Origin of the sequence: Mycobacterium sp. 1164966.3 (assembly GCF_001665395.1) — a bacterium.
Lineage (GTDB): Bacteria > Actinomycetota > Actinomycetes > Mycobacteriales > Mycobacteriaceae > Mycobacterium.
The window spans coordinates 1-170,792 of the sequence record NZ_LZSG01000021.1; the positions used below are offsets into that span (position 1 = coordinate 1).

Sequence of the window (170,792 nt, forward strand, 5' to 3'; positions counted from 1 at the left end):
CCACCCGAGGAACCCCCACCCTTCTAATCACCGTCGCGCGCCGCTTCACCGCGACTCGATATAGGCGGTTCTGACCATCGGCCCGGTGACGCTAGACTGAGCCGTGATCCAGCGCGAGCGTTCGGCCTCGGCGCACAGACACACAGATGGTCCCGTGCGGACGTGTGTCGGGTGCCGAAAGCGAGGGCTGGCCGTCGAACTGCTTCGAGTGGTTGCTGTGTCGACCGGGAACGGCGAATACGCCCTGATCGTTGACGCAGCGAGTAGCCTGCCGGGGCGGGGTGCGTGGCTGCATCCCGTGCCGCAGTGCGTGCGACAGGCGATTAGGCGGCGGGCTTTCAGCAAAGCGTTGCGTATCGCCGGTTCGCCGGACACATCCGCGGTGGTCGAGCACATCAGTGGCTTGAGTGGGCCCGACCCGACGGTCAACAGAACAGGTAGCAAAGAACATGAGCACACCGTGAAGTCCCGATGACAATGCGTCATAGCTAAACCCCGAGGCGCGGCCCACGACTGTCGCCTCATGGACAGGAGAAGTAGTGGCAGGTAAGGCCCGCGTACACGAGTTGGCTAAGGAACTCGGTGTAACCAGCAAGGAAGTTCTCGCCCGGCTGAACGAACAGGGCGAATTCGTCAAATCCGCATCGTCGACGGTGGAGGCTCCCGTCGCACGCCGGCTGCGCGAGTCGTTCGGTGGCAGCAAGCCGGCCCCCGAAAAGGCTGCGGAAAAGGCGCCCGAAGCCAAGGGCAAGTCGGTCGACGCTGCCCTGGGCAAGGCGATTGACAAGGCCGTCGGCAACGGTGAGGCCGCCAAAGCTACCGCACCGCCGGCGCCGGCCGCCGAGGCACCCGCACCGCCGGCACCAAGCCCCCGGCCGGCAGCACCGGCCCCTGGGCAAACGCCCGGCCATCCGACTCCCCATCCCGGTATGACGCCTGGCGCGCGTCCCGGCCCGGCGCCGAAGCCGGGGAGTCGTCCGCCCCGGGTTGGCAACAACCCGTTCTCCTCGGCCCAACCCGTCGACCGCCCGATCCCGCGTCCGCCGGCGCCTCGTCCCGGCGCGCCGAGGCCGGGGGCCCCGCGGCCGGGCATGTCGCCCGGCAGCATGCCGCCCCGCCCAGGCGGGGCCGGTGGACCCGTGCGCCCGGCGCGTTCCGGCGCGCCGCGACCGGGTGGTGGCCGGCCCGGCGGGCCCGGTGGCGGCCGCACCGACGGCGGGGGCGGGAACTACCGCGGCGGCGGTGGCGGAGTAGGGGCTGCGCCCGGCGGCGGTGGCTTCCGTGGCCGTCCCGGCGGAGGTCCCGGGGGCGGCGGTGGCGGCCGTCCCGGACAGCGCGGTGGTGCCGCGGGCGCCTTCGGGCGTCCCGGCGGCGCTCCTCGGCGTGGCCGCAAGTCAAAGCGGGCAAAGCGCGCCGAGTACGAGAACATGCAGGCACCGGTCGTCGGCGGCGTGCGGTTGCCGCACGGCAACGGCGAAACGATCCGGCTGGCACGCGGCGCGTCGCTCTCCGACTTCGCCGAGAAGATCGACGCCAACCCAGCTGCGCTGGTGCAGGCGCTGTTCAATCTCGGTGAGATGGTGACCGCCACCCAATCGGTGGGCGACGAGACGCTCGAGCTCCTGGGCAGCGAGATGAACTACGTCGTCCAGGTCGTCAGCCCCGAGGACGAAGACCGCGAGTTGCTGGAATCCTTCGACCTCTCCTACGGAGAAGACACCGGAGACGAGGGCGATCTGCAGACCCGTCCGCCGGTGGTGACCGTGATGGGTCACGTCGACCACGGTAAAACCCGACTGCTGGACACCATCCGTAAGGCCAACGTCCGTGAGGCAGAGGCCGGCGGCATCACCCAGCACATTGGCGCCTACCAGGTCAGTGTCGACCTCGACGGCAGTGAGCGGCTGATCACCTTCATCGACACCCCGGGTCACGAGGCGTTCACCGCCATGCGTGCCCGCGGCGCCAAGGCCACCGACATCGCCATCCTGGTGGTCGCGGCCGACGACGGTGTGATGCCACAGACGGTTGAGGCCATCAACCACGCCCAAGCCGCGGACGTGCCGATTGTGGTGGCGGTCAACAAGATTGACAAGGAAGGCGCAGACCCGGCCAAGATCCGCGGCCAGCTCACCGAATACGGTTTGGTGGCAGAGGATTTCGGTGGCGACACCATGTTCGTCGACATCTCCGCCAAGCAGGGCACCAACATCGAGGCGCTGCTGGAGGCGGTCGTGCTGACCGCCGACGCTGCCCTGGACCTGCGCGCCAACCCCGACATGGAGGCCCAGGGCGTGGCGATCGAGGCACACCTCGACCGCGGTCGCGGACCGGTTGCCACCGTGTTGATTCAGCGCGGGACGCTGCGCGTCGGCGACTCGGTGGTCGCCGGTGACGCGTACGGCCGCGTTCGCCGCATGGTCGACGAATTCGGTGACGACGTCGACGCGGCACTCCCGTCGCGTCCGGTGCAGGTCATCGGGTTCACGTCGGTGCCCGGCGCGGGTGACAACTTCCTCGTCGTCGACGAGGACCGCATCGCCCGCCAGATCGCCGACCGGCGCAGCGCCCGCAAGCGCAACGCGCTGGCCGCGCGTTCGCGCAAGCGGATCAGCCTGGAGGACCTGGACTCGGCGTTGCGGGAAACCAGCCAGCTGAACCTGATCCTCAAGGGCGACAACGCCGGTACGGTCGAGGCCCTGGAAGAGGCCCTGATGGGCATTCAGGTGGACGACGAGGTGGTGTTGCGGGTCATCGACCGCGGCGTCGGTGGCATCACCGAAACCAACGTCAACCTGGCGTCGGCCTCGGATGCGGTGATCATCGGCTTCAACGTGCGCGCCGAAGGCAAAGCGACGGAGCTGGCCAACCGCGAGGGCGTGGACATCCGCTACTACTCGGTCATCTACCAGGCGATCGACGAAATCGAGAAGGCCCTGCGCGGCATGCTCAAGCCGATCTACGAGGAGAACCAGCTGGGTCGCGCCGAGATCCGCGCCCTGTTCCGGTCCTCCAAGGTCGGTCTCATCGCCGGGTGCCTGGTCACCTCCGGTGTGGTGCGCCGCAACGCCAAGGCCCGGCTGCTGCGGGACAACATCGTGGTCGTCGAAAACCTCTCGATCAACTCGCTGCGGCGGGAAAAGGACGACGTGACCGAGGTGCGCGACGGCTTCGAATGCGGTATGACGCTGGGCTATTCGGACCTTAAGGAAGGCGACGTCATCGAGTCCTACGAACTGGTGCAAAAGGAACGTTCCTGACCACCGCCGACGATGCAGAGCTGAAGCGATGAGGAGGAGGCGGTGAATCGAAATGGCTGACCCGGCCCGAGCGCGCCGGCTGGCTAAGCGGATCAACACGATCGTCGCGAGCGCGATCGAGTTCGAGATCAAGGATCCGGGGCTGTCCGGCGTCACCATCGTCGACGCCAAGGTGACCGCCGACCTGCACGATGCGACGGTGTACTACACCGTGATGGGACCGTCGCTGGACGACGAGCCGGATTACGACGCCGCGGCCGCCGCGCTGGAACGGGCCAAGGGGGCGCTGCGCACCAAGGTGGGGGCAGGCACCGGGGTACGGTTCACCCCCACCCTGACGTTCACCCGGGACACAACCTCCGACAGCGCGCGCCGGATGGAGGAGCTGCTGGCCCGCGCCCGCGCTGCCGATGAAGATCTGGCCCGGGTTCGAGTGGGCGCCAAGCCGGCCGGGGAGGCCGACCCTTACCGACAACCGTCAGCTGAGCCTGAGGACACCGGTGACGGCGATCGATCCGAAGACTGAGCTACCCGGCACCGGGGTCGCGGGGGGGCGCGTCGACGCCCTCGGCGCCGTCGAGCTGTTGGCCGCGGCGCAGACCGTCGCGGTGATCTGCCACGTGCACCCTGATGCCGACACCATCGGCGCGGGGCTGGCATTGGCGTTGGTACTCGACAAGTGCGGCAAGGAGGTCGAGGTCAGCTTCGCCGCGCCGGCGACCCTGCCGGAGTCGCTGCGATCGTTGCCCGGCCGCCACCTGCTGGTCGGTCCCGACGTGCTATGCCGCGATGTGGATCTGGTTGTGACCGTTGATGTTCCGAGTGTCAAACGGCTCGGTGCGCTGAGTGAGCTGGCCGACGGCGATCAGCCCCTGCTGGTCATCGACCACCACGCTTCCAATGATTTGTTCGGCTCCGCGAATTTTGTTGACCTGTCGGCTGATTCGACCACGATGATGATCGCCGAGCTGCTTGATGCGTGGGAGAAGCCGATCGAGCTGGACGTGGCGCACTGCATCTACGCCGGGTTGACGACGGACACCGGCTCGTTCCGCTGGGCCAGCGCCCGCGCGCTACGGCTGGGGGCCCGGCTCGTCGACCTCGGTGTGGACAACGCCGCGATCAGCAGGACGGTGATGGACAGCCATCCGTTCGGGTGGTTGCCGATGCTGTCGCGGGTGCTGGGCTCGGCGCAGTTGGTGCCGGAGGCGGCGGCTGGGCGGGGACTCGTCTATGCCGTCGTCGACAACCAGGAATGGGTTCGCGCGCGTCCGGAAGAAGTCGAAAGCGTTGTCGATATCGTGCGCACCACCCAACAGGCTGAGGTGGCGGCGGTGTTCAAAGAGGTTGACCCGCAACAGTGGTCGGTGTCGATGCGCGCCAAGAAGGACGTGGATCTGGCGGCGGTCGCGTCGGCGTTCGGCGGCGGGGGCCACCGGCTGGCCGCCGGCTATTCGACCGAGGGCTCGATCGAGGACGTCGTGGCGTCGCTGCGCGCCGCTCTTGGCTGACCCGGACCGACCGGCTACCGGCCGGGAAGTCGCCAAGCTGGCGTTGCCCGCGCTGGGTGTGCTGGCGGCCGAGCCGTTGTACCTGCTGTTCGACACCGCGGTGGTCGGTCGTCTCGGAGCGCTGGCGCTGGCAGGCCTGGCCATCGGCAGCCTGATACTCGGCATGCTGGGTTCGCAGTTGAACTTCCTGTCCTACGGCACGACGGCTCGCTCGGCACGTCACTTTGGGGCCGCAGACCGCATGGCGGCGGTCCACGAAGGTGTACAGGCGACCTGGCTGGCAGTTGGCGTGGGTGGGTTGATCGTCGTCGTGGTGGAGGCGGTGGCGGGACCGCTGGTATCGGTGATCGCGTCACGCCCCGCCATCGCCGGCGCGGCGCTGCCGTGGCTGCGGATAGCGATCCTGGGCGCTCCGGCGATCTTGGTGTCGTTGGCGGGTAACGGGTGGATGCGCGGCGTGCAGGATACCGTGCGGCCGCTGCGCTACGTGGTCGTCGGCTTCGGACTCTCGGCCCTGCTGTGCCCGCTGTTGGTCTACGGCTGGCTGGGGTTGCCCCGCTGGGGGTTACCCGGTTCTGCGGTCGCCAATTTGGTCGGCCAGTGGGTAGCCGCGGTGTTGTTCTTGGGTGCGTTGCTGGCCGAGCGGGCATCGCTGCGGCCCGACACTGCAGTGCTGCGCGCGCAACTGGTGATGGGCCGTGACCTGGTCCTGCGGACCCTGTCGTTTCAGGTCTGCTACGTGTCGGCCGCGGCAGTTGCGGCGAGGTTCGGCGCCGCGGCGGTCGCCGCCCACCAGGTAGTGCTGCAGCTCTGGAATTTCCTTGCGCTGGTTCTGGATTCGCTGGCCATCGCGGCGCAGTCGCTGGTCGGTGCTGCGCTGGGTGCCGGCGAGCTCGCCGACGCGAAGGCGGTGGCACGTCGGGTGACGGTGTCTTCGTTCGTGGCGGCGGGAGTCCTGGCGGCGGGGTTCGCGATCGGCGCCCGGGTATTGCCGGAACTGTTCACCGACGACCCGTCGGTGCTCGCTGTGATCGGCGTCCCCTGGTGGTTCTTGGTCGCTCAATTACCGATCGCAGGAATCGTTTTCGCCCTCGACGGGGTGCTGTTGGGTGCGGGTGACGCGGCGTACATGCGCACCGCGACCATCCTCAACGCGCTGGTCGGATTCTTGCCGCCGATCTGGTTGTCGCTGGTCTATGGCTGGGGACTGGCCGGCATCTGGTCGGGGCTGAGCATATTCGTCGTATTGCGATTGGTCTTCGTCGGATGGCGGGCGTTGTCCGGACGCTGGGCGGTGCCGGGAGCGGCGTAACAACTCGCGAGATCGACGCTAGCGCGAACTTTTGCGAGAAGACCGCACGATAACGTCGATCTCGACGCACAGGCCGTGCACCCACGATCCCTGGAAAATCGGGGTTACACTGCGCCGGTGACGGTGACGCAGCGGACATGGCACCGTTCCTGGCGCGACTACGTACTGTTCGCCATGCTGGTGGGCCCCAATGTGGCGCTGCTGCTGGTGTTTATCTACCGCCCGTTGGCCGACAACATCCGGCTGTCATTCTTCGATTGGAACATCTCCGATCCCACCGCGCAGTTCGTCGGGCTGTCCAACTACGCGGAGTGGTTCACCCGCGCAGACACTCGCCAGATCGTCTTCAACACAGCGGTATTCACCGCTGCGGCGGTGATCGGCTCGATGGGGCTGGGCCTGGTTCTGGCCATGCTGCTCGATCAACCGCTACGCGGACGAAACCTGGTGCGCTCGACCGTGTTTGCACCGTTTGTGATCTCCGGCGCCGCGGTCGGACTGGCGGCCCAGTTCGTCTTCGACCCACACTTCGGTCTGATCCAGGATCTGTTGCACCGCGTCGGCGCCGGTGTGCCCGACTTCTACCAGGACCCGCACTGGGCGATGTTCATGGTAACGGTCACCTACATATGGAAGAACCTCGGCTACACGTTCGTCATCTATCTCGCCGCGCTACAGGGAGTACGCCGAGACCTGTTGGAGGCCGCCGAAATCGACGGCGCCAGCCGCTGGTCCACCTTTTACCGAGTGTTGCTGCCACAACTGCGTCCGACCACGTTCTTCCTGTCCATCACCGTGCTGATCAACTCGTTGCAGGTGTTCGATGTCATCAACGTGATGACCCGGGGCGGGCCGCTGGGAACCGGCACCACGACCATGGTGTTCCAGGTTTACCTGGAGACGTTCCGCAACTTCCGGGCTGGTTACGGCGCCACCGTCGCCACCATCATGTTCCTTGTGCTGCTTGCGATCACCTACTACCAGGTGCGGGTGATGGATCGAGGGCAGCGGCAATGACGTCGGCGAGATCGGCTCGGCTGCTCGGCTATGCGGCGATGCTGCTCGTCGTTGCCCTGATCGCCGGGCCGCTGACGTTCGTCTTGTTCACGTCGTTCAAGGACCAGCCCGACATCTATTCGCAGCCCACCACCTGGTGGCCGCCGCACTGGCACCCGCAGAACTACCGGACGGCTACCGGGCAGATCCCGTTCTGGACGTTCCTGCGCAACTCGGTGATCATCACGTCAATATTGGCGGCGGTGAAGTTCGTGCTCGGCGTGCTCAGCGCGTTCGGTCTGGTGTTCGTGCGGTTTCCGGGCAAGAACGCGGTGTTCCTGTTGATCATCGCCGCGCTGATGGTTCCCAACCAGATCACGGTTATCTCCAACTACGCGTTGATCTCTCAGGTAGGTCTGCGCAACACGTTTGCGGGAATCATCCTGCCGCTGGCCGGGGTGGCGTTCGGAACGTTCCTGATGCGCAACCATTTTCTCTCGCTGCCCGTCGAGGTCATCGAAGCGGCCGAGATGGATGGCGCGCGCTGGTGGCAGCTGCTATTCCGGGTGGTGTTGCCGATGTCCGGACCCACCATGGTGGCTTTCGGCATCATCACGGTGGTCAACGAATGGAACGAGTACCTTTGGCCCTTCCTGATGTCCGACGACGAATCGGTTGCGCCGCTGCCGGTGGGCCTGACCTTCCTGCAGCAGGCCGAGGGTGTGACGAATTGGGGTCCGGTGATGGCGGTGACGCTGCTGGCCATGCTGCCGATTCTGCTGATCTTCGTCGTCTTGCAGCGGCAGATGATCAAGGGCCTGACGTCCGGCGCGGTCAAAGGTTGACGCGTATGGACGCGCTGAGTCGCAGAAGCTTCCTTGCATTGGCAGGGCTGGCGACCGGTTGTGCAGGGATGGGCCGTGGCAGTGGGATCAAATCAGGAACTGGCCCGATTTCGTTCTGGTCCAATCACCCCGGCCAATCCAGCTCCGTCGAAAGAGAGTTGATCGGCCGGTTTCAGAGTCAGTTTCCCGGCCTGGAGGTCAAGCTGATCGACGCCGGCAAGGACTACGACGAAGTGGCACAGAAATTCAACGCGGCCCTCATCGGCACCGACGTACCCGATGTCGTTGTGCTGGACGATATCTGGTGGTTTCACTTCGCTCTCAGCGGTGTCCTCACCCCGCTCGACGGCCTCTTTGGTCAAGTCGGGGTGGACCCAATCGATTACGTCGACGCGCTGCTCGCCGACTTCGAGTTCAACGGCAAACACTACGCACTGCCATATGCGCGCTCGACACCGCTGTTCTACTTCAACAAAGAGGTTTGGGAACGGGCTGGTCTGCCGGACCGCGGACCGCGCTCCTGGCAAGAGTTCGACGAATGGGGTCCGCAGCTGCAGCGGGTGGTCGGTGCCGGGAAGTGGGCACACGGGTGGGCGAATGCCCAAGGGATCTCCTGGACCTTCGAAGGGCCGAACTGGTCGTTCGGGGGCGCCTACTCGGACAAATGGACACTGAAGTTCACCGACCCGGCCACGATATCGGCGGGCACCTATCTGCGAAACTCCATCCACGGCAAGGGTTACGCCGCGATCGCCCACGACCTCGCCAACGAATTCGCCACCGGCATATTGGCCTCGGCTGTCGCGTCAACCGGCGCTCTGATGGGCATCACCGCCGCCGCCCGATTCGACTTCGGTGCGGCACCGTTGCCCACCGGGCCCGGCGGTGCACCGGCCTGTCCGACCGGCGGGGCGGGTCTGGCGATTCCGAGCAAGCTGTCCGAAGAGCGAAAGCTCAATGCGCTCAAGTTCATTGGCTTCGTCACCAACCCGCAGAACACCGCGTATTTCAGTCAGCACACCGGATATCTGGCGGTGCGGAAGTCCGCCGTCGACGATCCCGACGAGCAGAAGTACTTGGCGGACAATCCGCGCGCCCGAGTCGCGCTGGACCAGCTCCCGCACACCCGCCCGCAGGACTATGCCCGCGTTTTCCTGCCCGGCGGTGACCGCATCATCTCCGCCGGCCTGGAATCCATCGGACTGAAAGGATCCGACGTGACGACTACTTTCACCGAGATCAACAAGCAGCTGCGGGTCATCTACGACCGCCAGATCAAGCGGAAGTTGCCGGTCTAGCGCAATGGCCAGAGTTGAGTATTCCGCAGTCACCCACCGCTATCCCGGCGCCGACGCTCCGGCGGTGGACAACCTGGACCTCGACATCGCCGACGGCGAGTTCTTGGTGCTGGTCGGCCCGTCTGGTTGCGGCAAGTCCACCACCCTGCGAATGCTGGCCGGGCTGGAATCCTCCAAAAACATCGTCAGCGGCCGCATCACCATCGACGACGTGGACGTGACGCACCTCCCGCCACGGGCACGTGATGTCGCCATGGTGTTCCAGAACTATGCGCTCTACCCGAATATGACGGTTGCGGCGAACATGGGGTTCGCACTGCGCAACGCCGGCGTCTCCCGCGCGGAGACCCGGCAACGAGTGCTCGAAGTCGCAGACATGCTCGAACTGACTGAACTGCTTGACCGTAAGCCGTCGAAGCTGTCCGGTGGGCAGCGTCAGCGAGTGGCGATGGGACGCGCGATCGTGCGGCGGCCCCGGGTGTTCTGCATGGACGAGCCGCTGTCGAATCTCGATGCCAAGCTGCGGGTGAGCACCCGGTCGCAGATCTCCGGATTGCAGCGGCGGCTGGGCACCACCACCGTCTACGTCACCCACGACCAGGTGGAGGCGATGACGATGGGCGATCGGGTCGCCGTGCTCAAAGACGGTGTGCTGCAGCAGGTTGACACACCCCGGGCCCTCTATGACGATCCGATCAACACGTTCGTCGCGACGTTCATCGGCGCGCCGGCGATGAACCTGATCGACGCCAGCGTGGCCGACGGCACGGTGAAATCACCCGATTTGGCGATACCGGTTCCACGTTCAGCGGCCCAGCGTGTGCTGGTCGGTGTCCGCCCAGAGTCCTGGGATGTCGTGGCAGCCGACACCTCGGGAGCCTTGCCGGTGGTCGTCGAGCTGGTGGAAGAGCTCGGGTTCGAATCATTCGTCTACGCAACGCCCGTCGAGCCGGACGGCTGGTCGTCACGGGCGAACCGCATCGTGTTCCGCACCGACCGTCGCACAGCGGTGAACGTGGGTGACTCGCTGTCGATCGTGCCGCACCCGCGCGAGGTCTGCTTCTTCGACGGCCAAACCGGCAACCGCATTCGGTGAATGGTCACTCACCCTTCACGTTGAGCATCTGGCGCAGCTCGAAGTCGATCTTGACCAGGTCCCGCGCGTCGTCCATCACCACGTCGACGTCCTTGTACGCCCCGGGGATCTCGTCGACCCACGCGTCGCCGTGGCGGTACTCGATACCCCGCATCGCCCGCGCGAGATCGTCTGCGGTGAAACGCCTCCGGGCCTCGGTACGCGAAAACCGGCGCCCGGCACCGTGCGGGGCGCTGCAGCCCGGCCTTGTTACCCAGGCCGGTGACGATGTAGGAGCGGGTGCCCATGCTGCCCGGAATGACCGCTCGGACACCCTTGTTGGCGTTGATCGCGCCCTTGCGGGTGATCCAGACGTCCTTACCGCCGTGGGTTTCCACCGTCGAATAGTTATGGTGGCAATCTATCCGGTCCACCTCGATGCCGGCCGGGTGGTCGTTCATGTGCTCGGCGAGAACCTGCCGGAAGCGGTCCATCATCTCGGCGCGGTTGGCCAGCGCGAATGCCTGGGCCCACTTCAATTCGTTGATGTAACTGGTGAATTCCCGGGTTCCCTGCGGCAGGTACGCCAAATCTGGGTTCGGCAGCGTGATCCAGAACTGGCTCATCAGCTGCTGGGCGATCTTGATGTGGCGGTTGGCGATCCGGTTGCCGACGCCGCGGCTGCCGGAATGCAGGAACATCCAGACGCGATCGTCGTTGTCGAGGCACAATTCGATGAAGTGGTTGCCGCCGCCGAGGGTGCCAAGTTGCAGGCGCCAGTTGGGAGATTGGCGCAGCTCGACTCCGCTCGATTCTGCCTGGCGTTCCAGCGATTCGATGCGTTCGGCGGTGAAGTCGAAGCGGTCCGTTCGGTCGTTGTAGCCGCCCTTGCTCATCGGAATGGCTGACTCGATGGCGGCGCGCAGCTTCGCGAGCGGCAGACCGGCGATGTCGTCCTTCGTGTACTTGGTTCGCGCGGCGATCATGCCGCAGCCGATGTCGACGCCCACCGCCGCGGGGATCACCGCAGCCAATGTCGGGATCACCGTCCCCACCGCTGAACCCTTACCGGTGTGGGCGTCGGGCATCAACGCAACATGCGGGTGCACGAACGGCATCGCGGCCGTCTGTTTGGCCTGTTCGATCGTGGTGTCGTCGATCTGGGAGGCGAAATTGAGCAACTTGTGCCCGTCGACGCGCTTCATACCAACCAATCATGTCCCGCATACGTCGGGAAAGCATCCGAATTATGTCAGCGCACTTGCGCGCGTCCGCGTTGCAGCACGGCCTCGCGGTTGGCGGCGATGTCGGCGCCGCTGGGCCGGAATTGCTTGGCCGCCATCGCTTCCAGCCACAGACCGGTACTGGTCTGCGACTCGTCGATCCGATGGTAGGACGCCAGCAATGCTCGTACCGCGTTCTGGTTGTTGCCCACGATGGTGGTCGCCACCTGCCGCGCGGCGGTGAGCAGCTGGTCGTGTGCCACCACCTCGGTGACCAGGCCGGCTCGCAGCGCGTCGGCCGCGGACAGGTAGTCTCCGGTCAGGCTCATCCGCCGGGCCAGACCCACTCCCACCTTCTGCGGCAGGCGCACACTCAGTCCCCAGGTAGGCAGCAGGCCCACCCGGGCGTGGGTGTCCGCGAAGCGCGCCTGCTCGGAGGCGATGACGATGTCGCAGTACAGGACCAGCTCCAGCCCGCCGGTGACCGCGGCGCCGTTGATCGCGCCGATCACCGGCTTGGTCATCGCCGGCCAGCGCGGCGAGATATCCGGCAGCGCCGTCTGCCCGCCCAGCTCCTTGAGGTCCAGACCCGCGCAGAAAACCGGGTCGGCGCCGGTGACGATGACGACGTCCACGCCCTCGTCGGTCTCCGCGTCGGCCAGCGCGCCGAAAAACTGATCCCGTAGCGCCGCGGACAGCGCATTGCGGGATTGCGGCCGGTTGAGGGTCAGCGTGCGCACGCGCTCCTCGGTTTCGATCAGCAGGATGTCGTCGGTCATACGGCAACCGTAGCCAGCATACATAGGACCAGTATGCTGGCCATATGACCAGAATAATGACCGCTACCGAGGTGAAGGCGAAAATCCTTGCCCTGCTTGACGAAGTCGCAGAAGGCGAGGAGATCGCGATCACCAAGCACGGCCGCACCGTAGCCCGGCTGGTGTCAGCGACCGGATCGCACCCGCTGAAGGGCCGGTTGTCGGGGGTGGCCATGACGGCGAGCGATGACGACGAGCTTTTCACCACCGGCGTGTCCTGGAATGTTTCATGACAACGGTGCTGCTCGACACTCACGTAGCGCATTGGTGGTCGGCCGAGCCGCATCAGCTCAGCCTGGCCGCGGCGCAAGCCGTCGAGCAGGCCGACGAGCTCGCCGTTGCGGCGATTACGTGGTTCGAACTGGCATGGCTCGCCCATCATGAACGCATTCAACTCACAATTCCGATTGGATCCTGGTTGCAGCAACTGGCTGCGCACCTCCGCACCGTCGGCATCACTCCGTCCGTTGCCGCCGCCGCCGTCTCCCTGCCGTCGTCGTTCCCCGGTGATCCGGCCGACCGCTTGATCTACGCCACCGCTGTCGAACGGGGCTGGCGATTGGTCACCAAGGACAAGCGGCTGCGCAGCCATCGGCATCCGCGTCCCGTCACGGTTTGGTAAGGGGCGCCGGTCGTTGCCTATCGTTGAAGCATGTGCCGGAATATCACCGAACTGCGTGGATTGCAGCCCGCGGCCACCGCCGAGGAGATCTCGGCGGCGGCGCGCCAGTATGTGCGCAAGGTCAGCGGCATCACCCGCCCGTCGGCCGCCAACGCCGAGGCATTCGAGGTGGCGGTCGCCGAGGTCACCGACACGACGACGCGGTTGCTGCAATCCCTGCCGCCGCGGCGCCAGCCGCCCAAGACCGTCCCGCCGCTGCGCCGGCTGGGAGTTGGATGACGCGGGTCGCCACCGCTCCCGCGCTCAAGGAGTGGAGCGCGGCGGTGCACGCGCTGCTCGACGGTCGTCAGCGGATCCTGCTGCGCAAGGGCGGCATCAACGAGAAGCGGTTCGAGGTGGCCGCCCGCGAGTTCCTGTTGTTCCCGACGGTCGCGCACAGCCACGCCCAGCGCGTCCGGCCCGAACACCGTGACCTGCTGGCCGCGGCGGCCGCGGACAGCACCGACGAGCACCTGACGCTGAGGGCAGCCGCGAAAGTGGTTGCGGCGCTTGAAGTCAATCGGCCGGACGGCCTGCGGGAAATCGAAGACCTGCACATCTGGACTGCTGAGTCGGTGCGCGCCGACCGGCTCGACTTCCGGCCGAAGCGCAAGCTGGCAGTGCTGGTGGTCCAGGCGATTCCGCTGACCCGGCCGATACGGATACTCCGCACCCCGGAATACGCCGGTTGCACCAGCTGGGTCCAGCTGCCCGTCGAACCCACCCTCGGCGCGCCGGTACACGCCGACGCGGCGCTAGCGGAGGTCGCCGCCCGGGTTCGCGACGCCGTCGGATAAAGCATCGACCGGAAGCACCAGCCCGAGCGTCCGAAGTGCACCGAATGGATGACCGTCCGCGCCCGGAGCTGCACGACGGTTGAGGCGACTCAGAACTTGTAGAACGGGGCGAGGTCGTTGGCCCGCTGCAAGTTGGTGGGCATGCAGTCGACCTCGGGGTTGGAGTAGACCGTCGAGAAGTACAAGGCCTGCTGCAGCACTCCGTAGCTGGTCTTGAAGGCGACCATGCAGGAGTAGAACCAGAAGCTGTTGTGATACGTCGGCTTCATCACCCAGTACTGGGCGGCGCGGTGTCCCTGGATCGTGGTCTCGAGCGCGTCAGCGGGCAGTGTCTGCTCGTAGGTGCGCCAAATGATCGGTTCGACGGCCATCTGATAGTTGCCTGCGTCGAAGTGACAGCGCAGCCCGTCTTCGTGTTCGGGCGGGGTGAACGCCAATCCCAGCCGCTGCAGGGCGTCGAACGGGATGTCCTCGCATGCGTCGAACGGGCGCGGGTCGGTGGTCGCCACGATGGGGCTCTTCATGGTGGTTGGCGTTTCGATCGGCTGCGCAGTCGACCGCAGTTCGATGGGCCCGCGTCCCGACGCGGGAGGCGCGCTCTGCCAGCTGACTGTCACCAAGACCGCTGCCACTAATGCGGCAAGCGCTCCGATCAGCCGCAACCTGGTAACCACGACACCCCCTGCGATCGGCGGTCCTTTGCCCGGACTATACAAGTCGGTTGCTCGCCGTCACAGTGAAACTAGAACTTGTCGAAACCAGAACCTGTGCTAGCTCGGCGGGCGTGCCGGTGGTGCTGCCGCCGGGCCGTTAGGGTGGTTATTCGTGGCTGGGCAAGAAAGAGGGTGGAGGTCGACCAACGGCGGGCAACCGACGTTGTGGGCGATCTCTGACCTGCACACCGGTCACACCGGTAACAAACCCGTCGCCGAGTCGCTGAACCCGTCGTCCCCGGACGATTGGCTGATCGTGGCGGGGGACGTTGCCGAGCGCACCGACGAGATTCGCTGGACGCTTGACCTGCTGCGCCGGCGGTTCGCCAAGGTGATCTGGGTGCCCGGCAATCACGAGCTGTGGACCACCAGCCGCGATCCCAACCAGATCTTCGGCCGCGCGCGGTACGAATACCTGGTCAACATGTGCGACGAGATGGGCGTGGTCACGCCCGAGCACCCGTTTCCGGTGTGGACCGAGCGCGGCGGCCCGGCCACCATCGTGCCGATGTTCCTGCTCTACGACTACAGCTTTCTGCCGCAGGGGGCGACCACCAAGGCCGAGGGCTTGGCCATCGCGCGCCAGCGCAACGTGTTGGCCACCGATGAATTCCTGCTCTCGCCGGAGCCTTACCACACCCGTGAGGCCTGGTGCCGGGAGCGCCTGGCCAGTACCCGAGCCCGCCTCGAACAGCTGGACTGGATGACACCGACCGTGCTGGTGAATCACTTTCCATTGGTGCGAGAGCCCTGCGACGCCTTGTTCTATCCGGAGTTCTCGCTGTGGTGCGGCACCACCAAGACCGCCGACTGGCACACCCGTTACAACGCCGTCTGTTCGGTCTACGGCCACTTACACATCCCCCGCACCACCTGGTATGACGACGTGCGATTCGAGGAGGTGTCGGTGGGCTACCCGCGCGAGTGGCGGCGCCGCAAGCCATACAGCTGGCTACGGCAGGTGCTGCCGGATCCCCAGTACGCGCCCGGTTACCTCAACGACTTCGGCGGACACTTCGTGATCACCCCCGAGATGCGGGCACAGGCCGCCCAGTTCCGGGAACGGTTGCGGCAGCGGCAATCTCGATGACGGCCACGATGCTGGTGTCCTCCGTGTTGCCCGACGCGCGCGACATGGCGTACGCCGAGTTGTACTCCGACCCGCCCGGGCTGTCCCCGCTTCCCGAAGAGGAACCGCTGATCGCGAAGTCGGTTGCCAAGCGGCGCAACGAGTTCGTCACCGCCCGGCACTGCGCCCGCATCGCGATGCGTGAGCTCGGCCTGCCGCCGGTACCGATCCTGAAGGGAGACAAGGGGGAGCCGTGCTGGCCCGACGGCGTGGTGGGGAGCCTCACCCACTGCACCGGCTATCGCGGCGCGGTGGTGGCACGCAATAGTACGGTGCGCTCGGTGGGCATCGACGCCGAACCCCATGACGTGTTGCCCGACGGCGTGCTCGACGCGATCACGATCGACGAGGAACGTCACGAAATCACCACCCTGCCCGCGGGGCTGCACTGGGACCGAATCCTGTTCTGCGCCAAGGAGGCAACGTACAAGGCGTGGTTCCCGTTGACAAAGCGCTGGCTGGGTTTCGAGGACGCTCACATCGTGTTCGACGTCGACGGCGAGGGGAACACCGGCGACTTCGTCTCCAAGATACTGGTCGACGGTGCCGCGCTGACCGGTCCGCCGCTGACCACCCTGCGCGGGCGCTGGTCGGTGGAGCGCGATCTGGTGCTGACCGCCATTGTGCTGTGAGTTCAGCTGCCGGGCTCAGCCCGGGCATCGTCGTGGTCGACAAACCGGCCGGCATGACCAGTCACGACGTGGTGGGCCGCTGCCGCCGGATCTTCGCCACCCGCCGGGTGGGACACGCGGGGACGCTGGACCCGATGGCCACGGGCGTGCTGGTGATCGGGATCGACCGTGCCACCAAGATCCTCGGCCTGCTGACCGCGGTGTCCAAGTCGTATGCCGCCACCATCCGGCTGGGCCAGACGACGTCCACCGAGGACGCCGAAGGTCAAGTGTTGCAATCGGTTTCGGCCGCACATCTGACATCTGAGGGTATCGATGCCGCGATCGAGGGGTTGCGTGGCGACATCATGCAGGTGCCGTCGGTGGTCAGCGCGATCAAGGTCGACGGCCGCCGCGCCTACCGGCTGGTTCGCGAGGGCCACACCGTCGAGCTCAAAGCCCGGCCGGTGCGCATCGAGAGGTTCGAGCTGGTGGCTCTTCGACGCGAGGATCAGCTGGTGGACGTGGACGTCGAGGTGGACTGCTCGTCGGGCACTTATGTCCGCGCGCTGGCCCGCGACCTCGGCGATGCGCTCGGGGTGGGTGGGCACCTGACGTCGCTGCGCCGCACCCGGGTCGGGCGCTTCGCGCTGGACCAGGCGTACTCGCTGGACGAGCTGGCGCAGCGGCCCCGGCTGAGCCTGACCCTCGACCAAGCCTGCCTGTTGCTGTTCCCGCGCCGCGACCTGACCACTGATGAAGCCGAGGCGACCGGAAACGGCCGCTCGCTTTCACCCGCCGGCATCGACGGCGTCTACGCCGCTTGTGCCCCCGACGGCCGGGTGATCGCCCTGCTACGTGACGAGGGTTCGCGGACCAAGCCGGTCGTCGTGATCCGCCCCGCGACGCTCTAAAGAGCGATTAGATGCAGCCCAGCATGTATTGTTGACCTCGCCCAAACAGAGCGTCGCGGTGAAATGGGGTGAGCGGTGGCTGCCGAAGTCGACGGCCGGAGCGTCCGGCGCACGCAGGCCGAGCGCAGTGCGGCGACCCGCGTGCGTTTGCTGGACGCGACCATCGAATGCCTGACCACCTATGGTTATGCCGGCACCACCACGCCCCGGGTAGCCGAGCTGGCTGGAGTTACCCGGGGCGCTCAGATTCACCACTTCCCGTCCAAGGAAGACCTGGTGGTCGCCGCGATCGAGCATCTGGCCCAGCAGCGCGCGCAAGCCGCAATCGCAGAGCTGGGTCGTGTCAAAGCCGGCACCGATCTGATCTCGACCGTGCTGGATTTCATGTGGGAAGCCCATCAGGGGCCTATGTTCATTGCCGCACTAGAACTTTGGGTTGCGGCTCGCACCGATCCGGTGTTGGCGCGTCAGATTCAGCGGGTGGAGCCGCTGGTGAACAGCGCGCTGATTGCGGCTATCGCCCAGCTGATCCCTGAACAGCAGGCGCAGAAGCAGATACGGGATGTCGCCTACACCGCGATGGATGCACTGCGGGGAATCCTCGTCGCCAGCTTCGTCGAACAAGATTCCGACCGCGCTCGGCGGCGTTGGGAGCGTGCCTGCGCCGACCTGCGCCCCCGCCTCGCCGAAATTTTGCCGGAATCGTTGTCGCAATAGGACCGCCGGCCTTTGACGCACCGCTGTTGACCTTCTGCCGGCAATTGTTGCAAGATACAGTCTGGTGTGTATGTTTCTTCGAGAGGAGCGCCGTGGCGAACAAGGTATACGTGGTAGGCGTCGGCATGACGAAGTTCGAGAAGCCGGGCCGCCGCGAGGGCTGGGACTACCCCGATATGGCCAGAGAGTCGGGGACAAAGGCGCTCGAAGACGCCGGCATTGAATACTCCGAGGTCGAGCAAGGTTACGTCGGCTATGTCTACGGGGAATCGACGTCCGGGCAGCGGGCTCTGTACGAGTTAGGCCTGACGGGTATTCCGATCGTCAACGTCAACAACAACTGCTCGACCGGATCGACAGCGCTTTACCTTGCTGCCCAAGCGATTCGGGGCGGATTAGCGGAGTGCACGATCGCCCTGGGTTTCGAGAAAATGAAGCCGGGATCGCTGACCACGAGCTATGACGATCGCGCGCAGCCGATGGACAAGCATGTCATGGCGATGGCCGAGATATCTGAGGTGCTCTTTCCCGCGGCACCGTGGATGTTCGGCGCGGCGGGTCGCGAGCATATGAAGAAATACGGCAGCACCGCAGAGCATTTCGCGAAAATCGGCTACAAGAACCACAAGCATTCGGTGAATAATCCATTTGCGCAATTTCAGGAGTCCTACAGCCTCGACGACATCCTGGCGTCGCGGATGATCTACGACCCGCTCACCAAACTGCAGTGCTCGCCGACGTCGGATGGCTCGGGCGCGGCGATTCTGGCCTCGGAGGCCTTCGTCGACAAGCACGGACTGGCGGGCCAGGCGGTGGAGATCGTGGGACAGGCCATGACGACCGACTTCACCTCAACCTTCGACGGCACCTGCAAAGGCCTCATCGGCTATGACATGAACGTCCAAGCCGCGCAACATGTCTACGACCAGTCCGGTCTGGGCCCGGAGGACTTCCAGGTGATCGAGCTGCACGACTGCTTCTCCGCCAACGAGCTGCTGTTGTACGAGGCTCTCGGCCTGTGTGGCGAGGGGGAGGCGCCCAAGTTGATCGACGATGACGACACCACCTACGGCGGACGCTGGGTGGTCAACCCGTCCGGCGGGCTGATCTCCAAGGGACATCCGTTGGGCGCCACCGGTTTGGCGCAGTGCGCCGAGTTGACCTGGCAACTGCGCGGCACCGCTGACAAGCGCCAGGTCGAGGGCGTCACCGCGGCGCTGCAGCACAACATCGGGCTTGGCGGCGCCGCCGTCGTCACCGCATACCAACGAGCGGAGCGCTGATGGGACACATCGAAGCCACCCGGGACCTGGCCGCCAGTCCGGAAGCGCTGTGGGAAACGGTCGCCGATCTCGCCAACTGGGACAAGTGGTTCACCGTGCATGAAAAGTGGCTGGCGGAACCACCGGCCACGCTGAGCGAGGGCGCCAAGCTCACCGCCAAGATCGTCATGCTGGGGATGGCCAACAAGATCGAATGGACGATCGAATCAGTTGACGCGCCAAACCATTTGGTGCTGAGCGGCACCGGTATGGCCGGTGTCAAGGCGCAGTTCACGTTCGACATCGCGCCGGACGGCACCGGTTCCAAGTTCACCGTGTCCGGTGATTTCGAGGGTGCGATGATCAAGGGCGCGCTGGGCAAAGCGGTGGAAAAAGACGGCGTCAAACAGCTTGCCAAGACGCTGGATCAGCTCGACGAGTTGGCGTCGGCATCGGCATGACAAGCGACGAGTTGCAGTTCGACGACAGCGCCCTGAACCAGTGGACCGACGACGAGCGGTTCGAGGTCACTCCGGAACGCCTGGCCGAGTACGCGGCGGCCACCAACGATCCGATCGAGGCACATCGTTCGGGGGAGGTGGCGCCGCCGGTATTCGCGATCGTGCCTGTCTTCGAGGCGCTGCTCATCCCGGCGGTCGACGTGATGCCAGTGGAGCTGATACCGCGAGTGGTGCACGGAGAGCAGGACTTTCGCTTCCATCGGCCGATCCGGCCCGGTGACAAGCTGGTTTCGCGCGGCAAGATGATCGGCTACGAAGGCCTGGAGAAGGGTACTCGGGCGGCCATCCTGCTCGAATGCCGAACCGAGGATGGTGAGCTGGTCAACGAGCAGTATGTGACCACGTTCGTTCGCGGGTTCAACGCGGGTAAGGCGGTGGGCGAATTGAGCCCAAGCCACAAGTTCGACGACGCGCTGCGCGCCAACGCCCCGGTTGCCAAGGTTCTACAACACATCGACGCGGACCAGACATTTCGCTACTCCCCGGCAGCCGGCGATCCGATGCCAATCCATCTCGACGAGGACGTGGCCAGGAACGCCGGACTGCCCGGGATCATCGCCCACGGGCTGTGCACCATGGCGTTCACCTCCTGGGCGGTGCTCACCGAGCTGGCCGACTCCGATGTCAACCGGCTCAAGCGGCTCGCGGTCCGATTCTCCAAACCGGTGCTGCCCGGCGATGACCTGGAGACCAAGATCTGGAAAAAGGGTTCTGCGAACGCAATCAGCAGCTACGCATTCGAGACCACAAGAGGCGACGGCGCCGGGGTGGCCATCACCGACGGACTGGCGGAAATCGCCGACTGACATTGGAGGAATGAGCAAATGGGAGTTCTGGACGGCCGGGTCGCGGTGATCACCGGCGCGGGCCGCGGTATCGGACGCGAACACGCGCTGCTGTTCGCGCGAGAAGGGGCCAGGGTCGTCGTCAACGATCTCGGCGGTGAGAATACCGGTGCGGGGGCTGACAGTGGCCCTGCCGGCGAAGTGGTCGACGAAATTGTTGCCTGCGGTGGCACCGCTGTCGCCAACACTGCCAACATCGCCACCTGGGATGGCGCGAAAAGCGTTGTGCAGCAGGCTGTCGAAGAATTCGGCCGATTGGACGTACTGGTCAACAACGCCGGGATCCTGCGCGACTCCTTCATCGCGGGCATGGAGGAATCCCAATGGGACGCGGTGATCGCCGTCCACTTGAAAGGCCATTTCGCGATGCTGCACCACGCCGCCGCCTACTGGAAGAATCAGTCGAAGGCCGGCGATCAGCCCAACGCCGCGGTGATCAACCCGCGTCCGGGTCCGGGGTGACGCTCCCTAATCCCGGTCAGGCGAATTACGGTGCGGCCAAAGCCGGAATCGCGGCGTTGACCCTGATCGCCGCCGAGGAGCTGGAGCGCTATGGCGTTCGGGTGAACGCGATCGCGCCGATCGCCCGTACCCGGCTCACCCTGGCCACCCCGGGCATGGGCTCGTTCATGGCCGAACCCGAGGAAGGCGAACACGATTTGTTCAGCCCGGCCAATATCTCGCCGTTGGTGGCCTACCTGGCGACGGAGAAGTGCCCGGTGACCGGCAAGGTGTACGCCGTTCAGGGTGGCGCGATTTCGCGACTGTCCGGATGGCGGGATGTGGATACCATTGAGACCGACGGTCCCTGGCTGATCGACGACATCGCCGCGCGTCTGCCGCAGTAATCACCTCAAACTTCCACCCGATCAGGAGTATGTGATGTTCGAATGGTCCGAAACCGACCTGATGGTGTGTGACGCGGTTCGCCAGTTCATCGACAAAGAGATCCGCCCCCATTTGGACGACCTGGAGACCGGCCAGCTCTCGCCGTATCCGATCGCCCGAAAGTTGTTCAGCCAGTTCGGTCTTGACGCGATGGCCGCCGAATCGGTCAAGTCGATGCTCGACCGGGAGCGGGCCAGACAGGAGGGCACCGATACCGGCGGCGACGAGCATGACGAAAACCGCAGCAGCTCAAGCGCTATGGGTGGGCTGGGTGGCCAGGCGTCGATGGTCGCGATGCTGGTGTCCGAGTTGGCCGGGGTCAGCATCGGCTTGCTGAGCACCGTGTCGGTGAGCCTCGGGCTGGGCGCGGGAACCATCATGAGCCGCGGAACACTGGCCCAGAAGGAACGCTGGTTACCCGAGCTGATGACGCTGGAAAAGATTGCGGCATGGGCGATCACCGAACCCGACTCCGGATCGGACGCGTTCGGCGGGATGAAGACTCACGTCAAGCGCGACGGAGAGGATTACATCCTCAACGGCCAGAAGACCTTCATCACCAACGGGCCAGACGCCGACGTTCTCGTCGTCTACGCCAAGCTCGACGACGGTGATCCATCCGTGAACAAGCGCAACCGGCCGGTACTCATCTTCGTGCTCGACGCGGGCATGCCCGGCCTCACCCAGGGCAAGCCGTTCAAGAAGATGGGCATGATGTCGTCGCCGACCGGCGAATTGTTCTTCGACAACGTGCGGCTGAGCCCGGACCGGCTGCTCGGCGAGAACCAGCGGCACGACACGGACGGCCGGGACAGCGCCCGCGACAATTTCGCCACCGAGCGCATCGGGATCGCCGCGATGGCGCTCGGCATCATCAACGAATGTCACCGGCTCTGCGTGGATTACGCGAAGACCCGCACACTCTGGGGCAAGAACATCGGGCAATTCCAATTGGTCCAGCTCAAGCTGGCCAAGATGGAAATCGCCCGGATGAACGTGCAGAACATGGTTTTCAACAGCATCGAGCGGCAGCAGGCCGGCAAGCCGCTGACCCTGGCCGAGGCGTCGGCGATGAAGCTGTACTCATCCGAGGCCGCCACCGACGTCGCGATGGAGGCCGTGCAGCTGTTCGGCGGCAACGGCTATATGGCCGAGTACCGGGTGGAGCAGCTGGCCAGGGACGCCAAGTCGCTGATGATCTACGCGGGCAGCAACGAGATACAGGTGACCCACATCGCCAAGGGGCTGCTGAGCTAGCTACGCAACCACCCAAATGGCCCGGGCCGCCGGACTTCCCAGCTCGACGGTGGTCTGGGCGCCGTCGGCCGACTCGATCGCCACCGAGATCATGCCGGCGAACTCGCGGCGGGTCAGGACCCGGAACTGCGAGTCCAGACTGATCCCGACGCTGGCGAAATAGCGCAGCATCTCCGGGTCGGCATCGGAGATGCGGGCCACTGTCCCGGTGTCTCCGTCACCGCAGGCCCACAGTTGACGGGCCGGCGGCGACGGCACTTGCCCATCCGTGGCGGGGATGGGGTCGCCGTGCGGGTCGCGCCGCGGGAACCCCAGCTTGGCGTCGATGCGAGCCATCAAACGGTCCGATACCGCGTGCTCGAGCACCTCGGCCTCGTCATGCACCTCGTCCCAGCCGTAGCCCAATTCGTTGACCAGGAAGGTCTCCAGCAGCCGATGCCGGCGCACCATTGCCAGCGCCGCTCGGCGGCCCGCTTCGGTCAAGGTCACCGCGCCGTACTTCTCGTGGTTGACCAGGCCCTGCTCGGCAAGCTTGCGGATCGACTCCGAGGCCGTGCTGGCGGACACACCGATCTTCTCAGCCAGCATCTTGGTGCTGACCTTGTCCACAGACCACTCCTGCGCAGTCCAGATGACCTTCAAATAGTCCTGGGCAACCGCGGTAAGGCCGCCGGTCTCTTCGTCAGCCCTCACAACATGAGAGTCTAGGGCCAACGAATCTGCGGTGAGGGCGCGTCCAACCCGCCGATCACGCATGTATTCAGCCGGTACCCGTAGGCTTGCGGTCGTGCAGCGGTGGCGCGGTCAGGACGAGATCCCCACGGACTGGGGTCGATGCGTGCTCACCATCGGGGTGTTCGACGGCGTGCACCGCGGCCACGCCGAATTGATCGCACACGCGGTCAAAGCCGGGCGCGCCCGCAACGTGCCGACCGTCTTGATGACATTCGACCCGCACCCAATGGAAGTGGTCTATCCGGGCAGTCATCCGGCGCAGTTGACGACGCTGACGCGCCGCGCCGAGCTCGTCGAGGAGCTGGGTATCGACGTGTTCCTGGTGATGCCGTTCACCACCGATTTCATGAAGCTCACACCTGAGCGCTATGTGCACGAACTGCTGGTGGAGAACCTGCACGTGGTCGAGGTGGTGGTGGGCGAGAACTTCACCTTCGGCAAGAAGGCCGCCGGCAACGTCGACACTCTGCGCAAGGCCGGCGAGCGATTCGGGTTCGCGGTGGAATCGATGTCGCTGCTGTCCGAACACCACAGCAACGAGACCGTGACGTTCTCGTCGACCTACATCCGGTCCTGCGTGGACGCCGGTGACGTGATGGCCGCGACCGAGGCTTTGGGTCGCCCGCACCGCGTGGAAGGCGTCGTGGTCCGTGGCTACGGCCGGGGCGCCCAATTGGGCTTTCCCACCGCGAACGTGGCGCCGCCGATGTATTCGGCCATCCCGGCCGACGGCGTCTATGCGGCCTGGTTCACCGTGCTCGGTCAGGGACCGGTGACGGGGGCCCCCGGGGCAATAGTCCCGGGTGAGCGCTATCAGGCCGCGGTGTCCGTCGGCACCAATCCCACCTTTTCCGGACGAACCCGCACCGTCGAGGCGTTTGTCCTGGACACCGACGCCGACCTGTATGGCCAGCACGTAGCGCTGGACTTCGCCGCCCGCATCCGTGGCCAGCGCAAGTTCGATTCGGTGGACGACCTGGTCGCCGAGATCGCCAGGGACACCGAACGGACGCGCGCCCTGCTGGCTGGGGGGTAACGCCGCCTGCCGGCGCGCTGCTAAACTGCCCGACGACATCGGCGCGTGCTGCGGTTCGCGGTGGCCGCGCCTTGAACGCCTGATCGCGGACCGATTGATGGAGATAGTTTCGTGGCGCTTACAGCCGAGCAAAAGAAAGAAATCCTGGGCACCTACGGCCTGCATGACACCGACACCGGGTCGCCGGAGGCCCAGGTCGCGCTGCTGACCAAGCGGATCGCCGACCTGACCGAGCACCTCAAGGTGCACAAGCACGACCACCACTCACGGCGGGGGTTGCTGCTGCTGGTGGGGCGGCGGCGCCGGCTGCTCAAGTACGTGTCGCAGATCGACGTGGAGCGCTACCGCTCGCTGGTGGAGCGGCTGGGTCTGCGTCGCTGACGCCGCAGACCCTCTAGACCTGCGCGTTAGCCCGTGTAGAGTGAGAGCGTTCTGGACCGGCTCGGTCCAGCAAACGGTGCGGTTCACGCAGCTCCGCGTGTGCCGTTCCAGCGTGTCACGTAGGGAGCAGCCCAGTCTGTATCGGGCGGTCTTCGGTAGTGGCTGCCGGGCTCCCCGCATCTGGGGCAGACCGGCCGCTTCGATCGATGGCCGTAGCCGTATTCAGATTTGCTCCTGACGAGCACCCCGTTCGGGTTGCGCATGGATGCGCGAAACAGCTGAATAACCCAGAGAGGCCATACGGACACCTATGTCTGTAGCTGAAATTGAAGAAGGCGTGTTCGAGGCGACCGCCACCATCGACAACGGGAGCTTCGGCACCCGCACCATCCATTTCGAGACCGGCCGGTTGGCCCTGCAGGCCGCCGGCGCTGTGGTCGCCTACCTGGACGAAGACAACATGCTGTTGTCGGCGACCACCGCCAGCAAGAGTCCCAAGGAACACTTCGACTTCTTCCCGCTGACCGTCGATGTCGAGGAGCGGATGTATGCCGCCGGCCGCATCCCCGGCTCGTTCTTCCGCCGCGAGGGCCGGCCCTCCACCGACGCGATCCTGACCTGCCGGCTGATCGACCGCCCACTGCGCCCGTCGTTCGTCGACGGCCTGCGCAACGAGATCCAGATCGTGGTCACCATCCTGAGCCTGGATCCCAACGACCTGTACGACGTGCTGGCGATCAACGCCGCGTCGGCCTCCACCCAGCTGGGCGGCCTGCCGTTCTCCGGACCCATCGGGGGTGTGCGAGTAGCGCTGATCGACGGCACCTGGGTGGCCTTCCCCACGGTCGAGCAGACCGAGCGGGCCGTCTTCGATATGGTGGTCGCCGGTCGCATCGTCGGTACGGAGGACCAGGGCCAACCCGATGTCGCCATCATGATGGTCGAGGCCGAGGCCACCGAAAACGTCATCGAACTGATCGACGGCGGGGCCCAGGCGCCCACGGAAAGTATTGTGGCGCAAGGCCTCGAGGCGGCCAAGCCGTTCATCGCCGCGCTGTGTACCGCACAGCAGGAGCTCGCCGACGCGGCCGCCAGGCCGACCAACGAGTATCCGACCTTCCCCGATTACGGCGAAGACGTCTATTACGCGGTGTCATCGGCGGCCACCGAGGAGCTGTCGTCGGCGCTGACGATTCCCGGCAAGGCCGAACGCAACGAGCGCACCGAAGAACTGCGGGCCCAGGTTCTCGAGCGGCTCGCCGGCACCTTCGAGGGCCGCGAAAAAGAGGTCAGCGCCGCGTTCCGGTCGCTGACCAAGAAGCTGGTCCGCCAGCGCATCCTCACCGACCATTTCCGCATCGACGGCCGCGGCATCACCGACATTCGCGCCCTGTCGGCCGAGGTCGCCGTCGTCCCACGGGCGCACGGCAGTGCGCTGTTCGAGCGCGGCGAAACCCAGATCCTGGGCGTGACCACGCTCGACATGGTCAAGATGGCCCAGCAGATCGACTCGCTGGGACCCGAGACGACCAAGCGCTACATGCACCACTACAACTTCCCGCCGTTCTCCACCGGCGAGACCGGCCGCGTCGGCTCGCCCAAACGGCGTGAGATCGGGCACGGCGCGCTGGCCGAGCGGGCGCTGGTGCCGGTGCTGCCCAGCGTCGCGGAGTTTCCCTACGCCATCCGGCAGGTGTCGGAAGCCCTGGGCTCCAACGGGTCGACGTCGATGGGGTCGGTCTGCGCCTCCACGCTCGCGCTGCTGAACGCGGGAGTTCCGCTGAAGGCGCCGGTCGCCGGCATCGCGATGGGCCTGGTCTCCGACGACATCGAGGTTGAGGGTGGCGGCTCCGAGCGGCGCTTCGTCACCCTGACCGACATCCTGGGCGCCGAAGATGCCTTCGGCGACATGGACTTCAAGGTCGCCGGCACCAAGGACTTCGTCACCGCACTGCAACTGGACACCAAGCTCGACGGGATTCCGTCGCAAGTGCTCGCGGGTGCGCTCGAGCAGGCCCGCGACGCGCGGCTGACCATCTTGGAGGTGATGGCCGAAGCCATCGACAAGCCGGACGAGATGAGCCCGTTCGCCCCGCGGGTGACCACCATCAAGGTCCCGGTGGACAAGATCGGCGAGGTGATCGGCCCCAAGGGCAAGGTCATCAACGCCATCACCGAGGAGACCGGCGCGCAGATCTCGATCGAAGACGACGGCACGGTGTTCGTCGGCGCCACCGACGGGCCATCCGCGCAGGCCGCGATCGACCGGATCAACGCCATCGCCAACCCGCAGCTGCCGACGGTGGGCGAGCGTTTCCTCGGAACCGTCGTCAAGACAACCGATTTCGGCGCGTTCGTGTCGTTGCTGCCCGGTCGTGACGGTCTGGTGCACATCTCCAAGCTCGGTAAGGGCAAGCGCATCGCGAAGGTCGAGGACGTCGTCAACGTGGGTGACAAGCTGCGGGTGGAGATCGCCGACATCGACAAGCGCGGCAAGATCTCGCTGGTGTTGGTGGCCGAAGAAGAGAGCTCGGCGGACAAGACCCCTGCCGGTTCGGGTACCGCGCCAGCCGATGCCGTTAGCTGATCCCAAGCGACCGGCAAAGGATCCCGCGCCGGTCGGGGCACCGCGGCGCACCACCCTGCCCGGCGGACTGCGCGTGGTCACCGAATACCTGCCCGGCGTCCGCTCGGCGTCGGTCGGGGTTTGGGTCGCGGTCGGTTCGCGCGACGAGGGCGCGACGGTAGCCGGGGCGGCGCACTTCCTCGAACACCTGCTGTTCAAGTCGACGCCGACGCGCACGGCGGTGGATATCGCCCGGGCCATGGACGCCGTCGGCGGGGAGCTGAACGCGTTCACCGCCAAGGAGCACACCTGCTACTACGCGCATGTGCTCGACAGCGACCTCGCGCTCGCGGTCGACCTGGTCGCCGACGTAGTGCTCAACGGTCGCTGCGCGGCCGAGGATGTCGAGTTGGAACGCGCCGTCGTCCTCGAGGAGATCGCGATGCGCGACGACGACCCCGAGGACGCGCTGGCCGACATGTTTCTCACGGCGCTCTTCGGCGACCATCCGGTGGGCCGCCCGGTGATCGGCTCCGCGCAATCCGTCTCGGCCATGACCCGCAGCCAACTGAACTCCTTTCACCTGCGCCGCTACACCCCCGAACGGATGGTCGTCGCGGTGGCCGGCAATGTCGACCACGACGAGGTGGTGGCACTCGTCCGTGAGCATTTCGGACCGCGTCTGGTGCGCGGGCGGCGTCCCGTCGCGCCTCGGAAAGGTGCCGGGCGGGTGAACGGCGGGCCGCGGTTGACGCTGGGCAAACGCGACGCCGACCAGATCCACGTGTCGTTGGGGGTGCGCACACCGGGGCGCGGCTGGGAGCATCGCTGGGCGCTGTCGGTGCTGCACACCGCGCTGGGCGGCGGTCTGAGTTCGCGGCTGTTCCAAGAGGTTCGGGAGTCACGCGGCCTGGCTTATTCCGTGTATTCGGCGTTGGACATGTTCGCCGACACGGGCGCATTGTCGGTGTATGCGGCGTGTCTGCCGGAACGTTTCGCCGAGGTCATGCGCGTGACGAGCGAAGTGCTGGAATCGGTGGCGCGCGACGGCATCACCGAGGCCGAGTGCCGGATCGCCAAGGGTTCGCTGCGCGGCGGGCTGGTCCTGGGACTGGAGGATTCCGGCTCCCGGATGAGCCGCATCGGGCGCAGCGAGTTGAACTACGGCAGGCACCGCACCATCGAACACACCTTGCAGCAAATCGAGGCGGTGACCGTCGAGGACGTCAACGCGGTGGCCCGCCGGCTGCTGGGCAACCGCTACGGGGCGGCCGTGCTCGGCCCTTACAACTCCAAACGATCACTGCCGCAACCACTTCGGGCGATGGTAAATTAGCGCGATGGTGCTCGGCTTCTGGGACCTCGCGGTGCCCATCGTGGGTGCTCCCATGGCCGGTGGTCCCGGCGGACCGGCGCTGGCCGCGGCGGTGTCCAACGCGGGCGGGCTCGGTTTCGTCGCGGGCGGGTATCTGAGCGCAGAACAGTTCGCCGACGACATCGCCGCGGCGCGCGCCGCCACCACCGGTCCGTTGGGCGTGAATCTCTTTGTGCCCCAACCCAGTGTCGCCGACTGGGTGCAGCTGGAGTACTACGCTGAGGAACTCGAGGAAGTCGCCGAGCACTATCATGTCGAGGTCGGCCGGCCGGAATTCGGTGACGACGACGACTGGGAAAGCAAGCTCGAGGTGGTGGCCGACCTACGACCCGAACTGGTGTCGTTCACCTTCGGTGCGCCGCCGCCGGATGTCGTCGGGCGGCTGAGCGCGCTGGGGCTTTTGGTGATGGTCACGGTGACGTCGACTTACGAGGCCGGTGTGGCGATCGCTGCGGGCGCGGACAGTCTGGTGGTCCAGGGGCCGGATGCCGGCGGCCATCGGGGCACGTTCGCGCCCGACATGGAGCCCGGCGAGGAGCCGTTGCACCAGCTGATAGATCGCATTGGCCATGCACATCGCGATATTCCGCTGGTGGCGGCGGGCGGACTGGGGACCGCCGAGGCCGTCGCGGGTGTGCTGCGCAGGGGAGCGGTGGCCGCGCAGGTCGGCACCGCGCTGCTGCTGGCCGACGAAGCCGGCACCAACCCCACCTACCGCGCCGCGTTGAAGCATCCGCAATTCACCAACACCGTTGTCACCAAGGCATTTTCGGGTAGATATGCACGCGCCCTGGAAAACGAGTTCACCCGCTTGCTCGACAATGTGGCGCCGCTGGGCTATCCGGAGGTCAACCAGATGACGGCGCCGATACGGGCGGCGGCTGTCGAGATGGACGACCCGAACGGGATCAATCTGTGGGCGGGTACGGCTTATCGGCAGGCGAATGCCGGGCCGGTGGCCGACATTGTCGCAAGTCTCGCCGCGATCGGCTAGCCGCTGTTGCGAAATGCACGCTTGTAGCTGTCTTTGGGTGTGAATCCTCGGCTTTCGGTGTGAGCCTAGGGCGGGCATCGGCGCGATTTTCCGCCGTGGCTGCACCCGCAACGCCAAGGATTCACATCCAAAGCCAAAGATTCACGCCAGAATGCTCGCCGGATCGGTGAACGCCAAACCCAGGTCGCTGGCCACGCGTTCGGACAGCAGCGCGCCGTCGTGGGTCGAAAGCCCTTTGGCCAGAGCGAGATCCGAACGGCAAGCTGCCTGCCAGCCGCGGTCGGCCAGTTTGAGCACATAGGGCATGGTCGCGTTGGTCAGCGCAAACGTCGACGTCCTGGGCACCGAGCTGGGCATGTTGGTCACGCAGTAGAACAGTGTGTCGTGTACGGCGAAAGTCGGGTCATCGTGGGTGGTCGGCCGCGAGTCCTCGAAGCAGCCGCCCTGGTCGATGGCGATGTCCACCAACACTGCTCCCGACTTCATGTGTGCGACAAGCGAATTCGTGACCAGCGTGGGCGCCTTGGCGCCCGGGACCAGGACCGCCCCGATCACCAGGTCGGCGCCTTTCACGGCATCCTCGAGCTCGTACACCGATGAGTGGCGGGTCCGGAACTTGCCGTCCAGTTCGCGAAGGCGGTTGATGTCGACATCGAATACCGTGACGTCCGCGCCCATTCCGCCGGCGACGCGGGCGGCGTTGTAGCCGGCGTTACCGCCCCCGATCACCACGACCACAGCCGGTTCGACACCGGGCACCCCGCCCATCAGCACCCCTCGCCGGGCAGGCGGGCCACCGTGGGTCCGCATCAAGTGATAGGCCCCGACCTGGGCGGAGAGTCGTCCGGCGACTTCGCTCATCGGGGCCAATAGCGGCAGCGCGCCGTCGGGCGTCTGCACCGTCTCGTAGGCGATTGATGTTGTCCCGGAGGCTAATAACGCATTGGTACACCCGCGTGACGCGGCCAGGTGCAAGAACGTGAACAAAATCTGGCCGCGGTGCAGCAGGGGATACTCGGCCGGCATCGGTTCCTTGACCTTGAGCAGCAATTCGGCGTCGCCCCAAACTTCTTCGGCCGTGGCGATCAATTGAGCACCGGCTGCCTTGAAGTCCGCATCGGAGATCGCCGAACCTTCCCCGGCGCCGGCCTGGACGATTACCTCGTGGCCGCGGTGGGTCAGTTCGGCGACTCCCGCCGGGGTGATGGCGACCCGGAACTCGTTGTTCTTTGTCTCGGTCGGAATGCCGATACGCATCCTTCCAGTGTGAAGAACATTCGGGAGGTCCGCAAAGAACACGATGATATTTCGGTAGTGTGGCGGTATGCCTGATGAATCCGCGGGATTTGCGGCCCAGCTGGATGACATGTCGAAGGATGTTCGGCCGGTCGATCTGGACGACGTGGACCGCAGCATTCTGCGCGTCTTGCACGGCGATGCCAGGATTACCAACAATGCGCTCGCCGAGGCGGTGGGTATCGCCCCATCGACGTGCCACGGGCGCGTACGGCGGTTGGTGGAACTCGGCGTCATCCGCGGCTTCTACGCCGACATCGACCCGGTCGCAGTGGGATTGCCCCTGCAGGCGATGATCTCGGTGAACCTGCAGTCCAGTGCGCGCGGCAAGATCCGCAGCTTCATTCAACAGATCCGCCGCAGGCGACAGGTGATGGACGTCTATTTCCTGGCCGGCGCCGACGATTTCATCCTCCACGTCGCTGCTCGTGACACCGAGGACTTGCGCTCGTTCGTGGTCGAGAACCTCAACGCCGACGCGGACGTCGCGGGCACCCAGACTTCGCTGATCTTCGAGCACCTGCCCGGCGCAGCGCCGATCTAGTGGCGATCTAACCCTGTGTAGGGCCTGGGCCGGCTGGTTATGATCACCAGATGACAGAGCCATCCGCCTCGGCGACCGTGCAAATCGACCGCAGTCCTGACGAGGTATACCGGCTCATCACCGACCTGCCGACGCTGGCTTCGTTGGCCGAGGAGGCGGTGGCGATGGAGTTCCGCAAGGGTGACTGCGTGAGCACGGGGGCGGTGTTCGTCGGCCGCAACGAAAACGATGACAAGCGCTGGTCGACGAAGTGCACGGTGACCGACGCCGAACCGGGCCGCGTCTTCGCCTTCGACGTCCGCTACACCGTGCTGCCGATCGCCCGCTGGCAGTACGACCTTGAAGCCGCCGACGGCGGCTGCCGGGTCACCGAGAGCACCTGGGACCGCCGGCCCGGCTGGTTCCGCAAGGTCGCCTACCGGGCCACCGGTGTCAAAGATCGCGCCGCCGCCAACGCCGAGCACATCCAGCTCACCCTGCAACGCCTCAAGCAACGTGCGGAAGCCGGGTAGTTCGACGACGATACGTGATCCCGCTGTCGCCGTCGTCGGCGCGGGAATGTCCGGTTTGTGTGTCGCTATCGCGTTGCTGCGCAGCGGCATCACCGATCTCACCGTCTACGAGAAGGCCGACGAGGTGGGCGGGACGTGGCGCGACAACACTTACCCCGGACTGACCTGCGACGTGCCGTCGCGCGTCTATCAGTACACGTTCGCCACGAACCCGAACTGGTCGCACATGTTCTCCCCGGGCGGCGAGATTCAGGCCTACTTCCGTGGTATCGCAGACCAATTCGCGCTGCGAGACCGGATCCGGTTCGGTACCGAAATCGTCAGCGCCCGCTTCGATGGCCGCCGCTGGGTGCTGCGCACTGACGCCGGAAACGAGGTCGAGGTGGACTTCCTGATCTCGGCTACCGGAGTGCTGCATCATCCCCGAATGCCGTCGATCGCCGGCCTGAACGACTTCGGCGGCAACGTGTTTCATTCCGCGCGCTGGGATCATCGAGTGGCGCTGCAGGGGCGGCGCATCGCGGTGATCGGCAATGGATCTACCGGAGTTCAGCTGGTCTGCGGGTTGGCCGGCGTGGCGGGCAGAGTCGTGCTGTTCCAGCGCACCGCGCAGTGGGTCATGCGGCTGCCGAACCCGCGATACTCCCGGTTCGCCAGCGTTACCCACCAAGCCATTCCATGGCTCGATCGACTGGCTTACCAGGTATACAGCTTTCTTTTCGACACTTTCGCCGTTGCATTGACCAAACCCGGTTTGCGACGAAAGTGGATGGGAGCGCTATGCCGCGCCAGCTTGCGCAAGGTGCGTGACCCCGAGCTGCGCCGTTCACTGACCCCGCAGTATCAGCCCATGTGCAAGCGGCTGGTAATGTCGGCGGGCTTCTACCACGCCATCCAGCGTGACGACGTCGAACTGGTCACGGCCGGCATCGACCATGTGGAACGCCGCGGCATCGTCACCGAGGACGGCGTCTTGCACGAGGTGGACATCATCGTGCTGGCCACCGGTTTCGACACGCACGCCTTCTTCCGGCCGATGCGGCTGACCGGCCGGGACGGAATCACGGCCGACGAGGTATGGCGCGACGGCCCGCACGCGCACCAGACCGTTGCAATCCCCGGATTTCCCAACTTCTTCATGATGCTGGGGCCGCACAGCCCGGTGGGGAATCTGTCGCTGACCGCGGTTGCCGAATCACAGTCCAATCACATACTGGACTGGATAAATCGTTGGCGCCATGGTGAATTCGACACCGTGGAGCCAACCCCCGCGGCGACCGCGATCTACAACGACCAGTTGCGTGCCGCCATGCCCAACACGGTGTGGACGACCGGCTGTGACAGCTGGTACCTGGGCAAGGACGGTCTGCCCGAAGTCTGGCCCTTTACGCCGGGCGCACACCGCGCGATGCTGGAAAATCCCGATCCAAGCCACTATGACCTGCGCAGCTTCGCCTGAGGCGTGGTGCCGCATTTATACTGACCGAATTTGAAGGGGGCCACATGATTACCGTTGACGACCAGGCAGTCGGTCCGCATGACGATTCCCTCGATCACGAACGCCTGGTCCTCGAGGCACGCGACGTCAAGTTCGACTGGGCCAAACTGCCTTTTCACTATGTGCCAAACGAGCCGCTGGCCACCCACGTCCTCAACGTCCTGCATCTGCTGCTGCCCGCGGGCGAGGAATTCTTTGTCGAGGTATTCAAGAAAGCGCTGCCGCTGATCAAGGACGACCAGCTGAGGCTGGATGTGCAGGGATTCATCGGTCAGGAGGCGATGCATTCCCAGGCCCACTCAGGCGTGCTCGCCCACTTCGCCGCCCAAGGTGTCGACCTGACACCGTTCACCGGCCAGGTCAGGTGGTTGTTCGAGCGCTTGCTCGGTGAGAAGCCCCGGCGCAGCGCACGGCGACAGCACAGTTGGTTGCTGGAGCAGGTTTCGTTCATCTCGGCAATCGAGCATTACACCGCCGTGCTGGGTGAGTGGATACTCGATTCCCCCGAGCTCGACGCCGTCGGGGCCGATCCGGTGATGCTGGACATGCTGCGGTGGCACGGAGCCGAGGAGGTCGAGCACAAGGCCGTCGCGTTCGACACCATGAAGCACCTGCGGGCCGGGTACTGGCGCCAGGTGCGCACCCAGCTGGCGGTCTCGCCGGTGATGTTGCTGATGTGGATTCGCGGAGTGCGGTTCATGTACTCGGTGGACCCGCTGCTGCCGCCGGGCAGCAAGCCGCGCTGGCGGGATTACATCAGGGCCGCACGCCGCGGGCTGGTGCCCGGGCCGCTGCGCCTGGCGCGGGTCGTCGGCGACTACTACAAGCCGGGCTTTCACCCCTCGCAGTTGGGCGGCCTGGATCTGGCCGTCGACTATCTGGCCGTCTCACCCGCCGCCCGAGCATCGCACTGAGCTGTGGCTAGCACCAACGTCATTGCTTCCGACGGCGTCACCCTGGCCGTATGCCGGTACAACGACATCGACCCGCAGCGCCCGACCATCCTGGCGATTCACGGCTGGCCTGACAACCACCATGTGTGGGACGGAGTCGCCGAACAGCTCGTCGACCGCTATAACTTCATCGCGTACGACGTCCGCGGCGCCGGCGAATCATCCTGTCCGGCAACTCGTTCCGGATACCGTTTCGACCAGCTGGTGTCCGACACCAGGACGGTGATCGACAGCCTGGGCGTCGGCCGGGTGCACCTGCTGGCGCACGACTGGGGCTCGATTGCCACCTGGGCCGCCATCACCGACGAGTCGGTGATGGCCAAAGTTGCCTCCTTCACCTCGATCTCGGGCCCGCATCTGCGCTACTCCGGCAGGTTCCTGCGATCAGCGCGCTTGCCCGATGTCGCCAAACAGCTTGTGGGTTCGAGTTATATCGGCTTATTTCTCTGCCCGGGGCTTCCTGAATTGGCTTTTCGGTCCGGGTTGGGCGTCAAAGTGCTTGGTGCTGTTGAACGTTTCGGTCGCACAAGCTCCCGCAGCCGGCGTCAAGTGCCGCCCCGCTCGATCGGCGACTACGTCAACGGCCTGGCCTTGTACCGCGAAAACATGCCCGCGCCGATGGTGTCGCCCGGCCCGCAGCTGCCACGAACCGACGTCCCGGTGCAAGTGCTGGTGCCGCGTAGGGACCTTTTCGTCACGCCCGCGCTGCAGCGGTTTACCGGCTCAATTCCGAAGGGCAGCAGGGTCATTCCGATCGAAGGCGGGCACTGGGTGGTGACATCGCGACCCGACGTCATCGCCCGGCTGACCGCCGAATGGGTAGACCGTGTGGTCGGCGGTGTTCCCGCCGGCGAGTCGGAGGTGCGCACCGGCCCGCGCCAGGTGGGCGGCAAGCTCGCGTTGGTTACCGGTGCGGGCTCAGGTATCGGCCGGGCCACCGCAGTCGAGCTGGCCCGTCAGGGCGCGCGCAAGGTGGTAATCGTCGACCTCGACTCGGTGGCGGCCAAGGAAGCCGCCGATGCGGTGCGCGCGGCGGGTGCCGAGGCGGCCGTCTACCAGGCCGACGTCAGCGACGAAACGGCGATGAATGACCTTGCGGCGCAAGTTCACCGAGAACACGGCGTCGTCGACATCCTGGTCAACAACGCCGGTATCGGGATGGCCGGCCGGTTTTTGGAGACGTCCTCAGCGCACTGGGACGCAATCATGGGCGTCAATGTCCGCGGCGTCATCGCCGGCAGCAGGGTCTTCGGCGAGCAGATGGCCGAACGAGGCCAGGGCGGAACGATCATCAATATCGCGTCGGCGGCGGCATTCATGCCGTCGAAATCGATGGTCGCCTACAGCACGACGAAGGCCGCGGTGCTGGCATTCAGCGAGGCCTTGCGCGCCGACCTGGCCGACGAGGGCATCACCGTGACGGCTGTGTGCCCGGGCTTCGTAAACACCAACATCGCCAAAAGCACTGTCTACGCGGGGATGACGGCGCAACAGCAGGAGCGTGCCCGGCAGAAGGCGGACGCGGCGTACCGGCGCCGCAACTTCACCCCGGAAGCCACCGCCAAGGCGATCGTCAAGGCGGTCAGGACCGGTCCGGCGGTGCTACCGGTGGCCGCGGAGTCCCGCATCGGCTACGCGATGCGCCGCATCAGCCCTTCGGCGCTTCGACTGTTCGCGCGCTTCGACCTGCGGCAGAAGTAAGGATTCGACGGTGTCGGAAAGCATTTGGGACAGCAGGCCGGCCGACCTTTACGGCCGCCGCGACCGCGACCGCTTCGCCACCGTGCTGTGGGGCGTGCGAACGCTGTTCGGGAGCTTTGCCGCTGCGTCGCGGTGGTCACCGGCGCGGGTGGTGCCGGTGCGCCGCACGCAGTTCGCGGTGGTCACCCGCCGCGAACTCGTCGCACCCGACGTCGTCGCGTTGACCCTGGCCGACCCCGACGGCGGATTGCTTCCGTCGTGGACGCCCGGCGGACATATCGACGTCCAGCTGCCCTCGGGGCGACGCCGCCAGTACTCCCTGTGCGGACCGCCGGGGCGGCGCACCGACTACCGCATCGCCGTCCGCCGGATCGCCGACGGTGGCGGCGGTTCCATCGAGATGCACGACGTGTACCGGGTGGGCGACACTTTGACTTTCGAAGGCCCACGCAACGCCTTCTATCTCGGCACGACGGAACGTGACGTGTTGTTCGTGATCGGCGGCATCGGCGTGACGGCCATTCTGCCGATGATCCGGGTGGCCCAGCAATACGGAACCGATTGGCGCGCAGTCTATGCCGGCCGTAGCCGCGAATACATGCCGTTCCTGGACGAGGTGGTGTCGGTGGCGCCGGACCGGGTCACGGTGTGGGCGGACGACGAGCACGGTCGTGTGCCCGCCGTCGACGACCTGCTGACGGGCGCGGGGCCAGCGACGGCCGTCTACGTGTGCGGGCCCAGCGCCATGTTGGAGGCGGTCCGGGTGGCCCGCAATGAACATGCCGACGCGCCACTGCATTACGAGCGGTTCAGCCCCCCGCCGGTGGTCGACGGAGTTCCATTCGAATTGGAACTCGCCCGGTCGAAACGCGTGCTCAGTATTCCTGCGAACCGGTCCGCTCTCGACGTCATGCTCGACGGCGACCCGACGACCCCGTACTCGTGCCAGCAGGGCTTCTGCGGAACATGCAAAGTCAAATTGCTTGCCGGACAAGTCGATCACCGGGGCCGAGGTGTCGTAGCTGACGACGAGATGCTGGTCTGCGTGTCCCGGGCGAAAAGCGACCGAGTTGTCATAGACGCCTAGGTGCTGATGGGCGCGGCGAACGTGGGCGATATGCACGCGTTTTGATCACTTTTCGTACATAACACCCACGTTCGGCGGGGAGCTAGAAGACGCGCTGTTCTGTCAGCACGTCGGCGAAGTTTCCCAGATCCGCGGCGAAGGCGGCCGGCTGCTCGAAGGCCGCGAAGTGCCCACCGCGGTCCTGAATTGCATAGTGCACCAGGTTGTATCGCGCCGCCGCCCACGCGCGGGGGGTCTGCGCCAGCTCATAGGGATACACGGCGTATCCGGTGGGGACGTCGACATGACCGGTCCACTCGCTGGTCCCGCTGGTGCCGGCGCGCTTGGATTCGCAGTAGAGACGCGCCGCAGAGGTCGCGGTGCCGGTGAGCCAATAGAACATCAGGTTGTCGATCAGCCGATCAATGGAAATGGGCATGCCTTCTCTGATGTCGCACCAGGCATGAAATTTCTCGAGTATCCAGCCGGCCAGGCCCAGCGGCGAGTCGTCCAAGCCGAAACCCAGCGAATGTGGGCGCGTGGACTGTAATTCCATGTACGCAAGGCCATCTTTGACGCGTTCGGCGCTGGACGTGAGGGCAGCGAGTTCGGACTGTGAGACGTCCGCCAGCAGTTCAGTGTCGCTCTGGTCGGGCGGCGCCAGCAACATGTTGCTGTGGATGGCGGCCACGTTGGGGGCGTAATGCTCGCCGAGGTGGCGCGCGACGAGCGCGCCCCAATCGCCGCCCTGCGCGATGTAGCGCTCATAGCCGAGCTCCGCAATCACGTCAGCCACCGCCGCGGCGACGCGGGCGACGTCGACGCCCCGTTCGCTCGTCGGGCCGGAGAAACCGTAGCCGGGCATCGAGATCAGCACGACATGGAATCGCTGCCGCAACATCGGCAGGGCGTCGAGGAATTCGACGATCGAGCCTGGCCAGCCGTGTGTGATAACAAGAGGCAGGGCGTCTCGGTCGTCTGACCGTGCATACAGGAAGTGCACGCGCTGTCCGGCCGCTTCGGTGACGAACGAACCGATCGCGTTGACCTCGGCCTCGACGCAGCGCCAGTCGTAGCGGTTCACCCAGTGGTCGACCACACCGCGAAGGAACGACTGGTCGGTGCCGTAATCCCAACCCGCACCGGCAATCTCGGCTGGCCAGCGGGCGTTGCTGAGCCGTTGCCGAAGATTGCTGATCTGCACTTCGGGCACGTCGAGAACCAACGGTTCCATGACCTCAACCTTCCAGATAGGCGACCAGAGCATTGATCAGTCCGCGCCGCGCCATGTCGAGATCGGCATACGAGCCCAGTTGGCGCTCCGACACCAGGCCGCGCATCGCCCCCGGGATGAGGGCCGCCACCTCGCGCACCCGGTCGGCGTCGACATCCAGCCCGGCAAAGGCGTTCTGGCAGGTCTCCAGCCAGCTCTTGCCCCAGGAGAACAACTCCGCGGCGGTGCGCGGGTAGAGGCGTTCCAGCTCGGCGGGATCGCGGGGGAGTGCGGCGCGCAGGTTTTCGATCGCCCGTGAATCCGCGGATGCCAGGCCGCGATAAAGGGTTTCGATGATCGCGCCGACCCGCTCCTGCAGACGTGCGTTCGGTCGGACGGGCGTCGACAGCGTCGAGAATGTCGCGGCGCGTCGCTCTGCGGTGCGGTGCAGCACCGCAGCCCAGAAACCGTCGGTGTCGCCGAATTGGTATTGCACCGCGCCCCAGGTAGCGCCGATGTCCTTGGCGATGCGGTTGGCCGACACCGAGCCCGGCTCGCCCGAGGCGAGCGATCGCAGCGCGGCCTCGAGCATGCTCTCGCGAGTGGCGTTGCCGCGCCGGTTGGGACGCCGGCCTTCGACGCCGGCCCCGGCAACCCGCCCAGTCATGCCGTTCATCCTATGGTCTCGACATGCTTTTTCATAGAAGGTACTGTGATTGTTCGGGCTGGCAAGGAGGATTCGATGGCTAAGCCGCCGTTGTCGATGAAACCGACCGGGTGGTTCCAGGTCGCCTGGTCGGACGAGATCGCCGTGGGCGACGTGCACAAGATGAAGTATTTCGACCAGGAGATGGTTGCTTGGCGGGCGGAATCCGGCCAGCTCACGGTGATGAATGCTTACTGCGAGCATCTGGGTGCTCATCTGGGTTACGGCGGCAAGGTCGTGGGCGAGGTGTTGCAGTGCCCGTTCCACGGGTGGCAGTGGAGCCAGCAGGGCCGCAACGTCTGCATCCCGTACCAGGACCGCCCAAACCGCGGCCGGCGCATTCGCACCTATCCCGTGGTGGAGCGCAACGAGTCCGTCTACATCTGGCACGACGTTCAGGGGCGTGAGCCGTACTTCGACGCCCCCGACGTGTTCGCAAGCTTCGGCGACGAGAGCAGTGCGGCGGATTATTACCCGCAGCAGCGGTTGTACCGAGCCGGCCTGGAGATGCATCCGCAGTACGTTTTGGAGAACGGTGTGGATTTCGCGCACTTCAAGTACGTGCACAACACGCCAATCGTGCCGGTGTTCACCCGCCACGACTTCGATGAACCGGTGTCCTTCGTCGACTTCACCATCACCTTCGAAGGGGACGACGGCCAGAGAATCGAGGACGTCAACAGCGGCGTGGAGGCCATCAACGGCGGTCTGGGCATCGCGGTGACCAAGAGCTGGGGAATGGTCGACAACCGCACCATCTCCGCCATCACCCCGGTCGACGAGTCCACCTCCGATGTCCGGTTCATGGTCTACATCGGCCGCACGCCCGCCAAGGATCCGGCCCGCGCGGAGCTCAGGGCGCAGGAGTTCGGGCGGGAAGTGATCCGGCAGTTCGAGCAGGACGTCCACATCTGGCAGCACCAGCGCTACTCCGACCCGCCGGCGCTGGCCCCCGACGAATACCAGGGCTTCACCGCAATTCGCCAGTGGGCCAAGCAGTTCTATCCCGACGGCATCGGTGGCAGCGCCGCCGAAGTCTATGCAGCGTCCCAGAAAGGCTGAATCTCAATGACTGCACCCGCTCGACCCGTTCGTGTCTTCCAGGTGGCGACGGGCAACGTCGGTTCGGAGATGATCAAAAGGATCGCAGCCGAACCCGACCTCGAACTTGTTGGCGTGCACTGTTATTCGCCGGAGAAGATCGGACGCGATGTCGGTGAGCTGGTCGGCCTGGCTCCCAACGGGGTGAAGGCTACCGGCACCGTCGAGGAAATCCTCGCGGCTCGACCCGATGTCCTGACCTTTCACGGCGTGTTTCCCGACGAGGATCTCTACGTCAATGTCCTTGAGGCCGGGATCAATATCGTCACCACCGCGGACTGGATCACCGGGTGGCACCGCGACAAGAACCACCCGCACCCGTCGGGCAAGCCAGTCACCCAGCTGCTGGCAGAGGCCTGCGAAAAGGGCGGTGCCACCTTCTACGGCACTGGGATGAATCCTGGCCTGAACCAGATCCTGGGCGTGGTGTGCTCTGCCGACGTCGCGGAGATCGAAAACATCACCACCATCGAGTCCGTCGACGTGTCGTGCCACCACTCCAAAGAAACCTGGATCGAGGTCGGCTACGGCCAGCCCGTCGACGATCCGGAGATCCCGTCGAAGCTGGAGAAGTACACCCGGGTGTTCGCCGACAGCGTGCTGATGATGGCCGACTGCTTCGATCTGACACTCGACGAGGTCAAGTTCAGCTACGAGCTGGGTGCGTGCACCAAGGACGTGGACCTGGGCTGGTACACACTGCCCAAGGGGTCACTGGGCGGCAACTACATCAAGTACCAGGGCATGGTGGACGGGGTTCCGCGAGTGGAGACGCACCTGGAATGGCAGATGACGCCGCACACCGATCCCAACTGGAACATCAAGGGCTGCTACATCACTCAGATCAAGGGCGACCCGTGCGTCTACAACAAGCACATGATTTTTCCCAAGCCCGGCATCGACCTGTCGAATCCGGCCAACTTCGCGTCGATCGGCATGACGGTCACCGGGATGCCCGCGCTGCACGCGATCAAGTCTGTCGTCGCCGCGCGCCCCGGCCTTATCACCAGCGCTGATTTGCCGTTGCGAGGGTTCGCCGGGCGCTTCAAGAAGTAAGTGTGCGTCAACCAAGCTCCACGAGCGTCCGCAAAATGCCGTCACGGGCGGCGTGTCGGCGTACAAATGCGCGCGCTCGCGCACGAAGCGGCGCAGTAGGCTGAGCCGATGCGGGTAGGCGTGTTAGGAGCCAAAGGGAAAGTCGGCGCGACGATGGTTTCGGCCGTGCAGGCCGCGGACGATCTGACGCTGTCCGCGGAGGTGGACCTCGGGGATCCGCTGACCCTGCTGACCGAGACCAACACCGAGGTCGTCATCGACTTCACCCACCCAGACGTCGTGATGCCCAATCTGGAGTTCTTGATAGACAACGGGATTCACGCTGTCGTCGGCACCACCGGGTTCACCGCCGAACGCCTCGAACAGGTGGAAGCGTGGCTGGCCGGCAAGGACACGTCGGTGTTGATCGCGCCCAACTTTGCCATCGGGGCGGTGCTGTCCATGCATTTCGCCAAACAGGCCGCGCCATTCTTCGATTCGGCCGAGGTCATCGAGCTGCACCACGCGCAGAAAGCCGACGCTCCGTCGGGCACTGCCGCGCGCACCGCGAATCTGATCGCCGAAGCCCGAAAAGGGTTGCCGCCCAACCCCGATGCCACCATCACGAGCCTGCCCGGCGCCCGTGGCGCCGACGTCGACGGCATCCCCGTGCACTCGGTGCGCCTGGCTGGACTGGTGGCGCACCAGGAGGTGCTGTTCGGTACCGCAGGGGAGACGCTGACCATCCGTCACGACAGCCTGGACCGCACGTCGTTCGTGCCCGGCGTGCTGCTGGCCGTGCGTCGCATCAAGGAACGGCCTGGTCTCACGGTCGGCCTTGAGCCTCTGCTCAGCCTGCAATGAACACCACTGTTCGCATCCAGTTGCTCATCGCTTTCCTGTGTGTGGCGATGCTGGTGTACTTCGTGCTGCTCGGTCGCATTGCGATCGCGCTGATCGGCTCGGGGCGGGTGGCTGCCGTCGGGTTGGGAATGGCGTTGCTGGTGATGCCCGTCATCGGGTTGTGGGCGATGATTGCCACGCTGCGGGCGGGCTTCGTCCACCAGAAGCTGGCCCGGCTCATCGCCGAGGACGGACTGGAACTCGATGCCAGCGCACTGCCGCGCCGGCCGTCCGGCCGCATCCAAAGAGACGCCGCCGACGCGCTTTTCGCCTCTGTGCGCAGCGAGGTGGAAGGCGATCCCGATGACTGGCGGCGCTGGTACCGGCTGGCCCGGGCATACGACTACGCGGGAGATCGTCGCCGGGCCCGCGAGGCGATGAAGAGAGCTGTCCAGCTAGAGGCAAGCTAGTGAGCAAGCTGCTGATCGTGCACCACACGCCATCGCCGCACATGCAGGAGATGTTCGAGGCCGTGCTGGCGGGTGCGACCGATCCCGAGATCGAGGGGGTGGAGGTCATTCGGCGACCCGCCCTCACTGTTTCGCCCGTCGAGATGCTCGACGCCGACGGCTACGTGTTGGGCAGCCCGGCCAACCTGGGTTATCTCAGCGGGGCCATGAAGCACGCCTTCGACTGCGCCTACTACCAGCTCCTCGACTCCACCCGCGGCCGGCCGTTCGGCGCCTATCTGCACGGCAACGAGGGCATCGAGGGAGCCGAGCGCGGCCTCGACGGGATCACCGCGGGGCTCGGCTGGGTGAAGGCCGCAGAGACGGTCGTGGTGATGGGCAAGCCGAGTAGGGCCGATGTCGAGGCGTGCTGGAACCTGGGTGCGACGGTCGCCGCGCAGTTGATGGAGTGACTGGTAACTACCGAGCGGATCCGTCATCGTGTGGACGGCGACGTGCACGATGCGTATCCCCGGCTTACGCAATTGAGTCCGAGCTCTCCAAAACGTATGCACGACTAGTGGCTGCGTTGGCACAAGAGGCGGAGCACAGGTCGCAAGAGACAGCAGGCCAACAGCCATGGGCTTGATAGGCAAGTAACCACTTGCCTATAGTCGGGTGGTGGGCGATGTGTTCAAAGCGCTCGCCGACCCGACCCGACGCGCGATTCTCGACGAATTGCAACAGCACGACGGCCAGACATTGTTCGAGCTGTGCGGCAGGCTGAGCGCCAAGCACGGACTCAATTCGTCGCGGCAAGCGGTTTCACAGCACCTCGACGTGCTCGAAGCGGCGGGCCTGGTCAGGGTGCGCCGCGAGGGCCGCTACCGGTTCCACGACCTGGACACATCACCGCTGAGAGCCATCGTGCGACGGTGGCACATCGACCGAGAAGGAGCGCCATGAGAATTAAGCTGACCAGCGTTTTCGTTGACGACCAGGATAAGGCGCTCAAGTTCTACACCGATGTTCTCGGCTTCGTGAAGAAGACCGAGGTGCCACTGGGAGAGTATCGATGGTTGACGGTGACCTCCCGAGAGGAACCTGATGGCGCCGAGTTGCTGTTGGAACCTGATGCCCATCCTGCGGTCCCACCGTATCGAGAAGCGTTGGCGGCCGACGGAATTCCCGTCGCATCCTTCCAAGTCGCCGATGTACACGCGGAATCCGACAGGCTCAAGGGGCGCGGCGTCGTATTCACTCAAGAGCCGGCCAAGATGGGCGAGGTGACTACCGCCGTGTTCGACGACACCTGTGGCAACCTGATCCAGATCGTCAGCGAGTAGCGGACTAGGTGTAGGACGGCTGGAACGCTTCGGCTGGCTGCGCCAGGGCCAGCGCTGAGCTGGTGCCGATGGGGCCGTGCCGGTCGAACAAAATCGCGCTTCCTGCGGCTATCCCGGCCGTGCCGTAGTGACTTTGGGCAGCCAGGCCGATGTATTCATCGTCCGGCAGCCGGCTCGCGGTGACTGTGTAGTCGGCGTTGATGTAGCGTAAACCCCCTGTGCCCCAATGTGTTAGCGAACTGGTGACGTCACCGACGAATGCCAGGCGAGTGAACGGCGTCAACGGAAACCCTTGCACCATCGGGCGAAACACCCGCGTCCACGCGAACTTCTGGGAGTGGGATTGTTCCCATTCACCGGCGGCGATACCGGGACTGCCGTCCGTGGTGTTCCCATACCCCCAGATGAGGAATGGCATGTCGGCGGGGAAACCCTCGGAGTTGGTTGGCAGCGGCGGCATCTCGACCGAGGCGGACCAAACCTGACCATCGGGATGCTCGCCTCGTCGCAGAAAGAGCGCACTGGCACGCGCGACGGTCTTTCCGCTTTGGACCAGAACACCGTCGACGAGCTTGATGCGCCGGCCTTCTCGCTGCACGTAAGTCTGAATCTGTACCGGCTCCATCAAGGCCGGCCGCAACAGGTCGACGGTCAGCCGAGCCGGTTGCAAGTCGGGGTCGATGCCGGATTGCTCGATTCCCCAGCCCAATAGACCGCCGACGATCTGGCCACCCATGCCGACGCCCCACGGGCCCCGCGTCATATCGCTCGGCAGATAAGAGTCGCCGTCGACAGCGAAGAACGCCTCGGGCATGATGGCGGAATCTTCGATCGTCACCGCTACGACGATAGGGCACCAGTAGCGAGGTGTGGCCATGCCTTCGATTGCCTCTCTGACCGAGATCTCGCGGAGCGGCAACCCGTTCCCGGTAACGGGTGTGTCCCGCGACGCCGACGGGATACCGCGCTACGATGTCGTCCCGGCGACGCTGCTGGACATGCTCGCCGAGCAAGTTGACCACCGCCCGGACGACGAAGCCGTGGTCGAGCTCGGGGCGGGCCGGCTGACGTACCGACAGCTTTGGGACCGCGCGTCGCGGGTCGCCGGTGGCTTGCGCGCGAACGACCTGAAGCCGGGCGACCGGGTTGCGGTGCGCTACCCGGCGGGGCTGGATTGGGTGCTGGCGTTCTGGGGCACGGTGATGGCCGGAGGCATTGCGGTGGCCGTCAATACGCGTTCCGCTCAACCGGAGGTCGACTTCGTTCTGTCCGACGCCGGTGCTCAGGTGGACCTGGCCGCAGACTCACCGCTGCCTGACGGCCAACCGTACATGACCGAAAATCTCACCCGCACCGACATAGCGGCGCTGTTCTACACGTCGGGCACCACCGGGCACCCCAAGGGTGTGCCGACGACCCACGAGGCGTTCGTCACCAACACCGAGAACGCGGTGCGGTGCCTGCGACAGCCCAGGGATATCGGGGAGGCGCTGCGCACCCTCATCTCGGTGCCGCTGTTTCACGTAACCGGTTGCAACTCACAGCTGTTGGCAGCAGCCCGGCTTGGCGGCGCGGCGGTGATCATGCCCACACTCAACCTCGACGAGCTGATCAGCACGCTGAGCGCTGAGCGCATCTCGCTGATGGTGACCGTCCCGGCGATCTACTCGTTGCTGTTGCGCCACAAGGACTTCGCCGCGGCCGATGTCTCCGGGGTCCGCTGGGTCGGCTACGGCGGCGCGCCCATCGCACCGTCGCTGGTCCGTTCGGTCAAGGACGGGTTTCCGTATGCCACGGTTTTCAACGGGTACGGCATGACCGAGACCGCCTCGCTGATGACTGCGCTGCCCGACGAGGACGCCGTCGAGCATGCGGACTCCGTCGGATACGCCGTGCCGTCGGTGGATCTTGGCGTGATCCCGCTCGACGACGGATCCGGTGAATTGGTCGGCGAATTGGTGACGCGCGGAGCCAATGTCACCACCGGCTACTGGAACCGGCCGGAGGCCACGTCGGCCACGATCGTCGACGGTTGGCTGCACACCGGAGACGTCGTCCGTGTGGACGACGCGGGCCGGGTACACATCGTCGACCGACTCAAGGACATCATCAACCGTGGCGGGGAGAACGTCTCCAGCGTCGAAGTCGAAGCGGTGCTGCTGGCCGCTCCCAATGTCGCGGACGCCTGCGTGCTCGCGGTTCCCGACGAGGTGATGGGCGAGAAGGTGGGCGCGGTGCTGTTCGGCGGCACCGATCCGATCGACGTGCCGGCGGTGATTGAGCACTGCCGCGGGCAGCTCGCCGATTTCAAGGTGCCGCAGTACGTCACGGTGGTGGACGGCGCGTTGCCACGCAACGCCGGCGGCAAGTTGCTCAAGGGCAAGCTGCGCGAGCAGGTGCAGTGGGGTAAGCCCCTGCGCTGACCGCGCCGAGCCTGCCCGGGTTTCGTCGCCCTGGCCGCAGGTTCGATACGACCCGGCACCAGCGATACCAGTCCCGCGTGGATGGAAATGGCGGGCTTGCGTGTGTCGGCGGCCTACATGCACATCAAAATGTCGCGCTCGATACGACAGCGTTAACACTGCCAGCATCTGCATTACGAATTTATGAACGAATTCTCACATGGGCGCCTTCGATTGGGGGTACGGATGACCTGTCTTCGTCAAAACCAAACGTCATACCGAGAGGAGCACTAGATGTCGTTTCTGACTGCACAGCCTGAGGAGCTGGCCGCTGCGGCCGGCAAGCTCGGTGTGATCGGCTCGGCCTTCGCCGCCCAGAATGCGGCCGCGGCAGCCCCGACCACCGGCGTCATTCCCGCCGCTGCGGACGAGGTGTCCATCTTGCAGGCTTCGCTATTCGCCGCGTACGGGACGCTCTACCAACAGGTCAGCGGCGACGCCACAGCGATGTACGACAGCTTCGTCAACACGCTGCAGACCAGCGCCGGGACATACGAGGCCACCGAGGCGGCGAACACCTCGGCGGCGGCTTCGCCGTTGTCATCGGTAGGTGCCGCGGCGGCCCCAGCCGCCGCAGCAGATCCGCCGGGACTCGATATCGCCGACATCGTGGACATCGGCGGCGGCAACTGGGCCTCGGCCGCGTCGAACTTCCTCGGTTTGGCAAACGGTGGCCTGCTGGTGCCGGCCGAGCAGGGCACCGGTACCGCCGGAGCGGCGTTGCTGGGTTTCGACGGCGCGAGCGCGGAGTCGGCGGCGACGGCCGGTCTCGGCGAGGTGCCGGCCGCCGGCATGGGTCCCGCGTTTGCCGGCATGGGGGTGGCGTCGTCCGTCGGGGCGTTGTCGGCACCGGCGAGCTGGGCGGGATCGACCACATTGGTTTCCAGTACCGCGACGCCGAGCCCGGGCGTGTCACCGGGCGCGGGCTGGACGGCCGCTGCGCCGCCAGCCGCCTCGGCGACGCTGCTTCCGGGGATGCCGGGGTACGCCGCGGTCGGCCGCAACAGTGCCGGCTTCGGTGCGCCGCGCTACGGCGTCAAGCCCATCGTCATGCCGAAACCGGCGGCCGGCTGAGCCCGCCCCGACGCGCTCAATCGACCGACTTCAACTCAAAGAAAAGAGACAGCAATGGATTTCGGAGCATTACCCCCTGAGATCAACTCCGCACGCATGTATGCCGGCGCTGGTGCCGCACCGATGATGGCTGCCGCGGCGGCCTGGAACAACCTGGCCCTCGAGCTCAGCACGACGGCCAGCTCGTTCGAGTCGGTTATCACTCAGCTGACCGCCGAACTATGGATGGGTCCCGCGTCGTTGTCGATGGTCGCCGCGGCACAGCCGTTCGTGGCCTGGTTCAACTACACCGCGGAAGCCACTGCGCTGGCGGGCTCGCAGGCTACGGCGTCGGCGGCCGCATTCGAAACGGCGTTCGCAATGACGGTGCCGCCCGCCGAGGTGACTGCGAACAGGGTGCTGCTGGCACAGTTGGTGGCCACCAATGTGCTGGGGCAGAACACGCCGGCGATCGCGGCCACCGAAGCCCTGTACGGCGAGATGTGGGCGCAAGACGCGCTGGCCATGTACGGCTATGCGGCGGCATCGGCGGTCGCTGGAAAGCTGATCCCGTTGACCACGCCGGCGCAACCGACCAACCCAGCCGGCATCGGCGGCCAAGCCGCCGCGGTCAGCCAGGCCGCGGCATCCAGTTCCGTCCAGCAAGTGGGTCTGAACAACCTGGTCGGCAACGTGCCCGACAGTGTCAGAAGCCTCGCCTCGCCGGTCACCGCGGCTGCCGCCGCGCCGGATCCCAGCGGGCTCGTGTCGGACACCATCAACGGCGCAGTCAACACGGGCGCCTGGTTCACCACCGCTGGCATCGTCTCCGCGATATTCCTGAACCACACCCTGAATACGATGCCGGCAGCCGCGGCTGCCGCCGGGGCCATTCCGGGTGCCGCTTCGTTGGCAAATACCGTGGTGCCGGCAGGGCTCGGCGGCGCCCCGCTGATGGCAGCTGTGGGCACCGCGCCGTCGGTCGGTGGCCTTTCGGTGCCGGCGGCATGGTCCGCCGCCGTCCCGGCTACCTCGTCGACGACGGCCGGTGCCAGCGCGTTGGAGGGCAGCGGTTGGGCCGTGCCCGAGGAGGCAGAAGCGATCGCCGGAATGCCCGGCGCGCCGGGAATGGCGATAGCCTCCAAGGGCGCCGGTGCTTACGCTGGGCCGCGGTACGGGGTCAAGCCCGTCGTCATGCCCAAGCTGGTTGTCGTCTGATCTCCGAGGTGTGCCTATGACGCTGCTGATCGCCAACCGTGGGGAGATCGCGCTCCGAATCATCCGTACCGCAACCGAACTCGGCGTTCAGACGGTCGCGGTGTATGCCGAGGACGACGCCGATAGCCCACACGTGCATGCGGCTGACGAAGCGATCGGGGTACCGGGCTATCTCGACCAGGCCGCGATTTTGGCGGCGGCCAAGGAGTCCGCTGCCGAGCTGATCCATCCGGGTTACGGGTTCCTCAGCGAAAACGCTGGATTCGCCCGGGCCTGCGCGGCCGCCGGCGTGGGCTTCGTGGGACCGGGTGCCGATGTGCTGGAAACCGTCGGCAACAAGTCCGCGGCCCGTGCCGCCGCGATTGCCGCCGGGCTGCCCGTACTGGCCGCGACTGAAGGGCCCAGCAGCGTCGAGGATGTCCGCGCGTTCTACCTCGCCCAAGCCGACCAGGGCGGCGGCATCATGATCAAGGCCCTCGCCGGCGGCGGCGGCCGCGGCATGCGCAAGGTGGACAGCGTCGATCAGATCGTCAACGCATACCGGCAGTGCGCCGCGGAGGCACAACTCGGCTTCGGTGATCCGGCGGTGTTCGCCGAGGCGCATCTTGGCGCGGCCCGTCACATCGAAGTGCAGATCGTGGCCGCGCCGGCCGGTTCTCAAACGCATGCGCTCGCTCTCGGCGACCGTGACTGCAGCATCCAACGCCGTTATCAGAAGCTCGTGGAAGTTGCTCCTGCGCAAGGGCTTTCGGATACCCTGCGCCGCTACCTGCACCAGGCCGCGGCCCGGCTGTGCGCGAATGTGGAGCTGCACGGGCTGGCTACGGTTGAATTCTTGGTCGCCGGTGACAAGTTCGTATTTCTCGAGGTGAACCCGCGAATTCAGGTGGAGCACACCGTAACCGAGGAAGTCACCGGCATCGACCTGGTGGCCGTGCAACTGGCTATCGCTGGTGGTGCGTCTTATTACCAGCTGCGGCTGCCCGCCGGAATCGCTTCGGACGGAAGCGAGGTCATTGGCGAGCCGGCATCGCGGCGGGGCGTCGCAATTCAGACGCGGGTCAACATGGAAACCTTCGGTCCCGACGGGTCCGTCGTCCCGGTGTCCGGCACGCTGACGGTATTCACCCCGCCGAGTGGCCCCGGGGTACGCGTCGACACCTTCGGCCGTCCCGGCCTGATCCCCAGCCCGCGCTATGATTCGTTGCTGGCCAAGGTGATCACCCACACACGGGGTTCGGACTTCCCGGCTGCGCTGCGCAAGGCGCGCACCGCGCTGGCCGAGTTCAAAATCGAAGGCATCGCCACGAACATCGCATTCCTGCGAGAGCTGCTGTCTGACAGTCTGATTCAGGCTGGCGAAGTGACGACGAGCTTTCTCGACGAGAAGCTTCCGCAGCTGGCGACCGCGGCGCTGTCTCGTCAGCACGAGGTGCGGGCGACCGCGGTCGAACTCTATCCGGGTGAGGAGGTGCTGCGCGCGCAGCTGGCCGGGACCGTCGTCGAAATTCCGGCCGAAGGCGAGGAATTCGGTGCCGGCGCACAATTGGTTGTACTCGAAGCGATGAAGATGCAGCACGTGCTCGCGGCGCCGGACCCGTTGCGTACCGTTCGCAATCTGGTGACACCCGGACAGGTGGTCGGAACCGGCGACCCGTTGGTGGTGTTCATCCGCACAACCGAGGCCGCAGACGGTGAATCACAAGCCACCGCACTCGATCTGGACCGTCCGCGCAGCGATCTCGACGAGGTCCGGCAACGCCACCTGCTCACCCTGGACGAGGACCGGCCGGCGGCGGTTGCCAAGCGGCACAAGCAAAATCGCCGCACCGCACGCGAGAATATCGCCGACCTGGTCGATGCCGGCAGCTTCGTGGAGTATGGCGCCCTGGCCATCGCCGCGCAGCGCAGTCGCCGGTCCGAGGAGGATTTGATCGCCAACACCCCGGCCGACGGTCTGATCGCCGGCCTGGCCACCATCGGCGCAGACCGCTTCGGGCGCTCGGCGGCCGAGGCGGTCGTGGTGTCGTACGACTACACCGTGCTGGCCGGGACTCAGGGCATGCGCAATCACGCCAAGACCGACCGCGTTTTCGACCTGGCTGCCCGGAAACGGCTGCCGGTGGTGCTGTTCGCCGAAGGTGGCGGTGGCCGGCCCGGTGATACGGATGCCGGCGGCATGGCCGGACTGGACGTGCCGACTTTCCGGATGCTCGCCGGCCTGAATGGTCAGGTGCCGCTGGTCTCGGTCGTGTCCGGACGCTGTTTCGCCGGTAATGCGGCGCTGGCCGGGGTTTGCGACGTGATCATCGCGACCCCGGACGCCAACATCGGGATGGGCGGGCCGGCGATGATCGAGGGTGGAGGGTTAGGGGTCTATCCGCCGGAGGCGATCGGGCCGATCGAGGTGCAGCGGCACAACGGCGTCGTAAGCCTGGTCGCCCGCGATGAGGGGCACGCGGTTTCGCTGGCCAAGCAGTATCTGTCCTACTTCCAGGGCAGCGTGAACGATTGGACGGCACCGGATCCGCGGCTGGCCCGACATGTGGTGCCGGAGAACCGATTACGCGCCTACGACGTGCGCCGCGCGATCGAGTCCATCGTCGACGTCGGCTCTGTGCTGGAGCTGCGGGCGGATTACGGAGTCGGCATCGTCACCGCGCTGGTGCGCGTCGAAGGAGTGCCGTATGGCTTGATAGCCAACAGCAGTCATCATCTCGGCGGGGCGATCGATGCCGAAGCGGCGGACAAGACCGGCGACTTCCTGACGCTGTGTGAGTCGTTCCGATTGCCGGTGATCTCGCTGTGCGACACCCCGGGCTTCATGGTGGGGCCGGACGCCGAAAAGGACGCCGCTGTGCGCCGGTTCGGCCGCATGTTCGTGACAGGTGCGCGACTGACCGTGCCGCTGGGAATGATCATCCTGCGCAAGGGCTATGGGCTTGGTGCCATGGCCATGGCGGGTGGATCCTTTCGCGCACCGCAGTTCACCGTCGCATGGCCGACCGGTGAGATAGGCGGTATGGGCCTGGAAGGCGCTGTGCGGCTCGGGTTCAGCAAGGAATTGGCCGCCGAGACGGACCCCGTAGAGCGCGAGCAGTTGTTCGAACGGCTAGTGGCCGCGGCCTACCAGCACGGCAAAGCCCTACGGTCGGCCACCACCTTCGAACTCGACGATGTCATCGACCCGGCAGACTCCCGGGCCTGGATCACCAGGCTCCCGGGAGTGTGCCGGTCAGATGCCGATTAGGCGTGGCCGCCGCCGCAGCCGACGCCGGGCAGACACCCGCTGCCGCCAGGGACGCCGCCGGGTCCGGCGTTCTGGCCGCCGGAGCCGCAGCCGACGCCTGGGACGCAGCCCTGGCCACCCGGACCGCCGCCCGGACCACCGTTCTGGCCGCCGGAACCGCAGGTGCCGTTGGCGTCGCAGCCGCCGCCGCCTGGGTCGTCCTTGAAGACGACATGCGTCGGCCCAGGGGACGTCATCCCAGGTCCCGCCGCAAAAACTTCGGCGGAGGACGCTGGCGCCGCCGCGATCGCTGCAGCGACAGCCCCCGCCACTACCAGTGGTTTCATGAGGTTTAATTTCGCTAACATTCTTTGCGCATACCACGCGCAGGCCGGTACAAAACATTTCGCCAGCGACCGAATGCAGACCCCGCACCGCCCTAATAGAACATGCCCCACAACCGAAGGCATACCGAAATGACCTCACTGGATCTGACCGGCCGCACTGCAATCATCACGGGGGCCTCGCGCGGAATCGGGTTGGCGATCTCCCAACAGCTGGCGGCAGCCGGGGCCAACGTCGTGCTCACTGCCCGCAAGCAGGAGGCGGCCGACGCTGCAGCGGCGCAGGTGGGTCAGGGTGCGCTGGGCGTGGGTGCCCATGCGGTCGACGAGGATGCGGCGCGGCGTTGTGTCGATCTCGCACTCGAGCACTTCGGCAGCATCGACATCCTGGTCAACAATGCGGGAACCAACCCGGCGTTCGGTCCGCTGATAGAGCAGGACCACGCGCGGTTCAGCAAGATATTCGATGTCAACCTGTGGGCGCCGTTGCTGTGGACCTCGCTCGTGGTCAAAGCCTGGATGGGGGAGCACGGCGGCGCTGTGGTCAACACCGCTTCGATCGGCGGCATGCACCAATCCCCGGCGATGGGCATGTACAACGCCACCAAGGCCGCGCTGATCCATGTCACCAAGCAGCTGGCGCTGGAACTCTCACCGCGGATCAGGGTCAATGCGATCTGCCCGGGTGTGGTTCGCACCCGTCTCGCCGAAGCGCTGTGGAAGGACCACGAGGATCCGCTGGCGGCGTCTATAGCGCTCGGGCGAATCGGTGAGCCGGTTGATGTGGCGCAAGCCGTCGCGTTCCTGGTTTCGGATGCGGCCGGCTGGATCACCGGGGAGACGATGGTCATCGACGGGGGCCTGCTGCTGGGCCCCGCACAGGGCTTCCAGATGCAGTCGGGAGGCGCGCAATGAGTGGTTCGGACGCCCCAGACGACGTTGCCGCCGACCTGAACGAGCGCGTGCGGTCGCTCCTCAAGGAACACGACCCGTCGACCACCGATGCGCGGGAATTTCTGGGCGCGCGTTTCGATGCCGGCCTGGCGTGGGTGTATTTCCCGCCGGGTAATGGCGGCCTGGGCCTGCCGCATACCTATCAGGAGCGGGTCGAGGCGGAGCTGGCCGCCGCCGACGTGCTGGCCGGCGGCGGTGGCCGGAACCTCATCGGGCTCGGCATGGCAGCGCCGACGATCGCGGCATTCGGGACCGACGAGCAGAAGCGAAAGTTCCTGCGCCCGTTGTTTACTGGTGAACACGTCTATTGCCAGCTGTTCAGCGAGCCGGGTGCCGGATCCGATCTGGCCGCAGCCGCAACTCGCGCCGTGCGCGACGGTGACGACTGGATTGTCAACGGGCAGAAGGTTTGGACATCGATGGCGCAGCACGCGCAGATGGCGATCCTGGTTGCGCGCACCGACCCGAACGTGCCCAAACACGCTGGTCTGACGTACTTCTTGGTCGACATGACGCAGCCCGGGATCGACATCCGTCCGCTGCGACAAATCACCGGCGAGGCGGAATTCAACGAAGTGTTCCTCACTGACATCCGGGTGCCCGACGCGAATCGCCTCGGTCCGGAGGGCGGCGGCTGGCGGGTGGCGACCACCACGCTGAACAACGAGCGCGTCGCGATCGGTGCTCGCTCCGGGATACCGCGCGAAGGTGCCCACATCGGCAAGGTCGCCGCGGCGTGGCGCAACGAGCCGGCGCTGCGCAACCCGGCAATGCACGACCAGCTGATGCGGCTGTGGGTCGAAGCCGAGGTGCTCCGGCTCAGCAGCGAGCAGCTGCGCCAGCGTGCCGCCGCCGGTCAGCCAGGCCCTGAGGGCGCCGGCATGAAGGTCGCGTTTGCCCGTCTGGCGCAAGCGATCTCAGGTTTCGAGATCGAACTGCACGCCGACTCCGGGCTGCGCTACGACGACTGGACCATGCGCAGGCCGGAAGTCGTCGACCTGATCGGTCGCGGGCCCGGGTATCGCTATCTTCGTGCCCGCGGCAACTCGATCGAGGGCGGCACCTCGGAGATCCTGCGCAATACCATCTCCGAACGCATCCTGGGATTGCCCGGCGAACATCGCGTGGACAAGACCGTCGCCTTCAAGGACCTACAGAGGTGAGTTCGTTGAGCAATCTGCTGTATTCGGACACCGAAGAGGCGTTGCGCGACAGCGTCCGTCACCTCTTCGCCGACCGGTGTCCACCGGAGGCGGTGGCGCGGGCCTATGACGTAGAAGCTTCGCCGCCGCCAGATTTTTCCGGCGTGTGGCGGACGCTGGCCGCCGAGTTGGGCGTGGCGGGGCTGCTGGTGCCCGAGTCGCTTGGGGGGGCCGGGGCGAGCGCCCGCGAAGCCGCGGTCGTGATGGAGGAGATCGGCCGCGCCGTCGCGCCGGTGCCGTTCCTGTCCAGCGCGGTGCTCGCGACGCTCGCGCTGCTGGGCGTCGGCGACACCGAAACCGTGCCGGGGCTGGCCCAGGGTACGACCACCGCCGCGCTGGTGGTGCCGTTTTCCAGCGCGCCGGGCGATCCGATCGCCGGAATCAGCGCCGCTGCAGACGGCCTGAGCGGAGTGGTCGGCAACGTCGCAGGTGCGAGCGAAGCCGACGTGTTGGTGGTGCCGGTCGCAGGCGCTGACGGACTCGAACTCCATGCCGTCGACCGCGAAGCAGCCGGCCTTGAAGTGTCGCCGGTGCTGGCGCTCGACATGACGAGACCCCTTGCGGATATGGGTTTTTCGGGCGTCGCGTCGTCGCGGGTAGGGACTGGCCCGGCTGCCGAGACGGAGGCGGCGTTGGCTGAAGCGCTGCAGACCGGTGCGGCTCTGCTGGCGTCCGAGCAGCTAGGGGTCGCGCAGTGGTGTTTCGACACCACGCTGGCCTACGCGAAGGAGCGCAAGCAGTTCGGCCGAACGATCGGCTCGTACCAGGCGGTCAAGCACCGGCTGGCCGACCTATGGATAGAACTCAACTCGGCTTCCGCGGCGGCGCGCTACGCCGCCGACACCTCCGCCCGTGGCGATGCGGACGCGCCGGTCGCGGCGGCCCTCGCGCAGGCCTACTGCAGTGATGTCGCGGTGCATGCCGCCGAGGAGTGCATACAGCTGCACGGCGGCATCGGAATGACCTGGGAGTATCCGGCGCACCTGTATATCAAGCGGGCCAAGAGCGACCAGCTGGCCTTCGGCACCGCCTACCGGCACCGCAGCCGGCTGGCCGAGTTGGCGGAGTTGACCTAGCGCGAGCAGACGCAAAAGCACCTGGATTGTCGGCGTGTCGGGTGCTTTTACGTCTGCTCGGCAGAACTAGCCCAGCGCCCCACGGAAGGTTTCGATCATCGCGGCCCAATGCCGCTCGGCTGCCGCTTCGTCATAGGGCGGGTTGTCCGGCACCGCGAACCCGTGGGCGGCCTGGTACCACTCGATGGTGTGCTGCACACCGGCCGCCGTCAGCGCCTTGTCGAGCTGCTCGGCGTGGTCGGCGGTGAACGATGCGTCGTTCTCGGCGCCGCCGATATAGACCGTGGCGCCAATCTGGTCGGCCAGCAGGTGCGGGCTGTCGGCGGAGTCGGTGACCAGTCCGCCCCCATGGAATGACGCCGCGGCGGCGACGCGATCCGGCTGACGCCCCGCTACCACCACCGAGATGCGCCCACCCATGCAATAGCCGCACACGCCGAACCGCGCTCCTGACACCTCCGGCCGGGCTGACAGGTAATCGAAAAACGCAGCCGCATCGCTGGCCATCATGTCCTGGGTGATGCTGCCGATCATCGACATCAGCCGCTTGCGCTCGGCAGGGTCGCCGAACGCGGTGGACATATCGATCGGAGCCCAGTCGCCGTGGCGGTAGTACACGTCGGGTAGCAGCACGGCGTAACCGAAACCGGCCAGCTTGGCCGCCATCTGGTCGAACGTCTCGCGCGTCCCGCCGGCGTCGGGATACATGACCACACCGGGCCATGGACCGGAACCCTCGGGGGTGAATAGCAGGACGGGGCAGCTGCCGTCCGGGGTGGTGATGCTGTCGGTGATTTTCGGCATGGCCTCCGTTTTACTCTTCGTGATCGAGGCTTATTCGACTGCGTCGACCCGCCGCGCCCGGCTTCGCCGCGCTTGCGATCGACGCTAAGCTGGCCGCGTGCCGATCGCGACGCCGTACGAGGATCTGCTGCGCCTGGTGCTCGAGCGGGGCACCGCCAAAGCCGACCGCACCGGAACCGGCACCCGCAGCCTGTTCGGCCAACAGCTGCGTTACGACCTGTCGGCGGGCTTCCCGTTGCTCACCACCAAAAAGGTGCACTTCAAGTCGGTGGTTTACGAGTTGCTGTGGTTCCTGCGCGGTGACTCCAACGTCGGGTGGCTGCACCAACACGGAGTCACCATCTGGGACGAGTGGGCAAGCAGCACAGGCGATCTCGGGCCAATCTACGGTGTGCAGTGGCGATCCTGGCCGACGCCGTCCGGTGATCACATCGACCAGATCAGCGCCGCGCTGCATCTGCTGCGCACCGACCCGAACTCTCGGCGCATCATCGTGTCGGCCTGGAACGTCGGCGAAATCCCGCACATGGCGTTGCCGCCGTGCCACGCGTTCTTCCAGTTCTACGTCGCCGACGGACGACTGAGCTGTCAGCTCTACCAGCGCAGCGCCGACCTGTTCCTCGGAGTGCCGTTCAACATCGCCAGCTATGCCCTGCTGACCCACATGATGGCCGCCCAGGCGGGGTTGGGAGTCGGCGAGTTCATCTGGACCGGCGGCGATTGCCATATCTACGACAACCACGTCGAACAGGTCCGGATCCAGCTTGGTCGCGAACCGCGTCCGTATCCGGAACTCGTTCTGGCTCAAAGGGATTCGATCTTCGACTACAGCTATGACGACGTCGTCGTCAAAAACTACGATCCGCACCCGGCAATCAAAGCGCCCGTCGCTGTATGAGCGTCGGCCTGATCTGGGCGCAGTCGACGTCCGGTGTGATCGGTCGCGGCGGCGACATTCCGTGGCGGGTGCCCGAGGACCTGGTCCGCTTCAGGCAGCTCACTATGGGCCACACGGTGGTGATGGGACGGCGAACCTGGGACTCGCTGCCGGCCCGGAACAGGCCGCTGCCCGGCCGCAGGAACGTCGTACTGAGCCGCCAGGCGGACTTCACCACTGACGGCGCAGAGGTGGCCGGTTCACTCGAAGAAGCTTTGTCGAATTGCGTGACCGAGCGTGAGAACTGGGTGATCGGCGGCGGCCAGATCTACGCGCTCGCGCTGGAGAGGGCCGGCCGCTGTGAGGTCACCGAGGTGGACATCGACCTACCGCGTGACGACGAGGACGCGCTGGCCCCGATGCTCGACGAAGCGTGGCTGGGTGAGACGGGCGACTGGCAGGTCAGTCGGTCAGGACTGCGATACCGGTTTCACAGCTATGTTCGTGCATGAGCCGTGACCGCCGGCACCTGACATACTCGTCAGGGGTCGGCCTCATGGGGTCCACCAGCTTTTCCGGAAGGAGATTTGTCGGTGATAACCGAACCCACAAAGACGTTCACTCGCACGTTCAGGGGCTACGACGCGGCTGCGGTCGATGCCCATATCGAGATGCTGACGACCAAGCAGCAGTTGCTGCGTGACGACGTCGAGAGCCTGAGAGCCCGGTTGAAGGAGTCCCGCGACGAAGTAGAGGCGTTGCGGAGGGAGGTGGCCGTCCTGACGGACACGTCGCCATCGCCGCACGCGGTGCAGCAGCGGATGGCGAAGATGCTGCGGCGTGCGGTCGACGAGGCCGCCGAGATGCAGGCGGAGGCGCGGGCCGAGGCAGACGCGCTGATCGCCGCGGCCGAGGCCGAGGCCGAAGCCGCGCAGCGAGAGCACGAAGAGCAGCTGGCTGACCTGGCCGCGCAGCTGAAAGCCCTGCAAGCCGAGTACGGGGAAACCAAGCAAAAGCTCGACGCCGAACTGGCCGGTATGCGGGCTAGAACCCAGTCGGAGATCGATCAGGCGTGGGAGGACGCCCGGCGCGAGACCGATCTTTATCGTGAGCAGGCTGAGCGTGCGGTGGCCGAGGCACGTCAGCAACGCATCAAGGTTCTCGAGCAGCTGATGGGTGCGTACCGCGATCTGGAAGCCGTTCCGGCCGCTCTTGAATCGGCATATCACGAGGCCAAAAACGCAGCCGAGACGAATTCCGTAATGCCGTTGGACGAGAAAGTCAGCACGGGGTGATCTCGCGGCCGGTTGGTGTCAGACCCGACCGGTATTCTCAGCGCCGTGTCGACCCGGAACCGCAGGCTGACCGGCGAGCAGGCCCGACGGATAGCAGTTGCGGCCCAAGGATTTAGCGAGCCGCGGCCCAACGGCCCGATCAATCGGGCGCATTTGAAGCGGTTGATCGCTCGCATCCAAGTGCTGCAATTGGATTCGGTGTCGGTAACGGTGCGCGCCCACTACGCGCCGGTGTTCAGCCGGCTCGGCCCGTATGACCGCGGCGTGCTGGACCGGGCGGCTTGGGGCCCGGCTCCGGCCCGCCTGCTGGCGGAGTACTGGGCGCACGAGGCCGCGCTGATGGCCGTCGACGACTGGCCGCTGCTGCGCTGGCGGATGCGCGAGTACCGGTACGGCCGCTGGGGTGCCCACATTGTGAAGGCCAACTTGAAGCTCGCCGACAAGATCATCGCGGCCGTCACTGACCTCGGTCCCTGCACCGCCGGCCAGATAGAGACGTACCTGTCAGCAGAGCCACGGGGAAGGAAAGGGCCCTGGTGGGGTCGCAGTGACACCAAGTGGGTGGCAGAGGCGCTGTTTGCCTCCGGGGTGCTCACCACCGCCACCCGGGTCGGTTTCGCGCGCCACTACGACTTGGCGGAGCGCGTGCTGCCGCCGGCAGTGCTGGCGCGTCACGTCGACGACGACGAAGCCGTGCGCGAGCTCACCCTGCGCGCTACCGCCTCGCTGGGCGTCGGCACCGAGGCCGACATCCGCGACTACTTCCGGCTATCGGCGCAGCAGGTCAAGCCGGCCATCGCCGAGCTGTTGGCCGCCGGTGAGATCGAGCGAGTCCAGGTGGACGGCTGGCCGGCGCCCGCGTATCTGCGAGCCGGCCGCAGCGTGCCGCGTCAGGACCGGGGCACCGCGCTGCTGTGTCCGTTCGACCCGCTGATCTTCTTCCGGCCGCGGGTGGAACGGCTGTTCAACTTCGCTTATCGCATCGAGATCTACGTGCCCGCGAGCCAGCGCAAGTACGGCTACTATGTGTGGCCGTTCCTGCTGGACGGACAGCTGGTCGCGCGGGTTGACCTCAAGGCCGACCGCGCCGCCGACGCGCTGCGGGTGGTGGGCGCGTTCGGGGAGCCGGACATACCGCGGGCCCGGGTAGCGGCCGCGCTGGGCGGTGAGCTGGAGACGATGGCGTGCTGGCTGGGCCTGGGCCGGGTCAGTGTGGCGGGCCGCGGCGATCTGGCCGCCGACCTGCGAACAGCGGCCAAGCGGGCCGGTTGATGAACGATCTCAAGGACACGCTCTGGAAGGCCGCGGACAAGCTGCGCGGCTCACTACCGGCCAGCCAGTACAAGGACGTCGTCCTCGGGTTGGTGTTCCTGCAATACGTCTCCGCCGCGCACTGGAAGTCGTTGGCGGACAACGCCAAAGCGGCCAACATCGGTCAACTGGCCGACCAGTCGATGCGGGCGGTGATGGCGGCCGACCCCGCGCTGGCCGGGATGCTGCCACAGCTGTACGGAAACGTCGACCAGCGTCGCCTCGGCGAGTTGGTCGCGCTGCTGGACCACGCGCCATTGAGCGGTCCTGGTCCGCGCCACGCGCGTGACTTGCTCGGTGAGGTCTACGAGTACTTCCTCGGTAACTTCGCTCGCACGGAAGGACGGCGGGGCGGTGAATTCTTCACCCCGCACAGCGTCGTGCGGGTGATCGTCGAGGTCCTCCAACCGGCCAGCGGGCGCGTGTACGACCCGTGTTGCGGGTCGGGCGGGATGTTTGTGCAGACCGAGCGATTCATCGTCCGGCGCGATGGCGACCCGCGGGCCGTCTCGATCTTCGGCCAGGAGAGCGTCGAGGAGACCTGGCGAATGGCGAAGATGAACCTCGCCATCCACGGCATCGACAACGCCGGTCTGGCTCGGGGCGACACCTTCGTCGACGACCGGCACTCCGGCGTCCAGATGGACTTCGTGTTGGCCAATCCGCCGTTCAACATCAAGGATTGGGCCCGCGACGAGCAAGATCCGCGGTGGCGCTTCGGCATTCCGCCCGCCGGCAACGCGAACTTCGCCTGGATTCAGCACATTCTTTCCAAACTGTCGCCGGACGGTAAGGCCGGTGTGGTGATGGCCAACGGCTCGATGTCGTCGAACACCGGCGGGGAAGGGGACATTCGCGCGCGGATCGTCGAGGCGGACCTGGTGTCGTGCATTGTGGCGATGCCCGGTCAGCTTTTCCGTAGCACCGGAATTCCGGTGTGCCTGTGGTTCTTTGACATGAACAAGATCGAGCGGTCCGGCCAGGTGCTGTTCATCGACGCTCGCAGCCTCGGGCGTTTGGTGGACCGGACGGAGCGGGTGCTGATACAGGACGAGGTTGCCCGGATCGGTGAGACCTACCATGCCTGGTGCTCTACAAAACATCCTGCTTACCAAGATGTTCCGGGTTTTTGTAAGACGGCGACGCTGGACGAGATCAGAGCCGCGGGCTACGCGCTGACACCGGGACGCTATGTGGGGGCTCCGGCGGCTGAGGATGACGACGAGCCCGTGGCCGAGAGAATTGCCCGGCTGAAAAAAGAATTGCTGGCGGCTCTCGACGAATCCGCAGCGCTGGACAAGCTGTTGCGCGAGCAGGTGGAGCGCGCGTGACACGGCTGGGGGACCATCTCGACTTCTGCGCCGGATCCGCGCCGCCGGAGCGGCGACTGACCGGGCGGTTTCCCGTCTACGGCTCCAACGGGCCCATCGGCTATGCGGCGCAACGCAATTCCCGTGGTCCGCTCATTGTGCTCGGCCGCGTCGGATCGTATTGCGGCAGCATGCATTACTGCGAGGCCGATGTCTGGGTCACCGACAACGCGCTGGCTTGCCGGGCGAAGAATCCCGAGGAGACCCGCTACTGGTATTACGCCCTGCAGACCTGCGCGCTCAACGAGCACCGAACCGGATCCGGGCAGTCGCTGCTCAACCAGAGGATCCTTCGCGACATTTCAGTTCGGGCCGTCCCGACTCGCGAGCGGCGGCAAATTGCCGAGCTACTCGGCTCCCTGGACGACAAAATAGCCGCCAACCGGCGGGTGATCACTGCTGCCGAGGCATTGATGGTGGCCACTGCCGCGTCGGTCTCCGATCATGTGCCGCTGTCCACCCTGGCGGCGCGGTCGACGGCGGTCGTCAACCCCGGGGATTTCGACCGCACCGTCGCCCATTTCAGCTTTGCGGCTTTCGACCACGGCGCGAATCCCGCGCTTGGCGACGGCGAGGCGGTGAAGAGCGGCAAGTTTCTGTTGACGGCGCCGTGTGTGCTGTTCGCAAAGCTGAATCCCAACACACCCCGAGTGTGGAATGTGGTCAGCCTTCCACCGGAAATGGCCTTGGCGAGTACGGAGTTCGTCGTGCTGCGGCCCATCGCCGTCGATACTTCGGCGTTGTGGGCTGCCGTTGCGCAGCCCAGCGTTTCGCAATCGCTCCAACAGAAGGTCGCCGGGACTTCCGGAAGTCGTCAGCGCGTCCGGCCGCGTGACCTGTTGGAGGTTCGTGTGCGGGACGTACGACGGCTGCCCGGTGCGGCATCGCGGTCGCTCACCGACCTGGGCCGGCTGTGTCAAGCGCGGCGGGCCGAATCCATCCGGCTGGCCGCCTTCCGGGACGCGATGCTGCCGCTGCTGATGTCGGGTGAGCTGCCCACCCTGCACTGAGGGCGTGCGCGCCGGCTCGATGCGCGCCCTGGATGCGGGCTCGGCGCCACCAGCGCAGGCTCACGCGCCGGTCGGCGGTTAAGGTGAGCGCCGTGGCCGAGACCCCGCCGCTACGGGTGCAACTGATCGCCAGGACGGAATTCCTGGCGCCGCCGGACGTCCCGTGGACCACCGACGCCGACGGCGGCCAGGCCCTCACCGAGTTCGCCGGCCGGGCGTGCTATCAGAGCTGGTCCAAGCCCAACCCCAAGACTGCGACCAACTCCGGCTACATCAAGCACATCATCGATGTCGGGCACTTCTCGGTGCTCGAGCACGCGAGCGTTTCGTTCTACATCACCGGTATCTCGCGCTCCTGCACCCACGAACTGATCCGACACCGGCATTTTTCCTACTCGCAGCTGTCGCAGCGCTATGTCCCGGAGAAACAGTCAAAGGTCGTGGTGCCGCCGGGGATGGAGGACGACCCGGAGCTGACGGAGATCCTGACCGCCGCCGCCGACGCCAGCCGAGCCACCTACACCGAACTGCTGGCCAAGCTGGAGGCCAAGTTCGCTGACCAGCCGAACGCGCTGTTGCGTCGCAAGCAGGCCCGTCAGGCCGCGCGCGCGGTTCTGCCGAACGCCACCGAAACCCGCATCGTCGTGACCGGCAACTATCGGGCGTGGCGGCACTTCATCGCCATGCGGGCCAGCGAGCACGCCGACGTGGAAATTCGCCGGCTGGCCATCGAGTGCCTTCGCCAGCTCGTCGCCGTCGCGCCCGCGGTGTTCGCCGACTTCGAGGTATCCACGCTGGCCGACGGCACCGAGGTCGCCACCAGCCCTTTCGCCACCGAAGCCTGAGCGGCGCGCCGCTCACGAGCGTGCGCAGATGTACGGCCCAAGCGGCGTGTCCCGGTACAAACACGCTCGCTCGCGCTGCCAAAAACAGATTTGGCGCCGCCGGGTAATCTTGGGAACCGTGACTACCGTCGGATTCGACGCCCCAGCGCGGCTGGGAACCCTGCTGACCGCGATGGTCACACCCTTCGGCGCCGACGGGTCCGTCGACACCGCCGCCGCGGCGCGTCTGGCGAAGCACCTGGTGGATGCCGGCTGCGACGGGCTGGTCGTTTCGGGAACCACCGGCGAGTCGCCGACCACCAGCGACGACGAGAAACTACTCCTGCTGCGGACGGTGCTGGAGGCGGTCGGCGACCGGGCGCGTGTCATCGCCGGGGCGGGCACCTACGACACCGCCCACAGCATCCGGCTGGCAAAGGCCTGTGCCACCGAGGGCGCACATGGGCTGCTGGTGGTGACGCCCTACTACTCGAAGCCGCCGCAGACCGGGCTACAGGCGCATTTCACCGCCGTCGCCGACGCCACCGATCTGCCGGTGCTGCTCTACGACATCCCCCCGAGGTCGGTGGTGCCGATCGAGCCCGCCACCATTCGCGCGCTGGCGTCACACCCCAACATCGTCGGCATCAAAGACGCCAAGGCCGACTTGCACAGCGGCGGCCAGATCATCGCCGAAACCGGGCTGGCCTACTACTCCGGTGACGACGCGCTGAACCTGCCCTGGCTCGCGATGGGTGCAATCGGCTTCATCAGCGTGATCTCCCATGTCGCCGCCGGCCAGCTGCGAGAGTTGTTGTCCGCCTTCCAATCCGGTGATGTCGCTACCGCGCGCAAGATCAATAACACCCTGGCGCCGCTGTGCGACGCGATGAGCCGGCTGGGCGGAGTGACTTTGTCCAAGGCGGGACTGCGACTGCAGGGCATCGAGGTCGGAGATCCCAGGCTTCCGCAGGTCGCGGCGACGCCGGAACAGGTCGACGCGCTGTCCGCCGATATGCGTGCGGCGTCGGTGCTCAGGTGAGCCGCCAGTGAGCTCAACGGTGGCCCGGAAGTGAACGAAGACCTGGCCCCACCGGGTCCTCTGCCCGCGGGCGGGTTGCGGGTCACCGCACTGGGCGGCATCAGTGAAATCGGCCGCAACATGACGGTTTTCGAACACCTGGGCCGACTGCTGATCATCGACTGCGGAGTCATGTTCCCGACCCACGACGAGCCCGGCGTCGACCTGATCCTGCCCGACCTGCGCCACATCGAGGACCGACTCGACGACATCGAGGCGCTGGTGCTGACCCATGCGCACGAAGATCACATCGGCGCCATCCCGTTTCTGCTCAAGCTGCGGCCCGACATCCCGGTCGTCGGGTCGAAATTCACCCTGGCGCTGGTGGCCGCGAAATGCCGCGAGCACCGGCTGAAGCCGGTATTCGTCGAGGTGGCCGAGGGGCAGAGCAGTCGGCATGGCGTGTTCGAGTGCGAATACTTCGCCGTCAACCACTCGATCCCGGACGCGCTGGCCATCGCCGTCTACACCGGCGCCGGAACAGTGCTGCACACCGGCGACATCAAGCTCGACCAGCTGCCGCTGGACGGCCGGCCAACCGACCTGCCCGGCATGTCCCGGCTCGGCGACGCCGGCGTGGACCTGTTCCTGTGCGATTCGACCAATGCCGAGCACCCCGGGGTGGGGCCGTCGGAAAGCGAAGTGGGTCCCACCCTGCACCGGCTGATCCGCGGCGCCGAGGGGCGCGTCATCGTCGCGTGCTTCGCCTCCAACGTCGACCGGGTGCAGCAAATCATCGATGCCGCAGTGGCATTGGGACGGCGGGTCGCGTTCGTCGGCCGATCGATGGTGCGCAACATGGGCATCGCGCGGGAGCTGGGCTTCCTGCGGGTGGGTGATTCCGACGTCATCGACATTGCCGCCGCCGAGATGATGGCGCCCGAGCAGGTGGTGCTGATCACCACCGGTACTCAGGGCGAGCCGATGTCGGCGTTGTCGAGGATGTCACGGGGCGAACATCGCAGCATCACACTGACGGCGGGGGATCTGGTCGTGCTGTCGTCGTCGCTGATCCCCGGCAACGAGGAGGCGGTCTACGGGGTCATCGACGCGCTGTCCAAGATCGGGGCACGGGTCGTCACCAATGCCCAAGCGCGGGTACATGTTTCGGGCCATGCCTATGCCGGTGAGCTGTTGTTCTTATACAACGGGGTGCGCCCGCGCAACGTCATGCCGGTGCACGGGACCTGGCGGATGTTGCGCGCCAACGCCAAGCTGGCGGCGAGCACCGGGGTATCGCCGGAGTCAATTGTGTTGGCGGAGAACGGCGTCAGCGTAGACCTAGTGTCGGGACGGGCATCGATTGCCGGCGCGGTGCCGGTGGGCAAGATGTTCGTCGACGGCCTGATCACCGGCGACGTCGGCGATATCACCCTGGGCGAACGCCTCATCCTGTCGTCGGGCTTCGTGGCAGTGACCGTGGTGATCGAACGCGGCACCGGCCGTCCGGTCGGCGCGCCGCATCTGGCCTCGCGCGGGTTCTCCGAAGATCCCAAGGCGCTGGAGCCGGCGGTGCGCAAGGTGGAAGCAGAGCTGGAATCGCTGGTGGCCGCCCACGTCGCCGATCCGGTCCGGATCGCCCAGGGGGTGCGCCGGACGGTGGGCAAGTGGGTAGGCGAGACGTATCGCCGGCAGCCGATGATCGTGCCCACGGTTATCGAGGTCTAATCCGGCGCCAGCAGACGCAAAGTCCCGTAATTCCAGGTGTTTTGGGGGATTTTGCGTCTGCTCGCGCCCAATGGTCTCGGCGCCGTCAAGTCTTCTCCGCGTACGCCGACCACTCGATCTGTGATGCCTCGAGTTTGCGGCCGGTGGGCTGGATGTAGCGCTGCACGAGCTCGTCGGGCCCGGCCTGCTCCAGCAGCCGCCAACCGTATCCGGCGAGGAAATCGGATACCTCCTCGGGCAGTAACCCGAAGTGCCACAGTTGCTTTCGCTGGCGCACGGAGCGATACAGGGTGCGGGTGCCGTACCGGTTGGTGCCGTCGATGAAGTCGCGACGGACGTAGGTGAACACCATTCGGCTGCCCGGTGCCGTGGGCCGCAGCCCTTCCATGGTCGCGCGAACAGCATCCTCGGTGAGGTATTGGGTGACGCCTTCCCAAATGAAGAACACGCGATAGTCGGTGCGGTAGCCGTGCTCGGCCAGCGCGGTGAGCAGGTCGTCGTGCTCGAAGTCCAGGGCCACCAAGCGAACCGAAAGCGGGAGATCGCCCAGCACGCGTCGTACCGTTCTGGCCTTGCGGGCGATGTTGACCGGTAGGTCCACCTCGAAGACCGGTTTGCGGATCCGTCGCGTCAACTGGTAAGCGCGGGTGTCCAGCCCGGCGCCCAGGACCACCACAGCGTCGATCTCTTCAACCGCCTCGGCGAGCTTGTCGCCGATAAACCGCTTGCGACACGCCAGATTCGCCCACAGACCGCGGCCGGTCCACTCCGACGCGCCGATGAATGCGCGCCGCACGCGAGCCGGGCGGGTCGCGAGGACCATCAGCCGCAACGGGACGGGCAGGAACAGTTCGGCGAGGTCGTCGTCGACCAAGCGTTGGCCGGGTGGCTCATGTTGTTCGACGGCCGCCAACACCATCGGGCCGAAGGCGGTCTGGGCGGCGGGGTTTCGGCTCATCGCTTGTTCACACAGCCAGCATCGACCGGCAGGGTGACGCCGGTGATGTACCGGGCTTGGTCGGACACCAGCCATGCGACGGCGTCGGCGATGTCGTCGGGCTGGAGGATTTGCACTGGGAGCGCGTTGCCGCTGCCCTGCCCCGCTCCCTGCGCGGCCAGGTCGGCGAGCCACTTGCGGGTGAACTCGTTGTTGATCATCGGCGTGTCCACGCCCGACGGGTGTATCGAGTTGACCCGGATATTGTGCGGGGCAAGCAGATTGGCGTACAAGCGCATCAAACCCACCAATCCGTGCTTGGCGGCGGTGTAGCCGATCGAGCCGGCGTCGGCGCTGCCGATGCCGGCCAGGCCCGCCGCCGAACTGATCAGCACGACCGACCCGCCGGTACCCTGCTCGACCATGGTCGGCACCGCAACGTCGATGGTGTGGTAGGCGCCGGTGAGGTTGACGTCGATGACGTCGTGCCAGGCGTCGGTGGACTGCATGGGGGCGATTCCGGCGTTGGCGATGACGATGTCGAGGCGACCGACCTCGTCCAGGCCAGCCCGCAGCGCGCCGGCCAGCGATTTGCGGTCGCGGACGTCAGCCTGTTTGGCCACGATGCGCGCCCCGGTGTCCTCGACGAGCTTGACGGTGGCCGCGAGGTCCTCTGGGGTGCCCAGCGGATAGGGCACGCTGGCGATGGGCTCGCACAGGTCGACGGCGATGACGTTGGCGCCCTCGGACGCCAGCCGAACCGCGTAGGCGCGACCCTGACCGCGCGCGGCGCCGGTGATGAAGGCGACCCGGCCTTCCAGCGGCCGGCCCATCAGGCGCGGAGCTGGCCCTTGCTCGAGTCGCCCGCGGGGATGGGCTCCAGCATCTTGATGTCCGGTTGTCCGGCCAGGTGCTCGCCGGCGGCGGCGAACATCTTGCCGATTGCGGGCGCGGTGCTGTGTGCCTTGAGCGCCTCAGGGTCGGCCCACTGCTCGACGAAGACAAAGGTCTCGCCGGTCTGGTGCAGCGAGTACAGCTGACAGCCCGGTTCGTCGTGCACCTCTTCGACCGCGGTGGTGAGGATGTCGCGGACGGTGTCGACCGACTCGGGCTTGACGGTCAGGGTGGCGACGACGACGACGGGCATACTGAGGCCTCCTGTGGCGGCGGGCGGTGCCGGCTTTAGTGACGCTGGGTCAACGTTTGTCACCCTACTCACGGATTCTGACAACGGGACCGGCACATGGGCGGAGACGTTCCCGTTACCAGTGTGGCGGTTGGTGCATATGAGGCAATTGCGACTACGCTTGCCCCCATGGCTAGTAAGACCGCTGCCCGCTCCGGAACCCGAACGAGCAGGTCAAGGGCCACTTCCAGGACCGCTCCCCGGGGCCGCGCCCGCGGTGGGCGGCCGCCGGCACCTCGCAAGAGGCCGGCCCGACGCCAGTCTCGGTCCGTGCTGATTTCCGCCGGGCTGGGGGTCGGCCGGGCCGCGCGCGCGACCTGGCTGATGGCGGCCAGGGGCACCGGCAGCGCGGCGCGCTCGATAGGCCGGGCCCGCGACATCGAACCGGGACATCGCCGGGACGGAATCGCGCTGGTCCTGTTGGGCCTTGCCGTCGTCGTCGCCGCGAGTTCGTGGTTCGGCGCCGCCCGGCCGATCGGCGCGTGGGTGGACATGGTGCTGAGGACGTTTATCGGCTCGGCCGTCGTGGTCCTTCCCGTGGTTACCGCAGCGGTCGCGGTAGGCCTGATGCGCTCGCAGCCCAATCCCGATGCGCGGCCCCGGCTGATCCTCGGCTCCAGCCTGATCGCGCTTTCCCTGCTGGGCCTGTGCCATTTGTGGGCGGGATCGCCGGAGGCCCCAGCGGCGCGCCAGCGTTCGGCCGGGTTCGTCGGTTTCGCCATCGGCGGGCCGCTGTCGGACGGGTTGACGGCCTGGATCGCGGCGCCGTTGTTGTTCATCGGCGCGCTGTTCGGTTTGTTGCTGTTGACCGGGACGACGATTCGCGAAGTACCCGATGCGGTGCGTGCCATGTTCGGCACCCGGCTGTTCCAGCGTGAGTACGAAAACGATTACGAGTCCCACGACGACCAGGACGACCCCGAAGAAACCCCGCGCGAGGACTTCTCGGACGGCTACTACGACCAGTCCCTCGACGAGGAGCCGCAGGCCTGGCCGTCGGCCGCCCCCCCCGACATCTCCTTTGATGGGGACGACGACACGCCTACCGTTCCGGATCCTCTGGTGGCCCGCAGAAAACGTGGCCGGGGACGTAAGCAAAACGCCTCGCCCGCCGAGGGTCTCTACACACTGCCGCCGCTGGACCTGCTGGTGGCCGGCGATCCGCCCAAGAAGCGCAGCGCGGCCAACAACCACATGGCCAGCGCCATCGGCGAGGTGCTCACCCAATTCAAGGTCGACGCCGCGGTCACCGGCTGCACCCGTGGGCCCACCGTCACCCGCTACGAGGTCTCGCTGGGGCCCGGTGTCAAGGTCGAAAAGATCACCGCGCTACAGAAGAACATCGCCTACGCGGTGGCCACCGAGAGCGTGCGGATGCTGGCCCCGATCCCCGGCAAGTCCGCCGTCGGCATCGAGGTGCCCAACACCGACCGGGAGATGGTACGGCTGGCGGACGTGCTCACCGCGCCGTCGACCCGCCGCGACGACCATCCGCTGGTGATCGGGCTGGGCAAGGACATCGAGGGCGACTTCATCTCGGCCAACCTGGCCAAGATGCCGCACCTGCTGGTCGCCGGCTCCACCGGGTCGGGTAAGTCCAGCTTCGTCAATTCGATGCTGGTGTCGCTGCTGACGCGGGCCACGCCGGAAGAGGTCAGGATGATCCTGATCGACCCGAAGATGGTGGAACTGACGCCGTACGAGGGCATTCCGCACCTGATCACGCCGATCATCACCCAGCCGAAGAAGGCCGCAGCCGCGCTGGCTTGGCTGGTCGAGGAGATGGAGCAGCGCTACCAGGACATGCAGGCGTCAAGGGTGCGACACATCGACGACTTCAACGACAAGGTCCGGTCCGGTGCCATCACGACGCCGCTGGGCAGCCAGCGCGAGTACCGTCCTTACCCCTACGTCGTCGCGATCGTCGACGAGCTGGCCGACCTGATGATGACCGCACCGCGAGACGTCGAAGACGCCATCGTGCGGATCACCCAGAAGGCCCGGGCCGCCGGCATCCATCTGGTGCTGGCCACTCAGCGCCCGTCGGTGGACGTCGTCACCGGGCTCATCAAGACCAACGTGCCCTCCCGGCTGGCGTTCGCGACGTCGTCGCTGACCGACAGCCGGGTGATCCTGGACCAGGCCGGCGCGGAAAAGCTGATCGGCATGGGCGACGCCCTATTCCTGCCGATGGGTGCCAGCAAGACGGTCCGGCTGCAAGGGGCGTTCATCACCGACGAGGAGATCCACGCCGTCGTCAACGCCTGCAAGGACCAGGCCGAGCCCGAGTACACCGAGGGCGTGACGACCGCCAAGCCCACCGGCGAGCGCACCGACGTGGACCCGGACATCGGTGACGACATGGACGTGTTCCTGCAGGCCGTGGAGTTGGTGGTGTCCAGCCAGTTCGGCTCCACGTCGATGTTGCAGCGCAAGTTGCGGGTGGGCTTCGCGAAAGCCGGGCGGTTGATGGACCTGATGGAGACTCGAGGCATCGTCGGGCCCAGCGAAGGGTCCAAGGCCCGCGAGGTGCTGGTCAAGCCCGACGAGTTGGCCGCGACGCTGGCCTCGATCCGCGGCGCCGGCGCGGACACTGCCGGCGAGCAGACGTAAAGTCACCCGAATTCCCGGCGTGTCGGGGGATTTTGCGTCTGCTCGCGCTTATAAAACCAGCAGCATTCGGGAGTTGCCCAGGATATTGGGCTTGACGTAGCTCAGGTCGAGGAACTCGGCCACCCCGATGTCGTAGGAGCGGCACATCTCTTCGAACACCTCGGCGGTGACCGGCGTGCCCTCGATCTCGGTGAAGCCGTGGCGGGCGAAGAACTCCGTCTCGAAGGTCAACACGAACAAGCGTTTCAGCTCCAACTCACGCGCGACCTCGAGCAGCCGGTTGACGATCGCGTGACCGATACCGTGGCCGGTGATGGCCGGATCGACTGCGACGGTGCGAATTTCGCCGAGATCGGACCACAGCACGTGCAGGGCTCCGCACCCGACCACACGGCCTGGTTCTCCGGGGTCCTCGGCCACCCAGAATTCCTGCACAGCCTCGTACAGCGTCACGAGGTTCTTCTCCAGCAGGATCTTTCCCGCGTAAGTGTCGACGAGTCGTTTGATCGCGGGAACGTCGGATGTTCGCGCGCGCCGAACCAGCGGCCGGTGATCCCGTGGGCTTTCCATCTCGGGTAACAGTATCGACATCAAGGACGGCTGAGCTGGTCGACCGTTATTCTGTTGCCGTGTCGGGGCAGCCTCAAATCAGTTCCGTAGGGGGCCGCGCCCGCATCGCCAACCTGGCTAACGGGCTGACCGGCTTACGGCTGGTGATGGTGCCGATTTTCCTGTTCGCACTGTTTTACGGGGGCGGCCACGTCACCTCGGCCCGCATAGTGGCGTGGGCGATATTCGCCGCCGCCTGCTTTACCGACCGATTGGACGGTCAGCTGGCGCGCAACTACGGCATGGCCACCGAATTCGGCGCGTTCGTGGACCCGATCGCCGACAAAGCCCTGATCGGTTCGGCGCTGATCGGGCTGTCCATGCTCCACGATTTGCCGTGGTGGGTGACGATATTGATCCTGACCCGCGAGGTCGCCGTGACGGTATTGCGGTTGTCGGTGATTCGGCGGGGCGTCATTCCCGCGAGCTGGGGCGGCAAACTGAAGACCCTGACTCAGGCGGTGGCGATCGGGCTGTTCGTGTTGCCGCTTTCGGGCGCGCTGCACGCGTCGGCGGTGGTGGTGATGGCGATCGCGATCGTCCTCACGATCGTCACCGGCATCGACTATGTGGCCTCCGCGGTGCGGGAGGTTCGGCAGACACCCCGCTGATCGGGGAACCAACGCCACCGTCGCCCGCGTTGACCTGATGACTGTTGCTTTCGGATGCAGGCGTGACCTGGACAGGGAGTTTTCATGGGGCTATTGGTGCGGGAGGTCATCGGCGACGTGCTGCGCCGGGCCCGGATGTCGCAGGGCCGGACACTGCGGCAGGTGTCCGACTCGGCGCGGGTGAGTCTCGGGTATCTGTCGGAGGTCGAGCGCGGGCGCAAGGAGCCCTCCAGTGAGCTGCTCAACGCCATCTGCGACGCGCTGGAGCTCCCGCTGTCGGAGGTGCTCATCGGTGCCGGCGAGCAGCTGGCCCGTGAGGAACACGCGACTCACGCCGAGCCGGCCAAACCGGCTGGCGGCCCTACTATCGACGTCAGCACGAAGGTCGTCATCCCGCCTGTCGCGTCACTGGCGGTGGCTTGAGTGCCCGAAGAGGCGGCGCAGACCAGCAGAAGCGCACCAAGGGTGGGGAGATCGCCGCGGACGCACTAAATTGAGCGGCAGGGTAAGCAGCCCACAGAGGCAAACAAGGCACACCGGAAGCGAAGGCGGAGCTCACTCATGGCCAATCCGTTCGTCAAAGCGTGGAAGTACCTCATGGCGCTGTTCAACGCCAAGATTGACGAGCACGCCGACCCCAAAGTGCAGATTCAGCAGGCCATCGAGGAAGCGCAACGCACCCATCAGGCGCTGACCCAGCAGGCCGCACAAGTGATCGGCAACCAGCGTCAACTCGAGATGCGCCTCAACCGGCAGTTGGCCGACATCGAGAAGCTGCAGGTCAACGTGCGTCAGGCACTGACGTTGGCGGACCAGGCCACCGCCGCCGGAGACGCCGCCAAGGCCGTCGAGTACAACAACGCCGCCGAGGCGTTCGCCGCCCAGCTGGTGACCGCCGAGCAGAGCGTCGAAGACCTCAAGACGTTGCACGACCAGGCTCTCGGCGCAGCGGCTCAGGCCAAGAAGGCCGTCGAGCAGAACGCGATGGTGCTGCAGCAGAAGATCGCCGAGCGCACCAAGCTGCTCAGCCAGCTCGAGCAGGCCAAGATGCAAGAGCAGGTCAGCGCGTCATTGCGGTCGATGAGTGAGATCGCCGCGCCGGGAAACACCCCAAGCCTGGACGAGGTGCGCGACAAGATCGAACGCCGCTACGCCAACGCGCTCGGTTCGGCCGAACTTGCGCAGAGCTCCGTGCAAGGGCGCATGCTCGAAGTCCAGCAGGCCGGCGTGGAAATGGCCGGTCATTCCCGGTTGGAGCAGATCCGCGCCTCGATGCGCGGGGAAGCGTTGCCGACCGGTGGTGCGGCTCCCGGCACCCCGGCGACGCCGGCGGCCGCCGATCCCGGCCGCGGGCCGATCGCCGAGAAGCCGTTTGGCCAGTAGTCACACGGAGGGTCCCAGATGACGGTGAAGACGACCCAGGACGGGCAATGGCGCGAATTGCTCCGGCGCGGCTTTGACACCGTCGGGGACTTGTCCGACCTCGTCGCAGCGAAGGTCAACGCCGTGATCGATCCGCGCGCGCGGTGGCTGCGCCGTCGTCGTCGCGCATTGCGATGGGGGCTGATCTTCACCGCCGGCGTGGTGTTCTGGGGACTGGTGACGACGTTGCTCGCGTCGTGGAGCACCCCATTCTGGGTGTTGCTGATCACGCTGCTGATCGCGGCGGGCGAGGCCATTCCGGCGACGCTGTTGCTGCTTCGCTACCGCTGGCTGCGCAAGGAGCCGCTACCGGCGCCGCGGCCGGCCAACATCCGCCGGCTGCCCCCGCCCGGCTCGGCTGCGCGGCCCGCGATGTCCGCGCTCGGCGCCTCCGAACGCGGGTTTTTCTCGCTGCTGGGCGTCATGGAGCGTGGTGCGATATTGCCGACGGCCGAAATCCGTGACCTGACGGTCGCGGCCAACCGGACATCGGCGGCCATGGCGGCCACCGCCGCCCAGGTGGTGTCGATGGAGCGTGCGGCGTACTACGCCGAATCGTCACGCTCACACCTGGCGCCCACCATCAACGCCTACACCGCGCAGCTGAGCGAAGGCGTTCGTCAGTACAACGTAATGGTTACCGCCGCAGCCCAATTGGTGTCTTCGGCGAACGGCGAGGCGGTTCCGGGTGCCGTTGGGTTCGCCCAGCAGCGTTACCGTGCGGAACTGGTCGACGCCACCGATCGTCTGGTCGGCTGGGCGCAGGCCTTCGACGAACTCAGCGGATTGCAGCGGCACTAACCCCGGGGCCGCGGACCGTATCGTTCGATGTACGCCTGGTGCAGATGCGCATCGCGCTGACGGGCGCGTTCGTTGACGAGCTCGGGATCCAGGCCGTGTACCCGCAGCATGTGCTGGCGCCAGATCTTGTTGAGCGCATGCGAGAAATACACGAACGGAATGAGAATCGGCAGCGTCATGCTCAGATGCACTTCGAGCGTCGTCGGGATCAACCAGAACGGCGCCAGCACCAGCACGGCTGGAACCGCAACGCGAACCATCATTCGCGCGGTTGCGCCCTTGCCCGCCAGGTCGTTTCGCACCCAGTCCAGCATTGAGTCGGGCAGCCGCGCCCCGTAGCAGTAGCGGATGTATTGGATCGCGTTCGGCTTGGTGCGGCCGGTGTCGCCCCTCATGAGCTAGAGCGTCGCCCGCAGCGGCGGCACCAGCACCGCGACCAGGCCGCGAACCGTCGCTTTGAGCATGTCGTAGGCGTCGACATAGTCGCGCCACAGCGTGATCCGTCCATCGCGGAGCTCGAAGATCCCGCAGGCCCAGAACTGGATTCGCAATGGCCCGACGATCAGCGCGTCGGTTCGTTCGGTGAGCACCGCATTGCCGTCGGCGGCGATGCGGTGGATCTTCACCTCAAACCCGATGCGGCCCTGCATCCTGCTCAGCAACTTCGCCGTTCGGCGCCCGCCGCGGATCCTGGAAAACCCGACGTTCTCGTAGACGAGGTCGTCGGCGAACAACGCTTCGATGGTCTCGAAGTCCTCGTCCTGCAAGGCGTTCAGGAAAGCCTCGACCGTGCGGGTGTTATCGGTGGTGGTCTGTGTCAGCTCGGTCATGGTCGCCAGAGTATTCGTCTATGGCAGGGTAGGGCGAGTGCGCGTCGCGGTGGTCGCCGGGCCGGATCCCGGGCACTCCTTTCCCGCGATTGCGCTGTGCCAGCGGTTTCTGGCGGCGGGCGACCAGCCCACGCTGTTCACCGGCGCGGAATGGCTCGAGGCCGCGCGCGGTGCCGGGATTGACGCCGTCGAACTGGACGGGCTGGTGGCCGACGACGAAGATCTGGACGCCGGGGCCCGAATCCACCGGCGAGCCGCCCGGATGGCGGTGCTCAACATACCGGCGCTGCGCGACCGGGCGCCTGATCTGGTGGTGTCCGACGTCATCACCGCGGGCGGCGGCATGGCTGCCGAGCTGCTGGGCATCCCCTGGATCGAACTCAACCCGCATCCGCTGTACCTGCCGTCCAAGGGCCTGCCGCCGATCGGCAGCGGCCTGGCGCCGGGCACCGGTATCCGCGGCCGGCTGCGAGATGCCACCATGCGGGCGCTCACCGCACGCTCCTGGCGCGCGGGCCTGCGACAGCGTGCGGTGGTGCGGGTCGAGATCGGGCTGCCGGCCCGCGACCCCGGGCCGCTGCGACGGCTGATCGCCACACTGCCCGCCCTGGAGGTGCCGCGCCCGGACTGGCCGTCCGAGGCGGTGCTGGTGGGTCCGTTGCACTTCGAGCCGACCGATCGGGTGCTGGAGATTCCCGCGGGCTCCGGGCCGGTGGTGGTGGTCGCGCCGTCGACGGCAATGACCGGGACAACCGGACTGGCCGAAATCGCGCTGCACTGCCTGAAACCGGGCGACACATTGCCGCCGGGATCGCGGCTGGTGGTGTCCCGGCTGGGTGGCGCGGATCTGACGGTGCCGCCGTGGGCGGTGGTGGGGCTGGGTCGCCAGTCCGAGCTGTTGACGCATGCCGATCTGGTGATCTGCGGCGGGGGCCACGGCATGGTGGCCAAGACGCTGTTGGCCGGGGTGCCATTGGTGGTGGTTCCCGGCGGCGGGGACCAATGGGAGATGGCCAATCGCGTGCTGCGCCAGGGCAGCGGGCGGCTGATCCGGCCGCTGACCGCCGAGGCGCTGGTGGCCGTGGCGGGAGAGGTGCTGTCGTCGCCGCGTTATCGCGAAGCGGCGCGTGCAGCCGCCGCCAGTGCCGACGGGGTGGCTGACCCGATCGCGGTGTGCCGTGAAGCGCTTGCCGCTGGGTATGTTGGCTGACGTGCGGCTGACGGAGTTCCACGAGCGTGTCATCCTGCGATTCGGCACGGCATACGGCGCTTCGGTGCTGGTCGATCACGTGTTGAGCGGGTTCGGCGGCCGTACCGCCGCGCAAGCGATTGAGGACGGCGTGGATCCCCGAGACGTCTGGCGGGCATTGTGCGTCGACTTCGACGTGCCGCGCGAACAGTGGTGACGTTGGTTTTCGGGTTTGCGGATCGAGCCTGCGTCCAGGGCTGCCCTTGGTTTGGGCGTTCTCAGCGCAGTTTGGCGCCACGGCCGCAGACTCGGTTCGCTAGCTCCGGCCCGGTGCGCGGTCGAACACGCAATCGCCGCACAGTGAACCGCCCGGGATGCGGTAGAAGAGGCAGCAGCTGTGGCGCCGGAAGCCCAGATCCGGGTCGGTGATGGTGCCGGACCCGGCCAGGTCGCCGGTAATCAGCAGGGCTTCGGTGATGGTGACGATCTCGCAGCGCAGGTCGGGCCGTGCCGAAAGCAGCGCCGTCGACGCTCCGACGAGCGCGGACGCGATGTTGCCCGCCAACAACTTCGAGGCCAGCCTGACCGGCATACCGGCGGCCAGCGGCTTCATGTGCCGTTCTACGACAGCGCGATACAACAGGTCCGCCGACGGTGAGCGGACGACTTCGCCGACGGGCTCGGGCAGGCGCAGCCGCGTCCCGTCGTCAGCGCGCTGCAGGTGGGTCAGATCCGGGACGACGCCGTGGGCGACAACGGACGCGAGAACGGGGGACCACAGCCGGGCGGCATGGCCGAGGTGAACCAGGGAAGCGCCGACGCGCAGGTCGGTGACGCGGTAGCGCCGGACCGTGGCGTCGATCAGGTCGGTGCACCCGTCGGCGTAGGACTGGCCGACCGGATGCCATCCCGTTGCGTCGCCGCCCACGGTCAGCGCGAAAAACCCGCCGTAGGACGATATTTCGGCCAGCTCGGTAGAGATGTCGATGCCGGGCCGCTCCTCCCGAGGGAAATCCGCCGCTGTTTCGGTAGCTGATACTTCCACACACCATCGCTACGGCGTGTCTGACTTGTATCGAACAGGTGTTCGTCTACTGTGGGGATCATCGGTGGAACCGATTTGTCGGACCCCACGCCTAATGTCACGGCTAACCGACCAATACCGGTCACCGAACACCGACTACAGGAGAGGCACCATGACGCAAGCCCCCGACCGCGAGAAGGCTATCGAACTGGCGATAGCCCAGATCGAGAAGAGTTACGGCAAAGGCTCGGTGATGCGTCTCGGCGACGAGATGCGTCAACCGATCTCGGTCATTCCGACCGGGTCCATCGCACTGGACGTGGCGTTGGGCATCGGCGGCCTGCCGCGCGGCCGGGTCGTGGAAATCTACGGCCCGGAATCCTCGGGTAAGACCACCGTCGCGCTGCACGCGGTGGCCAACGCCCAAGCCGCTGGCGGCGTCGCGGCGTTCATCGACGCCGAGCACGCCCTGGACCCGGAGTACGCCAAGAAGCTCGGTGTGGACACCGATTCCCTGCTGGTCAGTCAGCCGGATACCGGTGAACAGGCCCTTGAGATCGCCGACATGCTGATCCGCTCCGGTGCACTGGACATACTGGTCATCGACTCGGTGGCGGCACTGGTACCACGCGCCGAACTCGAAGGCGAGATGGGGGACAGCCACGTCGGTCTGCAGGCCCGGCTGATGAGCCAGGCGCTGCGGAAAATGACTGGCGCGCTGAATAACTCGGGAACCACTGCGATCTTCATCAACCAGCTCCGCGAAAAAATCGGAGTGATGTTCGGCTCACCCGAAACGACAACTGGCGGAAAGGCTTTGAAGTTCTACGCGTCGGTGCGTATGGATGTGCGCCGGATCGAGACACTCAAGGACGGCACTAATGCGGTCGGCAACCGCACCCGGGTCAAGGTTGTCAAGAACAAGGTGTCGCCACCCTTCAAGCAGGCTGAGTTCGACATCCTTTACGGCAGGGGCATCAGCCGGGAGGGCTCGCTCATCGATATGGGTGTGGATCAGGGCTTCATTCGCAAGTCCGGTTCCTGGTTCACCTACGAGGGTGAGCAGCTGGGTCAGGGCAAGGAGAACGCCCGTAACTTCTTGATGGAGAACGCCGACGTGGCCAACGAAATCGAGAAGAAGATCAAGGAAAAGCTCGGCATTGGCGCGGTTGTGACCGATGACGACGTCTTGCCCGCCCCCGTCGATTTCTGAGCCGTCTCGCGAGGAGCAGGCGCGGTCGCTGTGTCTGCGCCTGCTCACCGCGAGGTCGCGTACCCGGGCCGAGTTGTCCGGCCAGCTGGCCAAACGCGGATATCCGGACGACGTCAGCGAACGGGTACTGGACCGGCTGGCCGCCGTCGGCCTGGTTGACGACGCCGAGTTTGCCGAGCAGTGGGTGCAGTCCCGGTGGGCGAGAGCGGGAAAGAGCAAACGCGCCTTGGCCGCTGAGCTGCACACCAAGGGTGTCGACAATGACGTGATCACCGCGGTGCTGGCCGGGATCGACGCCGGTGCTGAGCGAGCCCGCGCCGAGCTGCTGGTGCGGGCCAAGCTGCGGCGGGAAACGCTGAGCGATGAAACGCGAGTGACTCGGAGGCTGGTCGCGATGCTGGCACGCCGCGGCTACAGTCAGAACCTGGCCTGCGAGGTCGTCCTCGCCGAGCTGGCCGCCGAACGGGAGCGCCGACGGGTCTAGCTGCGGGTTAATGCCCCTGATGCCCGTCGCCGTACCATGTCCCCGTGACTTCGATGGCGGCGCCGGACGCGGCGGCGGTGCGTACCTACCAGGTGCGCACCTACGGCTGCCAGATGAACGTCCACGATTCCGAGCGGCTGGCGGGCCTGCTAGAAGCGGCGGGCTACCAGCGGGCGGCTGACGGCTCGGATTTTGGAGACGCCGACGTCGTGGTCTTCAACACCTGCGCGGTGCGGGAGAACGCTGACAACAAGCTGTACGGCAACCTCAGCCACCTGGCGCCGCGCAAACGCAGCAACCCCGACATGCAGATCGCAGTCGGCGGCTGCCTGGCCCAGAAGGACAAAGACACGGTGCTGCACAAGGCGCCGTGGGTCGACGTCGTCTTCGGCACGCACAACATCGGGTCGCTGCCCACGCTGCTCGACCGCGCACGGCACAACAAGGCCGCCCAGGTGGAAATCGCCGAGGCGCTGCAGCAGTTCCCGTCATCGCTGCCCAGCGCTCGCGAATCCGCTTACGCTGCTTGGGTTTCCATCTCCGTCGGCTGCAACAACAGCTGCACGTTTTGCATCGTCCCGGCGCTGCGCGGCAAGGAGGTGGATCGCAGCCCGGCCGACATCCTCGCCGAAGTGCGGTCGCTGGTGGACGACGGCGTGCTCGAAGTCACGTTGCTGGGCCAGAACGTCAACGCCTACGGCGTCTCCTTCGCCGACCCGGCGCTGCCCCGCAATCGTGGCGCGTTCGCCGAGTTGCTACAAGCGTGCGGACGCATCGACGGCCTGGAACGGGTGCGGTTCACCTCTCCGCACCCCGCCGAATTCACTGATGACGTCATCGAAGCCATGGCGCAGACCCCGAATGTCTGTCCGGCGTTGCACATGCCCCTGCAGTCCGGCTCCGACCGGGTGTTGCGGGCGATGCGGCGGTCCTATCGTGCCGAGCGGTATCTCGGCATCATTGAGCGGGTCCGGGCAGCCATGCCGCACGCGGCCATCACCACCGATCTGATCGTGGGCTTCCCGGGTGAGACCGAAGAGGACTTCGCGGCGACCCTCGACGTGGTGCGGCAAGCCCGATTCGCGGCGGCCTTCACCTTCCAGTACTCCAAGCGGCCCGGAACACCCGCGGCCGAACTCGACGGACAGCTGCCGAAATCGGTTGTACAGGAACGCTATGAGCGGCTGGTCGACGTGCAGGAGCAGATCTCCCTCGAGGGCAACAGAGCCATCGTCGGTCAGCAGGTCGAATTGCTGGTTGCCACCGGTGAGGGACGCAAAGACGCCCGCACCGCGCGGATGAGCGGGCGGGCGCGCGACGGCCGGCTGGTGCACTTCGCTGCGCACGGCGAAGTCCGGCCGGGCGACATCATCACCACGACGGTCACCGACGCCGCGCCGCACCATCTCATCGCCGACGCCGGCATCCTGACCCATCGACGCACGCGGGCCGGTGATGCGCACGCCGCCGGGCAGCGGCCGCGCGGCATGGGCCTAACTGGTCTCGGCATGCCCGGGATCGGCCGGCCGCACCCACCGACTGAACCGCTCGGGTGCAACCGATGAACGCGGACCCCAACGGCACCGACTTCGACGCCTTCCGGTCCGAGATCGAGGCGGCGGAACGCCGGATCGCTCGTGAGATCGAGCCGGGCCCAAGGGGTTTCGTCGTTGCCATCCTGGTGTTCGTGCTGTTGGGATCGTTCGCGCTCTCGCACACCGGCAATGTGCGCGGCTGGGATGTGCTGTTCAGCAGTCACGGCGCCGGCGCGGCGGCGGTAGCCCTGCCTTCCCGGGTGTTCGCGTGGCTGGCGCTGGTGTTCGGCGTCGGCTTCTCGATGCTGGCACTGCTGACCCGGCGCTGGGCGCTGGCCTGGATTGCGCTGGCGGGTTCGGCGTTGGCCTGCGGCGCGGGGATGCTCGCGATCTGGTCGCGCCAGACCGTGCCGGCCGGGCATCCCGGGCCTGGGGTGGGGCTTTTCATCGCGTGGATCACGGTGATCTTGCTGACCTTTCACTGGACCCGCGTGGTGTGGGCGCGCACCATCGTGCAGCTCGCGGCCGAGGAGCAACGGCGCCGGGTCGTTGCGCAGCAGCAGTCCAGGACACTGCTGGACGCGTTGGATGAGACCCCAGACGGTCCAGACGCCCCGGAAGACCGAGCGACCTCCGAGGACTCTGACGGTCCCGAGGAAAAAGACAGCCGCTAGGACCGGCGGGTCAGCGCTTGTGCGGCCGCGTCGGCCCACTGCCGCCACTGTTCGGCGTTGGCCTTGGCCTCTTCGGCCTCCTTGGTCCGGCCGGCGGCCGCGGCCTTCTCGGCCTGCTGCGCGAACTGCTCGGCCCGGTTGCGGAACTGCTCGGCACGAGCCTGCGCCTGCGGATCCGACCAGCCCGAGTCGCCGGCATCGCGCAGCTTCTTCTCAACGGCCCGCAGCCGTCGCTCCAACTCCGAGGTGCGTTCGCGGGGCACCCGGCCGATCGCGTCCCATTTGTCGGTGATCGCGCGCAGGGCGGCCCTGGCCGCATCGAGGTTGCCGGTATCCAGCCTCTCCGCTTCGGTCAGAAGCGCCTCTTTGGCCGCGGCGTTGGCCCGCAGCTCCGCGTCCTTTTCGGCGGTCGCGGCGTTGCGGGCGGTGAAGAACGCATCCTGGGCCGCCTTGAAGCGACGCCACAGGGCGTCGTCGACGTCTCGGGTCGCTCGGCCCGCCGCCTTCCACTCGGTCAGCAACTTGCGGAATTCGGCGCTGGTGGCCGTCCAGTCCGTCGACGCGGCAAGCTCTTCGGCCCGTTCGCACAGGCGCTCCTTCGACTGACGCACCCCCGATCGCTCCCGGTCCAGCTCGGCGAAGTGCGACCCGCGGCGCCGGTTGAATGTTTCCCGGGCCGCCGAATAGCGCTTCCACAGCGCGTCGTCGACCTTGCGGTCCAGGCCGGTAATCGTCTTCCATTCGTCGAGGATCGCGCGCAACCGGTCGCCGGCGATCTTCCACTGGGTCGAGTTGGCTGCCAGGTCCTCGGCCTCAGCGGCCAGCGCCTCCTTGCGGGCGGTCTGCTCGGCCCGATGAACCTCCCGCCGGGAGCGATCCGCGACGACGATGACGTCGATACGGGCGATCAGGTTGGTCAATCGCTGCGTGAGCGCATCGACGTCGCCCAGCACGGCCGCCGTCGGCAGCGTCTCGACCAGCGCGACAGCGTTGGCCCGGATCTTGCGCGCATCGCCGGTTCCCGACGTCAGCCGCTCCTCCATCAGCGTGATCTCGGTGCTCAGGTCGTCGAATCGGCGACCGAAATGGGCGAACGCGGCCTCGGGGTCACCCGCCTGCCACGATCCGATGACCCGCTCGCCGGCCGAGGTGATCAGCCAGACGGTGCCGTCGTCGTCCACGCGCCCGAATTGGTGCGGATCGCTGTGCGGAGTCACGACGAACGGGTGCGCGACGGGTCGTGGCGCCGGCCGGGGACCGGGCCGCGGTCCCGGCCGTGGCGCAGGCTTGGGTGAACCCGGGGAATCCTTGGCGCGTGGCTCGTCAGCCGTCATTCCGCCGTCACCTCCCTTGACCGTTCGCGCGGCGACATCCCGCGCACCTGCCGCGCTCAGCGGCACCTTCGTCTACCGACTCCAACAGTATTCAAGCAGCTTGGCGGGCCGTGCGCGGGTCGCTTGCCGGCGCGCACCCGCATAGCTGCGGAAATGCAAGCGGCGGATAACAAATCGGTTCCACCCTGCGCTGGACCATAGGGCGATGTCGCACAGCGCCGGTAGCGTGGCGGCACACGACATCGGAGGATCCCGGGGGGCTTTTGGGCCGGGTCGGTGGGAGGCATTCACCATCGCGACAATCGCGAACGTTGACATTGCGGCGTTGCTCGCGCTGGTCGCCGCGCTGATATCCGGCGTAGGAGACGTGGTCCGTCAGCGCTCAGCGCAGGAGATCACCGACGACGATCAGGTCGGTCATGTCGAGCTGCTGCGCATGTCGTTGCGGGACACGAGGTGGTGGCTGGGCAGCGTGGCGGCATTGGCCAGCGCGGCGCTGCAGGCGGTGGCCCTGGGCTTGGGTTCGGTGGTACTGGTGCAGGCGCTGCAGGTGACCTCGCTGTTGTTCGCGTTGCCGGTGTACGGCTGGGTGACCAAACATCGTCTGACCCGCCGAGAGTGGGGGTGGGCGGTGTTGCTGGCCGCGGCGGTGGCGGTCTTCGTCGCGATCGGTGAACCGGCCGCCGGCTACCAGCGGGCGTCGCTGCAGACCTGGGCCGTGGTGGCGGTCGTGATCGGACCGGCGATGGTGTTCTGCGTGCTGGGCGCGCGGATCTGGGCTGGCCGGGTGGCCGCGGTGTTGCTGGCGCTGGTGTCGGCGTCGTCATGGGCGCTGTTCGCGGTGCTCACCAAGGCCGTCGTCGACGTCCTCGGTGACGGTTCACATGGCGGCGTGGCGGCGGTGTTGCGCATGCCGGAGTTCTATTTCTGGGTGCTGGTCGCGGTGATCGGGACCGTGTTCCAGCAGTCGTCGTTTCGGGCCGGCGCGCTGACCGCGTCGCTACCGGCGATGACGGTGGCCGAGCCACTGGTCGCGTCGCTGCTGGGGGTAACCGTGCTTGGCGAAACCCTCGGAGCCGACGGTCCGGAGCTGATCGGGCTCGTGGCCGCCGTCGCGGTGGTGGTTGTCGCGACGACCGCCCTTGCCCGCGGCGAGGCCGCCACGATGGTTTCGGGGGCCGAGCAGGAGCTCTCCCTCAACTGCGAGCCGGGTCTGCTCGACGCATTGCCGATGCACAGATCTGACATAGATGAATTGAGTAGGTGTTGAACATGGATTACCCGAGACATCGGGCAGGTGGTCAGTGATGGCGAAAGTCGACATCGCCGTGGTTCTTGCGCTGCTCGCGGCCTTCGCTTCGGCGATCGGCAACGTCTTCCGGCAGCGGTCCGCGGAGGAGATCACCGACAGGGAAGTCGGCCACCTCGAGCTGTTCCGATTGTCGCTGCGCGACACCCGGTGGTGGCTGGGCGCCGGCGGGGCGATCGCCAACTACGTGCTGCAGGCCGTGGCCCTGGCGCTGGGCTCGGTGATGTTGGTGACGGCGCTGCAGGTGACGGCGTTGCTGTTCGCCCTGCCGATCTACGCGTATCTCACCAGGGTCCGGGTGACCCGCCGGGAGTGGGCCTGGGCGGTCCTGTTGGCCGGCGCGCTGGCGGTGGTCGTGACCATCGGCGATCCAGGCAGCGGCACGTCGCGGGGCTCACTGGGAACCTGGACCGCGGTCGGCGTGGTGATGGTTCCGCTATTGGTGTTCTGCGTGCTGGGCGCCCGGTTCTGGACGGGCTCGGTGGCTGCGGTGCTGCTGGCCGTGGTCGCCGGCTGCTCGCTGGCGCTTTTCGCGGTGCTCACCAAAGGGGTGGTCGAAGTGGTGCACGGCGGCGTCGGTGCCCTGCTGCTGGCTCCGGAGTTCTATTTCTGGCTGGCCGCTGCGGCGGGGGGCATGATCTTCCAGCAGTCGTCGTACCGCGCGGGATCGCTGACTGCCTCGTTGCCGACGTCGGTTGTCGCCAAGCCGCTGGTGGGGTCTGTGCTCGGCATCATCGTGCTCGGCGAGACCTTGCACACCACCCGGACAGGAGTTTTCGTCGTCGCCGCAGGGGTGGTTCTGGTGATCGTCGCGACCTTCGCACTGGCCCGCGGCGAGGCGGAGAACGTGACCGAAGAGGCGATCGAGAGTGGACGCATTCCGATCGTCACCGATCCGCGGGTAATACCGAATGCGGCATGGGCCCGCGCGGCGAGCGAGTCGGCCGGCCTGGTTCGCAGCCCCGGCCCTACCCCCTGATCCGCGCCCGGTCGGTGTCGCCGAGCCGCTAGCTTGGTGAGGGTGCGAGTTGAAAATTGAGGGCCTTCGATGTCGAAAGTTGAGATCGCCGCGCTCGTCGCCTTGTGCGCGGCGCTGGCATCGGCGATCGGTGATGTGATCCGGCAGCGCTCGGCGCATGAGATCACCGACGAGCATGTCGGCCACCTGCAGCTGTTCGGCTTGTCGCTGCGCGACACCCGGTGGTGGCTGGGCGGCATGATGGCGGTGCTGAATTACAGCCTGCAAGCGGTCGCCCTGGTCTGGGGATCGGTGCTGCTGGTGACTTCGCTCCAGGTGACCGCGCTGCTGTTCGCCCTGCCGATCTATGCCCGCCTCACGGGACACCGGATCACCCGCTGGGAGTGGGTTTGGGCGGTCGTCCTGGCGGTTGCGCTGGCGGTGGTCATCATTGTCGGCCATCCCGACGTCGGCCAGCCCCGCACGTCGCTGCACACCTGGATCATCGTCGCCGCCGTCATGGGCCCGGTATTGGTGGCCTGCCTGGTCGCCGCGCGAGTGTGGGCGGGCCGCCCGGTGGCGGCTGCGTTGTTGGCGCTCGTGGCGGGTTCTTCGTTGGCGCTGTTCGCGGTACTGACGAAGGCAGTCGTCGAAGTACTGCACGACGACGGCTTCGGTGCCGTGCTGCGTACTCCGGAGTTCTATCCCTGGCTGCCCGCAGCGCTGGCCGGGATGATTTTCCAGCAGTCCGCTTTCCGTGCCGGTGCATTGACCGCTTCGCTGCCCACCATGACCGTCACGAAGCCCGTGGTGGCGGCGGTGCTCGGGGTCACGCTGCTCGGCGAGGCGCTGACGGCCAGCGGCGCCGAGGCGTTTGTGCTGGCCGGCGGCGTGGCATTGGTGATCATCGCGACCGTGGCGCTGGCTCGCGGCGAGGCCGCGACGATGGTCGCCGAAGCCGGGCAAGACAGCAAAGACGCCATGGACTCGTTCAGTGACGATGGGGTCCCGGGCGGAGAACCCGTCGTCGAGGGAGCCACCTAGGTCCACTGTGTCGAGACGTTAGTTTGGTGACGTGCTGAGCGGCATCGCTATCGTTCCCTCCGCGCCGGTGCTGGTTCCCGAGCTCGCCGGTGGGGCCGCTGCCGAGCTGGCCGACCTGACGGCGGCGGTGGTGGCGGCCGCCGGGTTTTTGCCCATGGGCTGGGTCGTGGTCGGAACCGGCAGCTCTGACGAGGTAGTGCGTCCCGACCGCGTCGGCACCTTCGCCGGCTTCGGCGTCGACGTGCGGGTGCACCTCGGCCCGCAGGGCCCTGGGCCGACGCAGGCGCCGGCCCAGTTACCGCTGTGCGCGCTGATCGGTGCCTGGGTCCGCGGCCGGACCCGCCCCGACGCCGTCGCACAGGTCCGGGCGTACCGCAGCGACCACGACGCCGATACCGCCGTTGTGCTCGGTAGGAGGCTGCGTGCCGAGCTCGACAAGTCGGGCGATCCGGTCGGTGTGCTGATCGTGGCCGACGGCGCCAACACGCTGACGCCGGCCGCTCCCGGCGGCTACCACCCCGGCAACGCCGACGCGCAGCTGGCCCTAAACGACGCGCTGGCCAGTGGCGACGTCGCCGCGTTGACTCGACTCCCCGGCCAGATTCTGGGCCGGGTGGCGTTCCAGGTGCTGGCGGGGCTGGCCGAGCCCGGACCACGAACCGCCAAGGAGCTCTACCGGGGGGCGCCCTTCGGAGTGGGCTACTTCGCGGGTGTATGGCAGCCGTGAGACCGCTTGCCATCGTCGGCCCGACGGGCACCGGCAAGTCGCGGCTGGCGCTCGACGTCGCCGAGCGACTGGGCAGCGCCGGAATCGGCGCCGAGGTGGTCAACGCGGACGCGATGCAGCTCTACCGCGGCATGGACATCGGCACCGCGAAGCTGACGATCGAGGAGCGCCGCGGCATCCCGCACCGTCAGCTCGACGTCCTGGACGTGACTGAGACGGCCAGCGTCGCGCGCTACCAGCAGGCCGCCGGCGCCGACATCGAGGCGATCGCGGACGGCGAAGCTGTGCCCATCGTGGTGGGCGGCTCGATGCTCTACGTGCAGTCCCTGCTGGACGACTGGTCGTTTCCGGCCACCGATCCCGCCGTCCGGGCGCGATGGGAGCGCCGGCTCGCCGAAGTCGGAGTGGGCCGGCTGCACGCCGAGCTGGCCAGCCGCGACCCGGCCGCGGCAGCGGCGATCCTGCCCACCGACGCCCGGCGCACCGTGCGGGCGCTCGAGGTGATCGAGCTCACCGGCCGGCCATTCGCCGCGTCCGCGCCACGCATCGGAACCCCGCGATGGGACACTGCCATCGTCGGATTGGACTGTGACACAGCGATTCTCGACGAGCGACTGGCGCGCCGCACCGAAGTGATGTTCGAACGCGGCCTGGTGCGGGAAGTAAGTGAGCTGCTGCGCAAGGGCCTGCGCGATGGGGTCACCGCGTCCCGCGCGCTGGGCTACGCGCAGGTGATCGCCGCCCTGGACGCGGGCCCCGACGCCGGACCCGAAGCCGAGCGGTTGCGGGCCGCGCAGCAGCAGACCTTCGTGGGCACCCGCCGCTACGTACGACGTCAGCGATCCTGGTTTCGACGCGATCACCGGATCCAATGGTTCGACGCGTCGGGGGACGCCGAGCGCATCGCCGAGGAAGCGGTGCGGGTGTGGCGGAACCTATCCTGATCGGGTGATGCGCGCCGGCGACGATGGTGCCGGCGCAGGCGGGATCGGAGGAGCGGCGCACATGATCTTCGCGAAGGGCCACGGCACCCAGAACGACTTCGTGCTGCTGCCCGATGTCGACGCCGAGCTGGAGCTCACCAGCGCCCGAGTGGCCGCGTTGTGCGACCGGCGCCGGGGACTGGGCGCCGACGGAGTGCTGCGGGTGACTACGGCGGGCGCGGCGGTGCGGGCCGGTTCGCTCGAGCGGCTGCCCGACGGCGTGAGCTCCTACGACTGGTACATGGACTATCGCAACGCCGACGGGTCGACGGCGCAAATGTGCGGCAACGGCGTGCGGGTCTTCGCGCACTACCTGCGCGCGGCCGGAATGGAGGCGCGCGACGAGTTCGTCGTCGGCTCACTGGCCGGCCCACGGTTGGTCACCGTGCACCGAGTCGATGCGACCAGCGCCGACGTGACCGTCGACATGGGAAAGGCCAACCGGCTGGGCACGGGCGCAGCCGTCATCGGTGGCCGGCGCTTTCAGGGAATGGCGATAGACGTGGGCAATCCGCACCTGGCGTGCGTGGATCCGCAGCTGACCCCCGACGAGCTTGCGTCCCTGGACGTCGCGGGCCCGGTCAGCTTCGACACCGCCCAGTTTCCGGCAGGGGTGAACATCGAATTGCTCACCGCACCCGAGGCCGGACTGATCCGGATGCGCGTGCACGAGCGCGGTGTGGGTGAAACCCGTTCGTGCGGAACGGGAACCGTTGCGGCCGCCGTCGCGGCACTGGCTTACGCCGGCGCGGATACCGGAACGCTCACGGTGCGCGTACCGGGGGGCGACGTCGTGGTCACCGTCACCAACGCCACCAGCTACCTACGGGGACCGTCGGTTCTGGTGGCCCACGGTGAGCTCGCGGACGCCTGGTGGAGCTCGCCAGCCTGAATTTATTCGGATGCGCGCCGGCGGCGGGCGTGCCACCATCGATATTGGTTATGACAGATCCCAATTCGCCCGGTACGGCAGATTCGCCGATGACGGGCATCCCAGAATCCGCACCGAGCCTCGGTGAACTCGCTCTCGAAGACCGGTCCGCGCTACGCCGCGTCGCCGGCTTGTCCACCGAGCTCGCCGACGTCTCCGAGGTCGAGTACCGCCAGCTGCGGCTGGAGCGGGTGGTCTTGGTAGGGGTGTGGACCGACGGCAGTGCCGCTGACAACCAGGCCAGCCTGGCCGAGCTGGCGGCCCTGGCCGAAACCGCTGGCTCGCAGGTGCTCGAAGGGCTGATTCAGCGCCGCGACCGGCCCGACCCGTCGACCTATATCGGTTCGGGCAAGGCGGCTGAACTGAGAGAAGTGGTCGTGGCGACCGGCGCCGACACCGTCATCTGCGACGGTGAGCTGTCCCCGGCGCAGCTGACCGCGCTGGAGAAGGCGGTCAAGGTCAAGGTCATCGACCGCACGGCCCTGATCCTCGACATCTTCGCCCAGCACGCCACCAGTCGGGAGGGCAAGGCGCAGGTGTCGCTGGCCCAGATGGAGTACATGCTGCCGCGGCTGCGCGGCTGGGGTGAGTCGATGTCGCGGCAGGCCGGCGGCGGCGGCGGCGGCAGCGGCGGTGGGGTGGGGCTGCGCGGCCCTGGTGAGACCAAGATCGAGACCGACCGGCGCCGCATCCGCGAGCGGATGGCCAAGCTGCGACGCGATATCAAGGCGATGAAGCAGGCCCGCGATACCCAGCGCAGCCGCCGACTGCACAGTGACATCCCGTCGATCGCCATCGTCGGCTATACCAACGCGGGTAAATCCAGCCTGCTCAACGCCCTGACCGGGGCCGGCGTGCTGGTGGAGGACGCGCTGTTCGCCACGCTGGAGCCCACCACCCGCCGCGCCGAGTTCGACGACGGCCGACCCTTCGTGTTGACCGACACCGTCGGCTTTGTGCGCCACCTGCCCACCCAGCTGGTCGAGGCATTCCGCTCCACCCTCGAGGAGGTCGTCGACGCCGACCTGCTGGTGCACGTCGTCGACGGCTCCGACGTCAACCCGCTGGCCCAGATCAGCGCGGTTCGTCAGGTGATCTCCGAGGTGATCGCCGATCATGACGGGGATCGTCCGCCTGAGCTGTTGGTGGTGAACAAGACCGACGCGGCAGGCGACCTCATGCTGGCCAGACTGCGCCACGAGTTGCCCGGGGCGATATTCGTCTCCGCCCGCACCGGCGACGGCATCGACGCACTCCGGCGGCGGATCGCCGAGCTCGCCGTGCCCACGGACACCACCGTCGACGTGGTGATCCCGTATCACCGCGGTGACCTGGTATCTCGTGTGCATGCCGACGGCCGGGTGCAGGAGGCAGAGCACAACTCCGAAGGCACCCGCATCCGGGCCCGGGTTCCGGTGGCGCTGGCCGCCAGCCTGCGGGAGTTCTCCGTCTGACCGGACGGCCCTCCGCCGACCAACCACCCGGTTGGTATATGTTGGGCTGCAGACATTTCTGGCCGGAGGTAAATCCATGGGCAGTGCCATCAAGTACCAGCGCACTCTTTTCGAACCGGAACACGATTTGTTCCGCGAGTCCTACCGGGCCTTCCTCGACCGCCACGTCGCGCCGCACCACGAAGAGTGGGAGAAGGCCAAGATCGTCGATCGCGGAGTCTGGCTGGAGGCCGGCAAGCAGGGCTTTTTGGGCATGGCCGTACCCGAGGAGTACGGGGGCGGCGGGAACCCCGATTTCCGGTACAACACGATCGTCACCGAGGAAACCACCGCCGGACGCTACAGCGGGATCGGTTTCGGGCTGCACAACGATGTCGTGGCGCCCTACCTGCTAAGACTGACGAACGACGAGCAGAAGCAGCGCTGGCTGCCGGGATTCTGCACCGGCGAGCTGATCACCGCGATCGCGATGACCGAGCCGGGGACCGGCAGTGATCTGCAGGGCATCAAGACGCGAGCGGTCAAAGACGGCGACCACTACGTGCTCAACGGGTCGAAGACGTTCATCACCAACGGCATCAACTCGGATCTGGTGATTGTGGTGGCCCAGACCGATCCAGAAAAGGGTGCGCAAGGGTTCAGCCTGCTGGTCGTCGAACGCGGCATGGAAGGCTTCGAACGCGGCCGGCACCTGGACAAGATCGGGCTGGACGCCCAGGACACCGCGGAGCTCTCGTTCACCGATGTGCGAGTTCCGGTGGAAAATTTGCTCGGCGAAGAGGGTCAGGGCTTCATTTACCTGATGCAGAACCTGCCGCAGGAAAGGATCAACATCGCCGTCATGGCGGCGACGGCCATGGAGACGGTGTTGGAGCAGACGCTGCAATACACCAGAGAACGCAAGGCCTTCGGCAAGCCGATCGGTAATTTCCAGAACACCCGTTTCCTGCTGGCCGAACTGGCCACAGAGGCCACGGTCGTGCGCATCATGGTCGATGAGTTCCTGGCGCTGCACCTGGAAGGAAAGCTGACGGCCGAGCAAGCCGCCATGGCCAAGTGGTACTCCACCGAGAAGCAGGTACACCTGATCGACCGTTGCCTGCAGCTGCACGGCGGGTATGGCTACATGCGGGAATACCCGGTCGCCCGGGCCTATCTCGATGCGCGGGTGCAGACGATCTACGGCGGCACGACCGAGATCATGAAGGAGATCATCGGCCGCAGTCTGAGTGTCTAAAGGACCGGGAAAGGGTCCGCATTGTCGTGGGGATGAGCGCGTCACGTAACGTCGGCATTTGTGTCTTCTTGTGCCAAGCCGTCGATTGCCACGGCGGTGGGGGACCAGGTCAGCCCGGCAAACACCCACGTCAACTGCGTTTGCCCGCGGCGCCACCAGTCGCGAACCGGTGCTGAATTGGCATCATTTCGACATCGGCGGGGTATCTGTTTTCCAAATATTGCAAATTTGACTTCGCAATTGTCATTTGCTCTAGCAAAGTTATGCGAGCCCGGCGACAAGACCGACTGTCGGCGGGAGATGGCGGGCGCGGCCACCGATAACGGCATATCCGCCGGCTGGGAGGCTTGGTGAACGGGCAGAGAGGTAGCTTGGGCAAGCTGCTCGGTCGGGCGCTGGTCAGCCTGGCGGCCATGGTGGTGGCCGCATTGTTGCTGACGCCTGTTGCGACAGCTTCTCCGATCGGCGACGCCGAGACCGCCATGATGGCGGCATGGGACAAGGCTGGTGGCGACTCGTCGCCACTGGGCGCCCGCAAGGGTGACGTCTACCCCGTCGGCGACGGGTTCGCTCTGGAGTTCGTCGGCGGCAAGATGTACTTCACCCCAGACACCGGCGCCAAATTCGTCTACGGGCCGATTCTGGAAAAGTACGAGTCGTTGGGCGGCCCGGCCGGCAGCGACCTGGGATTCCCGACGATCAACGAAGTTCCCGGGCTGGCCGGACCCGACAGCCGGGTGGCCACCTTTTCGGCCAGCGACAAACCGGTCATTTACTGGACGGCCGATCACGGTGCGCACGTGGTGCGCGGCGCGCTGAATGCGGCCTGGGACAAACTCGGCAGCTCGGGCGGCGCGTTGGGCGTCCCCGTCGCAGACGAAAGCTACGACGGCGACGTCGTTTCCCAGAAGTTCAGCGGCGGGGCCGTTTCCTGGAACAGGAAAACCAAGCAGTTCTCCGCCGAGCCCGCGGTATTGGGCGGCCAGCTCAAGGATTTGCAGGTCGTGATCGATCCCGCTGCCGCGATAAACATGGCCTGGCGCGCTGCGGGCGGTGCTGCCGGTCGGCTGGGCGCCAAGAAGGGCGGCCAGAATCCCATCGGCGGCGACGGGATCGCTCAGGAATTCGCCGGCGGCAAGGTGTACTACAGCCCCGCCACCGGCGCGAATGCCGTCGAGAGCGACATCCTGGCTAAATACGAGTCCCTGGGTGGGCCGGTCGGCAGCGAGCTTGGCTTTCCCGTCGCCAACGAGTCGGACGGGGCCATCCCGTCGAGCCGGATCGCCGTGTTCTCCGGACCCGACAAGCCGGTGATCTTCTGGACACCTGACCACGGCGCGTTCGTCGTGCGCGGCGCTGTCAAAGTGGCCTGGGACAAACTCAAGGGCCCCCTGGGCAAGCTGGGAGCGCCGGTCGGCGACCAGGCCGTGGACGGCGACATCATCTCGCAGAAGTTCACTGGCGGAATGATTTCGTGGAACCGCGCATCCAACACGTTCAGCACCGATCCGGCCAACCTGGCGCCGTTGCTGTCCGGTTTGCAGGTGCCGGGGCAGAACCAGCCGAGCGGTGCAGCTTCACCTGCGCATCCGAAGAAATTCGGCTGGCACTGGTGGTATCTGCTGGCGATCATTCCGCTGCTGATGTTGCTGTTGTCGCTGTTCTTGGTGCTGAACGGACGCCGTCGGCATAGCCGTGCCCGCGAAGCCGCCTACGCCTACGAGACCTCACACTATGACCCCGACCATGGGCCGGACCCGGGCTACGACGTCACGGCCGCCGAGTCCTGGGCCAACGAAGACGCAGAATTCGCCTCCCGACAACAGGCCCCGGCCGACACTCATGCGCCGGAAGAGGGCCCGGCATCCAGGATCAGCTGGTCGCGTTCCGCGGCTACCGCCGTTGCAGCCGAAAACGAACCCATTGGAGCCGAATATGGTCGCGATTCGCTCGCCGGACCCGATGCGGCATCTCGAGAAAATGGCGCGGACGCGGGTTTCGAAGAGCAGGGGGAGAATCCCGACGACGTCGACACCACTTCCATACCTGTGCTGACCGATACCGGCATTCCCGATTCCGGTAATGCCGTTGACGTGGTGAGTGGCGGTGCTCCGACCGGCAGTACCGAGGAGGACTTCGGCGAGGAACCTCGGGATGTCGGCTATCCCGAAGAGGTGTTTGCCGAGGCGCCCCCGGAGGACTCCTATTCCGACGACCTTTTTGCCGAGGCGCCGCCGGAAGCGGATTATTCCGACGATGTTTTTGCCGAGGCGCCGCCCGAAGCGGGTTATCCGCAAGAGGTGTTTGCCGAGGCGCCCCCGGAGGCCTCCTATTCCGACGACGTGTTTGCCGAGGCGCCGCCCGAGGCCTCCTATTCCGACGACGTTTTTGCCGAAGACGCGGGACCGCAAGCCGCTTTTCCCGACATCCCTCCCGGACCTGAAGCCTCCGAAGCCGCTGGGGCCGCTGCGGCTGCTGCGTCAGTCACCCCACCCCGAACCGGCCGGCACGCGGCCGCCGACGAGGCGGCAGAGATGCCCGACGAAATTCCGGAAGAGCCGGAAGCAGAAGCCGGTGCGTCGGTTGCGCCGCGGCAACCCCAGCCCGCACGCCCGACAATCCACTTGCCACTGGACGACCCCTACCAGCCTCCCGAGGGATATCCCATCAAGGCAAGTGCGCGCTTCGGTCTGTATTACACGCCCAGCAGCGAGCTTTACGAGAACACGCTCCCCGAATTCTGGCTGGCCAGTGAGGAAGTCGCGGAAGCGAACGGCTTCACCAAAGCAGACTGAGCAATTCAGCTGACAAGCTAGATCTTGCGGATCACCGTGACCACCTTGCCCAGCACGGTTGCTTCGTTGCCGGGGATGGGATCGAACGCCGGATTGTGCGGCATCAGCCACACCTGACCACCCGCGCGCTTGAACGTCTTGACCGTAGCCTCACCGTCGATCATTGCCGCGACGATGTCGCCGTTGTCGGCAACGTGCTGCTGGCGGACCACAACCCAGTCGCCGTCGCAGATGGCGGCCTCGACCATCGAGTCGCCGACCACCTTGAGCAGAAACAGCGTGCCTTCGCCCACCAGCTCCCGTGGCAACGGGAAGATGTCCTCGACCGCTTCCTCGGCGAGGATCGGTCCACCGGCCGCAATGCGTCCGAGGACGGGAACAAAAGTGGGCTCCGGCAGGGCGTCGGAGCCAGCTACGTCGGTTACCGGTGTCGCCCCGGCATCGTCGGCGCCCCGTACATCGACGGCCCGTGGCCGGTTCGGATCACGGCGCAGATAGCCCTTGCGCTCCAAGGTCCGCAGCTGGTGTGCCACCGAGGAGGTCGACGTCAAGCCGACGGCATCGCCGATTTCCCGGATGCTCGGGGGATATCCGCGGGTGGTGACTGAGGCACGGATGACGTTCAGGATCGTGCGTTGTCGTTCGGTGAGCCCGGCGCCCACCGGATGTAAACGGGCGTCCGCACCGGCCGAAGTGTCGTTGCTGTCACTCATGTCTCGAATGTAGCCGCAGGGGCCGGCAGAATCAAACATGTGTTCGACGGGTGTGTCGCAGTGGGGCCAGGCCGCCCCGTGAGCTCTAGACCTGCTGAATAACAATGGTGTAACTCTTCGCGAGATCGGGTACTCCGGCCGCATGCCAGTGATAGCGACCGACGAACTTGTCGGTGGGGCGGTCTAGCGTTTTGCTCGTGCGACACGCTTCGCTCAAATGTTCGGTATTCGAACAGACGAGCGACTACTGTCGAACACACGAGCGAGGATCAGTTGACCGGAGGAACGCGCATGACAACCATTCACACAATCTCGCACTCGCCGCGAGCCGGCAGCACCGACCAGCTGCGGCGCCCAGTGAAGGGGCCTCGTTACGGCCGGCCGGCCTGGTCCTGCCCTCCCGGCCCGACCCGGCCGGCCGGTGCGCCGACGCGCTACCGCGGCACCGGCGTCGCGATGTCGTCGGCCCCTCACCGGAGGCGCCCGGTCAGACTCACCACTACGGTCGGGCTGGCACTGCTGGCCGGCATCATCACCCTCTGGCTGGGCCTGATCGCCCATTTCGGGCAACTGGCCAACGGCGACACCAGCGCTCCGGCTGCCCACGTGCCCGACCGGCTCGCCGTGGTTCGGGTGGAGCCGGGCGAATCCCTTCAGGACGTAGCGGCACGGGTGGCGCCCGACGCGCCGCACCGCCAGGTGGCAGAGCGTATCCGCGAACTCAACGACCTGAAATCGCCGACACTGGTCGCGGGCCAGACCCTGATCGCGCCCGTCGGCTGACGGCAACGCGGTGTACTGCGGAAACCGCTCACTGCCATGGCCGCGCGGGGGCAGCCGCGGCGAATCGGGGTGTATGGCGCCAGTATTGGCTCCGCCGGCGAGCGCACAGGTACTCTCGGAGTCGTCTGCGGTACCCGAATGTCGGCACGGCAAAGGAGCGGCGATGCACTGTCCGTTCTGCCGGCATCCAGATTCCCGGGTGATCGATTCGCGAGAAACCGATGAAGGCCAGGCCATCCGGCGACGCCGGTCCTGCCCAGAGTGTCAGCGACGGTTCACCACGGTCGAAACGGCGGTGCTTGCGGTGGTCAAGCGCAGCGGTGTCACCGAGCCGTTCAGCAGAGAGAAGGTCATCAGCGGTGTGCGCCGCGCATGCCAGGGTCGTCAGGTAGACGACGATGCGCTGAATCTGCTGGCCCAGCAGGTGGAAGACACCGTGCGCGCGGCCGGATCGCCGGAAGTCCCCAGTCACGAGGTCGGGCTGGCGATCCTTGGACCGCTCCGCGAACTCGACGAGGTTGCCTACCTTCGGTTCGCTTCGGTATACCGGTCATTTTCTTCTGCAGACGATTTCGAGCGCGAGATCGAGGTGCTTCGGGCGCACCGCAAAGTATCGACACCGAATTGACGCGAGGGTCCAGCCCGAGAGTCGCCGGACTACGCTGCTTTTATGGCTGTCGACTTGCATCCGAACCTTGAAGCGCTGGCACCACTGCTCGGTACCTGGTCAGGTCGCGGCACCGGTAAGTACCCGACGATCGAGCCTTTCGAGTATTTCGAAGAAGTCCTATTCACCCATGTGGGCAAACCGTTTTTGGCTTACACGCAAAAGACCAAGGCAGTGGCCGACGGGAAGCCGTTGCATGCCGAAACGGGGTTTCTGCGAGCCCCGGAACCCGGACATGTCGAGCTGGTTCTGGCCCATCCGAGCGGCATCACCGAAATCGAGGTCGGCAATTACTCGGTGAGCGGCGACCGCATCGAAATAGAGCTGACCACCGACTCGATCGGATTGACCCCGACCGCCAAAAACGTTAGCGCGCTTGGCCGTTCGTTTTTGATCGACGGCGACGAGCTGTCCTATACGGTACGGATGGGCGCGGTCGGCCAGCCGGTGCAGGACCACCTCGCCGCGGTGTTGCGCCGCAAACCGTAACGGGCGCGCAGCTCAATCCGCTTGTCTGACAGCGGGAGTCGAGCTCATGGCCCGACTGTACGACATAGCGATGATCAGGTAGCGCTGCGTTCGTCGGAACCGATGGCCTCCAGCACCGCGACACGGGTGTCGACCGGCCCATGGACGGTTCCTTCGCCGCCTCTGCTGAGCAGTGCGCGCAGCGCAGCCGGATCGTAATCGGCGGGCTTTGTGTTGTCGATGAACCGCTGGACGATGTCGATGAACCGAGCGGGGTCGTCGTGGAAGGGGAAATGACCGCAGCCTTCGAAGATCTCGAGCCGGGAGCCCGGCATGGCGGCGTGGGCCATAGTGGCGTGCCGGACCGGAAGCACCGCGTCCCTGCTGCCCCAGATGATCTGCACCGGGATGGCCTCGGTCAAATAACATCGGTCCAGCATGGTGACGATCTGCCCGCGCCAATCGACCACGGCGCGCAAGGTGCGGCTGAACGCGGCCGACGCCGTCGGCTCCGGGAGATCGTTCAGCACTCGGAGCATATTCGGCAGGTCGTGTCCCAGCGCGGTGGTTCCCAGGGCCTTGCCGACTACCTTGCCGGCAACCTGCACCGCCGGCAGCACGAGCGGCAACCGCAGCAATGCGATGGCCTCGCTGCCCATCGGTAGCGAGGCCAACCGCAACACGAAGTTGACGTCCTTGGTGACACCGCCGGCGCCGACCAGGATCAATCGCTCGACAAGTTGGGGGAACTGGTAGGCGAATTGCATCGCCACGCCTCCGCCGAGCGAATGCCCGACGATGGTCACCCGCTCGATGTCGAGCACGCTGAGCAGGTCGCGCATGCCGTTGGCGTAGGCCGCGACCGAGTAGTCGGCGCGCGGCTTGTCGGACTTCCCGTGGCCTAACAGGTCCGGGGCGATGACGGTGAAGCGCTGCGCGAGCTGGGCGTGTACGCCCTCCCAGGTCGTGGAATTGTCGCCGATGCCGTGGATCAGCAGTATCGCCGGACCTTCACCGGCAATCCGGAACGCCCGCCTATAGCCGTGAATGGTGCGGAACTGCAGCGAAGGTTCAACAGGGTCGGTTGTACACAACTTCAAGGGGCGTACCGTCGCTGGCCTTTTGACGTTCACCATGGATAGACGGTAGTTCACCTAACCGCTAGACGCCTGTTGAGGTGGCGGGCGACCCCAAAGCGCAAGCAGCTCCGCTGCTAAGCGCCACCCCTGCCGCCCGCCTGCGCGCGTGCACGGGTAGCCGTGCACGCTGCCCTACCGAGGAGGCGGGGCAAGGCAGGACCTCCTCCGAGGTCACCCGACGGAGAGGCAAGCTTCCGGACAAGGCGTTTGGGCGACCGTTATTGGGTGGTACTCAACACCGGTGAGAAACATCAAACGATTTGCAGCCGCGACTGCTTTGGCCACAGGTCTTGGACTTGCCGGTCTGGGCGCGGCGAGCGTAGCTGAAGCCCTTCCCGGCCCTACCGGACCGATGCCGGCTGACTGGTGCCCTGGACAGTTTTGGGACCCGGGCTGGGGTAATAACTGGGACTGGAACAACTGCCACGCAGGCGGGCCCGGTTACATGCCCAACGGCGGCCCCGGTCCCGGCCCAGTCGGCCCCAATGGGATGCCCAACGGTGGCCCGGGACCCGGCCCGTACGTGCCTAACGGCCCCGGCGGTCCGAATGGTGGAGTCGGCGGCGGCGGCCACGGCGGCCACTGACCGGTAGCCATAGCGGTCGCTTCGGAGACACGCTGAGCGCGGTCCAGCCCGGCACCCTCCGTCGTTACAAGCTGCCTGGGCCGGATGCCATTATCGGCACCGTCCGGGGGATGGCTACCCGAGACGGGGGATAAGTGGCGCGCGGCTAGGCCCGGATGCGGGGTCGTCCGTGGTCGCCTCACGCTGGCGCTCAATTGATCGTTCCTGCGTCGTCCGCATCCCGCGACAGGTGAATACGCCCGAGGACACGGAGACCAGATGCTTCCTGAGCTGGATCTTCGATGAACGGCGGTCGTGTACAACCGGCGGTAGCGAAGGCGCAGTCACTTCCCGCACCGGTCGAAGGTTGCGCTTCCGCTCGGTCATCTCGCGACACCTCTCTCCCAACGTCATTGTCGGGACAGCTCAGGGCGATCAGGTCGGGTCTGGGCGTTCAGGCCGAGTCGTCGTCGTCAAACTTCTTTTCTGCCTGCTGAGCCAGGAATCGCTCAAACTCCGCACCAAGCTCGTCGCCGCTAGGCAGCTCCTCATCGCGCCTCAGCAGTGACCTGTTCTCCTGGGCCTCGATGTAGGCGTCGTACTGGCGCTCCAGCGCCGCCACCACTTGGGCGACCTCGGCGCTCGCCTGCACCTGCTCGTCGATCTTGGCCCGGATGTCCGCAGCCGCCTCGGACAGTGCCGTCAGGGGCAGCTCCAGAGACCCGGTTTTGGACACCTGCTTGAGCAGTGCCTGGGCGGCAGCCGGGTAGTCGGTCTGGGTCAGATAGTGCGGGACGTGCACGGTGAATCCGACGACCTCGTGACCATGCTGGGCCATCCGGTACTCCAGCAGATTGGACGCGCTGCCGGGCACCTGGATTTCGGAGATCCACGGCTGGAAGTCGGCGATCAGTTCCGCGTTGTTCGAGTGCGCGGTCATCGTGACCGGCCGGGTGTGGGGGACCGCCATCGGCACTGTGCCCAGACCGATGGTCTGCCGCACGCCGAGGCGCTCCGCGAGCAGGCGCACCGCGGTAATGAAACGTTCCCATTTCAAGTCCGGCTCCATGCCGGCCAGCAGCAGAAACGGTGTCCCGGCGGTGTCCCGCAACGCGTACAAGCTCAGCTCGGGATCTTCGTAGTGGGTGAAGTGGTCTGTCTTGAAGGTCATCAGCGGGCGCCGCGAGCGGTAATCCAGCAGCTCGTCGATCGCAAAGGACGCGACCAACTCGGTGTCCAGGGCCGCCCTGAGATGGGCAGCGGCCAGCCTGATGGCGTGACCGGCGTCGGAGAACCCTTCCAGTGCGTGCACCAGCACCGGGCCGCGGCCGTCGGACGTCGACAATTGCGGTGCCGGGAACTCGAGCTCGTAAATGCCGGGCTGCCCTGGCTGGTAGTAGTCGTCGTCCGGGTTGCGATGGCGCGCCATCGGTATTGCCTCCCTCCCAGTTATCTCCAGGGTGCCCTAACCAGTGTCCCTCACATCCAAACGGCACCGAAACGCAACAGCACCGCAGGGTATTCGACGTCGGTAATGGTGGGCGCTTGCCAGCACTCCCGGGCAGGCATGATTGAGGCGATGCGCTTCCCGACGGTATGGCTATGCTCGCTGGTCAGCCTGACGACATTGCTGGCGTGCGACCCCGCCGGGGAGGGACCGGCCGCGGCTCCCGCACCGGTCGACCCGCGGGTGGGCGCGATCTTCCCCGAGGGCGGCAAGGTGCACTTTTGTACCGGTTCGGTGCTGCATTCCAGCAGCGGGAACCTCATCCTGACCGCCGCACACTGTCTGCTGGGAGGCTTCCGCGCCACATTTGCTCCCGGCTTCTCCGGTAACGCCGAGCCGGCCGACTTGTGGCAGGTCGACGACGTCTACCTCGATTCACGCTGGGTCGCCAAGAAGGATCTGCGAGCCGACTACGCGATCGCCAGGGTCAGCAACCAGCACGGTGGGTCGCTGGAGGCGCGCGCCGGCTCCGGCCTGGTGCTGGGCACCACGCCTGCCCCCGGGACCCGCGTCACCGTGACCGGCTATCCGGCCGGAGCGGGTGGCTCGCCGATCAGCTGCCAGGCCCCCACCGCAATGACCCCTGGCGGTTTCCCCGCTCTGGCGTGCGACGGGCTGGTCGGCGGCACCAGCGGCGCCCCCTGGGTCAGCGGCACCGCGGTGACCGCCGTGATCGGCGGCCCGGAAGGCGGCGGGTGCCAGGCCGACATGTCGTACTCGGCGCCGTTCGACGAACACATCGCGCAGCTGCTGGCTCGCGCCGAAGCCGGTGGCCCGGGGGACAAGGCGCCAACCGACTACGACGACGGCTGCTGAGCTGCTCGGGTCAGCGGCGGAACTGGTTGAGCGCGCGCATTTTGTTCGTCACGTCGAGCGCGGCGACCTTGTATGCCTCGGAGAACGTCGGATAATTGAACACCGCGTCGACGAGGTAGTCGACGGTCCCGCCGCACCCCATCACGGCCTGTCCGATGTGGACCATCTCGGTGGCGCTGGTACCGAAGATGTGCACCCCGAGCAGCTTGCGGTCGTCGGTGGACACCAGCAGCTTGAGCATGCCGTATGAGTCGCCGGCGATCTGGCCGCGGGCCAGTTCACGGTACCGGGCCACGCCCACCTCGTAGGGGATCGCGTTCTTGGTCAGTTCCACCTCGGTGGCCCCGACGTAGGAGATCTCGGGAATCGAGTAGATGCCGATCGGCTGCAGTTCGGTGATGCCGTCCACCGGTTCCCCGAACGCATGGTAGGCAGCCAGACGGCCTTGTTCCATCGAGGTTGCGGCCAGCGCGGGGAACCCGATCACGTCGCCGACGGCGTAGATGTGTTCCACCTTGGTCTTGAAACTGCCGTCGACCCAGATCCGGCCGCGTCCCTCGACCTCCAGGCCGGCGTTCTCCAGATCGAGGTGGTCGGTCTGCCCCTGGCGTCCCGCGGAGTACATCACCGTCTCGGCGGGGATCTGCTTGCCGCTGGCTAGCGTGGTGACGGTGCCCGCGGCGCCGACGTCGACCGCGGTCACTTCCTCGCCGAACCGGAAGGTCACCGCCAAGTCGCGCAGGTGGAATTTCAGGGCTTCGATCACCTCGGGGTCGCAGAAGTCCAGCATCGTCTCGCGCTTTTCCACCACGGTCACCTTGGTGCCCAGCGCCGCGAACATCGAGGCGTACTCGATGCCGATCACACCCGCACCGACCACGACCATCGAGGACGGCAGCGACCTGAGATCGAGGATGCCGTCGGAGTCGAGCACCCGTTGCTCGTCGAACTCGACGCCGGACGGTCGCGCCGGCCGGGTGCCGGTGGCGATGACGATGTAATCGCCGGTGACAGTGGTCATTTCGCGGCGGCCGGGGTCTTCGATGCAGATGGTGTGCGAATCGACGAACCGGCCGTGCCCGATCAGCAGGTCGACCCTGTTGCGCATCAATTGGTTACGCACCACGTCGACTTCCTTGCCGATCACATGCTGGGTTCGGGCCAGCAAATCGGCGGGGGTGATGCGATCTTTCACGCGGTAGCTCGCCCCGTAGAGCTCGCGCTGGTTCATCCCGGTGAGGTAGAGCACGGCCTCGCGCAGCGTCTTCGAGGGGATGGTGCCGGTGTTGACGCAGACGCCGCCCAGACTGCGGCCCCGTTCGATGATCGCGACAGATTTACCCAGCTTGGCCGCGGCGATGGCGGCCTTTTGGCCGCCGGGCCCCGAACCGATGACGACGATGTCGTACTCCTGCATCGAACCCATGCATAGACGATAGAGCCCACAGTCGCGACTTTCTCCACAGACGACAGCTCAATCTCATTGTGCGAGTGCAGGCTGACGGTGCCGGTTGCCACGTTGGTGCCCATGACGAAGCATCGATCTGACTTTGAACTCAACCGTCCTGCGGCGCTGATCGCCGCGCTACCGGCCGTCCTCGGCTTCGTGCCGGAGAAATCACTGGTCGTGGTGTCGATGGAGGGTGACGAACTGGGGTCGGTGCTGCGCGTCGACCTCTCTGACGAGCTACCCGGCCGCATCGAGCACCTCGCCGAGGTGGCCGCGGCCGCCGATCCCGAGGCGGCGGTCGCGGTTTTCGTCGACGCCGAGGGCGCGCAATGCCCGCGCTGCAACGAGGACTTCCGCGAGTTGTCTGAGGAGCTTACCGACGCGCTGTCGCAACACGGCGTCGTGCTGTGGGCAGTGCATGTGGTGGATCGAGTGGCTCGGGGCGGGCGCTGGCACTGCGTCGACGGTTGCGGTAGGGGCGGGCTGATCGACGACCCGTCGTCGTCGCCGCTGGCCGCTGCGGCAGTCCTGGACGGGCGTCGGCTCTACCCGCGCCGCGCTGATCTGCAGGCCGTCATCGCCGTCGAAGACACGATGCGCAGCGCGGAATTGGCCGCGGCCGTGGAACGGCAGGCAACCGTGCGCGAGACGGCACATCGCGCGGACCCGGTGGGCCGGTGTCGCGTCGACGTGGAGAAGGCAATGGCTGCCGCCGCCCGGGTCGCGGGCGGGCAGGCGCTACCCGATGCGGAGGTGGCGGAGTTGGGTTGCGCGCTGAGCGACGGGCAGGTGCGCGACATCCTCTATGCACTCGCGGTGGGTGCGAATGCCGGTGAGGCCGAGGCGCTATGGGCTGAGCTGGCGCGACGGCTGCCGCCGCCGTGGCGGGTTGAGGCGCTGGTGCTGCTGGCCTTCAGCGCTTATGCACGCGGCGACGGGCCGCTGGCCGGGGTGTCGCTGGAGGCCGCATTGCGCTGCGATGCCGACCATCGGATGGCCGGCATGCTGGACACCGCATTGCAGTCCGGCCTGCGGCCCGAGCGCATCCGTGAACTCGCGCTCACCGGCTACCGGCTCGCCCGGCAACTCGGTGTGCGCCTGCCGCCGCGACAGACGTTCGGTCGGCGCGCCGGCTAGTTGCGCGAGCTGCCGAGCAGACGCAAATCACCTGTTTCGACGCGATCATTTGGGGGATTTTGCGTCTGCTCGCGCTCGGGTCAGACCTTCTCGACCTTGACGGCGTGTGCCATCTCGTGTGGCAGGGTGACGTTCTCGTGGCCCGGTATGAGGATGGTCACACCGCCCGACGGGCTGGTCTCGACGGTCACTCGCGCATTGGGCACGACGCCGGCGTCTTTGAGTCTCGTGATCAGATCAATGTCGCCCTGCACGTGCTCGGTCAGCTGGCGGACGACAACGGCCACCGGCGATCCGGCGGGCAACTCGGTCAATCGCACCAGGTTGACCCCGTCGGCGTCGGACTCCGAGCCCACGCCCAGATCCAGCAGACCCGGAATTGGGTTGCCGAACGGCGAAGTGGTCGGGTTGTTGAGCACTTTGACCAGCCGGCGCTCGACGTCCTCGCTCATCACGTGCTCCCACCGGCATGCCTCGGCGTGCACTTCTTCCCACGGCAAACCGATGACGTCGACGAGCAGTCGTTCGGCGAGACGGTGCTTGCGCATCACTGCGACGGCCAGCGCCCGGCCCTTGTCGGTGAGTTCCAGATGGCGATCGCCCGCCACGTGCAGCAGTCCGTCGCGCTCCATCCGGGATACCGTCTGGCTGACTGTCGGCCCGCTTTGGTCGAGCCGCTCAGCGATCCGGGCACGCAGCGGTGTCACGCCCTCTTCCTCGAGGTCGTAGATGGTCCGCAGGTACATCTCGGTGGTATCGACCAGCTCGTTCATCCAGCACCCTCCATTGACGCTGAGTCTACTTGGCCAGCTGCGTGAATGGGTCCAACGTGTCCTAGGCAAGCAGTATGCCCGCCGCGGCGCGGCGGGCATACTGTCTGCTACCTAGCTGTGGGCGGAGTCGTCAGCTTGCATACGAGCGCAGCCGGTCGGCGCGCTCGCCGTGGCGGAGCTTGCACATCACATCGCGCTCGATCTGACGGACGCGCTCGCGGGACAACCCGAAAAGCTTGCCGATCTGATCCAGCGTGCGCGGCTGGCCGTCGTCCAGACCGAAGCGCAGCCGGATCACCTGGTGCTCACGCTCATCGAGCGTGGCCAGCACGCTGCGGATGTCGACGTGCAGCAACTCGGCAATCACCGCGTTCTCGGCGGACATCGCTTCGGCGTCCTCGATGAAATCGCCCAGCGGGGCTTCCTCTTCGGAGCCGACCGGCATGTCCAGGCTCACCGGGTCACGGCTGTGCTCGAGCAAGTCGTTGATCTTCTCGATCGGTATGCCCGATTCGGCGGCGAGCTCCTCGTCGCTGGCTTCGCGTCCCAGGTTCTGGTGCATCTCGCGCTTGATCCGCGCCAGCTTGTTGACCTGTTCGACCAGGTGCACGGGCAGCCGGATGGTGCGGCTCTGGTCGGCCATGCCGCGGGTGATGGCCTGGCGGATCCACCATGTGGCGTACGTCGAGAACTTGAATCCCTTTGTGTAGTCGAACTTTTCCATCGCGCGGATCAGGCCCAGGTTGCCCTCTTGGATGAGGTCCAGCAGGGGCATTCCACGGCCTGTGTAGCGCTTGGCCAACGACACGACCAGGCGCAGGTTGGCTTCCAGCAGGTGGCGGCGGGCTGCCTCACCGTCGCGCACCACAGCCGCCAGCTCTCGCTTGCGGTTCTCGCCGAGACGCTTACGGGTCTCGAGCAGGTGTTCGGCATACAGGCCGGCCTCGATGCGCTTGGCCAGCTCGACCTCGTCGGCGGCGTTGAGCAGGGCCGTTTTGCCGATGCCGTTCAGGTACACGCGTACCAGGTCCGCCGCCGGGCTCTGTGCATCCAGATCGCTCTCAATGCGGGTGGACCGTGTCGTGGGGTCGGCGCCTCTGACGCCTGCGTTGGCCCCCCTTGCGGCTGCATTTGCCATTGCGCCCTCCCGATCGGCTTGTGCTGTCATGTGGTCTAACGACAAACCCTTAGTGAGAGTTCCCAGCGCCTTGTCATCTCACACGCCTTGACGTGCGGTAATGTGCCGTCGACCTGAGAATGTCCTGAGAAGTGCGGCGAGCCGGCGCCATTCGGAAACTCTGAGCGCGGCGACCTACGCGAGGTCGTCCGGGCCAGGGGGGTGGAAATGCCCGGCGGGATGTGGCCGCGCCTCGAGCGCGGGCCGTTCGGCCGTCGGGAACAAGGGGGTCCGGCGCTGGGGTCGGTCGAACCGGCGAGGCTCGTCGGCGCGGCGCGGGGGCCGGTCGTTGGCGATCAGCACGGCCATCCACGGCAACGGCACCGACACCGCCACGATCAGCAGCGAGATCAGGCCGTTGTGCCAGGCGCCGTATGCGACGGCGGCCAAGATGAGGGCCGGGATACGGAACGCCATCAGCGTCAGGTACTTACGCACCCGCGCCCGATGCTCTTCCTCGTACGAGGGCGCGGCGGCGGTGATGAGCACTGGCCTGCCGTCGTCGTCGAACCCCTGGTCGGAGCCGCGCTTCATCTCTTCACTCTCCCACAACAGATCGATTCCGGCTTATCCGGTTTCGCCACGTCGATCACGTGCAGCTCGACCAGTGCACAATGTCAGGTATGCAGACCCAGACGATCGAGCGCACCGATACCGACGAACGCGTCGACGACGGGACCGACAGCGACACGCCGAAGTACTTCCACTACGTCCGCAAGGACAAGATCGCCGAGAGCGCCGTCATGGGCAGTCACGTTGTGGCGTTGTGCGGTGAGGTATTTCCCGTCACACGCGCGGCCAAACCGGGCTCGCCGGTGTGCCCGGAATGCAAGCAGATCTACGACAAGCTCAAGAAAAGCTGATCAACCGGCCTGGTCCGCCGGGGCAACGTTGTCCTGCGACGGGGGAGGCTGGTACTCCGGGTCGCGACGCACCCGCGCGACCAGCCAGCGTCGCAACCGGTGGGCGTGGGTGGCCTGGGCGGGGAACTCCTCCTGGATAGCGGCGTTGAGTTCGGCGCCGAACATGACGGCGAAGCCCCCGAAGAACGCGAAGAGCAGAAACGCGATCGGCGTGGCCAGCGCCCCGTACGTGTAGCCGGTGCTGGTGATCCATTTCAGGTAGAACCGCAACCCCAGCGTGGCGGTCACGAACACCGCTGTCGCGAAGATGGCGCCGATCATCAGCCGATGCGACGGCAGCGGTACCGGCAGCGAAACGCGGTACAGCACCATCACGCCCAACATGAGGCCGAAGATCAGCATCGGGTAGTAGCCGTAGTGCAGCAGGTTGCCCAACGTCGGCGGGATGTGCTCAGCGACCTTGCGCGGGCCGACGACGGCCAGCGGCGCGGTCGCCACCAGGAAAATCAGCATGATCACGTAGAGGAACAACGAAAAGAATCGTTGTCGCACCGGGTGACGCAGCGGCGTCTGGTCGTGCGCTTCCACCACCGAGTCGACGAACGACGAGATCGCCGACGATCCCGCCCAGAGCGAGATGACGAAGCCCAGTGACACCACTTCGCCACGCGCGTGCTTGGTGACATCGCGGATGGTGGGCTCGATGATCTCGTTGACCACGCTGGGCGCGAAGAAGCTGTGGGCGGTGGTGACCAACGTCTTTTCGATGGCCGGCAGCGTGTCAGCGCCGAACAGCGGCGCTACGAAGGCCAGGCAGCCCAGCATTCCCAGCAGCAGTGGCGGCAGGGACAGACACGACCAGAAGCCCGCTTGCGCGGACTCCGAGAAGATCGAGTCATCCCAGCTTTTCGATAACGCCCTTTTGCTTATTCGCCACACATGGTGGCGGGACGGCCTGGCTGCCTGGTCATTCATACCCATCCAGCATTACCATGACTGCTCGCACAGCCTGGTAGCGGATGAGTTTGGACGAATTCAGCTTCCGCTGACCTCGAGCACGGCGGATTGCTCGGTCAGCTTCGCTTGATGCTTGTTTGCGTGATGCATGCAGAAGAGCAGCTCAGCTCCGGAAGCCAGCTTCGCACGAACGCGGGCGGCTGCGCCGCAGCGGTCGCAGCGGTCAGCTCTAGTCAGTTCAGGACTGGTCAGAGTTGCGTTCATGGCGTCTCCGTTTCTGGCGTGTCTTCAACTGTGTCAGACGTTTGGGGTTTTCGCCTTGTTCCCCGACCGTTATCAGGTGTGTCGTTTCTCACGGATTCCCGCTCGTCAGTCAGGCAAGCTAACTTCTATGCCGTCAGCGCGTGTACTGGTGCACCTGTGCCCGGCCGAGAAGTGGTCGCGAGTCGGCAGCTGCGGCGAAATCCGGCCCGACGCGGGCGCCCCGTTCGTGCACCTGTCGACTCCGGGTCAGGTGCATCTGCCGGCCAATCGGCTGTACCGCGGCCGCAGCGATCTGCTGCTGCTCTACATCGATCCGGCGGCGCTCGACGCCCCGGTGCGCTGGGAGCCGGGGGTGCCGACGGATCCGCAGTCGATGCTGTTCCCGCATCTGTACGGCGCGCTGCCCGCGAGCGCTGTGATCGAGGTCACTGCCTATTCACCGGCGCCTGACGGCAGCTTCCCGCCGCTGGGCGACACGTAGGCGTCGGCTTCGATTTCCACCAGCAGGCCGGGTTCGATGAGCGCGGAAACCTCGACCATGGTGGCTACCGGACGTATCTGCCCGAAAACGTCTGCGTGTACTTGCGCGACTGCGCGCCAGTGAGCGATGTCGGTCACATAGATGCGGGTCCGGACCACATCGGTCAAGCCCGCCCCGGTCTGCGCGAGCGCAACCTCGATGCGGCGCAGAGCGTCTCGGGTCTGCGCGGCGAGATCGTCGCCGCTGCCGGTGGTTCCGGCCACCGCCACGTACGGGCCAACCCGCACCGCGCGCGAATAACCCACGATCGATTCGAAATCGGATCCTGACGAGACGTTTTGTCGACCTGCTGGCATGTGGTGACACTACGTCCGCGCTGCCGTTGGCGCATTAGGAATTTCGGCGCGGCATTGGGGTCCGGGCCACCGCGCTGATGCATCGTTGAGCGTCCGAAGAAAATTGTTGTGCCGCAACAGAATTAGTGGTGAAAGCACAGAGCGTGCCGTTACGGACCCTCGCCACAACAGCTTTGACCTCGTTTGAATTGTCAAACCTGGATCCGTCGAGCCTTTACACGATTTCCGCTGCGATCGCATCATCGACGCGGTCACCGAACGGCATCCCCTCGGTATCAGTTTGCACAACCACGTAGGTGGACAGCGGTGTGTGGGCCACCATCAACGGAGCAATGCGAGCGTGTCAAACCACAGAGGTGATTGCCTGATGTCTTGTCGCTCATGGCGTGTGGTTGGTGCGCTCGCGGGGGTCGCCCTGCTGATCTTCTCCATGGACACCGGGCCCGCGGCAGCCGTCGACCCCTTTGAGGTTCAGAGCCCGAATCTGTTGGTCAACCCGGGCGCCGAGCTGGGCGACCCGTCGTTGTCTGGATACAGTTCGGTGTCCATCCCGGGCTGGAGCGTGACCGGCACACCGACCGTGATCAAGTACGGCACCCAGCGCCGCCTGCCATGGCCCCTCGCGTCGCCCGGGCCGACTCTGCCTGCCGCCTTGGGATTTCCGCGCGCTCAGAACGGGCCCCCGGACGGCGCAGTACAGTTCTTCGGCGGTGGCAACGTGGCCACATCCACGCTGACGCAAACCGTCGACCTGCGCGGCCTGCCCGCCAACGGCGCAGTGTCCTACCGGCTAAGCGGATGGCTCGGAGGCTTCTTGGAAGATCCCTCCGCGGCGACTGTCACGGTCACTTTCCTGGACGCGAATCAAGCGCCGGTGGGCACCGGCAAGATCGGGCCGGTCACTGTATTTGACCGCCGATTGAGGACTGTGCTCCTCGAACGTCAAACCACCGGGACGATTCCCGTGGGCACCCAAAGCGCGCGTGTCGTCGTGACCCTCAAAGACTGCAACCCGGTATTCGGCAGCTACAACAACGCCTACGCCGACAACCTCTCATTTACCGTGGGTGCTCCGCTGCCCGCCCCGCCGCCCCCGACACCGCCCTTGTCCAAAGTCGGTCCGCTCGACCACGTGTTCATGATCTATCTCGAGAACCATGGCGTGAAAGACATCCGCGGCAGCCGCAATGCGCCATACATCAACGGCCTCATCGACAACTACGGATACGGGGCGAACTACTACGCCCAAACCCACCCCAGCATTCCGAACTACTACCCGATCCTCGGCGGGTCGGACTTCGGCTTCAACTACAACTGCGAACTGGACTGCTTCGACGAACCCAACCTGGTCGACAACATCGAGCGAGCGGGCAAGGGCTGGGCCAGCTACGAGCAGTCCATGCCCTCCCCCTGTTTCACGCAGTCCTCGGGTCCCTACAGCCCCGGCGAACTACCATTTCTCGCCTTCCACGACATCGTCTCGAATCCCGCTCGCTGCCAGCAACATGTGTTGCCGCTGGAGCGGATGGCCACGGACCTCGCGTCGCCCGCCACCACCCCGAACTACGTGTGGTGGGCTGCGGACGAGGACCACAACATGGAGGGCCCCATCAACCTCCAATTCATCATCAGCCTGCTCACGGATCATCAATACAACATCAAGTCCGGCGACAAGTTTCTCGCCGAGACATTGCCGATCATCATGAATTCGCCTGCGTTCCAGACGCAGCGCAGCGCCATCTTCATCACGTGGGACGAGGACTACAACAACATTTCACTCGGCATCGGCAACGAAGGCAATCATGTTCCCATGATTGTCATCCCGTCACCGAACTCCGGCATGCGCCAAGGCCACTTCCTGGCAGGCCACTACAACAACCATTACAGCCTGCTGCGGACCATCGAAGACTCGCTCCAACTTCCCCGGCTCACCAACAACGACCGATTCGCCACGGCGATGAACGACTATTGGCCATAGCGTGAGCCTTCTTCCGGGAGCCATCCAGGCGTAGCGTTGCCGATGTTCTCAACGAACAGGAGAACTGCTATGGCAGCCAAATTTGAGATCAGCAAGGACAAATCCGGGAAGTTTCGATTCCACCTGAAAGCGGCCAACGGCGAGATCATCGCCGCCAGCCAGGGCTACGAGACCAAGGCGAGTGCCGAGAAGGGCATTGAGTCCGTGAAGGCAAGTGCTTCCGTCGCCAACGTCGTAGACCTGACCCAGCCGCAGCCGGCGCACAACTAGCGCCGTCTCTAATTCGCCGACGCGCGAAGCGAATTCGCTTCGCGTGATGGTTGAATGCGCGCTGCTGCGCCAGAGGCTAAGTGCCAAGGCCTCCTTCTGGAGAAGGTGGAGACGCGACGGCAGTCCCCGGTGCGCCAGGACCTCCGCCAAGACGACTGGCCGCAAAGGCCGCACCCTGGTCAATTATTGGCGCGTTGGTCGAATACGCCTTATGTACGTCGAAACTTCCCCCGTCGGAACAGATCGGGTCCGCGGGAGCGCATACCTGGATGGTCTTGGCCTGATAGAGCGGCCCGATAACGACCGGCGGCGCGCCGAAGAGGTTCATCATCTTGTCGCTTGGCAGTGCGTAGAGCACCACGGAGGAGACGTGGTTGGCCACCTCGGGGTCCATCGGTTTGGGTACGCTCGCCGGATCGATCCCAGCCGGTACGGCAGGCGAGGTGACGAAGCCCATCACGGCCGCGCCCGACGAATAACCGCCGAGCACCAACTTGGTGTTGGGGCAGTCGTGCGCCATCGAAACAACATGCGCGCCCGCGTCTCTGACGCCGTCCATGCCCGCACTCTTAAAGTCATAGGTAGCGGGGTAGTCGACCGGATACACGTCAAGCGATTTTGCGCCAAGCCGCGGGCGCAGGGAGTCAATGAATGCCTGTCCGGTCGGGCCGACGCCAGGCGGGTCGTCGGTGCCGCGCGCGAACACCACCTGAACGTCCGGACAAGGATCGGCCGAGGCGTTAGGGATTGCCGATGCGAGGACCGAAGCGTTGACCCCCAACACCGCGACCACCGCAGGAGCAAGCAAACGAGAGACGTGACGTGCAGCGCTGCTGAGAAGGTGTCCATGCATGTGATCACTAAAGCACGACTTTCTGGCAATGGGACGATGTTCGGTGTGGCAGTTTGCGGGATGTCCGCTCCTTCAGCGGTTGCTCGCTTCACCAAGCGGTAGCGGCCGAAAGGTGCGCCGTCCACGTCAGCCGATGTCGTTTACTCCCTTTCGAGCTACTGCTCGACAGCGAAGGTATGCAGATGGCCATAAAAATCGCCAACCGCACTCGAGGCTGTTCGGTTTCGCGCACCTACTGGAAGTCCGGCCGACTGCTCGTCCGCTACGGCGCCGATCACGAATATCTCGCCGAGAATCTTTCAATAATCCCGTAGCACCCGGCGCATTGTCTGCCGCAACGACTGGCCTCGGAGCATGATGGAGCACGAGAGAAAGGACTCTCAGTTGGCTCTTGCTAGAAGAACTGCTGCTGTGTGCCTCTCTTGCTTTCATCGCTATGGGAGTTGGCACCGCCGCCTATGTAAAGGGGAACGCTAACCGAACAATTGCGTTCGCCGTAATTGGTATTGCGTTGGGAGCCATGGTCTTTGGTCTGATGCGGCCGAAGTGGGCGAGGCGCGCCGCTGACTATTCAAGTCGGATCCCCCCAACGGATGGCATTGGCATGGCGCTCGCCGTGATTGCTGCTGGGCAACGGCATGAGGAATGGCAACGCGCCGCGCTCGAACGGCGTGAGCGCGTAGCGCGCGGTGCCGGCGACACCGGCCAAGCCGCAGCGAAGACCGAAACGGCTACCACGAAGGTCAGATGTCTGCAGTGCCAACATGTGCAGTCGGTGCCAGTCAGTCAACCAGCATTGGTATGCGAGCAATGCAAGGCACAGATTTGATGCGCGGTGCTGTGCCGACTAATCACAGTTGGCAAACATTGGCCCACACTGTTGGCGCCCGTACGGTCAAACCTTGCGGCCACGCGCCTCCACGCTGAGTGCCCTCAGTCGAGGTAGTCGCGCAAGACCTGAGAACGGCTGGGGTGACGCAACTTTGACATCGTCTTGGACTCGATCTGGCGGATGCGCTCGCGGGTCACCCCGTAGACCTGTCCGATCTCGTCGAGCGTGCGGGGCTGGCCGTCGGTGAGGCCGAAGCGCAGCCGCACTACGCCGGCCTCGCGTTCGGACAGCGTCTCGAGCACCGACTGCAGCTGGTCCTGCAGCAACGTGAACGACACGGCGTCGACGGCCACGACGGCTTCGCTGTCTTCGATGAAGTCGCCGAGCTGGCTGTCGCCCTCGTCGCCGATGGTCTGATCCAGCGAGATCGGCTCGCGCGCGTATTGCTGGATCTCGAGCACCTTCTCGGGCGTGATGTCCATTTCCTTGGCCAGCTCCTCAGGCGTGGGCTCCCGGCCCAGATCCTGCAGCAGCTCGCGCTGAATGCGGCCGAGCTTGTTGATCACCTCGACCATGTGCACCGGGATGCGGATGGTGCGCGCCTGGTCGGCCATGGCGCGGGTGATCGCCTGGCGGATCCACCACGTCGCATAGGTGGAGAACTTGTATCCCTTGGTGTAGTCGAACTTTTCGACCGCCCGGATCAGGCCCAGATTGCCTTCCTGAATCAGGTCGAGGAATGCCATGCCGCGCCCGGTATAGCGCTTGGCCAGCGAGACCACCAACCGCAGATTGGCTTCCAGCAGATGGTTTTTCGCACGGTCGCCGTCGCGACAGATCCACATCATGTCGCGGCGCTGAGCGGCGGGTAGCTTGTCGCCGCGCTCAGCCATTTCGGCCATCAGCTGCGTGGCGTACAGACCCGCTTCGATCCGTTTCGCGAGCTCGACCTCTTCCTCGGCGTTGAGCAGCGCCACCTTGCCGATCTGCTTGAGGTAGGCGCGTACCGAGTCCGCGGATGCGGTGAGCTCGGCGTCCTTGCGGGCCTGCCGCAGCGCCTCGGATTCATCCTCGTCCCAAACGAAATCGCCGGAGGCCTTGTCCTTTTCGCTGGGTTCAGCGATCTCTTCCTCGTCTTCAGCGGCGGCTTCGGCGGGCGCCGCGACGGCAACGGCCTCGGTCTCCTCGCCCTCGGCGTCGGCTTCGAGATCGACGTCGTCGGCCTCGGCGGCAACTTCCTCGAGATCTTCGAGGTTCAGATCGGCGGCATCGATATCGAGGTCTTCGTCCGGCTCCACGCCGAGGTCGGCGTCGAGGTCCTCGGTGGCTTCGGCGTCGTCGACAACGGCCAGGGCGTCGGCATCCGGGGCGGCGGGGGCCCCTTTGGCTGTCGCCTTGGCACCACGACCGGACGTCCCCTTTGCGTCAGCGCCTTTTGCGCGGCTTTTCTTGGGGGCCTCGGCGGCCTGCGCGGTGGCGGCGGATTTGGCGGCCTTGGACGCAGTCTTGGTAGCCCGTTTTGCGGGAGCGGCGGTGCCATTGCCGGCCTTCGCCGGCGAACGCTTGGCAGCTGTCTTGGCCGGAGACCCGTGAGAGCCAGAAGACCCGGACGACTTCGCGGTGCGCTTCACCGGATCGTCAGTTGCTGGGCTCGTCTTGGTCGCTGCCACATAGACCCCTTCGGTCGGACTCACTTCCGGTGGATCTGGGCGTGCTTAACCGAAAGTGTCTGCTATGTCGAATGTCGGCGTTGATACCAGCGTGAATACTCGCGCGTTATCGGTCGGGCGGCCGCCGCTGACCATTGTAACGACAGTGCGCGCCCATACTGCGCCAGCAGGCAAAATTCAATGCGTGACGTCCGTTGTGGAGGCCATCGCCGCACCGACTATCCCGGCCGTGTTCTGCAGGGCCGCGGGCACGATCGGGGTGCGGTTTTCCAGCAAATGCACCCACTTGTCCGCCTTACGGCTGATGCCGCCGCCGGCGATGAACAGATCCGGCCACATCGCGTTCTCGATGGCGATCAGCACCTTGGTGACCTCTTTGGCCCATTTTTTGTAGCTCCAGCCGTGGTTCTCCTTGACCGATGACGCCGCCCGGTGCTCGGCCTCTTTGCCGTCGACCTCGAGATGGCCGAACTCGGTGTTGGGTATCAGCGTCCCGTTGTGAATGACCGCGGAGCCGATTCCGGTGCCGAACGTGAGCACCACCACCAGCCCGGTGTGGCCTTTTCCCGCTCCGTAACGCTCCTCGGCGAGCCCGGCCGCGTCCGCATCGTTGAGCACCGTGACGTCCTGGCCGTCCAGTTCGGCACTGATGATGTCGCGCGCGCTGGTCCCGATCCAGGACTTGTGCACGTTGGCCGCGGTCTGCACGATGCCGTGGGTGACCACGCCGGGGTAGGTCACGCCCAGGGGACCGGTCCACCCGAATGCGTTGACGACCTCGGCGATGGTCTTGGCGACGGCCGAGGGGGTAGCCGGTTGCGGGGTCAGCAGCTTGATCCGGTCGCCGATCAACTGACCCGTGTCCAGATCGACGATTCCGCCTTTGGTGCCGCTGCCGCCGACGTCGATGCCGAATCCACGACGTTGCGCGGCGCCGGCTGTTTCGGACAGGGTATCGGTGCTGGTCATCAAATCTCCTCGGCGAGACGAGACAGTTGGCTGCCCGCCCACCTTAGCCCTGGGAATTGCCGTGGTTGAGCAGTTGGACGCCGTGCCGGTCAACTGTGATGCGATATAGCGGTGACGCCTGCCGACAACGACCCGGCGCGGCTGCGCTCTGCGGCCGAAACGCTGGCTGCTGAAGCCGCCGCGTTCGTGCGAACCCGCCGTGCGCAGGTATTCGGCGTCGGCGCCCCCACCGCCGCCGACGGCGACGTGGTGAAGACCAAGAGCACCCCGACCGATCCGGTCACGGTTGTCGACACCGAGAGCGAACGCTTGCTGCGTGATCGGCTGGCGCAGCTGCGACCCGGTGATCCGATCGTGGGTGAGGAAGGCGGCGGCCACACTGGCCGGACGGTGCCACGCGCCGACACCGTCACCTGGGTGCTGGATCCCATCGACGGCACGGTGAACTTCGTGTACGGCATCCCGGTGTACGCGGTGTCGGTGGCAGCACAGATCAACGGCGTGTCGGTGGCCGGCGCGGTCGCCGACGTCGTCGCCGGGCGCGTGTATTCGGCCGCGCGCGGGCAGGGCGCGCAGGTCACCGACGAGCATGGGACGCAACCGTTGCGCTGCACCGCCGTCGAGGAGTTATCGATGGCGTTGGTAGGCACCGGCTTCGCGTACTCGCTGCGGCGCCGCACCGTCCAGGCGGCGCTGGTGGCGCGGATGCTGTCGATGGTCCGCGACGTGCGCCGGATCGGCTCGGCGGCGCTGGACTTGTGCATGGTGGCGGCGGGCCGCCTGGATGCCTACTACGAGCACGGGCTGCAGCCGTGGGACTGCGCGGCGGGCGCGCTGATCGCCGCCGAGGCGGGCGCCCGGGTAGAACTGCCCGACTACAGCTCGCCGGACGGCAGTGCGGGCCTGGTGATGGCGGCAGCGCCCGGAATCGCCGACGAGCTGTTGGCGGCCCTCAAGCAGTGCAACGGCCTGGAGCCGATCCCCGACTGACGCTCAGCAGCTGCTGGTGTGGATTTTGGACAGCAGCGCGGGATCCGCGGCTTCGGTGGCACCCGGGCGCAGGGTGGCGAGGACGGCGTCGATGTTGTCGTCGTGCGCCAGGGCGGTGAATTCGGTACCGAGAACCAGATCGACTGAGTCGTCGGCGCGGCCGTCGTGGAACAGTTCGGTGCAGGGCGCCACCAGCCATACTGCGGCCGCCGTGGCCTGCCCGGCGGTGCCGAAGCGGATCTGGCCCTGACAGTTCAGCCGGGTTCCGGCGTAGACCGGGTCGTTGGCGGCGGACGGCTGGGCGAAGCCCAGATCCCGTAGCGCGCCGGAGACGTCGGCGGCCTGACCGCCGCGACCGCTGGCATTGAGGACGCGGACCTTGGTTTCGCTGAGTTTGGCCGGCGCGACGTCCGTCATCTCCGACCGCGACACCGGTTCACCCACTTTGACCGTCGTCGACTCGGTCGTCTGCGGAGGCGGGTTACAAGCCGTAGCCTCGCGGACCTTCGCCGGCCGCGTCAGCGCAACGGTCCAGATGATGCCGGTCATGATCGTCAGCAGGATCACCACGATGATGGCGGGCCGGGGGTTGCGTCGCCGAAAGGGCCGGCCGTGCTTGTCGAAAGCGGTACCTTCGGTGATTTGTGCGACCACAGGTGCACTCTAGTCGGACGCTAAACGCACTGTTTAAGGGCGAACTCAAGAGTCAATACAGGGGTGTGACGTAAATCACACTCTAATGAACGGCGATCCGGGCACGAATCATTTGGTGGATGCGTTCGACGCTGGTACAAAGCGTTGCTTGGGATATTGCGGGTTTAAGGGATCTAAGGGCACAGAGGGTTAAGGGCAAGAGGGGATAGGACGATGCCTACCGACTACGACGCTCCACGGCGCACCGAGACTGACGACGTCTCCGAGGACTCGCTGGAGGAGCTCAAAGCGCGGCGGAACGAGGCGGCGTCGGCAGTGGTCGACGTCGACGAATCCGAATCCGCTGAGAATTTCGAGTTGCCCGGCGCCGACCTGTCCGGTGAAGAACTGTCTGTGCGCGTCATTCCGAAGCAGGCGGACGAGTTCACCTGCTCGAGTTGCTTCCTGGTGCAACACCGCAGCCGGCTCGCCAGCGAGAAGAACGGCGTGATGATCTGTACCGACTGCGCTGCCTGACAGCTGCACTCAGCTTCTCAGGGCCGACAGCACCCGCTCGGGGCGACGGCAGCTCACCAGCCAGTACGGCGTGGGGTCATCGGGGTCGTCGAGGACGACCAGAATCATCGGGCCCACCCATGCCCGGTGCAACACAAAAGCCGCCGGGTCGAGCTGACGGCCAAGCGCCGCTGACTTGGCGGATGCGACGATTTCGGCGGACCGGGCGATGGCGGTGACCGGCAGGTGCGCCTCGCCGGCCCAGAGCTCGACGTCGCCGGCCGATGACTCGCCGGTGACCCGGATCTCGATCCGGCCGAGCCACAGCAACGCGCCGGCCGCGACGGTGAACAGGATTACGTACGGCAGCCAGTCGGGCAGCGCCGTGATGCCGAGGTTGACTTCGAAGGCGATGAGCCCCGCCAGCGCGAAGCCCAGCGGCCACCACCACCAGGGCACCCACAGTCGTTCGCGATATCGCACGCTGTGCGGCGCTATACGCGTACCCGACACGCGGTCAAGAGTAGTCTGTGGCCCCGTGTCGCCCAGTCTGGCCGTTGTCCGTCTCGACAAGGATCTGCCCCTGCCCAGCCGTCCTCACGACGGCGATGCCGGGGTCGATCTGTACAGCGCCGAAGATGTCCAGCTGGCACCCGGGCATCGCGCCCTGGTGCGCACGGGCGTCGCGGTCGCGGTCCCGTACGGGATGGTGGGTTTGGTCCACCCGCGTTCGGGATTGGCTTCCCGCGTGGGACTTTCGATCGTCAACAGTCCGGGGACCATCGATGCGGGCTACCGTGGTGAGATCAAGGTTTCGCTGATCAACCTCGACCCACACACGCCGATCGACGTGCACCGCGGCGACCGGATTGCCCAGCTGCTGGTGCAGCGGGTCGAGCTACTCGAGTTGGTGGAGGTCTCCTCCTTCGACGAGGCCGGGCTGGCCGAAACCTCCCGTGGCGACGGCGGTCACGGTTCCTCCGGCGGCCACGCAAGCTTGTGACGCCGGCGACGATTCAGGGCAGGAGAGCGATGGAGAGGAGCGGCGCTGATGGCGGCATTCGGTAGACGCTCAGGCAAAGACGACAGCTCGAAGGCTTCCGTCGAGCCGCCGGACGAGACGCCAGCGCCCGCGGCCGCCGAAGCAGCGCCGCAAGCCGACGCAGGCGCCGAAGACCAGGGGGAGCTGGAGGGCCCGTTCGACATCGACGACTTCGATGACCCGGCGGATGCGGTGCTGGGCCGACTCGACCTCGGCTCGGTGCTGATCCCCATGCCGGCCGGAGGCCAGCTGCAGGTCGAGTTGACCGAGAGTGGGGTGCCCAGCGCGGTGTGGGTCGTCACCGAAAACGGCCGCTTCACGATCGCCGCGTATGCGGCACCCAAGACGGGCGGCCTGTGGCGTGAGGTGGCCGGCGAACTCGCCGATTCGCTGCGCCAGGACTCGGCCCAGGTCAGCATCAAGGACGGCCCGTGGGGTCGAGAAGTGGTCGGCACCGCCTCGGGCGTGGTGCGTTTCATCGGGGTCGACGGCTACCGATGGATGATCCGCTGTGTCGTCAACGGCTCACACGAGACCATCGACGCGCTGGTCGAGGAAGCCCGCACGGCACTGGCGGACACCGTCGTCCGTCGCGGCGACACGCCGCTGCCGGTGCGCACGCCACTGCCGGTCCAGTTGCCCGAGCCGATGGTCGAGCAGCTGCGCGAGGCGGCCGCACAACAGGCCGCGCAGGCGGTCTCGCAACAGACAGAGGCCGCCGCGCGCCGCGGTGCCGAGGGATCGGCGATGCAGCAATTGCGCACGACGACCGGCGGCTAGCCGGCGCAGGTCGCACCCGGCGTTGCCGAGCCTGCGACGGTGGCGCCGAACCTGCGTCCAGGGCGCATCTGCCCGCCATCGAGTAGCCATGACCGCAGGCTCGCTGCGGTCAACAGTCGGCAAGCGCGGCCAGACAGGCCGCGCCCAGCGCGGCGGCTTCCGCGCCGATCTGATCCAGCGTCACCGTGCGCAGCGCGGCGCGCGGCGCTGCGCTCACCCAGTCGACACCGACCTGCAGGGGGTGAATGGGGTCGTCGACCGCGGCGGCTACCCCCAGCGGCACGGTCAGCCGCTGCAGTTCCGTTCGGCTCGGGGCGATGTAGCCCGCCGCCGCCTCCATGGCGTCGGGCAGCTGCGGCCATTGACTGCGCCACGACCGGGCCAGCTCGTCGGCCAGCCAGTGCGGGCTGGACGCCCGCATCTGCGTAGTGGTGGCTTCCAGGCCGTCGCGGCGCAGCTGGGACGCCGAATGCCGGGCCGCCAAAGCGGCCGGCGCCGAGCCCGGGTCACCGGTCCAGGCCGGCAGCGCAGCCAAGACGGCCACCGCCTGACCGGGATGGGCCAGCGCCCACGCTGCTGCCACCGCCGCGCCGATCGACACGCCCCCGACGCAGATCGGGCCGGCGCGAGCGGCGTCCTCCAAGGCGGACACATAGCCGTCGATCAGACGGCCCGGCTGCGGCCGCGGCGTGACCACCACGGCGCCGACATTGCGTAGGGGGCCGGAAAACGCCCGGTCGACGTAATCGTCGTCGGATCCGGTTCCGGGCAGCAACACGGTGGTGACACCGCGCAAATCGACAGCCACCCCTAGATAGTGCCCGGCGTCCGCGGGGGCACCAAGATGGCTGGCAGTGAGACCGGTTTCGGCTCGGTGGCGCCGGGGAACCAACAGGTCTACGGTTGCCGTTGGCATAGGTATATAGCGGATGTTGGTTGCCGTAGTCGAGCACTGTCAGGAGTGGCCATGAGGGCCCAAGGTTTTCTGCGCCGGCTCTCCCGTCGGTTGACGGAGGACCCGGAGGAACGCGACTGCGAGGAGCTGTCCGACGAAGTCATCAGCACCGGCGCGCAACGCGTGATCGACTGCCACCGCGGTCAGGAAGTGACGATGGTCGGTACTTTGCGCAGCGTGGAGACCACCGGCAAGGGCGGCTCCGGCGGGGTGCGCGCGGAGTTGTTCGACGGTAGCGACACCGTCACGCTGGTCTGGCTGGGTCAACGCCGGATCCCCGGCATCGACTCGGGTCGCACCCTGCGAGTACACGGTCGGCTCGGCAAGCTGGAGAACGGGTCCAAAGCCATCTACAACCCGCACTACGAGATTCAGCGGTGACCGTCCCGAGTGATCTGGGGGATTCACCGGGGTCTCCCGTCAGCGCCAAGCGTGTCCACCCGGACCGGCTCCTCGCGCAGGTTGGTGGGGTGGCCGGTCTCGTCTACTCGACGGTGCCGGTGGTGATCTTCGTGGCCGCATCCAGCGTCGCGGGGCTGCTCCCGGCGATCGGGTTCGCCGTTGGCGCGGCCGCCCTGATCTTGGTGTGGCGGTTGATCCGTCGGGAATCGACGCAGCCCGCGCTTTCCGGATTCTTCGGGGTGGCCATCTGCGCGCTGATCGCCTACGCGATGGGTGAGTCGAAGGGCTACTTCCTGCTGGGCATCTGGATGTCGTTGTTCTGGGCGGTGGTTTTCGCGGTGTCGATCGCGATCCGCAAGCCGGTGGTCGGCTATCTGTGGAGCTGGGCCAGCGGGCGTGATCGCGGCTGGCGCAACGTTCCCCGGGCGGTGTATTCGTTCGACGTCGCCACGCTGTGCTGGACGCTGGTCTTCGCCGCCCGGTTCGCGGTCCAGGAGCTGCTGTACGACGCGGACAAGACTGGTTGGCTCGGGATAGCGCGGATCGCGATGGGCTGGCCGCTTACCGCGGTGGCCGCGCTGGGGACCTACGCGGCCATCAAGGCGGCTCACCGAGCCATGCCCGCCGACGACGAGGCAGCTGACGGGGCTCCGGCCACCGGCGCCGAGATCGACAGCGACGCCCAGCGCGACTAGTGGCGATCACGAGCGCGGCGTAGCCGGGCGAAGTGGGTCGCCACCATCAGGACTTGTGGCGATCACGAGCGCGGCGTAGCCGGGCGAAGTGGGTCGCCGCCATCAGGACTAGTGGCGATCACGAGCGCGGCGTAGCCGGGCGAAGTGGGTCGCCACCATCATGACTAAGCGCCGGGCTGTGCCCGAGTGTCCTGGTTCGACAGCAGCAGCTTGCTCAGTTCCTCTTCCACCTCGGTGACCGCGACGAAGAGCAGTTCGTCGCCACCTTCCAGCGGCTCGTCGGCCTCGGGGACGATGACCCGGGGCCCGCGCAGGATCGTCACCAGGGCGGCGTCTCGCGGCAGCTGCAGCTTGCGCACCGGCTTGCCGCCCCACGGGGTGTCGTCGGGCAGCGTGATCTCGACCAGGTTCGCCTGACCCTTGCGGAACTCGATCAGCCGCACCAGGTCGCCCACCGCGACGGCCTCCTCGATCAACGACGCCAGCATCCGCGGCGTGGACACCGCCACGTCCACCCCCCATGCGTCGGTGAACAGCCATTCGTTGCGGGGATCGTTGACCCGGGCTACCACCCGGGGTACCGCGAATTCGGTTTTGGCCAGCAGGCTGAGGACCACGTTGACCTTGTCGTCGCCGGTGGCCGCGACCACCACGTCGAACTCCTCGAGGTGCACCGACTCGAGCAGGCTCAGCTCGCACGCGTCGCCGAGGCGCCAGTGCGCGGCCGGGATGGCGTCGACATCGACGTGGTCAGGGTTGCGCTCGATCAGGGTGATGTCGTGGCCGTTCTCCACGAGTTCGCGGGTGACCGAGCGGCCCACCGCACCCGCGCCCGCGACAGCTACCTTCATTTCCGGCGCTCCTCGGTCAGCGGGATCATCGGCTCGGTCCTGAGTCCAGGTCTTCGCTCGGCGGCAAGGCCGCGATGGCAACCGCCTCAGCGGCGCGTCCGGATATCGCGGCGACGTAGACCTGGTCGCCGGCCTGGATGACCGTCTTGGGCTCCGGCAGGATGCCCGTCCCGAATCGGATCATGAAGGCGACCCGCGCGCCGGTGGCCTGCTCCAGGTCGGTGGCGCGGTGTCCCACCCAGTCCTCGTGCAGGACCACCTCGGAGACGGTCACGGTACCGGTCGGGTCGCGCCACTTGGCGGTCTCGGTTTCCCGCGTCAGAGCGTGGAGCAGGCGATCGGTGGTCCAGGGCACCGTGGCAATGGTCGGGATGCCCAGACGCTCGTAGACCTCGGCGCGCTTGGCGTCGTAGATGCGCGCGACGACGCGCTGCACACCGAACGTCTCCCGGGCCAGCCGTGCCGAGATGATGTTGGAGTTGTCCCCGGACGAGACCGCGGCGAACGCGTCGGTCTCCTCGATACCGGCCCTGAGCAGTACATCGCGGTCGAATCCCTGGCCCAGCACGCGCTCGCCGGCGAACTCCGGACTGAGCCGGTTGAAAGACGCGCTGTCACGGTCGATGACGGCGACATCGTGGCCGATTCGGGACAGCCCGTCGGCAACCGAAGACCCCACCCGGCCGCACCCCATCACAATCACCCGCACTTGCGGCCCTCCCGGCTGCGTCCTGCATGTCCACGCTTATCGGTAGACCACATTGGCCAGCCGATTTCGGTAGGGACAATTCTCGCCTAGGGAACGCTACCGCCAAACCCGGGTGGGCTTACCCTTGGCTCTCGTGTCCAAACTTTCAACCGCCGCGCGCCGGTTGCTCATCGGCCGGCCGTTTCGCAGCGACCGGCTGAGTCACACGCTGCTGCCCAAGCGGATCGCTTTGCCGGTGTTCGCCTCGGACGCGCTGTCCTCGGTGGCGTACGCGCCCGAAGAGGTTTTCCTGATGCTGTCGGTGGGCGGCTTGGCCGCGTACGCGCTGACGCCGTGGATCGGCCTCGCGGTGGCGGCGGTCATGTTGGTGGTGGTCGCCAGCTATCGGCAGAACGTGCACGCCTACCCGTCCGGGGGCGGCGACTACGAAGTCGTGACCACCAACCTGGGCAACACCGCGGGCCTGGTGGTAGCCAGTGCTCTGATGGTGGATTACGTTCTCACCGTTGCGGTTTCGACGGCATCCGCCATGTCGAACATCGGCTCAGCTGTCCCGGTGGTCGCGCAGAACAAGGTGTGGTTCTGTGTCGCCGCAATCCTTTTGGTGACCGCAATGAATTTGCGCGGGGTTCGCGAGTCGGGGCTGGCTTTCGCCATCCCCACCTACGCGTTCATCATCGGCGTGATTGGCATGGTCGGCTGGGGGCTGTTTCGAATCTTCGTGTTGGGAAACCCGTTGCGAGCCGAGTCCGCGCATTTCCAGATGCATTCCGAGCACGGAAAGATCGTCGGGTTCGCGCTGGTGTTCTTGGTGGCGCGGGCGTTCTCCTCGGGATGCGCGGCACTGACCGGTGTAGAGGCGATCAGCAACGGGGTGCCGGCGTTCGAAAAACCCAAATCACGCAACGCGGCAACGACATTGCTGTTGCTGGGTGCTATCGCGGTGACGCTGTTGATGGGCATCATCGTGCTGGCCAAGACGCTTGGGGTTCAGCTCGTCGATGATCCCGCGACGCAGCTTTCCGGAGCCCCGCCCGGCTACTACCAGAAGACCTTGGTCACGCAACTGGCTGAGACGGTGTTCGGCAGCTTCCACATCGGGTTCCTGCTGATTGCCGCGGTGACGGCACTGATCCTGGTGCTGGCGGCCAATACCGCGTTCAACGGGTTTCCGGTGCTGGGTTCGGTCCTGGCGCAGCACAGTTACCTTCCGCGCCAACTGCACACCCGCGGCGACCGGTTGGCGTTCTCCAACGGAATCCTGTTTCTGGCGGGCGCAGCGCTCTTGGCGATCATCGCGTTCCGCGCCGAAGTCACCGCGCTGATCCAGCTCTACATCGTCGGTGTGTTCATTTCGTTCACGCTGAGTCAGATCGGCATGGTCCGGCACTGGACCCGGTTGCTGCGCACCGAGACCGATCCGCGGGTGCGGCGAAAGATGATGCGCTCGCGGGTGGTCAACGCGGTGGGGTTGCTTTCCACCGGCGCGGTTCTGGTGGTCGTGCTGGTCACCAAGTTCCAGGCCGGCGCGAAATACGCCATCGCCGCGATGGCTGTTCTTTTCCTGATCATGAAGCTGATCCGCAAGCACTACGACAGCGTCAGCCGCGAATTGGAGGACCAAGCCGCCGCGCATGGCGACGATGTCGTGCTGCCCAGCCGCAATCACGCCCTGGTGCTGGTGTCGAAGTTGCACCTGCCCACCCTGCGTGCGGTGGCCTATGCGCGAGCCACCCGCCCCGATGTGCTCGAAGCGATCACCGTAAGCGTCGACGACGCGGAAACCCGTGAGCTGGTGCACAAGTGGCAGGAAAGCGACATCAGTGTGCCGCTGAAGGTCATCGCCTCGCCGTACCGTGAAATCACCCGTCCCATACTGGATTACGTCAAGCGGGTCAGCAAGGAGTCACCGCGCACGGTGGTGACGGTGTTCATCCCCGAGTACGTGGTGGGCCGCTGGTGGGAACAGCTGCTGCACAACCAGAGTGCGCTGCGGCTCAAGGGCCGGTTGCTGTTCATGCCGGGCGTGATGGTGACGTCCGTGCCCTGGCAGTTGACTTCGTCGGAGCGTGTCAAAACTCTGCAGCCGCATGCCGCTCCGGGTGACGCCCGCCGGGGAATCTTCGATTGACACTTCAATCTGCCTGCGCCGAGCTGACTTTGGTAACCGGTGCGCCTGCCAACGGCGGCAGCTGCGTGGCTCATCATGAGGGCCGGGTGGTGTTCGTCCGCTATGCGCTGCCCGGTGAGCGGGTGCGGGCGCGGGTCACGGCGGACCGCGGATCTTATTGCCACGCAGTGACTGTCGAAGTCATCGATGCGTCGGCCGACCGAACGGAGTCACTGTGCCCGATCGCCGGTGCGGACGGCGCCGGCTGTTGCGACCTGGCATTCGTCACGCCGGATGCGGCTCGTCAGCTCAAGGGGCAGGTGGTGGCCAATCAGCTGCAACGGCTCGGCGGCCACAGCTGGAGCGGGCAGGCGGAGCCGTTGTCTGATTCCGGGGCCACCGGTTGGCGAACGCGGGTCCGGCTCGAGGTGGGCCCTGACCGTCGCCCGGGCTTTCACCGCTACCACAGCGACGAGCTGGTGGCCGAGCTGCGCTGCGCGCAGCTCCCGGACGGAATGCTCGACGGGCTGGACGCGCCGGACTGGCCCCCCGGCGCGCAGCTGCACGTCGCCCTCGACGACGACGGCACCCGGCATGTGGTCCGCACCGTGCGTCACGGGAAGCGGACCGCTACCAAGGTGATACAAGGCGACTACGAGGCTGTGCAGCGGATAGGCCGGCGCACTTGGCAGGTGCCGGTAACGGCCTTCTGGCAGGCGCATCGGGCCGCCGCAAGCGTTTACAGCAGCCTTGTCGTCGACTGGGCGCAACCTACCGCGGGCATGACGGTGTGGGATCTCTATGGCGGCGCAGGTGTTTTCGCCGCGGTGCTGGGCGAAGCGGTGGGGGAGTCGGGTCGGGTGCTCTCCGTCGACATTTCCCGCGCGGCCGGGCGGGCCGCCCGGACCGCACTGGCTGACCTGCCGCAGGTGCAGGTCGTCACCGATTCGGTGCGCCGCGCCCTGGCCGGCGAACAAATCAGCGACTCGAAAGCGGAACTGGCGGTGCTGGATCCGCCGCGCTCGGGCGCCGGGCGCGAGGTGATCGACCTACTGGCCGCCGCCGGGATACCGCGCGTGGTGCACATCGGCTGCGAGGCAGCCGCTTTCGCGCGGGACATTGGCCTGTATCGCAGCCACGGCTACGTCGTCGAGAAGCTCAAGGTGTTCGATGCGTTCCCGCTGACCCACCACGTCGAATGCGTAGCGCTGTTGACCTCCGCGCCGAATGGGCGATAAGGCTGCGTTTTTCCTATGGCTTTTCTACGGCTTTTCTAGGGCGAGATCCGCCGTTTCCGCGTTGCCGGATTCCAGCGTCGTCGGTATGACGGCGGTGATACGGGTGCCGCGTCCGGGCGCGGTGTCGATGGTGAGGTCACCGCCGATGGCTGAGAGGCGGTCGGTCATGTTGGTCATTCCGGCGCCGATGGTTGCGGCGTCGAATCCCTGGCCGGTGTCGCTGATCGTGAGGGTCAGGGTGCGGTCGTCGGCATCTGCGGTGATCGTGACCGTGGTGCCCTCGCCGCCGTGTTTGGTGGCATTCTGCAGCGCTTCGCTGCAGCAGAAATAGAGGGCGGCCTCGGTGGACGCGTCGTATCGGCCGAGGCCGTGCAGATTCAACTGCACGGGGATGGGGGCGTGGGCGGCGACCGCCGGCAGGGCCGCTGCCAGACCGCCGCTGACGAGCAGCGGGGGGTAGATCCCGTGGGCGAGTCGGCGGATCTCGGCGATCGCCGTCTCCACCAGACCGGACGCCTCGGTGAGCAGCGGTTGATATCGGTCCGGCCCGGCGGTGCGAGCGAGCTGGATGAGCACCGCCAGGGCGGCGAGGTGTTGTTGGGCGCCGTCATGCAGATCCCGCTCCAGACGGCGCCGTTCCTCGTCGGCGGCGGTGATCAGCCGGCCGCGTGACGCTTCGAGTTGGGCGGCTCGCTCGGCGAGCAGTTTCTCCGATGTTCGCAACGCGTTGGCGTTATTCCACACAATCACCAGGATGAGAAGCGCATTGACCGGCATCGCTGCGACTATGAACGAAGTCTCGATCCAGCGAGGCGCGTGCACCACGGCGACATTCTGAAAGCGCGCTATTGCAGCCAGAGCCAAGACGCAGCCTGCGGTGATCATGGTGAACGCCAGCCCGCGCTGCCGGCGGATGTAGGGCTCCGCGAAAACGACGGGTATCAGCGCCGCGAGCACCATCACCGGCAGCAGGACCGGCGCTACGAACGTGATGAGTAAAACGGCGATCCAGTTACCGATACAAACCAGCGTGATCGATTGCTGATATCTGCGGTGCCGTGCCAGGCGCAGTCCGACCACCAGCACGGCAGACTGCGCGGTGCTGATCCCGGCGATGGCCAGAAACCAGGGGGATCGCAGCACATATTGGTACTCCCAGAGCGGCAGCATCACGCCGGTACCGAAGTACATGGCCAGATAACCGTAACCAAGGAACAGCTGAAAGCGTTCCGCCTTCAGGCGGTAAACGAGGTCGTGACCCAATAAGGACGAGGACCGGACCGCGGCGTGCAGTAGCACCTTCGGCACCCGCCAGTAGGGCACCGACGCGGCCGGATCCGCCGGCCTCAGTGGGGTGCTCGCCATAGCCGGGTGAGCAAATCTGGACTCAGGTGCTCTTTGTGCAGGTAGGCCGCGGCGCCGCAGTCGAGCGCCCCGGCGGGAAGGTCCTCGAGGTCGTAGGTAGACATCAGCAGGACCATCAACTCCGGGTGTGCTGCCCGGAGACGGCGCGTGGCTTCGATGCCGCCCATTCCCGGCATGTGAATATCCATCAGCACGATCCCGGCGTCGCGGTCCCGAAGCAGTTCGATCGCGGATTCGCCGGTTTCGCATTCGCCGGCCATGACGAAATCTTCGCTGGCAGCCACGGTGGCGGCGGTAGCGAGCCGGAAACTGGCCTGGTCATCGACCACCCAGACTGGCACTCGTTCGTCCCGCACGTGCGCATTATGTGCAGCCTGGCCGGCCCAGACCAGGGTGTACACACCACACTTCGCAAGGCTGTCGACGCTCACCGTTTCACGCCGAGACGTCGTCGAGGAACATCAGCACGGCCTTGACCCGCCGGTCTACTGAGTCGTCGACGGTCAGGCCCAGCTTGGCGAAGATCGAATTGATGTGCTTTTCCACCGCCCGCTGAGACAGCACGAGTCGTTGCGCCACAGTGCGATTACTGAGCCCGGTTGCCAATTCCGCGAGCACCTCGCGTTCCCTGGGGGTCAGCCGGCTCAGTGTTGCCGCGGAACGCGGCTGAGCCAGCAGCGCTTCGACCACCAGCGGATCGAGCACCGTGCCACCGGCAGCGACCTGGTGCACCGCCTCGCTGAGCTGTTCGAAGTGTGAAATACGTTCCTTCAACAGGTATCCGCGGGCCGCCGTACCGCCGTCCAGAAGGCCCGCCGCGTAGCTCGGATCCGCATATTGCGACAACACGATCACCCCGGTGTCCGGATGCGCGGTGCGCATCCACCGGGCCAACCTGATGCCCTCATCGGTCGACGTCGGCGGCATCCGCACATCGGTGAACAGCATCGTCGGTTGATACTTTTCGATCAGTTCGACGGTGGAGTCGTAGTCTTCGGCAACGCCGACGACAGTGACGTCGGGGTCGGTCGACAATGCCCGGGAAACGCTATCTCGGACCAACAGGGAATCCTCGGCAATGAGGACCGAGATCGGACCACTCACCTTGCTGCCGTCCTTTCCCGGTCGTTCACGATCGCGATCACCGTCGCAGCTGGAAGTCGGTGTCGTCGGTGAAATTATCCGAGTATCGGCGCCGGTTCGCTCGACTAATGCACAAACCGATGGCATTCCACTACACCATTTCTGCATGGCGCGGCGCGGGCGCGGTGAACCTGGCCGTCAACGTTTGCTCCGGCTGAGCGGGAGTCGGTCGAATCGCCGGCAGCCGCGGACTCGGAGCGCGTTGACCTCGGCGACGGTGATCAATCGTTCGTCGCAGGCTTGCCAGCCGATATCCACCCACAACGTGCGGCCTGAGGTGTCGGTTCTCGGGATCATCGTGGATTTGACCTTTCTGCGCGGGGGTCGTATCGCCACTGGCGACACCCTCACCATCAGGTCGCGGATATTGCGCATTGCAAGTCGTCCCTTACAGCTCTTTGTCGACATGACACCGGTTCTTTACGCGCCGCCATAGCCCGTGGCTGCGGTGGCTGCACAACCATGGTCGGCGGCGGTCGCGGTCCACGGCAGCCTGCCGGCACCACGATTTGTGGTGGTGTGCGCACGGTGGTGCGTGCACCAATCCCGGGCCTGTGTACACCCGGGCGTGCACATCACTGCCAAGTGTGGTGTGTGCTCTCTCGCCCCCGTCGCGCTGCCCGACGAAACTTCATCGCATCCGAGGCTGGTCCACCCGCGACAAGCCCACCCGACAAGGAGGCGTGAAATGCCGCAATCAGCAACGACATCCGCAGCAGAACCCGATGTCATCCAAAACGTTGAACCGCCCGCGGTGGAAGACGCGGCGTCTCCGGCGCCCGTCCTCATCACTGAGCAGGAGGTCGCGTTCAGCACCGCGGTGGCCCTGTCGCCACGGCCGGCATCGAAATCCCGACGGTTGTTCGACGCGATCCGCGCTGCCGGCGCCGCATTGCGTCTGCCGCCGCCGAAAAACCACCTCCCGCAGTCCAACAGGTACCTCGAACACGCCCGTATGGCTCGCGAGATGGAGCGGCTGTGACCCGATGAAACCAGCAGCGGCGCAACGGGATTCAGGGCAATCAGGCCAACACGAAATACCGCAACCACAGGTAGATCGCGGATATCCCGATGGAGATCGCAGCGACGATGGCTCCCTTGCGGGTGAATTCCCAAAAGGAGATCGGGTTTTCGGCGCGGCGGGCGATGCCCAGGATGACCACGTTGGCGCTGGCACCGACGGCGGTGAGATTGCCGCCGAGGTCGGTGCCCAGCACCAGCGCCCACCACAGCACCTGCGGGTGCGGGCTGCCCGCCATCGAATGCACCAGCTGGCCGACGATCGGCGCCATGGTCGCCGCGTAGGGCACGTTGTTGATGATGCCGCTGAGCACGAAGGACACGATGAGGATCAACATCGTGGTCAACAGCGCATGGCCACCGGTGGCTTCGGTGGCCATGCGCGCCAGTTGGCTGACGACGCCGGTCTTCACCAGGGCGCCCACCATGACGAACAGCCCGGTGAAGAACAGCAGCGTGTCCCATTCGACACCGGATAGGTAATCGGAGTGCTCCAACCGGGAGATCACCACGAGAATGCCGGCCCCCAACAGCGCCACGACGGAGGGCTCCATGCGAAGCGCCGAATGAGCGACGAATCCGATCAGCACCGCCATCAGGACAGCACCGGACTTGATGAGCAGTTGCGGATCGCGGATGGCCTCGCGTTCCTCCAGCGACATCACGTCGGCGACCCGCTCGGGTTCGACGTGGAACGCGCCGGGAAAGAGGCGCGGCAACAGTGCGATGAAGACGCCGGTGATGATGATCACCACGGGTGTCACGTGGATCAGAAAGTCGTTGAAGCTCAGACCTGCCCGGCTGGCGATGATGATGCTGGGCGGGTCGCCGATCAACGTGGCCGTGCCGCCGATGTTCGACGCGAACACCTCGGCCATCAGAAACGGTGCCGGCCCGATCGCCAGCCGGTCGCAGACCAGCAGCGTCACCGGGGCCACCAGCAACACCGTGGTGACGTTGTCAAGCAACGCCGAAGCGATCGCGGTGACCAATACCAGCAGGATCATGATGCGCAGCGGGGAGCCCTTGGCGCGTTTGGCCGCCCAGATGGCGATGTACTCAAACACACCGGTCTTGCGCAGCACGCTGACGATGATCATCATGCCGAGCAGCAAAAAGATTACGTCCCAATCGATCCCGGTGTCGCGGGAGTAGAAGACGTCGTCTGACCTGATCACCGGCAGGGCGACCACGATCGCCGCACCCGTCAGCGCCACCAACGTCTTGTTGATCCGGTCGCCGGCGATCAGCGCATAGGCGACCACGAACACGGCGATCGCTATGTAGTTCATCGAGATTCCTGTGCTGCTGTCCGCAGCCGACCTGTCACTGCATCCGATGCGATCAAGATTGCAGGGCCGCGTCCAGGAGGCGCGATGCAGTGATCACGCCGAGCAGGCGTCCGCCATCGACTACCGCGAGTAGGGGGCTGCGCAGCCGCGCCATGGTCGCGGCCACCTCGATGATGGTGTCGTCGGCGTTGACCGGAGGAACGTCGATCAGGTGGTCCGGCAGCACATCGCGTACCTTTTTGCCGCGCAACTTCTCCGCACAGCGGTCGGCCATCGACTCGTTGAGTACGCCGGCCAGCGAGGGATCGTCCTGGACGTAACGGGGCACGATGAATCGCACCACTTGCGAGGCGGGCAGCACCGCGTACGGCTTTCCCGCCGCGTCGGTGACCAAGAGCCCGGGCAGCCGGTGCTCGGCGAGGGTGCGGGCGGCGTCCAGCGCGTCGGAATCGATCGTGACGGCGGGAAAGTCCTCGGCGAAGTCCTCGGCGCGCATACGGCGACGATACGTCGGAATCGCAGGTGGGGTGTGGTCGGCACCCAGGCGTCATGGCGAGCTCCGATGGGTCACAGTGACTTCAGTGCCGACCAGGCTTCCCGGCTCGCCGCAAAGTGACGCTACCAAAGAATGTGGCGGCGGCGACTGTTCAACAAGGGCGCTGTTGCGGTCGCTGCGTAGACTGGCTGGATGCTGGAACAGATCCGCGGGCCCGCTGATCTGCAGCACCTTTCCCAGCGGCAATTGCGCGGCCTGGCTTCCGAGATTCGCCAATTCCTGATCCACAAGGTCGCCGCAACGGGGGGGCACCTGGGCCCGAACCTCGGTGTCGTCGAGCTGACGCTGGCGCTGCACCGGGTATTCGACTCACCACACGATCCGATCGTCTTCGACACGGGTCACCAGGCCTACGTACACAAGATGCTGACCGGCCGCTGCCAGGACTTCGAGAGCCTGCGCAAAAAGGGCGGGCTGTCGGGGTATCCGTCGCGCGCCGAGAGCGAACACGACTGGGTGGAGTCCAGCCACGCCAGTGCGGCGTTGTCGTACGCCGACGGCCTGGCCAAGGCTTTCGAGTTGACCGGACATCGCAACCGGCACGTCGTCGCGGTGGTCGGCGACGGCGCCCTCACCGGCGGCATGTGCTGGGAGGCACTGAACAACATCGCTGCATCGCGCCGCCCGGTCATCATCGTCGTCAACGACAACGGCCGCAGCTACGCGCCCACGATCGGTGGGGTGGCCGACCATCTGGCCACGCTGCGGCTGCAGCCGGCCTACGAGCAGGCGCTGGAAAAGGGTCGCGATGCGGTGCGTGCGGTGCCGCTGGTGGGCGAGGTCGTCTATCACTTCCTGCACAGCGTCAAAGCCGGGATCAAGGATTCACTGTCGCCGCAACTGCTGTTCACCGATCTCGGGCTGAAGTACGTCGGCCCGGTGGACGGGCACGACGAACACGCGGTGGAGGTGGCCCTGCGCAGGGCCCGCGGGTTCGGCCGCCCAGTGATCGTGCACGTCGTCACGCGCAAGGGGATGGGCTACCCGCCGGCCGAGGACGACGAGGCCGAACAGATGCATTCGTGCGGCGTGATCGACCCGGCAACCGGCCTGGCCACCAAGGTGGCCGGTCCGGGGTGGACGGCGACGTTCTCCGACGCACTGATCGCCTACGGCAAGAAGCGCCGCGACATCGTGGCCATCACCGCGGCCATGCCCGGCCCCACCGGACTGACGGCGTTCGGGAAGAAATTTCCGGACCGGTTGTTCGACGTCGGCATCGCCGAGCAGCACGCGATGACGTCGGCGGCGGGGCTGGCGATGGGCGGCCTGCATCCGGTGGTCGCGATCTACTCGACGTTTCTCAACCGGGCCTTCGACCAGATCATGATGGACGTGGCGCTGCACAAGCTGCCGGTCACCCTCGTGCTGGACCGGGCCGGTGTCACCGGAAACGACGGCCCCAGCCACAACGGCATGTGGGACCTGTCGATGCTCGGCATCGTGCCCGGTATGCGGGTAGCCGCGCCGCGCGACGCCACCCGGTTGCGCGAGGAACTCGGCGAGGCGCTGGACGTCCACGACGGTCCGACGGCCCTGCGGTTCCCGAAAGGCGATGTGGGCGAAGACGTTCCGGCTATCGAACGGCGCTCCGGCGTGGATGTGCTGGCGGTGCCGGGCGGCGGCTTGAACCACGACGTGCTGCTGGTGGCGGTGGGGGCCTTCGCGCCGATGGCGCTGGCGGTGGCCAAACGGCTGCACAACCAGGGAATCGGAGTGACGGTGATCGACCCGCGCTGGGTGTTACCGGTGTCCGACGCCATCGGCGAACTGGCGGCACAGCACAAACTGCTCGTCACGCTGGAGGACAACGGGGTCAACGGTGGCGTGGGTGCGGCGGTATCGGCCGCGCTGCGCCGCGCGGAGATCGACGTGCCGTGTCGCGACGTGGGACTGCCGCAGGAGTTCTTCGATCACGCGTCGCGAGGTGAGGTGCTGGCCGATCTCGAACTGACCGACCAGGACGTCGCCCGCCGGATCACCGGTTGGGTTGCCGCACTCGGCGCTCCGCTCGGGTCTGAAACCGAGGTCCGCGAGACTCTCGACTAGCCGTCGTTCGGCGCCCGAGGTTTGGGGTCGCGCCGAGATCGACGCTGGCGCGGCTCTTCCTCGGACTTCTGCGCGCTACCGTCGATCTCGGCGCCGGCGTTTGGCGTCAGGGCCGCGGCCAGCGCCGGGACGACGAGTTCTCGCTGCCAGGTCCGCGCCTGGCGGAGACGCAATTGCTGCTCCACAGCCTCGGCCGCACTTCCGGCTTGTTCCGAGATGGCCTCCCAGTCCCAGCACAGCCGCCGCACCAGTTCGGGCAAGATCAGGTTCTCGACCGGCACCCTGACCCGCTCTGACACTTCCGCCAGGGCCGCCCGGGCAGCCTCCAGCCTGGCCGCGGCCTCTGGTTTGCGTTTGCTCCACCGCGCCGCCGGCGGCGGCCCGTTGGCCGGTTCGGCTTCCTCCAGCGGATTGGGGCTCTCCCGGGCCGCCTGCAACGCCGACAGCCACATTGCAGCGCTGCGGCGCTGGTTGCGGCCGCCGAACACCGGCAGTGCGACCAGATCCTCGATCGTCTTCGGGTCGGCGATGGCCGCGTCGATGATGGCCGAGTCAGGCAGGATGCGACGCGGCGCGATGTCGCGGCGCTGGGCGATGCGGTCACGCGCCGTCCACAATTCCCGAACCGCCGCCAAGGCGCGCGGGTCACGTATTTTGTGGATCCCCGACGTCCGCCGCCAACGCTCCCGCCGGACGGCCGCCTCCCGCTCCGTCTCCCGTGCCTCGAAGCTGCGGAGATATTCGAATTCCTCTGCGGCCCAACCAGTTTTGTCTTGCTCGGCCAGCACTCCCGCGATGGCGCGCCGCAGCTCGATGAGGAGTTCGACGTCCAGGGCCGCGTAGTTGAGCCATTCCATGGGCAGCGGGCGCTTGGACCAGTCGGCAGCGCCGTGGCCCTTGGCCAGGCCGAGGCCCAGCAGTCGCTGGACCATGGTCGCCAGGTTGACCCTGTCGAATCCGGCCAGCCGCCCGGCGAGCTCGGTGTCGTACAGCGCCGGTGGCCGCAGGCCGACCTCGGCCAGGCAGGGCAGATCCTGATCGGCGGAGTGCAGAATCCACTCGTCCTGGCCCAGGACCTCGGCCACCGGCCGCAGCACGGTCAGCGGGTCACCGCCGTGGCTGACCGGGTCGATGAGCACGGTGCCGGCGTGGGCCCGCCGGATCTGAATCAGGTAGGCCCGGTTGGAATAGCGGAAGCCCGACGCGCGCTCGGCGTCCACCGCGAACGGTCCGCTGCCGCGGTCCAGGAGAGTTGCGGCCGCCTCGATATCGCTGGCCGTCACCGACAGGTGCGGTAGCCCCTCGGCAGGATGCAGTAGCGGGGTGGGTTCCGGTTCGGTGCCGCCCGGAGAATCGGTCTCCGGCGGAGACGGCTCGGGGCGCATGTCAGGCGCGTGACCGCGAGCCCAGGTCGGTGACCCCGGCCGGCGGAATACCTGCGGCGTGCTCCAGGACGTCGCAGAACGCCTCGACGTGGGCGCCGAGGTCCGGAGTTGTCGCCGTCCATGACGCGCGCAGTTCCAGCTGGTGGGCGCGCGGCGGTCCGGAGATGTCGCCATAACGCACCGACGTGGTGGCGGTGACCGTGCCGCCCAGCGCAGTGACCTGCTCGGTGCGCGACTGAAGCGCATCGACCAGCCAGCTCCAGGCCACCTCGGGCAGCAGGGGGTCTACCGCCTCGTGGGAGTCCAGGTCGGCCTGGATGTAGGCGACCAGGCGGATGGTGCCGTCCCACGCGTCGGAGCCGTCCGGGTCGTAGAGCAGGATCAGCCGGCCGAAGGCGTCGCCCTCGGATCGCTCGGGGACAATCTCGACGTCGGGATGCTTGACCTCGGCGCCCAGCGCGTAGCTGTACGGCGCCAGTCGCTGCGGCGGCCGGATGGGGCCGAGCTCGATTTCGGGCCGCACGGTGACAGCGTTCATGGCCGCTACCGCTTCGCGGAACGGGGCCGGTTCGGCTGCGGAAGTCACAAAAGGACGGTAGACCCATCCCCCGACACGCCGCGACAGGCGCGCCGTTTTTGTGCTAGTGGGGCGGTTCTATTGAGCGTCGGACCCGAACCGCGCGGGGCGCTTCTCGCGGTGGGCGGCGAGCCCTTCCCGCACGTCGGGGCCGCCGAACCCGATGAATTCCAGCCCGAGCGACGTCTCGAAAGCCGGCCCGAACATGCGGTACCAGTGGTTGAGGCTGTGTTTGGTCCAGCGGATCGCGTGCTGGGCCCCGTTCGCCAGGTTCTCGGCCAGCCGTGTCGCGGTGCCCAGCACGTCGTCGTCGTCGACGCAGGTCGAGACCAGCCCGATGCGCTCGGCTTCTTCGCCGGACAGCGTCTCGCAGGTGAGCAGGTAGTACTTGGCCTTGGCCATGCCGACCAGCAGTGGCCAGCAAATCGCCGCGTGGTCGCCGGCCGCCACCCCGAGCCTGGTGTGACCGTCGATGATCTTCGCGGTGCGGCCCGCCACCGAGATATCGGCGAGCAGGGCCACCACCAGCCCGGCGCCGACGGCGGGGCCCCTGATGGCCGACACCACCGGTTTGTCGAGGTTCACCAGGTTGAGCACCAGGTCGCGGGCCTCGCGCATGATGCGGACACGGCCCTCGTAGTCGCCCATGGTTTCCTCGATCAGATCGAAGCTGCCGCCGGAGGAAAACGCCTTGCCTTCGCCGCGAACCAGGACCACTTTGACGTTGGGATCGCGGTCGATCACCGGCCAGATGTCGGCGAGATCGCGGTGCATCTGCGGCCCGACCGAATTGAGCCCCGGCGCGTCGAGAACCAGAGTCAGTACCCCGCTATCGCCGGGTTCGATTCGCAGACTGGGGAATTCGTCATAGCTGATTGGGGCGTGGCGCACTGGCATACGTGGATGCTACGCACGCCCCGATCTAGCGGCCGTGCCCGCCTCCGCTTTGATGTCGCCGCGAACAATGCGTTCGGCCAGACGGGAAGCCAGCGCCATGATGGTCAGCGCGGGATTGGCGCTTCCCTGCGTGGGACACACCGAGCCGTCGGTCAGGAACAGATTGGGCACGGCCCAGGTCCGCTGGTCGGAGTTGACCACGCTGGTCTGCGGGTCAGATCCCATCCGGGCGCCACCGATGAGATGTGCGAATCGCTGAATGGTCAGCACGTCCTGCGCGTCGGCGGCCTGCAGGATGTTTTTGATCACGTTCGTCGAGTACTCCATGTTGGCCTTGTCGTTGTCCGACAGGGTGTAGTCGAAGCGGGCGACAGGAATTCCGTAGTGATCGGTCGCTTCAGCTCCGGAGGCCAGGGTGACCCGGTTGTCCGGGTGCGGAAGCAACTCGTTGAGCACCCCGATGGTGGCCCAGTGGTTGTAGTCCCGCATGTATTCGCGCAGCGCAGCCCCCCAATGGCCGTCGGCAAGGACGTGTTCGGCCCATCCGATAGGCATCGGCGAGACGGTCTGGATGGAAAATCCGCGGGCGAACCCACGTTGTGGATCGGTTTCGTAGAACTGTTCCGACGACACCTCCGGCGGCGGCGCCTTGTACATCCGCAGTTCTTCCGGCCACCGGCCCGCGGTCTGCGATGCACCCTGCACCATCACGTATCGGCCGACCTGGTCGTCGTTGTTGCACAATCCGTGCGGGAATCTGGCGCTCGTTGAGTTGAGCAGGAGCCGCGGAGTCTCGATTGAATAGCAGGCTATCGCAACCACTTTGGCACGCTGGCGGCGCTCCTTTTCCCCGTGCTCGTCGAAATAGACCACCCCGCAAGCATTTCCGGCATCGTCCAGCTCGACACGGCTGGCCATGCAGTTCGCCCGGATCTCGACGCCGTGGGCCAGCGCGTCGGGCAGGTGCGTGACGAACGGGCTGGCCTTGGCGTTGACCTTGCAGCCCTGCAGGCAATACCCGCGGTAGATGCAGTGCGGCCGGTTGCCGAAGGTGCCGTTGACGATTCCCACCGGGCCGACCCGCATCTCGATGCCGAGTTTGATGGCGCCTTCCCAGAGCCGCATGGCAGCTCCGGTCACCGGATGCGGCGCGAAGGGGTAGCGATGCGGATCGCCCCATGGCCAGTCTTGGCCTGCCACCGGCAGCTCTTGCTCCAGGCGCTGGTAGTGCGGACGCAGGTCGGCGTAGCTGATCGGCCAGTCGGCGCCGACGCCGTCCCGGGTGAAGGTTTCGAAGTCGCTGGGGTGAAACCGCGGCGTGTAACCGGCGTAGTGCACCATCGATCCGCCCACGCCGCGGCCGGAGTTGTTCTTGCCCAACTCGATCGGGTCGGAGCCGCCGATGATCCGCTTCTGTGTCCAGTACAGGGCGTGCGACCCGGCCTCGTCGGAGACCCAGTCCTCGTCGGGGTGCCAAAACGGGCCGGCCTCGAGTATCACGATCCGCCAGCCGGCCCGCGCCAGTCGCTGGGCCAGCACGGAACCACCCGCACCGGCGCCCACGACGACGAGGTCGACTTCCTCGTCGTCGGAGTAGCGACGCATGGTGGCCTCGCCGGGCAGGTCGCGCGAGTGCACGTCGAGCAGGAATCGGGAGTCGTTGTCCCGCGGCCCCACCGCGCCCTTGAGCAGGCCGCGCCAGAAGTCACCCATCGATGTCGTCCTCTTCCACGGCTTTGACCGGGTCCTCGTCGGTTGCGCCCGGGGTTTCGAAGGGTTCCCGGCTGCCGACGCCGCCGAGCCGCATGAAACCGCGGGGATAGGCGGGGCCGCCGAAGCCGATCTCGTTCCATGCCCAGGGATGGCTGTAGAAAGCGCTGAGCGTCATGCGCATGACCACCGACCAGGCCCGCGAGACGTTCAAGCGCTCCCAACTGCCGCCGGATAGCTTTGCGTCGGCAAACTGCCCGATGATCGATTCCCGGCTGTCCAGGTCGGCAGCCGCGAACGACTCAGCACCCGAGGTCGCCCGGGCCGTCTCATCGAGGGCGGTCAGCACGATGCGCCAGGTATCGCGGTCGTCGGGCATATCGGCGTACTGATAGCCGTCGAGCTTGCCGTCGGCGAGCTTGGCGTCGACGAACTCGGCGACGGGGATGCGGGGCTCGGAATCCTGGGCGAGCACGGTGTCGCAGAACGCCCGCAGGGTCGGCTCTTGCGACGCGTCGAAAAACCGCAGCGGCCCAGGTTCGTCGAGCCGCGCCAGCACCACTTTCCTGGTGGCGTCGTCCCAGCTGTCGACGGTGGCCAGCACGTCATAGTCCGGATAGCGGCCGATCATCTGCGGTGTGGTGCCGCGACGCTGGCGCGGCAGCCACGACGGATGCAACGGCCGTCCGTTAGGCCTCAGGTTGGGTAGATGCTCGCCGTTGGACATGTCCGGCATCGCAGCCTCTCACTTCTCCCGCCGCAGCACGGCGGCCAGCAGGCCCATGCCGCCGACAATGCTCATCAGCCCGGGTGCGGCGATGGGCGGTCCCATCGGCACGTTGTAGCTGGCCATTCCCCAGCCGCCCGGGCGACGTGACACACCGCGAGCATGGAAGTACTGACCCATCAGCCCGTTCGCCGCGTACACGGCCGCCGTGATGGGCAGCCAGCGCTTGGCCCAGCGCTTTGAGAACACGCCCCCCACGCCCGCCACCACGACCGGCGGGGTGACCACGATGGGGCTCCACATCCACTTGTTGCCGAAGCTGGCCTTGTAATGCTCCAGATAGACCTCGGCGGTCGTCACTACCGCCGCGAATGCGGTCAACCCCGACAGCGATCGCTCGAAGCGGCCATGGGCCACGTTCCGCAACACCCGATCGACGAGATACTCCACCTCTTCAACGGGGTTGGCACCCTTTCCCGGCTTGTCCATGAGCAACATCGAGCGTCTCCTTCCGCGGCAGTCGAGGGGGGCGACTGGACTTCGTGAATATGTCGCCGCCTAACGGCGCTTACCCAAAACGGCCGGCCACTAACGGGTCCGGGGCACGCGACTTGGCCGGCGTGGCAGCATTGGGGCCAGTGAATATTCCTGCACGTACCCGTCGCGACCTGGTCCAGTCGCCCTATCTGGCCGCGGTCGCCGGCCGCAAACCCAGCCGGGTCCCGGTGTGGTTCATGCGGCAGGCGGGCCGTTCGCTGCCCGAGTATCGGGCACTGCGGGAACGGCACAGCATGCTGGCGGCCTGCTTCGAGCCGGAAGTGGCGTGCGAAATCACCCTGCAACCGATACGCCGCTACGACGTCGACGCGGCAATCTTGTTCTCCGACATAGTGGTGCCGCTGCGGGCGGCCGGCATCGATCTGGACATCGTCGCCGACGTCGGACCGGTGATCGCCCACCCGGTACGCACCGCCGCCGATGTCGATGACATGAAACCCCTTGACCCGCAAGCTATTCAGCCGGTGCTGCAGGCGGTCTCGTTACTGATCGACGCACTGGACGAGGTACCGTTGATCGGTTTCGCCGGTGCGCCGTTCACGTTGGCGTCCTACCTCGTCGAGGGAGGGCCCAGCCGAAACCACGCCCGCACCAAGGCGATGATGCTGGCCGAGCCGTCGAGCTGGCATGCGCTGATGACGAAGCTGGCCGATCTCACCATCGCGTTTCTGCGCGGCCAGATCGACGCCGGGGTCGACGCCATCCAGATGTTCGATTCGTGGGCCGGCACGCTGTCGCTGGCCGACTACCGCCAGTACGTACTGCCGCACAGCGCCCGGGTTTTCGCCTCGCTGGCCGAGTACGGCGTGCCGATGACGCACTTCGGCGTCGGGACCGCTGAGTTGCTGGGCGCGATGTCCGATGCCCTCAAACCGGCACCGGCGACGGTTGTCGGTGTGGATTGGCGCACATCGCTCGCCGACGCCGCGACCCGCGTGCAGCCCGGGACGGCGCTGCAGGGCAACCTGGACCCGGTGGTGCTGTTGGCGGGCTGGCCAGTGGTGGAACGTGCCGCGCGTGCCGTCGTCGACGACGGGCGTCGCGCCGTGGACGCCGGGGCGGCCGGCCACGTCTTCAACCTCGGCCATGGAGTACTGCCGGAGACCGATCCCGGAGTGCTGACCGAGTTGGTGTCGCTGGTTCACTCGCTATGAGTGCGCGCTCGTATTGCGTTGTCGGTGGCGGCATTTCGGGTTTGACGGCGGCCTACCGGCTGCGGGCGGCAGCGGGTGAAGACGCGACCATCACGCTGTTCGATCCCGCCGACCGGCTCGGCGGGGTCCTGCGCACCGAACTGGTTGCCGGCCGGCCCATGGACGTGGGCGCTGAAGCGTTCGTGCTGCGCCGGCCCGAGATGCCGGCGCTGTTGGCCGAGCTGGACTTGTCGGGGCGCCAACGCGGCACGACGGGCGCCCGACCGATGATCTACAGCCAGGGCGAACTGCACCCGCTGCCGTCGGGCACGGTGGCAGGGATCCCGTCGTCGGCGGCGTCGGTGGCCGGACTGGTCGATGACGAGACTCTCGCGCGGATCGAGGCCGAACCCGGCCGTCCTTTCAGCTGGCAGCCGGGAAGCGACCCGTCGGTGGCCTCGCTGGTGGCCGACCGGTTCGGCGAACAGGCCGTGGCGCGGTCGGTGGATCCGCTGTTGGGCGGCGTGTATGCGGGCTCGGCGGCCACGATCGGGCTGCGCGCCGGGGCGCCCACTGTTGCGGCCGCGCTCGACCGTGGCGCCGCCAGCCTGACCGACGCGGTTCGGCAGGGACTGCCGCCGGCCGGCGGCGGGCCGGTGTTCGGCTCGCTGAGCGGCGGCTATCAGGTGCTGCTGGACGAGCTCGCCGCGCGCAGTCGGCTGCGGTGGGTGCAGGCCGCTGTGACGAAGCTGGAGCCCGGGTGGGTGCTGCACGACGACGCCGGTACCGGCTGGCACGCCGATGCGGTGATCTTGGCCATCCCGGCCCCGCGGCTGGTGGGCCTGATCGAGGATCTGGCCCCGCGCAGCGTCGCCGCGGCCGGCCGGATCGCCAGTGCTTCGTCCGCGGTGATGGCGCTGGCGGTGCCCGCCTACACGCCGTTCCCGCAATCCTCCGGTGTACTGGTCGCCAGCGGTGAGCCGTTGCGCGCGAAGGCGATCACCTTGTCTTCCCGCAAATGGGGCGGGATTGGTGACGCGCAGTTGCTGAGACTGTCGTTCGGGCGGTTCGGCGAAGATCTGGCCGTCCGGACGTCCGACGACGAACTGCTGGCCTGGGCGCTGGACGACCTGGCCGCGGTGTTCGGTGTGGCCGTCGAGCCGGTCGATGTCCGCGTGCAGCGCTGGATCGACGCCATGCCGCAGTACGGCCCGGGTCATGCGGATCTGGTCGCGCAGGTGCGAGCGGGTCTGCCGCCGACGCTGGCGGTAGCGGGCAGCTATCTGGACGGCATCGGCGTGCCGGCTTGTATCGGCGCGGCGGGCAGGGCGGTCACCGGCGTCCTAAAGGCATTGGAGGCGCCCGACGCGCAAGTGGCACGATAGGTGCCATGACCCGGCTCGATTATGAGGCGCTGAACTCGACGCTTCGCTACCTGATGTTCTCGGTGTTTTCGGTACGGCCCGGCGAGTTAGGTGATCATCGCGATACTGTGATCGACGACGCCGCGACGTTTTTCAAGCAGCAGGAGGAACGCGGGGTCGTCGTGCGCGGCCTCTACGACGTCGCGGGACTGCGCGCCGACGCCGACTTCATGATCTGGACCCACGCCGAGCGGGTGGAGGCGTTGCAGGCCACCTACGCCGATTTCCGGCGCACCACCACACTGGGCAGGGCCAGTTCGCCCGTGTGGAGCAGCGTCGCGCTGCACCGTCCGGCGGAGTTCAACAAAAGCCATATCCCGGCGTTTCTGGCCGGCGAAGAGCCCGGCAACTACGTCTGCGTGTACCCGTTCGTGCGCTCTTACGAGTGGTATCTGTTGCCCGACGAGGAGCGCCGGCGGATGCTCGCCGAGCACGGCATGGCCGCCCGCGAGTATAAGGATGTCCGGGCTAACACGGTGCCGGCGTTCGCGCTCGGCGACTACGAGTGGATCCTGGCGTTCGAGGCACCCGAGCTGGACCGGATAGTGGACCTGATGCGGGAACTGCGTGCGACCGACGCCCGGCGTCACACCCGCGCCGAGACGCCGTTTTTCACCGGTCCGCGGGTGCCGGTCGAGCAGTTGGTGAATGCGCTGCCATGACCGCCCCGGACCCGACCGATCCCACTCGTTTCGAGGAGATGTACCGCGACGACCGGCGGTCGCACGGCTTGCCCGCCGCCACGCCTTGGGACATCGGCGGCCCGCAGCCGGTGGTTCAGCAGCTGGTCGCGGTGGGCGCGGTCAAGGGCGAGGTGCTCGACCCGGGCACAGGTCCTGGGCATCATGCGATCTACTACGCCTCGAAGGGCTACTCGGCCACCGGTATCGACGGGTCGGCCGCAGCCATCGAGCGCGCCAAGGAGAACGCGCGCAAGGCCGGTGTCTCGGTGAACTTCGAGGTCGCCGACGCGACGAAGCTGGAGGGCTTGGACAACAGGTTCGACACCGTCGTCGACTGCGCTTTCTACCACACCTTCAGCACCGCTCCCGAGCTGCAGAAGTCCTACGTCCAGGCGCTGCACCGGGCGACCAAGTCGGGAGCGCGGCTCTACATGTTCGAGTTCGGCGAGCACGACGTCAACGGCTTCAAGATGTTCCGGTCGCTGTCCGAGAACAACTTTCGCGAAGTGCTTCCCCTGGGCGGCTTCGAGATCACCTACCTGGGAACCACTACCTACCAGGTCAATATCAGCGCCGAGACGATCGAGATGATGGCCGCGCGCAATCCCGATGTCGCCGAGCAAGCGGCCGAAATGCTCAAGCAGTTCCGGGCGATGGAGCCGTGGCTGGTCAACGGCAGGCTGCACGCGCCGTTCTGGGAAGTGCACGCCAGGCGGGTGGACTGAGCCGGGCTTCGCCCGCTAACTCTCCGTCGGCACCAGGCGCAGCGAGATCGAGTTGATGCAGTAGCGCTGGTCCGTCGGCGTCGGATATCCCTCGCCGGCGAACACATGACCGAGGTGGCTGTGACAGTTGGCGCACAACACCTCGGTGCGCGTCATTCCCATCGAATTGTCGGAACGCAGGATCACCGCGTCGGAGCTCAATGGGTCGAAGAATGACGGCCATCCGCAGTGTGACTCGAATTTCTCTGTGCTGCGGAACAATTCGGCCCCGCAGGCCCGGCACTCGTAGACGCCCTCGGTTTTGGTGTCGGTGTACTCACCGGTGAACGGCCGCTCGGTGCCGGCGCGACGCAGCACGTGGAACTCTTCCGGTGTCAGTTTCTGACGCCACTCGTCATCAGTCAGCTCAAGCTTTGGACGGGTCATGCATCCACGCTAGCGAAACTAGCGGTGACCTGCCGCGCCCGTCTCCGCCGCGCTTGCGATCATCGCGTCTTCCCGGTCGGCGGTCAGCCATGCCGGGTCGATGCCGCCGTCCAGCCGGCTCTCCGCTTTGGCGTCGAGGTAACGGAAGTACAGCACGGTGAACACCACAATCAACAGCAGCGACCAGCCGTAGGTGATCTTCAGGTAGTGCAGGGCGCGGCCGTACCTCATGTACTTGTAAATCAGCCAGTCGTCCAGCGTCAGGAAGCCGTAGATACCCAGCCACGCCGGCCAGTTGCGGATCAGCGAGTTCCGCAGTACCACCGTCATGAGGAACGGGAACAGCATCATCGAGTAGTAGCCCTGGGCCAGGGGCAGCGCCAGCCACGACCACAGCAGCAGCACACCCGACGAGTTGGTGAACCAGAACAGCGGGTCGCGGGTGCGGTAGTAGCGGTAGAGCAGCCAGAGGGCACCGATCGCGATCAATGTGAACCCGACCCGCAGGGCCACGATCAGCCAGGTCGGCAGGCCGAAGTACACGCCGTTGCCCTCGATCGAACTGTTGAAGTAGTCCCGGGTGCCCCCGATGTACGGCAGCGTCTTGGTGAAGAAGTCCATCGGGTGGCTGACCAACGGCAGCGCGGCCAGATTGATCACCACCGGAACCACGATCGCGGTCACCACGGCCCGCCACTGTCGGTTGAGCAGGGGCAGCAACACCAGCGGACCGAGCAGGGGTTTGAGCGTCAAAGTCAGTCCGATCGCCACGCCCGCTAACCACTGGTGGCCGAGTTTGCCGTCCAGCAGCCACCGCAGGAACAGCATTTCGGCCAGCAGGACGCAGCCGTTGATGTTGGTGAATACCAGCGTGCTGGTGACCGTCTCGGTGCAGAACATGGCCAGCAGCAGGGAGGGCGCGGCCACCGACGACAGCGTGAATTTGAACATCCGCAGCAGCAGATACCAGGCGATCAGGATCGCCACGGTGTTGATCGCGATGAACAGATACCGCGACGGCGTGAAGGACAGGTATCCGAACGGCGCCATCAGCAGCGTGCCGCCGGGCGGGTACAGGTAGTGCGGGTCGACGTAGTCGAAATGCTCGTTGTAGATGTCCAGGCCGTGCCGGAAGTTGCTCACCGCGCGGTATACCGGCTTGAAGTCGTCGGTGATGTTGCCGTTCAGCGTGAGCACAATGCTGCGGTGCAGCACCGACAGGATGGCCGCCGGCCACAACACCGAGCGCAGCACAGTCGCGGCGCTGGGCGCGCTGGTGGGGGGACGGAATGCGGCCTGTATCCAATCGCTGAAGCCGGTTCGGGTCGAGTCAGCTGCCGTCACGAGCGAACCGTACACCGGCCGGGCGCGCCGCCAACTATTAGGCGGGGCAATAGGTGTCGGTTCCGGGCAGCTTGCCGGTGTCCAGATATGCGATCAGCGGTGGGACCGCGCAGGACGAATAGATGCTGGCGCCGTGGCCAATGCCCTGCCACATGACCCGCTTGCTGGCCGCGTTCGCATTGATGATGGTGGCCGCCGTGGCGGCGACACCTTCAGAGCCCACGATCGGGTCGTTCTGCACACCCATCAGCAGGACGTCGACCTTGAGGTCCTTCGGCGGCGGTGACGGCGAAGTCGTGGGCCAGTGCACGCATTTGACTAGGTTGAGCGCGGCGACAGTGCCGAACTGGGGATAGAGCTTCCCCCACGCGACCACCAGCTCGCGGACCCGGTCGGGGGTGGGGCGGTTGAGCGCATCGCTGCAGCCGTTGACGAACTGGCCGTCCGAATCCAGGGTGGCGTCAGCCCGGTTGATCAAGCTGTTCAGTTGGTTGGTGTCGCCGGAGCGGGCCGACGCCAGCGCGTCCGACAGGCTCGTGGTGATGTTGGCGCGGCCGCTGGTGGGATAGCCCAGGGCGGCGACGATGGCGTTGGCCACCGACGCCACCGACGCGCCGCGCGGACCCTTACCGGCGCGGGCGTCTGCGAGCAGGGCGGAGACAGCGCCCTTCGGGTCGGCGCCCAGCGAGCAGTTCATCGCCACGCACTGCGCGGCGAACGCGTCAAGGGCGGCTTGCTGCCCCTTGACCTGCTGCTCGGCGGCGCCCTCGGCGTTGATGCCGAGCGAAACGGGGGAGTCGAGGATCAATCTTGCGACCTTGTCGGGCCGCGATCCGGCGTAGGCCAACGCCACCTGTGCGCCATTTCCGATTCCGACCAGGGCAAGTGCGGGCACATCCCACAGGTTGCGCAACCGCTCGAGATCGGAGGCGGCGTGGGAGTTGTCGTAGGACGAGGCGCCAGGCGCCAAGGCGTCGGTGCAATTCGTGGTCGCGGTGTTCGACACGTTCGACAGGTTGGCAACCGGGTCGTCGCCGGATTTGTACTGCGCCTGATCGCGCATCGTCTGGCGGTCGAAGCGGTCTCGGCAGTCGATGGGGCTCGACATGCCCATGCCGCGGCGGTCGACGGCGACTAGGGGATGGCTGCGGAGCACATCGGAACCGGCGCGGGAGAGCCACACCGCCAATTGCGTCGACGACGGCAGGTCGGCGCCGGTGGTGAAGACCAGTGGGCCGGCGTCGCGCGGAGTCTGACTCGACCGGGCGCGAACAGCGCCGATGCTCAACGTTCCCGACCCCCCGTTGACCGGATCGAGGTCAGCATCATAAGTAGCGCATTCCAGCAACAGGCCGGGCGGTGCGGTGACCCCGGCGTCGGCGAGCACCCGCTTGGTGCAGTCGCGCCAGGATAGGTCGTTCTTGGGCGCGGCGATCGGCGGTGGCCCCGCCGGCGGCGGCTTGGTAGTGGCCACGCCCTGCGGCCGGGCACCGGAGTTGGTGGCGAAGCGCGGGTCTGCGGGCAGCAGCGGCACACAGCCGGACAACAGCGTGGTCGCCGCGACCAGGATCGCGGCAGACGTGGCGCGCCGACTCATGCCGACCACAGTAGCCATATGCGCTCAGCTCTTGATGTAGCGCGTGTACAGGTAGCCGGACTCATCGGTGAGAACGTGTGCGCACCGCATCGGGGTCAACAGCTGGCCAGATCCGGTCGCGATCCGCGGGGCCAGCCCGCCGACCAGGCAGGGCGCGATCGTCAGGCAGAGTTCGTCGAGCATTCCGCGCTGGACGAACGAGCCGAGCAGCATCGGCCCGCCCTCGGTGAGGATGCGGCGAAGACCGCGCGCTTGAAGGGTTGCCAGCACGGCCGCTTCGTCGACCTCGCCCGGATCGTTTGCTGAGCAATCGACCACCTCGGCCAGGCCGGCAAGCCTTTCGTGCGTCGAATCGGCGGCGTTCGTGCAGGTGAGCACCAAAGGCCGCACCTCGGTGCGGGTGAACACTCCCAGGTCGCGGTCCAGTCGGCCCGCCCTGGTCACGATCACCAGCTGCGGGACCTCGCTTTGGCCGCGTGCTTGCCGACGCTGGCGCTGGGTGACGCTCAGATGCGCGCCGGAATACTTCTCGATGCGCACCGTGCCCGCGCCCACCAGCACGACGTCGGCCAGTTCACGCAGCAGATTGAAGATGAACTTGTCGCCGGGTGACGCCATCGCCGCGGTGGTGCCGGCCGCGGTGGCACCACCGTCCGCGCTAGTGATGAAGTTGGCCCGAAGCCAGATGCCGTCGTGTTCGGCCGGGTAGTCGTAGAACTGCGGCAGTTCGCCGTCGTCGACTTCACGCCCGGATTCGAGCAGCCTCAGTGCGGGCATGGGTTTGATTGCAGCACGCCGCTACAGTGCCTGCATGCACGGGTCCACTTCGACGAATGAGCCCGAGCCGAACGCGCCCGAGCCGAACGCGCCCGGCCAGGTCGCTCACCTAGTGGACCGGCACCCGAGTGTGTCGCCGGAACGACTGATCTCCCAATTGCGGCCCCCGCCAACGTTCGCCGATGTCAGCTTTGCGACGTATCGTCCCGATCCGGCGGAACCGACTCAGGCTGCTGCCGTCGCGGCGTGTCAGGATTTCTGCCGCGAGGCTGTGCAGCGACGGGCGGGCCGCAAAAAGCTGTTGGGCAGACGGGAGGTGCTGCCCGGTGTCGGGCTCTATCTCGACGGCGGGTTCGGAGTGGGCAAGACCCATCTGCTGGCCTCGGCGTACTACCAGCTGCCCGGTCCCGGGCCGGAAGTAGCGCCGGAAAACTCCGAGGCCCCAAAGGCTTTCGCAACGTTTGGCGAACTGACCCAGCTGGCGGGGGTGTTCGGCTTCGCCGAATGCATTGATCTGCTGGCCAATTACACCGCGGTGTGCATCGACGAGTTCGAATTGGACGACCCGGGCAACACCACGCTGATTTCACGGATGCTCTCGTTGTTGGTCGAGCGCGGTGTGTCGGTGGCCGCCACCTCCAATACGCTGCCCGAGCAACTCGGCGAGGGGCGCTTCGCCGCGCAGGACTTTCTGCGCGAAATCAACACGCTGGCAAGGATTTTCACCACAGTGCGGATAGAGGGGCCGGACTATCGGCATCGCGACCTGCCGCCGGCGCCTAAGCCGTTGTCCGACGAGCAGGTAGCCGCGCGCGCGGCGGGTGTGGCCGGGGCGACCCTCGACGACTTCGACGCGCTGTGCCGCCATCTGGCCACCATGCACCCGTCGCGGTATCTGACCTTGATCGAAAACGTGACCGCGGTCTTCCTGACCGGTGTGCACGCCATCGACGATCAGAACGTCGCCCTGAGGCTGGTCTCGCTGACCGACCGGCTCTACGACGCCGGCATCCCGGTGGTCGCATCCGGTGCGAAACTGGACACCATCTTCAGCGAGGAGATGCTGGCCGGTGGCTACCGAAAGAAGTACCTACGGGCCACTTCTCGGCTGCTGGCGCTGACCGCCCAGGCAAGTCGAACTGCCGGATGACTCTGGGTCACAGATTCCATTGGGCAAGGTGCACACCGGTCTTCTTGTCCAGCAGCACCACATTGGACACCGGATCACGGTAGGCGTCCCAATACACTTCGCCACGCACGATGGATCCCTGTGGGGCGTTCACGAGTACGTTGTCCAGCGCGTCGGGTGCATCGGATGTCCGCGGCTTGTACGCGTCGGCGAACGGCGTCACGCCATTGAAGCTGAAGTTGGTGGCCATGATGAACGAATTCGGCACGCGCACCGCGTGAATGGTCACGTCGGCGCGCTCAACGGTGCTGTCGGGAAAGCTTTTCACCGGTACGCCGGAGCGGGTGTAGCCGAATCCCGGCGGCGGGTCACACGGCGTGACGCTGCTAACCGTGACGTCTGCGACGTACGTGCCGGTGTCCACCCGCAACGTGTCGCCGATGTGGCCGATCGGCGCGTCGCTCGCCCAGGCGCGCGGTACGGCGGAGGTGAGGCCTGCGACAGTGACCACTCCCGCAACGGCGACGAGGAGAGTGGTCATGACAGCCAGCCAGCGGTGCATCGTTGCCTCCTCGGCTCCTTCGGCGGACCCTCGCATGATTGCACACGCGCCGTAGCAAAGGGGAGTGGTTGGGCGTAGCTGGTCAGCCGTCCTGCGCAGCGTCCCGGCCGGGGCCGGTGACGGTGTTGCCGCTGGTAAGGGATTCCAGCGCGGCGACCAAGTCCACCTCGACGCGCTCTTTGTCCACGCCGCATCGGTGCAGTGGCCCCTCGCCGTCTTCGAGCTCGAGCAGCGCCAGCAGCAGGTGTTCGGTGCCGATGTAGTTGTGGCCCAACCGAAGCGCTTCGCGAAAGGTCAGCTCGAGCGCCTTGCGCGCCGGGCCACTGAATGGGATGAGTTCGGGCACCTCGTCCCCGCGCGAGGGCAGGGTCACCGCCCGCCGCAGCGCCTCGGTGTCGACGTGCTGCAGGTTGAGCAGGACGGTTGCCAACGCGGCCGGGTCACTGAGGAGACCGAGCAGCAGATGGTCAGGGGTGATCTCGCTGTTGGCGTTTTCGTGGGCGACGTTCTGGGCGGCGACGACGGCTCCGCGCGCCCGCGGTGTGAAGCGCCCGAAGCCCTGATCCGGATCGAGCACCGTGGCTTCGGACCGAGGCACGAACCGCTTCTGCGCGGCCTGCTTGGTGACGCCCATGCTCTTCCCGATGTCTGTCCACGAGGCACCCGAACGGCGCGCCTGATCGACGAAATGTCCGATGAGGTGATCGGCGACCTCGCCCAAATGCTCGGCGGCCAAGACCGCGTCGGTGAGCTGTTCCAGCACATCGCTGTGGACGCGCTTGATGGCGCTGATCAGCTCGTCGAGTCGGACGGGGTAGGCGATCGGGGTCGGCTCGGTCATGCCGTCAACAATAGGTTGACGATGTCGTGATCGTCAACTTCGGGTTGACGCCTCGGCGCTCAGGGTGAACTGACGACTTTCGGTGTGATTTGACGGCTTTCGGTGTGCACGTAGGACGGGAACCGGGCGGCGGTGAACTCAGCCTAGGATTCACCTGCAAAGCCCAGGATTCACTCGCAAAGCCAAGGATTCACTCGCAAAGCCAGGCCCGATGCGGTGGCGGCCGTATCGGTTGCCCCTCAGAGGGCGCTCCCGCCGCCCAGGATGCGAGCCCGTCGCCACCCTGCGACTATCAGGGCACTGTGAAGCTGCCGATCCTGACCCTGGCGGGCCTCGCCGTTATGCTCGGCGTGGCCGCGCCCGCGTACGCCGACAGCACCGACGACGAATTCATCGCGACGATCCAGGCGGCCGGCATCAGCTTTCCGGACCCGGTCCAGGTGATCGCGGCTGGCAAATGGGTGTGCGAGAAGGCCGGTCAAGGCACGCAGATGGTGGATGTCGTGAAGGACGTCCAGCGCCTGAACCCTGGGCTCAGTCAGGAGAAGGCCGCGAAGTTCACCGCCATCGCGGCCAACGTCTATTGCCCGAAGGCGCTTTCGACGAACGTCGTCAAGGGCAGTGGCGGCTCCTAGCCAGCAGCGCGTGACCGATTGTTAACACCCTGGCTACCGACATCCCGGTGAACGAAACGTGTCCTCAACATTTCGTCTCTACCATCCTGTGACGGATAGCAGCCGGTATGTGGCCGAAAGGAAGCAAACTTGGACTTCCTTCAGGCGCAGTTGATCGATCCGCTTAGCGATGTCCTGAACACCCATGTCCTCGTCTACTTGCTCATCGGTGTCGGTATCTATTTCACGTTGCGCACCAGGTGTATTCAGATCCGGTACTTCGGCCGCATGTTTGGCCAGCTTCGCAGATCCCACCGTCAAGACGGTGGGATCTCTTCCTTTCAGGCTTTCTGCGTAGGGCTGGCGTCACGGGTGGGCACCGGGAACATCGCCGGTGTAGCTATCGCGCTCACCGTCGGCGGACCCGGCGCGATCTTCTGGATGTGGGTGGTGGCTGCGGTCGGCATGGCCACCGCGGTCGTCGAGGCGACGCTCGCCCAGCTCTTCAAGGTGCGCTCCGGCGACGGTACTTTCCGCGGTGGCCCAGCGTTTTACATCCAGCGCGGGCTGCACTCGCGGGCAGGCGGTGTCATGTTCGCCGTGTTGCTGATGATCACGTTCTCGACGGCGTTCAACATGGTGGAGACGAACGCGATCAGCGGAGTTCTGAAGTCATCCCATGGCATCCCGATCGGTTGGACGACACTGGCTTTGGCCGTGCTCGCGGCCCCGGTGCTCTTCGGTGGGGTGCGCAGGGTCGCCAAGTTCGCCGGAACGGTGCTGCCGGGAGTCGCACTGGCCTATGCGTTGCTGGCGCTTGCGATTGTGGCGGCCAACGTCACCCAGCTGCCGGCGGTGATCGAGCAGATCGTCGGCGGTGCATTCGGAATCAAGCAAATGGCAGGCGGTTTCGCCGGCGGTATCGCGGTGGCGATGCCAACCGGGGTCAAGCGTGGTCTGTTCGCCTGCGAGGCGGGGATGGGTAGTTCGCCCAACATCGCCGGTGCCGCCACCGTGTCACATCCGGTGGAGCAGGGGCTGATCCAGTCGCTCGCCGTCTTCGTCGACACCATGGTGATCTGCACCGCGACCGCATTCATCGTGCTGATGTCTGGGCCAAGCGTCTACAACCCCGCTCACACCGGTTCCGTCGCCGGTGCCAGCCTGACCGAATCTGCCGTCGCCGCCGGACTGGGCTCGTGGAGCACCGTGTTGATGACGACGGTGGTGTTCGTCTTCGCGTTCGCCTCGGTGCTGAGCAACTACGTGTGCGCCGAGGCCAACCTGTTCTTTCTGGGCGGCCGCCGCGCGGCGATACGCGTGCTGAAACTCGTCACGCTGATGGCGATCGCGTTCGGCGCGATGTCCAAGCTGACGCTGGTATGGGCACTCGCCGACCTGGCGATGGCACTGATGGCGATTGCCAATCTGATCGCGATCTGCTTGCTGAGCCGGTGGGCGTTCGCGGCGGTGAAGGATTACCAGCGCCAGTCCGAACTGGGCGTAGAGCCGATCTTCGTGGCCAGCGAGGCGGACCTGCCCGGCGCTCTCGAGGGAGACGTCTGGGAAATTCCGCAACGTCGGCCGGTCACCCCAGTTCCCGGAGCCCAGCCAGTCCGTCGATCCGCACTCAGGTTGTCACGAGTTTCGTCGGCAGCGTAGGCAGTTCGTCCCATGGGATGCATGGGCCACTCCGCTCTGCGAAGATCGGGAAGTCATGAGACTGCTGTGGGTGCTGACAAGCGTCGCCGTTATGTGCGTTACCGCCGCACCGGCGTACGCCGACGACAATGATCAAGAGTTCCTCGCCGACCTCCGCCAGGCCGGTATCACCTACCAGGACCCGGATCACGCGATAACGGCTGCGAAGTCGGTGTGTCAGTTGATCGACGAGGGAAAGTCGGCTGCGGACATCGTCACCGAACTGCGCAACCGCAACCCGGCATTCCAGGGAACCGGCGCCGCCAAGTTCACGACGCTCGCCGCCGCACACTACTGCCCCAAGTACGTGACCGGGGAGGACACCAGTCCGGCCCCGAAGGCCGGCAGCTGACCCGCGTATCGGCCCTGCCGGTTTCGGTCTCCCTTAGGGTTGAGGCCGTGCAAACAGCAGAGCAATCACCGTCGGCCATGCCCATGTCCCGCAAGGTGCTGTGCGGCGTCTATGGGGCGATCGCGCTCGCGGCGCTTGCCGCGACCTGGAGCCAGAATGTCGCATACGCGGGCAAACCTGCCGGTTTTCTGGTCAACTTCGTCAAAGACACCACGGTCACGGCGGCTTCGCGAAGCATCACTGCCGACATCCTCATGTTCGCCTTGGCCGCGACCATCCTGATGGTGATCGAAGCCAGGAAGTACCACATACGGTTCATCTGGGCTTACATTCTGGGATCCGCACTGATTGCGGTGAGCGTGTCGTTTCCGCTTTTTTTGATCGCCCGCGAATTGCGGTTGGGCGCAACGGAATCACCACGCCTGCACGCGGTCGACACGATCCTGCTTGGCCTTTTCGCCATTCTGACTGTGGCCCTTACGGTTTGGGTTGACCTGCGATGAGGGCACGGCTGGCCGCGGGCTTGATCATTGGCGTGACCGGGTTGCTCTGGGGCGGGGCGCGGGCGGCGGTCGCGCGGATCGAACAAAACCCGGATCCGTTCACCCGCGAGCAACTTCTCGCCGAGCTCGAGGGTGAGGAGACGCTGATCACCCGCCCGGACGGGGCGGTGTTGCGGGCGCTGTCCGCAGGACAGGGACCGCCGGTGGTCTTCGTGCACGGCTATACCGCCACCGCAGCCGAGTGGAACTTCGTGTGGAACAAACTGCAGGGTAAGGGGTTTCGTGTCATCGCCTTCGATCAGCGCGGCCACGGGCGTTCCACTCTGGGTTCCGACGGCATCGGGTCCGAGCCCATGGCGGCCGATATCGCGGCTGTCCTGGAGCACTTCGACGTTCGCGACGGCGTGCTCATCGGACACTCGATGGGCGGATTCTTGACCGTTCGCGCCATGCTCGACCATCCCGATCTGGCGCGACGGCTACGCGGGCTGGTGCTGTTCGCCACCTGGGCGGGTCGCGTGCTGGACGGGGCACCGCAGAACCGGCTGCAGATCCCGCTGCTGCAATACGGCGTCCTGCAGCAGATGCTGCGCAGCAAGACAGTGGCGGTGCTGTTCGGCGCCGCTCAGTGCGGGAGAAGCCCGTCGCCGACGATGGTCTCGGTGTTTATCGAGTTGTTCAATCAACACCTCGATAACCACGGGTCGTTGCTACCGATCGTGCGGGCTTTCTCGCAAGAAGACCGATACCCGCGGCTGGGTGAAATCGCGGTGCCGACGGTGATCATGGTCGGCTCCGCCGATCGCACCACCCCGCCCCATCACTCGCGCCGACTTACCGCAGGCATTCCGGGGGCCCGGCTCGTCATCATTCCGGACGCCGGACACCTGTTGAATTGGGAAGCCGCCGATGAGCTGGTCGAGGTTATCGAATCATTTCCGGCACAAGAGGTTTCGACTCCGCACTAGCGACTGGGCGGGTTCCGAAGGCGCTCTGCGAGGTATGCCGCCGTGACGCTCCCGGGTGCGATGGTCCGGCAACGATCTGCTTCACGACACATCACCAGGCCAACCCCCAACGTCGCTTGTGCGAAGTATTCGTGAACTTCTTGCGAAATCTTGCGGATCACGGCCGGGCGGGGTGGCCTCGCGGCGTGGGCACAACGCAGTATTACTTCCCGGATGGCCATCCGTTTACTACGGCAAGTGAAGGGAAGAGCTCCGAGCATGAGACAGGTCAGTCCGATTAGTGAGGAACCGGTACTAGCGCATCTCGAACGGCGACTGGTTCACGAGTTCCCCAGAGTCTCGCCCGAGCATGTCGATGCCGTTGTGAGGCGAGAGCACGCTCGCTTCGATGCCAGTCCGATCCGGGGTTTCATCCCACTGTTCATCGAAAAACACGTTCGGGACGAATTGGGCCACGCGACGTAGGGGCCGGGCGAACGGATTTCCGACGCACAACCTCCTTACGTCGGCGGGTGCATCAGCTTGCGACGCAATCCTTTTCGGGCTATCGGGTACGGTCAGGCCGCTCTAGGGTCAGGATGATGAGCGGGTCGCGGCTCAACTCTTGAGTGCATGTCCAATTGGAAGTGCGCAGCTTCTCGCGCCGTCAATCGTCCGGATACGAGTTATTTGCCTCGGCCGCGGGTATGCGTGCAATCATGCGCATCATCCACGCCGTTGCGGCGTTTGGCACCGCCATCGCCGTCCCATTGATCGCCCCTGCTGTGCTGCCGCCGTCGGCCCACGCTGACGACGACGGCTACCTCCGTTGTGTGGGAAACATCCCGAACCTGCCGCTGTCGGCCCCCAGCCCAAACAGTCGGTACCTCGCTGGAACTATCGAGCAAGATCTGAAATCCGGCGTTTCCCCTGCTGCAGAAGCTCAGAAAGTTGGGCAGATGGGATTCGAGCCGCGGGTTGCCAACGCGGTTGTGCGTTGCGTGATGCAGAACAACCCGTAGGAAAGTCAGTCGGTTCCCAAGTCAGCCCGGTGGTGCAGGCGGCGGCGCAGGAGGATCTTGCCCGTGTGCCGGCGCCGCAAGGTCAAACCCGCACCCGGGGCAGACCAAATGTCCGTTCGTCACGTCTTGCCCACACCCGGGGCATGTCTGTGTGCTTTTGCTCGTCACCACCCATAAGCCGCCAAGAAGGACATCGACACAGAGAACGATGAATATCCCCATACCGATTTTCGTGCCAATTGCTTCCCCGGCTCTGCAGCCGTCGGAGTGCTGGTTCGAGCAGGCATCGAATCCCGAGATGACATTCACGATCAGCCAGGTGACGAACAAAACCTGCAGCCCCAGGATGCACCAGGTGAGCGGGCGCCATGACGACACGGGCGGATTCTCCTTTGTTGCGTCGGCAAGTAGGTCAGGCGCCGTTGGTGACGGGGGTTGACGTCGTGCCGATGTATGGACTCTTCAGGCGGCCTCGACCACCGCGGCGCAAGCCGGTGCGATGCGGTCGCCTCGGCTAGATCCCCACCCAGACCCACTGCTGATGACCCCCGTCCCACACCGGGCGCAGCGACTGTGCCCACGGCGGCGGTGGCGGGGGCGGCGGCACCGACTCTGGCGCGTACCTCGGCGCATACTCCGGCGGGGGAGTCCACCATGCCGGCGGCGGCGGTGGCGGTTTGCACTCGTTGGTCAAGGGGTTGTGCGACCAGTTTGGGTCGCACTCCGCCGAGGCGACTCCCGCCGCCGCGACTGTCACAGGGGCCATCGGAACTAGCGTGATCGCGACACCAGCGGCCAGACGGCGAACGAACCTCGTCATCGCAGGACCTCCTCAGAAGGACCCGTCCCCAATTCGGATTGCTTGAGCTTATGCCCTCGGCACCTCTGTGGAGGGTCGGACAGAGAGATCCCGCTGGGTTCTGCGGGCCACCGCAAGAGCTACCTGACCGGAGTCTCGATGCTGTGGTGGGCTGCCCGACGCGGTGACATCATGAGCGGGTGAGCGGACAAACCTGCTGGGGTTGCGGCCTAGAAACCCGTAGCTCGTACGGTAGATGGCCGGATCGACATCCATGGGTCGGGTCGGCGCTAGCGGCGCCGGCAAGGCTTGCCGCCCTAAGCGATCGGCATCCAGCGGCCGCAATGGCGGTGGTAGTGCCGGGCACGCTCATCGCCTTTGCCGCGATCGCCGCGTACCCACTCGTTTTCGTGCCACTGGTGGTTTTCCTCGGCGTGGCTCTCGTGGTGTCAGTCGCCAACGAGGGAGTCAGGCCCAACCCGGCCTGTTGGCGCGCAGACTGCCCCGCCATGAGCCCAAAGCCATAAGGTGGCCGCTCCTCGAAGTTTCGGTGGTCGGCGAGGGGATGCAAATATCACCAGATGACCATCCGGACCAGCCTTCGGCTCGTACCGATTTCGCCAAGCAAGTTGCAAGTAACACCAGCCTTTCGCGCATTCTTTGCACGCGAATTACCTTGAGGCACAACAATATTGATGGAGCAATGGCAGGAAGGCGCGGCATGCGACGGCGGGTGCCGTTGCAAGAACGCGGCGAGCGTTACAAGACAAAGGCTGCCGCGGAGACCGACATCAATTCGGTGCGGACCGACGCCACCGGTGCCACGGTGGCGGACAACACCGGTTAGCGCGTCACAACTTCCGGTCCGCTCGCGCCGTTCGGCCTGCCCGCAATGGGCCGCGCCATAGCTTCCCCGGTTGCTAGCCCAATGGTGGCGGACGCAGACCGGACTCCAGGGGTGGTCCCCACCGCTGGGGCAGCGGTGACCCCGGCCCCATTAGTTCCGGCAGCGGTGACCCTGGCCCCATCAGTTCGGGCAGCGGGGACCCCGGCCCTAACAGTTCGGTTAGTGGCGACCCCGGCCCTAACAGTTCGGGCAGTGGCGACCCCGGCCCTAACAGTTCAGGCAGTGGCGACCTAGACCCCCACGGCGGTGCGGATGGCCCTGGGTCCCCCGGCCATGGCGGAGGGGCCGGTGGGTCCGCGCGTGCCACGCCGGCGCCAATACCGAAGGCGGCCACGCCCAGCGCACCAGCGACGGCGAATCCGGCCAACGGTTGCCCGAAACGCATGTGCCGAGCTTATAGGGATTTCAGTCGTTCGTTGGCGTTCTTAATGGCCTCAACCACCTTGTCGAGTCATTCGGCTAGGCTTCCTTCCTCCACCGGAACCTTGGGGCCACATGACGCCGAGGCGGCGGCACAGCTAGCGACTCTCACCAGAGTCATGGGTTCTTCAGTTGTCTCTGCTTCTCGTTCTGGCTCGGCCTCACGTCCGGGTCGTCCCCATGTACGCGGTCCTCCTCCCGCCGCTTCACCTCATCGGCGGCCTTGCGGGCCTGATCTTCGCGGTCCTGCTTCTTCTCAGTCATGCTGCGTCGGGTACCCGCTTTTCAGAGCTAACGGCGCGGCGATGCCTCCCGGCGTTTCCGTTCGCAGTCGTCGAGGGGTAACCGCAATGGCGACCGAGCACAGCGCCCATCGCGCCTGCTTTATGTTGCCGAAATGGCATCGACGGTTGACGCCTTGTTCGACGCCGCCGGTGTGGTCCGACTTAAAGCCGTGCCTTGGCGCGCCCATCTTCCGTCTGACGTGCCCGGCATGTACGTGATCGCTCGAACCGCTGATCCCGCAGCGTTGGTTATCGGTCCTGGCCTTATCGACGAGCCGTCTGCGCGACAACTCTTGGATACGCGGCCCGAGCTCCCTGTCGACGGAGAGCGCCCCTCACCAGAAGCACTGGCCCGACGACTTGCCTCGATGTGGCTGCCAGACGAACCAGCCGTCTACGTAGGCATGGCCGGCCTCATTGAGGACGAGGCTGAACCAGTTCTACGGCAAGCGCCTCGGCGCCCGATCACCTCATGCCGGGGGTTGGCCCGTCAGATGCTTGACCGATTTGAATCAGACCTGGGTGCGCTTCGGCGAATGCAGCGACGTCAAAAAGGCCGAGCGAGAGATGCTGCAGACGTTCATGGTGGCTATAACTTTAGATCCACAATCTGGGCGGCCGCGCTGGTCCCAGCAAGCGACCGACAGCGTAGTTCTGCTATTCGGATGCCCATGCGGTGACGTGGATGCTCACCAGGCGTGCCCCATCAGCCGCCCCACTCGAATCTGTCAGCTCGGCTGCGCAAACGCAGCGGCCATGCGCTCTTCTAGGGACCTGAGGTCGTAATAGTCTCGCCAGCGTTTGATTCGGTTATCGCCGTCGACTTCAATCACCGCCACGACTTCTAAGTCGAACGTTTTGCCTTGGATTCCAAACGTGTCCACTCGCTCGGTCATCACGGTGCCACCACTCGCGACCAGAGCCCTTATCTCGACGCTGAAGCTGGAGAGCATCGCCATCGATTGCATTTCTGTCCTGATGGCATCGATACCCTCGTGGATCCCTCGTGGACCATCGATGAAGACGGCGTCGTCGCTGAAGTAGCTGGCCAGCGTATCGGCGTCAGACTTCTCCATGGCGGCTAAGTAGTTGCGTATGACTGACTCCGCTGACTCGCTCATTGGTTGAAACTCCTCTCGGATAGCGGCAGTGGCAGACTAAGCCTCACCCCGCCAGTGCAAGCACACTTTCAATCGTGGGCTATGAGATCAGCGAACTTGATGCTCTTGCGGTCGCATGGAGCCTGGCCGATGTGGCCGGCGTGAACATCCGCTGGGATTGGCGAGTCGTGGCCGAGCAGGTCGCGGGTAGCCGCAGGGCCAGACGCTCACCGTCCCTGAGAAAGTAGCCCAGGAATGGGAACGCTCACGGTGGGTTGAAAGAGTCGCTAGCGAAAGGCGAGCACTTCTCGCTGCTCGTTCTCGTTACGCGGCGAGCAAAGCAAGGATGCGGTCCTGAAGCCCCCGGGAGTCGTAGTAGTCGCGCCAGCGCGCAATGCGTCCGTTGCCGTCAACTTCGAAGACGGCCGCAGCTTCGATTACAAAGGCCTCATCCTTGAACTCGAAAATATCGACACGTTCGACCATCACCGTGCTGCCGCTGGCGAGGAGACCATTGATGTCAGCTGTCGTACTTGGTACCAACGCTGCGACTACTTGAAGTTGCGCTCTGATGGCATCAACACCCTTAAGAGGTTCGTTGTGACCATCCGTCCAGACAGCATCCTCGGTGAAGAAGCCAATGAGTTCGTCGACGTCCCAACGCACCCACGCGGCGTGAAAGTTCCGAACGGCAGACTCGGCTGATTCGACCATGCGTAGGGCTTTCTTTAGTCCGGCAGAAATGTCGGAGTCTTGTCTGGTTTGCCAGAAGCGTAAGAGCCGGAGGTCGGTCAGTCTCGCGCTTTCGTCAAAGACAGTTGCCTTTAGCGCTGAGACCCATCCGTGAGCGGGTTATGCAATCCCTGACAAACGACCATCCGGACCAGCCTCCGGCTCGTCCCGTTTTTCGCCAACCAAAACGAAAGTAACACGCCTGGCAAGGCTCTTCAGGCACAATGCGGACGAATTACATTGAAATACAACATCTTTGGAATTTAATGATGGCACGGCATGGCACACGTAGGTGTTACGTTAACGGCTGTCGTTGCGACGACTGCAGTGAGTCGAACCGCATGTACTTCCGTCAGCGCAGGGCCTCCCAGACGGTGGCCGACCAGCACCATCTGATGCTGGAACCTTGGAGTTGGGCGTCGAGGCCGAGATTGCGAGACAAGCTGAGGCTCGTCCCGGCCTCGCCGCGGCCGCGCTCGCCCTGGCGCGAATCTCGGATAACCCGAAGGCAGTTTCCAGTCAGCCGGCCGCGGCAAAGGTGTTGTCAGTGCTGCTGGAAAAGCTACGTTCTGCCTCGGTGCGCGACTCCCGAGGGGGCCTGGCGGTCGTGCGAATGATGACTGAAGCTTCTGATGCTGGCTTGGTCGGCTCCGCCAGGGAGCGGGGGAATGGGGGGTGTGCTGTCGCCACGAGAGGACGGCAGAAAAAGCACACATTGGGACCGAGCGTGGGATAGCCGCACGCGGGGCAGACCCTGACCTCGTCGCCGAACATAACTTCGGTCCGGGTCATCTCGTTCGGGTTCGCGCGCGGTGATCGCATAAAGGCGCAATACCACAGAACACTGTTAGCCAAACAGCGATTCTTAGACGGAGCTTAGACGCAGTGCGGATCTTCGTTTGACTGCACGGTGCCCAGGGTATTTAGACGGCGTCGAACCAGACTGCCACAGGAGGTGCAGGTCCTATGCTGTCCGGCGCTCTTAACACTCTTGTATGGATATTGATCCTCGTCGTGATCATTGCGGTAGTTATTGCCGTCGTCCGAGCTGTGGCGGGACCGAGGGATGCGACTGTCAGGGATGCCACTGTGGTAGAGCAGCCAGTTGTGCGCCAGCCGCCTCCTGCCACGAGCGGGGGTTTAACTCCTGGATGGTACCCAGATCAAAACGATCCGAGTTTGATGCGATACTACGATGGTCGAGTTTGGACCGCACAGACTCAACCTCACACATAGTCATTTCTTCATTGTTGGGCGCCTTGAAGTCAGCAGACTGTTACTTGGCTGCAGAGTGACTAGAGCGCTGTCCATATCGGCCCTGAGTCCCTTCCACGACGGGTGCCTCAGTGTGACGCCGAACTCCCGGTACTCGACGGCCCCCACCAATTCGGCGTGGACCCACCGCGCGTAAGGGCCTATGTCCCAGGGAATTTCGGTGAAAGGGGAGGTGCTGCGCCGTAGCGGCTCTAGGCACTTGATGAGTCGTCGTCGCTCTGCATCGCTGAGGCCGGCGCCGACCACTCCGCAGAACTGAAGTTGACCTTCGGTCGTGTGTGCGCCGACGAGCAAAGCGCCTACCGTGTGCCGGTTAACGCCGACGCCCGGTAGCCATCCACCGATGAGAAAGTCGCACCGTATCCGGTGCGGTGTCTTGATCCAGTGCCGTGACCGCAGCCCCGGCGTCTACGCGGAGTCAAGGTGCTTGCACACGATGCCTTCCAGCCTTAGCTCCGCGCTAGCCGCGAGCACCGTCATCGGGTCGACATCGGTCCAACTTCCAGCAAATTGAACGACGCGACTTCTACTACTGGATGCGATGTCCCTGAGTCGTTCGCGCCGGGACGCATATGGCTTACGGGTGATGTGTCCTTGCCGTCGTATTGGAGAACGTCGAACACGAAGAATCGGACGGGCACTTGGCGCAGCAACTCCGCGCTGGGTCGCCGGTTCTGGGGCCACCGCCGCTGCAGGCGGCTAAAGCAAGGAACACCGTCATCGTCTAGGGCGACGATTTCGCCGTCGAGGATCACGCTTCGCTGCCCGACAGCCGTGGGCAGAGCCGCAGCGATTTCTGGAAACGTCCGGGTGATGTCGGCGCGGTTGCGGCTCAGCAGGGCCACCTGTTCGCCGTCGACTATCGCTAGGCCCCGCTGGCCGTCGTACTTCGCCTCTACCGCAAAATCGGCGAAGTGGGCCGGCGGACCGTAACCGCAGGTACCGGCACAGTGGGTAGGCGTCAAAGCCTACTTCCCGCAACGGAATTCGCGCCGCCAGAACTGGGGCAAATGATGGAGCGGCCGTCACACTAGATGACATGCAGAGACATAACACGCCGGGACTCTCGGCACATCCATCGATACGTGAAGTGGCCGTCTGGTACGGCGTGGACGAGCGCACTGTGCGCCGTTGGTTATCAGCTGGCGAATCAAGGGGCGTCGCCTGGGTCCGCGACTAATCCGCCTCGATCGCGACTCGGTACTCGCGCTGGGCCGTCCCGTGGGGGGTGTGCGGTGATCGGGCGGCCCGAAGGGTCGCCCCTGCGTAACCAGATCAGAGCGTTGGCCTATCAGATCGACCATGCTGCGGATCTCTTCATCGGTACCACTCTCGATAGCCTCCGTAACGACCGGAAAATTGCTGCACGAGCTAACGGTTCATGAACTCCTAGCCGTCCGCGACGACCTCTTGAAACGGGCCGCGCGGTGAGCGTTAAACGTGGCCGGGATAAAGAGCTGAAGCCGAGGCTAATAAACTACTCGCCGCAAGCGTGCGGGACACCAAACGGAGTCTCGCCCGCGACTTGGAAAAGGCGAAATATGAGCATGGCTTGATCTCCGCGGATGTACTGCAGCACTAGGACCCGTCCAACGACTGGGACACGATTGATTCGGCCTTCCAGATTCTCACCGACGCCGATGATATTGACTATGTTGATGCCACTCTGGATGCAGAAATCGACATCAGCCGGAATGACCGGCTCGTAAAGCGACGGAGCCTTATGCAGCCCGTCGATGACGATTCAGAACCAGCGCTAGAAGATGAAAAAGAAATTCCTCCTCTTGGCGTTAATAAGTATGGCCCGCGTAAAATCTGCACTCGCTGCGGCTAGCTAAACGGCGGGAGTACTTTCCCCTAAGGCCGACGCTAAAGACGGCCTGCGCCCCGTGTGCAAGGCGTGCAGCAAGGAAATTGTGTCACAGAATCGCAGAAATGCGAGGTCAGGGGCCTAAACGCCCTGCAGCGAAGGGGGGAAATAAAGTTCACTTTCGCGCGGACGCTCACCCGGTCCCAAACGGACCAGAATTTGCCGGGCTGAATTATGCCCAAAACCTATGACTCATGTGTAAAGGGGAACAATGTTCCAAGAATGCAGCCGCGGCCACCAACTCAATGGGCCGCTGGACGTTCTGCCGAATGGCGGGTGTCGGCAATGCGACCGCGACCGTGACCGCAGATGCCGCGCGAAGAATCAGCAGGCACGCAAGATCATCGAGGCCCTAGAGGATCGCGGTATCGACCCGGCCGCCATTCAAAACAAGGCCGCCAAAGTCGCTCTGGCGCTCCGAATTGTCGAGCTGTGCGGAATGATCCCGTAGAGGCCGAACTTGCGTTACAGCGCCAACCAGTGGCCTTTATGGGGCTAATGCGGGCACTGGACAGGTTGATTGATGCCCAGACGGGGTGCCCGGTGGCGTGAAGATCGATAAGGGCCGGGGCATTGCCACGTACGCGGCCCTCCGTCGCGACAACGGAGTGACCATTCACCAGGGCGCCAGCCGGATTATGTTGGCGCCCGATGAACTCGCCGAATTGCTTGATGCGATCCAGGCAATCACAGGCCAGTGCAGCCGCAAGGCAGAGAAGGCGATAGCGATTGACGAACAGCGATAATCGACGCAACGAATATCAGGAAGAGATGAGCCGGGGCAATGCCGGCGGGATTCACCTGCACAGATTCTGGCAAGCGCGTGCTAATGACCCAGAGTTGTCAATATGGTTGCGCATCGTCGCGCTGGCCTGCAGTTCTCACACGAAGAACGGCATGCAACATTTGCGTTGGATGGCATGTCGTCGCTGCCCGAAGCGCTCCACAAAGACAAGCATGTGATCCAGAACGAGATGAAGAAGGCGATAAGCCGCGGCTTTCTTGCCGAGGAATCGAACGCCATGTGTCTGGTCCTGCCAGACGGGGTTTACGGCGGCCTGAGGGGCACAAGTTCGCGAAATGCAAGCTGCATCCGACGCGCTGATATAGCACCGTCCCGCCATCAACGGGCCGACGCCAGCGGCCAACGTTTAGCAACCCGCTCGGCTACGCGAGCTAGTCGCCCCCCTAAGGGGGCTCATTTCCCGAAGGGATTCCCAGCCCGCTCGCTACGCGAGCCTAGTCACCCCCCGAAGGGGGCTTGTCTTCCGAAGGGAACCCAACCCGCTCCTTAACGCGAGCTACCTCCCCCGCGAAGCGGGTTGGGTTAAGGGTGCTATTCAAAGTTTGTCGGGCCAGCATGGTCGGCCGTACCTGGGCGGAAGCCTTTGGGCCGCCTGATAAATTGCCATATAGCGCGTTGCATCGTCGCAGCTCAGAGGGTATGACTCGCATCGATTTGATGCCATTTGGCATCGATTTGATGCCGGTACACCGCATTACCGCAGGTCGGCCGATCCGGGTGGCCTCGATTTGATCCGAGCCGGTCGGAGAAATGCGCGCATAGCCCGCCCAAAAGCTGTTCGGCCGAGTCACGAAATTGAACGAGCAGGCCCTCCGCGCCAGCGCCCGCGCGCCCGCATATCTTCAGCGCCGCGGCGTCCCTGGGCAATGCGGTCACAATTGGCTGTAAAACCTTGTCGTTCAACGCCTTTCACTACCTGAGTTGCGAAATACGCTGTGGTTGTACCACTTGCGTCGTCGATTGCCAAAAAAAGTCCGAGCCTTTGGCTCGTCCGGATGGTCGTTTGCTGAGGTTTGCGAATCCACTGGTGACGTGTCGTCAATCGGGCGTGCAGGGAAGAAGCTCGCCGGGCTGCGAAGGAGGATCGGCTCCGCCCAATAGTTCCTGTTCATGTACTCGATAAACAGTTGAGCGGCATCGAAATTTTTCATGACGTCCACAATGCGCCCGTCGCGAATATCCGTGTATTCTACGGCCCATATCTCCGTCGGCCAGCCCGTTGCATACAACATGCTTCCTGGATCCCTTCTACGGCTTCGAGCAACCTAGCTAGGTCCAAGCCTCGCTTGCGGCCCCCCAACCAAAAGAGAATCGGACGCAAACCGGGTGACGATTCAACGGCTTACATACGTGGAACCCCCCAGCGGCAGCTGAAGGGAACCTGCAAGGTAACTTTAGAGACATCAATCGCCAGATTGGTCGATTTTCTTCCTTCGTAACGTATTTGGAATGCTCCTTTAATCACATGGGTGAGTTATGACCGGGGGTTTATCGCGTGCGTCCGTACGAGTGCAGGCAATTGGCCTAACAGTGGTGAAATGCTATGGAGGCGAACAACCATATGCTCCGCGCACAGCCGACACTGACACCATCAGCTCCTCGCTGCGACGGGGTGGCGGCGCTTCGCCGTGCGCCTCCGGAGCGCGGCACGCCGCTGCCGCCGATAGACGCAACGGATGCGCTGCGAGAAACGTAGGGGCCAGGCTTTCCGGAGCGCGGTCGACTCATACCAAACCCACACGAACCCCCCGCTGGGGTCGGTAGCATTTGCCACCTGGGTGGATGGCGGAAGGCCCTGCCATGGACGAGGTGGAATTCGGACGGTACCGGCTGGTCGAGATGATCGGCGAGGGCGGCATGGGCGAGGTGTGGCGCGCCCGCGACACAGTTATCGACCGGGTCGTTGCCATCAAAGTCCTAACCGCGAAGCTGTCCCAGGACGAAGACTTTCAGCAGCGATTCCGGCGCGAGGCTCATGCCGCGGCACGGTTAGAAACTCCCCATGTGGTTCCGATATACGACTACGGCGAGATAGACGGCCGGCTATTCGTAAGCATGCGACTGATCAAAGGCCGCGACCTGGCCAGCGTGCTGTCCGACGGTCCGCTGGAACCCGCCCGCGCGGCCCGCATCATCGGCCAGGTCGCCGAAGCCTTGCATGCCGCCCATGAAATCGGGCTTATTCACCGCGACATCAAGCCCTCCAACATCTTGCTCGACGACCGCGACTTCGCTTATTTGATTGATTTCGGCATCGCTCGCGGCGCCGATGACACGCGGCTGACGAAGACCGGTAACACGATCGGCACCTTCGCCTACATCGCCCCCGAACGTCTAGAAGGACGAGCGGAGGATGCGCGCGTTGACATCTATTCACTGGCGTGTGTCTTGTATGAATGCCTTGCCGGAGCGCCGCCGTTTGAAGGTGACACGATGGCACGCCTGGTTGCCGCACACCTGACTTCGCCGCCACCTCGACCCTCCATTAGTCGGCCAGAGGTACCCGCTCAGGTAGACGACGTCATCGCCACCGGCATGGCCAAGGACCCCGACGAGCGGTATGCGACCACCGTTGAGTTAGCCAACGCAGCAACCGAGGCGATCACCGTCCCCATTGGGCGACCGGCCCCCAGTCCGACGCGCATCCCAGCCACCGAGCCGGTGCACCAGGCGGAGCACAATGACGCTCTTCCCAGCCAGCCCGGCTCACAGCAGGATGCTCTGCGCATTTCCGCGTTCGCATCATCCTCAGCCCCTACCCAGTTCGATCCAACTAGCGGTGACACCGCACCTCCAAAATTGTCGGGTGCGCCAAGCGGTGACCTCAGAAGCCGACGGCGGCGCTGGATCGCATTGGCAGGTGGGGCAGCGGTGATCGCAACTATCATCGTCGTCCTGACGATGGTGTCCACCAATGACACTCAACGTGACAACCGGCCACCCGCCAGCCCAACCAACGCCGCACGGCCGAACACCGGGCCCTTCACCGGCGTGTACCGCGCCGACTTCGGCCCCTCAGCTACCGATGGGAATCCGGATGAAGGAGGAACCCCGTCAACCGGGCAGTGGGCTGTGCGTTCGGTATGCCAGTCCGACCGCTGCGTGGCAATTGCGACCGCGACGGGTGGACCTACCCTGCAGTCGGTGTTCGTGTTGGACGATGTTGGCGGACAGTGGCGTGGGGCAAGTACGGCCTCAGTGGCGTCGTTCCCACCGGGCGTGACGGGCTTTGACGGATGTATCCCGGGCGAATACTGGACGGTCATCACGCTGGCACCACGCCCCGACGGAACGGTGGCCGGCCAATATCGTGCAATAGGACCCCCGAATTGCGAGACTGACCGTACCATCACCTTCACCCGGATCGGAGACGTCGACCTGAACAGCCTTCCGGATCCAGCCAGCCAACCGGTGCGCGTTGCGTCCCCGGCCGCCGCGTGGCACGGCCGTTACCGTGGCACGACAACTTCGCCCAAGAGGACCACAGTCTCGTGGGATACGAGTGTTGAGACCTACTGCCTTCGGACGGGCGAACGTTGCGTCAGCTACGAACACAGTGACGGGTCGCGCCATTATTTCTTCGCGGACGGAAAATGGGTTTATAACTCTGATAGTCAAGCACCATGCGCCGGCCATGGATCTTTTCCAACTAAAACCGATTGGGTATTTCCGCTTCCGCAGCCATCGCAAGACCCGATCAGGTTGTTAACTGGCCACGGACACACGCAGGTAACCGGCAGCACTACCTGTGCGGGCTCATACGACCAAGAAGTGAAATATGAACGCACCGGCGACTAATTAAAAAGAGAGCCGACGCCTAGCGCGGGTCATACCGCCGCCAAAATACCCACTTGACCAATTAACCGCCGCCGTTCTCGGTCATCGACTTGACCAGCGACAGATGCAGCGACAACCCCGCCCCGACGCCGAAGCCAGCTTGTCTAGCAGCACAACAGTTCCTCTTTCCCCGAAATCCCTTCGGACATAGGTGCTTACGCGCGGTGGGTCCATCCCGAATTGGTCGGTGCCGTCGAGTACCGCGAACTCGGCGCCACTTTGCGGCATCCGTCGTGAAAGGGCTAGAGGGCCGACGTGGACAGTGCCCTAGTAACCCAGCCTCAGACGACTTAGACGGGGCCGCTGCATACTCGGGACCGTGCGTCAGCTAAAGGGCGCCACTGCGAGTTGAAACCGTTCGACTGACAGATTTCACAATTCCCGATGTGAGTACCGCGGCAGCGCATAGGCTATCCGTCGGGCGATTCTCGACGCTGGGACTGCCGCCGAGATCGCGATGAACGTTTTTGTCGGCAGGCGCCTTGATGAGGTCAACACTGAGGAAGCCGTGAAAAAGCGATAATCGATCGCTACGACAGCCTTGGGCTAATGAACGACCTTCTGGAGTCGCTCAAGCCCGGTCTGCTACCCGCTAATGTGAAGGACGACCTAATTTCGAAGCGCAATGTCGCCATCCACGGTCGCAGCAGAGCAGGTAGGCGCTGGGATGAAATCACTGTTGAAGGCGATTAAGGCCATCGCAACCGCCGCGGCGATAGTCGACGCAGCGCATCCCCTCGCCGACCTCTTGGCCTGACGGCGCATCTAACCCTGTACGACAGTTCTTACGACAGTTTGCGCTTATCTCGCGCTACTGCCGCGCTTGCCGCCCGGCCCACACCCGTCCAGCTCGTCGGCGGTGGCGACGATCAGCGCCGCCAGTTCCCGCGCCTGGTCGGTGGTCAGATTGACGTCGCTGCGGATATTGACGGCGGGTGCCTCGTCGAGGGTTGCCGTCGTCGATGTGGCCGTCGGGAACTGTAGGGCGCACCCGCGCACCGTCGCCCCGTGGCCGGTGACGTGCCGGTCAGCGGTGAAGACCAGACGGAACTTGTTACCCCAGTTCTGCCAATCGTCGACCTCGGCGGCGCTGGCCGGCGGTGTGATGCCCCGGGTAGGGGTTGGTTGTGGTGGACATGGTGGTGAACCCCTTTCTGGTGGGTTCAGCCTGCTCCATTGTCCTGGTATTGTCTTGACAATTTGTAAAGCTAATCTAGATACCATATATGAGCTGCATAAATGTTGGTGCGCGATACTGGGATTGAACCAGTGACCTCTTCCGTGTCAGGGAAGCGCTCTCCCGCTGAGCTAATCGCGCTGAGTCGAATTCGGAGGTGGAGACGGGAATCGAACCCGTGTGCACGGCTTTGCAGGCCGTTGCCTCACCACTCGGCCACTCCACCGCTGGGGTTGATGCCACTTGCACCTTCGAGCGGATGACGGGATTCGAACCCGCGACCCTCACCTTGGCAAGGTGATGCGCTACCAACTGCGCTACATCCGCGCGCAACGGACGAGATCGTCGCCCGGTGCGAAGCACGACGATAGTCCAAGTGAGCGGGCACACACAAATCTCTTGGTGCAGTGCATGTCTACGCTACCGCGCACCCGGCGGTGCGTCATGCAGCGCGTCCAGCGGACAAGGCATCGTGCTACTCTTCGACCTCGTTCGCCTCTCGGCGGCGGTCCCGTGGCTCAGTGGGAGAGCGTCCGCTTCACACGCGGAAGGTCGCTGGTTCGATCCCAGCCGGGACCACCCAGTTCGTGCAGGTGAAGTACGGTATCTAGCCCTTCAAAGCAAATTTCCCGCCATCCCGTTGTGACGTCGCCCAACCGCCGGCTCCTGAGTTCTCCGCCTTCCGTATCACCTCAAAAGGCAAGCGCAGGAGGACAAACCATCAATGCGAGCGAAATCGCCAGGGAAACCCGATCGGAACGGTTCGCAGCCTCAGTCGGTGGGTCCTACTGGTCGGGGCCGGCAAAGACGGTGTGCCAGTCTCCCCGCGATGGGATGATCGAGCAGCAGTAACAAGGGAGACGCAATGACTGCATGCAAGATCACGTCGCTCTCGAGGACCGCCGCTTTCTTCGCCTGCCTGGGAGCCGCGCTGATCGCAGGAGGGCTGATCGCCGCGGCGCCGCCGGCTAACGCGGGCTGCCTGTACGGAGGACCCGTTTTGAGCAAGTGCGATGGACCAGTCCAGCCGGATGGCACTTGGCAACGTTGCGTGGCATTTACCACTCTGGTGCCTAGCGGCATGAGTACCTTCCTAATGCCAGAGAAGCGCTGCGATGTGATGGGTCCTGATCAGCACCCTGCGGATCCCGGCTTCACCGATCCGCCGTCGCATATCGACGACTGAGCTCGGCTAAGACAAGCCCTACAGGCCCTGGCCCGCGAGCCAGCCCTCGATTCTTTCGGCGACGGCCTGCCATCCGGGTTCGAGCATCATGTTGTGGCCCATATCGGGAAAGAAGCCGGCGTGAGTTCGGTAGGCACGGGCCGTTGCGCGCACCTCGTCGTTGGTGACCGTTGCATCGCTCTCGCCGTCGAGAACCAGGACTGGAGTCGTCACACGCGACGGCCTCACTCGGAGAAGCACTCCGGTGGCGCGCCCACTCACCGGCTGCAGCCGTGCGGCACAAGACTCGACCGTCGACGCAGGGGTCCCTGCGCAGAACAGTTTTCGCGGGCAAGCTGTACGGTGTTGACCAGATCGGCCGTAGTCCCGACCAGGTTGGCCCGGATGGTCAGCCACGGGTGACTGCGTATCACGCGAAACGCGATCGCCATCCGCAGCCTGCGCTGTGGCGGGTAGGACGCCAGCAGGACCGCGGCCGGGGAGCGGCGGTTCTCGAGATACTTCTGCACCACCAAGCCGCCCAGAGAATGCCCGATGAGCACGGGCTCGGAGCCGAGCATCTCCACCGTGCCGCGAACATCGTCGACGTAGTCGGCGACGGAAACTGAGTTCAAACGTTGCGACAGGCTGCTGGCCCCATAGCCGCGCAGGCTCACCGCGACGGCACGAAATCCTTTGTCGGCGAAGAAGTCCAGAAAATGCTCATCCCAACACACGCGGCGTGCCAGGCGCCGTGTACGAATAGCAGCGGGGCAGGATGCGATTCGGTGACAGCTCCCTTGTCGATCACCTCGAGCATGCGCCACCCTCGATTCAAAGTCGGTCCACGTACGTGCTCATCATGACCCGCAAGGCACAATCGGGGGGCGATATGAGCACGACCCCGCTGAGGAGGGTGGCGATGGGCACCAACGAAGGTATTGGCATTTTGCAACTCGAATGCCCACAGCAGCACTCCGTCGGCCGCGTCCTGAAGGAGGCCGCGCATCAGGCGGCCCAGTACGACCCCGGAGCAGCCGTCGGGCCGCGTCAATTCTGGCCGCAAGAAGACGAGCAGGGGCGCTTCAAAACGCACTGCCGTCATTGTGACAAACGTGTAGGCGATGCCTCAGCCACGTTGCAGCGCAAGCTAAGTGAGCTGATCGCCGACGATGCGCAAACCCACGGAACCGCCACGTTGTCATACCTGTAGTTATTTGCCGGCGAGAATGCGGTATTGCGCCGACGCCTGCTGCATGACGTCCTTCTCGGTCTCGGAGAAGACGGTGTAGGCATAGCGGTCGGCTGTGGCCACACACTTGAACTGCCACTGCATCATTCGCCAGGTGGCGGGTGAGTCCGCAGGTAGCGGCGAGCCGGTCCTACGGAAGCACTTGGCATCGGGAAAACCTGGTACGCGGTTGCGCAGGGGTTGAATACCGCTACCGTGGCCGACCAGTCCGGTGAGGAAACTCATCAGACGCTGCGCGGCATCGGCATTCGTGGTTTGGTAGACGGTTGCCAGGCGCTGACTGACGTAGTCGACTCCGGCGGCTTGGAGTGCGGCAGCCGTACCCCGCGGGTCGTCGGCGAAATGCAGCCAGCCTGCGGGCTGCCATACACCGACGTTGACCGGCAGCGCGACGCCTTCGCGCGTCAGAGTGCCGGCCAGCATTCGCCCGGAGGGATCCAGTGGCAGCGAACCGAGGTTGGCCGGATCGGTCGGAACGAACCGGTCAATCTGCTTCTCCTGCAGGTCCAGGCAGAGCAGCAGCATGGCCTCAGGAGACTTGCCCACGCCTGGGCCCTCACCGGCCGATACGGTTTGGTACAGCACGTAGCGTCCGTGCGCGGCGAAACTCTCCACGACCTTTCGACCATCGGCTCGCAGGTATTTGACCGCGATCGCCTGGGGATGCTTGTCGATGACGGTTGGCTCATGCGGCGGTTGGCCCGGCAGAGGCGTGTCGGCGGCGGCCAGCTCGGCCGGGGGGGGGCGGGGGGGGGGGGGGGGGGGGGGGCGCCGGGCGCCCCGGGGGGGGGGGCGCCGCGCGGGGGGGGGGGGGGGGGGG

General features: G+C 65.8%; 177 protein-coding genes, 4 tRNA genes and 5 pseudogenes. 117 read left to right on the forward strand and 69 right to left on the reverse strand.

The features are described 5' to 3' along the window. The first annotated feature begins 217 nt into the window (after nucleotides 1-217). The 9 genes from A9W99_RS25895 (at nucleotide 218) to A9W99_RS07200 (ending at nucleotide 10,318) form a co-directional block, all read left to right on the forward strand. Nucleotides 218-475: a YlxR family protein gene (locus A9W99_RS25895; protein WP_371514929.1), complete on the forward strand. Its 258-nt coding sequence runs from the start codon at nucleotides 218-220 to the stop codon at nucleotides 473-475. A gap of 64 nt (nucleotides 476-539) precedes the next feature. Beyond that, the gene (gene infB, locus A9W99_RS07165; RefSeq protein WP_067375261.1) at nucleotides 540-3,260 is read left to right on the forward strand and encodes a translation initiation factor IF-2; all 2,721 of its coding nucleotides are present in this window, start codon (nucleotides 540-542) and stop codon (nucleotides 3,258-3,260) included. A gap of 52 nt (nucleotides 3,261-3,312) precedes the next feature. Further along, nucleotides 3,313-3,786, forward strand: coding sequence for a 30S ribosome-binding factor RbfA (gene rbfA, locus A9W99_RS07170; RefSeq protein WP_067375263.1), 474 nt, complete (start codon nucleotides 3,313-3,315; stop codon nucleotides 3,784-3,786). After that, nucleotides 3,761-4,771 (forward strand): bifunctional oligoribonuclease/PAP phosphatase NrnA, encoded by a 1,011-nt coding sequence (locus A9W99_RS07175; RefSeq protein ID WP_067375265.1) that lies wholly within the window; start codon nucleotides 3,761-3,763, stop codon nucleotides 4,769-4,771. Before rbfA ends, A9W99_RS07175 begins: the two co-directional genes overlap by 26 nt. Further along, nucleotides 4,764-6,083, forward strand: a complete 1,320-nt coding sequence (locus tag A9W99_RS07180) for an MATE family efflux transporter (RefSeq protein WP_067375268.1) — start codon at nucleotides 4,764-4,766, stop codon at nucleotides 6,081-6,083. Before A9W99_RS07175 ends, A9W99_RS07180 begins: the two co-directional genes overlap by 8 nt. Nucleotides 6,084-6,257: 174 nt before the next feature. Next, nucleotides 6,258-7,100, forward strand: coding sequence for a carbohydrate ABC transporter permease (locus A9W99_RS07185; RefSeq protein ID WP_216639716.1), 843 nt, complete (start codon nucleotides 6,258-6,260; stop codon nucleotides 7,098-7,100). Next, nucleotides 7,097-7,924, forward strand: coding sequence for a carbohydrate ABC transporter permease (locus A9W99_RS07190; protein WP_067375271.1), 828 nt, complete (start codon nucleotides 7,097-7,099; stop codon nucleotides 7,922-7,924). The genes A9W99_RS07185 and A9W99_RS07190 overlap by 4 nt, the downstream gene beginning before the upstream one ends. A 5-nt stretch (nucleotides 7,925-7,929) precedes the next feature. Continuing rightward, nucleotides 7,930-9,222, forward strand: coding sequence for an ABC transporter substrate-binding protein (locus A9W99_RS07195; RefSeq protein ID WP_067375273.1), 1,293 nt, complete (start codon nucleotides 7,930-7,932; stop codon nucleotides 9,220-9,222). Between the two features lie 4 nt (nucleotides 9,223-9,226). After that, complete coding sequence (locus A9W99_RS07200) at nucleotides 9,227-10,318, forward strand: ABC transporter ATP-binding protein (protein ID WP_067375275.1); 1,092 nt, start codon at nucleotides 9,227-9,229, stop codon at nucleotides 10,316-10,318. Nucleotides 10,319-10,322: 4 nt separating this feature from the next. On the opposite strand, the pseudogene A9W99_RS07205 reads toward A9W99_RS07200, so the two are convergent. After that, nucleotides 10,323-11,502 (reverse strand): annotated as a pseudogene (locus A9W99_RS07205) (RtcB family protein). A gap of 47 nt (nucleotides 11,503-11,549) precedes the next feature. Beyond that, nucleotides 11,550-12,299 carry an enoyl-CoA hydratase gene (locus A9W99_RS07210; protein WP_067375277.1) on the reverse strand — a complete coding sequence of 250 codons (750 nt, stop codon included), beginning with the start codon at nucleotides 12,297-12,299 and terminating at the stop codon, nucleotides 11,550-11,552. A gap of 56 nt (nucleotides 12,300-12,355) precedes the next feature. Between A9W99_RS07210 and A9W99_RS07215 the strand changes: the two genes are divergently transcribed. From A9W99_RS07215 to A9W99_RS07230, 4 genes are read left to right on the forward strand one after another with little or no spacing between them, the layout of a single operon-like run. After that, nucleotides 12,356-12,571: a type II toxin-antitoxin system Phd/YefM family antitoxin gene (locus A9W99_RS07215; RefSeq protein ID WP_067375279.1), complete on the forward strand. Its 216-nt coding sequence runs from the start codon at nucleotides 12,356-12,358 to the stop codon at nucleotides 12,569-12,571. Next, entirely contained in the window at nucleotides 12,568-12,960 is a 393-nt protein-coding gene (locus tag A9W99_RS07220; protein WP_067375281.1) for a type II toxin-antitoxin system VapC family toxin, read from the forward strand. The genes A9W99_RS07215 and A9W99_RS07220 overlap by 4 nt, the downstream gene beginning before the upstream one ends. Nucleotides 12,961-12,990: 30 nt before the next feature. Next, complete coding sequence (locus A9W99_RS07225; RefSeq protein WP_067375283.1) at nucleotides 12,991-13,239, forward strand: DUF2277 domain-containing protein; 249 nt, start codon at nucleotides 12,991-12,993, stop codon at nucleotides 13,237-13,239. Next, entirely contained in the window at nucleotides 13,236-13,796 is a 561-nt protein-coding gene (locus A9W99_RS07230) for a DUF1802 family protein (RefSeq protein WP_067375285.1), read from the forward strand. Before A9W99_RS07225 ends, A9W99_RS07230 begins: the two co-directional genes overlap by 4 nt. An 89-nt stretch (nucleotides 13,797-13,885) precedes the next feature. Here A9W99_RS07230 and A9W99_RS07235 read toward each other — a convergent pair whose 3' ends face one another. Then, nucleotides 13,886-14,470 carry a DUF3558 domain-containing protein gene (locus tag A9W99_RS07235; protein ID WP_067375287.1) on the reverse strand — a complete coding sequence of 195 codons (585 nt, stop codon included), beginning with the start codon at nucleotides 14,468-14,470 and terminating at the stop codon, nucleotides 13,886-13,888. Nucleotides 14,471-14,621: 151 nt separating this feature from the next. Here A9W99_RS07235 and A9W99_RS07240 point away from each other — a divergent pair, with 151 nt between their 5' ends. The 9 genes and pseudogenes from A9W99_RS07240 to A9W99_RS07280 all read left to right on the forward strand — a co-directional run bounded on the left by A9W99_RS07240 (nucleotide 14,622) and on the right by A9W99_RS07280 (nucleotide 22,653). Then, nucleotides 14,622-15,599, forward strand: a complete 978-nt coding sequence (locus A9W99_RS07240; RefSeq protein ID WP_067375289.1) for a metallophosphoesterase — start codon at nucleotides 14,622-14,624, stop codon at nucleotides 15,597-15,599. Further along, on the forward strand, nucleotides 15,596-16,270 hold the full coding sequence (locus tag A9W99_RS07245) for a 4'-phosphopantetheinyl transferase (protein ID WP_067375291.1): 675 nt from the start codon (nucleotides 15,596-15,598) through the stop codon (nucleotides 16,268-16,270). Before A9W99_RS07240 ends, A9W99_RS07245 begins: the two co-directional genes overlap by 4 nt. Beyond that, nucleotides 16,267-17,163 carry a tRNA pseudouridine(55) synthase TruB gene (gene truB / locus A9W99_RS07250; RefSeq protein WP_256389941.1) on the forward strand — a complete coding sequence of 299 codons (897 nt, stop codon included), beginning with the start codon at nucleotides 16,267-16,269 and terminating at the stop codon, nucleotides 17,161-17,163. Before A9W99_RS07245 ends, truB begins: the two co-directional genes overlap by 4 nt. 75 nt (nucleotides 17,164-17,238) lie before the next feature. Then, entirely contained in the window at nucleotides 17,239-17,880 is a 642-nt protein-coding gene (locus A9W99_RS07255; protein WP_067375293.1) for a TetR/AcrR family transcriptional regulator, read from the forward strand. Between the two features lie 92 nt (nucleotides 17,881-17,972). Next, nucleotides 17,973-19,163, forward strand: coding sequence for a lipid-transfer protein (locus A9W99_RS07260; protein ID WP_067375295.1), 1,191 nt, complete (start codon nucleotides 17,973-17,975; stop codon nucleotides 19,161-19,163). Beyond that, the gene (locus A9W99_RS07265; protein ID WP_067375297.1) at nucleotides 19,163-19,603 is read left to right on the forward strand and encodes an SRPBCC family protein; all 441 of its coding nucleotides are present in this window, start codon (nucleotides 19,163-19,165) and stop codon (nucleotides 19,601-19,603) included. The genes A9W99_RS07260 and A9W99_RS07265 overlap by 1 nt, the downstream gene beginning before the upstream one ends. Beyond that, nucleotides 19,600-20,469, forward strand: a complete 870-nt coding sequence (locus A9W99_RS07270; RefSeq protein WP_067375299.1) for a MaoC/PaaZ C-terminal domain-containing protein — start codon at nucleotides 19,600-19,602, stop codon at nucleotides 20,467-20,469. Before A9W99_RS07265 ends, A9W99_RS07270 begins: the two co-directional genes overlap by 4 nt. A gap of 18 nt (nucleotides 20,470-20,487) precedes the next feature. Further along, nucleotides 20,488-21,356, forward strand: a pseudogene (locus A9W99_RS07275) (SDR family oxidoreductase). Nucleotides 21,357-21,390: 34 nt separating this feature from the next. Further along, nucleotides 21,391-22,653, forward strand: a complete 1,263-nt coding sequence (locus A9W99_RS07280) for an acyl-CoA dehydrogenase family protein (RefSeq protein ID WP_067375301.1) — start codon at nucleotides 21,391-21,393, stop codon at nucleotides 22,651-22,653. Here A9W99_RS07280 and mntR read toward each other — a convergent pair whose 3' ends face one another. Beyond that, nucleotides 22,654-23,346 (reverse strand): manganese-binding transcriptional regulator MntR, encoded by a 693-nt coding sequence (gene mntR / locus A9W99_RS07285; protein ID WP_067375303.1) that lies wholly within the window; start codon nucleotides 23,344-23,346, stop codon nucleotides 22,654-22,656. Nucleotides 23,347-23,440: 94 nt separating this feature from the next. On the opposite strand from mntR, the gene A9W99_RS07290 reads away from it, so the two are divergent. The 5 genes from A9W99_RS07290 to A9W99_RS07310 all read left to right on the forward strand — a co-directional run bounded on the left by A9W99_RS07290 (nucleotide 23,441) and on the right by A9W99_RS07310 (nucleotide 29,740). Next, nucleotides 23,441-24,424: a bifunctional riboflavin kinase/FAD synthetase gene (locus A9W99_RS07290; RefSeq protein WP_067375305.1), complete on the forward strand. Its 984-nt coding sequence runs from the start codon at nucleotides 23,441-23,443 to the stop codon at nucleotides 24,422-24,424. A gap of 111 nt (nucleotides 24,425-24,535) precedes the next feature. Continuing rightward, a complete protein-coding gene (gene rpsO / locus A9W99_RS07295; RefSeq protein WP_067113585.1) occupies nucleotides 24,536-24,805 on the forward strand; it encodes a 30S ribosomal protein S15 in 270 nt (89 codons plus the stop codon). Nucleotides 24,806-25,115: 310 nt separating this feature from the next. Further along, complete coding sequence (locus tag A9W99_RS07300; protein ID WP_067375307.1) at nucleotides 25,116-27,392, forward strand: polyribonucleotide nucleotidyltransferase; 2,277 nt, start codon at nucleotides 25,116-25,118, stop codon at nucleotides 27,390-27,392. Further along, entirely contained in the window at nucleotides 27,379-28,707 is a 1,329-nt protein-coding gene (locus tag A9W99_RS07305) for a pitrilysin family protein (protein ID WP_067375309.1), read from the forward strand. Before A9W99_RS07300 ends, A9W99_RS07305 begins: the two co-directional genes overlap by 14 nt. A gap of 4 nt (nucleotides 28,708-28,711) precedes the next feature. Further along, nucleotides 28,712-29,740, forward strand: coding sequence for a nitronate monooxygenase (locus tag A9W99_RS07310; protein ID WP_067375311.1), 1,029 nt, complete (start codon nucleotides 28,712-28,714; stop codon nucleotides 29,738-29,740). Between the two features lie 141 nt (nucleotides 29,741-29,881). On the opposite strand, the gene ald is transcribed toward A9W99_RS07310, so the two are convergent. Continuing rightward, on the reverse strand, nucleotides 29,882-30,997 hold the full coding sequence (gene ald / locus A9W99_RS07315) for an alanine dehydrogenase (protein ID WP_067375313.1): 1,116 nt from the start codon (nucleotides 30,995-30,997) through the stop codon (nucleotides 29,882-29,884). A 67-nt stretch (nucleotides 30,998-31,064) separates the two neighbouring features. Here ald and A9W99_RS07320 point away from each other — a divergent pair, with 67 nt between their 5' ends. Genes A9W99_RS07320 through A9W99_RS07345 form a run of 6 tightly spaced genes read left to right on the forward strand, consistent with a single transcriptional unit; the run spans nucleotide 31,065 to nucleotide 37,331 of the window. Next, nucleotides 31,065-31,580 carry an Lrp/AsnC family transcriptional regulator gene (locus A9W99_RS07320; protein ID WP_067375315.1) on the forward strand — a complete coding sequence of 172 codons (516 nt, stop codon included), beginning with the start codon at nucleotides 31,065-31,067 and terminating at the stop codon, nucleotides 31,578-31,580. Nucleotides 31,581-31,630: 50 nt separating this feature from the next. Beyond that, nucleotides 31,631-32,092: an SRPBCC family protein gene (locus A9W99_RS07325; RefSeq protein ID WP_067375316.1), complete on the forward strand. Its 462-nt coding sequence runs from the start codon at nucleotides 31,631-31,633 to the stop codon at nucleotides 32,090-32,092. Then, nucleotides 32,076-33,551 (forward strand): NAD(P)/FAD-dependent oxidoreductase, encoded by a 1,476-nt coding sequence (locus tag A9W99_RS07330; RefSeq protein WP_082929880.1) that lies wholly within the window; start codon nucleotides 32,076-32,078, stop codon nucleotides 33,549-33,551. The genes A9W99_RS07325 and A9W99_RS07330 overlap by 17 nt, the downstream gene beginning before the upstream one ends. A gap of 44 nt (nucleotides 33,552-33,595) precedes the next feature. After that, on the forward strand, nucleotides 33,596-34,504 hold the full coding sequence (locus tag A9W99_RS07335; RefSeq protein WP_067375319.1) for a metal-dependent hydrolase: 909 nt from the start codon (nucleotides 33,596-33,598) through the stop codon (nucleotides 34,502-34,504). A 3-nt stretch (nucleotides 34,505-34,507) separates the two neighbouring features. After that, nucleotides 34,508-36,244, forward strand: coding sequence for an SDR family oxidoreductase (locus tag A9W99_RS07340; RefSeq protein ID WP_067375321.1), 1,737 nt, complete (start codon nucleotides 34,508-34,510; stop codon nucleotides 36,242-36,244). A gap of 10 nt (nucleotides 36,245-36,254) precedes the next feature. After that, on the forward strand, nucleotides 36,255-37,331 hold the full coding sequence (locus A9W99_RS07345) for a PDR/VanB family oxidoreductase (RefSeq protein WP_067375323.1): 1,077 nt from the start codon (nucleotides 36,255-36,257) through the stop codon (nucleotides 37,329-37,331). Between the two features lie 82 nt (nucleotides 37,332-37,413). On the opposite strand, the gene A9W99_RS07350 is transcribed toward A9W99_RS07345, so the two are convergent. Then, nucleotides 37,414-38,544: an epoxide hydrolase family protein gene (locus A9W99_RS07350; protein ID WP_067375326.1), complete on the reverse strand. Its 1,131-nt coding sequence runs from the start codon at nucleotides 38,542-38,544 to the stop codon at nucleotides 37,414-37,416. A gap of 4 nt (nucleotides 38,545-38,548) precedes the next feature. Next, nucleotides 38,549-39,115 (reverse strand): TetR/AcrR family transcriptional regulator, encoded by a 567-nt coding sequence (locus A9W99_RS07355; RefSeq protein ID WP_156623009.1) that lies wholly within the window; start codon nucleotides 39,113-39,115, stop codon nucleotides 38,549-38,551. 150 nt (nucleotides 39,116-39,265) lie between these two features. On the opposite strand from A9W99_RS07355, the gene A9W99_RS07360 reads away from it, so the two are divergent. From A9W99_RS07360 to A9W99_RS07390, 7 genes are all read left to right on the forward strand, one after another. Beyond that, nucleotides 39,266-40,291, forward strand: coding sequence for a Rieske 2Fe-2S domain-containing protein (locus tag A9W99_RS07360; RefSeq protein ID WP_067375328.1), 1,026 nt, complete (start codon nucleotides 39,266-39,268; stop codon nucleotides 40,289-40,291). A 6-nt stretch (nucleotides 40,292-40,297) separates the two neighbouring features. Beyond that, on the forward strand, nucleotides 40,298-41,386 hold the full coding sequence (locus tag A9W99_RS07365) for a dihydrodipicolinate reductase (protein ID WP_067375333.1): 1,089 nt from the start codon (nucleotides 40,298-40,300) through the stop codon (nucleotides 41,384-41,386). Between the two features lie 108 nt (nucleotides 41,387-41,494). Continuing rightward, entirely contained in the window at nucleotides 41,495-42,229 is a 735-nt protein-coding gene (gene dapB, locus A9W99_RS07370) for a 4-hydroxy-tetrahydrodipicolinate reductase (RefSeq protein ID WP_067375335.1), read from the forward strand. Continuing rightward, the gene (locus A9W99_RS07375) at nucleotides 42,226-42,678 is read left to right on the forward strand and encodes a hypothetical protein (protein ID WP_067375337.1); all 453 of its coding nucleotides are present in this window, start codon (nucleotides 42,226-42,228) and stop codon (nucleotides 42,676-42,678) included. The genes dapB and A9W99_RS07375 overlap by 4 nt, the downstream gene beginning before the upstream one ends. Then, nucleotides 42,678-43,130, forward strand: a complete 453-nt coding sequence (locus A9W99_RS07380; RefSeq protein ID WP_156622992.1) for a flavodoxin family protein — start codon at nucleotides 42,678-42,680, stop codon at nucleotides 43,128-43,130. Before A9W99_RS07375 ends, A9W99_RS07380 begins: the two co-directional genes overlap by 1 nt. A gap of 208 nt (nucleotides 43,131-43,338) precedes the next feature. Further along, nucleotides 43,339-43,623 carry a helix-turn-helix transcriptional regulator gene (locus tag A9W99_RS07385; protein WP_067375548.1) on the forward strand — a complete coding sequence of 95 codons (285 nt, stop codon included), beginning with the start codon at nucleotides 43,339-43,341 and terminating at the stop codon, nucleotides 43,621-43,623. Further along, nucleotides 43,620-44,003 (forward strand): VOC family protein, encoded by a 384-nt coding sequence (locus A9W99_RS07390; protein WP_067375339.1) that lies wholly within the window; start codon nucleotides 43,620-43,622, stop codon nucleotides 44,001-44,003. The genes A9W99_RS07385 and A9W99_RS07390 overlap by 4 nt, the downstream gene beginning before the upstream one ends. A gap of 4 nt (nucleotides 44,004-44,007) precedes the next feature. Here the strand turns inward: A9W99_RS07390 and A9W99_RS07395 are convergent, their stop codons facing one another. Beyond that, complete coding sequence (locus tag A9W99_RS07395; protein ID WP_172828829.1) at nucleotides 44,008-44,841, reverse strand: thioesterase family protein; 834 nt, start codon at nucleotides 44,839-44,841, stop codon at nucleotides 44,008-44,010. Nucleotides 44,842-44,896: 55 nt separating this feature from the next. Here A9W99_RS07395 and A9W99_RS07400 point away from each other — a divergent pair, with 55 nt between their 5' ends. From A9W99_RS07400 to A9W99_RS07415, 4 genes are all read left to right on the forward strand, one after another. Beyond that, nucleotides 44,897-46,426 (forward strand): class I adenylate-forming enzyme family protein, encoded by a 1,530-nt coding sequence (locus tag A9W99_RS07400; RefSeq protein WP_067375552.1) that lies wholly within the window; start codon nucleotides 44,897-44,899, stop codon nucleotides 46,424-46,426. 273 nt (nucleotides 46,427-46,699) lie between these two features. Further along, nucleotides 46,700-47,539, forward strand: coding sequence for a PE domain-containing protein (locus tag A9W99_RS07405; protein ID WP_067375341.1), 840 nt, complete (start codon nucleotides 46,700-46,702; stop codon nucleotides 47,537-47,539). Between the two features lie 54 nt (nucleotides 47,540-47,593). Next, nucleotides 47,594-48,736 (forward strand): PPE family protein, encoded by a 1,143-nt coding sequence (locus tag A9W99_RS07410; protein ID WP_067375343.1) that lies wholly within the window; start codon nucleotides 47,594-47,596, stop codon nucleotides 48,734-48,736. A gap of 16 nt (nucleotides 48,737-48,752) precedes the next feature. Beyond that, entirely contained in the window at nucleotides 48,753-51,986 is a 3,234-nt protein-coding gene (locus tag A9W99_RS07415) for a carboxyl transferase domain-containing protein (protein ID WP_067375345.1), read from the forward strand. Here A9W99_RS07415 and A9W99_RS25900 read toward each other — a convergent pair. Further along, nucleotides 51,983-52,312: a PE-PGRS family protein gene (locus A9W99_RS25900; RefSeq protein WP_082929882.1), complete on the reverse strand. Its 330-nt coding sequence runs from the start codon at nucleotides 52,310-52,312 to the stop codon at nucleotides 51,983-51,985. The genes A9W99_RS07415 and A9W99_RS25900 overlap by 4 nt on opposite strands. 129 nt (nucleotides 52,313-52,441) lie before the next feature. Here A9W99_RS25900 and A9W99_RS07425 point away from each other — a divergent pair, with 129 nt between their 5' ends. Genes A9W99_RS07425 through A9W99_RS07435 form a run of 3 tightly spaced genes read left to right on the forward strand, consistent with a single transcriptional unit; the run spans nucleotide 52,442 to nucleotide 55,541 of the window. Next, nucleotides 52,442-53,224: an SDR family oxidoreductase gene (locus A9W99_RS07425; protein ID WP_067375349.1), complete on the forward strand. Its 783-nt coding sequence runs from the start codon at nucleotides 52,442-52,444 to the stop codon at nucleotides 53,222-53,224. After that, nucleotides 53,221-54,426: an acyl-CoA dehydrogenase family protein gene (locus A9W99_RS07430; protein ID WP_067375350.1), complete on the forward strand. Its 1,206-nt coding sequence runs from the start codon at nucleotides 53,221-53,223 to the stop codon at nucleotides 54,424-54,426. Before A9W99_RS07425 ends, A9W99_RS07430 begins: the two co-directional genes overlap by 4 nt. A gap of 5 nt (nucleotides 54,427-54,431) precedes the next feature. Further along, the gene (locus tag A9W99_RS07435) at nucleotides 54,432-55,541 is read left to right on the forward strand and encodes an acyl-CoA dehydrogenase family protein (RefSeq protein ID WP_067375554.1); all 1,110 of its coding nucleotides are present in this window, start codon (nucleotides 54,432-54,434) and stop codon (nucleotides 55,539-55,541) included. A 66-nt stretch (nucleotides 55,542-55,607) separates the two neighbouring features. On the opposite strand, the gene A9W99_RS07440 is transcribed toward A9W99_RS07435, so the two are convergent. After that, the gene (locus A9W99_RS07440) at nucleotides 55,608-56,345 is read right to left on the reverse strand and encodes a dienelactone hydrolase family protein (protein WP_067375352.1); all 738 of its coding nucleotides are present in this window, start codon (nucleotides 56,343-56,345) and stop codon (nucleotides 55,608-55,610) included. Nucleotides 56,346-56,442: 97 nt separating this feature from the next. Here A9W99_RS07440 and A9W99_RS07445 point away from each other — a divergent pair, with 97 nt between their 5' ends. The 9 genes from A9W99_RS07445 to A9W99_RS07485 all read left to right on the forward strand — a co-directional run bounded on the left by A9W99_RS07445 (nucleotide 56,443) and on the right by A9W99_RS07485 (nucleotide 65,781). After that, complete coding sequence (locus A9W99_RS07445) at nucleotides 56,443-57,243, forward strand: thymidylate synthase (RefSeq protein WP_067375354.1); 801 nt, start codon at nucleotides 56,443-56,445, stop codon at nucleotides 57,241-57,243. After that, nucleotides 57,240-57,734: a dihydrofolate reductase gene (locus tag A9W99_RS07450; RefSeq protein ID WP_067375357.1), complete on the forward strand. Its 495-nt coding sequence runs from the start codon at nucleotides 57,240-57,242 to the stop codon at nucleotides 57,732-57,734. Before A9W99_RS07445 ends, A9W99_RS07450 begins: the two co-directional genes overlap by 4 nt. Before the next feature lie 81 nt (nucleotides 57,735-57,815). Further along, complete coding sequence (locus A9W99_RS07455; protein ID WP_067375358.1) at nucleotides 57,816-58,517, forward strand: DivIVA domain-containing protein; 702 nt, start codon at nucleotides 57,816-57,818, stop codon at nucleotides 58,515-58,517. A 45-nt stretch (nucleotides 58,518-58,562) separates the two neighbouring features. Then, nucleotides 58,563-59,789 (forward strand): winged helix-turn-helix domain-containing protein, encoded by a 1,227-nt coding sequence (locus tag A9W99_RS07460; RefSeq protein WP_371514931.1) that lies wholly within the window; start codon nucleotides 58,563-58,565, stop codon nucleotides 59,787-59,789. Next, nucleotides 59,789-61,159 (forward strand): type I restriction-modification system subunit M, encoded by a 1,371-nt coding sequence (locus A9W99_RS07465; protein WP_067375361.1) that lies wholly within the window; start codon nucleotides 59,789-59,791, stop codon nucleotides 61,157-61,159. The genes A9W99_RS07460 and A9W99_RS07465 overlap by 1 nt, the downstream gene beginning before the upstream one ends. Further along, entirely contained in the window at nucleotides 61,156-62,208 is a 1,053-nt protein-coding gene (locus A9W99_RS07470; protein ID WP_067375363.1) for a restriction endonuclease subunit S, read from the forward strand. The genes A9W99_RS07465 and A9W99_RS07470 overlap by 4 nt, the downstream gene beginning before the upstream one ends. Nucleotides 62,209-62,300: 92 nt before the next feature. Continuing rightward, nucleotides 62,301-63,053 carry an FAD-dependent thymidylate synthase gene (gene thyX, locus A9W99_RS07475; protein WP_067375365.1) on the forward strand — a complete coding sequence of 251 codons (753 nt, stop codon included), beginning with the start codon at nucleotides 62,301-62,303 and terminating at the stop codon, nucleotides 63,051-63,053. Between the two features lie 118 nt (nucleotides 63,054-63,171). Continuing rightward, on the forward strand, nucleotides 63,172-64,074 hold the full coding sequence (gene dapA / locus A9W99_RS07480) for a 4-hydroxy-tetrahydrodipicolinate synthase (protein ID WP_067375366.1): 903 nt from the start codon (nucleotides 63,172-63,174) through the stop codon (nucleotides 64,072-64,074). A 30-nt stretch (nucleotides 64,075-64,104) separates the two neighbouring features. Beyond that, the gene (locus tag A9W99_RS07485; protein WP_067375368.1) at nucleotides 64,105-65,781 is read left to right on the forward strand and encodes a ribonuclease J; all 1,677 of its coding nucleotides are present in this window, start codon (nucleotides 64,105-64,107) and stop codon (nucleotides 65,779-65,781) included. Nucleotides 65,782-65,866: 85 nt separating this feature from the next. Here the strand turns inward: A9W99_RS07485 and A9W99_RS07490 are convergent, their stop codons facing one another. The 3 genes from A9W99_RS07490 to A9W99_RS07500 are packed head-to-tail and all read right to left on the reverse strand — an operon-like array spanning nucleotide 65,867 to nucleotide 67,865. Beyond that, complete coding sequence (locus tag A9W99_RS07490; RefSeq protein ID WP_067375370.1) at nucleotides 65,867-66,739, reverse strand: SAM-dependent methyltransferase; 873 nt, start codon at nucleotides 66,737-66,739, stop codon at nucleotides 65,867-65,869. Continuing rightward, on the reverse strand, nucleotides 66,736-67,551 hold the full coding sequence (locus A9W99_RS07495) for a mycofactocin-coupled SDR family oxidoreductase (protein ID WP_082929883.1): 816 nt from the start codon (nucleotides 67,549-67,551) through the stop codon (nucleotides 66,736-66,738). The genes A9W99_RS07490 and A9W99_RS07495 overlap by 4 nt, the downstream gene beginning before the upstream one ends. Continuing rightward, nucleotides 67,551-67,865 carry a putative quinol monooxygenase gene (locus A9W99_RS07500; protein WP_067375375.1) on the reverse strand — a complete coding sequence of 105 codons (315 nt, stop codon included), beginning with the start codon at nucleotides 67,863-67,865 and terminating at the stop codon, nucleotides 67,551-67,553. The genes A9W99_RS07495 and A9W99_RS07500 overlap by 1 nt, the downstream gene beginning before the upstream one ends. A gap of 168 nt (nucleotides 67,866-68,033) precedes the next feature. Between A9W99_RS07500 and A9W99_RS07505 the strand changes: the two genes are divergently transcribed. Continuing rightward, a complete protein-coding gene (locus tag A9W99_RS07505; protein ID WP_067375377.1) occupies nucleotides 68,034-70,517 on the forward strand; it encodes a DNA translocase FtsK in 2,484 nt (827 codons plus the stop codon). A 48-nt stretch (nucleotides 70,518-70,565) separates the two neighbouring features. Here A9W99_RS07505 and A9W99_RS07510 read toward each other — a convergent pair whose 3' ends face one another. Further along, complete coding sequence (locus A9W99_RS07510) at nucleotides 70,566-71,108, reverse strand: amino-acid N-acetyltransferase (RefSeq protein WP_067375379.1); 543 nt, start codon at nucleotides 71,106-71,108, stop codon at nucleotides 70,566-70,568. Nucleotides 71,109-71,146: 38 nt separating this feature from the next. On the opposite strand from A9W99_RS07510, the gene pgsA reads away from it, so the two are divergent. The 4 genes from pgsA (at nucleotide 71,147) to A9W99_RS07530 (ending at nucleotide 73,960) form a co-directional block, all read left to right on the forward strand. Beyond that, a complete protein-coding gene (gene pgsA / locus A9W99_RS07515) occupies nucleotides 71,147-71,737 on the forward strand; it encodes a CDP-diacylglycerol--glycerol-3-phosphate 3-phosphatidyltransferase (protein ID WP_067375381.1) in 591 nt (196 codons plus the stop codon). Nucleotides 71,738-71,821: 84 nt separating this feature from the next. Then, nucleotides 71,822-72,160: a transcriptional regulator ClgR gene (gene clgR, locus A9W99_RS07520; RefSeq protein ID WP_067375383.1), complete on the forward strand. Its 339-nt coding sequence runs from the start codon at nucleotides 71,822-71,824 to the stop codon at nucleotides 72,158-72,160. Nucleotides 72,161-72,298: 138 nt separating this feature from the next. Beyond that, nucleotides 72,299-73,120 (forward strand): phage shock protein PspA, encoded by an 822-nt coding sequence (gene pspA, locus A9W99_RS07525; protein ID WP_067375385.1) that lies wholly within the window; start codon nucleotides 72,299-72,301, stop codon nucleotides 73,118-73,120. A gap of 18 nt (nucleotides 73,121-73,138) precedes the next feature. Beyond that, nucleotides 73,139-73,960, forward strand: coding sequence for a hypothetical protein (locus A9W99_RS07530; protein WP_067375386.1), 822 nt, complete (start codon nucleotides 73,139-73,141; stop codon nucleotides 73,958-73,960). On the opposite strand, the gene A9W99_RS07535 is transcribed toward A9W99_RS07530, so the two are convergent. Both A9W99_RS07535 and A9W99_RS07540 read right to left on the reverse strand, forming a co-directional pair. Further along, complete coding sequence (locus tag A9W99_RS07535) at nucleotides 73,957-74,355, reverse strand: DUF5313 domain-containing protein (protein ID WP_067375388.1); 399 nt, start codon at nucleotides 74,353-74,355, stop codon at nucleotides 73,957-73,959. The genes A9W99_RS07530 and A9W99_RS07535 overlap by 4 nt on opposite strands. 3 nt (nucleotides 74,356-74,358) lie before the next feature. Continuing rightward, a complete protein-coding gene (locus tag A9W99_RS07540; protein ID WP_067375390.1) occupies nucleotides 74,359-74,790 on the reverse strand; it encodes a limonene-1,2-epoxide hydrolase family protein in 432 nt (143 codons plus the stop codon). A gap of 37 nt (nucleotides 74,791-74,827) precedes the next feature. Between A9W99_RS07540 and A9W99_RS07545 the strand changes: the two genes are divergently transcribed. Continuing rightward, nucleotides 74,828-76,000 (forward strand): glycosyltransferase, encoded by a 1,173-nt coding sequence (locus A9W99_RS07545; protein ID WP_067375392.1) that lies wholly within the window; start codon nucleotides 74,828-74,830, stop codon nucleotides 75,998-76,000. Beyond that, nucleotides 75,990-76,196 carry a DUF3046 domain-containing protein gene (locus tag A9W99_RS07550; protein ID WP_067375394.1) on the forward strand — a complete coding sequence of 69 codons (207 nt, stop codon included), beginning with the start codon at nucleotides 75,990-75,992 and terminating at the stop codon, nucleotides 76,194-76,196. The genes A9W99_RS07545 and A9W99_RS07550 overlap by 11 nt, the downstream gene beginning before the upstream one ends. A gap of 99 nt (nucleotides 76,197-76,295) precedes the next feature. On the opposite strand, the gene A9W99_RS07555 is transcribed toward A9W99_RS07550, so the two are convergent. Then, a complete protein-coding gene (locus A9W99_RS07555) occupies nucleotides 76,296-76,967 on the reverse strand; it encodes a (2Fe-2S)-binding protein (RefSeq protein WP_067375559.1) in 672 nt (223 codons plus the stop codon). Between the two features lie 208 nt (nucleotides 76,968-77,175). On the opposite strand from A9W99_RS07555, the gene recA reads away from it, so the two are divergent. Genes recA through A9W99_RS07575 form a run of 4 tightly spaced genes read left to right on the forward strand, consistent with a single transcriptional unit; the run spans nucleotide 77,176 to nucleotide 80,909 of the window. Next, on the forward strand, nucleotides 77,176-78,216 hold the full coding sequence (gene recA, locus A9W99_RS07560) for a recombinase RecA (RefSeq protein ID WP_067375558.1): 1,041 nt from the start codon (nucleotides 77,176-77,178) through the stop codon (nucleotides 78,214-78,216). After that, complete coding sequence (recX, locus tag A9W99_RS07565; protein WP_067375397.1) at nucleotides 78,182-78,700, forward strand: recombination regulator RecX; 519 nt, start codon at nucleotides 78,182-78,184, stop codon at nucleotides 78,698-78,700. Before recA ends, recX begins: the two co-directional genes overlap by 35 nt. Nucleotides 78,701-78,753: 53 nt before the next feature. Continuing rightward, nucleotides 78,754-80,265: a tRNA (N6-isopentenyl adenosine(37)-C2)-methylthiotransferase MiaB gene (miaB, locus tag A9W99_RS07570; protein ID WP_067375399.1), complete on the forward strand. Its 1,512-nt coding sequence runs from the start codon at nucleotides 78,754-78,756 to the stop codon at nucleotides 80,263-80,265. Continuing rightward, nucleotides 80,262-80,909, forward strand: a complete 648-nt coding sequence (locus A9W99_RS07575) for a hypothetical protein (RefSeq protein WP_253869665.1) — start codon at nucleotides 80,262-80,264, stop codon at nucleotides 80,907-80,909. Before miaB ends, A9W99_RS07575 begins: the two co-directional genes overlap by 4 nt. Here A9W99_RS07575 and A9W99_RS07580 read toward each other — a convergent pair. After that, nucleotides 80,906-82,243 carry a DUF349 domain-containing protein gene (locus tag A9W99_RS07580; RefSeq protein ID WP_082929898.1) on the reverse strand — a complete coding sequence of 446 codons (1,338 nt, stop codon included), beginning with the start codon at nucleotides 82,241-82,243 and terminating at the stop codon, nucleotides 80,906-80,908. The genes A9W99_RS07575 and A9W99_RS07580 overlap by 4 nt on opposite strands. 301 nt (nucleotides 82,244-82,544) lie before the next feature. On the opposite strand from A9W99_RS07580, the gene A9W99_RS07585 reads away from it, so the two are divergent. The 9 genes from A9W99_RS07585 to A9W99_RS07625 all read left to right on the forward strand — a co-directional run bounded on the left by A9W99_RS07585 (nucleotide 82,545) and on the right by A9W99_RS07625 (nucleotide 93,681). Further along, complete coding sequence (locus A9W99_RS07585; protein ID WP_172828833.1) at nucleotides 82,545-83,513, forward strand: DMT family transporter; 969 nt, start codon at nucleotides 82,545-82,547, stop codon at nucleotides 83,511-83,513. Nucleotides 83,514-83,550: 37 nt separating this feature from the next. Continuing rightward, nucleotides 83,551-84,531 (forward strand): DMT family transporter, encoded by a 981-nt coding sequence (locus tag A9W99_RS07590; protein WP_067375403.1) that lies wholly within the window; start codon nucleotides 83,551-83,553, stop codon nucleotides 84,529-84,531. Nucleotides 84,532-84,600: 69 nt separating this feature from the next. Next, nucleotides 84,601-85,554 (forward strand): DMT family transporter, encoded by a 954-nt coding sequence (locus A9W99_RS07595; RefSeq protein ID WP_067375405.1) that lies wholly within the window; start codon nucleotides 84,601-84,603, stop codon nucleotides 85,552-85,554. Nucleotides 85,555-85,585: 31 nt separating this feature from the next. Beyond that, complete coding sequence (locus tag A9W99_RS07600) at nucleotides 85,586-86,281, forward strand: hypothetical protein (protein ID WP_067375406.1); 696 nt, start codon at nucleotides 85,586-85,588, stop codon at nucleotides 86,279-86,281. Next, nucleotides 86,278-87,225 (forward strand): tRNA (adenosine(37)-N6)-dimethylallyltransferase MiaA, encoded by a 948-nt coding sequence (miaA, locus tag A9W99_RS07605; protein ID WP_067375561.1) that lies wholly within the window; start codon nucleotides 86,278-86,280, stop codon nucleotides 87,223-87,225. Before A9W99_RS07600 ends, miaA begins: the two co-directional genes overlap by 4 nt. Nucleotides 87,226-87,286: 61 nt before the next feature. Further along, nucleotides 87,287-88,156 carry a diaminopimelate epimerase gene (gene dapF, locus A9W99_RS07610; protein ID WP_067375563.1) on the forward strand — a complete coding sequence of 290 codons (870 nt, stop codon included), beginning with the start codon at nucleotides 87,287-87,289 and terminating at the stop codon, nucleotides 88,154-88,156. An 89-nt stretch (nucleotides 88,157-88,245) separates the two neighbouring features. Next, nucleotides 88,246-89,649, forward strand: a complete 1,404-nt coding sequence (hflX, locus tag A9W99_RS07615; protein ID WP_067375407.1) for a GTPase HflX — start codon at nucleotides 88,246-88,248, stop codon at nucleotides 89,647-89,649. Between the two features lie 76 nt (nucleotides 89,650-89,725). Further along, nucleotides 89,726-90,886, forward strand: a complete 1,161-nt coding sequence (locus A9W99_RS07620) for an acyl-CoA dehydrogenase family protein (protein WP_067375408.1) — start codon at nucleotides 89,726-89,728, stop codon at nucleotides 90,884-90,886. A 371-nt stretch (nucleotides 90,887-91,257) separates the two neighbouring features. Then, nucleotides 91,258-93,681 (forward strand): LGFP repeat-containing protein, encoded by a 2,424-nt coding sequence (locus A9W99_RS07625; RefSeq protein ID WP_067375412.1) that lies wholly within the window; start codon nucleotides 91,258-91,260, stop codon nucleotides 93,679-93,681. A gap of 17 nt (nucleotides 93,682-93,698) precedes the next feature. Here A9W99_RS07625 and lexA read toward each other — a convergent pair whose 3' ends face one another. Beyond that, nucleotides 93,699-94,394: a transcriptional repressor LexA gene (gene lexA, locus A9W99_RS07630; RefSeq protein ID WP_067375414.1), complete on the reverse strand. Its 696-nt coding sequence runs from the start codon at nucleotides 94,392-94,394 to the stop codon at nucleotides 93,699-93,701. A 291-nt stretch (nucleotides 94,395-94,685) separates the two neighbouring features. Between lexA and A9W99_RS07635 the strand changes: the two genes are divergently transcribed. From A9W99_RS07635 to A9W99_RS07645, 3 genes are all read left to right on the forward strand, one after another. Further along, nucleotides 94,686-95,177 carry a LysM peptidoglycan-binding domain-containing protein gene (locus A9W99_RS07635; protein WP_067375415.1) on the forward strand — a complete coding sequence of 164 codons (492 nt, stop codon included), beginning with the start codon at nucleotides 94,686-94,688 and terminating at the stop codon, nucleotides 95,175-95,177. Nucleotides 95,178-95,340: 163 nt separating this feature from the next. Beyond that, a complete protein-coding gene (gene nrdR, locus A9W99_RS07640; protein WP_067375417.1) occupies nucleotides 95,341-95,805 on the forward strand; it encodes a transcriptional regulator NrdR in 465 nt (154 codons plus the stop codon). A gap of 42 nt (nucleotides 95,806-95,847) precedes the next feature. Next, nucleotides 95,848-96,333 (forward strand): peroxynitrite isomerase, encoded by a 486-nt coding sequence (locus A9W99_RS07645; protein ID WP_067375419.1) that lies wholly within the window; start codon nucleotides 95,848-95,850, stop codon nucleotides 96,331-96,333. 74 nt (nucleotides 96,334-96,407) lie between these two features. On the opposite strand, the gene A9W99_RS07650 is transcribed toward A9W99_RS07645, so the two are convergent. Together A9W99_RS07650 and A9W99_RS07655 are read right to left on the reverse strand one after the other, a co-directional pair. Next, on the reverse strand, nucleotides 96,408-97,448 hold the full coding sequence (locus A9W99_RS07650) for an alpha/beta fold hydrolase (RefSeq protein ID WP_067375565.1): 1,041 nt from the start codon (nucleotides 97,446-97,448) through the stop codon (nucleotides 96,408-96,410). 1,022 nt (nucleotides 97,449-98,470) lie between these two features. After that, a complete protein-coding gene (locus A9W99_RS07655) occupies nucleotides 98,471-99,445 on the reverse strand; it encodes a proteasome assembly chaperone family protein (protein WP_067375422.1) in 975 nt (324 codons plus the stop codon). Nucleotides 99,446-99,583: 138 nt separating this feature from the next. Between A9W99_RS07655 and A9W99_RS07660 the strand changes: the two genes are divergently transcribed. After that, on the forward strand, nucleotides 99,584-100,339 hold the full coding sequence (locus tag A9W99_RS07660; protein ID WP_067375424.1) for a serine protease: 756 nt from the start codon (nucleotides 99,584-99,586) through the stop codon (nucleotides 100,337-100,339). Between the two features lie 10 nt (nucleotides 100,340-100,349). On the opposite strand, the gene sthA is transcribed toward A9W99_RS07660, so the two are convergent. Continuing rightward, nucleotides 100,350-101,756, reverse strand: coding sequence for a Si-specific NAD(P)(+) transhydrogenase (sthA, locus tag A9W99_RS07665; RefSeq protein WP_156623011.1), 1,407 nt, complete (start codon nucleotides 101,754-101,756; stop codon nucleotides 100,350-100,352). A 111-nt stretch (nucleotides 101,757-101,867) separates the two neighbouring features. Between sthA and A9W99_RS07670 the strand changes: the two genes are divergently transcribed. Next, nucleotides 101,868-102,926, forward strand: coding sequence for a DUF4192 domain-containing protein (locus A9W99_RS07670; protein WP_067375428.1), 1,059 nt, complete (start codon nucleotides 101,868-101,870; stop codon nucleotides 102,924-102,926). Between the two features lie 80 nt (nucleotides 102,927-103,006). Here A9W99_RS07670 and ideR read toward each other — a convergent pair whose 3' ends face one another. From ideR to A9W99_RS07685, 3 genes are all read right to left on the reverse strand, one after another. Then, nucleotides 103,007-103,699, reverse strand: coding sequence for an iron-dependent transcriptional regulator IdeR (gene ideR / locus A9W99_RS07675; RefSeq protein WP_067238074.1), 693 nt, complete (start codon nucleotides 103,697-103,699; stop codon nucleotides 103,007-103,009). 130 nt (nucleotides 103,700-103,829) lie between these two features. Continuing rightward, nucleotides 103,830-104,837: a sigma-70 family RNA polymerase sigma factor SigB gene (gene sigB, locus A9W99_RS07680; protein WP_067375567.1), complete on the reverse strand. Its 1,008-nt coding sequence runs from the start codon at nucleotides 104,835-104,837 to the stop codon at nucleotides 103,830-103,832. Between the two features lie 174 nt (nucleotides 104,838-105,011). Then, complete coding sequence (locus A9W99_RS07685) at nucleotides 105,012-105,428, reverse strand: DUF3099 domain-containing protein (protein ID WP_156622995.1); 417 nt, start codon at nucleotides 105,426-105,428, stop codon at nucleotides 105,012-105,014. A gap of 71 nt (nucleotides 105,429-105,499) precedes the next feature. On the opposite strand from A9W99_RS07685, the gene A9W99_RS07690 reads away from it, so the two are divergent. Continuing rightward, entirely contained in the window at nucleotides 105,500-105,739 is a 240-nt protein-coding gene (locus A9W99_RS07690) for a DUF3039 domain-containing protein (RefSeq protein ID WP_067375432.1), read from the forward strand. On the opposite strand, the gene A9W99_RS07695 is transcribed toward A9W99_RS07690, so the two are convergent. Together A9W99_RS07695 and A9W99_RS07700 are read right to left on the reverse strand one after the other, a co-directional pair. Further along, on the reverse strand, nucleotides 105,740-106,714 hold the full coding sequence (locus A9W99_RS07695; RefSeq protein ID WP_067375569.1) for a YihY/virulence factor BrkB family protein: 975 nt from the start codon (nucleotides 106,712-106,714) through the stop codon (nucleotides 105,740-105,742). A gap of 60 nt (nucleotides 106,715-106,774) precedes the next feature. Further along, nucleotides 106,775-106,960, reverse strand: a complete 186-nt coding sequence (locus tag A9W99_RS07700) for a hypothetical protein (protein WP_067375434.1) — start codon at nucleotides 106,958-106,960, stop codon at nucleotides 106,775-106,777. Between the two features lie 127 nt (nucleotides 106,961-107,087). On the opposite strand from A9W99_RS07700, the gene A9W99_RS07705 reads away from it, so the two are divergent. Then, nucleotides 107,088-107,441 (forward strand): DUF952 domain-containing protein, encoded by a 354-nt coding sequence (locus tag A9W99_RS07705; protein WP_067375436.1) that lies wholly within the window; start codon nucleotides 107,088-107,090, stop codon nucleotides 107,439-107,441. Here the strand turns inward: A9W99_RS07705 and A9W99_RS07710 are convergent. Further along, nucleotides 107,393-107,797, reverse strand: a complete 405-nt coding sequence (locus tag A9W99_RS07710) for a RidA family protein (protein WP_067375438.1) — start codon at nucleotides 107,795-107,797, stop codon at nucleotides 107,393-107,395. The two genes, A9W99_RS07705 and A9W99_RS07710, sit on opposite strands and share 49 nt — an antisense overlap. A 367-nt stretch (nucleotides 107,798-108,164) precedes the next feature. On the opposite strand from A9W99_RS07710, the gene A9W99_RS07715 reads away from it, so the two are divergent. Continuing rightward, nucleotides 108,165-109,775 carry an alkaline phosphatase family protein gene (locus A9W99_RS07715; RefSeq protein WP_067375440.1) on the forward strand — a complete coding sequence of 537 codons (1,611 nt, stop codon included), beginning with the start codon at nucleotides 108,165-108,167 and terminating at the stop codon, nucleotides 109,773-109,775. Between the two features lie 69 nt (nucleotides 109,776-109,844). Further along, nucleotides 109,845-110,045 carry a DUF1508 domain-containing protein gene (locus tag A9W99_RS07720; RefSeq protein WP_067375442.1) on the forward strand — a complete coding sequence of 67 codons (201 nt, stop codon included), beginning with the start codon at nucleotides 109,845-109,847 and terminating at the stop codon, nucleotides 110,043-110,045. 76 nt (nucleotides 110,046-110,121) lie between these two features. On the opposite strand, the gene A9W99_RS07725 is transcribed toward A9W99_RS07720, so the two are convergent. Continuing rightward, complete coding sequence (locus A9W99_RS07725) at nucleotides 110,122-110,898, reverse strand: cutinase family protein (protein WP_067375444.1); 777 nt, start codon at nucleotides 110,896-110,898, stop codon at nucleotides 110,122-110,124. A gap of 182 nt (nucleotides 110,899-111,080) precedes the next feature. On the opposite strand from A9W99_RS07725, the gene A9W99_RS27535 reads away from it, so the two are divergent. Further along, nucleotides 111,081-111,212 carry a hypothetical protein gene (locus A9W99_RS27535; RefSeq protein WP_256389942.1) on the forward strand — a complete coding sequence of 44 codons (132 nt, stop codon included), beginning with the start codon at nucleotides 111,081-111,083 and terminating at the stop codon, nucleotides 111,210-111,212. Between the two features lie 257 nt (nucleotides 111,213-111,469). Here the strand turns inward: A9W99_RS27535 and A9W99_RS07730 are convergent, their stop codons facing one another. The 3 genes from A9W99_RS07730 to ppgK all read right to left on the reverse strand — a co-directional run bounded on the left by A9W99_RS07730 (nucleotide 111,470) and on the right by ppgK (nucleotide 114,369). After that, the gene (locus tag A9W99_RS07730; protein WP_156622997.1) at nucleotides 111,470-111,688 is read right to left on the reverse strand and encodes a hypothetical protein; all 219 of its coding nucleotides are present in this window, start codon (nucleotides 111,686-111,688) and stop codon (nucleotides 111,470-111,472) included. 143 nt (nucleotides 111,689-111,831) lie between these two features. Then, nucleotides 111,832-113,400 carry an RNA polymerase sigma factor gene (locus A9W99_RS07735; RefSeq protein ID WP_067375571.1) on the reverse strand — a complete coding sequence of 523 codons (1,569 nt, stop codon included), beginning with the start codon at nucleotides 113,398-113,400 and terminating at the stop codon, nucleotides 111,832-111,834. Nucleotides 113,401-113,577: 177 nt separating this feature from the next. After that, nucleotides 113,578-114,369, reverse strand: a complete 792-nt coding sequence (ppgK, locus tag A9W99_RS07740; protein WP_067375448.1) for a polyphosphate--glucose phosphotransferase — start codon at nucleotides 114,367-114,369, stop codon at nucleotides 113,578-113,580. A 111-nt stretch (nucleotides 114,370-114,480) separates the two neighbouring features. On the opposite strand from ppgK, the gene A9W99_RS07745 reads away from it, so the two are divergent. After that, the gene (locus A9W99_RS07745; protein WP_067375449.1) at nucleotides 114,481-115,359 is read left to right on the forward strand and encodes an inositol monophosphatase family protein; all 879 of its coding nucleotides are present in this window, start codon (nucleotides 114,481-114,483) and stop codon (nucleotides 115,357-115,359) included. 3 nt (nucleotides 115,360-115,362) lie between these two features. Here A9W99_RS07745 and cei read toward each other — a convergent pair whose 3' ends face one another. Beyond that, nucleotides 115,363-116,013 carry an envelope integrity protein Cei gene (cei, locus tag A9W99_RS07750; protein WP_067375451.1) on the reverse strand — a complete coding sequence of 217 codons (651 nt, stop codon included), beginning with the start codon at nucleotides 116,011-116,013 and terminating at the stop codon, nucleotides 115,363-115,365. Nucleotides 116,014-116,226: 213 nt separating this feature from the next. Here cei and A9W99_RS07755 point away from each other — a divergent pair, with 213 nt between their 5' ends. Next, nucleotides 116,227-116,529: a DUF4193 domain-containing protein gene (locus tag A9W99_RS07755; RefSeq protein ID WP_036468275.1), complete on the forward strand. Its 303-nt coding sequence runs from the start codon at nucleotides 116,227-116,229 to the stop codon at nucleotides 116,527-116,529. A gap of 9 nt (nucleotides 116,530-116,538) precedes the next feature. Here A9W99_RS07755 and A9W99_RS07760 read toward each other — a convergent pair whose 3' ends face one another. After that, on the reverse strand, nucleotides 116,539-117,021 hold the full coding sequence (locus A9W99_RS07760) for a DUF3093 domain-containing protein (protein WP_067375453.1): 483 nt from the start codon (nucleotides 117,019-117,021) through the stop codon (nucleotides 116,539-116,541). A gap of 25 nt (nucleotides 117,022-117,046) precedes the next feature. On the opposite strand from A9W99_RS07760, the gene dut reads away from it, so the two are divergent. Both dut and A9W99_RS07770 read left to right on the forward strand, forming a co-directional pair. Beyond that, complete coding sequence (gene dut, locus A9W99_RS07765) at nucleotides 117,047-117,511, forward strand: dUTP diphosphatase (protein ID WP_067375455.1); 465 nt, start codon at nucleotides 117,047-117,049, stop codon at nucleotides 117,509-117,511. Nucleotides 117,512-117,559: 48 nt separating this feature from the next. Continuing rightward, entirely contained in the window at nucleotides 117,560-118,330 is a 771-nt protein-coding gene (locus tag A9W99_RS07770) for a DUF3710 domain-containing protein (protein ID WP_067375457.1), read from the forward strand. Nucleotides 118,331-118,439: 109 nt separating this feature from the next. Here the strand turns inward: A9W99_RS07770 and A9W99_RS07775 are convergent, their stop codons facing one another. Next, complete coding sequence (locus A9W99_RS07775; RefSeq protein ID WP_067375572.1) at nucleotides 118,440-119,138, reverse strand: hypothetical protein; 699 nt, start codon at nucleotides 119,136-119,138, stop codon at nucleotides 118,440-118,442. Nucleotides 119,139-119,297: 159 nt separating this feature from the next. On the opposite strand from A9W99_RS07775, the gene A9W99_RS07780 reads away from it, so the two are divergent. Together A9W99_RS07780 and A9W99_RS07785 are read left to right on the forward strand one after the other, a co-directional pair. Further along, nucleotides 119,298-119,666 (forward strand): OB-fold nucleic acid binding domain-containing protein, encoded by a 369-nt coding sequence (locus tag A9W99_RS07780; protein WP_067375459.1) that lies wholly within the window; start codon nucleotides 119,298-119,300, stop codon nucleotides 119,664-119,666. Further along, on the forward strand, nucleotides 119,663-120,382 hold the full coding sequence (locus tag A9W99_RS07785; RefSeq protein WP_082929886.1) for a DUF3159 domain-containing protein: 720 nt from the start codon (nucleotides 119,663-119,665) through the stop codon (nucleotides 120,380-120,382). The genes A9W99_RS07780 and A9W99_RS07785 overlap by 4 nt, the downstream gene beginning before the upstream one ends. 164 nt (nucleotides 120,383-120,546) lie before the next feature. On the opposite strand, the gene A9W99_RS07790 is transcribed toward A9W99_RS07785, so the two are convergent. Both A9W99_RS07790 and A9W99_RS07795 read right to left on the reverse strand, forming a co-directional pair. After that, nucleotides 120,547-121,233 carry a TrkA family potassium uptake protein gene (locus tag A9W99_RS07790; protein ID WP_067375461.1) on the reverse strand — a complete coding sequence of 229 codons (687 nt, stop codon included), beginning with the start codon at nucleotides 121,231-121,233 and terminating at the stop codon, nucleotides 120,547-120,549. 25 nt (nucleotides 121,234-121,258) lie between these two features. Then, nucleotides 121,259-121,942 carry a TrkA family potassium uptake protein gene (locus tag A9W99_RS07795; protein ID WP_156622998.1) on the reverse strand — a complete coding sequence of 228 codons (684 nt, stop codon included), beginning with the start codon at nucleotides 121,940-121,942 and terminating at the stop codon, nucleotides 121,259-121,261. A 133-nt stretch (nucleotides 121,943-122,075) separates the two neighbouring features. On the opposite strand from A9W99_RS07795, the gene A9W99_RS07800 reads away from it, so the two are divergent. After that, a complete protein-coding gene (locus A9W99_RS07800) occupies nucleotides 122,076-124,073 on the forward strand; it encodes an APC family permease (RefSeq protein ID WP_067375465.1) in 1,998 nt (665 codons plus the stop codon). Beyond that, on the forward strand, nucleotides 124,070-125,290 hold the full coding sequence (locus A9W99_RS07805; RefSeq protein ID WP_067375467.1) for a class I SAM-dependent RNA methyltransferase: 1,221 nt from the start codon (nucleotides 124,070-124,072) through the stop codon (nucleotides 125,288-125,290). The genes A9W99_RS07800 and A9W99_RS07805 overlap by 4 nt, the downstream gene beginning before the upstream one ends. 24 nt (nucleotides 125,291-125,314) lie before the next feature. On the opposite strand, the gene A9W99_RS07810 is transcribed toward A9W99_RS07805, so the two are convergent. From A9W99_RS07810 to A9W99_RS07825, 4 genes are all read right to left on the reverse strand, one after another. Continuing rightward, entirely contained in the window at nucleotides 125,315-126,655 is a 1,341-nt protein-coding gene (locus tag A9W99_RS07810) for a sensor histidine kinase (RefSeq protein ID WP_067375469.1), read from the reverse strand. Beyond that, nucleotides 126,637-127,011: a response regulator transcription factor gene (locus A9W99_RS07815; protein ID WP_253869667.1), complete on the reverse strand. Its 375-nt coding sequence runs from the start codon at nucleotides 127,009-127,011 to the stop codon at nucleotides 126,637-126,639. The genes A9W99_RS07810 and A9W99_RS07815 overlap by 19 nt, the downstream gene beginning before the upstream one ends. Nucleotides 127,012-127,090: 79 nt before the next feature. After that, nucleotides 127,091-127,759 carry a response regulator transcription factor gene (locus A9W99_RS07820; protein WP_067375471.1) on the reverse strand — a complete coding sequence of 223 codons (669 nt, stop codon included), beginning with the start codon at nucleotides 127,757-127,759 and terminating at the stop codon, nucleotides 127,091-127,093. Between the two features lie 177 nt (nucleotides 127,760-127,936). Beyond that, nucleotides 127,937-128,095: a hypothetical protein gene (locus A9W99_RS07825; RefSeq protein ID WP_156622999.1), complete on the reverse strand. Its 159-nt coding sequence runs from the start codon at nucleotides 128,093-128,095 to the stop codon at nucleotides 127,937-127,939. A 391-nt stretch (nucleotides 128,096-128,486) separates the two neighbouring features. Between A9W99_RS07825 and A9W99_RS07830 the strand changes: the two genes are divergently transcribed. Beyond that, the gene (locus tag A9W99_RS07830) at nucleotides 128,487-128,780 is read left to right on the forward strand and encodes a hypothetical protein (RefSeq protein WP_156623000.1); all 294 of its coding nucleotides are present in this window, start codon (nucleotides 128,487-128,489) and stop codon (nucleotides 128,778-128,780) included. A 40-nt stretch (nucleotides 128,781-128,820) separates the two neighbouring features. Here the strand turns inward: A9W99_RS07830 and A9W99_RS07835 are convergent, their stop codons facing one another. Next, nucleotides 128,821-130,110 (reverse strand): SLC13 family permease, encoded by a 1,290-nt coding sequence (locus A9W99_RS07835; RefSeq protein WP_067375477.1) that lies wholly within the window; start codon nucleotides 130,108-130,110, stop codon nucleotides 128,821-128,823. 52 nt (nucleotides 130,111-130,162) lie between these two features. Next, a complete protein-coding gene (locus tag A9W99_RS07840; RefSeq protein WP_067375479.1) occupies nucleotides 130,163-130,606 on the reverse strand; it encodes a CBS domain-containing protein in 444 nt (147 codons plus the stop codon). A 192-nt stretch (nucleotides 130,607-130,798) separates the two neighbouring features. Here A9W99_RS07840 and dxs point away from each other — a divergent pair, with 192 nt between their 5' ends. Then, nucleotides 130,799-132,715, forward strand: a complete 1,917-nt coding sequence (gene dxs / locus A9W99_RS07845; protein ID WP_067375481.1) for a 1-deoxy-D-xylulose-5-phosphate synthase — start codon at nucleotides 130,799-130,801, stop codon at nucleotides 132,713-132,715. A gap of 71 nt (nucleotides 132,716-132,786) precedes the next feature. Here the strand turns inward: dxs and A9W99_RS07850 are convergent. The 6 genes and pseudogenes from A9W99_RS07850 to A9W99_RS07875 form a co-directional block, all read right to left on the reverse strand. Beyond that, a pseudogene (locus A9W99_RS07850) lies at nucleotides 132,787-134,100 on the reverse strand (HRDC domain-containing protein); the annotation flags it as partial. A 1-nt stretch (nucleotide 134,101) separates the two neighbouring features. Next, the gene (locus A9W99_RS07855) at nucleotides 134,102-134,638 is read right to left on the reverse strand and encodes a DUF3000 domain-containing protein (RefSeq protein ID WP_067375578.1); all 537 of its coding nucleotides are present in this window, start codon (nucleotides 134,636-134,638) and stop codon (nucleotides 134,102-134,104) included. 117 nt (nucleotides 134,639-134,755) lie between these two features. Further along, nucleotides 134,756-135,574 carry an enoyl-CoA hydratase/isomerase family protein gene (locus A9W99_RS07860; protein ID WP_067375483.1) on the reverse strand — a complete coding sequence of 273 codons (819 nt, stop codon included), beginning with the start codon at nucleotides 135,572-135,574 and terminating at the stop codon, nucleotides 134,756-134,758. Nucleotides 135,575-135,583: 9 nt separating this feature from the next. Further along, a complete protein-coding gene (locus tag A9W99_RS07865; protein WP_067375485.1) occupies nucleotides 135,584-137,287 on the reverse strand; it encodes a GMC family oxidoreductase in 1,704 nt (567 codons plus the stop codon). Next, a complete protein-coding gene (locus tag A9W99_RS07870; protein WP_067375487.1) occupies nucleotides 137,280-138,020 on the reverse strand; it encodes a gluconate 2-dehydrogenase subunit 3 family protein in 741 nt (246 codons plus the stop codon). The genes A9W99_RS07865 and A9W99_RS07870 overlap by 8 nt, the downstream gene beginning before the upstream one ends. A 9-nt stretch (nucleotides 138,021-138,029) precedes the next feature. Further along, nucleotides 138,030-138,509 carry a hypothetical protein gene (locus tag A9W99_RS07875; RefSeq protein WP_067375489.1) on the reverse strand — a complete coding sequence of 160 codons (480 nt, stop codon included), beginning with the start codon at nucleotides 138,507-138,509 and terminating at the stop codon, nucleotides 138,030-138,032. Between the two features lie 140 nt (nucleotides 138,510-138,649). Here A9W99_RS07875 and hemE point away from each other — a divergent pair, with 140 nt between their 5' ends. Genes hemE through A9W99_RS07895 form a run of 4 tightly spaced genes read left to right on the forward strand, consistent with a single transcriptional unit; the run spans nucleotide 138,650 to nucleotide 142,534 of the window. Next, nucleotides 138,650-139,723, forward strand: coding sequence for a uroporphyrinogen decarboxylase (hemE, locus tag A9W99_RS07880; protein WP_067375491.1), 1,074 nt, complete (start codon nucleotides 138,650-138,652; stop codon nucleotides 139,721-139,723). After that, the gene (locus A9W99_RS07885) at nucleotides 139,720-141,087 is read left to right on the forward strand and encodes a protoporphyrinogen oxidase (protein WP_067375493.1); all 1,368 of its coding nucleotides are present in this window, start codon (nucleotides 139,720-139,722) and stop codon (nucleotides 141,085-141,087) included. The genes hemE and A9W99_RS07885 overlap by 4 nt, the downstream gene beginning before the upstream one ends. A 5-nt stretch (nucleotides 141,088-141,092) precedes the next feature. Beyond that, the gene (gene hemQ / locus A9W99_RS07890) at nucleotides 141,093-141,788 is read left to right on the forward strand and encodes a hydrogen peroxide-dependent heme synthase (protein ID WP_067375495.1); all 696 of its coding nucleotides are present in this window, start codon (nucleotides 141,093-141,095) and stop codon (nucleotides 141,786-141,788) included. After that, nucleotides 141,785-142,534, forward strand: a complete 750-nt coding sequence (locus A9W99_RS07895) for a class I SAM-dependent methyltransferase (protein ID WP_067375497.1) — start codon at nucleotides 141,785-141,787, stop codon at nucleotides 142,532-142,534. The genes hemQ and A9W99_RS07895 overlap by 4 nt, the downstream gene beginning before the upstream one ends. A gap of 15 nt (nucleotides 142,535-142,549) precedes the next feature. Here A9W99_RS07895 and msrB read toward each other — a convergent pair whose 3' ends face one another. From msrB to A9W99_RS07915, 4 genes are read right to left on the reverse strand one after another with little or no spacing between them, the layout of a single operon-like run. Next, the gene (gene msrB, locus A9W99_RS07900; protein ID WP_067375499.1) at nucleotides 142,550-142,960 is read right to left on the reverse strand and encodes a peptide-methionine (R)-S-oxide reductase MsrB; all 411 of its coding nucleotides are present in this window, start codon (nucleotides 142,958-142,960) and stop codon (nucleotides 142,550-142,552) included. A gap of 18 nt (nucleotides 142,961-142,978) precedes the next feature. Next, complete coding sequence (gene aftC, locus A9W99_RS07905; protein ID WP_067375501.1) at nucleotides 142,979-144,319, reverse strand: arabinofuranan 3-O-arabinosyltransferase; 1,341 nt, start codon at nucleotides 144,317-144,319, stop codon at nucleotides 142,979-142,981. A gap of 22 nt (nucleotides 144,320-144,341) precedes the next feature. After that, nucleotides 144,342-145,919 carry an alpha/beta fold hydrolase gene (locus tag A9W99_RS07910; RefSeq protein ID WP_156623001.1) on the reverse strand — a complete coding sequence of 526 codons (1,578 nt, stop codon included), beginning with the start codon at nucleotides 145,917-145,919 and terminating at the stop codon, nucleotides 144,342-144,344. 6 nt (nucleotides 145,920-145,925) lie between these two features. After that, on the reverse strand, nucleotides 145,926-146,678 hold the full coding sequence (locus A9W99_RS07915; RefSeq protein ID WP_067375504.1) for a pyrimidine reductase family protein: 753 nt from the start codon (nucleotides 146,676-146,678) through the stop codon (nucleotides 145,926-145,928). Here A9W99_RS07915 and zapE point away from each other — a divergent pair. After that, nucleotides 146,677-147,828 (forward strand): cell division protein ZapE, encoded by a 1,152-nt coding sequence (gene zapE, locus A9W99_RS07920; protein ID WP_067375506.1) that lies wholly within the window; start codon nucleotides 146,677-146,679, stop codon nucleotides 147,826-147,828. The two genes, A9W99_RS07915 and zapE, sit on opposite strands and share 2 nt — an antisense overlap. Before the next feature lie 7 nt (nucleotides 147,829-147,835). On the opposite strand, the gene A9W99_RS07925 is transcribed toward zapE, so the two are convergent. After that, a complete protein-coding gene (locus A9W99_RS07925) occupies nucleotides 147,836-148,369 on the reverse strand; it encodes a hypothetical protein (RefSeq protein WP_067375580.1) in 534 nt (177 codons plus the stop codon). Between the two features lie 82 nt (nucleotides 148,370-148,451). Then, nucleotides 148,452-149,210, reverse strand: coding sequence for a Clp protease N-terminal domain-containing protein (locus A9W99_RS07930; protein WP_067375508.1), 759 nt, complete (start codon nucleotides 149,208-149,210; stop codon nucleotides 148,452-148,454). Between the two features lie 302 nt (nucleotides 149,211-149,512). Here A9W99_RS07930 and A9W99_RS07935 point away from each other — a divergent pair, with 302 nt between their 5' ends. The 7 genes from A9W99_RS07935 to A9W99_RS07960 all read left to right on the forward strand — a co-directional run bounded on the left by A9W99_RS07935 (nucleotide 149,513) and on the right by A9W99_RS07960 (nucleotide 154,349). Next, entirely contained in the window at nucleotides 149,513-149,845 is a 333-nt protein-coding gene (locus A9W99_RS07935) for a DUF732 domain-containing protein (protein ID WP_067375510.1), read from the forward strand. 129 nt (nucleotides 149,846-149,974) lie between these two features. Further along, on the forward strand, nucleotides 149,975-151,486 hold the full coding sequence (locus tag A9W99_RS07940) for a sodium:alanine symporter family protein (protein ID WP_067375512.1): 1,512 nt from the start codon (nucleotides 149,975-149,977) through the stop codon (nucleotides 151,484-151,486). 55 nt (nucleotides 151,487-151,541) lie between these two features. Then, nucleotides 151,542-151,877: a DUF732 domain-containing protein gene (locus A9W99_RS07945; protein ID WP_067375514.1), complete on the forward strand. Its 336-nt coding sequence runs from the start codon at nucleotides 151,542-151,544 to the stop codon at nucleotides 151,875-151,877. Nucleotides 151,878-151,924: 47 nt separating this feature from the next. Further along, a complete protein-coding gene (locus A9W99_RS07950) occupies nucleotides 151,925-152,380 on the forward strand; it encodes a DUF2834 domain-containing protein (RefSeq protein ID WP_371514932.1) in 456 nt (151 codons plus the stop codon). Further along, entirely contained in the window at nucleotides 152,377-153,348 is a 972-nt protein-coding gene (locus A9W99_RS07955) for an alpha/beta fold hydrolase (RefSeq protein ID WP_067375518.1), read from the forward strand. The genes A9W99_RS07950 and A9W99_RS07955 overlap by 4 nt, the downstream gene beginning before the upstream one ends. A gap of 258 nt (nucleotides 153,349-153,606) precedes the next feature. Then, nucleotides 153,607-153,813, forward strand: coding sequence for a three-helix bundle dimerization domain-containing protein (locus A9W99_RS27705; RefSeq protein ID WP_371514933.1), 207 nt, complete (start codon nucleotides 153,607-153,609; stop codon nucleotides 153,811-153,813). A 155-nt stretch (nucleotides 153,814-153,968) separates the two neighbouring features. Then, nucleotides 153,969-154,349 carry a hypothetical protein gene (locus tag A9W99_RS07960; protein WP_156623002.1) on the forward strand — a complete coding sequence of 127 codons (381 nt, stop codon included), beginning with the start codon at nucleotides 153,969-153,971 and terminating at the stop codon, nucleotides 154,347-154,349. A 514-nt stretch (nucleotides 154,350-154,863) separates the two neighbouring features. Here A9W99_RS07960 and A9W99_RS25925 read toward each other — a convergent pair. Beyond that, on the reverse strand, nucleotides 154,864-155,169 hold the full coding sequence (locus tag A9W99_RS25925) for a hypothetical protein (RefSeq protein WP_082929893.1): 306 nt from the start codon (nucleotides 155,167-155,169) through the stop codon (nucleotides 154,864-154,866). A gap of 682 nt (nucleotides 155,170-155,851) precedes the next feature. Here A9W99_RS25925 and A9W99_RS26785 point away from each other — a divergent pair. Continuing rightward, the gene (locus tag A9W99_RS26785) at nucleotides 155,852-155,995 is read left to right on the forward strand and encodes a DUF1508 domain-containing protein (protein WP_172828830.1); all 144 of its coding nucleotides are present in this window, start codon (nucleotides 155,852-155,854) and stop codon (nucleotides 155,993-155,995) included. A 597-nt stretch (nucleotides 155,996-156,592) separates the two neighbouring features. On the opposite strand, the gene A9W99_RS26460 is transcribed toward A9W99_RS26785, so the two are convergent. Both A9W99_RS26460 and A9W99_RS07975 read right to left on the reverse strand, forming a co-directional pair. Beyond that, nucleotides 156,593-156,739, reverse strand: a complete 147-nt coding sequence (locus A9W99_RS26460; protein WP_156623004.1) for a hypothetical protein — start codon at nucleotides 156,737-156,739, stop codon at nucleotides 156,593-156,595. Nucleotides 156,740-157,487: 748 nt separating this feature from the next. Beyond that, nucleotides 157,488-157,880, reverse strand: a complete 393-nt coding sequence (locus A9W99_RS07975; RefSeq protein ID WP_067375527.1) for a nuclear transport factor 2 family protein — start codon at nucleotides 157,878-157,880, stop codon at nucleotides 157,488-157,490. A 74-nt stretch (nucleotides 157,881-157,954) separates the two neighbouring features. On the opposite strand from A9W99_RS07975, the gene A9W99_RS26465 reads away from it, so the two are divergent. Further along, nucleotides 157,955-158,107 (forward strand): hypothetical protein, encoded by a 153-nt coding sequence (locus tag A9W99_RS26465; protein WP_156623005.1) that lies wholly within the window; start codon nucleotides 157,955-157,957, stop codon nucleotides 158,105-158,107. A 76-nt stretch (nucleotides 158,108-158,183) separates the two neighbouring features. Here A9W99_RS26465 and A9W99_RS07980 read toward each other — a convergent pair whose 3' ends face one another. Beyond that, nucleotides 158,184-158,573: a nuclear transport factor 2 family protein gene (locus A9W99_RS07980; RefSeq protein WP_067375529.1), complete on the reverse strand. Its 390-nt coding sequence runs from the start codon at nucleotides 158,571-158,573 to the stop codon at nucleotides 158,184-158,186. A gap of 984 nt (nucleotides 158,574-159,557) precedes the next feature. Here A9W99_RS07980 and A9W99_RS27710 point away from each other — a divergent pair. Further along, nucleotides 159,558-159,827: a DUF2510 domain-containing protein gene (locus tag A9W99_RS27710; RefSeq protein ID WP_082929894.1), complete on the forward strand. Its 270-nt coding sequence runs from the start codon at nucleotides 159,558-159,560 to the stop codon at nucleotides 159,825-159,827. Here A9W99_RS27710 and A9W99_RS27715 read toward each other — a convergent pair whose 3' ends face one another. Beyond that, nucleotides 159,828-160,265: a hypothetical protein gene (locus A9W99_RS27715; protein ID WP_082929895.1), complete on the reverse strand. Its 438-nt coding sequence runs from the start codon at nucleotides 160,263-160,265 to the stop codon at nucleotides 159,828-159,830. Nucleotides 160,266-160,342: 77 nt separating this feature from the next. After that, entirely contained in the window at nucleotides 160,343-160,831 is a 489-nt protein-coding gene (locus A9W99_RS07985) for a hypothetical protein (RefSeq protein WP_067375531.1), read from the reverse strand. A gap of 1,116 nt (nucleotides 160,832-161,947) precedes the next feature. On the opposite strand from A9W99_RS07985, the gene A9W99_RS07990 reads away from it, so the two are divergent. Both A9W99_RS07990 and A9W99_RS07995 read left to right on the forward strand, forming a co-directional pair. Further along, nucleotides 161,948-162,187, forward strand: a complete 240-nt coding sequence (locus A9W99_RS07990) for a hypothetical protein (protein ID WP_067375533.1) — start codon at nucleotides 161,948-161,950, stop codon at nucleotides 162,185-162,187. A 97-nt stretch (nucleotides 162,188-162,284) separates the two neighbouring features. Beyond that, nucleotides 162,285-162,482 carry a hypothetical protein gene (locus A9W99_RS07995; protein ID WP_067375535.1) on the forward strand — a complete coding sequence of 66 codons (198 nt, stop codon included), beginning with the start codon at nucleotides 162,285-162,287 and terminating at the stop codon, nucleotides 162,480-162,482. 689 nt (nucleotides 162,483-163,171) lie between these two features. Here the strand turns inward: A9W99_RS07995 and A9W99_RS26470 are convergent. Together A9W99_RS26470 and A9W99_RS26475 are read right to left on the reverse strand one after the other, a co-directional pair. After that, the gene (locus A9W99_RS26470) at nucleotides 163,172-163,444 is read right to left on the reverse strand and encodes a hypothetical protein (protein ID WP_156623006.1); all 273 of its coding nucleotides are present in this window, start codon (nucleotides 163,442-163,444) and stop codon (nucleotides 163,172-163,174) included. Next, entirely contained in the window at nucleotides 163,441-163,773 is a 333-nt protein-coding gene (locus A9W99_RS26475) for a hypothetical protein (RefSeq protein WP_156623007.1), read from the reverse strand. The genes A9W99_RS26470 and A9W99_RS26475 overlap by 4 nt, the downstream gene beginning before the upstream one ends. A 568-nt stretch (nucleotides 163,774-164,341) precedes the next feature. On the opposite strand from A9W99_RS26475, the gene A9W99_RS08000 reads away from it, so the two are divergent. Continuing rightward, on the forward strand, nucleotides 164,342-166,339 hold the full coding sequence (locus A9W99_RS08000) for a serine/threonine-protein kinase (RefSeq protein WP_067375537.1): 1,998 nt from the start codon (nucleotides 164,342-164,344) through the stop codon (nucleotides 166,337-166,339). 840 nt (nucleotides 166,340-167,179) lie between these two features. Here the strand turns inward: A9W99_RS08000 and A9W99_RS08005 are convergent. The 4 genes from A9W99_RS08005 to A9W99_RS08020 form a co-directional block, all read right to left on the reverse strand. Beyond that, nucleotides 167,180-167,377 carry a hypothetical protein gene (locus tag A9W99_RS08005; RefSeq protein ID WP_067375539.1) on the reverse strand — a complete coding sequence of 66 codons (198 nt, stop codon included), beginning with the start codon at nucleotides 167,375-167,377 and terminating at the stop codon, nucleotides 167,180-167,182. Nucleotides 167,378-167,621: 244 nt separating this feature from the next. Then, nucleotides 167,622-167,696, reverse strand: a tRNA-Val gene (locus tag A9W99_RS08010). Nucleotides 167,697-167,710: 14 nt separating this feature from the next. Further along, nucleotides 167,711-167,781 (reverse strand) — tRNA-Cys (locus A9W99_RS08015). Nucleotides 167,782-167,809: 28 nt separating this feature from the next. Then, nucleotides 167,810-167,882 (reverse strand) — tRNA-Gly (locus A9W99_RS08020). Nucleotides 167,883-168,062: 180 nt separating this feature from the next. Here A9W99_RS08020 and A9W99_RS08025 point away from each other — a divergent pair. Continuing rightward, nucleotides 168,063-168,134, forward strand: a tRNA-Val gene (locus tag A9W99_RS08025). 286 nt (nucleotides 168,135-168,420) lie between these two features. After that, a complete protein-coding gene (locus tag A9W99_RS25950) occupies nucleotides 168,421-168,741 on the forward strand; it encodes a hypothetical protein (protein WP_082929896.1) in 321 nt (106 codons plus the stop codon). Between the two features lie 18 nt (nucleotides 168,742-168,759). Here the strand turns inward: A9W99_RS25950 and A9W99_RS08030 are convergent. Next, nucleotides 168,760-169,540: pseudogene (locus A9W99_RS08030) on the reverse strand (alpha/beta hydrolase). A 102-nt stretch (nucleotides 169,541-169,642) separates the two neighbouring features. Between A9W99_RS08030 and A9W99_RS08035 the strand changes: the two are divergent. Next, nucleotides 169,643-169,933: a hypothetical protein gene (locus tag A9W99_RS08035; RefSeq protein ID WP_067375582.1), complete on the forward strand. Its 291-nt coding sequence runs from the start codon at nucleotides 169,643-169,645 to the stop codon at nucleotides 169,931-169,933. Here the strand turns inward: A9W99_RS08035 and A9W99_RS08040 are convergent. Next, nucleotides 169,934-170,792 (reverse strand): annotated as a pseudogene (locus A9W99_RS08040) (hypothetical protein); the annotation flags it as partial.

Excerpts from the sequence above, each read along its gene's own strand:
- ideR (WP_067238074.1), bottom strand. The coding sequence starts at position 103,699 with ATGAACGAGCTGGTCGATACCACCGAGATGTACCTGCGGACCATCTAC.
- A9W99_RS07580 (WP_082929898.1), bottom strand. The coding sequence starts at position 82,243 with ATGACGGCTGACGAGCCACGCGCCAAGGATTCCCCGGGTTCACCCAAG.
- A9W99_RS07375 (WP_067375337.1), top strand. The coding sequence starts at position 42,226 with ATGAACACCACTGTTCGCATCCAGTTGCTCATCGCTTTCCTGTGTGTG.
- recX (WP_067375397.1), top strand. The coding sequence starts at position 78,182 with ATGACGACGTCTTGCCCGCCCCCGTCGATTTCTGAGCCGTCTCGCGAG.
- A9W99_RS07725 (WP_067375444.1), bottom strand. The coding sequence starts at position 110,898 with ATGCATGGACACCTTCTCAGCAGCGCTGCACGTCACGTCTCTCGTTTG.
- A9W99_RS07705 (WP_067375436.1), top strand. The coding sequence starts at position 107,088 with ATGCCGTCAGCGCGTGTACTGGTGCACCTGTGCCCGGCCGAGAAGTGG.
- A9W99_RS07875 (WP_067375489.1), bottom strand. The coding sequence starts at position 138,509 with ATGTTGCTCATGGACAAGCCGGGAAAGGGTGCCAACCCCGTTGAAGAG.
- dapF (WP_067375563.1), top strand. The coding sequence starts at position 87,287 with ATGATCTTCGCGAAGGGCCACGGCACCCAGAACGACTTCGTGCTGCTG.
- A9W99_RS07780 (WP_067375459.1), top strand. The coding sequence starts at position 119,298 with ATGAGGGCCCAAGGTTTTCTGCGCCGGCTCTCCCGTCGGTTGACGGAG.
- A9W99_RS07715 (WP_067375440.1), top strand. The coding sequence starts at position 108,165 with ATGTCTTGTCGCTCATGGCGTGTGGTTGGTGCGCTCGCGGGGGTCGCC.
- A9W99_RS07870 (WP_067375487.1), bottom strand. The coding sequence starts at position 138,020 with ATGCCGGACATGTCCAACGGCGAGCATCTACCCAACCTGAGGCCTAAC.
- A9W99_RS07830 (WP_156623000.1), top strand. The coding sequence starts at position 128,487 with ATGCCGCAATCAGCAACGACATCCGCAGCAGAACCCGATGTCATCCAA.
- A9W99_RS25950 (WP_082929896.1), top strand. The coding sequence starts at position 168,421 with ATGACTGCATGCAAGATCACGTCGCTCTCGAGGACCGCCGCTTTCTTC.
- A9W99_RS07865 (WP_067375485.1), bottom strand. The coding sequence starts at position 137,287 with ATGGGTGACTTCTGGCGCGGCCTGCTCAAGGGCGCGGTGGGGCCGCGG.
- A9W99_RS07690 (WP_067375432.1), top strand. The coding sequence starts at position 105,500 with ATGCAGACCCAGACGATCGAGCGCACCGATACCGACGAACGCGTCGAC.
- A9W99_RS07490 (WP_067375370.1), bottom strand. The coding sequence starts at position 66,739 with ATGAGCCGAAACCCCGCCGCCCAGACCGCCTTCGGCCCGATGGTGTTG.
- A9W99_RS07575 (WP_253869665.1), top strand. The coding sequence starts at position 80,262 with ATGAACGCGGACCCCAACGGCACCGACTTCGACGCCTTCCGGTCCGAG.
- A9W99_RS26785 (WP_172828830.1), top strand. The coding sequence starts at position 155,852 with ATGGCAGGAAGGCGCGGCATGCGACGGCGGGTGCCGTTGCAAGAACGC.
- A9W99_RS07825 (WP_156622999.1), bottom strand. The coding sequence starts at position 128,095 with ATGATCCCGAGAACCGACACCTCAGGCCGCACGTTGTGGGTGGATATC.
- A9W99_RS07895 (WP_067375497.1), top strand. The coding sequence starts at position 141,785 with ATGACCGCCCCGGACCCGACCGATCCCACTCGTTTCGAGGAGATGTAC.
- A9W99_RS07410 (WP_067375343.1), top strand. The coding sequence starts at position 47,594 with ATGGATTTCGGAGCATTACCCCCTGAGATCAACTCCGCACGCATGTAT.
- clgR (WP_067375383.1), top strand. The coding sequence starts at position 71,822 with ATGGGGCTATTGGTGCGGGAGGTCATCGGCGACGTGCTGCGCCGGGCC.
- lexA (WP_067375414.1), bottom strand. The coding sequence starts at position 94,394 with ATGAGTGACAGCAACGACACTTCGGCCGGTGCGGACGCCCGTTTACAT.
- A9W99_RS07300 (WP_067375307.1), top strand. The coding sequence starts at position 25,116 with ATGTCTGTAGCTGAAATTGAAGAAGGCGTGTTCGAGGCGACCGCCACC.
- A9W99_RS08035 (WP_067375582.1), top strand. The coding sequence starts at position 169,643 with ATGGGCACCAACGAAGGTATTGGCATTTTGCAACTCGAATGCCCACAG.
- A9W99_RS07655 (WP_067375422.1), bottom strand. The coding sequence starts at position 99,445 with ATGGCGCGCCATCGCAACCCGGACGACGACTACTACCAGCCAGGGCAG.
- A9W99_RS07885 (WP_067375493.1), top strand. The coding sequence starts at position 139,720 with ATGAGTGCGCGCTCGTATTGCGTTGTCGGTGGCGGCATTTCGGGTTTG.
- A9W99_RS07710 (WP_067375438.1), bottom strand. The coding sequence starts at position 107,797 with ATGCCAGCAGGTCGACAAAACGTCTCGTCAGGATCCGATTTCGAATCG.
- A9W99_RS07415 (WP_067375345.1), top strand. The coding sequence starts at position 48,753 with ATGACGCTGCTGATCGCCAACCGTGGGGAGATCGCGCTCCGAATCATC.
- A9W99_RS07645 (WP_067375419.1), top strand. The coding sequence starts at position 95,848 with ATGGCTGTCGACTTGCATCCGAACCTTGAAGCGCTGGCACCACTGCTC.
- A9W99_RS07660 (WP_067375424.1), top strand. The coding sequence starts at position 99,584 with ATGATTGAGGCGATGCGCTTCCCGACGGTATGGCTATGCTCGCTGGTC.
- A9W99_RS07550 (WP_067375394.1), top strand. The coding sequence starts at position 75,990 with ATGTTGGCTGACGTGCGGCTGACGGAGTTCCACGAGCGTGTCATCCTG.
- A9W99_RS07635 (WP_067375415.1), top strand. The coding sequence starts at position 94,686 with ATGACAACCATTCACACAATCTCGCACTCGCCGCGAGCCGGCAGCACC.
- A9W99_RS07980 (WP_067375529.1), bottom strand. The coding sequence starts at position 158,573 with ATGGTCGAATCAGCCGAGTCTGCCGTTCGGAACTTTCACGCCGCGTGG.
- A9W99_RS07220 (WP_067375281.1), top strand. The coding sequence starts at position 12,568 with ATGACAACGGTGCTGCTCGACACTCACGTAGCGCATTGGTGGTCGGCC.
- A9W99_RS07535 (WP_067375388.1), bottom strand. The coding sequence starts at position 74,355 with ATGAGGGGCGACACCGGCCGCACCAAGCCGAACGCGATCCAATACATC.
- A9W99_RS07305 (WP_067375309.1), top strand. The coding sequence starts at position 27,379 with ATGCCGTTAGCTGATCCCAAGCGACCGGCAAAGGATCCCGCGCCGGTC.
- rbfA (WP_067375263.1), top strand. The coding sequence starts at position 3,313 with ATGGCTGACCCGGCCCGAGCGCGCCGGCTGGCTAAGCGGATCAACACG.
- A9W99_RS07245 (WP_067375291.1), top strand. The coding sequence starts at position 15,596 with ATGACGGCCACGATGCTGGTGTCCTCCGTGTTGCCCGACGCGCGCGAC.
- A9W99_RS07810 (WP_067375469.1), bottom strand. The coding sequence starts at position 126,655 with ATGGCGAGCACCCCACTGAGGCCGGCGGATCCGGCCGCGTCGGTGCCC.
- ppgK (WP_067375448.1), bottom strand. The coding sequence starts at position 114,369 with ATGACCAGCACCGATACCCTGTCCGAAACAGCCGGCGCCGCGCAACGT.
- A9W99_RS07990 (WP_067375533.1), top strand. The coding sequence starts at position 161,948 with ATGTTCCAAGAATGCAGCCGCGGCCACCAACTCAATGGGCCGCTGGAC.
- nrdR (WP_067375417.1), top strand. The coding sequence starts at position 95,341 with ATGCACTGTCCGTTCTGCCGGCATCCAGATTCCCGGGTGATCGATTCG.
- A9W99_RS07320 (WP_067375315.1), top strand. The coding sequence starts at position 31,065 with ATGCCTGATGAATCCGCGGGATTTGCGGCCCAGCTGGATGACATGTCG.
- A9W99_RS07945 (WP_067375514.1), top strand. The coding sequence starts at position 151,542 with ATGAGACTGCTGTGGGTGCTGACAAGCGTCGCCGTTATGTGCGTTACC.
- A9W99_RS07350 (WP_067375326.1), bottom strand. The coding sequence starts at position 38,544 with ATGGAACCGTTGGTTCTCGACGTGCCCGAAGTGCAGATCAGCAATCTT.
- hemQ (WP_067375495.1), top strand. The coding sequence starts at position 141,093 with ATGACCCGGCTCGATTATGAGGCGCTGAACTCGACGCTTCGCTACCTG.
- A9W99_RS07860 (WP_067375483.1), bottom strand. The coding sequence starts at position 135,574 with ATGCCAGTGCGCCACGCCCCAATCAGCTATGACGAATTCCCCAGTCTG.
- A9W99_RS07325 (WP_067375316.1), top strand. The coding sequence starts at position 31,631 with ATGACAGAGCCATCCGCCTCGGCGACCGTGCAAATCGACCGCAGTCCT.
- sigB (WP_067375567.1), bottom strand. The coding sequence starts at position 104,837 with ATGGCAAATGCAGCCGCAAGGGGGGCCAACGCAGGCGTCAGAGGCGCC.
- A9W99_RS07835 (WP_067375477.1), bottom strand. The coding sequence starts at position 130,110 with ATGAACTACATAGCGATCGCCGTGTTCGTGGTCGCCTATGCGCTGATC.
- dxs (WP_067375481.1), top strand. The coding sequence starts at position 130,799 with ATGCTGGAACAGATCCGCGGGCCCGCTGATCTGCAGCACCTTTCCCAG.
- A9W99_RS07465 (WP_067375361.1), top strand. The coding sequence starts at position 59,789 with ATGAACGATCTCAAGGACACGCTCTGGAAGGCCGCGGACAAGCTGCGC.
- miaB (WP_067375399.1), top strand. The coding sequence starts at position 78,754 with ATGGCGGCGCCGGACGCGGCGGCGGTGCGTACCTACCAGGTGCGCACC.
- A9W99_RS07595 (WP_067375405.1), top strand. The coding sequence starts at position 84,601 with ATGTCGAAAGTTGAGATCGCCGCGCTCGTCGCCTTGTGCGCGGCGCTG.
- dapB (WP_067375335.1), top strand. The coding sequence starts at position 41,495 with ATGCGGGTAGGCGTGTTAGGAGCCAAAGGGAAAGTCGGCGCGACGATG.
- A9W99_RS07190 (WP_067375271.1), top strand. The coding sequence starts at position 7,097 with ATGACGTCGGCGAGATCGGCTCGGCTGCTCGGCTATGCGGCGATGCTG.
- A9W99_RS07210 (WP_067375277.1), bottom strand. The coding sequence starts at position 12,299 with ATGACCGACGACATCCTGCTGATCGAAACCGAGGAGCGCGTGCGCACG.
- A9W99_RS07200 (WP_067375275.1), top strand. The coding sequence starts at position 9,227 with ATGGCCAGAGTTGAGTATTCCGCAGTCACCCACCGCTATCCCGGCGCC.
- A9W99_RS07390 (WP_067375339.1), top strand. The coding sequence starts at position 43,620 with ATGAGAATTAAGCTGACCAGCGTTTTCGTTGACGACCAGGATAAGGCG.
- A9W99_RS07930 (WP_067375508.1), bottom strand. The coding sequence starts at position 149,210 with ATGACCGAGCCGACCCCGATCGCCTACCCCGTCCGACTCGACGAGCTG.
- A9W99_RS07670 (WP_067375428.1), top strand. The coding sequence starts at position 101,868 with ATGACGAAGCATCGATCTGACTTTGAACTCAACCGTCCTGCGGCGCTG.
- msrB (WP_067375499.1), bottom strand. The coding sequence starts at position 142,960 with ATGACCCGTCCAAAGCTTGAGCTGACTGATGACGAGTGGCGTCAGAAA.
- A9W99_RS07720 (WP_067375442.1), top strand. The coding sequence starts at position 109,845 with ATGGCAGCCAAATTTGAGATCAGCAAGGACAAATCCGGGAAGTTTCGA.
- A9W99_RS26475 (WP_156623007.1), bottom strand. The coding sequence starts at position 163,773 with ATGTTGTATGCAACGGGCTGGCCGACGGAGATATGGGCCGTAGAATAC.
- A9W99_RS07700 (WP_067375434.1), bottom strand. The coding sequence starts at position 106,960 with ATGAACGCAACTCTGACCAGTCCTGAACTGACTAGAGCTGACCGCTGC.
- A9W99_RS08000 (WP_067375537.1), top strand. The coding sequence starts at position 164,342 with ATGGACGAGGTGGAATTCGGACGGTACCGGCTGGTCGAGATGATCGGC.
- A9W99_RS07840 (WP_067375479.1), bottom strand. The coding sequence starts at position 130,606 with ATGCGCGCCGAGGACTTCGCCGAGGACTTTCCCGCCGTCACGATCGAT.
- pspA (WP_067375385.1), top strand. The coding sequence starts at position 72,299 with ATGGCCAATCCGTTCGTCAAAGCGTGGAAGTACCTCATGGCGCTGTTC.
- A9W99_RS07195 (WP_067375273.1), top strand. The coding sequence starts at position 7,930 with ATGGACGCGCTGAGTCGCAGAAGCTTCCTTGCATTGGCAGGGCTGGCG.
- A9W99_RS07590 (WP_067375403.1), top strand. The coding sequence starts at position 83,551 with ATGGCGAAAGTCGACATCGCCGTGGTTCTTGCGCTGCTCGCGGCCTTC.
- A9W99_RS07280 (WP_067375301.1), top strand. The coding sequence starts at position 21,391 with ATGTTCGAATGGTCCGAAACCGACCTGATGGTGTGTGACGCGGTTCGC.
- A9W99_RS25900 (WP_082929882.1), bottom strand. The coding sequence starts at position 52,312 with ATGAAACCACTGGTAGTGGCGGGGGCTGTCGCTGCAGCGATCGCGGCG.
- A9W99_RS07755 (WP_036468275.1), top strand. The coding sequence starts at position 116,227 with ATGCCTACCGACTACGACGCTCCACGGCGCACCGAGACTGACGACGTC.
- A9W99_RS07450 (WP_067375357.1), top strand. The coding sequence starts at position 57,240 with ATGAGCGTCGGCCTGATCTGGGCGCAGTCGACGTCCGGTGTGATCGGT.
- A9W99_RS07500 (WP_067375375.1), bottom strand. The coding sequence starts at position 67,865 with ATGCCCGTCGTCGTCGTCGCCACCCTGACCGTCAAGCCCGAGTCGGTC.
- A9W99_RS07910 (WP_156623001.1), bottom strand. The coding sequence starts at position 145,919 with ATGGCTACTGTGGTCGGCATGAGTCGGCGCGCCACGTCTGCCGCGATC.
- A9W99_RS07695 (WP_067375569.1), bottom strand. The coding sequence starts at position 106,714 with ATGAATGACCAGGCAGCCAGGCCGTCCCGCCACCATGTGTGGCGAATA.
- A9W99_RS07405 (WP_067375341.1), top strand. The coding sequence starts at position 46,700 with ATGTCGTTTCTGACTGCACAGCCTGAGGAGCTGGCCGCTGCGGCCGGC.
- A9W99_RS07215 (WP_067375279.1), top strand. The coding sequence starts at position 12,356 with ATGACCGCTACCGAGGTGAAGGCGAAAATCCTTGCCCTGCTTGACGAA.
- A9W99_RS07650 (WP_067375565.1), bottom strand. The coding sequence starts at position 97,448 with ATGGTGAACGTCAAAAGGCCAGCGACGGTACGCCCCTTGAAGTTGTGT.
- zapE (WP_067375506.1), top strand. The coding sequence starts at position 146,677 with ATGGGTTTGATTGCAGCACGCCGCTACAGTGCCTGCATGCACGGGTCC.
- A9W99_RS07360 (WP_067375328.1), top strand. The coding sequence starts at position 39,266 with ATGGCTAAGCCGCCGTTGTCGATGAAACCGACCGGGTGGTTCCAGGTC.
- A9W99_RS07185 (WP_216639716.1), top strand. The coding sequence starts at position 6,258 with ATGCTGGTGGGCCCCAATGTGGCGCTGCTGCTGGTGTTTATCTACCGC.
- A9W99_RS07270 (WP_067375299.1), top strand. The coding sequence starts at position 19,600 with ATGACAAGCGACGAGTTGCAGTTCGACGACAGCGCCCTGAACCAGTGG.
- A9W99_RS07440 (WP_067375352.1), bottom strand. The coding sequence starts at position 56,345 with ATGCCGAAAATCACCGACAGCATCACCACCCCGGACGGCAGCTGCCCC.
- A9W99_RS07430 (WP_067375350.1), top strand. The coding sequence starts at position 53,221 with ATGAGTGGTTCGGACGCCCCAGACGACGTTGCCGCCGACCTGAACGAG.
- ald (WP_067375313.1), bottom strand. The coding sequence starts at position 30,997 with ATGCGTATCGGCATTCCGACCGAGACAAAGAACAACGAGTTCCGGGTC.
- A9W99_RS27710 (WP_082929894.1), top strand. The coding sequence starts at position 159,558 with ATGCTGTCCGGCGCTCTTAACACTCTTGTATGGATATTGATCCTCGTC.
- A9W99_RS07530 (WP_067375386.1), top strand. The coding sequence starts at position 73,139 with ATGACGGTGAAGACGACCCAGGACGGGCAATGGCGCGAATTGCTCCGG.
- A9W99_RS07355 (WP_156623009.1), bottom strand. The coding sequence starts at position 39,115 with ATGCTCGAGGCCGCGCTGCGATCGCTCGCCTCGGGCGAGCCGGGCTCG.
- A9W99_RS07915 (WP_067375504.1), bottom strand. The coding sequence starts at position 146,678 with ATGCCCGCACTGAGGCTGCTCGAATCCGGGCGTGAAGTCGACGACGGC.
- A9W99_RS07770 (WP_067375457.1), top strand. The coding sequence starts at position 117,560 with ATGGCGGCATTCGGTAGACGCTCAGGCAAAGACGACAGCTCGAAGGCT.
- A9W99_RS07955 (WP_067375518.1), top strand. The coding sequence starts at position 152,377 with ATGAGGGCACGGCTGGCCGCGGGCTTGATCATTGGCGTGACCGGGTTG.
- A9W99_RS26460 (WP_156623004.1), bottom strand. The coding sequence starts at position 156,739 with ATGACTGAGAAGAAGCAGGACCGCGAAGATCAGGCCCGCAAGGCCGCC.
- A9W99_RS07855 (WP_067375578.1), bottom strand. The coding sequence starts at position 134,638 with ATGAACGCTGTCACCGTGCGGCCCGAAATCGAGCTCGGCCCCATCCGG.
- hflX (WP_067375407.1), top strand. The coding sequence starts at position 88,246 with ATGACGGGCATCCCAGAATCCGCACCGAGCCTCGGTGAACTCGCTCTC.
- A9W99_RS07495 (WP_082929883.1), bottom strand. The coding sequence starts at position 67,551 with ATGGGCCGGCCGCTGGAAGGCCGGGTCGCCTTCATCACCGGCGCCGCG.
- A9W99_RS07225 (WP_067375283.1), top strand. The coding sequence starts at position 12,991 with ATGTGCCGGAATATCACCGAACTGCGTGGATTGCAGCCCGCGGCCACC.
- A9W99_RS07265 (WP_067375297.1), top strand. The coding sequence starts at position 19,163 with ATGGGACACATCGAAGCCACCCGGGACCTGGCCGCCAGTCCGGAAGCG.
- A9W99_RS07510 (WP_067375379.1), bottom strand. The coding sequence starts at position 71,108 with ATGTCGATACTGTTACCCGAGATGGAAAGCCCACGGGATCACCGGCCG.
- A9W99_RS27535 (WP_256389942.1), top strand. The coding sequence starts at position 111,081 with ATGGCCATAAAAATCGCCAACCGCACTCGAGGCTGTTCGGTTTCGCGC.
- A9W99_RS07365 (WP_067375333.1), top strand. The coding sequence starts at position 40,298 with ATGACTGCACCCGCTCGACCCGTTCGTGTCTTCCAGGTGGCGACGGGC.
- A9W99_RS07540 (WP_067375390.1), bottom strand. The coding sequence starts at position 74,790 with ATGACCGAGCTGACACAGACCACCACCGATAACACCCGCACGGTCGAG.
- recA (WP_067375558.1), top strand. The coding sequence starts at position 77,176 with ATGACGCAAGCCCCCGACCGCGAGAAGGCTATCGAACTGGCGATAGCC.
- A9W99_RS07925 (WP_067375580.1), bottom strand. The coding sequence starts at position 148,369 with ATGCACCGCTGGCTGGCTGTCATGACCACTCTCCTCGTCGCCGTTGCG.
- A9W99_RS07230 (WP_067375285.1), top strand. The coding sequence starts at position 13,236 with ATGACGCGGGTCGCCACCGCTCCCGCGCTCAAGGAGTGGAGCGCGGCG.
- A9W99_RS07790 (WP_067375461.1), bottom strand. The coding sequence starts at position 121,233 with ATGAAGGTAGCTGTCGCGGGCGCGGGTGCGGTGGGCCGCTCGGTCACC.
- A9W99_RS07310 (WP_067375311.1), top strand. The coding sequence starts at position 28,712 with ATGGTGCTCGGCTTCTGGGACCTCGCGGTGCCCATCGTGGGTGCTCCC.
- A9W99_RS07505 (WP_067375377.1), top strand. The coding sequence starts at position 68,034 with ATGGCTAGTAAGACCGCTGCCCGCTCCGGAACCCGAACGAGCAGGTCA.
- A9W99_RS07425 (WP_067375349.1), top strand. The coding sequence starts at position 52,442 with ATGACCTCACTGGATCTGACCGGCCGCACTGCAATCATCACGGGGGCC.
- A9W99_RS07620 (WP_067375408.1), top strand. The coding sequence starts at position 89,726 with ATGGGCAGTGCCATCAAGTACCAGCGCACTCTTTTCGAACCGGAACAC.
- A9W99_RS25925 (WP_082929893.1), bottom strand. The coding sequence starts at position 155,169 with ATGACGAGGTTCGTTCGCCGTCTGGCCGCTGGTGTCGCGATCACGCTA.
- A9W99_RS27705 (WP_371514933.1), top strand. The coding sequence starts at position 153,607 with ATGAGACAGGTCAGTCCGATTAGTGAGGAACCGGTACTAGCGCATCTC.
- sthA (WP_156623011.1), bottom strand. The coding sequence starts at position 101,756 with ATGCAGGAGTACGACATCGTCGTCATCGGTTCGGGGCCCGGCGGCCAA.
- A9W99_RS07335 (WP_067375319.1), top strand. The coding sequence starts at position 33,596 with ATGATTACCGTTGACGACCAGGCAGTCGGTCCGCATGACGATTCCCTC.
- A9W99_RS07975 (WP_067375527.1), bottom strand. The coding sequence starts at position 157,880 with ATGAGCGAGTCAGCGGAGTCAGTCATACGCAACTACTTAGCCGCCATG.